Genomic DNA, 230,686 nt, shown 5'->3' on the forward strand with positions numbered 1-230,686 from the left:
AAAGCGACCATTATGTTTGGTACCTCCAGCCTTCTACGCCTGTTCGTACGCAGCCAAAAGGTGCATCCGCTAATGCTGGATAGCCTGAGGGTGATCGTGGCCGGCGCAGAAAAGCTTGATGACAGCGTACGTACAAGCTTTGCACTGAAATTCCACAAACCGATTTATGAAGGCTATGGCGCGACGGAGACGTCACCGGTTGCCTCGGTCAACTTACCGGATGCCCTCGGCATTCATTACCAGCAGGTGCAGCGCGGTAGCAAAATTGGCAGCGTTGGCATGCCGCTGCCTGGCACTGGTTTCAAAGTCGTTTCGCCTGAAAGCTTCGAAGAACTACCCACTGGCGAAGCGGGTATGATTTTGATCAGTGGCCCACAGGTCATGCAGGGCTATCTTAACGATGCTGAACGCACGACCAAGGCGCTACGCGACATTGATGGCCAGCGCTGGTACGTCACTGGGGACAAAGGATTTCTCGACGAAGACGGCTTTTTAACGCTGATCGACCGCTACGCACGCTTTGCCAAAATTGGCGGCGAGATGGTCGCGCTAGGCGCCGTAGAACAGGCCGTTAAAGCCGCACTTGAGGAGCCTGACACCGCGCTAATGGCGGTCAACATCCCCGATAGTCGTAAAGGCGAACGCATTGTAATGCTATCGGAAACACCTTTAGATGCCAGCACCGTAAAAGCCGCTATGCTCGCTAACGGCACGAAATCAATGATGGTGCCCAGTGACTGGCTTACCGTGGATGCCCTTCCTCGCTTGGGGTCAGGCAAGCAGGATATTGCGGGCGCCAAGCGTCTGGCACAGAAAAGATTGGCCGAAAGCGCGAAATAGAGTGCTCTACTCGGCCACCGATACCTGCGGGCATCATTAGAGAGATGAATAAAAGGATTTTTTTCACTGAAACCGCTGACTTTTCTCCATGGTTTCTAATCCGGATGTGTATTAAATTCATTTCCAATGTTTTGAGGTTATCTTCCCCCTCAAAAATTCGGATAAACAAAGAAGGAGCGTTAAATGTCTAATCCAGCTATTGAAATCTTCAAGAAGCGTCGTAGCCAGTATGTCATTGGCAAAGACATTGCCATCAGCCAAGACGATACAGCGGCATTGATCAAAGAAGCCGTTAAGCAGGCACCCACGTCGTTCAACTCACAAAGCTCGCGTGCGGTTATTCTGTTCAACGAACAGCACGACAAGTTCTGGCAGATAGTCATGGAAACGCTGCGTAAAATCGTACCTGCGGACTCTTTTGAGCCTACTGAGCAGAAGATCAGCAGCTTTGCTGCTGGTGCTGGCACCGTGCTGTTTTTTGAAGACCAAGAGGTCATCAAAGGGCTGCAAGAGAAATTTCCGCTCTACGCCGACAACTTCCCTGTTTGGTCAGAGCATGCTACCGGCATTGCCCAGTTTGCCGTATGGACGGCCCTTTCACAGGCCGACATTGGCGCCAGCCTGCAGCACTACAACCCCATTATCGACGATGCCGTATTTGATGCCTGGGATCTACCGGCTTCCTGGACACTACGCGCGCAAATGCCCTTCGGTTCTAATGAAGCACCGTTTGGCGAAAAAACGTTCATGGACGATGAGCAACGCTTCCGCGTATTTTCTTAAGCCACAGCTTAGGACATGTCCTAAGTAAGCGCCCATCACGAACTTGTTTTCGCCCGCTGCCACTGATTATTCAGCGACAGCGGGCGATGCCTTTTAGAGGCCGACCTTCATCAAGAGCGCTTGTGGTGCCTATTCAGAAGGCTTTACGTCAGCGCTATCCAATGGCGTAGAGCGCTTGCCCGGCTCACCCCGCGCAATATCGTTATGGCTAATGACCATCACATCGCGTGGCCACCAATCCGGATGGTTATCGCGAATAAAGGCCAGCAGTTTCTCACGCACGTTCATTTCTGCCACCCAGCCTGCTAGCGGGTCGGACGTCATCAGGTAAAAAGTAATGATCTGCGCCGTTGCGGTTTGCCCTGTCACATAGCACAGCAGCTTATGGTGCTCGATAACATTCTCTTCATCCTTAGCAACGTCTAAAAACGTTTGCCTTAAGAGCTCAACGTCAGCGCTTAAGTGCAGCGTCAATTTCAAAAACCGATACATCTTGGTACTTTTGACCGAAAGATTCTCAAACGGTTTAGACACAAAATAGGTGACGGGTACGATCAACCGCCGCTCGTCCCATGAGCGCAATCGAATAAACGTATAAAAAATCCCCTCCACATAGCACCACTGCCCTTCAAACATAACCAAGTCACCGATTCGGATCGGCTTGGCCAGCGACAGCTGAAAAGAAGACAAAATGTTCCCCAGCATGGCCTGGCCAGCAATACCGACCAGTACCGCAAGAACGCTTGCGGAGGCGAGAATAGACAAGCCTAGTGTTTCGAAGATCTGAACCTGGCTGAGTACGTAAACCGATACTGCAATGACCGTGATCAGAATGATGACGCGGCGTAACGCGTAGAGCGATGTCAACAGCCGGCGCTCATCACGCGATTTTGTATCATCAATCTCGCCCACTAAACGCCGCGTCATACGCAGCATAATGGTATCGACCAAGCGCAGTGCAATGGTTGCCGCGCCCCACGCCAGAATGGCGGTTAACACAACGCGGAAGGTACCCATAGCGATAGCAGAGAAAGAGACCACATAGTCCAGCACCACCTGCGTCACCAGAGACATCATGATGAGTGCCATGGGGCCTTTTATTCTGCCCACAAAGATGCTTTTTGCGCCGGAAGGAATTAGCTTCGCCAGCAACCCAACAAAGCGATAAACCCCCCACCCCATGAGCGCAACCAATATCAGGAAAATGGGAATGGCGATCCACTCCCAAATCATCAGCACGCCGAGCGATTCCTTAAAGCGTTCCGGAATATGCTCCTCCAGCATGGAAGGGCCATATTCTTTATAAAGTAGCGGAATCGACGACACGCTGTCTGACATAATCAGCCAAACGGGATCCTGATCACCGGCTCGGTAACGGCCCAGCCGTATATCGTAAGTATCACTGCCCACTTTCAGTGACGTTATTTCCAAGTCTCGACGCGGCTGGCCTGCTTGAGGATTAGGCTCCTGCCCAGCCGTATTCTCAATGAGCGCGTCTCGGCGGCCAGGAAGATTGGCAACGTTCAGCAACTCACCACGCTTGAATACTTCAGCCAACTGTTTGGCTAGCTCCGGGCCTTGTTCGCGCTGCTCGGCAGGCGATAAATCGGACAAATTGAGAACATGCGCCGCCGCCGCAAACTCTTCGTTGTCCGCCAGCGTTTGAAAACTTCGAATAGCCTCGCGTGGGGTAATTAAGTTGACGTCCTCCGGCGCTTCTTCAAGTCCCGTATTTACTTCATCAACAGCAAACCACCGATTATCTTCGCTCTCTTCTCCCTGAGTTTGCGCCACACACACGCTGGAAAATAGCAGTGCTGCGATCAGCACCATCCATGCGGGCCATAAGCCATTTGCTTTCATACATGCCTTTATTAAGTGAGATGAACCAGCTTACCGACCATCGACAGACCAATTACGTAGCCAGCCTTGTGATCATCACAGGGCCATCCATGTCAGTGGGGTAAAAGGAGTAAGCGTAAAGTACAGCCTATCTTATTTGATGACGCAAGGAGCAGCACCGTTCTCATCAATCATGCACTCCTTTTCTCTATTCGGTTTAGCAAACATAGGCATGCGCAATGCGAATATGTGTTTCACAGCACGCTATCTAACCAGGCTGCCTAGCGACTTCAACTCGCTATCGTATAAAGCAACCAGCAGCGGCGCGCCCTGGTCGTTAATGCGAAACTGCCCGTAGCGGGCGGATTGATAGCGTTCGGCATGACCTTCCTGGAAAAAGAAAGCATTGGTAGCAAAACGCACATAGCCATTGCGCAGTCGATACTGTAGACGCCGCTCCTGATCACCGATCGGGCTGCCATCATCTAATCGCTGAAAGTGGGCGATATACTGATCATCTAAGCGCACAACGACGTTGCCATTGCAGGCATTCGGGGAGTTACTCTCTTGGTCCAACGTCGTTTGAATGCGGCTGGTGATAGCAAAGTTCAAAGACATGTAGTCGCCCTGCATCAATGAGCGCGGGTCGACCGGCGCGAGCTCAAGGTAGACAATCTCACCCAGCGCCAAATGACGCTCTTTCTGCCAAATTGCCCCATTAATCACGGCCAACACCAGCAACATGCCCACGAGAATCACCAGCCTGCTTGCTTTCGCGTTAGGCATCATTGTCTACGCTCCCATCGCTCGAGTGAGCAATCCTAGCTTCCCACCTCCGGTGTAGCCCAAAACGCAGCCCTAGCAGCAGGGTTCCCATCACCAAAAGCGCTATCGACTTCGTCAGAAGCGTTGCGTCCAGCCAGTAGTAATAGCTGCCGATCGCCAGCATCAGCGAAAGCATCCCCAACCCCGTCAGCACGCGATTGCCAATAGCAAAGCCTAACAGCATGACCACCACGCCCTGGCCTACGCTAGGGACATAAAACGTCACCCCCAACAGCACCACACCGGCAGCGTAGGTCATCCAGCGCACGCTAGCTAAAGGCTGTTTGTTAAACAGCGCCTGGAAAAGAATCAGCTGTGCCAGCGCAACGAGCCCAACGCTCATCCAAACCCCTAGCCGCACTAAATTGCTATCCAGCGCTTCATAAAGAAACGGCAGCGGATGACCCGCATGCGCTAGCCCCTGAGTGACCAGCAGGCCCAACGCTAGTCCATAGCCCCACGCCTGCATCTCTTTAATGCGACGTGGCCAGCGAAATTCGTTTAACCAAAGTGCGGTTAGTGCACACAGCACAATGCCACTGGCGGCCATCCCCGTTGCCGCTGTTACCCACGCCAGATACAGCGCTACGCTGGCAGCAAAGGCAGAAAAGCCACGATGCGTTACGCTTGGCATCACCAGCGCCAGTGCGCTCTGCAAACCCAGCATCGACCACCATACATAGGCAGCGTTATTCCAATGCTCGATGGCGGCCCAGCCCACTAGTAGCTGCCCGGCTAAGCTAATGGCGAGCGCCAGATGTTCGAGCACATCACTGTGAACTGCCCGCAGTAGCGCAAAAGCAGCGCCGATCAAAACGAGCCCCAGACCCAACGATGCAGCGGCGCTCTCGACAACAAACACTCCGCCAATGGCGATAAAGCCCAGTAAAAAAAACGCCGCCAGCCAACCGGAAAAAGCCTGCAACACGCGCACAAACCACGGCGTTTCTAGCGTCGCCGGCAGCGTAGAAGCGTTTAACACAATGCCTGACTGGGTCAGCTTGGCTTTTAAACTATTTGTTTGAGCATCGTCGGCTCTGCGCATCATTGCCATGTCTCCCGGTGTAGCCGTTTCAGCCATATGACAGCCCAGGCGCCCATCGCTAGCACCGCGATGGCCATAAACAACAAACTTCCTGCCTGCCACTCACCTTCCCATAGCCAGTATCGAGCAAGCAGCCACGTGGCCACGGCAATCACTGAGACGCAGCCACCTGCGATCATGAACAGATCCGGCTGCCAGTGGCGATAACCGGTATACAGCGCCACAAGCCAGAGAGGATAAATCACCAGCACTGACGACCACATCGGCTGCATCTCGGCAATCAGGGACATCAATAGCAGCGTGACCGGTACCCCGCTGCCCACCGCGAGCAAGCGAGCGGCCCAACGACCTTCACCCCAACGCCCGGAATAAGCGCCCCACTCCCAGAAGATCAATGCAAGGGTATTGATCCCCAACAACCCCCACAGCGCAGCGTCACTGTTTGCCAGGGCGCCAAACGGTCCACCCCAAGTACGAAAATAAAGCCCGATGGCAAGATTGAGCAGCCCTAACCACAGTACCCAAAGTAGCTCAAAACGTGCCACCCAGACCCAGGGCAGCGTTAGTAACGCCCAGGTAAAGAACAGCTGCCAGGGGTCGGCACCGGTTTGGTACACCTGACCAAACAGCGCTAGCAGTACACCCACTAACAAAGTGGCCGACGTTAGCGCCACACGCTGTAAGGTCAGGCGAGTCTTGGCCCACACGGCGATACCTACCGCCAGCAACACCGCGGCTTGCACCACGCCAAAGCGCAGCCAACGCTCCATCTCGAGCCAGTTATAAGCAATAAAAAACAACACCGCAAAGGCTAGCGCCAGCCCGCCTAGCCACAGCAGTAATCGATCAACAAAGATCGCCCAGTCACGGGGCGATGGCCTCAACCCAGCAGCCTCAATAGCGTGTGTCACCTGCTCTGGCGGTATGACGCTTTGCTCAATTAACGACACCAGTTCACGGCGTGAAGAAGCCATGGCATTCCTTGGGAAGGTAGAGAAGTTAGCACTCAACAATGCCGATCGGTCAGCATAGCCTGACCATAGACGCTAACGCGCGCGAGCGAAAGAGGCCGTCAGTGCCATTGATGCGTACTTAGGATTAACAATGAAAGAAGGAAGCACTATAAGGTTTTACTTCTTCCAGGCCCACGCCTTATAAGAAATGCAGTAGGATCAATGTTCGACTTATTTTTCAGGAGCCCGCTATGTCCCTCGCACAGCTAATTAGCCCACTTGCTCTAGGCCAAAAGCAACAGCAGCCCGGCCTGGTGATTCTGGATTGCCGCTTTGCTTTGGAAAACCCGGGCTATGGGCAGCAAAGTTATGCCGCGGGGCATATCGCCGGGGCGCATTTCGCTGACCTGAACCGCGACCTGAGCTCGCCGGTTATCCCGGGAGTGACCGGCCGTCATCCCTTACCGGACCCCGCACAGCTGGTTGATCGCCTGCGAGACTGGGGCATTGATAACGACGCTACCATCGTGCTTTATGACGATGGCACCGGTGCCTATGCCGCCCGGGCGTGGTGGCTGCTGGCGTGGCTGGGTAAGCGAGATGGCGTGTTCATTCTTGATGGCGGCTTGAACGCCTGGCTCGCCGTCGGCCTGCCCTTGAGCCAGGATTCACCGCAGAGTGTTCCCGGGCATTTCAGCGGTCAGCCAGATAACCGCCTGCTGCTGGAGGCCAAGCAACTACAGCAGCGCCTTGGCCAGCCGAACCTCACCTTACTGGATGCCCGAGGCTTGCCACGCTTTCGAGGTGATGTAGAGCCTATCGACCCGGTAGCCGGGCATATCCCCGGCGCGCAATGCGCGGCGTTTACCGACAACCTTGGCAGCGACGGACGTTTTTTGCCCGTGCCGCAGCTCAAGCAGCGTTTTGCCGAGAAGCTTGGCGGGCGCTCACCGGAAGCGTTGGTGGCCTATTGCGGCTCTGGCGTAACCGCCTGCCATAACCTGTTTGCCCTTTGCCTGGCAGGTTACCCTCTGGCCAGCCTGTACGCAGGTTCCTGGAGCGAATGGATCACCGACCCTCAACGGGCTATCGCTACCGGCGACTAAATCCTCACTCCCAACGCTAAACGCAGGTGAGCACTCGGAAACCCAGTAGCCATAGCTGTCACTCCAACTTAGTAAAGCGCAGCCGCTCTATCGCCGGGGGCGGCAAGAAAGAGTCCGCTCGGGCATCTTCCCAATAGTGCTTAAACACGGTGTGCTCACATTTAGAATGCAGTAGCTCATTGGGTTTCAAGAACGTAAAGACCTGATCGTAGGACTGAATCTCATTTTCCGATACGCGGCGGATGATATGTTCTGGCCCCAGCTCACTCGGGTGGGTGAGCCCTGCCGCCCCTAGCATTTCCGCCAGCGCTTTTAGCGTATTGCGGTGGAAGTGATATACCCGCTCCGTTTTGTCAGCAATATCCAAATGACGGCTGCGCTTAGGATCCTGGGTTGCCACGCCGCTTGGGCACTTATCGGAGTGACAGTTGAGCGCCTGAATACAGCCCAGTGAAAACATAAAGCCCCTGGCGGCATTGCACCAGTCGGCCCCCAGCGCCAACGTGCGGGCAATATTAAAACCCGATGTGATTTTGCCAGCAGCACCGATGCGAATTTCCTCGCGCAGCCCAGCCCCAACAAGCGTGTTGTGCACTAGCGTCACGGCTTCGGTGAGCGGCACGCCCATACGGTTAATAAATTCTAACGGCGCGGCACCGGTTCCCCCTTCGCCGCCATCCACCACAATAAAATCAGGCCGCTCACCGGTCTCCAGCATGGCCTTTACAATCGCAAACCACTCCCAGGGGTGGCCAATTGCCAGCTTAAACCCAACCGGCTTGCCGCCGGAAAGCGCACGTAGGCGGGCAATAAATTCCATCAGCTCTAGCGGTGAAGAGAAGGCGGTGTGAGCGGCGGGAGAAATCACATCCTGGCCCATGGGCACTTCCCTGGCCTCGGCAATTTCTGCGGTCACTTTAGCCGCCGGCAGTATGCCACCATGGCCGGGCTTGGCTCCCTGCGACAGCTTTATTTCGATCATTTTGACCTGATCATCGCTGGCGTTGGCGGCAAACCGTTCCTCGTTAAACGAGCCATCGTCGTGGCGGCAGCCGAAATAGCCGGAGCCGATTTCCCAGACTAAATCGCCACCGTGAATGCGATGATAGCGGGAGATCGACCCTTCACCGGTGTCGTGATAGAAGCCCCCTTTGCAGGCGCCCGCATTCAGCGCTTCGATGGCATTGCCTGAAAGCGAGCCAAAGCTCATCGCCGAAATATTAAGCACGCTAGCAAAATAAGGCTGACTACAGCGGCTACCGCCTACTCGAACCCGAAAGTCAGCGTCTTCAATTGCATAGGGCAGCAGCGAATGATTGATCCACTCATGGCCCGGTTTATACATATCCAACAGTGAGCCGAAAGGCTTCTTATCGCTCTCATTTTTAGAGCGCTGATACACCACGGCACGCTGCTCGCGGGAGAACGGGCGCTCGTCCAAATCCGACTGAATAAAGTACTGGCGTATTTCAGGGCCAATGGATTCCAAGGTATATCGAATGTGGGCCAAGATTGGGTAATTACGGCTGACCGTTCGCCGCGTTTGGCGCATGTCGTGCAAGCCTAGCCAAGCAAGAAGGCCAAAAAGTGCCACGCCCACTAGCCATACAAGCGAAAACACTAAGCCAATAAGCGAGATGACCAGTAGGATCACGCAGGCAACAAAGGCGGCATTGCGCAAAGGAATGCGGGTTAATCCCCGAGCTTCTATCATGAGAACACAAACTCCTTATCAACCGTCTGCAAAAGGGTATGACGGCCTAGGTAGCATATCGGAGCAAGGTAGCGGCTCACCAGCCCAATTCGCTCTATTTAATGGAGAGGATTAGTATAAGTTTTGGTGAACTTACCACTCTAAGTAATATCCAATGCAGCATTCACTACCCACGCTGTGCGCAAGCTTTTCCTAGCGGAGGCATCATATGCTTATAAAAATTGCCAAACCCAGTGATTTACACGAATCCGATGTAACGCCGGAGTCTATTTACCTTTCACGTCGTCGCTTTATGGGTGGCATGGCGGGCCTAGGCGCGGGGATTGCTCTGGCGGGACAAAAAGCTTACGCCAATGCCGCTGACTATTCTGATGTGCCCGACGGCAGTGCACCGCCCTGGTTAAGCGAAAAGATTAGCCAAACTGAGTGGCGCGCAGTCACCCCAAGCGATCCTGAAAAAGACATTATCGCCCCCTTTGAGGATGTCAGCAGCTATAACAATTTTTTCGAATTCGGTTCGGGAAAAAGTGACCCAGCCCGTCATGCAGGCAGCTTAGAAACTCAGCCCTGGAGCGTGGTGGTCGACGGTGAAGTTAACAACGGCGGGCGCTTTACGCTTGAAGACTTCGCCAAGCCGTCGCAGTTTGAAGAGCGTATTTACCGCCTGCGCTGCGTCGAGGCGTGGTCGATGGTCATTCCCTGGTTAGGCATTCCCCTAGCCGAGATAATCAAGCGCGCCGATCCTACCAGCAAAGCAAAATACGTGCGTTTTGAAACGCTGGTAGACCCGGATCAGATGCCAGGGCAGCGCTCGTCGTTCTCGCTGATTGACTGGCCCTACGTGGAAGGTCTGCGTTTAGACGAGGCCATGAACCCGCTCACGTTACTGGCGATGGGCATGTATGGCCGCGAACTGCCTAATCAAAACGGCGCCCCCTTACGATTAGTGGTGCCATGGAAATATGGCTTTAAGAGCATCAAATCGATTGTGCGCATTTCGTTAGTTGAAGAGCAGCCGGTCAACTCCTGGCAGGAGATTGCCGCCAACGAATACGGCTTCTACGCTAACGTGAACCCACAGGTTGACCACCCACGCTGGAGCCAAGCCTCCGAACGGCGGCTGCCCAACAGCCTGTTCAGCCCGAACCATATTGATACGCTTATGTTTAACGGCTACGCGGACGAAGTTGCCGAGATGTATGCGGGATTGGATTTAAGGGCTAATTACTGATGGCAGCACCGCGCATATGGCTTGTTTGGCGCATTGGCGTTTTCTTGGCGGCATTAACACCGCTACTGTTTTGGGGCTGGCAAGTCGCCAATAACGCTGCTGGCCCTGAGCCCGGGCGTTACCTGCTACTCAACATCGGCATTGGCGCACTGTGGATGCTGCTGCTCACGCTAAGCCTCACGCCTCTCACCAAGCTGACCCGTTGGAAAGGCTTTGCACTCATTCGGCGCCAGCTAGGTTTATGGACACTGGCCTACGCCACGCTGCATTTGCTCAGCTATGCGCTATTTATTCTGGGGCTTAACTGGGCGCTGCTAGGCAGCGAAATTGTCAAACGGCCCTACATTATTGTGGGCATGATCGCGCTAACCGGCCTTGCCGTGCTGGGTGCGACTTCCAACCGCTGGGCGATGAAACGCCTAGGCAAGCGCTGGAAACCATTGCACAAATTCTCTTACGCTATTTTAGCATTGGCACTGCTGCACTTCTTTTGGATAGTGCGCGCCGATCTGCGCGAATGGGCCATCTATGCCGCCGTTGCTGCATTGATAATGGCCACCCGCCTACCGCCTGTTGCTCGCACCCTGCCTAAGTTTCGTCAGCGGTTTAGCCGTTAAATACCCTTGACAAGGTAAGCTCTTGCAGGCCGGGTTCATGTTCAGTTCACCTAATGCCGTTATGCTATGGGCAGACAGTCTAATACCGTATTGGAGTAGTAATAATGGCCGTAAAATATTTAGGCGCTACCCGTCGGGTAATAGCGTTAGGATCGCTATTGCTCGCAGCTGGCGCAAGCGCGGAGCAGTCTATAGGTGATGAACAACCTTTGCGCGTTGAACAACTGCAGCGCTGTGGCGATCTTTTACAGCAAGATATTCAAGAGTTCTGCCTGAACGCCAGCGGGCTTGATAACAGCGATTTTCAGGTAAAGCTGAACGGAATACCGCTTCAGGCCGAAAACCTTGATCACACGGATGAAAATATACGTGTCCGCATCACCAGCGCCGACACACAAAGCGGCCCGCTGTGGTTTGAGCAACACGACCAAGCGAGCAACCCGGTATGGATAAGCCTCAAAGGCAGTCACGTGGTAGCGGCCACGGACCAAGAGCTGGCGGAGAACATGGATGGCCTGACCACCTACGTGGATCTGGTCAGCGTGATTATTGAAGAAAGCTACGAAGGTGCCGAAGAAGCCCAGCGATTAGCAGAAAAGTACGGTGCAGAGGTGGTCGGTATAATCCCGCCGCTTAACACCTACCAGCTGCGCCTTCCGGTCAGCAACTTAGATGCACGCGATGCGCTAGTACTCAGGCTAGGCAGTGAAGTCAGCGTCGATGCGGTGGTGGTCGAAGAATCAGGCGCAGAAGAAAGCGTTGAGAGCGAGACCGATGAGCTGCCCGCAGCCGACGACCAGGACTGGGCGTCAAATCGCTTTTTAGACGCGGTAAATTATTATAAGCGGCGCCTGCCACGTCAGGGCGGCGATATCGAGACTCAGCCCATTCGCATTGGCGTCATCGAACGGGAAGTAGACTTCGACGCACCGGATTTTGCCGACTACCTGGGCGACTGTCGCACGGACTCTCTTAGAACCTGTGTCTATGCACGCGATGCCGTCGCGCCCGACGGGCATGGCACAACGGTTGCCGGCGTATTTGCCGCCGCCTGGAATGAAGGCGGCAATAGCGGCTTTCTACGCGGGCTAGACTCGGTAGGCCCAGGCTTCGATGTGATTGTTGACCGCAATTCGGATGCGGGCATTACCGCCAATATCGCCGCGTCGGTCAATCTGGTGGAAGACGGTGTACGCGTACTCAACTGGAGCTGGGGCATTCATCGAGTGGGGGCCATCGATATTGACGGAAAAGAAGTCGACTCGCTGGTGCGTTCCGGTATCGCCATGAGCGGCTATGAGGAGCTACTCGAAGAATTCTTCTTATGGCTACGCCGCGAACATCCCGACGTGGTAGTCGTCAACTCAGCGGGTAACGCCTCGTCGTTTTCTGGAAGTGATGATTATCGTCTACCGTCCTCTTTCGTGACCGACCAGCTGTTTGTGGTGGGTGGTCATCAGCAAGGCGATCAAGAACTGCAGGTTGACGACCCTGGTTACGTGGTCAAACGCGACGCGTCGAATATTGATATGCGCGTCGACATAACGGCAGCCGCCTGCGTTAGAGGCTCTTCTCTGATAGAGGGAGAGCAAGGCCCTGCCCATTGCGGCACCTCTTACGCAACGCCCCTGGTGGCCGGTTTATTGGCAGCCATGATGTCGATAGACCCCGCTCTTACACCGGCGCAATTGCGCATGCTATTGCGTCGTAGCGCGATGACCATCGGTGAAGAGTACGATTTCGAACCGACCGATGCCGATGACCTCACCGCGCCGATACTGCCATCGGAACGTGCTAATGAGCTCGATCACCCGGATATCGGCCTGTCAGCCAGGTTAGACATGTACAAAGCGCTAGACCTCACCGTTCAGAGCTTGGACCGAGAGCGCTGAGCTGAGCTAGTCAAGAGGAGGCAAGACAAGCCACACGATCCAGACAAGCCCACCTTACGAGGTGGGCTTTAACTTATGTTTAGCCAAAAACTGTGCGCAGATGGCGGCGATAAGCATCGGTATCACGCTCAACGTTAGGCACTTTCATCACATCGTTGGCAATAAACGTCGGCAGCGCCGCTAAGCCGATAAACTCCTGCGATTTATGAAACGGAAAGTACACCCCATCCACTCCTCGCCCTTCAAAGAAGTTACCCGGCGCTTCGAATGCTTCCAAAGGCGCGTTCCAGGTCAACGACAGCATATAGCGGCGCCCCTGCAGTAAGCCTCCGCTGCCGTACTGCTTGCTAGGATCTTGGCGCGAACGGCCATCGCTGGCGTAGAGTGAACCGTGCCCCGCAGTAAACACTTCATCAATATAGCGCTTGACGATCCAGGGGGCGCCCATCCACCAGCCAGGCATTTGATACACAATCGCATCGGCCCACAAATAGCTCTGCACCTCGGCATCTGCATTATAACCTTGGTCAATCACTGTCTCGCGCACCTCATGCCCCAACGCCTGCAATGTACTCACTGCCACGCTTTGCAGCGTATTATTGAGTTCACCGCCAGAGTGAGCGAACGCTTTTCCGCCATTAATCAGTAAAATCTTCATTGCTTGAATTCCTAAATAATTACCTAGCAACTTGGCTATATAATATAGCTAAGCAGCATAGCTAGAGCTGCATATGGCGCGTATTGTGAGATCAAAAGAGATGGAAAAGAAGCCGTGCTGGGTCAAAATACTTTTGATTTAAAATCAACAATACTGATAACGTTATCGACTCATCTCAAAACAACAGATAAAGATCGAGATGCCTGATTAATGAGCCTCCCATATGAAAAGCACCCTTGAAGAACAGCAGGCATTTGTCACAGTGGTCGAAAGCGGCTCAATCACTAACGCCGCGGAACGGCTCGGCATTACGGTCTCTGGCGTTAGCCGTGCGCTTAATCGCCTAGAGCGAAAGCTCGGCACTACCTTGCTGCGCCGAACCACGCGTCGTTTGGAGCTCACAGAGGAAGGCGAGACGTTCCTGGGTCACTGCCGCCACATTCTGGCGGCAGTGGACGAGGCTGAAGAAGCAATGCTGGATCGCCATAGCCAGCCCAAGGGCAGGCTGAGGATCAACGCAGCCCCTAGCTTTATGCAGTTCGTGATTGTGCCGGTGATTGGCAAGTTTCGTGCTCGCTATCCTGGTATTACACTAGCGCTCGACACTCATGACCGGTTTGTCGACCTGCTAGAACAACGGGTTGATCTGGCCATCCGTATCGGCGAGTTGGAAGATTCCTCGCTTCATGCACGCTTACTCGGCTACAGCCCACTGCGCATTCTGGCAAGCCCCGCCTACCTTGAATACCATGGCGCACCGCAAAGCATTGATGATCTCAAACAGCACAGCCTGCTGGGCTTTAATCAGCTCGATCATCTCAATCGCTGGCCGCTGCGTCACGCCGATGGGGCACTCTTGGCTATTACCCCAACGCTTGCGGCCTCTAGCGGCAGCACGTTAGTGGAGCTGGCCGTAGCGGGCGAAGGCATCGTGTGTTTAGCCGACTTTATGACCATTACGCCGCGCCAGAAAGGCACCCTCGTTGAAGTGCTTCCCAACCACATTGAGCTACAGACCCAAACCGTCAATGCCGTTTACTACCGCCAAGCCACGCTTTCACAGCGTACGCGGCTGTTTATGGACTTCTTGGCAGAGCAATTGCCGGGGACGTATTTACAGCGCTGAACGCAACGACTGCGATGCCATTTAACGTTAAGCTTTTCTGGCGACCATCAGCTTACTGGCCATACGCACCGTCATAACAATGGCGCTCAAGGCAACGACGATCAAAAAAACACCTAGCGCCAACATCGCGTGGAAGCCGAATAAATCAAACAACACTAATCCGGCCAGACACCCGCTAAGGAATGAAAAAATCGTCGTTAAATGCGTGTGCAGCTGCTTTTGAAAAAAACGCCGGTCGAGCCCCTTATCGCGTGAAACAAATGACGACAAGAACGAGCCTAGTGCAATGCCAACATCCGTCAACGTGCCGGTCACGTGAGTGGATCTCACTCGCCCATTCGACAGCTGAGTTGAGGTGGAGTTGTGTACTCCCATCAGAAAGCCCAGGGTTATCAGTATTTCCGCATTGAAGCGTACCGAGTAAAACAAAATTTCAAACACCGACACTGCGGTTAATGCCACACCTTCCGCCAAGAGAATCAAGCAAAAGATTGTTCTGAATTTTTGCCCAGCAATCACGGCAACCCGCGCAAGGCCACCGCCTATCACAAATGCCAGAAGCAGAGCGGCTAGAAACAAAAAGCCATACGTATCTGAGCTAGCCACCTCACTCGATATTTGCGAGGCATTGCCACTCATATGCGAAGGGAGAAAACCAAAGGCGCCCAAGGCCATGGCGTTGAGAATACCGGCGGCCGTCGCTAACACCAGTGCCAGATAACGATCTTCGGTATGGGATCGAGCTTTCTTCTTTTTAATCAGCACAAATCTTTTCCACCATTTTGAAGTAGACAAAATAAGACGTTAAGACTAAAGCATAACTCTTAAAACGTTAATGAAACGTGAACGATTCTCTAACGCCCTACGCTGATGGTTATTGTGCTTCCCAAGCGTGCAGTGGAAAACTCAGCTTATGCTCTATCACGCTAAGGGAAAAATTGGTGTAATCTTTCTATACTGGCAGGTGGAAAAAACGCCCAACGTGCGTGATTCACCTCGCTACACTCATCGCTATTTATGTTGCTTCCAGGCCATTTAAGGATGTTATGGGTCTTCAAGAAATCGCTTTTGGTGGCATTTACCTCAGCCCACTGCTGATTTACGCATTGATTGGGTTTGTCGCAACGCTAGTGACACGCTCCCTGCTCCACTGGGCAGTCGGGCAGTATGCGCTGTGGTACGAGGCTTGGTTCGATATCTCGCTTTTTGTCATCTTTACGGCAGCCACCACCTTCATTTTTACCATTTTGCTTGAGAGCCCTTAATGCGCCCTTCGCTTCGTATTCTGCTGACCCTTATTATTGTCGCGATTGCCATTGCCGCCGGTGCCTGGCTATGGCGCTACTATCTGTACACTCCCTGGACCCGCGACGCCCGCGTACACGCTGAAGTGATCACCATTGCCCCCGATGTTTCCGGCTGGGTGCGTACCCTTGACGTTGCGGACACCGATTACGTAGCGCAAGGCGATGCGCTGTTTGATATCGATGAAACGCGCTATCAGTCTGCCGTCGACAGCGCCCAAGCCACGGTGGACCATCGCCAGGCAACGCTTGAGTTAAACCGCGCGGAAGAGGGCCGACGCAACCAATTAAGCAATAGCCGGGCGATTAGTGCCGAAAATCAGCAGATTGCACAAATTAATTCACGCATTGCCGCCGCTGACTTGGAACAAGCCCAGGCGCAATTAGCCAGCGCCCAGCTTGATTTAGCACGCACAAAGCTTACAGCCCCCGTCAGCGGGCACGTACTTAACGTACATCTCACCACAGGCAACTACGTGAATCGCGGCACACCGGTGATGGCACTGATAGCCGACAACTCTTACTACGTCGTCGGTTACTTCGAAGAAACCAAAATGACATCGATCAACGTTGGCGATCCGGTCAATGTCATCCTGATGAACGGTGATACTCATTTAGACGGTCGGGTTGCGGGCATTGGCCGCGGCATTGCCGATAGCAACACCAGCCTTAACCCGCAGTTGCTACCCCAGGTAGCGCCGACGTTTAACTGGGTGCGCCTGGCGCAGCGTATCCCCGTTCGCATTACGTTAAACGAAGTGCCTGATGAGATGCTGCTGAGCGTGGGTATGACGGCAACCGTGCGCGTTCGCCCTGCCGCGCAGCCTGAGTAAGTCATGTCGCCGTTTCTGCAAACCTACCTGACGCCCAACGCCACGGCGGTGAAGTTCGCCATCAAGACCACGCTTGCAATGATGCTTGCGCTCTACATTGCGCTATTGTTCGATTTAGAACGCCCCTACTGGGCGCTAATTTCCGCGGCCTTTCTGCAAATTCGTCCGATGAGCGGCATGGTGGTCGAAAAAGGCATCTGCCAGCTTGTCGGCACTTTTATTGGTGCTGTAGCGGGCATTGTAATCATGGCATTCTTCGCTCAAGCCCGCATACCCGCACTTATCACGTTGACTAGCTGGATTATGCTATGCACCTATGTTGGCTCGCTATGGCGTAATAACTATACCTATGGCTGCCTGATGGCGGCCGTCACCGCGATGCTGATCGTGGTTATTTCCAGCGGTAGCACGCCCGCGGGAATTTTCGATATCGCGGTGGCGCGCCTTTCCGAGCTGGGGCTGGGGGCGGTCTGCGCCATGTTAGTTAGCTCGCTGCTATGGCCATCCCATGTGGGAACGCATCTTGCCACCCAGGCCGACAGCGTGATCAACGAAGCCTTTGAGCATGCCGCCCTGCGCCTGGAAGCTAGCGACGATATTTCCGCCATGCAGAAGGCTCTTCGAGGTAGCTTAGGCCCGTTAACCTTACTAGAAACCGATAGCCAAGCTGCGCGTTTTGAAGGCCCTATTGGCCCGGGGCGGGTACGCGCGACCCATGTGCTAACGCGCCGCACCCTGCGCTTTTTCGCCAATTTACAGGCACTCCATCAACTTATGCACGACCACGCCGACCGGCTTGACCCACAAAGCCTTCAGTTGGCATGTCGCGTTGCGCAGGGTTTTCGTGATGCAGAACACGTCAAAGGCGTCATTGAGGCCAGAAAAGCGCTTCAAGCGCTGCGTCATGAGGTCCATGAAAGCGATGATGAAAGCAGCTTAGCACCGCTAGACCGCCGCCTTCGATTAGGGCTACGTGAATCAATTGGCCACGCTATGGTCATGCTCGATGCCCGTGAAGCCATAGCCTCGCCAGGACGCTATAAATTACGTTCATCGCAGCTAGCCTGGCACCGCGATCACCTTGCCGCTAGCATTAATGCCATACGCTCAGGGCTGGTGTTTTCGCTGCTGGCGACCTTTTGGATTGTCACTGCTTGGCAGAGCGCGATGATTGCGATGATGCTAGGCACTCTGTTTTCGGCTTTCTTCGCCAGTCGTGACAACCCGATAGCGATTACCATGATGTTTTATAAGGGCATGCTGGCCGCCATTCCCAGCGCTTTTCTATTTGGCCATGTGCTGCTTTCTCAGGCCAATAGCTTTCCGTTACTCGCACTCATTTTCGGAACACCGCTATTTTTAGGCCTGTTAGGGGCCACGAGTATGGCGACCATGGGGTACTGCCTCGCCTTTACTATTTTCAACATCCTATTGACGATGCCCGGCAATGGTATGGACTTCTCGTTTGATAGTTTTGCCAACCGAGCCATCTCGGTGATTATCGGCCTTAGCTGCGTCGTCATGGCCTTTCGTCTGCTCCCAGGCCTGGGCACTCAGCTGAGACGACGACGCCTGATAAAAGCGATCTCCAAAGATATCCATGCGCTGAGACGAAACTCCATTCGCGACGCCGAAACCCGCTTCAGCGGCCACATGGCGGACCGTCTACTGCATCTAGCACAGCACGATGACATGCTGCCCGAAGAGCAGCGCCACCTGTTCATTCTTGGCCTTACCGGGCTCGATCTCGGCACCGCCACGCTAAGGCTGCGCGACCGGCTAGACGATGCCCCGCATCCGCAGATCCGCCAAGCGCATCAAAACCTTCTGCGCACACTCGCTACCGGTTTTGAGCACAGCGCTACCGGCCACCAGCCACAAGGCATTCGCGAGGCAGGAAAAGAGCTGGATGCAGCGATTACAACCTACGGCAATGTCCCCGCCGACCGCCGCATCCTGCTGGAAGGCCTGATTGAACGGTTGGAGCTCTCGCTTGAGCGTCTGGCGCGCATCATGGCAGAGCGGCCGCATCTTAAGCGTGATAACAGCTTACAAACGAAGACGACACAGGCGGCTCAAAAGTAGCTGTGTGTAGCTATTTTTTGGCATCTGATGATTTTTTCTGCAATGCATCGCTAAACGCGGCGGCTAGAATACCGGTGGGCATGGCGATGATACCGATGCCTGCCACGGCGGTTAGGCCCGCAAAGAACTTCCCAAGCGCCGTGATAGGCGTTACGTCGCCATAGCCAACGGTGGTTAGCGTGGCGATGCTCCACCACAATGCGCGCGGCACGCTGCCAAACGCCTCGGGCTGCGCGGCGGCTTCCACCACGTAAAGACAGCAGGATGAAAATAGTAGCAGCAACCCCGCCACGCCCGCGCTTAGCAAAAGCTCATGAGAACGGGACTTTAACGCGTCAGCCAATGACACCCAAGCCTGGCTAAACCGCCCCAGCCGGGCGAGACGCAGCATGCGCGCTAAGCGTAAGAGCCGCAGCAGGAAGGCGTTGTTGTGGGTCATAAAACCCAAGAAGTAAGGCAAGATGGCGATTAGGTCCACCAGCGCCCAGAACGTAAACATATAGCGAAGCCGACCACCGAATCCGCGATAGCGCGGGTCTTCACCCATGGCATAAAGCCGTAACAGATACTCAACCGTAAAGATCACAACAAACGCGGTCTCAAGTACAGAGAATAGCCCCGGTGCTCGTTGGCGAAGTGTGGGTTCGGTCTCTAAAATGGCCGCGAAAGAGGCAGCCAAAATCAGCGCGCAAATCACCTTATTGAGCAGCGACAGCCCAAGCTGCTGACGGGCTTCCGCCGCCAACTGACGGTATAAAATAGCTCTATTCATACCTTCGCTCCAACAGTCGTCGGTTGACGTAAATCAATCGAGAGATGACCACCTTAGCATGCATGTTCGGACGCTTATTCCTTGGATACAAGGCGTAGATCACCAATGGAGGCCAGCGCAGTTTGAATGGTTCTTATGCTGTTCTCGCTACGTGATATGTGAATTATGCTATCGGCGCCTCCAGCCGGACTCTTTATAGATCATTATTAATACAATATTGAATACCTTTTTCGCAAAAGCCCCCAGCCTGGGCCGGGGGCTTGTAAAACACTTGAGCCTAACGCGTTAAGCTTAGGAGTCTACGTGAAACGCCATGGTGGCGTTTACCGCCTTCTTCCAACCTGCATAGAGCTCATCGCGCTTTTCGTCTTTCATCTGCGGCGTAAAGCGCCGCTCTAGCGCCCACTGCTTGACGATCTCATCGCGTGATTTCCAAAATCCTACGGCGAGTCCGGCGAGATAAGCCGCCCCAAGCGCAGTGGTCTCGTTTACCTCGCAACGCAGTACGTCGACCCCCAGGATATCGGCCTGGAACTGGGCAAGAAAATCATTGGAGATCGCCCCGCCATCGGTGCGAAGCTCAGTCAGCGCAATGTCAGCATCAGCCTGCATGGCTTTGAGGACATCGGCACTTTGATACGCAAGCGACTCCACCGCCGCACGCACAAAGTGCTCTTTCTGGGTTCCCCGAGAGAGCCCAAACATGGCACCGCGCACGTTGGAGTTCCAGTAAGGTGCCCCTAAACCGGTAAAGGCAGGCACCATATAAACGCCGTCATTATCTTTAGCGCGTGTGGCATACGCTTCTGAATCCGAAGCTTTTCCCAGCATTCTCAGGCCATCACGCAGCCACTGAATCACTGAGCCCGCCACAAACACGCTGCCTTCCAAGGCGTACTCCAGCGTGCCATCCACTTCCCACGCCACGGTGGTAAGCAGGCCGTTTTTAGAGGGCGTGGCGTGGGTGCCGGTATTCATTAGCGTAAAGCAGCCGGTGCCATACGTATTTTTTGCCATACCTGGCTCAAAACAGGCCTGACCAAACAGAGCCGCATTCTGGTCGCCGGCGATACCCGCAATCGGCACCTCTTGGCCCATCAGGAACTTAGGCAGTATGTTGCCGTAGATCTCACTGCTGGACTTAACCTCGGGAAGCATCGACTCCGGGACACCGAACAGTTCAAGAAGCTCCGGGTCCCACTGCCGATCACGAATATTAAACAGCATCGTACGCGAAGCGTTACTGACATCGGTGACGTGCACGGCACCGCCCGTCAGGTTCCACACCAACCATGAATCTATGGTGCCGAAAAGCAGATCGCCCTTCTCCGCTTTCTCCTTAACACCCGCCACGTTCTCAAATAACCACTTCAACTTAGTGGCAGAGAAATAAGCGTCAATGACCAGCCCGGTTTTATCGCGAATCATATCGGCGTGGCCTGCTTCACGCAGCTCATCGCAGATCTCGGCAGAGTGGCGCGACTGCCAAACAATGGCGTTATGGACGGCCTGCCCGGTGTTTTTGTCCCACACCACGGTGGTTTCACGCTGATTGGTAATACCGATGGAGGCGATCTCGGCAACATCAATACCACTGTTGTTAATCACCTCCGTTAAGGTGGTCAGCACGCTGGTCATGATCTCGCGAGGACAGTGTTCAACCCAGCCGGGACGCGTAAAAATCTGCTCAAACTCGTGCTGCGCCACGCTGACTATCCGGCCGTCATGGTCAAATAGCATCGCCCGCGAGCTAGTGGTGCCTTGATCAATAGCGAGAACGTAGTTTTTCTGGCTCATGAAATGCCTCTCAATCGTTAACGTTAAGTGATTGTTTTAAAAAATCAGCAGGCTGACCTAATAAATGCTGACTTAATAAACTCTGACTTAATAAACATAGGCGGCAAGCCCAGCAAGGACACTGCCGATAGCGGGCCCTAGGATTGGCACCCATGCGTAGGACCAGTTGCTTGTCCCTTTATGTTTAATGGGAAGCAGCGCGTGAGCAATACGCGGCCCCAAATCTCGGGCGGGGTTGATTGCATAGCCTGTTGGCCCGCCTAGCGAAGCGCCAATCGACACTACCAGCAGTGCTACGGCCAGCGGGCCAAGCCCTGACGGCGTATGGCCAAACATGATAATGACAAATATAAGCACAAAGGTACCAATGATCTCGGTCACCAGATTCCACCCGTAGGAGGGAATTGCCGGGCCTGTAGAGAACGTTGCTAATATGCTTGAAGCATCCTCAGTGTCATCGTAATGCTTTTTATAGGCTAGGTAACAAACGACTGCGCCCAGCCAGGCACCGATGATTTCAGCCGTAAAATAGGCGGCGGTGGTAGCAACGTTGATAGGAATGCCGGGCGCGTATTCAGTTGCCGGGCCTACAAGCAGTCCAAGGGTAACGGCAGGGTTAATATGGGCACCGGTGTCAAAGGCGACGTAAACCGCGCAAAAAACCGCCAACCCCCAACCAAAGAAGATAACGATACCATCGCTGCCATTACCGTTGGTTTTGTTCAACAGCACGTTAGCCACCACCCCACACCCCAAGAGCGTTAATACCGCTGTACCGGCTATTTCATGTAGAAAAATTGTTCCAAGCATTGTCACCCCGCTACCCCGTTTGCCCCGGCTCGCCTTTATTCAAAACAGCTTATGTTCTATTTCGAAAATATGTTTTCTTTTTGGCATCCTATAGCGAGTATTAAAAAAAACAATATAAAAAACAAACCTCATCTTTAAAACACCTTTATATAATTGATTTTAAATGATAATAAAGCGAGATAGACATTAGTTTAATATGCAACCACGTGCTATTAAATGTCACTAGTCAGTCCACGCACGCAGGGATAACTGTCAAATAACGAACATTTCATTATACGACAGCTACCGATAGCCCGGATAAGTGATAAGTGCCATTGACGGCCAATATCCTGCAGGAATGGCTAATAGCCTACCGCCAACATCAAATACTAAGAATTCTCATACACATTTACATTTACGAATCATTTTTATATGATTACCCCGTTATTGAACGATATAAAACTAATGAGCGAGCGCCGCCAAGGCGTGACTCAAGGGATCATATGAAAACGTCGTCACTTCATGTTTTAGATTGCATGCAACATTCTGTGCCTAGCCATTTAACGGCCTCTTTCTCCTTGCGAAGCGCTACCTTCACCGCACTTATCGCGGGCTCTCTATTTGCTTCGAGCAGCGCATTGGCTCAGTCGGGTTCCGCCAACGATGCCGAATCGCTAGGCACCGTGACAGTGACCGGCACCAATTTATATGAGAACGTTGGCTATACGCGGCGCACCACTAGCGCAGGCACAGGCTTAACGCTGAGTCAGAAAGAGCTGCCACAAGCCATCAGCATCGTCACCGAGCAGCGTATTCAGGATCAAAATCTGGCCACCATCGAAGACGTATTGAGAAACACCACAGGCATTTCAGTGCGCAATGTTGATAGTGACCGCGTCAGCTTTGCAGCGCGCGGCTTTCGCATCAATAGCTTTCAGTACGACGGCATTCCGACGCTCAATACCGATAACCGCTGGTACTTCGGCGAAGGCCGGCTGAATACGGCGATCTACGACCGCGTTGAGGTGATTCGCGGCGCTAACGGGCTCGTTAGCGGTTCGGGAAACCCGGGGGCATCGGTTAACTTTGTGCGTAAGCACGCCGACAGCCGCGAGTTTACTGGTTCGGTTTCCGGCACGCTGGGCAGTTGGGATCAGCAAGGTACCACCGTTGATCTCACCACACCGCTAACGGCTTCAGGCAATGTGCGTGCGCGGTTTATCGGCGGTTACGAGGAGGGCGGCGCCCACCTTGATCGCCAGGACAAGCGCCGCACGTTCGGTTACGGGATTATCGACGCCGATGTGACCGATGCCACCACGCTTTCGATAGGCTTTGATTACCAGGATAGCCATACCTCCTCGCCCACCTGGGGCGGTTTACCGCTATGGTTCAGCAACGGTACGCCCACCAACTACTCACGTTCATTTAGCGTCGCACCAGACTGGTCCTACTACGATTTCGAGTCTGAGAAAGTCTTCGCTGAAATCAGCCACCGTTTCGACAACGACTGGCAAGTGCGCGTCGTGGGCACGCATGAAAAAACCGATATGGATGGCAAGCTGGCTTACCCTTACGTAGAGGCAACGCTGCCAGATCAAATGGATGGTAGCGGAGTGGACTTCTTTACCGGATGGAACCGTGGACACCGTGAAGTCGACTCTGTAGACGTCCAGGCCAGCGGCCCGTTTGCACTATTAGGCCGTGAGCATGAACTCGTCATCGGCGGCAGCTACAGCGACCAAACCAACGACTACGAAAACACCTTCATCTCTGGCTTTGACGTTGATGATTTAAACCATTGGGATGGCTCGGCCCCGAACGAAGGTTGGCCTGAATTCACTCCTTCTGAAGCTTCCAGCACCCGTCAGAAAGCCGTTTATACTGCCTCGCGCTTTTCGCTAGCTGATCCGCTAACGCTGATTGTGGGCGCACGCTATACCGAGTGGGATGGGATGACGCTATTCCGCAGCCTGGATAGCCAGAGCAAGTACGAAGTAACACCCTACGGCGGCTTGGTGTTTGATTTTAATGATACTTACTCGGCCTTTGCCAGCTACACCGAAATTTTTGAGCCCCAGAACTATCGCGATGCTGACGGTACCTACCTAGATCCGGTCGTGGGCAAAAACTACGAAACCGGCCTCAAGGCTGCGTGGTTCAATGGTCTGCTCAACGGTTCTTTCTCCGTGTTTCGTATCGAGCAGGACAACGTTGCTGCGGCTCTGCCAATGGTGGGCCCTGGCCAAACCGAGACGTTTTATTCGGCCGCTGACGGCGTAGTGAGTGAAGGGTTTGAAATGGAGCTGAGCGGCGCGGTGACCGAGGATCTTAATATGACCGTCGGCTACTCCCACTTCACTGCAACGTCCGACGATGACTCGTTCAACATTAATCAGCCGCGTTCGCTGTTCAACCTCTTCGCCAGCTATAACGTGCCGCAACTACGCGAGCTGACCCTCGGCGGTGGCGTTAACTGGCAGAGCAGCCTCTTCGCCGGAGACCTTACTACCCCGCCCGGAATACCCAACGAGTTCGAGCAGAGTAGCTATACGCTGGCCAACCTGTTTGGCCGCTACCAGTTCACGCCAGACCTGTCGCTTCAGGTTAACGTCAAGAATCTGTTCGATGAGAAGTACTACAGCAATGTGGGTGGCTACGGCGTTTACGGCGAACCCGCAAGCATCTCCTCAACACTGCGCTACGCGTTCTAATTGACGCACGCGCTGTCAGCCACTGATGGCTACATGGCCGCCTTGAACACCGTTTGAGGCGGCCATCTTATTCATTTGGAGCGTCATGATGACCTGGTTACTGAGTAGTAAAACGCTCGGCCTTGCGATGATTGCAACACTCGCTTTGAACTCAACACTGGCTACCGCCCAAGAATATCCGCTTGAAATTGAGCACGCCCTGGGCACAACCGTGCTGACCCAAAAGCCTGAGCGGATCGCGACGGTGGCCTGGGCAAACCATGAGATACCGCTTTCTCTTGGCGTTGTGCCGGTTGGCTTTGCTGCCGCAGGCTTTGGTGACGATGACAACTCTGGCCTGCTTCCTTGGGTAGAAGCATATTTTGCAGAGATTGATGCTCCGCTTCCGGCGCTGTTCGACGAAGGTGACGGAATTGATTTCGAAGCCGTTGCCGCCAGCCAGCCCGATGTCATTCTTGCCGCGTACTCAGGGCTCAGCCAATCCGACTATGACACCTTGAGTCAGATAGCGCCGGTCGTCGCCTACACCGAAGGCCCCTGGGCCACCGGTTGGCGCGATATGATTCTGCTCAATAGCGCGGGCATGGGCATGGCTGAAGAAGGTGAGGCGCTGGTCGAACGTCTTGAGACAACCATTGCCGATACCGCCGCCGCCCATACCGAGCTTGAAGGTAAAACGGCGATGTTCGTGACCCACCTGGATCCCACTAACCTTGGGCGTATCTCTTTTTACAACGACAACGATGCGCGCGTGCAGTTTTTTCATGATTTAGGGATGGTCTCGCCAGCGATCGTCAAACAGAACTCACCGCCCGGCAAATACTCAGGCGAAATCAGTTCTGAGCTGATTGATGAGCTCAACGATGTGGATATTCTCGTCACCTACGGTGGCCAAGCGCTGGTTGATCAGCTCGAAGCCCACCCGCTAACGTCCCGACTCCCGGCCGTTGAAAACGGCGCCATTGTGCTGCTGGGCAATACACCGCTGGGCGCTGCGGCCAACCCTACCCCGATGTCGATTCCTTGGTTATTAGACGATTATGCTGACCTACTCTCAGAAGCCGCACGTCAGTCAGACTAATGGTGTCACGGCGCCTGGCGATAGGATGGCGACGGATGACAGTACGCTTCTTAGGCAGCGCCAGCTGAGTAAGCGGTTAGCGGCGGGTATAGCGTTGCTAGCGTTACTGGCCCTGGCGGTGATGCTTTCTGTAGTCTTTGGCACCCGTGATGTTGGCTGGCCAGAAATAGCGGCGGCGTTGAGTGGGCAAATCGAAAGCATCGGAGATGCCGCCGTGGCCAATCGCATTCCGCGCACGCTGCTGGCAATGCTTGCCGGGGCCGCGCTGGGCGTTTCGGGCGGCGTTATGCAGGGCCTGACGCGCAACCCGCTTGCCGACCCCGGCCTGTTAGGCGTGAACGCCGGAGCGGCGCTGGCCATTGTGATTGGCATCGCCTGGTTTGGGATTGATGAAACGACTGCCTATATCTGGACCGCGATTGCGGGCGCCGGGCTAACGGCCGTTGCAGTTTACGCCATTGCGAGCCTCTCCCGCGGTGGCGCCACGCCGCTGCGGCTAGCGCTTGCTGGCGCTGCCACCACGGCAGCGCTGAGCTCGCTGGCCACGGCGGTCATCTTGCCGCGTAACGATATTGCCGGGCTGGTGCAGTCTTGGCTGGTGGGGGGAGTAGGCGGCGCCACTCATGATCAAATAGTGCCGGTGCTGCCCTTTTTGCTCGTAGGGTTTGTGATCACCCTGCTGGCGGCGCGCAAGCTCAACCTACTAGCGCTTGGGGATGATACGGCCGCGGGTCTGGGTGAAAAGGTCGCCGTCGCTCGGGCTATGTCCGCGATCGGTGCGGTACTGCTCTGCGGCGCTATTACGGCGGTCTGCGGCCCGATTGGCTTCGTCGGCCTAGTCGTGCCGCACGCCTGCCGACTGCTGGTCGGTGGTGATTATCGCTGGCTGCTGCCCTTCTCTGCTCTGGCCGGTGCCGTACTCCTCACGCTGTCTGATGTCGTTGGGCGCTTAATAGTGCAACCATCGGAGCTAGATGTAGGTATTGTGACGGCGTTTATTGGCGCCCCCGTGTTTATCTGGATTGTACGTAACCGAAAAGTAGGGTCGCTATGACCGGCCAGACGCTTCCCGTAACGGCTGAGTTCGGTCGAATGCGCCAAGCACAGGCCAAACACCGCCGGCGCATGATGGCGGTTCTGGTCGTTTTGTTACTGGCAGGCGTGGCGTTGACGCTAACGCTGGGGCAGTCCTTTACCCCGCTGATTACCGTACTGCGTGTTCTTGGCGGTGCGGAAATCCCTGGAGCAGGCTTTACCGTGCGTGAATTACGCCTGCCGCGGGCGGTCATTTCGGTACTGACCGGGGCTTGCTTTGGCCTCGGCGGCGTCGCCTTTCAAACGATGTTACGCAACCCGCTCGCCAGTCCCGACATTATTGGCATCAGCACGGGGGCCAGTACCGGCGCAGTTTTCGCTATCGTGGTGCTATCAATGAGCGGCCCGGCCGTTTCCATGGTGGCGATTGGCGCAGGGCTGGGCGTTGCACTGTTGATCTATGCGCTCTCTTGGCAACAGGGCGTCACCGGCGGACGCTTGATCCTGATCGGTATTGGCCTTGCCGCCATGCTGCAAAGCGTCACTGCCTACCTGCTAATGCGCGCACCCAGCTGGACGCTGCAAGAAGCACTGCGCTGGATGACCGGCAGTGTCAACGGCGCGCAGCTTGACCAGGCGCTACCGCTATTCATCGCGCTTGTTCTCTTCGGCGGGCTGCTGCTAAGCCGTAGCCGCGACCTTGAAACCATGCGCATGGGGGATGATATAGCGGCAGGTTTAGGGGTTCGTTTAGCCGTTACGCGTATCACTATCGTCGTTTGTGCCGTGGCCCTGGTGGCTTTCGCGACGTCAGTTTCCGGCCCCATCGCGTTCGTCGCCTTTCTTTCCGGCCCCATTGCCGCGCGCCTGATTGGTCGAAACGGTTCACTGCTGATTCCCTCTGCGCTGGTGGGTGCCCTACTGGTATTACTAGGCGATTACGCAGGTCAGTTTCTGCTGCCCGCACGCTACCCGGTCGGTATTGTCACCGGCGTGCTGGGCGCCCCTTACCTTATTTATTTAATTATTCGCGACAATAAAAGCAGAGGCTCTTTATGAACGCTTCATCGTTACTCGCCCAGGGTTTGGTGGCCGGCTACGGGGAGCGCCCCGTGCTCAATGATGTCAGCCTCACCGTTTGTGCCGGCCATACCACGGCCATTGTTGGTGCCAACGCCTGCGGGAAATCGACCCTGTTACGCGTGCTCTCGCGGCTGCTCGCCCCTACCCAGGGTGACGTATTACTCGATGGCAACGCTATTCATAAGCTACCCACGCGACGCCTGGCGCAACAGCTGGGCTTTTTGCCGCAATCCCCTATCGCACCAGAAGGCATTACCGTGCTGGATCTGGTCAGCCGCGGCCGTCACCCCCATCAAGGGCTCTTTAAACGCTGGACTGCAAACGATGATGCCGCCGTGGCGGAGGCCTTGAGGGCCACCCACATGACCGTGCTTGCCGATGCCGCAGTAGAAGAGCTTTCGGGCGGGCAGCGCCAGCGGGCCTGGATCGCCATGGCGCTTGCGCAGCAAACGAATGTACTGCTACTCGATGAGCCGACCACCTTTCTCGACATCAACCATCAAATTGAAGTGCTCGATCTGTTGACTGATCTCAACCAGGCGCGAGGTACCACCGTGGTGATGGTGCTGCATGAACTCAACCTAGCTGCCCGCTACGCCGACAGGCTTGTAGCAATGGCCAAGGGGAAGGTTTACGCGGTGGGGCCGCCGGAGCAGATACTCACCGAGCAGATGGTGCGGGAGGTGTTTGGCCTAGAGAGCCGGGTCATTGAAGACCCGGTCAGCGGCAAGCCCATGATGATTCCACTAGGGCGTCACGGTAAGGTGCGCGACGCCAGATGATCTCGCTTTGAATATTTAAAAGGGTCCGTAATTAATCAACACCGCGATGATCACAAAGGCGATACCGACTAACGTCCAGAGGCACACTAGAGGGAACGCAAAACGTACCCAGTTACTCCACGGAACACCGCCGACGGCAAGTACGGACATCAAAACACCCGACGTAGGCGTAATGATATTGGTAATGCCATCGCCAAGTTTGAACGCGATAACAGCCGTTTGGCGTGTAATGTCGAGCATGTCTGCCAACGGAGTAAGAATAGGCATTACCACCGCTGCCTGCCCACTTCCTGACGGGACTAAAAAGTTAAAGAACAGATTGAACACGAATATCGCCAACGCCCCTAACATGGATGGCAAAGTACTGAGCGGTACAAAGATGGAATTGACCACCGTGTCCAGAATCATCCCCTCCTCCATCAGTACCGTGATACCTTTAGCGATGCCAATAATAAAGGCGCCATACAGCATTCCCTGGGCACCTTTCATGAACATACGCACAAACTGATTGGGCGAAAACCGAGCAAGTACCGCGCTACCGATACCGTTAATCATGAAAATAGCGGAAAGCTCATTAACGCCCCAGCCCAGCCGCAAAGAGCCGTAAATAAATACGCCCAAACAGGCGACAAAGAAGCTTAAAATTACGATATGAAGTCGTGTGAAAGTTAGATTTTCATCATCAGCACCTACCGCCTCAGTGCTAAACGGCTGGCTACCCATCAAGCTTCGGCTTGGGTCGTCGCTAATTCGTTTGATATAGCGGCAAACATAGGTAATGGTGACTGTGAGCAGGACAAAGAAAAGGGCAACCCTCAATGGCGCACCCGAAAAGAGCGGGAGCCCTGCAATAGACTGAGCAATGCCCAACGTGATGGGGTCGAAAACAGCGGCAGCGGAACCTGAGAAATAGCCAAGATAGACAATCGCGATGCCCGCAATAGCATCTAACTTAAGCGCTCGCGCTAAGACGATACCAAGAGGTATGAAAGCGATAACCGCATTCGATCCAACGCCAATCGCTGATACCACGCCGAATACAAACGACACGACGATAGCCAGCAGATACTTGCGACCTCTAGTTTTATCAACCAGTCTTTTGATACCCGCATTGATAGCCCCGGTAGACTCGACAACCGCAATGGCACCCCCCATCACCAATACGAGCGCAATTAAGTTCGCCGAGCTGACAAAACCGTTCTGAATCGAAAGGAAGATATCAAAAAAACTCAGGCCGCTGGATTCGACCATATGAAAGCTGCCGGGGATAACGGTTGGACGCCCTTCCGTCGTGCGTTCGAATGCCCCGGCAGGAATGAAAAAACTTAACAACCAAGCGATTAGTAACAGCCCAAAAAGAATGACAAAGGCATCGGGCATAGTGAACTTTTGTAATGATTTAGTCTTCACGTATTCGTTTCCTGACTATTTTTCTAGATATGTTCAGTACGTTATAAGCGAACGCCGAGAGTTCTCTCGTCGTTAAACTTGACGTATCAGCTCGGCTAGCATGCAGGTACGCGGCACCACCGTCTCGATTTCGATATGCTCATATTCAGCATGCGGAGCGGCTCCTGTAGCCCCCAAACCATCCAGGGTAGGAATACCTTTAGCGGCCGCAAAATTGCCATCGCTACCGCCGCCTACCGAGGCTTCTTTTAGCTCAAAGCCAAGCTCACCCGCTGCCTTTTGGGCTATCAAAAATAGCTTTTCCGTTGCTTGCGTACGTTCCATCGGTGGGCGCGTCATGTCACCTGTCACCTTTAACGTTGCTTCAGAGTGGTGAGGCTGGCAGTTATAAATCGCATTCTGTAGTCGTTCTCCTTCATCTAGAGCGGACACTCTTACGTCAATACCTATTTCTGCCGTCTCCGGCACGACGTTAAGTGGCCCGCCGCCCTGAACCATGCCGACATTAACCGTCGTCCCGCGGGAAGTATCGGCTAAGCTATGCAGGTACTGAACTTGATGAGCAAGCTCTTCAATCGCGTTCACACCGTCTTCTGGGTTATTACCCGCATGGGCCGCTCTACCCGTAATATGCATGTAAAAGCGTCCCGAGCCTTTACGAGCAGTCTTCAACGCACTGCCTGTAGCGGTGGCCGGCTCAACGACAAGCACGACATCACTAGCGACAGATTCCTGTTCGATACGCTCACGGGACGTGGGGCTTCCCAACTCTTCATCGCTGGTGCAGAGAAAGCGAATGCGTGCACTGGGTAACTGGTTTAGCTCGTTTAATGCTTTAACAGCCCAAACCGCCTGCACAAGGCCAGCCTTCATATCGAGAATTCCCGGGCCGTAAAACTTGTCTTCTTCACGTCGAATAGAAAGCCGCCCGATATCCCAGACCGTGTCAAAATGCCCAAGAATGAGTATCTGGCGCTTGCCCTCACCTATGGTAAAGCCGAGGTGATCGCCTTTCTCGGCCTGTGGATAAACATCCGGTTGGCAGTTGAGCCTATCCAGAAATAACTGGCTCAACGTTTGTCCGCACGCATCGACAGCCGCTTTATCATTCGAGGGCGACTCAGCTCTTACCAGTTTTTCAATATCGTCCAAAATGAATCGTTGATTTGCATGCAAATAATCGTGGATAGTTTTCATACAACCTCATCGCTGTTGATAACAAGCCGACGCGTCGTTAAAAGCCTTAAGTACGGTGCGCTGCTCTATTGGTAATCATCAGTATGTGGTCGCCCCACAGTAGAAAGAATAAGAAGCAAGCAACATAATCGTTGCCTTGAAAGCAACTGTTATACATTAGCGCCAACAAGGGCAACGCCAATGAGAGAGCAACTAATAGGCCAGGAAATCACCGAAAACAGGCTGGCCTATCTTTATGAGGTCGCCATGCAGGGTGGCATTAGAGCTGCCGCTGAAGCGATAGGCGTCAATCCATCCGCGGTTAGTCGTCAGGTGTCGATACTTGAGCGCTACTTACAAATTCCATTACTTGAAAAACAGGGCAGAAACGTAGTGGTTACCCAAGCGGGTAAGCTTTTGATAGAGCATCATAGAGAGATGCTCTACCGTCGGCGCCAGCTAGCCGAGACGTTACAAGATATGCGCCACTTGCGCCGTGGCAGCGTCAGCCTTCGCGTTGGACAAGGCATGATCAGTGAGTTCGTGAAAGGGCCACTAGCGCAATTTAGTGCGGATTACCCTGATGTGTTTGTCGATATTCACTCGGGCAACATGAGTGAAACCATCAACATGATATTGCGCGGAAAAGTTGACATGGCGATTAGCTTTGGGCCGCTAGGCGACCCGCCGGTCATGGTTCGCAGCTTTAACCGTGGGCCTATTTGCGCGATCCTCCCGCCGGATCATGCGCTTGCAACGCTGGAATCCATCACACTTGAAACGTTGGCAGCCCAACGGTTAGTTTTTATGGCAGAGCAGTTCGGCATTCAGCTTTACATCAATGAGATGTTTCGTGAACAGCAGCTGGCGCCACTGCCTGCCTATCAATGTAATCATTTTTCGACGGCAGCGGCTTTAGTGATGTCAGGGTTAGGCATTGCTTTTATGACGCGGCCGTTAGCTCGGCATTTAGTTGAGCGCGGTGACATTGTGGCAATTCCAATTGACCACCCGCTCTCCTATACCGCGACCTGTCACCTTGTCCGTAGCCAAGGGCGCAGATTCACACCTGCGGCGGAGCATCTTTGGAAAGTCCTGGTTAACTCGATGCAGTCTCAGTCAATTTGGCGCGAATAACGGCTGGCAGCTTACGTAGCCGACCGACCCACGATAGGCGCATGCTGATCCATCAACTCCACCACCCAGTCGATGAATACGCGCAGCTTAGCGCTGACGTGACGATTCGGTGGAAATGCGACGTACATCGGCATCGGTGCCAGGTGCCACTCGTCAAACAAGCGAACCAGCTCCCCGCGGGACACGTGCTCCTTGGCCATGTAATCCGGGAGCCAAAGCACGCCGAGCCCCGCCAGCCCTGCGGCAAGTCCAGCATTCCCGTCGTCGACCGAAATCACATAACGCCCTTTCACTGAGAGATGCTCACCGTTGCGGTGCATGGCATAAGGAAAGTCCAACCCCGCGCGCGACCACCTGAAACCGACGATGTAGTGAGGCGGGAGCGATAGTTCTTGTGGGTGTGCAGGTATCCCAGCCCGCTCCAGATAGCTCGGCGCAGCGTAAACACCAAGACTCAGGTCGCCCACGCGACGTGCCATTAACGATAAATCGGTAAGCTCCCCGCCACGCACCACGCAGTCCACGCTTTCACCAATTAAATCCACCATGCGATCACTCACCCCCATATCGAGCTGAATATCGGGATATTTAGCATGGAACTCTGGCAAAGCCGGAATGAGGATCATGCGGGCCAGAGGAGCGGGAACATCGACTCTGAGGCGACCACGAGGCAACACCGAGGCGTTGGAAAGGCTGGTTTCGGCATCATCCATATCGCCCAGCAGCTTGATAACGCGCTCGTAGTAGGCCGCGCCGTCCGCAGTAACGTTTACCTTGCGTGTGGTCCGGTTAAGCAGCGTTACTCGCAGCCGTGCCTCCAAGGCCTGCACGAGTTGCGTCACGCTGGTCTTACTCATGTGAAGTGTTTCAGCGGCCTTAGTAAAGCTGCCTGTCTCCACGACCCGAGCAAATGCCTGCATTGCGTTGAAACGATCCATGGCTGTGCCAACCACCTCGTGATTGTTTGAAATATACAAACAATGTTGAACAGAATTCGCCGTTTATCCAGCACGAAAGCAGGTTTAAAGTGATTTCACCGTAAACAAAAGGTCGGTGTCGACCTATTGATGGAGATACACATGGCTAAACGTGACGCTGTTTTCCCCCTTGGCCGCCAGGCGCTTTATGAGCACAATGCCTATTCCGCCGCCGTCCGCTCTGGTGATCTTCTATTCGTATCCGGCCAGGTCGGCAGCCGTGAAGACGGCTCGCCCGAGCCGGACTTTGCCACTCAGGTACAGCTCGCTTTTGATAACCTCCAGAGTATTCTAGAAGCCGCCGGTGCAAGCTTCGAGGATATCGTCGATGTGACGAGCTTCCATACCGACCCCGAAGCTCAGTTCGCCACCTGGTTGGAAGTCAAAGCGCGTGCATTTCCAGACAAACCCTACCCAAACTGGACGGCCGTTGGCGTGACCTGGCTGGCAGGGTTCGACTTTGAAATCAAAGTCATTGCACGGCTACCCAGCTAATCACGCCGCGCCGATAGTGGCCATGCATCCAGACTTATTAGCCAGTTTAAGCAACGCTATCATCGCTTAGCACGTCACGTAGCCAGCCTAATAATGCTTCGCCAGCCGCGTGACGAGGCGCTCCCTGGCGCGTATATAAGGCGATAGCATCATGCTGAGGCAAACTCTCAACGACAGGTCGTATCAGTTCGCCATTATCAATCAGCCGCTGCGTCGTGCGCCGCCAGCCTAAGGCGATACCGTGCCCGGCGACCGCGGCTTGTAGCAATAACGGGTAGCTATCAAAGGCAGCACTGTGATCTAGCGAGCTATTGGCGATACCCACAGCGCTAAACCAACCTTCCCACTCAAGCCAATCTGCCGGTTCAGCACGATGGTGCAGCAGCCGATGCGTAGGCAACGATGCCAAGTTCAACGGCGTCATGACATCGCCCACATAAGCCGGGCTGCAGACCGGAAATATCTCATCGTAAGCGGTAAACATTAGGCGATGACCGCCACTCGGCCTGCCGTTGGTTTGCAGCGCAACATCAAAGCGACCGGTAAATTCAGTTACTGGGCGTGTCGAGGTGGCCAGCTGAATCTCAATCTCAGGATGGCGGCGATTAAAGTCAGCCAGCTGAGGCATTAGCCAATAAAAGGCTTCGCATAGCTGGCAGAACAGTATTACGCGCTGATCGTCAGGGTCGCCGCGCAGTGTTTGAGCGCTGCTAGCAATGCTTTCCAGTGCCTGGGACACCGTGCGACCCAATTCACGTCCCTCTCGGGTAACAAACACACCGCGATTACGGCGCTCAAAAAGCATGACGCCAAGGTCGTCTTCAAGCGCACGAATCTGTCGGCTGATAGCCGCTTGGGTTAGATGAAGTTCATCGGCGGCTCGCGAAAAGCTTTCAAGCCGCGCGGCGGCCTCAAAGGGTCGAAGGGTCGCAAGCGGCGGAAGAGACTTGATATATTTATCCATAACCTGAGCTTATGTATTGTAATTCAAAAGTCGTTTGAAGCACTGATAGCGGCAGGCGCATTCTAGTATAGAACTCATACTCGGAACGCTGCAATGAAGCCTGCTACAACCAAAGAAGATAATATTTCACAAGGAATCATGCTGATTGTGGGGGCGGTTTTTCTGCTCGCGTTAACCGACGCGCTGGTTAAGTATCTCAGTGACAGTATGTCGTTATGGCAGCTTTATGTCATCGCATCGTTGCTCTCGCTACCGGTATTAGGAGGGTTGTTGATTGGCACTTCTGGGCCGAGACCCCGCGTTAAATCACTGCGATGGGTCGCGATCAGAAGCCTGCTTTTGCTGTTTATGTGGATTGCGTATTACGCCGCGCTACCGCTTATTCCACTGTCGGTAGCGGCTGTCGCTATTTATACCACGCCCTTATTTATTGCCCTGCTGGCTGCCTTTAGTGCAGGCGAGCGCCTGTCATGGCGGGCTTGGGTGGGAATTATCTGCGGGTTTCTAGGCGTGCTAGTCGTCTTACGGCCTGGTGAGGACACCTTTACACCCGCCACCCTTTTGCCCGTACTTGCGGCTATCTTCTATGCCCTGGCGATGATGATCACTCGTCGTAACTGCCAAAGAGAACACCCTCTTATCCTCACCCTCGGGCTAAACCTAGCCTTCCTAACGGCAGGCATTGTCTTCAGTGCCTTAGTGGCTACCGGCGCAACTGCCCAGCTCGAAGAACGCACTCCTTTTCTCTTTGCTCACTGGCAACCACTCGATATCTCAGACTTTTTACTGATAGCGGCCTATACGCTCCTGCTCATCATCGTTAATAGCGGTGTAGCCAGGGCCTATCAAATCGCACCGCTGGCGTTAATAGGAACCTTCGATTACGCCTACCTCATCTTCGCCAGTGCGTGGGGGTATCTGCTGTTTAACGAAATACCTGACGCCATGACCTGGCTGGGAATGGGCATGATATTAACGGCAGGCGTGGTAGTGCTGCTTGACGATGTACAGTGACCGATTTAAACCACAAACATAGATACTACGATTAATCTAATTTCTACAGCAGAACACCTATTTGATTGGCACGGATTCACTGCCACCGGCATGAACCGGTTAACACACTCAGCTGGCATATCGAGCCGTACACTCTATAAACATGCGGGCAGCAAGACGTCGCTAGTGTCACTGCGCTACCCGACCGATGAAGGTATTATAATCAGCAACCAGGCTAGCGTTGAACGACAACCGAGAGAACATCATGGAACTGAGACACTTACGATACTTTATCGTGGTAGCGGAGCAGCTGCATTTCAGGCGCGCCGCTAAGTTACTCAATATTTCTCAGCCGCCGTTAAGTAATCAAATAAAATATCTTGAAGAAGAGATTGGCGTTCAGTTGCTCATTAGGAATAATAAAGAAGTTAAGATTACACCGGCAGGTCAACATTTTTTAGAAGCTGCTAGAGCATGCATTGCCAATTTAGATAAAGAAATCGAGTTCACTCAAAGAATCGCTCAAGGAAAAGAAGGTGCCATTTCAATCGGATTTAGTGGCACCATGTCGTTTCACCTTATCCCCATCATTGTTAAAGATTTCAAGCGACACCACCCTGGGGTCGATATACGCTTGCAGCAATTAACCACCTATGACCAGATCGTAGGGCTTATCCATGGCACAATCGATATCGGCTTCCTGGTTTCCCCTGTGGCCGATAAAAGAATCGAGAGTCTCGTCATATTGGAGGAGCGCTTCATTGCCTGCCTGCCCAAAAGCCACCACTTGGCGGATGCCGATCACGTTATCGACGTGAGCGTGCTTTGCGATGAAAACTGGGTGATGACACCTCGAAGCGCGGGGCATGGTTACTACGATGCCATCATGTCACTCTGCAAAGACCATGGCTTTATGCCCAACGTCATTCAAACCGCCCAAGAGCAGCAAACACTGGTCGCCTTGGTCGCCGCTGAAATGGGCATTACGCTACTCCCCCATTCCGCCAAATACATTAAAAACGAACACGTGGTGTATAAGGACATCAGCTCAGATGTCAAAAAAATCAGTTCGATGGCCTGGAATCCCAACCTATTAACCGATACAGCAGGCTTTTTTATTCAGTATATAAAGCAGGGACTCAAAGCAGGCACGATCGAATAACCGAGCGTGCCTACCGACGTTAAAATGGACCGAGATTGATCGCGACTGCGATGCCAAGCGCTATAGCACCAATGGCCATCCAAATTAACAGCAAGGGAAAGACGAACTTGAGCCACTTGACCCAAGGCACTCCGCCAATCGCTATACTGGCCATCAAAATACCCGAAGTAGGCGTAATGATATTGGTAAACCCATCACCAAAATTATAGGCCAACACAGCCACTTGCCGAGTCAAGCCAATCGTATCTGCCAACGGTGCCATAACAGGCATCACAATAGCTGCCTGGCCACTTGCAGAGCTAATAATCAGATTGAAAGCCAAGTTAAAGGCATACATCCCCCACGCCGCAAATATGCTGGATAATGGCTGCAGTAAAATAGCCATTGAGTTGACGATAGTATCCAACACATTGGCGTCACTAAGCACGACGACAATGGCTCGGGCCAGACCCACAATCAAGGCCGCATACAGCATGCCCTGCGCTCCTTTTACAAAAAGCGTCACATACTGATTAGCCGATATCTTTTCGATGACAGCGGTCCCCAGGCTTATTACCAGGAACAGCGCCGCCATTTCATTAAGGCCCCAACCTAGATTAAACACACCCACAATGTAACCGACCATACAGGTCGTGAAATAACCCAGTACCACCTTATGTTTACTGTTGAATTCATCTGGAATTGTATTGGTATTTTCAACTTCCGCAGGAAACGGGATAGCTCCAAGCACAGACCGGCTGGGATCTTTTGAAATTTTCGAAATGTAATGGCATAAGTACAGGACAGTAGACGCTAAAATACAAAGATAAACGAGAAAACGGAACCAAAGGCCGCTAAAAACCGGGAGTCCTGCTATCTCTTGCCCAAACCCGGTCGTGATAGGGTCCAGCCCCCCAATCGTATAGCCTGCATAAGCCCCTAGGTAGATAATAGCGACGCCCGCTATCGCGTCGAGTTTGAATGCTTTCGCAATAATGATGCCAATAGGAATAAAGGCGATAACTGCGGTTTGTAACGCCCCAATAAAGCCCGCAGCTGAAAAGGCGATCGATACAACAACGATCAACGCATACTTCCTATCACGTGTTTTTTTGATCAGTTGCATTATTCCCGCTTGAATGGCGCCAGTATAATCCAAGATGGCAAAAGCGCCGCCTATCGTCAGCACAAGAAATATGATGCCCGCCGAGTCGGTTAGGCCTGACTGTATCGAAAGAAAAAAATCGTAAAGCGTGGTCGGGGTAGATGGAAGCGATACATAGCTGTCTGGCACCACCATCGCAACGCTGCCTTCGGTGGTACGTTCAAAGCTTCCTGCAGGAATAAACCACGTCGAGATAGACGCTACCACCAACATCGCAAAAAGAATGACATAAGAATCAGGTAAGCTTTTCTTCTTTTTAAGTGCCTGCGTATCAGGTTCTATTTTTTTCATTTTTATCTCCCTAAAAATTATAAGGGCAAGGTAAATAGCCTTGCCCTATTTGTTAACCGATAATTAACGACTCAAAATCTCTGGGGAAATAAGTAATCATATCCATGCCATCTTCCGTTACCACGATAGTATCGGAGTGTCTAAAAGCACCCAGGCCTTCAACATACAGCCCAGGCTCAACCGAAAAGACCATGCCAGCTTGCAGAAGAGTGTGATCGCCTAGATCAAAAAACGGCGCTTCATGGTTTAAAAGCCCCATATTGTGACCGGTATGATGTTTAACGTATTGCGTTAGTCCATTATCTTTAAAGTACCGTTGCACTTCTTGCTCCACGGTTGAAGCAGGAATGCCCGGCTTGATGTTTTTGAAAGCCACTTCCTGCGCCTCATACATGTGCTGGAAGAACTCCTCCTGCACCTTAGATGCCTCTTCAATGAACATGGTGCGTTCCAGTTCACTCTTGTAGCCCCACACATCACAGGCTGCCTGAGAAACGACGTTATAGCCTTTCTTGAACAGGGCGTTCTGGTTTTGCGAATGAGGAAAAGCGGAGTGCGGGCCAATCTGTCCACGGTAGAACGCATGCGCAGGCGAACCGTAGGGCCGGTACCCAGCGCCCAAGGTTTCAAACATCGCCTTGGTTGCCTCCTGCGTGGCGCGGCTTTCCGCTTCCATTTCCCGCCCGCCCGCCAGGGTATATTTAGCAAGCAAGCTATGAGCGAGATTCCCCCAGCGCGCCGACTCTTTAATTAACTCGATTTCAGTCGTCGACTTGATATAACGCTGTTCTTCGACGACGCCCTTGATAGATACCTTCTTAGCAAACGACACTAACGCCGTAATGGCGGGGCCAGCGTATCCCTTGGCAGAACCATAACCTTCAGCATCAACGCCAACGCTTAAAGCGCTGAAATTTTTATCTTGCAGCACCTGCTTGAGATACTCCATCGGATGCGTAATACCCGGGTACTCAGGATAATCGAACGTATCGGTAATAACGGCGTATTCTCGCGCATGCTCAACTTCCATTTTAGGAACAAACAGACTAAACGCGCCCTTCCCATCCACAATAAGAGCCATGGGCCTTTCTGAAGGACGAAAGTTAAACCCAGTGAGATAGAAAATATCGGTAACGCTAAAGAGCAAGGCAGCATCACAGCCCTTATTCTTTAAATTAGTTAAAAAAGTTTCTTGTCTACCTTTAATTTCTGAAACGGAAATTTCCAAAATCATGCTCAAGCTCCTGAGAAAGTCACTTCAAGAAGCTATCAGCGCCTTCCAGTAGGGGTAAAATACTAAGTTAATGTCGCTCGATATCTTTTAGATATCAAAGATAGTTGCGTTTGGTTCCCTGTTAGACTACCTCCGTGATTTATCGACGATGAATGGAGGTAGGCCGCCGCTCCCCCAGCTTCACTTTGGTCAGAATGCCATGCGTCAACTATACTGCGCACTAACGAATATGACGTCGTTCCCTGACGTGTTTTGGCACGAGCAGCTAACATTTCAGGTACATCCATTAGCTTGATCAGCATAAGGAGATTGCCGTGATAGCCACCGCCGACCGCACTTATCGACGCGGGTTACATCCGCTTCATGCCGTACTGCTTGCCGGAATGATTCCCCTTTTCCTGGGCGCCGCGCTGAGCGATTACGCCTACTCATCGAACTTCCATATACAGTGGAGCACCTTTTCTTCCTGGCTTATTGCAGGAGGGCTCGTTTTCAACGGTTTGGCGTTGCTCGCCGCCCTTATTGGCCTGTTCAGCGCTGACGGCCGTCGTGGCCTTTCGCTGATTTACGTTGCCCTGCTGCTGGTCACGTGGTTCGTTGGTTTTATTAACGCGCTGGTTCATGCACGAGATGCCTGGGCCATGATGCCGACCGGCTTAATTCTTTCGATCGTTGTTACCGTGCTGGCTTGCGCGGCGACTTGGGTCGGTTTCTCACGTCTCAGCGCCGAGGGTAAGCCATGAAAGTGTCTAATCTCGTTTATGTCAGCACGCTTTCGGTGTTACTGGGAGCCAGTGGCAGCAGCGTCGCTCAATCGGAACAGCCGTATGGCGCTAACCCGACGCTGCCCGAGCCGCAGCGCGGGCTGTTGCCTAACATGACCGTGCCTGAACAAGCAGAATGGGGCGATCAACAGCCCATCGTACCCGAAGGCTATTCGATCACGGCGATCGCCACCGATCTGAAAGTACCGCGCCAGACTATCGTGCTCCCTAATGGCGACATTCTGGTGGCAGAAGGCAAAGGCGGCGGTGAAGCGCCAAAATCAAGACCGAAGGATTTTATCGCCGGATTAATTCAGGCACGCGGCACCACCTCGGTTGAGAGTGGTAATCGGCTAACGCTGCTGCGTGACGCTGACGGTGACGGCACCTATGAAGAGCAAACGGTGTTTGCCGAGAATCTCAACGCGCCTTACGGGCTAGCATTGGTGGATGACAACATTTACGTCGCCAACCAAGATACGCTTGTCCGTTTCGACTATGAGGAAGGCCAGACCGAAGCCAGCGGCCCACCAGAAGTCGTGACACTGCTTCCGTCGGCGATTAATCACCACTGGACCAAATCACTGACCGCCAGCGCTAACGGGCGCTTTCTTTATGTTGGTATTGGCTCCAATAGCAATATCACCGAGCGTGGCATGGAAGCCGAGGTCGACCGCGCTGAAATCTGGGAAATTAACGCGAGGACCGGCGCTCATCGCGCATACGCCACCGGCGTGCGCAACCCCACGGCGCTGACCATTCAGCCAGAAACCAATCAGCTTTGGGCAGTGGCGAACGAGCGCGATGAACTCGGCCCAGACTTAGTACCTGACTATCTCACCTCCATTCAGGAAGGCGGCTTCTATGGCTGGCCTTACAGCTATTGGGGGCAGAACGTCGATACGCGCGTTCAACCGCAAGACCCTGACAAAGTCGCATCCGCGATTGCGCCGGACTACAGCCTTGGCTCGCACAGAGCGCCTCTTGGCGTTACTTTCTCAACGCCTGAAATGGGTGATGAGTTCGCTGAGGGCGCGTTTGTCGGCGAACACGGTAGTTGGAACAGCTCAGACCCGGTTGGCTACAAGGTGGTCTTTGTGCCCTTCAGTGACGGCAGCCCTTCCGGCGACCCGATTGATTTCGTTTCCGGTTTTCTCACCGAAGATGGCCAAACCCGCGGTAGGCCAGTGGGTGTCACCATTGACCCTGCGGGCGCCCTTATTATCGCTGATGACCTAACGAATGCCATTTGGCGCGTAACGTACGACGGTAATGAGTAACGCTATTCTCTAGTGGGATGAATAAGGCGGCAGCCGATATGGCTGCTGCTTTTCCCGATGGAAAAAAATCGCAGTAGCGATTGATCATCAACGCTGTTTCTTTACAGAGGGCCTTATATGATCGAATCATTAGAAGAGCTCGAAAAAGTTAAAAAGTCCTGTTACTCAATGGTAACAAAGAGCTCAACGCTTTCAGCGGGCGCTGCCGTTATCCCCATCCCAGGCCTGGATTTGGGGTCGGACGTGACCCTTCTGCTAAGGCTCATTCCGAAGATCAATGATAAATTTGGTTTAAAGCCTGAGCAGATTGAAAACTTGGATACAGAATCCAAGATAATGGTAATGACGGCGATCTCCAATGTAGGCAGCAAGATGGCCGGGAAGTACATCACGAAAAAACTGGTTCTATCGCTGCTTCAAAAGATGGGCGTCAAGATGGTCGCAAAAGGGACGACCAAGTTCGTACCCTTCATCGGCAGCGCTGTGGCTGGCGGTATTAGCTTCACGTCCATGAAGTACATAGGCAACCGCCATATCGAAGATTGCTACCAAATTGCTCTAGCAACGTTGGAAGAAAAGCGGCTAGAGCAAGAAATCGTGATCGAGCCTGAAACCGAGCAGCACTAACCGCTACGTAAGGATAATGTAATGCCCGCTTATGTCGTACTCACCCGAGAACACACTCACGACGCCCAGGAAATGGAGCAATACGCCACAAAGGCCAAAGCGGCCCGCGAAGGCCACGACCCACAGCCGCTCGCCTTCTACGGTGACGTTGAAGTAATGGAAGGCAGCTCAATGGAAGGCGCTGTGATTCTGCGCTTTCCCGATATGGCCGCCGCCCGCGCCTGGTACCAAAGCCCCGCCTACCAGGAAGCCCGCAAGCACCGCTTCCTAGGGGCTGATTACCGCGTGTTTATTGTTGATGGGGTTGAAGAGGCCTAAAGCCTTTTTGCAGCAACGCTTAGAAACAGAAAGGGCCATTCGTGGTTTAACGAACGGCCCTTTCTGTTACCTGCGTTACTATTTTCTTTACTTTCCACCCAAAAAATTTCGCTTCAAACGATAGCCTGAATATCTTTTTGTCTATCACAGCAAGCAGCCAAAGAGCAGGCCCCTTCACTATCTAAGGCATGGTCTCACGCAAGGCGTCACAGCTCGCTTGGAGTAGTGCGACTGTTGATTCGACCTTTTCATCGGTTAGCCGGGTAATTAACGCAGAAACGGATATTGAGCCTCGCATTACTCCATGCCGATCAAGTACAGGTAGTGCTATGGCAGCAACATCCGGGTCCCGCTCGCCCTTTGAGAAGGCATAGCCTTTAGCACGGATATCGTCATAAAACGCGCCTTCTTCCCCATTAAACGCCAAAAGAACGCGGCCTGTCGCACCCCGGTCGATAGGTAGTAGCGCGCCTTCATCCAGATGATGCCGAGCAGGCTTTGGCGAGTTAAGCCGATAAAGGCACATGCGCTGGCTACCCAAGCGGATAAAGAACGATGCCGTTTCCTGAGTTTGCTCTACCAGGTGAGCCAGCTGTGGGCGAATCAGCTCACCCATATCGCCGGTATGGCGGAATAGATTCCCTAGCCGCCACAGGCTGGGGCCTAAAGCATAGGTGCCATCGCCTTCACGCACGATATAGCCAAAGCGCTCCAAAGATCCTATCAGCCGAAGGATAGTGCTTTTATACAGCCCGGTACGCTCCGCTAACGTAACGAGCGATAGCGATCTCTCCTGATCCGTAAACGCTTCCAGGATCGTTAAAGCACGCTCAACAGCTTCTACTCGATTTTGCTTTTGGACCAAGCTACACCTCCATTTGCACTTAGTTCTACCTGACAGAACGAATAAATTTTAAAATAGAACAGATTTGACATGCCAAAAACGTTCTGCCATAAAGAACACCATTATGCCTGACAGAACAAAAAGGAACCATTATGGTGCTCATCAAAATTACAGCATTCGGCAAGCCCCCATGTCTGATTTGTTAGAAGGGATTCGGGTACTGGATCTAACCAATGTACTTGCTGGTCCTTATTGCTGCTATCAGTTAGCTCAGCAAGGTGCCGATGTCATCAAAGTTGAGCAGCCCGGCAGTGGAGATTTGGCCCGCCAGCTAGGAGCCGACCCCGAACTAAATGCCCAGCTGATGGGGGTTTCATTTCTCGCCCAAAACGCCGGCAAGCGCTCGATCGAACTCAACTTAAAATCCGACCAAGGTAAGCAGGCTTTTCGCAAACTGGTACAGACCGCCGATGTACTGGTCGAAAACTTTCGCCCTGGCGTAATGGACCGGCTTGGCCTTGGCCATGAGAGCCTGCAAGCGCTTAATCCACGCCTGATCTACTGTGCTATTTCAGGTTTTGGACAAACCGGCCCACTGGCGAAAAACCCTGCTTACGATCAGATCATCCAGGGTCTTTCCGGAGTAATGAGTGTGACAGGCGATGAAACGTCTGCACCACTGCGCGTTGGCTACCCCGTTTGCGACACCATCGGTGGTATGACCGCAGCTTTCGCCATTTCAAGCGCTTTGGTCGGACGGCATAAAACCGGGCACGGTGAGGTCATTGATGTATCCATGCTGGAATCGATGATGGGCACTATGGGCTGGGTGGTGTCCAACTGGCTGACGTGTGGCATTGAGCCACTTCCTATGGGAAACCAAAATACAACGGCGGCACCATCCGGCACCTTCCGCACTGGTGATGGTTTGTTGAACATCGCAGCGAATAAGCAAGAACAGTTCGAGATTCTGTGTCAGTTGATTGAGCGCGTGGACTTGATCTCCGACCCACGTTTTCAACTGCGCGAAGAACGCAAGCGTCATCGTAACGCTCTAACCGCCGAGCTGGAAACCGCCTTACAAACCGCCTCTGCGGAGCAGTGGGCAACACGCATGAATGCCCATGGCATACCCGCAGGAGAAGTGCTCACCGTTCCCCAGGCGCTTCGCCACCCCCAAGTAAAAGAGCGCGAATTAACACGCACTTTCCCAAATGTTATCGGCCAGACAAACCTTTCAGTCGTGCGCTCAGGTTTTCGCCTGGGCAGCGGCGACCCTGAACCCAAAACTCCGCCTCCCACATTGGGTCAGGACACCGATGCGATTCTTGCAGAGCTCGGCTATGACGCTGCCGCACGCGCCGCCTTCACTCATCCAGACATAACAACCAAAGAGACGGAAAAATGAATGAAGAGAACCGCCGTACCGCCGGTGAAGACTGGTGGTCTACCGATATCATAGAAATGCACCCCGGCATAATCCGCTACCACGGCTACGCTATTGAGGATCTGATTGGCAAGGTCGGCTTCCCGGAAATGATCTGGTTGATGCTACGTGGCGATCTACCCAGTGCAGCCCAAGCCTCTCTGTTAAGCACGGTACTGATGAGCGCCATTGACCACGGACCACAAGCGCCATCTATCGCCATTGCGCGCATAGCCTCCACCTGTGGTGTAGGCATCAACAACGCCATGGCTTCTGCAGCCAACGTACTAGGCGATGTACATGGCGGGGCGGGCGAGCAGTGCGTGGCGCTATATAACGCTATCCAGGCACGCTGTGAAGCTGGTGAGGATATTACCTCCGCCACTCATACCGAGCTTGCCAAGCTTAAAGAACGTGGCGTGCGCTATATCCCAGGATTCGGGCATCGCTTCCATCCCAAAGACCCGCGTGCTCCAAAATTGATGGAGGTTCTACGCGCCACTGCCGACAATAGCATCAATACGCATTTTGCCGATATTGCAGAAGAAGTTGAGCGCCAGATATCCCAAGGCCGCAGTCGCGTAATTCCAATGAATGTGGATGGTGCAACCGGCGCTATTTATGCAGCACTAGGATTTCCACCAGCGCTATGTCGTGGTCTGTTCGTGCTATCTCGTTCGGTAGGCATCATGAGCCATGCCTGGGAACAGATGCAGCGACCTGAGCGCAATAAAGGCCCACTCCCCCGCACCGAAACCTGGACCTATACCGGCCATGCTCCCCGTAGTGTTGAGCAGGAAGGCGACCAGCCATGAGTTATACGATTCTGGTGACAGCCCCACGCCTGGCTGATGAAGGCAGGGATGTGCTGGAGCAAGCAGGCTGCCGCCTGCTATTCATCCCCAAAGGGGAGGAAGATAGCCTGGGTGAGATAATGGCCAGCCAGCCCATTGACGCCGTCATCGCACGCACGCTCACGCTGAACAAAGCAACCATTGCATCCTGCCAAGGGCTGCGCACGATATCCCGCCATGGCGTAGGCCATGACGCGGTAGATATTCAAGCAGCGGCTGAGCTGGGCATTCCTGTAACAGTCGTCGGTGATACCAACGCGCAATCAGTCGCTGAGCTAGCCATAGGCCTGATGATCACCGTGGCGCGTAATGTCTCGGATCTGGGCCAACGTATCAGTGCCGGAGAATGGCCGCGACAAACTCCTGGCTTACAGCTTTCAGGCCGCGTGCTGGGACTGGTGGGGTGCGGCACCATCGCACGCCATGTCGCCCGAATGGCCAATGCCATTGGTATGCGCGTCATCGCCTATGACCCCGCTCTTGAAGCCATGCCAGAAGGTATTTTTAAGGCGGCTAGCCTAGACGACTTGCTAACCAGTAGCGATGTGCTCTCTCTGCACTGCCCGCTGCTGCCCTCTACCCAAAACCTAATTGATGCCGCAGCACTCGCGAAGCTCCACTCGGGTGCCATTGTGATCAATACCGCACGCGGTGGGCTCATTGATGAGAATGCCCTGGCCGACGCCATCATGGCTGGCCGTCTAAAGGGCGCGGGACTGGACACCTTGAACATTGAGCCTCCTCCCGAAAATCATCCTCTTCTGCGCTTACCCCAAGTGGTACTCACTCCGCATGTAGGCGGCAATAGCGATGCAGCGCTAGCACTGACTGCCCGTGCCGCTGCCGAAAATGCCTTGGCACTGCTGGCAGGGCATCCCCCTGCGCATGGACGCATCGTCAACGAACACTTACTGGAGATAACTCAATGAGCACGACTCTTGATGGCGAAAACTGGCCTGCTGGCTTTGCTGTTCAACCACGTCAAACCACGCTAACGCAAAAGCTGCTGACCGCCTTTAAGCAAGTGCCAGTCGCTCATGCAGGCGATGTGATGGGGCGCCATACGGGCGCAGTAGGACTTAGCGCTTATCACAACGACCTTGGGCTCACCATGTGTGGTACGGCTATTACGGTACGTACCCGCCCAGGTGACAACCTCATGGTGCACGTCGCAATACAACGCGCCCAACCAGGCGACATTATCGTTATCGACGGGGGCGGCGACCTTTCCACCGCGGTGATCGGTGGCCTGATGCGCACAACAGCGATTGCCCGCCAACTGGGTGGCTTCGTAATTGATGGCGCGCTGCGCGACGTCGCTGAATGGGCCGAAGGCATTTTACCCGTTTACGCCCGCGGCCATGTTCACCGTGGCCCCAGCAAGGACGGCCCTGGCCAGATAAATACGCCCATTTCATGTGCAGGCATGACAGTGATGCCTGGCGACTTAATTCTGGGTGACGCTGACGGCGTTATCGCTATCCCCGCTAGTGAAGCCGAGGCGCTTTTAAGCCTGTGTCAGTCCCAGGCAGAGCAAGAAGCGCGCATACGTGCGCAGAATGAAACCGGCAAGATCGACCGCGAGCGCTTCGATTCCATCCTGCGTAAGAAAGGCTGTCCGCTTTAGCTACTACGTCAGCATACAACGTTACTTCAGCACACAACAATAAGCCGTACGACAACATAAACAAGGAACACGCTATGAAAAACAACGCCTTAAAATCTATCGCCTGCGCTGCATTGCTTATACTTCCGGCTGTAGGAATGGCCCAATCCTATCCCAAAGGATCCATCGACTTTATTGTGCCCTTCTCCGCCGGTGGAGGTACCGATTTTGCCTCACGCGTACTAACGGAGAAGCTCTCCGAGCAGCAAGGATGGAACTTCGTTATTGAGAACCGAGGCGGAGCGGGCGGCAACATCGGCCTTTCACAACTCGCTCGTGCTAAAAATGACGGACAGGTGATGGGCATGGGGCAAACGTCTAACATGGCGATTAACCCGACACTTTACGCCAGCATTCCCTATGACTCATTGAATGATTTTACGCCTATTGCGCTAATTAGTTCTCAACCCATGGTTCTAGCCGTTAACCAGAACTCGGCCTACGAAGATTTTGAATCTTTAGTCGCCGCCGCCAGAGAAAACCCCGGCAAAGTGTCCATGAGTACGCCCGGCTCTGGCACGGTAAGTCACCTGTCAATGGAAGTATTTAGCGACCAAGCAGACGTAGAGTTCATGCATGTACCCTACCCCGGTGCGGCCCAAGCAGTAACGGACGCCATTGGCGGGCATGTGGACTTTGTTACTGCCAGCCTTCCCAGCTTATTGTCGCATATCCGATCAGGCTCATTAAAAGCGTTAGCGGTTACCTCGGCTGAGCGTAACGCGGCGCTACCCGATGTTCCCTCGATAGCCGAATTAGGCTATGAAGGTTTTGAAGCCTCCGATTGGAAAGCGGTGGTCGGTCCTGCCGGTCTTCCTGACGATGTAGTCGCAACGTTTAACGCCGCTATCAATCAGGCCCTTCAGGATGAGCGCCTGATCGAAACGATAGAGAGCGAAGGCAGTACGGTAGAGGGCGGCTCTGCTGATGAACTTGAGGCTTATCTGCAGGCCCAGTATGAGCGTTGGGCTGAAGCCGTCAGCACCTCGGGCGCGACAGTGGAGTGATCATTTAAGGCCGGGCATTTACTTATTTGCTCGGCCTTATGGGAGACATCATTATGCTAAATCGCGATATTGTTGACATTATTACGGGAATGGCACTGGCAGCCCTTGGCCTTATCATTGCCGCCTATGCTTCTACGCATTATAACCTGGGGACACTTCAGCGCATGGGGCCTGGCATGGTTCCTATGGGCATAGGATTGATTATTGCCCTACTGGGAATAATGCTTTCCATTGGAGGCGCATCGCGCCCGCGTTTTCCGATGCCTAGCATTGAATGGCGTCCACTGACTGCAATCCTCGGCGGAATCTTGCTCTTCTCTCTCGCCGTACCACGTGTTGGCTTAGTGCCTGCAATTTTCCTGTTAACACTGATCACTTCGCTTGCCGATAAGCAGCTGCGAATTAAGACGGTTTTGGCACTCATCGCCTTTCTCATCCTGGCAGCCATTTTGATCTTCCGCTTGGCACTTGGCATGAACATACCGATCTTCAGGTGGGCATTCTAATGGACTTTTTTGGCAATCTTTCGCTTGGCCTGCATACGGCGCTTTCACTTAGCAATCTGTTTTACTGCTTTGTTGGCGTGTTTCTAGGAACATTACTTGGCGTTATACCTGGTGTTGGCGTTTTAGCAGCCATTTCCATGTTGTTTCCCATAACGTTTCATATGGAAGTGACATCAGCACTCATAATGCTGGCGGGAATATGGTACGGCACGAGTTACGGTGGCAGCACGGCGTCTATCCTGCTTAACGTGCCAGGCACGCCTGCCAATGCGGTGGTCTGTTTGGATGGCTACCCTATGGCGCAAAAAGGTCGTGGTGCCGTAGCCCTCTTTATGACTACAGTGGCCTCTTTCGTTGGCGGCTCCATCGGCATCGTCATCCTGACGCTATTCGCACCGGTGATAGCACAATATGCACTGAGTATGGGCCCCGCTGAGTACTTCTCATTAATGCTGCTTGGGCTGATTGCGGCGACCGGTATTGCTGATGGCTCGGCAGTCAAAGGGTTCGTCATGGTCATGCTAGGTATTTTCCTGGGCAGTATCGGTACCGACGTTTACACAGGCACACAACGTTTTGCTTTTGGTATCCCGGAACTCGGTGATGGCATTAGCCTTGTAGCGCTTGCCATGGGGGTGTTTGGGGTTGCGGAACTCATTATTAGCGTTGGCAGTGTTAAGGCAAACCGCTTTAAATCGTCTGACCTGACGCTACGCGCCATGAAACCTACACGGGATGACATGCGACGTTCGTGGCTCCCGATGCTGCGTGGCTCAAGCATCGGCTCATTCTTTGGCGCCCTACCGGGAACAGGCCCCTCACTCGCTGCCTTCATCGCTTATGCGGTGGAAAAGCGCTCATCCAAAGATCCAAGCCGATTTGGTAAAGGGGCAATTGAAGGCATCATGGCTCCAGAATCCGCCAATAACGCAGCTGACCAAACGTCTTTCATCCCAACTCTGGCCTTGGGTATACCCGGCAGCCCGACAATGGCATTAATGTTAGGTGCGCTCATCATCCATGGCGTTACGCCAGGGCCCGCCTTGATGACAGAGGAGCCCAGCCTTTTTTGGGGGTTGGTCATGAGCTTCTGGATCGGCAATATTATGCTGGTCATTCTTAACGTCCCCCTTATTGGAATATGGGTGCGCCTGCTTGCCGTTCCTTATCATCTTCTTTTTCCAGTCGTATTGATGTTCATTTGTCTGGGCACCTACAGCGTCAATAACAGTGCCTTTGATGTGCTACTGGTGATGATCTTCGGTGCCCTGGGCGTTTTAATGCGCAAACTGGCTTTCCCTGCAGCGCCCCTCATTTTGGGTTTTGTACTAGGGCCGATGATGGAGGACAACTTCCGCCGCGCCATGCTGCTCTCATCGGGTGATTTTGCGACCTTCATTAATAGGCCTATTAGCGCAACCATCCTCTCCATTGCTGCCTTTATCATGCTATGGAGCTTTTTTTCCACGCTTAAAGCACGCCGCGCGCTTACTCAAGGCTAAAGATTACCGCGTGTTTATTGTTGATGGTATTGAAGAAGCGTAAAGAGCAAACACCCCGCCTTTAAAAGCGGGGTGTTTGCATTTGCAGCCTTAATGGCCAAACACGTAAGGGTTTGCCGCCTGCTCTAGGGCGCCTCGACGGCGGCACGCCCTTTGATGATAGAGCGGCCAAGCATCAGATACGCCACCAAACCACAGGCGGCCATGGCCAGAATGACCGCTTCAAGCGAATGCGGCAACATGGCGGACAATGCGCTCAGCAGCCCGGCAACACCGAACTGGGCGGCCCCCAGAAGCGCGGCGGCCGTTCCACCACTGGTGGGAAAGTACTCCAAAAAGCAGGCCTGGATATTCGGTGAGATCGCCCCCACCGTGCCGATGGTCAGCATCATGGCGGCCAGGAAAGCGTACATTGACCAGTCCATGAAGGCAGCCATCAGCAGCAAGAGTATGCCGACCGCCTGACAGCCCGTCGCCAACTGAAGAATGCGCAGCGACGGCAGCCTGGAAAGCAGAACACGATTGAGAATATTGAAGATAAGCATCGCGACGATGTTCGCCGCAAACAGCACCGAAAAGCTTGAGGGCGACTGTTCGAAATGCCCCTGATAGATAAATGACGCATAGGTGATGAACATCATTAGGGTAGAAAAAGATGCGGCCTGCCAAACGATGAACGGTAGCGCCTGCTTTGTCGACAGTACCAGCTTGTAACGCGCCAGCAGGCTCATCTTAGGGCTTTTCACTCGAGACACCTTGCCCGTGCCGGTAAACAGCACCCGCACCAGCAACGGCACCAGCAGCACCGCGTATACCGCCAAGGCGAAAAAAATAGTGTGCCAGGAGCCTATTGATAGAATCGCGCTGCCCACGCTTGGGGCAATGCCCGGTGCCAACACCATGATAAAGCCCATCATCGAGAACAGTTTCGCGGCGTCGCGGCCCGCCACCCGGTCGCGCACCAGTGCCGGCACAGATACCAAAGTAAAACCGGCGCCAAGAGCCTGAACGGCCCGCCCGACGAGCAGCATGTTCAAGGAATCCGACATGCCGATGACGATGCTTGAAAGCGCAAAAATCGCCAGCCCGCTCATCAGCACCCGCTGTCGCCCGAAACGGTCTGAAAGCGCACCGCCGATCAACTGCCCCACCGCCATCGCGAATACATACACGGAAACGCTTAGCGATACCGCCTGCTGAGAAATACCCAGCGATTCGCCGATGACCGGAAAGGCCGGCAGATACGTATCCATGGAAAACGGGCCCAGCATCATGGTCATTGCCAGGCTCAGCACCACAATGAAGGGCGTTTTAGATTGGGTCATAGAAGCTCGCGGTCAAAGGGCGTAATGATAGACAACCTTAGGTATATGATACCGAGTGTCGCTATCAAGGCAATCATGAGGTATACGCTACTGGACGGTAATCGACAAAACACGCCGGCAGTCTCAATCACCGGTAGGCGGCTCACTAGCAGGGCTGCGAAGGTAAGGCGACTGTTGATCAACTGTTCGATGGGCGGGACACATAGATGGGGCCACCATGGCAGCCCGCAACATTTACTTTAGCAGCTAATGCCGTGGCTAGTAACGCATGGATATGCCGGAATCCGACCACCATCACTCGTGCGCTCCTGGCTTGTCTTGGTAGCCACCCAGCATTAGAAACACCACCACCGACAGCAAAGCGATGAGAATTGCAGCAGTGGTTAGCAAGATAGAGTGCGTGGTAGAGAATGCCGCCTTCGCGGCATTGATGAGTGCCTCCGCCTGATCTGCGGCCAGCCCTTGTGCCACAACGATGCTGTCGCTGATTGAGCGTGCGGCCTGTGCACCGAGGGCTGGATCTAAGGGTGACGGCAGCGCGATGGTGTTGGTGTACACGCTGGCCATGAAAACCCCGAACAGGGTAATGCCGAGCCCGCTGCCCAATTCATAGCCAGTGGCTTCCAAAGAGCCTGCAGCCCCTCCTTTACTGGCGTCCACTGCCCCCATAATAGCAATCGAAGAAGCGGTCAGACCGATGCTAAGAGTTAACCCCAGCACGGCCAATGCTGTTGGTACGGTCCAGTCAGGTGCGTGGAAGTCAGCATGTGCCATATAGGCCAAAGCAGCTGCCGCGAACGCCATCGACATACTAGCAACCAGCCGCAAGCCAAACCGGTTGGACAAGTAACCTGCAACGGGCCCACCGACTGCTGCGGCCGCCATGATAGGCACCATGAAAAGGCCAGCCTGCAGCGGCGTCTTGCCCAGCACATATTGGAGCTCTTGCGCCAGCGTCAGCTCGATGCCTGCCAGTGCGCCAGAAGCCACTAACGCCATCACCATGCCAGCGACGATGGCCGGATGGCGAAATAGCGATAAGTCCAGCATCGGCACCGGCGAGCGCAACTGGATACGTGTAAACCAAGCCAGCATCACTAATCCCAGGGAGAGCACTAATCCAGCCCGCCACAGCGGCTGTCCCGCTCCCATCCCAGACTTGGTGCCATAGACCACCGCGATGATGCCAACAAGCAGGATCAGGGCCTGACCGAACGCCCATTTGCCGGGTGTCGTAGCCTCGCGGCGCGGCAGCAGTGCATAGGCGACCGGCGCAACCACTAACATGATGGGCACATTGATGAGGAATACCGAACCCCACCAGTAATGTTCCAGCAAGGCGCCACCAATCAATGGGCCCACTGCTGCGCCTGCGGCCCCCACCGTTCCCCATAAGCCAAGCGCCATCGCACGCTCGCGCTCGTCTTCGAAGGTTTTGCGTATGACGCCCAGAACACAGGGCATGATCATCGATCCGCCAATGGCGAGCAGCACTCGGGCACCAATCAACTGGGCGGGTGTCGTTGAGAAAGCCGCCAGTAGTGACGCCACCCCGAACACGAAAAGCCCGGTCAGCAACACACGGCGTGTACCGACGCGGTCAGCCAGGGTGCCCATCGGCACCAGCATGCCCGCCATCAACAACGGATAAATATCGATGATCCACAGCACCTCAGTACCAGTGGCACCCAGTGCTGGCGTCAGCACAGGTACCGCGACGTGCAGAATCGTCATGTCGATGACAACAGGCAGGAACGCCAGCATGACGGCAAACAGCACTAGCCAACGTTGTGGGATAGCAGAAAGCATTAGACACTTAACTCCTAAATAATGGATGTAACTTCCAACGCTGCCACTGGCAGGACGGCTGGCACAGAGAGCGCCGACAGCGTTAGCACGACAGGCAAAAGCCTGTCACCGCATGGCATTAAGGTGCCTTGCCGTTATGAGCTCTCCAGCCACTAACTCGCTCCTGAAGGCCCATTACGAAAACGAAGAACACCGGGACGAAGAGGATGACCAGCAGCGTCCCACTGACCATACCGCCGAACACCCCAGTACCTATCGCATGCTGAGTTTTGGCGCTGGCGCCAAACGCGACCATCAACGGCACTACCCCCAAACCGAAAGCGAGTGAGGTCATAAGAATCGGACGCAGGCGCAGGCTGGCGGCTTCCACCGCGGCCTCCATCAGCCCCTTACCTTGCCCACGCAACTGTTTTGCGAACTCAACGATCAGAATCGCATTTTTCGCAGACAACCCGATCACGGTGACCATACCGACTTTGAAGAAAACATCGTTAGGCAGGTCACGCAGCAACATGGCGGCCACCGCCCCCAGCAACCCCAGCGGGACAACCAGTATGACCGATAGCGGAATGGTCCAGCTTTCGTAGAGAGCGGCTAACACCAGAAACACCGCCAGGATTGACAGCGCAACAAGCATGGGCGCCTGGGCAGCGGACTGGCGCTCCTGAAGGGACTGCCCCGTCCAGGCCACGGCGAAGCCGGGCGTAAGTTGCTGCGCCAGACGCTCCATTTCAGCCATCGCGTCACCGGTGGAGGCGCCCGCAGCCGCACTCCCGGAAATGCTGGTGGCGGGATAGCCCAGATAGCGCACCATTTGTAGCGGTGTTTCGTCCCACACTGGGGTAACTACCTCTGACATGGACACCATGCCTCCCCTGCTATTACGCACGTGAAGCTTGAGCACGTCGCCGACCTGCATGCGTGCCGACGCATCCGCTTGCATAATCACCTGCTGCATCCGCCCCTCATTCGGAAAATCGTTAATGTATGACGACCCCATCGCAGTCGACAGAATTTCGCTAATGTTGGCGAACGATACCCCGAGCGCTTCGGCTTTTTGACGATCAATATCAAGACGAATGCTCGCACCTTCCGGAAGGCCGTCGGAATAGACGTCGCTGACCACCTTGCTCTGCGCCGCCAGTTCCAGCAGCGTCGTCTCGGCAGCCTTAAGGGCGGCCGCCCCCTGGTTGCGTCGATCCTGCAAGAACATCGTAAAGCCGGACTTGGTACCCAATTCATCAATGGCCGGCGGCAACATGCTCATCACCGTCCCTTCGTTTAGTTGACTCATTGCCTGCTGAACCCCTTCCGCTTCACTCGCCGCCGTGGCGCCGTCGCGTTGCCCCCACTCCTTTAGCGTGGTGAACGTCAGCGCCGTATTCGCGCCGGATCCCGAGAATCCAAACCCCAAAATAGACATATTGCCATCCACTGCAGGGCGCGCCATGACGTAAGACTCATACGCCTTGACGATATCCAAGGTACGCTCAGTGGTCGCATTGGCGGGCAACTGGATACTGGTCATGAAATAGCCTTGATCCTCTTCCGGCAAAAAAGCCGAAGGCAACTGGCGCAAAGCGATCACCAGCACGCCTACGATGACCACAAACACCAGCATGAATCGACCGCTGCGAGCGACGAGTCGCCCCACACGCGATTCGTAACGGGCGGTCATGCGCTTAAGCGCCCGGTTGAACCAGCCGAAAAAGCCGCTTTTGTCGTGGTGACCCGGCTTAATGGGCTTGAGAAGGGTTGCACATAGCGCCGGTGTCAACGTCAACGCCAGAAACGCTGAGAACAAAATCGAGACCACCATCGTCAGCGCGAATTGCTTATAGATCACACCGACCGAACCACTTGAGAAAGCCATCGGGATAAACACCACCGTTAATACCAGAGTGATACCCACCACCGCGCCAGTGATTTCCTTCATTGCCTTGATAGTGGCGTCCTTTGGCGACAGTCCCTCTTTGGCCATGATGCGCTCAACGTTTTCGACCACCACGATCGCGTCATCGACGATGATGCCAATCGCTAACACCATACCGAACATCGTCAAAACATTGATTGAGAAACCTGCCAGCAGCATCACCGTGAAGGTTCCCAACAACGCAATCGGCGCGACCAGTGCGGGAATCAGCGTGTAACGGATGTTCTGTAGAAACAGCAACATCACCAGGAAAACCAGTACCATCGCCTCGATGAGGGTATGGATGACCTTCTCGATAGAAATTTTAACGAACGGGGCCGTATTAAAGGGGATCGATGAACTCATGCCCGCGGGTAGAGCCTCATTTAACTCAGCCAAACGCGCCTGCACACTTTCCGCCGTGCGGACAGCGTTGGCACCGGGAGCCAGCTGTATAGCCGCCGCGGTCGCTGGCTGGCCATTCTCACGATTGGAGAAGCCGTAGGATTGGGCACCCAACTCGATTCGCGCCACATCGCCCAGCACCACGTTGGAGCCGTCGACATTAGTGCGAAGTACGATAGCGGCGAACGCTTCCGGCGTATTCAATTGCCCCTGTGCGGTCAACAACGAGGACACCTTTTGGCCAGGTAACGCCGGAGACGCACCGATGCTACCCGGCACAATCTGTGCGTTCTGCTCCATAATCGCGGTCGAGAGATCATTCACCGACAAGCCGAAAGCCATCAGCATCTCCGGCTCTATCCAGATTCGCATCGCCTGCTCAGCACCGAACAACTGAACACGACCGACACCGTCAATACGGCGCAGCTCTTCGACGATATTGCGCGCCATATAATCGTTCAGGGCAAGCTCATCAAAGCGCCCATCCTCAGAATTCAGCCCCACGATCATCAGAAAACTGGATGACGCTGACTCTACGCTCAGCCCATCCTGACGCACCACCTGTGGTAACCGAGGTTCGACTGCCTTGAGTCTATTCTGCACATCCACTTGGGCCAGCTCTGGATTCGTCCCGGGCTTGAATGTGGCGATGACAGAAGCCGATCCAGAAGCGTCGGCCGACGACTCGAAGTACAGCAGGTTCTTGACGCTGGATAGTTCGCGTTCGATGAGACTGAGCACCGCATCGTTCATGGTCTGCGGTGTGGCGCCGGGATACGTTGCGGTGATGGTCACCGAAGGGGGTGCTACCGAGGGGTAGTGAGCAACCGGCAACTGCGGAATGGCGAGCACGCCCAACAGGATGATAAACAGCGCGACCACCCATGCGAAGACTGGGCGCTGGATGAAGAACTGGGGCATTGCGGATACTCCTAGAACTTAGTGAGAGGATGCCGCTGAGGCGTTGAGAGGCATAGGCATGTTCCAATCAGTCGCGCTGACCTCGCCCCCATCCGCCAGTCGCTCTATACCCTCGACGACGACCTTCTGCCCTTCTGTCACTCCCGTTTTCACCCGATAACGACCGTTCGCCAATTCACCAAGCTCAACTGAGACCATCACCGCCTTGTCGCCGGCACCAATCAACCACACGTAAGGCTTACCGCCAATGCGCACCACGGACTGTTGCGGCACCGTCAACGCAGCGCCATAGCTTGCATACGGCACGCGGGCACGTACAAACATACCGGGCAACAGGCGCCGTTCAGGGTTGTCTACGAGGACTCGCAGTAAAATGTCACCTGTACTGGTGTCCACATTGATTCCCGAAAAAAGAAGGTGTCCAGTCACATCGTAGGGTGTGCCGTTGCTGCCGAGGATAGTGACCGGTAAGCCACTGTCGAGGGAGGGTTGCGCCGCCATCGCGTCTTGAAGCGAGTCGAGCGAGGAAGCCGAGCGCTGAACATCGACATAGACTTTATCGATCTGCTGAACACGGGCCATGGGCGTACTATCGCTGCTGGCCACCAGCGCTCCCTCCGTTACCAACGCCTGATCAATTCGGCCTGCAATGGGGGACGCCACCGTGGAGAATTCCAAGTCAAGGCGGCGGCGCGACAGCGTGGCACGCGCTTGGGCCACCTCAGCGGCGGCTTGCTGACTGTTGGAGACGGCATCGTCATACGCCTGGCGACTCACCGACTGCCCCCTGACCAGCGACTCCAACCGGGCTGACTGCGAATGGGCATGCGCAAGCTCGGCTTCAGCCTTCTGCAAAGCGGCTTCTGCCGTTTCCACCTCCGCGCGAAACGGCGCTGGGTTGATTTCGAATAGTGGCTGCCCCGCACTCACGTCGGTTCCTTGTTCGAAAAGGCGGCGTTGGACAATCCCGCTGATCTGCGGACGAATTTCCGCCACTTGAAAAGGCACGACCCGAGCCGGCAAGTCTTCGGTCAGCTCCAATCTAACAGGCTCCAAAGTCACAACAGAGACTCGGGCAGGAGGCGGCGCGACTGCTTGCTCAACTGGACCGCAGGCGGTTAGCACGGTTAGCAGCAAGGCACAGAAGCCACCGTTACGGTAAAAAGGGCCGATCGTCATGGATAGTTCCTTCAGGCATAGTCCTTCATGCATAGCTCTTCATGAATAGCTCTTCATGCACAGCTCTTGCAGAAATAGACAAATATTTGCCTACTAATAGAATTGAAGGGGACTATATCGCTGTAGCGTGGTATTCACGTCGACGGTATGTGTAGATATGATGGAGAATACAATGAATGTTTCATTAGGCACTTACATGTCCAAGACTCATCAGTCGCCCAGCTCTTCTCCTGCCCTACAAGCACTGGTTCTCATAGTCGAAGACGAGCCTGAGATCGCTGATATTCTTCAGGCTTATCTGAAACGAGCGGGCCTCCGAACCATCTACGCAGAAGATGGACGCAAAGCATTGGAAATGCACTTGTCGATGAAACCCGATCTCGTCTTACTTGATGTAATGATGCCTAAAATGGATGGTTGGCAGGTGCTGTCAGAGGTTCGCCATCGTGGTGAGACGCCCGTCATCATGTTGACCGCCATGGATCAGGATATCGATAAACTGATGGGTTTGCGTTTTGGTGCCGATGACTACGTCGTCAAGCCGTTTAACCCTGCCGAGGTCGTCGCACGCACTCAGGCAGTGTTAAGGCGCACCATGGCTGATGCCAGCCACCAATCCCATGTACTTAGGGTTTTCCCCTTTGAGATCGACCTGGAACAACACGAAGCCTTCGTCCAAGTGGGTGGAGACTCGCACAGCCTTGCGTTGACGCTCACAGAATTCAGATTGCTGGCGCACCTTGCGCGCGCGCCCAAAAAAGTGTGCACCCGCGCTGAGCTGTTAGCCACCTGCCTACCCGAGGGCGAGGCGCTTGAGCGCACTGTCGACAGCCATATAAGTAAGCTGCGTAAAAAACTGGAAGACGTCGATGTGAGAGGCATACCCGTTGGTATACGTGGCGTTGGGTATCGGCTGTGGGGAACAGAATGAAACTCATCGGATTGAGCCGCACAATCGCGTTAACCATGGCAGCGATGGCTTTTGGGATAACGCTGCTAGTCGTGGTGACCTCTTATGTGTTCTATTTCATTGCCTTCCATTTTTGGCAGGGGTCGATTAACGATCCAAGCATGTTTCCGGCTGGGCCAGAGTGGGCTTGGCTCATTATCACAACGTTGATTGGTTTGACGTTCGCCGTGATAGTAGGTATTCACTTGGCGCGTCGCATTCTGGTACCCCTAAACTCCGTAACAGCAAGCATCCGTCGCGTCGCGCAAGGCGACCTGGACGCACGCGCCACTACGGGTGATCGCTCGTTAGGTGAGGCCGCTGTGTTAGCCAACGACTTCAATGCCTTGGCAGATCAATTACAGCGTATGTCCAAGGAAATGACTTTCTGGAACGCAGCTATTGCTCATGAGCTGCGTACACCGGTTACTATTTTACGCGGACGCCTGCAAGGCTTGGCAGAAGGCGTATTTCCCCCCGAAAAATCCCAGTTTCTGAGTCTCCTTACCCAAATCGATGGCATGGCACAATTGATTGAAGACCTTCGCGCCGTAAGCTTAGCCGAAAGCGGTCATCTGAACCTTGAGATCAAGCAATGTGACCTTTCTGCTGAAATTGAATCAGTCGTTGAGTTTTGTAGGCATGCTCTGAATGCATCAAAACATTATCCAATCTTTGATCTGCAATCGGGCACCGTGTACTGCGACCCAGTTCGTATCCGTCAGGCGTTGCTTGCGTTGCTGGAAAACGTTCGCCAGCATGCATCACCAGGGTCGCTTATCATCGAAACGCGCCAGGATGATGGGTGGTGTGTTTTACGTGTTATAGATACCGGCCCAGGCATACCGCAGGAATATGCTTCTCAGATTTTCAAGGCATTTCGGCATGCGCGAGACGTTGACAGTGGTATGCCAAGAGACAAGCAAGGAAGTGGACTCGGATTGGCGGTAGTCGCGGCGATTGCAAGAGCCCACCATGGCGAGGCCAGATGCTACCCCTCTGATGAAGGTGGATCTTGTTTCGAATTGCGCTGGCCCACCCCATCACATAGTGCGTGATTTTTGAATGAACCAGCTTCTCATCTTTTAAGCCCTGCGCCCTATAAAGACCCGACCCACAAAACAGGCATCTCCCAAGTAAGCACCGCTCAACGCACGCAAACCATCACTACAAGCACCATGGTCAGCAGTAGCAGATACACCCTGGAATGAATACGATCAGGAATGCGCCCGATCCAGGTCGATGCTAAGCGGATACCGAGCCACGAGCCCACCGCCAGTACCAACAAGGCGCCCAGATCCACATAACCGGCATACCAGCCCCCCCACGCGGGGTGATTTGCCGACAGCAACACATACGTCGCGCTGCCACTTACCGCCATGGGCAACGACAACGGATTGGCCATGGCAGTGGCCGCCGTCATACTCGCGCCTCTACGACGCATGAGCGGTACGGTCATTACACTACCGCCCACGCCTAGCAAGGCAGCCACTGCACCAATCAATGTCCCCGTCATCGCCGTTACCCCACGCCCCATAGGACGCACATCACTCTCCGACTGATGCAGAAAACCAGGCCGCAGAACGGCATCCGCAATCGTGATGCTCAGATAGCCGATGAATGCCCAGCGCACCCACTCGCCACTTAACGACACGGCAGCCGCCGCGCCAAGCACAGCGCCCACGGCGATATAGCCGACCAGCGGTCGCACCAGGTGCCATCGCACGGTCTTCCGTTGATGGTGGCGCCATGTGGACAGGGAAGCAGCAAACACCATCAACGCCGTCGAGGTAGCCACTGCAATATGCATGGCCGCCTGACCGATACCACTATCCGGCCCATGGACGGTAATCAGCTGGATATACAGCAAAGGAACCACCACGAACCCACCACCAAAACCGAACAACACGGTGGTCACTCCCGCCAACCCGCCACAAACTAGCAATACGCTATACACCGGCACTCTCCTGATGAAACGAAACAGCAGGCACTATATGCTGGCGAGGTTTGGCCGACATTCGTCATTCGGACAACCATCAACGCGTTTCAGCCAGGTTCACGCTTATGCTCAATACGCCGCTGTCAGAGGTGGATCATGTAGCAAGACCCGTGGTGGCCATCGGTACTGACTACTGTTCCGGCACCCTCCTCGACTTTCATACCCACCGCCGCGCCCAGTTTCTCTATGGCATGACCGGCGTGATGGAAGTCAATACGGATGACGGCACCTGGATGGTGCCGCCTTACAGCGGCATCTGGCTACCGGCGGGCAAGCGCCATCAAGTGCGCATGAACGAGGTGAGCACCCGAAGTCTGTATATCGAGCCCCACGTCGCACCACGCGCTTCGCCCAGCTGCGAGGTGCTGGTCGTGACACCCCTCCTACATCACTTGCTGCTGGCTTCCGCCCACATCCCCGCACTCTATGAGGAAAACGGCCGCGACGGCGCCCTGGCGCAACTACTTCTCTACGAACTGGAACAGGCTCAGGCCCTGCCACTGTTTGCGCCCCTGCCTCATGACCTTCCGCTCGCCAGCCTGTGCAGAGCATTCCTCGGCCAGCCGAACATTCACTCCCTTCCCGAAAAGTGGGCTCAGCAGTTGCATTGCAGTCAACGCACTTTCAATCGCCTGTTCCGCCAGCAAACCGGACTCTCCTTTGGCGTATGGCGCCAGCAGGCCTGCCTGATGGCGGCTATTCCCAGGCTGCTATCCGGCAGCTCCGTTACCCGAACCGCACTGGAACTTGGCTACGACAGCCCAGCCGCTTTCTCCAGCATGTTTCGCAAGGTGCTTGGCCAATCCCCTACCGCTTTCGTCCAAGCGACTAGCCGCCAACGGGAGGAGTAGCAAGCATAGTTTGTTCAGAGGTTAGCGAGATGTGCTGGTGCTTCCAGCAGGAATTGTGCATTCCAGCGTAGCGTCGGACGACGACTCCTACATGGTCGGCGCTTAGCCACCGGATCCACCGGAACAATATCCAGAAATAAAGCGCGGCGACCCCGCGCGGCTTGCGACAGCACAGGCGCGGGTGGCTTGCGTAGCCTTACCAAAAGAATCCCCGGTAGGCGGGCCACTGGCATCACTTTGGGGAAAGGGCTCTTAGAGAGCCAAGCTCTGCCCACGGCCCATTCGGATCACATATTGAGCCGATTAGGCTTTGTATTCGGCTCAAGATCATTTTCTAGAGTGATATGAGTGAACCGATACGCGAGTGAGTACAATATGGCGGGCATTCAGATGCCTGATACACACGTCACGGCCCGCACCTATTCGGAATGCGCCTTCTTGGAAGGAATGAAGTGCAGAATACCCACAACAACCGAGCCCACCAAAAAGCCAATCACCGCAGAGCACAGCGTATTGAAGCTCCAGCCCAGTATGCCGCCCAACGCACCGGTTGCCTCGCTAATGCTATGCTCAATATGGTGTACCCAATCATAGGGTGCGTTAAACCAACCCGTTCCATCGGCGCCCAGGTTGGCCATCAGGATATGCCCGCCCACCCATAGCATGGCGACGGTGCCCACCACTGCGATAGTCGCCAGCACCTTGGGCATAGCAGTCACCAGACCACGGCCCAGCTTCTGCACGCCCGAGCTATCCCGCTTAGCGAGTTTCAGGCCGAAATCATCCATTCTGACCAACAGCGCCACCACGCCATACACCAGAATAGTGATAACAAACGCAACCACGATCAGGCTCACCATCTGTGACCAGAACCCTTGATGCGCAACAGAAGAAAGCGCGATCACCATAATTTCGGCGGATAGAATCAGGTCAGTCCGCACGGCACCACTCACGATCTTCTTCTCGGCTTCCGGCCCCTTTTCCACCGAAGGTTTTTCTTCATCATGGCCCCCGGAGAGCTTATGCCAGACCTTCTCCGCGCCTTCAAAGGCCAGGTAGGTGCCCCCCACCATCAGAATGATCGGCAATAGCACGGGCAAAAAGTGGTTCAGCAGTAGCGCCACTGGCAGGATGAAAACCAGCTTATTGCGGATCGACCCCAGCGCGATCTGCTTCACAATCGCCAGTTCACGCTCCGCTGCCACCCCCTGCAAATATTGCGGCGTCACGGCCGTATCATCGACCACCACCCCGGCCGCCTTCGCCGTCGCACGCCCAGCAGCGGCACTCACATCATCCAGTGATGCTGCGGACAACTTCGCCAATGCGGCAATGTCGTCCAGTAATCCTATCAAGCCGCCTATGGCCATGGACGCTTCCTCCGTGAATAACAGTTAAAGATAGTAAAGCACATAGCGGGTGGGGCAAGTTGCCTCGTTTGCTTCAAGATTCCGATCTGTTCACCTTACCCTAGCAGCCCTTCCAGCTCATGACGTTGCTGAGCATGCTTGTCGGCATTTTCGTTTTTCAGCTTTTCCAGGTTGATAAGTTTCCAGCGTACGGCAGGCAGATCCGCCGCTCGAGGGCGATCAATAGCATCAAAATCGGGCGTACCGTCATGCAGGCTCATTAGGAATCGCTTGGTGTTCTCATCGAAGCGGGATTGAATATCTGCAATCAATCGGTTACGGGTGTCCAAGAGCTCTTGGAGACTGACAGAAGCTCTGGTCATTCCCTCAAATTCTTGAGTATAAGGCTGATCAAGTTTGATGAGATTCGGATTCAGCAACTCATGCGCGGGGCGCGGCGAGCTCGCAATATAGATCAGAAAAGTGCGAAATAGATCATCCGTTAGGCCTTCGTTATCGTAAAGCAGCTTCACATCATAAAGGTCGCGCGGATGCTGACGGTCAACGGCTGCGTTCAACTTACCGCCGAACAAATCTTCGAAGGAGACAATCTGCATCTCTGCATAGCCGAACTCATCCTCAACAGCTTCAGAGACGGAAAGCGTTTCAGGATCATGAACGACGCCGCGTGTAACTGGAGAGGTTTCGATCTTGATCTCTACGCCACCCATGCGGGCAAGAAGACGAGTGGCGCCACCGCCGCCGCCCTTGATACGTTGTGTTTTGGCACCAACGATACCGCCTTCAATGGCACACGCAATGCGATCCATAGCGTCGTTGATTTCGGAAAGGCTGTCATTCCTATCTTTAACCGGAAGGTAGGTCAGGTCGATATCGACCGACAAACGCGGAAGATCACGATAGAACAGGTTGATCGCTGTGCCTCCCTTCAGCGCGAATACATCTTCCTTCGCCACATGCGGAAGAATGCGCACAAGGAGTGCGACCTGCGCTTCATAGGTTTCACGCGCCATCTTCTGCCTCCGCCTTTACAAACGCTTCAGGCACCATAATCCGATAAAGTGGATGTATCTTGCCCCCTTTTACCAGTGCACGGTCGCCACTCCCAAGATTGAATGCTGCTGGATCAAGGCGCTTGCGCCAGGGATGGTCGTGGCGATCGGCAAAGACAAAGAACAGCCGCTTTACCTTGATCTTCTTGCAACTGTGCAGCAACGCCGACAGTAGTTTCGGCCGCAGTGTCGTCAAGCTCTCGAACACCATATCAAGGTTATGAAAACTCTCTTGGTCGGGCAACTCGTCCATGGCTTCCATAATCGCCCGTTCAGGTGCCGACATATTAAGCGTCCAGTCCCATGGCAGCGTGTCTTCGTCGTTGATATTGTTTCTGGCAAGCCCAAGTGACGGATCGGCGAACAGTAAGGTGCTGCGGGTGACGATGGGTGCGTTTAGTGGCAGTTTGCTGAGCCAGTTGGGTGTGACGTTGCCATATACCCAGATAGGCGCACTGCTACCCAGCCGCAGATAGTGATCGAAGCCCTGTTGGGTAAGTGCCGTTGTGCCACCGACATAGATGTCATAGCGCATCATATGCTGCATGGAGAGCAGGCAGGTTTTCCAATCGATTGTGGCCGACGTTGTTGCATTCGGCGCGGGGCGTCGGAAGACGCCGCGGTTAACGCGCTCCAGCCAGCCGTTATCGACGTATTTACGAGCAAGGAAACGGCTTACACCGTGGCGTTCAAGCCATGCGGTGTCGACCATGAATCCTGAAGGTATGGCTTCAAGCATTTTCTTTAGCTTTTCTTCTTTAAGTGTACTCATGGTTCACAAATTAGCACTTAACTAAATAATCTGTCATTAGTATCTTTAATAAAATCAAATTTTGTGTACTTTTAGCTCACCAATTATCTATCTTTTAAAGAACCACAGGAAGGCGATTTACCAGCTTAAGGCCCGCGCCTGCTTGTAGTCGCGATACGACTGGATTCCAGGAGCGCAGAGAAAACCCGACTCATCCAACAGTTCAATTTACGTCAGTTTGCCGGCATCAAATACATACGATACGGCAGCAAGACAAAACCAAAAGTGCCACCTACTTTAAATGTATGAATCTTCTGGAGATTAACAATGGTTCAACTAACGGGTGGCTGTCTCTGCGGTAAGATCCGAATCGTGGCCAATGGCGAGCCGCTCCGGGTAGGTATTTGCCACTGTATGGATTGCCGCAAGCATCACGGGGCGCTTTTGTATGCGGCCACCGCTTGCAGTAGGTCACTCTCGCAACAGATCAATAAAGGCCCGCAAGCTGGGCGGTACATGGCGGTTATTGGGGTAGTAAAGATACAGGCCTGCTATGTAAGGGCACCAATTCTCAAGCACCGTTACTAACGTCTCATCGCGAAGCGCTACGTGTGCATAAGGTTCAGGCACATAAGCGATGCCCAACCCCGCCACGGCCGCCTCTACCATCAGTTGGCTGCTATCCAGCGTCATGGCTCCCGGCACATCAACCACCACCTCTTGGCCGTGCTGCTGGAATTCCCAGCGGTAACGTTTGCCACTGGGCAGCCTCTGCCTGATGCACTGGTGCAGGGCGAGCTGATCGGGCGTTTCAGGCATCGGTTTGCCCTGTAAATAACCAGGCGAGGCAACGGCAAGAAACCGCAGCTCTCCGCCGACAGGAACGGCGATCATATCCTTGGGAACAGCTTCCCTTAGCCTTATCCCAGCATCGAATCCCTCCTCGACAATATCGACCAGCCGCCCCTCTGCCACCAGGTCAAGCTCGACATCCTCGTACAGCGTTAGGAAGCGGGGTACGACACGCTCAAGCAACAGGCGAATCGCCGCTTCGCTTGCGTTAATGCGTAATCTACCCGTGATCTTACCTTCAAGGCTTGAGGCTTCTTCCAGCAGGGTGTCCAGCTCGCCCAAGAGCGGGCCCAAACGCAAGAGTAAACGCTCACCACTCTCGGTCAACGAGACACTCCGCGTAGTTCGATGTAGTAGCCGCGTACCCAATCTGCGCTCAAGGGTTCGCAGGGTATGGCTTAGCGACGACCGACTAACGCCCATTAGATCAGCCGCACGGCGAAAGCTCTGGTGTTCAGCCACCGCTTTAAACGCCTTAAGGTCAGCTAACGTCGGCTTGCTCATTGGTGAATATTCCTCACTAACTTGTCTCAATTGTTGAGTATTCTATTAACAGTATTACTGACCTATCTTATCTCTCGCAATGCTCAATCACTTCACGGGAGATAATAAATGGCTAAAACCTGGCTGATTACAGGCACCTCGACCGGCCTTGGCCGCCTGCTTACCGAACGCCTGCTCGAACGCGGCGACCGCGTGGTGGCCACGCTACGCCGACACGGTGCGCTGGACGACCTACTGGCCAAGCATGGGGAGCGCCTTTACGTGGTGAACTTCGACGTGACCGATACGCAGGCAATGAGAAAGGGCGTAGCGCAAGCCTTTGCTGCCTTCGGTCGAATCGATGTGGTGGTCAGCAACGCGGGCTATGGCGTGTTTGGCGCCGCCGAAGAAGCCACGGACGAGCAGATTGAGCGGCAGATAGCGACCAACCTTACCGGCTCAATTCAATTGATTCGGGCGGTGCTACCCCACCTGCGCGAGCAAGGAGGTGGGCGTATTGTGCAGGTATCGTCGGAAGGCGGCCAAATCGCCTACCCGTGTTTCAGCCTTTACCACGCCAGCAAATGGGGCATCGAAGGGTTTGTCGAGTCAGTCGCGCAAGAAGTCGCACCTTTTGGGATCGACTTCATCCTTGCCGAACCCGGCCCCACCGCCACCCAATTCGGCGAGGCGCTGGACCGCACGCACCCCATGCCCGTATATGAAGAAACACCCGCGGGCGAAACGCGCCGTGCGTTGGCGTCGGGGGCTTTCGCCATTAAAGGCGATGCGATTAAAACCGTGAACCGCCTCATCGATACCGCCGACCTACCCTCTGCCCCGTTTAGGCTGGCATTGGGCAGCACGGCCTATCACTCCATTAGCCAAGCGCTGGCGCAAAGGATGAATGAACTGGAGGCAAACAAACCGCTAACGCTGGCGGTCGATAAAGATGCGTTCATCGAATAGAGCGTGCCCTACACAGAGGAGGAAATGAGCCGATTAAGGTTGATAGTCAGCTCATGGACGATGGTATGGGCAAAAAGTTATTATCCAGCTAAATACTTTTCTTGCCGACTTCATGCACTTTCATCTTCTCTGACTGGACACGCTATGCATAATCTATGGATTCCCGTCGTTGCCATTTTAGCCGTTGCGGGCCTGATATTCGGCAGCCAGGCCTACTCCGAGGCCCAGCGTGATGCCCACATCGCCGCGATCATATCGGAACGCCTCGACAGCCAGGCACCGACCGAGATTTCCCACTTGGCGCGAGTCAACAAGGGCTATGGGGTATGCGGTGACTACGAGCTCTCAGGCGCCGAGTCCGGCCACTTCTACTACAACAGCGCCACCAAGCGCCTGGCATTAGGCACCGATGCCCCGCTGTATCAAGACAACTGCGGGGGGCGTCTCTGAGGGTCTCTTAGAACCTTTTCACGATCTTTTGAGCGGTAAACGTCGCGCCATAATGGCCGCGCTTAGGGAATAGAACCGCACTGATTGCCGCTCTGACTGAGCCAGCGCGAATCAGCCCATCCAGTCTCTGTGGTGGTTGGTTAAACCACGCAGTTCAGCTTCCAACTGTTCACGGGGCGGCGCTTCAAAATGAACAGTAGGCCGACCAAGCCGCCCCGACACCACTTGCAGCGAGTGAACGCCTCGCAGCTCACCTGCCTATCTCGTGCTGAGGCGCAAACGATAGAGTAATGTCGCGCTCTTGTGGATGCAGCGAGCTCAATCGCGCGTCGTCAAGCGTTGAGCTCGTCTCCGCCGGAAAGCCACCACGGCCACTAACGCGACGCAAAGGATGGCGGCAACACCCGCCAGCACAAAATGGGAAAGGCCGCTCAGACGCTCAAAAAGTGGCGCGACTGCCTGACCACACACATAACCGAGCGTGACCCAGGCCGTTGACCAGATCAATGCCGAAATAGCATTGAGCAGGATAAATCGTGGCCAAGGAAAGTTGGTCGTGCCGATGGTCACCGCACCGGCCATGCGTAGTCCGTAAAGGAATCGCAAGGAGAACGCGAAAACGTTCGGGTGGGCGTTGAACGTCGTCAGTACACGCCCACCTGCTGCGCTACCCTGAACCGAACGAACGATAGCGCTATTGCGCCACCCATGTCCCAGCAGGAAGAATAGTTGATCCGCAAGGAAAGAGCCCAACGCAAGGGAGATGATAGCGGGCCAAAATCCGATCAGGTGCTGATGAGACATGATACCGCCAAGCATCGCGACGCCTTCGCCCTCCAAGCTCGCCCCCACGAACAGGCCGAAGCTGCCATAATCGGCCACAAAATGGTCAAGCGTCATTTGCATTCATCCATAAAGTTACCCCGGAACCGTGGGCGCCATATAAACGCCATCTCTAGCGCGATTCGGGATGATGCGGAGGTTAAATAAGGCTTTTGGGCGGTAGGCAGCTTATTTAATCTGCGAGTCGCGTTCACCAGCAACTCAGCCCACAACAACCAGTAAAGCTGAACCAGCAACCCGTGATTATCCTGCTAAATACTTTTCCTATCGGCATCATACACAACCACACCGACTCACTGGACACGCCATGCATAACCCATGGATACCCGTCGTCGCCATTTTCATCGTTGCGGGCCTGATATTCGGTGGCCCAGCGTGATGCCCATATCGCCGCGACTATATCGGAACGCCTCGACAGCCAGACACCCGCTGAGATTTCCAACTTGAAGCGAGTCAACAAGGGCTATGGAGTATGCGGCGACTATGCGCTTTCACAAGCCGAGTCCGGTCACTTCTACTACAACAGCGCCACCAAGCACCTTGCGCTTGGCAACGATGCCCCGCTGTATCACGACAACTGCGAGGGCGTCGCTGAGTGATCTCTTAGAACCTGTTCACTATCATTTAAGCAGTAAAGTGGCTGCGACCATACCCCATGGCCCTCCATTAGGCTCTGTCTGAAAAGTCATAAATGTTACGCCATCACTGTTCATTCGACGCGCCCTCTAATTGAGTAGCTCTACACTTTAGGGTCTGATCCGATGACCATGGGCGCTTCCGCCGTGAATAACAATTAAAGATAGTTAAGCATATAGCGGCCTGATCGAGTCCCCTCTTTTACCTCAAGGGCAACTCTAACAATGCCTCGCCAGTGTTTTGTATCGCCAAAGCATGGGAGTCATTGCACTAGCCAGTATCAGCAGAAGGTTTAATTTACTCTCATATTGCTCACTCGTAGTGACTAAAATATATTTTTTATAAACCTCCGCCGCCCATAAAATGCGCCCGAATGGCCTTATGCTCCTTCTGTCTGATACGCTACTAGAGCCAAAGGCACATTTCTGAAGAGCAAACGTATGGGTTCAAAAAAGTCAGACCACTAAGCCGCAGCAACTTAGCTTTCTCGTTGTTGCGGCCGCCTGCTTAAAAAACTTTCTTACATGTAGGCCGCCGCCAAATAATCTTATTTGTGCGGAGATTCTATCGTGCCTATTAAAAATCCTCGGCTGTGGACTTACAGCCTGCCGATAGCGCTGATGCTACTGGCTCCCTTCAATATTCTAGCGTCGCTCGGCATGGATATTTACTTGCCGATTGTGCCCACGATGCCGGTAATTCTCGCAACAACGCCCGAGATAGTGCAGCTCACGCTTACCCTCTACATGATTATGCTTGGCGTAGGTCAGATTATTTTCGGGCCGCTTTCAGACCGTTTTGGCCGGCGCCCGATACTGCTTGTCGGGGCACTAGTATTCGCTGCAACGTCATTGGTACTCGCGATGACCACTTCAGCTGGGCTTTTCGTTTTACTACGACTAGTGCAAGCTGCCGGGGCAGCTGCGATGCTGGTGGCCGTTTTCGCGACGGTACGCGACGTTTATGCGGATACTCCCGAAAGCGCGCTAATCTACAGCCTAATGAACGCGATGTTGGCTTTTGTTCCAGCCGTGGGGCCTATAGTCGGAGCCTTAATTGCGCGTTATTTCGGTTGGGGGGCCATATTTCTTGCCCTATGTATCTCAGCACTCATAGCACTACCCTTCGTATTACCGAAATGGCATGAGACACGACAAGTTAGAAAACACTCAGCTAGCGCCGACTTTAGTTTAGTGCTTAAGAGCCCTTACTTCTGGACCTACACACAGGCTTTTGGCACCGCAATGGGCTCGTTCTTTGTGTTCTTTTCTACCGCCCCGCGTGTACTCATCGAAGGAGCTGGCTTTTCTGAACTGGGTTTTAGCGTTGCCTTTGCGACTGTAGCACTCGCAATGATCGGCACCACACGCTTCGCCAAGCGCTTCGTGGATCGCTGGGGAACCACCGGCTGCGTGGCTCGTGGCATGCTACTACTACTTTTAAGTGCGGGCTTACTTGGGTTAGGTGAAATATTCCTGACTCCCAGCTTCTTGTCTTTCATCCTACCGATGTGGCTAGTTGCGGTCAGTATCGTGTTCACGACCTCGGTTACAGCCAATGGTGCGCTTCATGAATTCAGCGAGATGGCAGGCACTGCCGTTGCCCTACACTTCTGCGTTCAGAGTCTTATTGTCGGTATAATAGGCACAAGTGTCATTATAGGATTCGATGGCGGCACTGCTTGGCCCCTCATCGCTTATACAGGCGGCATGGCGGCGATTACGCTGGCTGCGCTTATAGGCTTAAGGCGGTATAAACAGCGTAGGTAGGTAGTCGCTTTTATTCAGTGGCGATCAAGCCTTAAATGACAAAGATCGCCACTACAAGGTGTCATCCACTGTGCGCCCAAGTAACATCATATAGCGCGTGCTGCGCCCACCGCTGGGTAGCTTAGAAAGGCAGCCTTTTTCCAGCAGCTCGGCTAAATCTCGCGTGGCGGTGGCTTTACTCACTTTGGCCAACGATTGGTACTTACGAGCGTTGATGCCCTGCTCAAACTCCTCCCCTGCCGTATCCAACAAACGATTCAGCACCTTGATTTGCCGTTCATTCATCACGGTGGTGGCATGTCGCTGCCAAAAGGTGGTTTTCACCAGTACACGGTCGATTCTTAACAGCGCTTGCTCAAGCGCCTTTTTCAGTGTGTCCAGAAACCACAACAGCCACGGCGTAATATCGAGGCTGCCTTTCTGAGCGCTTTCAAGGTGATCGTAGTATGCGTGGCGGCGCGCCATAATGGCCGCGCTCAAGGAATAGAACCGCACGGATTGCTGCTCTGCTTGTGCAAGCGCGCGATCTGTCACCGCGCGAGTAACGCGCCCATTACCATCATCAAAGGGGTGCAAGGTAATCAACCATAGATGGGTAATGCCAGCACGAACCAGCCCATCAAGCCCCTGAGGCGGCTGGTTGAACCAAGTAATAAAGGCATCCAGCTCAGCCTCCAACTGCCCACGGGGCGGCGCTTCAAAATGCACATTGGGCTGGTCAAGCCGCCCCGACACCACTTGCATGGGGTGATCGCCACGCAGCTCGCCTACACGTACATTGCCAAGCACGCCGGGGCCTTGCACAAATAGCATGGATTGCCAGAGGCACAACTGTTCGCGGGAAAGCGGCTCATCCAATTGATGCGTGGATTGCAGCAATAGCTCGACCAGCGCCTCGGATTCGGGTGTTGTCCTGGCGGATACACCGGCCTGTTCCAATCCCAACTGGCGAGCAACGGAAGACCTCACAGAGCCAACGTCCAGGCGTTCACCTTCGATTTCACTGGTACGAATAGCATTCTGGATTAGCGCATCCATCTCCACGTCCAGATCGGCCTGACCATGGGCAGCCTCAGTTTTCCCCAACACCCTGCCCTGTAATAGCCGCACGGCATCCAGCGTAGGCCGAAGAGCGGATTCGTCCCAATCAAAACGCGGCCAATTGCGCTGTTCCCAGATATACATGAGCCGATTAACCATCCTATTCAGATCATATTATGAGCCGATTATGGTTTATATTCGGCTCATAGGCTAGTCAGGGAAGGAACTAGCGCCTTATATGGCATTGCCGTGCGCTGGCTGGCTAGGACCACCCTCTTGCTACCATTTCTACCAGTGCTATTGCTCAGCGGGTATGAGATATCTACACTTCGCCACCGCAGCGGGCGGCATTAGCGTACTTAGACTCGCGCTGTATGCGCTATCGAGAGAAGGGCAATTGGCCATTATTAGTATCGTGCTGGTGTCGCAGTACCCTCTCATTCCCGTGGTATTGGGTTCGACGGCGCAAGGAGCCTATCAGTGGCTACGCCTTGCTGGGTATAGCGCTAACCATCTAGGCAATGGGGCTGATTACGGTGAGCACTTAATAAACTTTCGCCAAGCGCCCAGCTTGCAAGGCTTTCATAACCGCTCCATCGTGAAGTGTTCTTCTGCTTGCGCAGTTCTGCAAGAGTTCAATTCAGGAGGCAGTGCTGTCCGGCGCGGCACGATCATGACCACGCCAAACATGCGGTGGCACAGGCATACGATAATGGCGGCAGGCCGTGAGAAGGATAGGGGTCAGACCTATTCTCACAGCACTTACTAGTTCATGCAGCGGATGCTCCTTCATTACGCGATTAATGAGATCCAGGATTGCTTCGAGCGACTCGTTGAGCGGAAGGCCTGGTACCGACAGACCATGTTCTCGGTCACCATCCCAGAAGACCTCATCCGTTTGACCGTCAGGAATCCAGATTTGGTGTGTCATGTGCGGAGCGTGCTCAAGCAAGGTGCTACGCAAGCGCTCTGCGCGCTCATGATCTCCAATCATCGCAAGCCAAGCGAGTACGAAGGTGTAAAGAATCCCCGCGCGCGTATGCTCTTCGAAGTATGCATCGCTGCGTTCTCTGGGATGGGCGAGGACGTATCGATAATCTGTCATCGCCGTAGGATAGTGCTGCCGAGCTCTCAGACCGTTGCACAAGTGATCGGACATATCACGGATGTACTCGGCGACATTAGAAAGACGGCCGCGAACGTCTGCAAGACGCATGAAAATAGCCAGTTCAATCGTGAAATCGTCGCGAACGGGGGCGGCAAGCGCCGGATTCGCATTCAGCATCCCGATCGCTATATTAAGCACCTTATCCGCCCCTTCACTCATTGCCTGTGCAAACGCCTCGTCCTGCGATGTGCTAATGGCATCCAACCATAGTCCGTGGAGAGACAGCCTCCCCAGCATCTCGAACAGCGAGATGTTGATATCAACCGCGTTGCGCGAGTTTACGGCCATTGAAAGCGCGTAGCGCTTTTCAGCGAACGGCCCAATCTTCTCGACGAGAAGAAGGTTGGCGATGATGATATGAAGTTTCAAGACCTGATCGAAATGGGCCAGCCGATCCTGTTGCGTAGGCCCTTTACGTAGACGGGTAATATCGCAATGTGGCCAACTACGTAATAGTACTAGCTCAGATACTCGGTACGCCACGTCAAGGTTGCCCGCATCACGAGCCCATACAAAAAGAATCCAGAGGCAAAGATAGGCCTTACGTAGCTGACGTGTACGCTCTGCCTGGTTCTTAGGCTTGGAGAAGATGACATTCAGCAAGCTGCTGAAATGCCGATATGCGACGTCTGGATGGTCGATCATCGCTAGCGCCTTCTGGAACATCCCCCGGCCCTCACCCTCAATTAACTCTGCACGCAGAACGCCGCTAAGGATAAAATCCGCGAGACGATCTCCATTCCACTCGGCGAAGTGCACCGTAGCCTTCTCATTCATACGGCAGAAGCCACTCCACTGGGCTCGAACATTCTCACGCATCTCGCCACCCATGCAGACACAAACGACGATGGGCAGATCCGATAGGTGGGGCGGGATGCGGTTCGGGATATAGTCATCCAGAACCTCGTTAAGTGACGGCCGCACGGCCTGCTGACCGGTATCCCAATGCTCTCGCGTCAAATCACCGGACTTGATTGTAAATAGGAACAAACTTCGAACGTTATCGCGATCAGGATTGGGTCCGACTGCAGCGACGTCGACACCGGCTTGCCCCGTGCCACGGCGTGGACGTGTTAGAACTTCGAACCCACTCTCAGCCAAAAGATCGGGCAAAATAGCGTCGAGTTCGTCGCGTTCGCGCAACGAGCGCAGATAGTGCGTCAAGACAAGTTTCATCGCTGTTCTCGCGGCTCAAGCTTGAGGTGAACAAGTAAGTGGTCGAGACCGATCGGGTCAACAATATTGAGGAAAGGTAACTCGGACGATATAGAGAACGATTTCATCTCGTTCTGGGTGAGATGCGTGGCGCCCTCACCGGTATGAATCGGTGTCAGCGATGAGCGACCATACAGGATGTATTGTTTGGTGAAGAGATTCCCAAATATAGATTCCCGCTCCCCCTGTTCCATGCCCCTCTCCATCTGCTCGTTCCACTGAACACGCTCTGTCTCGCGCTGCATTTCACTAGGGTGCAGTTCGACCAAATATTCAATGCCTTCCATTGCGTCATTTAATGCAGACTTTCGTGCAAGCAGTTCCGTAATACCAGAGCCGTTCGCTTCGCCGTCTTCAACGTAGCGTTCAAGGTAATCCTTCAACTTGCCACCATAGCTCAGGAGCAGGGGCTCGTAGATCAGATTGAGGACGTCATTGACGATATCCGGGCATCCATCGCGAAGTACCGATAATGGTATGGCAACCGCTGCCAGCGGATCGATAAAGAACCATCCGACAGCCTTTCGGCAAAGGAACAGCTGGTCTGATGAGTCCGTTGGAAGAGAGGACTTGGAGATTGAGAAAGGTGGGCCATCGTTCCCAACGCTGCACACTTCATTCGCCACGCATTTACGAGTGTATACCCCCCCATTGAGCAGCCAGTACACAACTGCTCTACCAAGCACGTCAGAGCCTGCATGGGTCAACGCATGGTACGTACTTTGGAACTCGTCCAGCGTAATGCGCCCCTTTGAACGATCAATCAACTCACCAAGTAGGCGGATCACTTGATCAACACGCCCATCCTTCACAAGTTGGTATGAGGCATGATCGATGTGCGAGATGGTTCCAGTATTGTCTGGATCAACATCTGCAACGGTATAGAGACACAGATCTATAGCGTTCTCTGTGAGGCCTTCTCGATAACGCCACAGGAGATCTGCCGCCAAATGAATCGCGTCTGGGCTGAGCGTCCGAAGGACGCGTTCGAGGTGTTCGTCGAAACTGCCTGGTGCATAGACTTTTCGCTTTGCAGCAGCTCGGTAGGCCGCTTCAAGGGATCTAAGAGCAATGCCATCATCGTCGCTAGACGCTCCTTGGAGAAGTGTGTCGAGTACCTCACGGTAGCGTTCACCCACCTCCATGGCACCCAGAGCCGAGATAGCTGCAAGCTTCGCCTCCTGATGATGTGCTTCCGCGAAAATGAGGCCTTCATCAACATCACCGCTCATTTGGAGCACCGTGAATAGTTGACGCAGAGCGAGATGATCGCCGGTTCGCGCTGCTTCGTAGACTTTGGAAGATCTGGCTGCGTCCTTCTTCGCCCATTCCCCGAAAGCGATACTCGGTGACAGATCGTTGCCACCAGCATCGAGCAGGCGAGTGATGAAGGCAAGAAGGACATCATGATCTACGTTAAGAAGAGGTATCAGATCGCATAGAAAATGCTGGACGGAAAAGAAGCGCAGCCCCTCCAGCTCTGCCAGCGATTCTTCGATATGGAGGTCAATCGATGGCGCATCGGTAGCATTCAATATGGTTGCGAGAGTCTCGAGCAACATAGAACGGTTATCGTCTAGATGCCGCCTCACCCGATCCGCAATAGTACGGATCAAACCGCGTGTACGAAGCTGAGTAGCCAATTCCCTCTCGTCTACCAGTGTTCCCTCAATTGTCATTGGTCTACCTATTTGATCCTTCGTTCTCAAAAGAGCTTACAAGGTTCTCAGAGTCGATGAAATTTCCCAGCCTATTTCGCGCTTATGGTGCTAAATATGTTTCTCTCACTAATTATAAAAATATTATAATTATCTTTACTTCTTGAAAACTAAAAAAATTAAACACATGGTAAAAAATATAACTAAAAACAACAATCTATTAACAGGCACTTTACTCAGAGCAAGATTATTTTTAGGACTTAGTTTGGGACTCAATAGGCAATCTAGGACGTAAATCAAGAAGATGTACACATATATAAGTACCTCCTCCCAAGGCATTCTGGACTCTATCGGCTTCTGCAACCAGCAACGACAACAACTCCTCCGCTTTAATCATGCGTTTCTCAACTGGATGTTGCCATTGCCGGTCTTTCGTAAGAGTAACCAGCAAAGCTCCAGCCTTACTGTGTTCCGCCGCCATATATTTTCTGAGCAATTGCCCTTCAATTGTATTTAGCAGCTCTTTCGCCGAGCGCTGTGCGTTACCCAGTTTGAGTTCAATCACAGCTTCATGCTTTGAAAGAACAGAGCGCAGACGTATATCAGTTTCCTTTTCGTCCGCTGTTACCGCCTCTTGATCAACGGTGTACAGTGAATTGGCAGCACGCCTAAGTTCTCGCGCAATTACTCGACGCATTATCTTCTCATCTGATATCAGCGCCCAGGCTTCTCTTGGTGAATCGTCGTGCAGTAAAAGGTCATCAAGATCAGATAACCGATCCTGCAATAAAGCAAACATGGCTTCATTCGTTGAGGCAGGCGCTTCCCCGCTACGATCAAGCGCTACCATTTGAACCTCATCAAATGCGTCAGCATCAATCTCTTGCGCCCAATTCTCTTCTGCCACAGCCAAAATGCGATCCTTGAAATGAGCGCACAAAGGATCTGCAGCCATCTCGAGTTTAGCAGCCAAGCCCTCCTCGCCTTTCGCGGTGAACAATGCTGTTACAATGTTATTGCGTGCCCGTTCCGCGTCGTCTCGAGTGTCCGGTGAATAGGTTTCCTCGTGGTACGCATCATCTTGTATCCGAACGTGGCGATAGGCAAGACGAAGCAGCCGCAGCAGCAACTGCGGCGTGAAACGTTCGTCACGCAAACCAGTTGCGTCTTGTCGATCTCCAAAGAGATTGGCCAGCCATGTCACAGCCTCTGATCGCTCAGATGGCTCAACTATTTCGATCTGATCTGCCAACTTTTCGACACCCACCTGCGGATCAATCCGCATTAAGGTCGACAGCCAAACAAGACGCAGCGCAAATGGCAATTGTTGCTCCAGTCTCTGGAGCGCCCGTTCTCGAAGTCTGCCAAATTCCGCGACGTCGCCGTGCTTCAAGATAACCCGCGTGACTCGCCGAACCCTTTGGGTCATTCCGGTCGTATTGTCGGCGCCATTAACCCAGTCCCCAGCGGCATCCAGCCAGGATTCTAGTCGTGGTAAAAATAGCCTCGCAACTCCCTCAGACGCATAATCAATTCCTTGAAGTAGGCTCGAATGTTCATGCTCACCTGGCGGCCGGTTCAGCTCCCACAACAATTCATTTCCAAGCGTCCGGTCCACAGCGTTTGAATGCATGCCTCCGAGCCCCTCAACCCATTGAGGTAGGCCGTTCAGTTCAATCGGAGCGTACCGCGCGGCTAATTGAGCTTCAGCATCGCTAAGTTTAGTTGCCCAGCAGGGGGCCTCTGCTTCAGCGTAGATGGCGGCCAGACCAAGTTGCCAACGTACAAGAAATGTATTGCGCTCACCTTCGGACCTTTCGCTGGGAAAGGTTGGGTGATCAGCGCGCCAGATATTCATCAGCACACGGCGAAGCCTGTCGGCTGTTTCTTGATTGAACTGCTCTTCAATGAAGCGCCGGTTCCAACCTGATGATCGACTGTCATCACCATCGTGATTCATAGCGCGCCACAGGTTCCACGCCGTGCTCCAGCTTTGCTCCGTCGAAAATGCGTTTTCAGGCTGGTTGGCAACTTCTCGCCAGAACTGAATCCAGCTAGCGCGGTTCTTGGCTTTTCGCCGCTCTTTTTGCTTCTTTCGTTCAGCCTGCTCCTTTTCCCAACGACGATGTTCTTTCTCGTGCTTCGATAGCTTCAGCCAATCGTCAAGTCTTTGCACTAATGAAGGTTCATCCACTATGAGAGGCCTTAGTCCTCTAACGTGCTCTTTCCATGTATCACGATCCGGCGACAGACGGATGGCTGCTTCTAAGAGCATTGCGCGCTCACCCGCATCCCGGATCGTGTCACCAAGCGCGTCGCTCACCCAAGGCAGATCCCGGTCCGGTCTTAGCTGGACGGGACCATCGTGAATTGTGATCTTTGCAAGCCGTCTCCAAGGGTCTTTAATTTCATAGAGTGACTGAATCAAAGCGTCCTCAACCCAGAAGAGACGCGCATTATCCTCTGCATTCAGATTGCTCAACCGTTCACGAAGGGACTTGATCGGCTCATCGTCGCCATAATCCCGATGGTGTAATCGCAATGCGATTACACCATCATGCAGCCAATGATCGTCTTGGCTTATATCTAAGCCGAGTTCACATGTTGCTGCGAGTGCTCCGCTAAGATATGGCCGATCGCTCGTAATGTGTGGCCACTCTTTTCGCCATTTAATCCCCTCTGATACTAACGAGAGGAGGCCGTCACGAAGCTCCTTAAGGGTAGGAAGATCAAGGGCCGATGCTTCTATCAGGTTTGGAAGTTGCCAGCTAAGATCGCCTGTACTTCGCTTCTGTCGCTTTATCCATCGAAGGGTTCGACAAAGCTGATCAATCGACATGTACTTTGGGAAAAGGCGTAGTACGGCACCGCGCGAAACTCTGTCAGACCAGAGGTCATCAGCATCAGCTATGCTGGCAGCAATTCTCTTCAACCTCTCATCAGCAAGGGCTACTAACGCGTCAATGGATGTTATGCGCTCGACTGCGGGTGCTGCAATGTCCTGAGCGATACCGAATACGATGTCGGAACAAGCTTCTATCCGTCCCGCCTCGATAAGACTGATGAGGACGTCTCGAACATCCGGACTCTCTACGCCGCCACGCCAAATCCTGTCAATTTCATCTGCCAACTCTTTCGATGCAAAACGATGAACCTGAATGTGCGGCACTTGAAGGCCTCTCCAGCCACCTTGGCCATAACGGTTAGCGTAGGCGCGAAGAGCTTGATTTCTCTGTGTTTGCATTAGCGATTCTGGGTCGCCTTCGTCCAGAAGCACTGCAGGCTCATTGTCCCGCAAGAGTTCAAATATCCCGTCTTCTTGCAAGGCTAGCCAACCCACCACTGGCCGCTTGGACGGGCGCACTATTGTCTTACCTTGGGTCTCCGCGAAGAGAAGGCGTGTAAGGGCTCGAAACGGCATGCCTTTTCTTCGAAAAGCTATCAGCCGCTCCGCAGCAAGATACTCGGCAACAGAGCGGTGATGGAAGCGCACCCGGCCATAAGAAGCGAAGCCAAATAGCGGACGCTCCAGCAGTGCTTTTCGTTCGTTCGGTTGCCAATCGGATAAGATGATCGCGGGATCTAGAGCGGCCTCCTCATCAAGAGCGTCAGACGCTGCACTATGACGAATTGTTAGACGACGTGTCATCTGAACGGCAAGCGCGAGTCGGCTAGCTCCCTCAATTGCCTTGTCGACAGACAGTTCCGCCGGTTCAGGTCTGTCGTCGCGAGGAAGCAACTTCACGCGAACATTCGTGGCAACCTGGTCGCGATGTGTTCGAATGCGCTTGTGCTCACGCCAGTCTGCGCACAGCTCAATGAGGTCCTGAGGCCTGCGTGCAAACTCTAGAGCATTGCGACGTTGTAAATCTTCAAAAAGAAGATCGGGATCGCTCACTCCCTGGTGTCGACAAAAATCGACGATCTGTTCGTCCGACAGCGGCATTAAGGCTACAGACCGCCAATCGGGCGATTGATTCTTGCTTCTGTTGTCGTGTTGCTCCTGATGCTCACGCATTGCAATCTTCGCAAATGCCTCTTCATCTGAGTTTGAAGACGGCGCCAGAGGAACAGGTAATACATTTCGGACCAGCTGTTCGTCGAAGGGTATTGGCCGTGTAGTGATGACGACCCGCGCCCGGTGAAGCTGATTTCCGATGCATTTCTTCAGTCGTTTGAGCGCACGTTCAAACGAACCCAACGTCAATTTTAGCTCGTCAATCGAGTCCAGAAAAAATGTCGCCATCTCGGACTGTGAGGCAAGCCAAGCGTCCAGCCGGGCTTCTTCATCCGCATCTACCAGGCTGCGAAATTCTTCAGTCGCTAACGCGGCCAATTCAACGAAGAATGCAGTCTCTCCCGCAGCCCAAAGACGCTCCGACTGTTTACGGCATTCGTAAGTTTTTCCTGCACCCGCCTCGGAAATTATCAGTACACGTTTTGAATGCAGCAAATCATCCCATGTAACGCCTCGGGCCCAGCCCAAGCCAACCAAGAATGACTGCTGGTCAGCCTCAGTAATTTTCCCATCAGGAATGTCTTTAAAGGTTCTTTTTATCATTATTGCTAATGCCACCTCTGAACTGTGAACTGATCACTCTCGTATCTAATGTCCTCTGTTACAGCCTCGGCCTCTTTAAAACCCAACTCATTGAAACGCATTAGCTATATAGAAAGCCACTCAATGACGCGGCATAACAACTCCTACAAGCTTATAAATTGTTGTACAGGATCATTGAGCCACTACAGACACAAACACACTATGCTTGGCTATGCAGAGCACTCTGAATTTACCAACGCCAAAACACAAAAAGCCCGCATATACACGGGCTTCCGGAGTGTTTATTGCCAATCGCTACTGGTCTATGCCGAAAGTGTGGTCACTCCCACTCAATCGTAGCAGGCGGCTTGCTGCTCACATCATAAGTTACCCGCGAAACCCCGCCCAACTCATTGATAATCCGGTTGGAAACCTTCTCCAGCAGCTCATAGGGCAGGTGCGCCCAGCGGGCGGTCATGAAGTCGATGGTTTCTACTGCGCGGAGCGCGATGACCCATTCGTAGCGGCGGCCGTCGCCGACTACGCCTACGGATTTCACCGGTAGGAACACCGCAAACGCTTGGCTGGTTTTTTCGTACCAGCCGGAGGCGCGTAGTTCTTCGATAAAGATGGCGTCGGCATCGCGGAGGATGTCGGCGTACTCTTTTTTGACTTCACCCAGAATGCGCACGCCCAGGCCGGGGCCAGGGAACGGGTGGCGGTAGACCATATCGTAGGGCAGGCCGAGCTCCAGGCCGAGTTTGCGCACTTCATCTTTAAACAGTTCGCGCAGCGGCTCGACCAGCTTGAGCTTCATGGTCTCTGGCAGGCCACCCACGTTGTGGTGGGATTTAATTACATGCGATTTGCCGGTTTTAGAGGCGGCGGATTCGATCACGTCCGGGTAGATGGTGCCTTGGGCCAGAAACTCGACGCCGTCGATTTTATTGGCTTCTTCATCAAACACGTCGATAAAGGTGTTGCCGATGATTTTGCGCTTGGCTTCCGGGTCGCTTTCGCCTTTCAGCTTGCCGAGGAACAGGTCTTCGGCGTCTACGCGGATCACCTTCACGCCCATGTGCTTGGCGAAGGTTTCCATGACCTGGTCGCCCTCCTGCTTACGCAGTAGGCCGTTGTCGACGAATACGCAGGTCAGCTGGGTGCCAATCGCTTTGTGCAGCAACGCGGCCACTACAGAAGAATCGACACCGCCGGAAAGGCCGAGCAGTACGTGGCGGTCGCCCACTTGGTCACGTACGCGCTGTACCTGGTCTTCGATGATTTGCGCAGGCGTCCACAGCTTCTCGGCTTTACAGATATTCAGCACGAAGTGCTCAAGAATCCGCTGGCCTTGCAGCGTGTGGGTCACTTCCGGGTGGAACTGTACGCCATAGAACTGCTTCTCTTCCCACGCCATGGCGGCAATCGGGCAGCTGGGGGTGGAAGCCGTTACGGTGAAGGTGTCCGGCGCCTTGGCTACCTTGTCACCGTGGCTCATCCACACGTCTAACAGAGTCTTGCCGGAAGCGGTGTCTACGTGGTCTTTAATGCCGTTGAACAGCGCATTGTCGACGTCGATCTGGATCTGCGCGTAACCGAACTCGCTTTGGTTGGAGCCTTCCACTTTACCGCCTAGCTGCTCGGCCATGGTCTGCATGCCGTAGCAGATACCAAACACCGGCAGGCCCATTTCGAACACGCACTGCGGCGCTCGCGGGGAGTCCAATTCGGTCACGGATTCCGGCCCACCGGCGAGGATGATGCCGTTAGGGTTGTACTCGCGGATCTCTTCTTCGGTGATGTCGAAGGCGCGAACTTCAGAGAACACCCCGATCTCGCGTACACGGCGAGCGATCAGCTGGGTGTACTGTGAGCCGAAGTCGAGAATCAGAATCTTGTGGGCGTGAATGTCACTCATGGCGGGGTCTCGGTTAAGCGGTGTGGGTGCCGCTGGTAAGGCCAAAAAGCAAGCGGCGGGGCAAAGCCCGCCGCGCCATCTATCTAAACGTGCTGGTTAGCTCACCCGGTAATTGGGAGCTTCTTTGGTGATCTGCACGTCGTGAACGTGAGATTCGGCCATACCAGCGCCGGTAATTTTGACGAACTCGGGCTTGGTGCGCATTTCTTCGATGTCGTGACAGCCGGTGTAGCCCATGGAGGCACGCAGGCCGCCCAGCATTTGGTGCACGATGGCGGTCATCTGGCCCTTGTAAGGTACGCGACCTTCAATACCTTCCGGCACCAGCTTCTCAACACCTTCATCTTTGCTCTGGAAGTAGCGGTCCGAGGAGCCTTGCGTTTGAGACATCGCGCCCATGGAACCCATGCCACGGTAGGCTTTATACGTACGCCCTTGGAACAGCTCAACTTCACCGGGCGCCTCTTCCGTACCCGCAAACATGCTGCCCAGCATCACCGTGCTGGCGCCAGCGACGATCGCCTTGGCGATATCGCCAGAATAACGTACGCCGCCATCGGCAATCAGCGGGATATTAAACGGCTTAAGCGCTTCCGCAACGTTGGCAACCGCGGTGATTTGCAGCACGCCAACGCCGGTCACGACGCGCGTGGTGCAGATAGAACCTGGGCCGATACCGACCTTAACGGCGTCTGCACCGGCTTCAGCCAGCGCAACAGCGGCTGCGGCGGTGGCGATGTTGCCGCCAATCACCTGCAGGTCAGGATAATGTTCTTTGACCCAGCGTACACGGTCGATAACGCCTTTAGAGTGGCCGTGGGCCGTATCGACAACCAGCACGTCAACGCCTGCTTCAACCAATGCAGCGATGCGGTCCGGCGTTTCAGGGCCGGTGCCCACCGCGGCACCTACCAACAAACGGCCATCGCTATCTTTAGCGGCCATCGGGTAGGTGCGGGCTTTTTCGATATCTTGGAAGGTCACCAAACCGCGCAGGTGAAACTCATCGTCAACGATCAGCATTTTTTCGATGCGGTGTTCGCGCATTTTGGCTTTGCTGACTTCAAGCTCGGTGCCTTCGGCCACGGTAATCAGACGCTCACGCGGGGTCATGATATCGGCCACGCTGTCGCCTACGTTGGGCTGAAAGCGCATATCGCGCTCGGTCACAATACCGACCAGCGTTTCGCCCTCAACCACCGGGAAGCCCGAAAAGCCGTACTCTTTCGCCATGCTGAGCAGGTCTTCCAGCTTCGCTTTGGGGCTAACGGTGACCGGGTCTTTAACAATGACGCTTTCGTGCTTTTTGACCTTACGCACTTCGGCTGCTTGCTGAGCGACTGCCATGCTCTTATGAATAATGCCGATACCGCCTTCCTGAGCCATGGCAATCGCCAAACGGGCTTCGGTAACGGTGTCCATCGCGGCAGAAACAAGGGGAATATTGAGCGAGAGATTGCGGGTCAGGCGAGTTTTGAGGCTGACATCCTTGGGTAGAACGTCGGAGAAGCCAGGAATGAGGAGTACGTCATCGAACGTAAGCGCTTCTTGGGCCATACGTAGCATAGCGGCAACACCCTGATGGAAGAGGAGAAGTGGGGCGTGAAAGGTTAATCGCCTATTATAGCGTTTTGAAGGCCGCCCCAGCAATGCGGAGACGCTAGCAAACTGCGACCAATGGCTAATCCGTTTTTTTATGACGGCTTAATGATAGGCTTAACCCGCTGTTATTTATTTACGATTCGGCTTTTTGAGATTAAATCATGCCAGAGCTTCCCCAGGCGCTTTCCGTTAGCCAACTCAACCAGCGTGCCAAGCAAACCCTTGAGCGCGATGTGGGCGAAGTGTGGGTGGAAGGCGAGCTGTCTAACGTCTCTCGCCCGGCATCGGGCCATGTCTATTTCACGTTGAAAGATGACCGGGCGCAGATTCGCTGCGCGCTGTTTCGTCAGCGGGCGCGGTTTGTGTCGGCACCCATGCGCGATGGTGATCAGGTGAAGCTGCGTGGGCGGGTGTCGCTGTTCGAACCGCGCGGCGATTATCAGCTGATTGCCGACGCGGTGCAGGCGGCGGGGTTGGGTGAGCTGCTGGCGGCATTTGAGCGCTTAAAAACGCAGCTGGAAGGCGAAGGCGTGTTTGCCAATGCCCGGCCGCTGCCCTTCCCACCGCGTAAAATTTTAATCTTAAGCTCTGCCACCGGAGCGGCCATTCGTGATGTGCTGGCAGTGCTGGAGGCCCGCTGGCCATTGGCAGATGTCACGCTGATTCCCGTGCCAGTGCAGGGAGCAGAGGCTGCACCGGCGATGATATCGGCGCTGGCCCTGCTCAATCGCCAGGCGCGACTAGATCCTGAACGCGATGTGATTCTCATGACCCGCGGTGGTGGGAGCCTTGAAGACCTGTGGGCATTTAATAACGAGCATTTGGCGCGGGCGATTTTCCATTCCCGGCTGCCGGTCATGTCGGCGGTGGGCCATGAGGTCGATGTCACCCTGGCGGATTTTGCCGCAGACATGCGCGCCCCCACCCCTTCTGCCGCTGCCGAGCGCTTGGTGCCCGATCAAAACACCTTTAAGCGCCAGCTTGAATATCAGCACAGCCGCCTGCTTCGAGCCATGCAGGCACGCCTGGAACGCGATAGCCAACGCCTGGATACCCTGCGCGCCAAGCTGCGCCACCCCGGCGAGCAGCTTAACCGCCAGCGCCAGCATTTAACTGGCCTTAATCAGCGTTTGAATCGCGCCATGCAGCAAACGCTCGACCAGCAAAAAGCGCAAGTAACACAGCTGAGCAGACGGTTAACCAGCCAGGATATGACGCGCCTGCACCGTGCAGAAAAGGAACGCGTCAGCCAGCTGCAGCGCCGCCTGGGTACGGCGATGCAGCGCCAGCTTGAGAGTCGGCAGGCGAGATTAACCAGCGCTGCGCGGGAGCTCAATGCAGTCAGCCCACTGGCCGTATTGGGGCGAGGCTATGCGATTGCCCAAGATGAACAGGGTCAGGTGGTTCGACGCGCCGCGGATACTCAGCCAGGTCAAAAGCTCACCGTGAAGCTCGGGGAAGGCAGATTAAATGTCGAAGTTAAGCGGCGCTTAAAATCCTAATACTCTTGGCTAATAGTGAATATTAGCGTAGGGGAAATTGCCATCGTCCAGCAAGAACACTTTGAATGCCTGCCATAGCGGGCTTCGATATCGCTCCGGATGCCAGACCAAAGAAAAAGATCTGGAGAGTGTCAGTTTACTCTCAAGTGCCACTAACTCGCCGCGCTGAAGCTCGCCCACCACGCTAAGATATGACAAACAACCCAGCCCAAAGCCTGCCTTTACCGATTGCTTGATAGCTTCGCTCTGACTGAGTTCCATACGCACCTGCAGCCGCTCAACGTGATGCAATACTGCGGATTCAAACACATCTCGAGTCCCGGAGCCGGGCTCACGGAGAATCCATGCAGCCTGGTCCAAGTCGGCGTCATCCAACTGTTTTTTCTGCGCCAAAGCGTGCCCAGGAGAGCAGATGATCACCATCTTATCTTTATGCCACGCCTGGCTGACTAAACGTGATTCGTGGCACACCCCTTCTATCAAACCGATATCTGCATCAAAATGCAGCAAATCTGTAATGACATCACTCGTATTACGAAGTCTTAAGCGCAGGTCCACTTCCGAGTGCTCATTACAAAAATTACCTGCCAGAGGAGGCAGTAGGTAAGTACCGATAGTCGTGCTTGCCGACACCATAAGTGTTCCTCGCAACCCACCTTCAGGCTCCTCAGCAGCGGCGATGAATTCAGCCATACCATCAAGCAGACGCTCGGCTCTAGGCAAAAGGGATCGTCCTAAATCGTTGAGCCGTAACCGGCGACCCAGCCGCTCAAAGAGATCAACCCCTAATTGCCGCTCGAAATCAGCCAGTGATTGGCTGGTGGCTGATTGAGACAAGCTTAAGCGCCGAGCCGCGGCAATCACAGTGCCATCCTGAGCGACACAAACAAAAACCTGGAGCTGGCGAAACGTTACATGCGGTGTCATACATCGGCTCTACCGAATAGCTATATTATTATTAAATGTTAATGCATAAACTTATTTCTTAATAGACTAACTATAAATCCATATTAAAGGCATTAACTCATGTGGCAAGGCCTACTTCTCTGTAGCGCATTAACGTTTGCAGGCTTTGTACTGACCTACCTGCCCTGGCTAGCATCCAGCGGCATCAGCCCATTAGTGACCGCATTGCTCCTGGGGCTGATAGCAGGCAACCTGCCGCTGGCACATCATTTTACGCGTACTCAGCCAGGGCTGGACTTTGCCACCCGCTGGTTGCTTCGAGGCGGGGTCGTACTTTTCGGTTTTTCATTGACGGTACAACAAGTCTTTGCACTCGGGCCGTGGGCGTTGCTGCTGGATATAGTCGTGGTCTGCACTGTCTTAGTCGCCGGCTATCAAATCGGCACTCGGCTGCTGGGGATGGACCGCGAAACGACGCTACTGACCTGTGCCGGCAGTGCTATCTGTGGTGCCGCCGCAGTCCTGGCCACTGAAACTACCATTCGTTCTAAGCCCGCTGCCGCGTCTATCGCAGTAGCAACGGTAGTGCTGTTTGGTACGCTAGCAATGTTTATCTACCCCTTGCTGTATCCACTGACGGGGATGAGTGAAGGGCTCTATGGCGTTTATATTGGGGCAACCGTTCATGAAGTGGCTCAAGTCGTCGCCGCAGCCGATGCAGTGGGCCAAGAAGCGCTCACTAATGCCGTTATCGTCAAACTCGTCAGAGTGATGTTGCTCATTCCCTTTCTGCTGATTATCGGGCAATGGTGGAGTCAACAGCATGCCTCTGGAACGGGCATTAAAACCGGGACACTGGTTGTACCCTGGTTTGCCTTCGGCTTTATGGCGGCAGTTGGCGTTAATAGTCTCATAACGCTACCCAGCGCCTTGAGTCAGACGCTGGCGTTCGCTGGGCAGATGGCATTAGCGATGGCCATGGCCGCCTTAGGCTTCGGTACACGAATAGCAACGCTCGTCGAATTAGGTATTCGTCCCTTTATTCTAGGACTCATACTATTTGTGCTGTTATTGGTCGGCGGCGGCTTCCTCAGCCGGCTACTCATGGGCTAAGCCAGTGCTTTCACCAACACTTTCGATTTGCGCGCGTGGTTGTAGGCCTCACGTTTAAGCGGTGGCAAATCATCTAGGCTGGCAGCGTGAAATCCGCGTTCAACAAACCAGTGCGCGGTATGCGTAGTGAGCACGAATATCTCGCTAAGCCCCCTCTGGCGGGCGCGACGCTCTAAGGCTTCCACCAAGCTTTCGCCGCGCTCACCGCCGCGGTAGCTGTCGTGTACCGCCACACAGGCCAGCTCGGCAATGCGCGTCTCGGAGAACACATGTAGCGCCGCGCAGCCAATCACCATGCCGTCGCGCTCAATGACCATGTAGTCATCGATGTCGTGCTCTAAACGTTCTCTTGAGCGCGCAACCAGCATGCCGCGGCGCTCTAATGGCTCTAGCAGCTCCAGTAAGCCCGTCACATCGTTGAGCGTGGCCGGGCGCAGCTGTTCGTAGCGATGCTGAGTAATCATGGTGCCCACGCCGTCGCGAGTGAAAAGCTCGCCCAGCAAAGCGTCATGGTTGCGCCAGGAAAGGAGATGCGTGCGCGCTACACCCTGCCGTGCCGCCGTGCAGGCGGCCTGTAAATGGCGGGCTAATTCACTGCCTGGCAATGCGGCGTTTAAACGCGGTTCCGCTTCTGCCGGAGAAAGCTGGCGCAGCAGTGCCCCACACTCATCATCTAAGCCTTCGGATTCACCGAGCAGAATCAGCTTATCGGCCTTTAGCGCCACGGCGGCGTGCTGAGCGACTTCGGCGGCATCCAGATCAAACACCTCGCCCGTACTTGAAAAGCCCAGCGGTGGCAGCAGCACTAACGAGCCCTTCTCCAGCAGGCCTTCAATGGCGCTGGCCCGCACGCGACGCACTTCCCCGCCATGGTCAAAGTCTACACCTTCTCTTACGCCGAGCGGCTTGGCGGTCACGAGATTGCCAGAGATCACGCTAAGCTCAACGCCGTGCAGCGGCGTGCTGGGCAGCCCAAGGGAAAGCCGCGCTTCTAACCACAGCCGTTGGTGCGCGGCGACTTGCTCCACGTGCATCATCACGGCGCGGTCGGCGACCCAGCGGCCATCAATACGCGTGGGCTCAACGCCCGCCGTCGTTAAGGCTTCCTGTACCTGAGGGCGAGTGCCAAACACCACGACCAAGCGCACGCCCAGCGTATGCAGTAGCGCTAAATCTTGAATCAGCTGCTCCCCGCGGCCAGAGGCCATCGCTTCGCCTTCAATTAAGATGACAAAGGTTCGCCCCCGGTGCGCATTAATGTAGGGGGAAGCGTTACGAAACCAATCAACAAAGGGGAAGCGCGTATCCAAGGGCCGCTCTCCGGCAGCAGGTGAAAGAAACAGGCTGTTATCACGTTCAACTGGGCTACTTTAACAGAGCATAAAAAACAGCGGCACCTTCAATTGCATATCTGCTAATTCTCATGCAGATCGCGATGAAGAGTGCCGCCGTTATTTTCATGCCTGCTTGGCTGATTTAGCCGAGCCGATTTACCAGAACCAAGTTAATAAGACCAAGCTAGTAGAGCCGGCCTAGCCAAACATGCCTTTAAACATAAAGAAGAACAAAATAGCTAGGCCTGCGCCCGCGGGCAGCGTAATCAGCCACGAAATAGCAATGGTGCCAATCACGCGCAGGTTAAGGGCGGCCATGCCGCGCGCTAAACCAACCCCCAGCACAGCGCCAACCAGGGTATGCGTCGTTGAGATAGGCAAGCCGGTACCCGAGGCCAATACGACGGTACTTGCGGCAGCCAGGGTGGCGGCAAAACCTCGGCTTGGGGTGAGTTCGGTAATGCCGGTACCCACTGTCGCAATCACTCTGTGACCGTAGGTTACAAGGCCGACCACGATCCCCGCACCGCCCAGCATAAGCACCCACCAGGGCACTAGCGCAGCGCTGTCGATCACGCCGTCGCTACGTACAACGCTAATGACCGCGGCGAGAGGGCCCACTGCGTTCGCTACGTCATTCGAGCCGTGCGCAAACGCCATTGCACAAGCGGTAAAGATCATCAGCACGCCAAACACGCGTTCAACGTTAGCGTAGCCAAAGTGGTCGTTCGCATTTTGCTCGAACTTAATGCGTCGCTGCATAACGATACCCAGACCCATAATGGCGATGCCGAGCACAATCGAAAGCAACAGGCTTTGCCCAAAGCTGAGGTTTAAACCTACGTGCGACAAGCCTTTGGTCAGCGTGACCATCGAGACAATAAAGCCCACCAGGAAAACGTAACCGGGTACGTAGCGCTTAGCCGCTGCAAGCGGGTCGCTGCTTTCAAAAATCAGATGCTGAACAGACTTAAAGAGGACATAGGCGATGGTACCCGCGAGCAGCGGCGAAATGAGCCAGCTAGAGGCAATTTGACCTACCTTGCCCCACGCCACCGCATCAACCCCCAGGCCCACCGCGCCAAAACCGACGATAGCACCCACGATAGAATGCGTGGTAGACACCGGCCAGCCGCGTGCTGAAGCAATCAACAACCAAATGGCGGCAGCTAACAGTGCCGACAACATGCCGTAAACTAATAGCTGAGGATTGGCTTCTAATAATTCGGGGTCGAGTATCCCACCGCGAATGGTGGCGGTGACTTCACCACCGGCGAGCCATGCGCCTAGAAACTCAAAGATAACGGCAATAAGGATGGCTTGCTTGATGGTGATCGCTTTCGACCCCACCGAGGTTCCCATGGCATTGGCTACATCGTTTGCACCAACGCCCCAAGCCATAAAGAAGCCGAACAAACAGGCCAGGATAATGAAGATTTCACCGTGCTGGGCAATAATCAGCATACAAGTCCCCTTAGCGGGCTGTCAGAATCTGTAAGCGGCTACCCACGCGCTCGGCGCGGTCAGATAATTCACCCACCCATTCAATGATTTTATAAAGAAAAATCACATCGACGGGTGGCAGCTGACTTTCAAGCGCGAACAGTTGGCGACGAATAGTCACCTGCTGGTCATCGGCCTGGTGTTCGAGAATATGCAGTTCACGGATCATTCGATGCATGACGTCAGCGACGTTACGTCCAAAGCCTGACTCAAGCAGATCTTTGAGCTCTTCCAATGCCTGACGGGCTTGCGCAACACAAGCAACGCTTGTGCGGATATAATCGCGCATCGGTTCAGCCAGCTCATCCGGCACACGCATTTTACGGCCCATCATGATGCCGGTAATGTCGCGCACCTTATTGGCGATTTTGTCCTGTACGCTAATGAGATCAAGCAGATCAGACCGCGACACCGGTAAAAACATGGTGTTGGGCAGGTTCAATCGCAACTCAGTTTTCAGCGTATCAGCGTCATGCTCTAAGCGGGTGACGTTTTCGCGCAGCTCAGCCGCTTTGATCCAGTCGTCTGCCAGGGTTGCTTCGAAAAACGGCAACAGCTGGTCGGCACATTCGTTTGCCTTGACGATATGGGCCAATAACGGCTGGAATGGCGAGCGGCCAAACATCGAAGAAAAAGGATTGGAGGTAACCATAATGCCTTTTAGCCTGTTTTCGGAAAGCCTGGAAATGGCGGCGCCAGTATAAAGAGTGCGCTCGCCGCCGTCATGAAAAGTTCATAAATGTAATCAAATATTCATCTATATGTCACGATAACGAGGTGGCGATTGCCATGAAAACCCCCATTCCTCTAGAAGTAGAGATTAAGCTGGCGCTTCCCCCCACGGGGCTGGCTGCGCTAAGCCAACACCCTCTTCTCGCTTCAGTTCCCGTATCTCAACACGCATTGGCCAACATCTATTTCGATACCCCGACAAACGATTTAGCCAAAGCGCGTATTGCCGTTCGCCTGCGCGAAATCGATGGTAACGTGCTGCACACTGTCAAAACAGTAGGTCAAGGTAGCGGCGGGCTTTCTCAACGCCAAGAGTGGGAGTGGCAAGCTCCCGGTCCGCAGCTAGACCTCACGGCGCTTGCCAAGCTGCCCCCTTTTCAAGGCGAGCTTGCGCAGGCGCTGCCCTCACTCGTTCCGACGTTACGCACTGACTTCACGCGGCGCTGCTGGCAGTTAACCAGCGGCCTTTCAAGCATCGCTGCAACCGAGACTGACAACCATATTGAGCTGGTATTGGATCAAGGCGAGATTATTAGCGGTAGCTACCGCACGCCTATCTGTGAAATAGAGCTTGAGTTAAAAAGGGGGGAGCCAGAGGCGCTTTGGACATTAGCACTGGCGCTTGCTGAGCAGGTTCCTCTGCGCCCATCAGACAGCAGCAAAGCAGCGCGCGGTAATATGCTAAGTGCCCAGCACTGGCCGTTACCCGACGCGCAAACCCCGGCGCAATGGCTGCACCGCGCCACGCTGGCGCTAGATGCCTACCATGACAGCCAGCAAGCAAGCTTTCTAGCAAAAGCCCATCAGGCTATCAACACGCTGGCGGAACATCCTGAGTTAGATGCCCTTGCACGCACTTATGCCCTGGCACTGCCGAGCGCCCTGGACGCCCAAGGCCAGCCACAGGCCGCTTACGGCAGCGCGGCGTTAGCACTCGCCTATCGCTTGGCGTACTAAACCGCGCTACGCTAGCGCTGAATGAGTGCCCACTTCAGGATGACGCAATGAATTTTCACCTAACGCCAGCCACGGAAGGCCTGCGTAGCCGCCTGTTTCATATCATATTCGAGTCCGACACACCGGGGGCGAAAGCATTTGATATCGCCTTGATTGTGGCCATTTTGGTGAGCGTCGCGGTGATTCTGCTGGGCAGCATTGAAATTTATGCTGAGCGCTACGGGGACATATTTTTCTACACGGAATGGGTACTGACGCTGCTGTTCAGCATTGAGCTGCTCGTTCGCATCTATTGCCTGGAACGTCCTCTTCTCTACCTCAAAAGCTTTTATGGAATCGTCGATTTAATTGCGATTTTACCTACTTGGCTCGTTCTTTTAGTACCCGGCGCCCATGCACTGGTGATTGTGCGGCTACTACGAGTACTGCGTATTTTCCGTATTTTTCGCTTGATGGCGTTTGTCGGTGAAGCCAACCTACTAATCGATGCCCTGAAGCGCAGCTTGCACCAGATTCTGCTGTTCTTCTTCTCTATTTTGATGGTGGTGACGCTATTTGCGGCCTTGATGTACACCATCGAATCGCCGGAGGCAGGCTTCACTAGCATTCCCATGTCGATGTACTGGGCTATCGTTAGCATGACGACGGTGGGTTATGGCGACATCGTGCCTGCGACACCGTTAGGCAAGGCGATCACCATGGTGCTGATGTTACTCGGCTACTCGATTATCGCCGTGCCCACCGGTATTTTCTCGGCACAGGTGATTCGCTCGATACGTGAAGATCGCCACTCGGAAGAAACCTGCCCCGGATGCGGGCATGAGCAGCATGACAAACGCGCCCGCTACTGCATGCGCTGTGGTACCTGGTTAGACGAGGACAGCGAAGACCCGCGCAAGAAAGATGAAGAAAAACAAGATGAAGAAAAACAAGACGAAGACTAAAACGCGCCCCAGGATAACGAAACCTGGGACGCGCAGTTCTCTTTTACTGAGGTAACAAGAGATCAAGGGGCTGGAGTATTAAGGATCACTCCGCTTCGAGCGGCGCGTCCCAGGCATCTAACTCGGCCTCACTCCAAGCACCGTAGGTCGCATTGGGGAATACAATCCAATCCTTGCCAAAGCGCTCTGCATTATCGTTTACAAGCTCGTGCTGCTGGGCAAGGTCGGCACCTGCAAAATCATCCGCAAAATCGTGCAACGAATCGCCTAACTGCATGACCAGCGTGTGACTCTCAACCACCTCCGCGCGCCGTTCTTCTTTAGCAGGCCCCAGCAGCATCACGCTCTGCTCAGATACTTGGGGCAGCGCTAACGCGTCTAGCGTGGCGATTGTGTCGGCCTCATTCTCCTGGTAGCGATCAGAAACGTAAAAAATAGCCACGCCCTGCTCATCCGCGTAATCCAGGAACGCTTTGGCGCCCGGCATTAAACGCGGCTCACCTTCACGCTCCCAGTGCTTCCAAGTATCCCAAGCGGTGTAGTCGTGGCACGCCTGCATGTCGCGAACCAGCAGCGCGCTATTGTCCAGCACCGTTTCATCCAGGTCGGTCATGATGGCTAAGCCGTCGCTGCCACCATGAGCTTCAATTTGATCTTTGAGTCGGTAGGTGGCGAGAGCAAAACCCTGACGCTGAAGGGCTGCGGCTTCAGCAGACTGCTGTTGATAGCGTAGGCCCATCGCATAAGCTTCCTGGGCACACATTTCTGCGTCATCGCTGTCCGCGTGGCTGGTCAGCGGTAGAGCGGTAAGGCTGGCTAAGGCAGCAAAGGTGCAGAGGCGAGAAGTGAAAAGCATCTTCATTGAATGATCTCCTGGGCTAGGTGATCTCAAAAAGACGAGGCGACTCCGCGCCTTAAAGGATCACGATTTATTATCGAAAAGAATCATTAGGATCATATTTTATTTTCATTGAACAATCAAATAACTAAAAAAAGACAAACCGCCACCTCGATCATGCTACGAGCCGGGGATTTGCCTTGAAGAGAGCTTTTAGCCTACGAAAGGAGCAATATCGCCCCGCCCTTCACGAATGATTTTGGGCGGCAGCTCGCGCAGATCAATAACGCTTGTTGGGTCTAAGTGGCAGGCGCCGCCGTCAATAATGGCGTCCAAATGGGCGCCAAAACGCTCGCGAATCTCTTCCGGGTCGTTCATGGGCAATGTCTCTCCCACCGGAATTAGCGTCACGCTCATCAACGGCTCACCCAGCGCGGCTAATAGCGCATGAGTTATGCGGTGATCCGGCACGCGCACGCCAATAGAACGCCGCTTAGGGTGCAGCAATAGACGAGGCACTTCAGAGGTGGCATCCAAAATATACGTGTAAGGCCCTGGCGTGTGGGCTTTCAGCAGCCGAAAAACGTCGTTGTCGACTTTGGCGTAAGTGCCGATCTCTGACAAATCAGAGCACACCAGCGTAAAGTTGTGCTTGTCGTCCAGCGAACGCAGCCATTTGATTTTCTCAACCGCTTTTTTCTCGCCCAAATGACAGCCCAGGGCATAGCCTGAGTCGGTGGGATACGCCACAACGCCGCCCTTACGAATGATCGCAATAGCCTGGTCGATTAGACGTTTCTGGGGATTTTCTGGGTGAATCTGAAAATACTGGCTCATGAAACTGCTCCTATCCTTAAATCCTATCTATATAGCATAGCTGACCTGGCGTTGACGTGGCCCAGTCTTTACCAGTGTCTTTATAAGTACGTCTTTACAAGTACGTCATTAAAAGCACGCCGTTACCGCCCGACAAACACCGGCCTAGGCGCTTGCCAGCAGGCCGGGCTGCGCGTCACGTAAATGCTGTAACCGCGGGTGCTGCCATATGGGAGGGGCAGCCGTGCGTGGCACTAGGCTCATACTGCCTGGCGCCGCATGGCTGCCGGGGAAGTGAAAGTCGCTGCCGAGAGAGGCATAAAGCTCACGCTCAGCAAGCTGGCGGGCTAAATCGCGGGTGCTGTCCGAGTTCTGCTGGCCGCTGATCAGTTCAACCGCTTGCCCGCCTGCTGCCTGAAACGTGTCCATCAACAAGCCACGCTTGCGCCGCGTTAAGCCATAGCGCAGTGGATGCGCAATCACAGCGACGCCGCCAGATGCCACCACCCATGCCACCACCTGGCTAATTTCCGGCCAGTGAGCTTTGACATCGCCCTTCTTGCCGCTGCCCAGGTAGCGCTTAAAGGCGCTTGACCAATCGGGCACTAAGCCTTCAGCGACCAGCGCACGGGCAAAGTCTGGGCGTCCCAAGGGGCGGTCGCTACCAGCCTGCACACGCGCTTTTTCCAGCGCGTTGCTTAAACCCACTTTTTCCAGCCGTTCGGCAATCACTTCTGCACGCTGAATACGCGCATCACGTTGCTGAATCAAGCCTTCGACCATCGCCCCCTGCAGGCCGCCGGGCATTAGTGCCACGACATGAATATTAATGCCCTGCCAGCGTGTGGATAACTCACACCCAGCGACAAGGCACAGCCCCGCTTGCTCAGCCGCGCGAGCCGCTTCGTCGATGCCGTCCATGGTATCGTGGTCAGTCAGCGACATATGCGTTAACCCACGCTCTGCACACAGCGTTACAAGCTCAGTGGGCGTTAGCGCACCATCAGAAGCGGTGGAGTGCATGTGCAAATCAACCGGGTAGCGCTGATCGGCATCAAAGGTATACGGAAGTTGAGGCATAAGATGACGCCGTGTGGCCAGTTTGTCAGAATGAGCATTGGGAAAACTGAAATGCTGTTCAGTCGTTACTTAACCGCTCCCTGTCTGTCAGAAACGGTATTTCAAAGTAGCATGTGAGAACGGTGCGTCAGATATGGTGCGCGCTTATAATCACATGGTCAATTAGCGCTACCGTCGCAACCTCGTCTAATCAAGGAGTTATACTCAATGCTGTATGCCATTCTTAGTGAAGATGTCGCCAATAGCCTAGAGCGTCGACTGACGGCTCGCCCTGATCATTTAGCCCGCCTAGAAGCACTACGCGATGAAGGCCGCTTGGTGCTGGCGGGCCCTCACCCTGCCATTGATGCTGAAAACCCGGGTGACGCAGGGTTTTCAGGCAGCTTGGTCGTGGCAGAATTTGACGGCCTGGAAGCGGCTAAAGCCTGGGCCGATGCCGACCCTTTCATGATTACCGGGGTCTATGCCAAAGTCGTTGTGAAGCCATTCAAAAAAGTGCTGCCTTGATTTTAATAGACCCCTATGGGTGTTCGTCAGGCTGGCACAAAGTTCTTCACAGTGCCTGTGGAAAACTCTGTGCAAACCCGGCGGACGCTTTTCGCTAAGCCAGAGATAGCGCTGCTATCAACACTTTGATCATTTTTTAACCATCGGTTGATCACTACGTCATCATCGATGACATCACCACTGATATCACTACTATCACTACTATCACTACTATCACTACGAAGGATGCCTGCGTGGCCCAACGTCCAACCGCTTTGCCCCTCCTCGCGGCGCTAACCACGCCCACACTTACCTGGAATGAAGACGGTGCGCCCCGCTCAGCAGCATTTGATGATATCTATTTTACCCGTGGCGATGGCCGCGCTGAGACGGAACACGTGTTTCTCGGAGCCAATCATCTTCCTGAACGTTTTGCCAGCTGGACGTTGGCGCGCCCTTTTGTCATTGGCGAAACGGGCTTTGGCACAGGGTTAAATATGCTCTGCGCCTGGGCGTGCTTTGAACAACACGCGCCTCCTAATGCTCGGCTGCATTTGTTATCCACCGAAAAATATCCTTTTGATCGCCTGGCGCTTGAGCGTGCCCTAGCCGTTTGGCCCTCACTGGCTGCTTATACACAGGTGCTGTGTGCCCAGTGGCCGGCCGCCGTCAGCGGCATTCATCGCCTGCACTTAACCGAGCGAGTTACCCTCGACCTGCATTTTGGCGATACCACCGAGCGCTTAGAACAGCTGGATGGCCAGGTAGATGCCTGGTTTTTGGACGGCTTTGCGCCGTCCAAAAACCCTGACATGTGGCACCCGGCACTGTTTAATGCCATAGCAGCACGTTCGCGCCCCGGCGCTACCTTTGCGACATTTACCTGCGCGGGCATTGTGAAGCGTGGCTTAAAAGCGGCAGGCTTTCACTGGCAAAAAGTACCGGGCTATGGCCGTAAACGAGAAATGCTGGCGGGCAGTATTGAGTCGCCGCCCAGCGATCAGCGGCGTGAGAAAACTCCCTGGTTTACGCCGCCCTCTATTGAAGTGGCTAAGCACGTAGCAATAATCGGCGCGGGGCTTGCGGGCAGTAGCGTGGCGGCGGCGCTAGCGCGGCGCGGCGTTCAGGTGACGGTCATTGAGCGTGAGGCCCCTGGTGCGGGCGGCTCCGGCAACCGTCAGGGCGCGCTGTATGTGAAGCTTGCCGCAGAGACCAACCATCAAAGCCGCGTTTATCTCGCCGGGCTGCTCTATAGCCAGCGCTGGCTGGCCCAGCAGCGTTGCACACAGCCGCTGTCTGCATCTCCTTTATGGCAACCTTGTGGCGTCATTCAACTCGCTAGTGGCGATAAAGAGGCGCTTCGCCAGCAGCGCTTTATTGAGCAACACCCGCTGCCTAGCGAGGTCGTCTCTGCGATGCAAAATCCTGCGCTAACCGATGCGGCGTCGCTGACTATTAACGCGTCTCACGGACTATTTTATTCGCAGGCGGGCTGGGTGCGGCCTAAGGCGCTATGTGAGCACTTGCTAAGCCATTCGAACATCACACTGCTGCAGGGCGACGCCGCATCGTTTGATCGCAAAGACGCTGATTGTGCTTCTGGCCAGGGCTGGCAGATTCATTTAGCCGATGGCCGCATCGTGGAGGCGGATCAGGTCGTGGTTGCCAGCGCCCATTTAGCCAACCGCTTTGCGCAAACCTTGGCGCTACCGCTGCAATCTGTGCGTGGTCAGGTCAGTGAAATCAATCTACCCGAACAGGTGGCAGGCCCTAGTCGCGTGGTATGTGCCGGTGGCTATGTCGCGCCGGCATTGGATGGCGTATTAACCTTTGGCGCAAGCTTTGTGCCCAACAACGCCACCAACGATGTGTCAGCGGCCGACCATCAGCGCAACATTGACGAGCTGCGTCAAACGCTGCCCGCCCTGGCTGAAGAGCTAGAACAGGCGGGCATTAATCTTAGCCCTGAAAACCTGCAGGGCCGGGCAGCGGTGCGTGCCGCGAGCCCAGATAAAAGCCCCTACGCAGGGCCGGTGCCGGTAGCGGATACGTGGCGGGCCGACTATTGCGTGCTCAGCAAAGATGCCACTCGCGTGCCGGACAAGCGTGGCGAGCATCATAGGGGGCTGTGGATAACCACCGCGCACGGCTCGCGGGGCTTGGCCAGCGCGCCGCTATGTGCCGAGCTGATTGCTTCGCGGCTGTGCGATGAGCCAATACCTTTAGAAGTACCGCTGGTTGATCACCTGCATCCAGGACGACGCATTATTAGCGCGACTATCCGCGCTCAGTAGTCGCCTTCCTCTTCATCGTCGGCCACGTCACGGCCAAAGGAGCGCCACTGAGCTAGGGTCATGACTTCGGTCATCTCTAGCTCCAGGTCATGCGCAATGATGAGTTCATTGCGCGACAGCTGTTTTTTCAGTTCGGCGACCCAGCCGTGCATGCCCTCGCCAGTCGTGTCGGTCGTATCGTAACCCTGGCGGGTAACGAAGGCCTCCAACAGCGCATTCAACGTTTCTTCTGGCAGCATTCGTGCGGGTACTTCAATAAATCGGCCCATTAGCGCTGTTCCCACTCTGCCAAGCGTTCAATAAAAGTAGCCTCGTCGATGACGTCAACGCCCATCTGCTCGGCTTTCGTCAGTTTGCTGCCAGCTGCTTCGCCAGCGACCAGGCACGTGGTTTTTTTCGAAACACTGCCTGCCACTTTGGCCCCCAAAGCCTGCAAGCGTGCCTTACCTTCGTCGCGGGTCATGCTTTCCAGCGAGCCGGTCAGTACCCAGGTTTGCCCTTCCAGCGGTGTAGGGCCTTGTGTGACGACCGCTTCTTGCCAAGTAATACCGGCGTCGCGCAGTGCCGCAATGGTTTCCTGGTTATGGGGCTGACGAAAAAAAGTATGCACATGAGCAGCGACAATGGGGCCAACATCGCCCACGGCTTCCAGCGCCGCCAGCTCTGCCGCCTGAATAGTTTCAAGCGTACCAAAATGATTGGCTAGGTTAGCCGCCGTTGCTTCGCCCACTTCGCGAATACCCAGCGAGTAAATAAACCGCGCAAGCGTGGTCGCCTTAGCATTTTCAAGCGCGCCGACCAGGTTGGTAGCGGATTTTTCACCCATGCGCGGCAGACTTTGCAGCTTTTCAACCGTTAAGTGAAACAGATCCGCCGGCGTTTTGACCCAGTCAAGATCCACTAGCTGCACAATCAGCTTTTCACCTAAGCCATCAATATCCAGCGCTTTGCGGCTGGAAAAGTGTTTCAGCGCCTCTTTACGCTGGGCAGCGCAGTATAGGCCGCCCGAGCAGCGCGCCACCGCCTCACCTTCAAGTCGCTCAATTTGTGAATCGCACACCGGACAGTGCTCAGGAAAGATAATGGCTCTAGCGTCCGCCGGCCGCAGCTCCGTATGCACCCGAACCACCTGTGGGATCACATCGCCTGCGCGGCGAATCGACACCGTATCCCCGACCATCACGTCTAAGCGGCTGATTTCATCAGCGTTATGCAATGTTGCATTCGATACCGTCACGCCCGCCACGCTAACAGGCTCCAGCCGCGCGACGGGCGTAATTGCCCCGGTGCGCCCCACCTGAAACTCCACATCGTTAAGCGTGGTGACTTCTTCCTGGGCTGGAAACTTAAATGCCACCGCCCAGCGCGGTGCCCGGGCGACAAAGCCCAGCTCACGCTGATGGCGCAGGTCATCAACCTTAATCACTACACCGTCGATATCAAAGCCGAGGCTATCGCGCTGCTCGCCTAGCTTCTCACAGTAGTCGGCAACCGCTTGCGGGCCTTTGACCACGTCTAACGCGGCGCTTGCGCGAAATCCTAGCGTAGATAGGCGTGTCATCAGCTCACTATGGGTAGTATCACCCAGCTCGGGCTCTAAACGCGCAGCTTGATAAGCGTGAAACTCTAGCGGACGTTTTGCGGTAATCCGCGGATCTAGCTGGCGTAAGCTGCCGGCAGCGGCATTGCGCGGGTTAGCAAATACCTTGCTGCCTTCTTCTCGCGCGCGCTCGTTAAGCGCTTCAAAACCCGTATGGCGCATAATCACCTCGCCACGTACTTCCAGCAGCGCAGGCACGTTGTTGCCCAGCAGCTTCAGCGGCACCGAGCGCAGCGTGCGCAGGTTAGAGGTAATGCCTTCACCGCTACGGCCATCGCCTCGCGTCGCACCGCTCACTAACCTGCCTTGTTCGTAAACGAGCGACACGGCGGCGCCGTCAAGCTTAGGCTCGCAGCTAAAGGTAATTTCATCGGCAGCACATTCCAGGCGATCAGCCACACGCTCGGCAAAAGTGAGGATATCTTCGCGGCTAAAGGCGTTATCCAGCGACAGCATGGGAATGGCATGCGCCACAGACAAAAAACCGTCCGCCGGGGCGGCACCCACCCGCTGGGTCGGCGAATCGCTGGTAATTAGATTGGGATAACTGGCTTCCAACTGCTGTAAACGCTGTAGCTTGCGGTCGTAGTCGGCATCCGTCAGTGTCGGTTCATCCAGGATGTAGTAGCGGTGATTGGCCTCATCCAAGGCGACGCGCAGTTGGTTTATCTCTTCTCGTGGCTGAGAATCAGACTGACTCATTAGAATGGGTTCCAGTACTAGCTAAAAGCGGCAGCGAAAATGCAAAATAGATATTTAAAACAGATATTGAAAACAGCACCCATTATAAAAGCAGGCGCATAAACAAAAACACCCGCCCTCTGAAAGAAGGCGGGTGTTAGACAGCTAGCGCGAATTAACGTGCTTGCATATGGCGATGCAGTCGGTGTCGGCGTTCAAATTCACGCACACGCTGGCGGGCGAATTCAATCGTTTGTGCGGTCATAACGCTGCGATTTTCATCTTTCAGCTCACCGCCCATATGACGAACCAGCACCATGGCCGTCTCGACCATCGCCTCAAACGCAGCGGAGCTGTCGACAGCGCCGGGCAGCGGCATCAGCAGCGTTACGCCGGGGGTCATGAACTCACCCATTTCTTGAATGGGGAAAGTGCCCGGCTTAACAACGTTAACCATCGAGAACTGTAGCTCGCTGTCTTCGCTTTCAGTCTCAAAGCGGTGGAAAATACCCATACCACTGCTGTAGCGCAAACCACACACCATCATGAGTTCAAGCAATTTACTGCCATCAAAGCCGTCGGGATCACGCGACAGTACGCTGATAACCACTACTTCTTCAGCGCTGGAAAGCGTTTCTTTCGCGTGCTCGCCATTGACGTCATGACGTAAGGCTTTTTCTAACGTGGGATGAACGCGCACTCTCTGATTGGACTCTCGCTCACTAGCGGCCCGTTCATCAAAAGACTCGTCGCTGGCGTACTCGTCGCGCTCATCTGCGTGGTCATAACTTTCTTCATAAGCGAAGGAGCTTTCCGATTCGTGACGCGCCTCTTCTTCAGCGATACGCTGCTGTGCTGCCAGTCGATCAGCTGCCGCGGCGTTGGCAGCGACTTCGCGTGCCTGCGCCTGTTCTTGAGCTAGTCGAGCACGCTCAGCATCAGCGGCCTCTTTAGCCTCACGACGCTGTTCAGCTTCTAACACCTTGCGCTCGGCCTTCTGTTTTGCCAACGCTTTATCGCGAATGGCTTTCTCAGCTTTTTTACGCTGGCGGTCTAAACGACGCTCAATGAGACGACGTTTAAACGATCGGCCCATACCTTCAAAATCAACAAGACGATATTCGTCTACCTGATCATCGTCTAACTCTTCCTGCTCGCCCACGGTATCAGAGCGCAGCTTACGACGCTTTGGTGCAGCGTCGCTAAAAGCGTGTTTTGCAAACGCGGCATCTTCCGGCTCGGCACGTAGCACGTTCTCGCGCTCGGACTGCACCGGAGCTTCGACTGGTTCACTCGCGCTTATACCCGCACTTGTAGTAGGAGTCTCAGCAGTCATAGGCTCAGCAGGCGTCGTCACTACTTCTGGCGCGATGGGTTCTGAAACAACCGATTCTGTTGCCGGTACCTGAGCAGTAGATGATGTTTCAGTAACCGATGGCGTTTCGGCAATAGAAGCCGTCGCTGGTTGTGCAGTCTGCGGCGCTGTAAAAGAAACACTGGGCTCGCGGCGCTCATGTTCAGGCGCTGTATCAGCAATGTTGACTCGATGACTAGCCGTCGGCGTATTGACCTGAGGTGCTGCGGGCGATGCTTTAGCAACCGCTAGCGCTTCTGCTTTCTCGGCTTTCTCGGCTTTACGCTTAGCGACCTTAGCCGTGGCTGAGCGCCTAAACTCAGCAAGTACTCGTGAGGCACCAGGATGCTCTTGACGTTCTAACTTTGGCTTACTTCCTAATCCGCTATAATCTGCAGGCTTAACAACTCGGGCGCCACCGTTAGGAAGCTCCCAATTGATCTCGGCTGCTTTAGCAGCATCATCAGGGTCTTCTAGCTGACTAGCTGAAAGATCCTTCTCTGCCTGATCAAGGCGAGGTACACGACGCTGTCGTTGAAGTCTTCGCACACCATCTATAACGATGAGCGATACCAACGCCAGCCCTAAAATAATTAGCCACTCTCTTAGTTCCATGTCGAACGTTCCATGGTCATCTTGCCGGTTGCTAAGGCACTGTGTCTAAAAATTCATGCCTAAATAAAGGTAACGGCGATTAAATAAATACTTGCCATTAATACCACCAAGCATAGCGCGAATACTATGAAAAGGGCCACTTTTTACTCTATTTCGCACAATTTTTGCACATTAGCAAAGCATTGGCACGGTTAAAAGCAAAAAAATAGACCTTAACTTCAAACAAAAGTGCAACGAGCATTTGATCAAGGCTTTTTAAGCCGCTTTATATAGAACCCGTAGAAGCAAGAAAGGATGAATTAATCTTAGGAAATCGCACTACCACTTCCTCATTAAACATGCTTATCACTTCAAGCTTCAGCCTCTATCTTTAAGCTCCTTAAGGGCCCCAAGATCAACTTTAATAGAGGTAATATAGTTAAGTTGAACACTTTAGGACATTTTTTTACACATCTAAGTTAATGTTTATGAGCCTATGATTAACAAACCGCTGTTTAAAATTACAGCTTATTCCAAAATACTTCAGCCGCCGCACTTAAGGGGCCAACGGGGCGGGTAAGATGTATTTGTAAAGTAATATCCCATCTTTCGTCCAGCGCACGGACTAAGCGACCATCGCTAATCTCTTGCTCTGCAAGGCTTTTTGGCAACCACGCCACCCCCTTTCCCTCCAGCGCCATGGACATTAACACCGCGGCTAAGTGGCTACTAAACTGTGGTTTAACGGCCAAAACCGCGGCTTTGCCATATAAACGATGGGCCACAATACGGCCTAGGCCCGATGCTTCGGTGTAAGCCAAATAAGGCAGCTGATGAGAGGGAATTTCTTGACTTACGTGTCGACTCATCAACGCAATCAGGGTGTCTTCCCCCACCTGCTTGCTAATAAACAGCCCCGGGGCCAAGGGTGAAGGCACGGCAGGATGTCGGTGGCAGAGCAAAAAAGGCACCTCCCCATGCACCAGTAACTTTTCACACCCTGCCATGCTATCGGAATGAAGACGAATGGCCTCAATCGGAGCGCCGTTATCCACCTGGCGAATCCAGCGCGGGAAAAACGTAAACGAAAGCGAGTGCGTCGCGGCAAAAGGAAGCGTTTTGGCCATATGCCCAGCCACTTCCTGCGCCTCGGTGCGCAGCCGATAAAGGCGGCTCGTGGCTTCAGACGCGTCGGTTAAAATATGCCGCCCGGCTTCTGTCAGCGTGGTGCCTTGCGGCGTTCGCACGAACAGGCTCACCCCCATCCACTGCTCAAGTGAACGTATCCTGCGGCTAAACGCTGGCTGGGTAATATGACGAGCGTCTGCAGCACGCACGAAACTACCGTGCTCCGCTAGGGCGATAAAATCTTCAAGCCAAACAAGCTCCATAGGCAATGCCATTTCAGCATGGGGTTGCCCAGTAATAGCATTGGTTGGCTTGAATTACCACGGTTATTGTTAAGCACTAAATCGATAGAGGAATGCCTTATGCGCATCGTTGAAATCCGCGAAAAAACTGTTTCCATTGCGTCACCCATCGCCAACGCTTATATCGACTTTTCTAAAATGACGTGCTCCGTGGTCGCCGTAGTGACCGACGTAGTACGTGACGGTAAGCCGGTGATTGGCTACGGGTTTAACTCGAATGGACGCTATGGACAGGGAGCGCTGATGCGCGACCGTTTTTTGGATCGCATTAGCGAAGCGGACCCAGAAAGCCTTATCGATCAAGAGAATAACAACCTTGATCCGTTTGCTATCTGGAAAGCCTTAATGACCAACGAAAAGCCCGGCGGCCACGGCGAGCGTTCCGTTGCGGTAGGCACAATCGACATGGCCGTTTGGGACGCCGTGGCTAAAATCGAAGGCAAACCACTCTATAAGCTGTTGGCCGAACGTTACCGTAACGGCGTTGCCGACGATAAAGTGTGGGTGTATGCAGCGGGCGGTTATTACTATCCCGGTAAAGACCACAGCAAACTACAAGATGAAATGCGCAGCTATTTAGACCGCGGTTATAACGTAGTCAAAATGAAGATTGGCGCAGCACCGCTTGAAGAAGATTTACGCCGCGTTGAGGCCGTAATTAAGGTTGTGGGTGATGGCAGCCGCGTCGCCGTTGACGCTAACGGCCGCTTTGACCAAGCCACCGCTATCGCCTATGCCGAAGCGCTAAAGCCTTATAATCTATTTTGGTATGAAGAAGCTGGCGATCCGCTTGATTACGCTCTTCAGGCAGAGCTTGCTAATCATTACGACCTGCCTATGGCGACCGGCGAAAACCTGTTCTCGCATCAAGATGCACGCAACTTGTTACGCCATGGCGGCATGCGCCCTGACCGCGACTTTGTTCAGTTTGACTGCGCACTCTCTTACGGCTTAGTTGAATACATGCGTACGCTGAAGGTAATGGAAGACCTGGGCTGGTCATCGCGCCGCGTCGTTCCCCATGGCGGCCACCAGATGTCATTGAACATTGCGGCCGGCCTGCATTTAGGTGGCAACGAGTCGTATCCGGATGTTTTCCAACCTTTTGGTGGTTTCGCTGACGGCATTCAAGTTGAGAATGGCTATGTCGGCCTGCCGGATATCCCAGGTGTAGGCTTTGAAGCGAAGTCCAAACTCTACGCGGTCATGCGCGAACTAGGTGAGGGCTAAGGGTGAGGGCTAAGCGCGAAGGCGCTTAATCAACCAGTGCGGCCGCCTCTTCAATACCTACCGAGACTAGTCTCGATACGCCGGGCTCTTGCATGGTCACCCCCATCAAGCGCTCGGCGGCTTCCATGGCAATTTTGTTGTGGGTGATGTAAATAAACTGAACGTTCTCAGACATTTCTTTCACCAGCTTGGCGTAACGCCCAACGTTAGCGTCATCCAGCGGAGCATCCACTTCATCTAGCATACAAAAAGGCGCGGGATTAAGCTGGAAGATCGCAAACACCAGCGACAATGCCGTCAGCGCTTTTTCTCCGCCTGATAGCAGATGAATAGTGCTGTTCTTCTTGCCCGGAGGGCGGGCCATAATCGCCACCCCCGTTTCCAACAAATCATCGCCCGTCAGCGTTAACCATGCCGCACCGCCGCCAAACACACGCGGAAACAAAACTTGCAGCCCGGCATTAACCTGATCAAAGGTTTCCCGAAAGCGTATGCGCGTTTCTTGATCAATGCGCTTAATCGCTCTCTCTAACGTTTCCAGCGCCTCGGTAAGTTCAGCGTGCTGCGCCTCTAAATAATTACGTCGTTCAGCCTGCTGATCATACTCTTCAATCGCGGCAAGGTTGATTGCCCCTAAGCGGCGTATCTTATCGGTGGTACTTTCCAGACGCTCTTGCCAACTCGTTTCAGTGGCCTCCTGAGGCAGCTGTTCGGCAAGCGTTTCAGCGTTATGGCCTAATTCTGCCAACTGCTCATCTTGAGTGGCGGCTTTCAATGCCAGCGCCTGCACGTCCATGCGCCGCTGCTGTAGCTGCTCGCGGCTCTGTTCTAGATTGCGCTCATGCTGCTGGCGGGCAAGCTCATCATTTCGCAGCTGTTCTGCCAGCGCTTGAGCCTGCTGGCGAGTCGCGTTTAAGCGCCCTTCCTGCTGCTCACGCTGCTGTAGCAGCTCTTCAAGCTCTTCGCCTGCCAACTCATCGGGCTCAATCAGCATTTCCCGAGACTCTTCCAACTCGGCAATGCGCAGCGATAGCCGTTCTTCAGAGTCGCTTGAGCGGGACTGCTGCGAGCGCAGGCTAGCGCGCTCGGCATTTAAGCGTTCGCGCTCAAGCGCCAGCGCCTGCTGCTGTGCTTTAAGCGGCGAATGCTGCTGGGTCAGCTGGTCACGCTGTTCACGCAAAAAGCGGCGCTGTTCCGAGGCCTGCTCGCGCCCTTCTGCGGTGCTTTCCAGCTGCGCCATCGCCTCGTTCCAGCGTGCGCGCTGCTCATCTAAGGTAAGTACTAACTCCGCCTCATCCTCTTGCAACTGGGTAAGCTCTGCATCTAGCTCCGTCGCGCGGCCAGCTAAATGCTCAAGGCGCTGAGCGAGGCTACGCTCTTTTACCGCTAGCTGCTGCAAGCTAGCGGCGTGATTGCGCTCCTGCTCAGCCTGCTGATCACGGGCCTGATCTAGCGACTCAATGGTCTCACTGGCGGCTTCACACTGCTCTTCGGCCAGCGCTAGCGCTTCTTCTTCGCTCTCACGACGCTCATTGAGCTCGGCGTAGCGTCGACGGATAAGCAGCAACCCATCAATACCCTCGCCGTTGGCCTGTTGATGCAGCCAGCCACGGCCCAGCCAAACGCCGTCGCGGCTCACCACGCTTTCGCCAGGGGCTAGGTGCGCTACCTGCTGCTGCGCCTCGGCAGCCGTTTCCGTGTAGTGAACACTTGCTAACCATTCGCTCAGTGCTCCCGCGCCTTTTACCAGGCTATCCAGCCGTTGGCCCGCGGTTGATGGTGCTGGCGACGCTTGATCAATCAAACACCAGTCGGTGGCCAGCGCATCAGGCAAGGCGGCGAGCTGATGGCTAGTGACCAGGCGAGCATTAAGCCACGGCGCTAGAAGCCAAGAAGTAAGCGCTTCCCAACCGGGTGTCACTTGAAGCACCTCGCCCAGTTGAGGCGCCTGTTCGAGACCCAGCGCTTCCAGACGAGCCCCAATATCAGGGTCATGATCCGCCAGGGCCGCATCCATCAGCGCTTGAAGGGATGCAAGTTCCCCCTGTCGCTGGCTTAGTGCAGCACGCTGTTGATCCCGTGACTGGGAGGCCTGTTGATACGCTGCTTTAGCATCGCTGTAGCGCTGCTGCCACTGGTCGCGCCCGGCGTGAAAGTCGTCGGCCTGCTGCTGAGCATCCGCTAGCTGCGCGTGGCACAAAGCGTGCTCATCGCGCAGCTCGGTGAGATCAGCCACCTCGCTGCGCTGCTGACGGCGGCGCTGGTTTTCAGCCTGCAAGCGCTGGATCCGTTGCTCAAGATCCCGCAGTTGATCCTGGCTTCGCTCAGCATCGCGGCTGGCATCGCGCCAGCGCGTTTCAGCGTCGGCCCACTGCTGCTCGACCGCTTCCAGCGCTGGAGAGGCATCGGCCAGCGATTGCTCCAGGCGCTCAAGCTGCTCTTCCAATGCGTCGTGTTCAGGCTGCAAATCGTCAAAGCGTTCATCAATCGCGGCTAAGCGAATCTGATCACCTTCGCTAACGCGCCGCTGCTCGTCTAACTCACCGCGGGCGGTGGCGATATCGCTGGCCAGCTGCGCTTCACGGCTGCGGCGGTGGGCCTGGTCTTGCTCCAGCCGAGCAATGCGCGTGGTAGTTTCAAAGAACTGCTGCTGATGACGATCGAGTACCTCAGATAGCTCGTCATGTTGCTCGCGGGCTTGTTCCAGCCGTGTTTCGCATTGGCGAACGCCAAAGACATCTTTTTCAACGGCGATTTCCAGCTCGCGAACGCGATTTTCTTGATGTGACTGTTCGACGCGCAGAGTTCGGCCGCGTAATAGCGCAAGCTCACCTTTGAGACGATACTCCAGCTGTTTCAACTCTTGATAACGCTTGGCGGCTTCAGCCTGGCGCTTAAGCCGATCTAACTGTTTATCCAGCTCTTCGCGAATATCGTTAAGACGTTCCAAATTCTCCTGGGTTCGCCGCATGCGGTTTTCGGTTTCCCGGCGGCGCTCTTTGTACTTGGAGATGCCCGCGGCTTCTTCTAGCGTCGAACGTAGATCATCGGGGCGAGCTTCAATCAGGCGCGAAATCATGCCCTGGCCGATAATCGCATAGGATCGCGGCCCCAGGCCGGTGCCCATAAACAGATCGGCGATATCCCGACGCCGGCACTTTTGGCCGTTGAAGAAATAGTTGGACTGACCATCGCGGGTTACGAGTCGTCTAACGACAATTTCAGCATACTGGGCATAGATACCGCCCATGCCGCCGTCGCGATTATCAAATTTGAGCTCGATGGATGCTTGGCTGATAGGTTTACGGCCGGTCGAGCCGTTAAAAATAACGTCGGCCATGGATTCGCCGCGCAGCGTTTTCGCCGAAGACTCGCCCATCACCCAGCGCACGGCGTCAATAATATTGGATTTTCCACAGCCGTTGGGCCCTACGATGGCGGTCATATTGCCATCAAAAGGCACCGTCACAGGGTCGACAAAGGACTTAAAGCCGACTAAGCGTATGGAGGTTAAGCGCATAGCGAGGCCACGCCTTGGTTATTCAAAACAGGGCTGCTCAACAAACGGCTATTTAAGTGCATGGCTGTTCACTACTTCGTCGACGTTTTCTTCAGGCCCTTCGAAAGCCGCACTCATGCGCTCTTGGGCGATGCGAATAGCCTCTCGCAGCGAGGCGGCGGTATCCGTATCGGCACTATTAGCGACCGCGCGGCGCCAGCGGTCAATCGCTTGTTCGTAATCGCCATTATCAAAGGCGTGCAGACCCAACACCCCTAGCACGGTGGGCTCATTCGGGTCTTTGGCCAGCGTTTCATCGACCAGCGCCTGTACCTCATCGGTAAGCTCTCGCCCGGCCATAAAAAAACGAATCTGTGCGAGCTGAGCCAGCAGCGGTGGAAGACGCCCTTCAATCTCAATCAGGCGCTCCAAGGCACCAACGGCCTGAGGCATCTGCCCCGTTTCGCGATAAAGCGGAAACAGCGTGCCCCACACATTGGGGTTGTTCGGCTGGCGTTCCGCCTGCAATTGCATACGCTCAATATACATATCAAGCGACCCTTCCGGGTCTTGCTGCACGGCTTGCCGCACCGCCAGAAGTATTAGATCGCCTTCAGCGCCCTTTTGCTGATACCACACCACGCTAACCGCCACCACCGCTACCATTATCAGCGGCACCGCTAAACGCCCGGCGTGGGCAGGTTTAAGCGGGCGCTGCTCGCGCACGGCAGTGTCTTCCAGCAGGCTACGCTCTAGCTCCAAACGGTCTTCTTCAAAGCGTTCGACATCAATGTCGCCACGCTCATGTGCAGCTTCTAGCGAGGCAAGACGACGCTTGAAAATAGCGACATTCTGTTCGTCGGAGACGTCGTTGGCTTCAAACTGGCGCTGCTGCTCATGCAGTGCACGCGCATTCCTGAGCGGCGATACTAACAGCCATAGCGCAGGTAGCAATAAAACGGCAATCGCAATCCAAAGCAGCGTCATGAAGGCCTCTTACGGTTAATCAGCGCTTCAACACGCTGGCGCTCTTCCGCACTTAGCGCTTTGGAAGAGGCATTACGGCGGGCGCGGATCATCAGTAAAACCACCAGCGCTCCCAGCATTACCAGCGCAATGGGCAACCCCCAAAGCAGATACGTGCGGTTCTCTAAGCGCGGATTGTACAGAATATACTCACCAAACCGCTGCACCATATAATCAACAATTTCGATATCCGACCGGCCTTCTTGCAGCAGCTGGTAAACGCGATCGCGCATGTCTGCGGCAATCGGCGCGTTAGAGTCACCGATGGCCTGGTTTTCACACAGCGGGCAGCGCATGGCGGCGGTTAAATCGTGATAACGCGCCTGCATCACCGGGTCATCAAATTGACGCAGCTCAATTCCACCCGCCGCCGCACTAGAGGCGACGATCATTATCAGCATTGCTGCAACGGCACGCATTAACGCCATTTTTCCACCTCCGGAAGAATCCGCTCGCGCACGTCATCCGGTGATATATAGCCTTTGTGGTGATAGCGAATCACACCGTTGGCATCGACAATAAACGTTTCCGGCGCACCGTAAACGCCAAGATCAAAGCCTAGCTCGCCCTGGGGATCAAAAATATTGGCCTCAAACGGGTCGCCAAATTCGTTGAGAAACGCTAAGCCCTTCTCGCGGATATCACGATAGTTGACGCCCATCATACGAACATCGTGATCCGCCAACTCTAAAAGCTGCGGCATCTCTTGCTTGCACGCGGGGCACCACTCGCCCCAGACGTTCACCAACGTCACCTCGCCTTCCAGCAGCGTTTGGTCAACGCGCTGATGTTCATCGCGCAGCGTGACTGCCTCAAAGCTTGGGAACGGCCGCTCCATGAGCGCTGAATCGCGCTGCGAAGGGTCCAGCGACAGACCTTTGTAAAAGAACAGGGCTAAGCCTAAAAAACACAGCGGCAGCAGTAATAGCAGTAACCGTCGCTTCATAGTGTGACCTTCTGCGCAGCATAGCGCTGGGCGGTCGAAGCGGGTATATCACGCGCTATGGCGACACGGCGATAGCGCTTATCGAGCACTGCAAGCACTCCGCCAAAGGCCATCAATAAGGCGCCCAGCCAGAGCCAGCGCACAAACGGCTTGTACTGAACACGCATTGCCCAGCTACCGTCGCCCAGGTCTTCGCCCATTGCCACGTATAGGTCGCGAAATAGCCCCGGCCGCAGGGCGACCTGGGTCATCGGCATACCCGTCGCTAGATAAAGACGCTTTTCAGGGCGCATAGTGAAGCGGCGCCCTGACTCGCCGCGCTGCACCTGAATTATCGCAGTATCGGCCAAAAAGTTAGCACCGCGACGCTCGGTCAGTTCGCTCATGGTGAACTGATAGCCCGCTACTTCTACCGTGGTGCCTGGCGACATGCGCACGTTGCGTTCAATGTTGTAGTTAGAAACAACGGTCACACCAACAATGGTGACAGCTACGCCCACGTGGCCCAGCACCATGCCCCAGTAGGACAGTGAAAGCTTGCGTAACCCCGCAGAAAACGAGCGGGCATGACGGGTTTTATCAACAATATCGCGCAGTATCGGCAGCACAACCCACAGCGCAGAGACAATGCCTAGAGAGACCAAAAGATTCCACTCGCCGCGATATAGCAGCGGCATTACTGCCCCAATGATCAGCGCCGCAGCGCCCGCCCACCAAAGCTTACGGATAAGGTCTTTAGCCGCCATACCTTTCCAACGGGCGGCCGAGCCAAGGCCCATAAACACACACATCATCACGGTTAATGGCACAAACAGCGCGTTAAAGTAAGGCGGCCCCACGCTGATTTTTCCAAGGTTGAGAGAATCTAGAATCAACGGGTAAACGGTGCCGAGTAAAACAGTCACGGTCATAATGACGAGAAACACGTTATTGATCAGCAGCAGCGCATCTCGGGAGAGCCAGTTGAAGCCGATGCTATGGCTCACACGCGGTGCGCGCAGAGCGAACAGCAGCAGTGACAGCGTTACCGTAATGGCTAACAGAATCAAAATAAAGAGCCCACGGTCGGGGTCGTTGGCGAAAGCGTGCACGGAGGTTAATACGCCGGAGCGCACTAGAAAAGTCCCCATCAGCGACAGCGAAAAGGTCGCAATCGCCAGCAGCACAGTCCAGCTTTTAAAGGAGCCGCGTTTCTCGGTCACCGCCAGCGAATGGACCAGCGCGGTACCGGTTAGCCAAGGCAGCAGTGAGGCATTTTCAACGGGGTCCCAAAACCACCAGCCACCCCAACCAAGCTCGTAATAAGCCCACCAGCTGCCCAGCGCGATTCCTACGGTCAAAAATGCCCACGCTACATTGGTCCAAGGCCGCGCCCAGCGAGCCCAGGCCGCATCTAGTCGACCGCCCAGCAGCGCCGCGATGGCAAAGGCGAACACCACAGAAAAGCCCACATAGCCCATATAAAGCATTGGCGGATGAACGATAAGCCCAATGTCCTGCAGCAGCGGATTCAGATCAGCGCCATCGGGCGGCATATTGGGCAGCAATCGTTCGAAGGGATTAGAGGTGATCAGAATAAACAATAAAAACCCACCGCAAACCATGCCCATTACGCCCATCACTCGGGCGACCATATCCCGCGGCAGGCTACCGGTGAACCTACTCGCGGCAAACCCCCAGCCTGCCAGCATCAAGCTCCACATCAGCACCGAGCCTTCATGATTGCCCCATACCGCACTGAATTTGTAATACCAGGGCAGCAGCGAGTTGGCGTTATTGGCCACGTTCGCCACGCTAAAATCGTCGAGCATATAGCTTGCGGTTAAACAGCCGTAGGCAATGGCGACAAACAAAAACTGCCCCGCCGCCATCGATTGGCCGTAGGCCATCCATAGAGGCCGCCGCGTCGCCGCGCCGGCAAGCGGCATCACTGCCTGCACCACCGCCATGAGCAGCGCAATAATCAGCGCAAAGTGGCCAATTTCAGGAATCATTGTGATGAACATGTGCACTCCGAATTGGCACTGGCTGGTTGGCAAGCAGGCGCAATCGCACCATTACTTGTCGGCGGCACTGGTCTGATAGTCGGCAGGCGAATAACCCGCCTCTTTCAACGCCTGGGCCACTTCCGGCGGCATGTAATTTTCATCATGGCGAGCGAGGACTTTATCGGCGTACAAATGGCCGTCGGCCTGAAGCTCACCCACCACTACCACGCCTTGGCCTTCACGAAAAAGGTCGGGCAAAATTCCGCTGTAAACGACCTGAAGATCATCGACATAGTCCGTAACGGTAAATTCGACGTCCAGGCTGTCAGGATCGCGGGCCACCGAACCTTCTTTGACCATCCCACCGGCACGAATTTGTCGCGCCATGGGGGCATCACCTTGGGCGATCTGTACCGGACTAAAAAACAGATTAATATTAGCGCGCAGCGCGTACAGCGTTAGCCCCACGGCGATCGCCGCCAGCGACACCAAGCCTAGGATAACCCACAGCTTCTGTTTTCGTTTAGGCGTCATGACGTACTCCTTTCGAGCGCCTGGCGCGCCGTCTCAAGACCCTAAGCAATTGACGCTGTTCAAGGCGCGCATGCCAAGCACTGGCGAGCAGCAGCAGCGCCGTGACACCCCAAGCAGACCAAACGTAAGGTGCATGGCCACCCATGGCGAGAAAGTCAGAAAAGGAAGTAAATGCCATTAGCGCGCCTTCTTCGTTGCAGTGCTCAACATCGGGTCTGTCAGCAACTCTTGCACCCAGCGTTTACTGGCTTCTCGCCGTAGAATCTCGCTACGCGTGCGCATTAGCGTTATCGCAATAAAGAAGCAGTAAAAACCCAACAGCATAATGACCAACGGCAGCCACATTTGTGTAGGCATGGTCGGGCGCGAGGTTAACGTAAATGAAGCCGTCTGGTGCAGGGTATACCACCAATCAACCGAATACTTAATGATGGGAATATTGATGACACCCACCATCGTCAGCACCGAGGCTGCACGGGACCCGCTATCGCGCCGGGTAAACGCGCTGCGTAAGGCGATGACCCCGATATACAGAAACAGCAAAATCAGCATAGAGGTGAGCCGCGCATCCCACATCCACCAGGTACCCCAGGTAGGCACGCCCCACACAGCACCGGAAAACAGCGCCACAAAGGTCATCACCGCCCCGAACGGCGCCATCACTGTCGCCGCCATGTCGGCCACTTTAATTTTCCAAACCATAAACACCAGGCCCGACACGGCCATAGCGATAAAAATAGATTGGGCTAAAAAAGCAGCCGGCACGTGTACATAAATAATCCGAAAGCTGTTGCCCTGCTGATAATCCGCAGGCGCAAATGCCAGCCCCCATAGTGAACCAACGACCAACAGCAGCACCGCTGCAGCCCAAAACCACGGCTGCATCTTGGCACTCATGCCATAGAACCACCGAGGCGATCCCAGCTTATGTATAAAGGCCCACATAGCGTGTTCTATCCTCAACCGTTAATACTAATGCGCAGCGATGCGGCAATCGCCCACGGCGCCAGCATAAGCGAGGCGGCAAGCAGCGCGCCCAAAATAGCTAAATGTGCGGCAACACCGCTACCGACAATAGACGCCTGCACCGCGCCCACCCCAAAAATCAATACCGGGATCGTCAGCGGCAGCACCAGCAGCGAGAGCAGCACGCCGCCGCGCGCCAGGCCGACGGTTAACGCGGCGCCAATCGCGCCAATCAAACTCAGGCTGGCCGACCCCAGCGCAAGCGACAGCGCTAGCACGGCGTAGCTGCCGGTGGGCAACGACAGCATAACGCCTAATAGCGGCGCTATCAGCGCTAAGGGCAAGCCAGTTAGCAGCCAGTGAACGGCCACTTTTGCTAGGCTTAGCGCGGCCAACGAGTGCGGGGCCAGCAACAGCTGCTCAAGACTACCGTCGTCATAGTCGCTGCGAAACAGGCTATCGAGTGACAGCAGCGCGGCTAATAGCGCCGCCACCCAGAGCAAGCCCGGTGCAATAATTGCCAACAGCGCAGGGTCGGGCGAAATAGCCATTGGAAACAAGGTAATCACGAGCGCAAAGAACACTAAAGGATTAAGAATGTCACCGCGACGGCGAAGCAATAGCGTTAAATCACGCAGCAGCGTGGCTTTTACCGCAATCATTAGCCCGCCCTTATGGTCGAGCAATGGCGCTACTGGGCCGATCGCCGAACTATCCAAACAGCTAGGCGCTGAAGGCTGTGAAGCGCTGCTGGAAGCGTAGCTCAGCGGGCGGCTTGAAGGACTTTCTGAAGAGCCATTGGACGTGCTATGCAACGCGGTCTCCTTCTACCCCAGCGCTACCTGCCTCAGCAGCGGCGAGGCGGGCAGATCGTGGTGTGTGGTGACGAGTACGCAGCCACCTGCCTTTGCATGCGCAACAAGCTGTCTTTCAAGATCAGCAATGCCGTTACGATCAATCGCGGTAAAGGGCTCATCCAATACCCACAGGGCTCGCGGCGTCAGCGTTAACCGCGCCAATGCCACTCGCCGCTGCTGACCCGCCGACAGCTGCCCGGTAGGCACTTCTTCAAAACCTGCCAGCCCGGTGCTTTCAAGCGCATTCAAGCGCTGTTCCTCGTCGTCTTTTTCACCGCTCAGCGCCTGATACCACGCTAAATTTTCTAGCGGCGAAAGCCCCAACTTTATGCCGGGGGCATGCCCCAAATAAAGCAGGTTAGCAAGAAAGTGGTCACGAGCCTTGCTCATTACCGTGCCATTCCAGAAAAGCGCGCCCTGATAGTCGCTGAGCTGCCCAGAGAGGATCTTGAGCAGCGTTGTCTTGCCGCAGCCATTAGGCCCTTCAATACGCACGACTTCACCGCTATGAATATCCAGATCCAGCCCTTTAAATAGCCAGCGGTCATCACGTTCACAGCCAAGTCCTCGGGCTTGTAGATGCAGGCTCAAGCGTCACTCCAGGCACATTGATTTCGCATCGAACTCTACACGGAAAGCTCCTTTCTCGCCACTTGCACAACCGGCCATCAACCAGTGGACAACGGACTCCAATGATCAATAAGACGAATTACCACTAGCACTGTATGCAAAAACAGGCCTATACTAAAACCACTGTATGGAAAGACATGTTTTGTGCGATTCAGCGTCGCCTGCACCGCTAAAGCGATTGCCTGCAGTCAATGTTTAAGGTCGCTATTTTCAAGTTCACTACGCATGAACGAAGCCTAACCAGCCGGCGTAGCAATGGAGATCCCCAAATGACGATATCAATGGCAGCATCTACCGCTACGCTCACTCATAGGCAACCACTACCGCGCCCTTATGCATTGACGTCTAACGTTACGCGGCACAATACCTATGCACTTAAAGTACGCGGCAATGCGATGCGCGATTGCAACTTATTCGATGGCGATGTCATTATTATTCGGCGCTACCAGCACGATACCCAAACAGAAACCGCCGTTGCCGAAATCAATCAGCAGAAAATAGCGCTGAAGCAGCTCTCCATAAGCCGTTCTGGCGTACAGCTATGGCCAGAAGATGCGCTTCAGCCAGCGCTTTTTTTGCATAATCGGGATATTCAGGTGCTTGGTATGGTGATGGGTGTTGAACCTCATGTGAGCAAGTCTGCTATTACGGAGCATTAATGCGTTACCGGGTTCCCAAACTGCCTGCATCAATATGGCATACGGCTGACATTGACGTAGAAAAGAGCCAATTTATAACCTGGATATGTTGCGCCCCTGACATTGGTGCGTTCAGCACTCTATTCAATGCCGCTAAAACGGCACACCCCAATGCGAGCCATCACTGCACCGCCTACATTGCAGGACCACCGGGCGAGCAGAACTTCATTGGCTTTTCTGACGATGGTGAGCCTGGCGGCACCGCCGGCAGGCCGATGTATCAGGTGCTGCAAGGCAGCCAACTTGGCCACATTGGCTGTGTCGTCATTCGTTATTTTGGTGGTACAAAGCTAGGTACCGGTGGATTAGCTCGCGCCTACGCCCAGGCAGTCAGCCATGCGCTTGAGACACTGCCCACCTGCGAGGTCATTGAACGCGATATTTACACTCTACGGCTGAGCTTTGCCCATGAAGCGATTGCTCGCGCCTGGTGCGAAGAACGTGATGTTCCTATTGAGCAAGCCGATTACGATGGAAACGGCGTCCGCTTAGCCGTTGGCTGGCCACGCGACTGCCCGCTCGACTTTTCCCCGCTGGAAAATCGCTTAAAGAGCACGATTGAGTTTCATACCGCCCCTCCATAAAAAACGCGACAGCTGAAATTTTCAGCATGCCGCGCTCTAATCGCTAGCGCTTCAACTCTGCGCTAAAAACGGTCTGATGACGCACCTTGATACGCGTGGGTTGATTAGCCCAGGTATTTAATCATTATCCCGGCAGCTACCGCTGATCCAATCACCCCGGCCACGTTGGGCCCCATGGCGTGCATCAATAAAAAATTATGCGGATTGGCTTCAAGCCCTACTTTATTAGCCACCCGGGCCGCCATAGGCACAGCGGAAACGCCGGCGGCGCCAATGAGCGGGTTGATGGGCATTTTACTCACCAGGTTCATGAGCTTGGCCATTAATACCCCGGCAGCCGTACCAATACCAAAGGCGACAATACCCAGCCCGAGTATCCCCAGCGTCTTAAATGCCAGAAAGCTCTCGGCCATGAGCTTAGAGCCCACGGACAAACCTAGAATAATCGTTACGATATTGATCAGCGCATTTTGCGCGGTATCCGACAAGCGTTCGACCACCCCACATTCACGCATCAGATTACCAAAGCAAAACATTCCCAGAAGCGGTGCGGCATCGGGTAAAAACAGCGCAACCAAGATCAACAGCATCAGCGGGAAGATGACTTTTTCCAGCCTAGACACCGCCCGTAGCTGCGTCATTTTGATTTGACGCTCTTTTTGAGTGGTTAAAAGACGCATGATCGGCGGCTGAATCAAGGGCACCAATGCCATATATGCATAGGCTGCCACGGCGATCGCACCCAGCAGCTCCGGCGCTAGCACGCTTGATACGTAGATAGACGTCGGGCCATCCGCGCCACCGATAATACCAATAGCGGCCGCCTGATTAAGCGAGAAATCCATCACCCCCATGGAGGTGAGCACCACGGCGCCAAACAGCGTGGCAAAAATACCAAACTGAGCGGCCGCACCTAAAAAAAGCGTGCGCGGATTGGCCAGCAAGGGGCCAAAATCGGTCATGGCACCCACGCCCATAAAGATAATCAGCGGCGCAATACCCGAGCCAATCGCCACTTTATAGAAGTTATACAGCATACCGTCGCTGTAGCCGACGCTCGTGGCAATGTCTCGCGCGGCACGTAGCTGGTCTGGCGCAACGCCATCGTGGGCGATCACTTTCAGCGATTCTCGCCATGTTTCAAGACCGCTAACAGGATCCAGCGTTGCGCCTAGCGCTGCTGCTATCTGCTGCAGCACCACAGGTTTAGCAACGTCAATGGCCTGATCTAACGCTGAAAGCGCCAGCCCTGCTTCGGGTATGTTGGCAAGAATGCCACCAAAGCCAATCGGCACTAACAGCAGCGGCTCAAACTTCTTATAAATGGCCAGATAGAGCAGCAATAGTCCCACTAAGATCATTGCCGCCTGGCCAAGCTCAAGGTTATACAGCCCCGAGCCTTCCCATAAGGTTACTAATTTATCCATTACCGAGCGCCCTTAGAGTTCGATCAGCGTATCGCCTACGGCGACGCTATCGCCTTCGCTGACGTTAACCTTAGACACAGTGCCTGCGCTGCTAGCACGCACTTCGGTTTCCATTTTCATCGCTTCCAGGATAATGACGACATCACCATCAGCGACCTGATCGCCAGGACGCACATTCACTTTGAAAATATTGCCTGCCAGCGGCGCATCGATGCTTTCCCCGCTAGGCGCAGGTGAAACCTGAGCAGCGGCGGTCGTTGCGCTTACCGCTTGCTCCTGCACCTCGCCTAGCTCGCCCCCTTCAGAGACTTCCACCACGTAGGCTTTGCCATTGAGCTTAACGGTATAGGTTTCTGAGCCACTGTTCGCGGCTGAGGGCTTACTTTCCACCGGGGCAGACTCTTTATTGGCGCTCGCTTGGGCCGCTTGAGGCACGGGTTCAAAAGCATTCGGATTGTCGCGATTCTTCAAAAACTTCAAACCAATCTGCGGAAATAGCGCATAGGTCAGCACATCGTCGGTGGCCTGCTTACCCTCTGCAAGCCGGATACCGTCCGCACTGGCCTTCTCTTTGAGCTCCGTAGCCAGCCTGTCCATTTCAGGCGCAAGATTATCTGCCGGGCGGCAGGTAATCGGCTCACCGCCCTCTAACACGCGCTTTTGCAGCTCAGCGTTAAAGGGCGCAGGTGCCGCGCCGTACTCACCTTTAAGCAGTGCCTGCACTTCTTTGGAAATAGACTTGTAGCGCTCACCCATCATCACGTTCATGACGGCCTGCGTACCGACAATTTGTGAGGTTGGCGTAACCAAGGGAATAAACCCCAGGTCTTCACGCACACGTGGAATCTCGCTCAGTACGTCGTCGAGCTTGTCTCCAGCGCCCTGTTCTTTAAGCTGGGCTTCCATGTTGGTCAGCATGCCACCCGGCACCTGGGCAATCAGAATGCGCGAATCGATCCCCCGTAGAGAGCCCTCAAAGGCGGCATATTTTTTACGTACTTCGCGGAAATAACCGGCAATGTCTTCCAGCAGTTCAAGATCTAAACCGGTATCGCGATCGGTGTCTTTTAGCATCGCGACCACCGACTCGGTAGGGCTATGGCCGTAAGTCATCGACATCGAAGAGATAGACGTATCAACGTTATCAATGCCCGCCTCGACTGCTTTTAGAATGGTCGAGGTTGAGAGGCCGGTCGTGGCATGGCAATGCAGGTGTATCGGGATCGACAGCTCTTTCTTCAGCCGAGTGACAAGATCAAACGCCGTGTAGGGCGTAAGCAGCCCCGCCATATCCTTGATAGCCAATGAATCTGCACCCAAACCGGCAATGGTTTTAGCGAGATCGACCCAGCTATCCAGGGTATGTACCGGGCTCACGGTATAAGAAATGGTGCCCTGAGCATGGCCTTCGACATTACGCACCGCCTGAATGGCACGCTCAAGGTTGCGCGGATCATTCATCGCATCGAAGACACGAAAAACATCCACACCGTTGGTTCTCGCCCGCTCGACAAACTTATCGACGACATCATCCGCATAGTGACGGTAGCCCAGCAAGTTCTGCCCACGCAATAACATGGCCTGGGGAGTATTCGGCATCGCCTCTTTTAACGCACGGATACGCTCCCACGGGTCTTCGCCCAGGTAACGAATGCAGGCGTCATAGGTGGCACCGCCCCATGTTTCCAACGACCAGTAGCCAACCTGATCAAGCTTTTCAGCGATCGGCAGCATATCGTCCAAACGCATGCGCGTTGCAAACAGCGATTGATGGGCATCGCGCAGCACGACATCGGTAATGCCTAGAGGGCGTTTTGTTTCGTTCATGGTCTTGGCTCACAGTTGAGAATTGTAAGTTTGTAGTAAAAATAACAAAAAAATAGCCAAAAAGTAGCTTTAATGAAAAAAACTAGAAAGTTAACTACGTCGTGTGGAGCGATAACGGTGCACTGCAGCACTGATGACGGCCATGACCTCGTCATCCGGCGAGGAAGATGCAGAAGAACTTAGTGACTTTCTACCCATATCCGCAGCGGCAGGCACCGGTTGAAAGCGGTCAATCAGCTTTGACATCAACGTGACGCTGACCACTAAAATAGCAAGAAAAACAAACACTACCCCCATTCCGAGCGCCATCAACGCTAGCCCGTCCTGCAATAGCTCTTGATCCTGCATAAGACGCTCTCCTTCGTTTATAAATGCTGCTCACAGACATATGATTACGCCACTGCAATGAAAGGCGCTTGGCGCAGTAAGGGGAATACACTAACCTGCCACACCCAGAATAGAATGCAATGGCGCGATAGTGGAAGTCATGGTTGTTAATTTACTACATAACGGAAGAATTGGCCTAGCCCCCATGGAGGGGGTAATCGATGCGCTCACCCGCGATCTCTTAACCCGTCAAGCAGGATTTGATTGGACCGTGACGGAGTTCGTGCGCGTGGTTGATGCATGCTTGCCGCCGCGGGTGTTTTATAAGCACTGCCCGGAGCTTGCTCAACCGCCAGTGGCAACCCCAAGCGGTATTCCGGTACATCTACAGCTGCTCGGCTCTGACCCTCGCGCTCTGGCAGCCAACGCGCGCCAAGCGCTCCATTTAGGCGCAGTGAGCGTTGATCTTAATTTCGGCTGCCCCGCCAAGCTGGTCAATCGACACGACGGTGGCGCTGCACTGTTACGCCAACCGGAACGTGTCTACCAAGCGGTTAAAGCCGTTGCTGACGCGCTGGACGGCGAGATCCCGGTGACTGCCAAAATTCGCCTAGGCTTCTCTAATCGGCGCTTAGCGGTGGCCTGCGCGCAAGCGACTGAAGCAGGCGGTGCGGCGCATTTGGTGGTGCATGCACGCACCCGTGACGAAGGCTACCGCCCACCGGCGCACTGGGAATGGATAGGCAAGATTCGTCGACATGTCAGCATCCCGGTGGTCGCCAACGGCGATATATGGACGCTTGAAGATTACTGGAAAGCGCGCACGCTCTCGGGATGTGATGACGTCATGCTTGGACGCAGCGCGCTGGCAGACCCCTGGCTTGCACCGCGCATTCGCCATTGGCAGACAACCGGTGAGCGGCTGCCTGAAAGCAGCTGGGCGATGCGCGCAAGCGTACTTCAAGAGTATGCCGCCCTACAGCGCCAGCACCTGCCGGACCGCGTCGTCGTCTCTTTAGTGAAGCAGTGGCTTGCCCAAATGCGTCAAGGCAGCAACGAAGCTAACCAGAACTTTCAACGCGTTAAACGTCTCACCGACTTAGACCATTTGCTCGACAGCCTTGTGATCGATGCTTAAACAAAACGAATGGCCAAAAAAAGCGCCCAGCCGCAAAAGCGGTGGGCGCTACACACGATCGCAAGACCGGGGCGCGAGCCATTTCCGGCCAGGCTACAAACAGGCTTGAAACAGAAAACCCGCCCTCAAGAGAGAGCGGGTTTAGAATCTGGTGCGCCCGGGAGGATTCGAACCTCCGACCCCCTGATTCGTAGTCAGGTACTCTATCCAGCTGAGCTACGGGCGCGTAATAACTGCACTTATCTTTACTGCATGTTGCTAACTAAAAAGTGGTGCGCCCGGGAGGATTCGAACCTCCGACCCCCTGATTCGTAGTCAGGTACTCTATCCAGCTGAGCTACGGGCGCATACTTAGTGTGCATTGGCGGAGAAGGAGGGATTCGAACCCTCGATAGGGCTATAAACCCTATACTCCCTTAGCAGGGGAGCGCCTTCAGCCACTCGGCCACCTCTCCTTAACGGCACGGCGCGAATATTACCGATTTAGGTTACTTCTGTCCAGCCCTTGGCCGATTTTTTTTCGCGCTGGCCTTACCTTACGCTCAAAACATCACATAATGATGTGCGGGCGTAAGCGTCACTCCACTTCGTTTTCGCTATTCTTTTCACGCTGAATGCGCTGATAAATCTCTTCACGGTGAACCGATACATCTTTCGGCGCATTAACGCCGATACGCACTTGATTACCTTTCACACCTAGCACCGTGACGGTCATTTCATCACCGATCATCAGGGTTTCGCCAACACGGCGAGTTAGGATGAGCATGGCTGATCTCCTTTTCAGACGTTTTACTGCGGGGCATATCAGCCGAAGGCAATACCACGATAGCTACACGGTATTGCCTACCACAAAAAGCATCGGCTCCTTGATACCTTAAATCTCCCGCTGAAAGAAAGCTCACCACCACACGGCAGTAAGTACTTCTTTAGCGTAGAAGAGTTAAGAGATTAGTGTTACTCAGACTCGACATCTGCTTTATCTAAGCCAAACGCTTTGTGTAGCGCATTGACGGCAAGTTCCATATGTTTCTCATCAATCACTACCGAAATTTTAATCTCGGAGGTTGAGACCATGCGAATATTGACGTTTTCATCGGCCAGAACGCGGAACATTTTCGATGCCACGCCCGCATGGGAGCGCATACCGACACCGACGAGCGATACTTTAGCGATATTATCATCGCCGCGCAGCTCACCGCCTCCCAAATCAGGAATCACCGTCTCTTCGAGCAGCTTTTTGGTAGCCTTGTAGTCACCTTTCGCGACCGTAAAGGTGAAATCGGTATAGTCACCGGCGGGGGCCACGTTCTGCACGATCATATCGACTTCGATATTGGCATCGGCAATAGGACCAAGAATACGCGATGCTACGCCGGGCACATCAGGCGTGTTCAGCAGGGTCAGTTTGGCTTCATTTTTGGTGAAGGCGATACCGGAGATTAGGGGTTCTTCCATTGCGTCCTCGTCTTTGTCTGCTTCTGCAACAATTAGGGTACCGGGGCCGTCTTCAAAGCTCGACAGCACCCGCAGGGGTACGTTGTACTTACCGGCAAACTCTACTGCGCGAATCTGCAGTATTTTTGAGCCCAGGCTGGCTAGCTCAAGCATTTCTTCAACGGTAATACGTTCTAAGCGCTGAGCCTTTGAGCATACGCGTGGGTCGGTGGTGTATACCCCATCGACATCGGTGTAAATTTGACACTCATCGGCACCTAGCGCTGCGGCTAATGCAACCCCAGTGGTATCGGAGCCACCACGCCCTAGAGTGGTAATATTGCCGTTTTCATCAACACCTTGAAAACCAGCAACCACAACGACCTGGCCGGCATCTAAGTCCGCTTTTAGGTCGTCGGTCTCAATGCGCTGAATACGGGCCTTGGTATAGGCGCTATCCGTATAAATACCCACTTGCGCGCCGGTATGCGACGTTGCTGGCACGCCAATCTGCTGAAGCGCCATCGCGAGTAGTGAAATCGTCACCTGCTCGCCGGTAGACAGCAGCATGTCCATCTCGCGCGGGGCGGGCTCTTCATTCAGTGCCTGGGCCATGTCCGTTAGTCGATTCGTTTCGCCACTCATGGCAGAAACCACGACCACCACCTGGTGGCCTTGATCACGGAAACCTTTGACCTTTTCAGCCACGGCCTTGATGCGCTCGACAGAGCCCACCGAGGTGCCGCCGAACTTCTGTACGTATAGTGCCATATGCCGTTTTTCCTATGCGTTCGGAAATGGAGGATGAAATTTGTCGTACATATCTAACGACAAGGCCGGTAGCAATTCATGCTACCGGCCCTGGTGTTTAGTTAAGCGTGTTTTCTAGCCATAGAGGTACGCTCTTCAGCGCATCCGGCAGCGCGTCGGGCTGGCTACCTCCAGCCTGAGCCATATCGGGGCGACCACCGCCCTTTCCACCCACAAGCGAGGCAACATGATTGACCAGCTCACCGGCTTTCACGCGACCAGTCAGGTCTTGGGTCACGCCGGCAATGAGACTTACTTTGCCGGCTGCCTGATCGGCAACGCCAAGAATAACCACGCCGGAACCTAGCTTGTTCTTAATCTGATCAAGCATGCCACGCAGATCTTTTCCGGACACACCGTCTAGCTGGGTCGCCAACAGCTTAACCCCTTTGATCTCTTGGACCTGGCTAAGCATATCGCTGCCCGCGGCGCTGGCAAGCTTAGCTTTGAGCTGCTCAAGCTCTTTCTCAAGGCTGCGGTTACGCTCAACCAGCGACTCTACCCGCGCTTCGACCTGCTCTGGCTTGGTTTTTAAGCGATCACCCAAGCGCCCCAGGCAGGCTTCCTGCTCACGGAAGTAGGCCAGCGCGTTTTCGCCGGTAATCGCTTCAATACGGCGTACGCCCGAAGCAATGCCCACTTCGCTCATCACGTGACAGCAGCCTATATCGCCACTGCGCGCCACGTGGGTACCGCCACAAAGCTCAATAGAAAAGTCGTCAGAACCGATAGTCAGTACGCGCACGTTCTCTGCATACTTGGCTTCAAACAGTGCCGCTGCGCCTTTGGCTTTGGCCTGATCCAAGCTCATCTGCTCGGTTTTGGTCGCAGCGTTAGCCAGAATCTGCTCGTTGACCAGCCGCTCTACTTCCGCCAACTGTTCAGCCGTCATCGGTTCAAAGTGGCTAAAGTCAAAGCGCAGGCGTTCAGCGTTAACCAGTGACCCTTTCTGCTGCACGTGATCACCAAGCACCATGCGCAGCGCTTTATGCAGCAGGTGAGTGGCCGAATGGTTGCGAATAGTTGCAACGCGTAGGCTGGCGTCTACTTCGCCACGCACGCTGGCACCGACGCTCAACGCGCCTTCCACCATCACACCTTGATGCAGATGATGGCCGCTCTGCTTTTGGGTATCCATTACCTGGAAGCGCCCGCCGTCTACGTACAGATAGCCAGTGTCGCCTACCTGGCCGCCCGACTCGCCGTAAAATGGCGTACGATCCAACACTATCGTGCCTTTCTGACCGGCCTCAAGTACAGACAGTGCATTGCCTTCACTGTCGACCAGCGCCGTCACTTTGGCCTGATCTTCTAAGCGGTCGTACCCGGTAAAGGCTGTCTCGCCATCCAATTCAATGGATGCACTGTAGTCGGCACCAAACTGACTGGCCGCTCGGGCGCGTTCGCGCTGCGCTTCCAGCTCACGCTGAAAACCGTCTTCATCGAGGGTGACACCACGCTCCCGGCAAACATCCGCCGTCAGGTCAAAGGGGAAACCATAAGTGTCATAAAGCTTAAACACAGTTTCACCCGACAGCACGTTACCATTCAGCTCAGCCAGCGCTGCATTCAATAGCCCCATACCGTGATCCAGCGTACGGGCAAACTGCTCTTCTTCTTTCAGTAGCACGCGCTCGATTTGACCACAGGCTTCGCGCAACTCTGGATAGGCATCGCCCATTTCAGCGTCAAGCGCACCGACCAGCTTGTGGAAGAACGGGTCGACCGCACCTAGCTTATGGCCGTGGCGAATCGCGCGGCGAATAATACGCCGCAGCACGTAGCCGCGCCCTTCGTTGGAAGGCAGCACCCCATCGGCAATTAAAAAGGCGCAGGAGCGAATGTGATCGGCAATCACGCGCAATGAAGGCGTCGCCGTGTCCACATGGCCGGTTGCCTGTGAAGCTGCTTGCAGCAGGCGCTGAAACAGGTCGATCTCATAGTTGGAGTGAACGCCCTGCATGACAGCAGCCACTCGCTCCAGGCCCATGCCGGTATCAATAGAAGGTTTAGGCAGCGGATTGAGCGTTCCCTGAGCATCGCGATCAAACTGCATGAACACTAAATTCCAGATTTCAATATAGCGGTCACCATCTTCTTCCGGACTACCGGGAGGGCCGCCCCAGACCTCTGGGCCGTGATCATAGAAGATTTCTGAGCTGGGCCCGCAGGGGCCGGTATCACCCATCTGCCAGAAATTGTCCTCATCCAGCTTGGAAAAGCGTTCAGGGTCAATGCCCACTTCATCCTTCCAGATGCGCTCAGCTTCGTCGTCACTGATGTGCACCGTTACCCACAGTTTTTCTTTAGGCAGCCCCAGCGTTTCGGTTAGAAACACCCAGGCAAAGCGAATAGCATCACGCTTGAAGTAGTCACCGAAACTGAAGTTACCCATCATTTCAAAGAAAGTATGATGACGGGCGGTATAACCGACGTTATCTAAATCATTATGCTTGCCGCCCGCGCGCACGCAGCGTTGCGCAGAAGTGGCGCGTACATACGGGCGCGGGTCGCGACCCAGAAGCACATCTTTAAACGGCACCATACCGGCATTGGTAAACAGCAGCGTAGGGTCATTACCCGGCACTAGCGAGCTGGTTGGCACAATGGTGTGCCCCTGCTCTGCAAAGAAGGAAAGAAAGGCCTGTCTTATCTCTGCGCTTTTCATAGGGTATCCGTAACAAGAAAGCGTGGTGTCCCAGGGCGCTGTCACCGCTACCCTCAGGGGTCGCAAAGCAGCCATTATAGCGCAGTTGTCAAACGACTAAAGCCGCACTTAGTGGCAGAAATGCAATCAAAAAGATGCACAAGCCTATTAGAGCGCCATTAGAAATGTAAGAGACGATGTGGTTATACGCAGAAACGAAGATATTTCAGGCGCCTAAGAAGGCGTTAAAGGCAGGAAAGTGCGTAACGTATTTGTTCAAAATCGAAGCCACGGCTGGCTAAAAAGCGCTCTCGCCTGGCGCGCTCTTTGGGTGTTTCGCCAGCAGACGTAAAGCGCCGAGCCAAGGTTTCGCGCGCCAACTCAAACCAGTCAACCTGCTCGTTCGCCACCACCGACTCAAACGCAGCGCTAAGCGTTTCTTGGTCGACACCGCGCTGGCGTAGCTCACCCTTAATACGGATAACGCCCTGACCACGCAAAATACGTGAGCGCACAAAGCTTGCAGCAAAGCGTTCGTCCGACTGAAACCCTTGCTCGATCAGCGTATCCAGACACTCATCAATGGCAGCGGGCTCAAAGGATTTTTTCGCCAATCGCTGTGCCAGCTCAGCGCGCGAATATTCGCGCCGAGCCAGCAAGCCGATGGCGATCACTCGTGGCGTAGCATCACGCTGCGAGGCAAACGCCATTAGGGTGCCTTATAGCAGATCGTCATCACCCGCATCTGCGTCAACCGCTGCCTCTACAGACGCCTCTTCCTTTTCCTTCTTGGGGTCCGGCTTGGCCAGTAACTGCTCGCGGATTTGCGTTTCGATTTCAATCATAATCTCAGGATGCTCTTCCAGATACAGCGCTGAATTAGCTTTACCCTGGCCTATTTTCTTACCCTTGTAGCTGTACCAAGCACCGGCTTTATCGACGAGGTTACACTGCACGCCCAGATCAATAACTTCGCCCGCGTGATAGATACCCTTGCCGTAAAGAATCTGGAATTCAGCCTGGCGGAACGGCGGCGCCACTTTGTTCTTGACCACTTTGACGCGGGTTTCGTTACCGGTGACTTCATCACCGACCTTAACCGAGCCCGTACGGCGAATGTCGAGGCGCACACTAGCGTAAAACTTGAGCGCATTACCGCCGGTCGTCGTTTCAGGGCTACCAAACATAACGCCGATCTTCATACGAATCTGGTTAATGAAGATAACTAAGCAGTTGGCATTTTTGATATTACCGGTGATTTTACGCAGCGCCTGTGACATCAACCGCGCCTGTAGGCCAACGTGCGTATCGCCCATCTCGCCTTCGATTTCCGCACGCGGCGTCAGCGCTGCGACCGAGTCGATAACAATCACGTCAACACCGCCAGAACGCACCAGCATGTCGGTAATTTCTAGCGCTTGCTCGCCGGTGTCCGGCTGGGAAACCAGCAGGTCATCCAGATTAACGCCCAGTTTTTCAGCGTAGCTTGGATCAAGCGCGTGCTCGGCATCTACAAAGGCACACACTTTGCCCTGCTTTTGCGCCTGAGCAATCACTGAAAGGGTCAGCGTGGTTTTACCCGACGATTCTGGACCAAAGATTTCGCATACTCGTCCGTACGGCAGACCACCGATGCCGAGCGCGATATCCAGCCCCAATGAACCGGTGGAAACCGACGGCATGACTACACGCGGAGCGTCGCCTAGACGCATGACGGTGCCTTTGCCGAACTGACGGTCGATTTGGCTGAGTGCAGCGTTTAGCGCTTTAGTGCGGTTGTCATCCTGAGCCATTCAGTGATTCCTCATAACAAGCTGTATAATTAGCCAGTAGTATGCCAAAGATTCCGTCGTAAACAAATCCTCGACGACACTTTCTCACAATTATTTCGTATCGCCCGCATTTACCTGAGCATCCAAGCGCGCCACTAGCCCGGCTAGCGCCTGACGCACGGCCTGTTCACGCACTGCTGAGCGGTCGCCTGGAAAATGAAAACATTCCGCCTGCTGGGCATTGGCATCGCCCCACGCCAGCCATACTGTACCTACTGGCTTGTCCTCACTGCCACCGTCTGGCCCGGCGATACCGCTGACCGCAACGCCCAAGCCTGCACCACTTTCCCGGCAGGCACCAAGCACCATGGCGTTCACCACTTCTTCACTCACCGCACCATGCGCTGCCAGCATAGCGTCGGGCACGCCCAATAATCGGCTCTTCACCGGATTCGCATACGCTACATAGCCGGTCGTAAAATAGGCCGAGCTACCCGCAACCGCGGTAATCGCGCTGGCAACGCCGCCGCCCGTGCACGACTCAGCGGCGGTGACTTCTACCTTTAACTGCTGGCAAAGCCGCCCCAGCCGCTGAGCAAGCAGTGTTAAATCAAGATTTTTTAGGCTAGATACGCTGGTCACTATCGTCGCTCCTTCAAGTGAGTCGTCAGTTCAGCGTAGAATACTGCGTTTAGCTTTCTTAAAGAACTGACGCAAAGAAACCGCTCAAAGAACATGCCGTCGGTCGAGACGGCTTACGCTACGCTTAACCAGGACGCCCATGTCACAGGCCATCCCCGCTAATACGCCAATGATCACGCAATACTTAAAGATCAAACGTGAACATCCCGAGGTACTGCTGTTCTACCGAATGGGGGATTTTTACGAGCTATTTTTCGACGATGCTAAACGCGCCTCCGCGTTACTGGATATCACGCTTACCCAGCGCGGGCAGTCAGGCGGCAAACCTATTCCGATGGCTGGCGTACCCTACCACAGCGCTGAAGGCTACCTGGCACGCTTAGTTGCTGGCGGCGAGTCGGTGGCTATCTGCGAGCAAATTGGCGACCCAGCGACCAGCAAAGGCCCCGTTGATCGCCAGGTGGTTCGCATCGTCACCCCCGGCACGCTCCACGACGAAGCGCTGCTCGATGCGCGCCGCGACAACGTACTGGTATCCGTCTCCCCCGGCAAAGATAGCTGGGGCCTGGCATGGCTTGAGCTTTCCAGCGGCCGCTTCAACGTACTGGAAGTAGAGAGCGAAGCCGAAATGCTCGCCGAGCTTACGCGCCTATCGCCCGCTGAGCTGCTCGTACCGGAAAGCTTAACGCTGCCGGCTGCCTGGTCACAAAAACGCAGCCTGCGTCGTCAGGGTGAATGGCTATTTGATATAGACAGCGCTACCCGCAGCCTGTGTGATCAGTTTGAAGTCCAGGATTTGCGCGGCTTTGGCTGCGCGCATTTGACTACCGCACTGATTGCCGCAGGCGTATTGATCGATTACGCCCGCGACACCCAGCGCTCGCGACTGCCTCATGTCACTGCGATCAGCGTCGAAAATCGTGATGATGCGGTGGTCATTGACGCGGCCAGCCGGCGCAATTTAGAAATTGACATCAACCTCGGCGGCAATAGCGACAACACCCTGGCCAGCGTGCTGGATACCTGCACCACTGCCATGGGCTCGCGACTGCTCAAGCGCTGGCTCAACCGTCCCCTGCGCCAGCGCGAGATTGTCCAGGCTCGTCATGCAGGCGTGGCACTGCTCAGCTTAGATGCCGCCTACATGCCGCTTCGCGATACCTTGAGCGCCGTCGGCGACGTCGAGCGTATTCTGGCTCGCGTGGCACTGTATAGCGCCCGCCCACGAGATTTAGCACGCCTTAGAGACGCACTAGTAACGCTGCCCACGCTTGAACAGCAATTGAGTGAGGTAGAGAGCGGCAGTGCGTTGGACACCCTGCGCCCGCATATTCGCCCCTACCCAGAAATGGCCGATATGCTGAGCCGTGCGCTGGTCGAGAACCCGCCCGTGGTCATCCGCGATGGCGGCGTGATTGCTGACGGCTTTGACGCTGAGCTCGACGAGCATCGCGGTATGGCCGAAAACGCTGGCGACTATCTGGTCCAGCTCGAACTTCGCGAGCGCGAACGCACTGGCTTGGCGCACCTGAAAGTCGGTTATAACCGAGTGCATGGCTACTTTATTGAGTTACCTCGCTCCCAGGCACAGCAGGCGCCAGCCGACTATATCCGTCGCCAAACGCTGAAAAATGCCGAGCGGTTTATCATTCCTGAACTCAAAGAGTTTGAAGATAAAGCGCTGTCAGCCAAATCGCGCGCGCTGACGCGTGAAAAATGGCTTTATGATCGCCTGCTGGGTGATCTCAATGCCAGCCTGCATGCGCTGCAAAGCACCTCTCAAGCCGTCGCTGAGCTGGATGTACTGTGCGCCTTTGCTGAGCGCGCAGAAGCACTTGGCTGGGTTCGCCCAATGCTCAGCGAGGCCACCGGCATACGAATTGAAGCCGGGCGCCACCCTGTCGTTGAGCACGTCAGTGAAACGCCTTTTGTACCTAACGACGTTACGCTCACGCCTGATCAGCACATGCTGATCATTACCGGCCCCAACATGGGCGGTAAATCGACCTATATGCGCCAGACCGCGCTAATTGCGCTGCTGGCTCACTGCGGCAGCTTCGTGCCCGCCGATGCCGCTGAAATAGGCCCACTGGACCGCATTTTCACCCGCATTGGCTCGTCGGATGATCTTGCGGGCGGGCGCTCTACCTTTATGGTCGAAATGACCGAAACTGCCAATATTCTGCATAATGCTACCAAGCAAAGCCTGATTTTGATGGATGAAATTGGCCGTGGCACCAGCACTTTTGATGGCCTATCACTTGCCTGGGCCAGCGCCGAACATTTGGCTAAAGGGCGTGCGCTAACGCTCTTTGCCACCCATTACTTTGAGATGACCGCCCTTCCGGAGCACATGGACGGCGTGGCCAACATCCATTTAACGGCCACCGAGCATGGCGACAGCATTGTGTTTATGCATCGCATAGAGGCAGGCCCTGCAAGCCAGAGCTATGGTTTGCAGGTGGCTCAGTTAGCCGGCGTTCCTAATCATGTGATTAAACGCGCCCGTGAAAAGCTGGTCAGCTTAGAGCATCGTGATGTGGGCAACAGTACACAGGCGCCGAGCACTGCGCCGCAGCAAAACGACTTATTTGCCGCAACACCTCACCCGGTGATCGAGGCACTTGAAAAGACGGATATGGATGATTTATCGCCGCGAGAAGCCCTCGCGCTGCTTTATCAATGGCGGGACTTGCTCTAATAGCTGCAATAGAAGACCATGCGGCGCTTGCCGCATGGTATGCGCACCTCTAGAATGTCATCAAACTTTTAGCTTATAAAAAACGGCTGATTTATAACCATTCACGATTAATCATGACCGGGACATATCCGGTCCCGCGAGAGGGATAGCAAGATGACGTTTGTCGTTACCGAGAACTGCATCCAGTGCAAATACACCGACTGTGTGGAAGTCTGCCCGGTCGACTGCTTCTATGAAGGCCCGAACTTTCTGGTTATTCATCCGGATGAGTGTATTGATTGCGCACTGTGTGAGCCCGAGTGCCCCGCCGAAGCGATATTCTCAGAAGATGAGTTGCCTGAAGGGCAAGAGGCCTTTATTGAGATTAACGCTGAGCTAGCAGATGTATGGCCGAACATAGCCGAAAGAAAAGATGCGCTACCCGATGCTGAAGAATGGGACGGCAAGCCAGGCAAGATGGAAAAACTAGAGCGCTGAGCGCAGCATTTTTCTTAACCTAGCATTTGTTAAACCAGCGGCTACGCTGGTTTTTTTATTCTGAGCTGGGGCCCATATAGGCAGTGCAATATAGGCAGGGTCAGGCATAAAAAAAGGCGACCCTTAGGCCGCCCACTCCAAGCACTTCCTCTGACCACTCCCTAGGTCACACCCCTCTCGGAAAACGTCCTTGCCAGTAATCACTCCACTAATTACCAGGCGCCTCCGATCTTTCATCCTATTGCATCCTGCCTAAAGCATCCCTGCCTCCCCTTGTCCTGATCGCATTGTGGCAGATCTCGGCGGCTTCTCAACATGACCATAACGCAAAAAGGCGAGTCATATCGACTCGCCTTTCAACGATTATAATTTAAAAAACAATAGCTTAAGTTTTAGCTAGCGGCAAATGTAGTATTTTCTTACCCTAACCAGAGCGATTTTCGTCGGAATTTGTACGACATCTCTTACAAAATTTTGAGACATCTCTTACAAACACCCTAATATTTCGCTCAATTTCAGCGATTTATTGGCCTTTAATCGCTTTTAGGCCAGGGTAGCTAACCTCGCCAAGCTCAGCCTCGATGACCAGCAAGCGATTATATTTAGCCACCCGGTCAGAACGGCATAGCGAACCCGTTTTAATCTGGCCTGCGCAGGTTCCCACCGCCAAATCAGCAATAGTGGTATCTTCCGTTTCACCTGAACGGTGAGAAATGACCGCAGTGAAACCCGCATCCTGCGCCATTTTAATGGCATCCAATGTCTCGGAAAGCGAGCCAATCTGATTAAACTTGATCAGAATCGAGTTGCCAATCTTTTCATCAATACCGCGTTTGAGAATTTTGGTATTGGTCACAAACAGATCATCGCCCACCAGCTGCACTTTATCGCCCAGCTTATCGGTCAGCGCTTTCCAACCAGCCCAGTCTGATTCATCCATACCGTCTTCAATAGAAACGATCGGATAATCGGCGCACAGGCCGGCCAAATAGTTAGTAAAACCTTCGGCGTCGTAGCTCTTACCTTCACCAGAAAGGTTGTACTGGCCGTCTTTATAGAACTCAGACGACGCACAGTCCAGCGCCAGCGTAACGTCAGTACCCAAAGAGTAGCCAGCATCCGCCACTGCCTGCTTAATGATAGCCAGCGCATCGGCGTTAGACGCAAGATTAGGCGCAAAGCCACCCTCATCGCCAACGGCTGTGGAAAGCCCTTTCGCCGAGAGCACTTTTTTCAGCGCGTGGAAAATTTCCGCGCCCATGCGCAGCCCTTCACGAAAGTTAGGCGCGCCTACGGGCTGCACCATAAACTCTTGAATATCGACATTATTATCGGCGTGCTCGCCGCCGTTGATAATATTCATCATCGGCACCGGCATGCTGTACTGGCCCGGCTGACCGTAAAGCTCGGCAATGTGGGCATACAGCGGTACGCCCTTGGCGTTAGCTGCCGCTTTAGCGGCTGCCAGCGACACAGCAAGAATCGCGTTAGCACCAAGGTTGGCCTTATTTTCAGTGCCGTCTAAGGCCAGCATGGCGTCATCTAGACCGCGCTGATCGCGTGCGTCCATACCCAGCAACGCATCACCAATTTTGCTATTGACCGCGTCAACTGCTTTCAGCACGCCTTTTCCCAAATAGCGGGATTTATCGCCGTCGCGAAGCTCTAGCGCTTCACGTGATCCGGTGGAGGCACCGCTAGGAGCACAGGCTTCACCGACCGCGCCGCTGGCAAGGCGCACCTGCGCCTGTACGGTCGGATTACCACGCGAATCAAGCACTTCCAACGCACTGATAGCAACAATCTTGGTCATAGCAGTGTCCTTTACTGTAAGTCAGATAAAATGATTAAAACGACGTTCTACCTAGCATAGCGATTGCTAGCGAATCGTTAGCGGCTCAAACCCCTTGACTAGCGCATCTAACTGCGCAAGCTGAGTTAAAAACGGCTCTAGCTGATCCAACGGTAGCGCACAGGGGCCATCGCATTTAGCGTTATCAGGATCAGGGTGTGCTTCCAAAAACAGCCCAGCAAGGCCGACAGCCACGCCTGCCCGAGCTAATTCGGCTACCTGAGCGCGACGACCATCCGCGCTATCGGCACGGCCACCGGGGCGCTGCAACGCGTGAGTCACATCAAAAAACACCGGGTACCCGGTTTGCTTCATATCGCCAAAGCCCAGCATATCAACAACCAGGTTGTTGTAACCAAAGCTTGAGCCACGCTCGCAGAGCATCAGTTGGTCGTTGCCTGCTTCCTGAAATTTACTCAGGATATGGCGCATTTCATGGGGCGCCAGAAACTGCGGCTTTTTAATATTAATCACCGCGCCGGTTTTGGCCATGGCAACCACCAAATCGGTTTGGCGCGCCAAAAATGCGGGAAGCTGGATAATATCGGCCACTTCCGCCGCCGCCTCGGCCTGCCAGGCTTCGTGCACATCGGTGATAATGGGCACGTTATAACGTGCTTTGATATCGGCCAGAATCTGCAGCCCTTTCTCAAGCCCCGGGCCGCGATAAGAGTGAATCGAGCTGCGGTTGGCTTTATCAAAGCTGGCCTTAAAAACGTAGGGCATGCCCAGTTTCCGGGTGACCGTTATGTAGGCTTGGGCCACCTCGTCGGCAAGCTCAGCGGACTCCAGCACGTTCATGCCGCCCAGCAGCATCAGCGGCAATGAATTGCCGGCGGTTAGGCCGGCAACGTTAATATGGCGCTCTTGCAACCCATCGCTAGACAGATTCTGAGAAGACATGCTGCTCTCCCTTATTCCTGAGAATGGGCATGGGCGCGGCTACGCGCTGTTTTATGCTCTAACGCCGCGTTCACAAAACCCGAGAATAACGGGTGGCCATCGCGCGGGGTAGATGTGAACTCCGGATGGAACTGACAGGCAACGTACCAAGGATGATCCGCCAGCTCAATCACTTCAACCAGCGACTGATCCACGCTTCTACCTGAGATCACTAAGCCTATTTTTTCAAGCTCATCAATAAACTGATTATTCACTTCGAAACGATGGCGGTGGCGTTCAACAATTTCGTCTGAACCGTAGGCTTCGCGTGCTTTCGTGCCAGAAGCCAAGTGGCATATCTGGCCACCCAAACGCATGGTGCCGCCTAAATCAGACGCCGCATCACGCAGCTCGATTTTTCCTTCCGGGGTTAGCCACTCCGTAATCAGCCCCACCACAGGGTGCTGAGTGTCGTGGGTAAACTCGGTGGAGTTAGCGTCTTTCCAGCCGGCCACATTACGCGCGAATTCAATCACGGCCACCTGCATACCCAAACAGATACCCAGGTAAGGAACGTTATTTTCACGCGCAAACTGGGCGGCCAGTATTTTGCCTTCAACGCCGCGCTCGCCAAAGCCACCCGGCACGAGAATGGCATCTTTGCCCGCTAACCGCTCAGTGCCGTGACGCTCGATATCTTCAGAATCTATATAATCGACGTTGACCTTAATGCGCCCCTGGATACCGGCGTGAATCAGCGCTTCGTTGAGCGACTTGTAGGCATCCAGCAACTCCATGTACTTACCTACCATGGCGATGCTGACCGACTTGAGCGGGTTGAGCTTAGCGTCCAGCACCTTCACCCATTCAGACAAATCGGCTTCGGGCGCTTCCAGGCGTAGCTTGTCGCAGACAATCTCATCCAAACCGTGCTCGTGGAGCATCAGCGGAATGCGATAGATCGTATCGGCATCCTGCAGCGGCACTACCGCACGCTCTTCGACGTTGGTGAACAGCGCAATCTTGCGGCGCTCGGTTTCTTCCAACTCGACTTCACTGCGGCAAATCAGGATATCCGGCTGGATACCGATAGAACGCAGCTCTTTAACGCTGTGCTGGGTCGGCTTGGTTTTAGTCTCGCCCGCCGTTTTGATGTAGGGCACCAGCGTTAGGTGCATAAACAGCGCGCGGTTGGCGCCCTGTTCACTACGAATTTGGCGAATCGATTCAAGGAAAGGCAGCGATTCGATATCGCCTACCGTGCCACCGATTTCTACCAGCGCCACATCAAAGCCTTCACCGCCGGCATAAACGCGCGCTTTAATCTCATCGGTAATATGCGGAATCACCTGAACGGTGCCGCCTAAATAATCGCCACGGCGCTCTTTACGCAGCACGTGCTCGTAAACACGCCCCGTGGTGAAGTTGTTGCGCTGGGTCATCTTGGTGCGAATAAAACGCTCATAATGGCCAAGATCAAGGTCGGTTTCGGCGCCATCTTCTGTGACGAACACCTCACCGTGCTGGAACGGGCTCATCGTGCCCGGGTCCACGTTGATGTACGGGTCGAGCTTGAGCATGGTGACCTTAAGGCCGCGGGCCTCTAAAATCGCCGCTAGCGAGGCGGAGGCGATGCCCTTGCCAAGAGAGGACACAACGCCGCCGGTCACGAAGATATATCGTGTCATGGATAACCTGTCGAAACGTGATCAGAAGGCACGGCAGAAAGCCACGCCAGGATGGGTCGACAGACTAGCAGATTACGCCTCCAGGCTCAATTTGAACTGCTGATGAAGATAGCAGTTGATTAATGGCACATAGCGACGCCGGGGTAGTCGCGAGGCCAATATGGCCCCGCTCAGCCTGGATAAAGACGAATTACACGCCCAGGTAATCCAAAATGCCTTCTGCAGCCTGACGACCTTCATAAATCGCAGTGACCACCAAATCAGAGCCGCGCACCATGTCGCCACCGGCAAAGATTTTCTCATTGCTGGTTTGGAACGCGTACTGGCCGTGTTCAGGCGCCGTCACTCGATCGCGCTCGTCGACGTTAATATTGGCACTACCGAACCACGGCGCAGGGCTTGCCTGGAAACCAAAAGCAATGACGACGGCGTCGGCGGCAATGATTTCCTCAGAGCCCGGCACCACTTCAGGGCGCTGACGGCCGTTTTCATCCGGCTCGCCCAGTCGCGTGCGCACAACCTTTACGCCCTCGACCTTCTCCTCGCCCACCACAGCCACCGGCTGGCGGTTGAACAAAAATTCCACGCCCTCTTCTCGGGCATTCGCCACTTCACGGCGCGAACCCGGCATGTTGCCTTCGTCACGGCGATAGGCACAGATAACGCTATCAGCGCGCTGGCGAATCGAGGTGCGGTTACAGTCCATCGCCGTATCGCCGCCGCCCAGCACGACCACTCGCTTGCCTTCCATCGAGATATAGTCGCTCGGATCTTTTTCGAACCCTAAGCAGCGGTTAGCGTTAGCAATCAAGAAATCGAGCGCTTTATACACGCCCGGCAGATCTTCACCTGGGAAGCCGCCTTGCATGTACTTATAGGTGCCCATGCCAAGGAAAACCGCATCGTAATCCTGCAGCAGCGTTTCAAACTCGATATCGGTGCCGATTTCGGTATTCAGACGAAACTCAACGCCCATCTCTTCAAATACCGAGCGACGGCGCTCCATGACGCTTTTTTCCAGCTTGAACTCAGGGATACCAAAGGTCAGCAGGCCACCAATTTCGGGATACTTATCAAACACCACCGGCTTAACGCCGTTACGCGCTAAAATATCGGCACAGCCCAAACCGGCAGGGCCAGCACCCACAATAGCGACTTTTTTGTCGGTCCAGGTGACGCTAGACATATCTGGGCGCCAGCCCATGGCGAACGCGGTATCGGTGATGTACTTCTCCACCGAACCAATCGTCACCGCACCGAAACCATCATTCAGCGTGCAGTCGCCTTCACACAGGCGGTCCTGCGGACATACGCGCCCACACACTTCAGGCAGCGAGTTAGTCTTATGCGACAACTCCGCAGCCTCAATAATGTTGCCTTCTACCACCAGCTGTAGCCAGTTGGGAATGTAGTTGTGCACCGGGCACTTCCACTCGCAGTAAGGGTTGCCGCAATGTAGGCAACGGTGCGCCTGGCTGGCCGCATCGGAAGGCTTGAACGGCTCGTAAATCTCCGCGAACTCTTTGGCACGGACGCGCGCGTCTTTCTTCTGCGGGTCTTTACGACCTACATCGATAAACTGAAAATCATTATTTAAACGGTTAGCCATGATCTCTCTCCTGTCAGCATGAGCGGCATAATCGGGTTATTGCGGCTGACGCCGAGACTGATCCAATAAACTGCCCAAACTGGCCGCTTTCGGTTTCACTAACCAGAAGTGGCGCGCGTAGTCACTGAAGTCTTCCAAGATGGCTTCGCCACGTGCGGAACCGGTCGCGGCCACATAGGCTTCAATCGTTTCACGCAGATGGCGGCGATACGCCTCCATGGCCTCTGTGGTGACGCGATGAATTTCGACCAGCTCGTGGTTGTACTTATCGACGAAGGAGCGATCCTCATCGAGCACATAGGCAAACCCACCGGTCATACCGGCACCGAAGTTCACCCCGGTCTCGCCCAGCACACAGACCAAGCCGCCGGTCATGTATTCGCAGCAGTGGTCGCCAGCCCCTTCAATGACCGCTGACGCGCCGGAGTTACGCACCGCAAAGCGCTCGCCTGCCGTGCCGGCTGCAAACAGCGTGCCGCCGGTTGCGCCGTACAAGCAGGTATTGCCGATAATGGCCGTCTTATGGCTCTCAAACTGGCTCACTTTCGGCGGGATAATCACGATACTGCCGCCGTTCATGCCTTTACCGACATAATCATTGGCATCGCCTTCGAGGTAGAGATTCAAACCCCGTGCGTTCCACACCCCAAAGCTCTGCCCCGCTACACCGACGAAATTCGCGGTCACCGGCGCGGACTCCAACCCTTCATCGCCGTAGCGCTTGGCAATCGCACCCGATGACAGCGCGCCTACGCTGCGATCACAGTTGGTAATGGTGAAGTTAAAATCACCACCCGAACGGTTCTCAATGGCGTCTTTCAGCGCGGCCAGCACCTCTTGGTTCTTGGCGCCGGGATCATGTGGCACGTTACGGCTTACCCTGCAGAACTGCGGCGCATCTTTAGGCACAAAGTCATTCGCCAGCAGCGGGGTAAGATCGAGCTTGCGCTGAGAAGCCGTATTGCCTTCCAGCACTTCGAGCAGGTCAGTGCGCCCAATCAAATCGGTAAGCTGGCGCACGCCTAGCTCGGCCATCAGCTCACGCGCTTCTTCTGCGATAAAGCGGAAATAGTTTTTCACCATATCCACGGTGCCACGGAAGTGCTCGCCACGTAGGAAGTCATCCTGCGTGGCCACACCGGTCGCACAGTTATTTAGGTGACAAATACGCAGGTACTTACAGCCCAGCGCCACCATCGGCGCGGTGCCAAACCCAAAGCTCTCTGCCCCCAGAATGGCCGCTTTAACGACATCCAGCCCCGTTTTTAGGCCGCCATCGGTTTGCAGGCGAATCTTATCCCGCAAGCCGTTGATACGCAGCGCCTGATGCACTTCCGGCAGGCCAAGCTCCCAAGGAGAACCGGCATGCTTGATCGACGTTAAGGGACTCGCGGCAGTGCCACCGTCATAGCCCGATACGGTAATCAGGTCGGCGTAGGCCTTGGCAACGCCGGTGGCGATAGTCCCGATACCCGGCTCGGATACCAGCTTCACCGATACCTGAGCTTCTGGGTTGACCTGCTTAAGATCGAAAATCAGCTGAGCCAAATCTTCAATCGAGTAAATATCGTGGTGCGGCGGCGGTGAAATGAGCGTAACGCCAGGCACCGCGTGGCGCAGGCGAGCGATCAACGCATTGACCTTACCACCGGGCAACTGGCCGCCTTCACCGGGTTTCGCGCCCTGGGCAACTTTGATCTGCAGTACTTCCGCATTCACAAGATACGCCGGGGTAACGCCAAAACGACCGGAGGCGATCTGCTTGATTTTGGAGCTGCGGATAGTGCCATAGCGCTCAGGGTCTTCACCGCCTTCGCCCGAGTTAGAGCGGCCGCCGGCTTCGTTCATGGCCTGAGCCAGCGCTTCGTGCGCCTCTGGCGAGAGCGCACCCAGCGACATGCCCGCGCTGTCAAAGCGTGGCAGCAAGTCTTCAACGGGTTCTACTTCATCAAGCGCAATCGGCGTTTCTGATGGCTTAAGCTTGAGCAAGTCACGAATAGTCGCTACCGGACGCTCGTTCACCAGCTGGGCAAATTTCTTCCACTTGGCGTAGCTGCCCTCTTGAACCGCCTGCTGCAGCGACATCACGACATCAGGGTTGTAGGCGTGATATTCGTGACCATGGACATACTTGAACATGCCGCCTTGAGAAATGCCCTTCCGGGGAATCCAAGCGTCTTTCGCCAACAGCGCCTGCTGCAGCTGAAGCTCAGCAAAACCAGCGCCCTGAATGCGCGATGCCATGCCCACAAAGCACAGGTCCATCACTTCGTCAGATAACCCCACTGCTTCAAACAGCATCGAGCCACGGTAGGAAGCCAGCGTCGAGATGCCCATCTTGGAAAGAATTTTAAACAGGCCTTTCTGCAATCCCTTACGATAGTTTTCGCGGCCATCTGCCGGGTTGCCAGTCAGCTCGCCGGTGCGATGCATATCCGCCATCACCTGATACGCCAGCCACGGATACACCGCTGTGGCGCCCACACCAAACAGCACCGCCATCTGGTGAGCATCGCGGGCGTAGCCGGTTTCCACCACAATGTTGGCATTGGGGCGTAGCGCCAAATGACCTAAATGAGAATGCACGGCACCGACCGCCAAAGCGGCCTGGATAGGAATCAGCCCTTGCGCCAGCTCCGCATCGGTAAGCACTAAAATCACTTTGCCAGCGCGTACCTGCGCTTCTGCTTCTGCACACAGCGCTTTAACCGCCTGATGAAGGCTCTGCTGCTCGGGGTCATAACCCAGCGAAAGCGTGTGGCTGGCGAAAGCGGGGTCTTCCTGGGTGACCAGCGCGGTAAATTTACGTGGCGACAGCACCGGCGTGGTCAAAATCAAACGATGCGCGTGCTCGGGCGTCGCTTTAAAGACGTTAAGCTCAGCGCCACAGCAGGTTTCCAGCGACATTACGATCGCTTCGCGCAGCGGGTCGATTGGCGGATTGGTGACCTGGGCAAATTTCTGACGGAAAAAGTCTGTCAGCAGGCGAGGACGGCTCGACAATACCGCCATGGGGGTATCGTCGCCCATTGAACCCACCGCTTCCTGGCCAGTTTCTGCCAGCGGGCGCAGTATCTGATCGCGCTCCTCGAAACTGATCTGGAACAGCTTCTGCTGAACGTTAAGCGCGGCGGTATCCATGGTCTGGAAGCGCGCAAGTTCGGTCAGCGCCGACTCTAGATAGTTAGCTTCTTGTTTAAGCCAACGCTTGTACGGATAGGCCGACTTCAGCCGGTCGTCAATATCCTGCGTATGCAGCACTTCGCCGGTTTGCGTATCCACCGCCAGCATTTGCCCAGGGCCAACGCGGCCCTTGGCGACCACGTCTTCCGGCTTATAGCCGTAGGTGCCAATTTCCGATGCCAGCGTGATATAGCCATTCTTGGTAATCACCCAGCGCGCTGGGCGCAGGCCGTTACGGTCAAGCATGCAGACGGCCTGGCGGCCGTCGGTCATGACCACGCCAGCAGGGCCGTCCCACGGCTCCATGTGCATCGAGTTATATTCGTAGAAGGCGCGCAGCTCGGCGTCCATCGTCTCTACGTTTTGCCAAGCGGGTGGCACCATCATCCGCACCGCGCGGTGCAGCTCCATGCCGCCGGTCAGCAGCACTTCCAACATGTTGTCCATACTGGAGGAGTCAGAGCCGACGGTGTTAACGATTTCATCCAGCTCAGCGATATCAGGAAGGCGCTCGTTAGCGAAATTCGCTTTACGCGAGTTTGCCCAGCCACGGTTGGCTTCAATGGTGTTGATTTCGCCGTTGTGCGCCAACAGGCGAAACGGCTGCGCCAGCGGCCAGCGTGGCGCGGTGTTGGTCGAAAAGCGCTGGTGAAACACGCAAATAGCCGTTTCTAAACGCGGATCATTTAAATCCTGATAAAACGCCGGCAGGTCTTCCGGCATCACCAAGCCCTTATAAGAGACAACTTCCGACGAGAGCGAAGCAACATAGAAATCTTCTTCGTCGCGCAGTGCCTGCTCGGCACGGCGGCGAGCCATGAACAGATCAACGTCGAAGTGCTCGCCCTGGCCTGGCTGCACAAATAGCTGACGAATACGTGGCAGGCAGTCGAGCGCCATCGGCCCACAAACGCTGGCGTCCGTAGGCACATCGCGCCAACCCAGTACATTAAGCCCACGCGCTTCAAACTCGCGAGTTAGCGTGTCACGGGCATGCGCTTCACGGGCGTCATCGTTAGGTAGAAAGATCACCCCAACGGCAAATTTCTCGCCCAGCTCAGCATCAAATGCCTCTTTAGCAAGCGCCTGCATAAATGGCGTAGGCATTTTAATGAGCAGACCACAGCCGTCGCCGGTTTTTCCATCGGCCGCGATACCGCCGCGATGGGTCATGCAGGTCAGTGATTCAATGGCCGTTTTCAACAAGTCGTGGCTAGCCTGCCCTTCCATATGGGCAATCAGGCCAAAACCACAGTTATCGCGAAATTCGCCAGGCTGGTGAAGACCTTTATTCATGGGCGCGCCTCTAGTCAGGGTCTTTTTTTAGCAGCTTGCATGTGGTAAAAAGGCAGGTTTTGCTTTTTTTATAATGTTTATTACCCGCCCAAAAAGAGATGCTTCCCACCTTCGCTGCTGAAACAAAATGGTCGGCCAGCATAGCGATTCGCACCCTATTTGCGCAATCGCCACTTGCAGTCGATGTTAGAAAAACTCTTTTCAAATCCTGAGCTTGCATCACCACTTTAGGAAAAAATACATAGACTTCAAATACTTGCAAGTACGCACAACGGTATTTAAACGATAAAAAACCACCATTAGACTTTAGTCTCAAAATGCTTACTCATCCCATGCCGATAGCGCATAAGGCATGCCGATTATCTTAAAAACCGTTAATTGATTGGGAAGCGAACACCAAAAAGCCCGCCTTTCATCGCCGCTTAGCTTAGGGAGCGACAATGGAAGGCGGGCTTTGCTAGCTTACGTTCTTACTTGTTTACTTACTGATGCACTTACTTTCGCCACCTAGCGGCGCGGATAGTCATCCAGCAGTGCTTGTAATACCGACATCGGCGTGGCGTCACTGACGCAGGCATCGCCCAAGCTATTGAGCAGCACCAGGCGCAGCTTGGCATCGATATTTTTCTTATCTAGCCGCATGCGCGTTAAAAAGTCTTCGCTGGACATGTTCGCCGGTGCCGTTAACGGCAGCCCCGCGCGTTCAATGACCGCCAGGCTGCGGACAAGCATCGCCTCATCAATCCAACCTAGCTGCTTGGAAAGCGTCGCGGCCATGGCCATACCCGTACCCACTGCCTCACCGTGAAGCCAGTTGCCGTAACCTTGATGCGCCTCAATAGCATGGCCAAAGGTGTGGCCTAGATTCAGTAGTGCACGCACACCCTGCTCGGTTTCGTCTTCGGCAACGATATCCGCTTTGATTTGGCAGCTGCGTGCGATGGCTTCGGCGATGACATCGGGCGTGACATCCAGCAGCGCCGACATATTGGTTTCCAGCCAGCTTAAAAAGGCTTCGTCACGGATAAACCCATATTTAACGACCTCGGCAAGCCCTGCCGACAGCTCACGACGCGGCAAACTCTTCAGCGACTCGATATCTACCAGCACCGCTTTAGGCTGCCAGAAAGCGCCAATCATGTTTTTGCCCAGCGGATGGTTAACGCCCGTTTTGCCTCCCACCGACGAATCCACTTGAGAAAGTAGCGTGGTCGGCACTTGAATAAACGCGACGCCACGCTGATAGGAAGCGGCAGCATAGCCCACCATATCGCCAATCACTCCGCCGCCTAGCGCGACCAGAGTGCAGCGGCGATTAAAGCCTGCCTCCAATAGCGCATCCCAAATCCGGCTGACGTATTCAATGGTTTTGTACTGTTCGCCATCCGGCAGCACCAGCGTGCGCACCTCGACATCATCAGGCAGGCTAGCGCAGAGCTTGTCTAGATACAGCGGTGCGATCGTCTCATTGGTGATAACCATCACCTGCTGACCGGCCAAATAGGGCGTCAAAGCATCGGCGCGCCCAATGAGCCCCGTATCGATATGAATGGGATAGCTGCGTTCACCTAAGTCAACGTGAAGCGTACGCCGTGCATCGACAGTAGCGGTCATGGAAATACCTTATGGTTAAGCGTTTCCGCAGTGTGCTTGACGGGTGATGGCTCCAAGGGATCAACCAACCGGTATACCCGTCGCAATATTTCATTCACCACCGCCCGGGGGCTGCGCCGGTCTGTGCGCACGGCAATATCCGAGGTCGCTCGGTAAAGCGGATCACGCTGGGCAAACATATCGATGAGCACCTGCTCACGATTAGCGCACTGCAACAACGGCCGATTGCGATCTTTCGCCGTGCGTTTGAGCTGCTGATCAACGGTCGTGAGTAGATAAACGACCGTACCTCGATCACGCAGTGTCCGGCGGTTCTCTTCGCGCAGCACCGCGCCACCGCCAGTGGCGACAACCACGGAAGAAAGCTGGGTCAGCTCATCAATCATATGGATTTCTCGCAGGCGAAAGCCCTGTTCGCCCTCGACATCAAAAATCCACGGGATATCCGCCCCGCACCGATCCTGTATAGCGTGGTCACTGTCATAAAATTGGCGCGACAATTCGGCCGCCAGCAGGCGACCAATAGTGCTTTTGCCAGCCCCCATGGGGCCAATAAGAAATAGATTAGGTAAATCCTGCATCAGCGAACCGTCAAGCCATCGTCAAGGAGTCGTGGAGTAATAAAGACTAACAACTCTACCTTTTCATTGCTCTCTTCGGTATAGCGAAACAGCCTACCCAGCAAAGGAATGTCGCCCAAGAGCGGAGTCTTGGCAATTTGGCGAAGCTCTTCTGTCGTTAAAATACCGCCTAACACCACCGTTTGGCCGTTATCTACCAATACTTGGGTTTCAATTTGATTGGTATCAATCGGCGGCTCACCGCCAAATTCTGATTCACGAAAGCTATCATTTTTGATCACCAGATCCATAATAATGCGATTATCCGGCGTGATTTGCGGGGTGACTTCCAGTGAAAGCTCGGCTTCTTTGAACTCGGTGTCCAGATTGTCATTGCCATCTACGCGCTGGAAAGCGCGTTCCTCACCCTGGCTGATCCTGGCCGTACGCTGATTGGCGGTAATAATTCTAGGCTGCGAAATAGTCTGGCTTTTACCTTCACTTTCCAGGGCGCGTAGCTCCAGATCCAACAAAATATCGCCCGACAAATAGCCAAAGCTAAAGCCGGTGCCACGCCCTGATGCCGTCCCTAAGTCAACGGCCAGGCCGCCCTGCGCCCGGTTAATGTTATTGGGATTAATATTTCGCCGCCGAAATGCGCCATCATCGCCTTGTTGAAAGCCTCGCGTACTCGACATACCCCAGTTAATACCCAGTTCACGCGACGCGGTGTCCCGCGCGATAACAATGCGCGCTTCTATTTGCACCTGACGAACGGCGACGTCCAAGCGATCAATCGTGCGGGCAATATCGCGCACCTGCGCTGCGGTATCCTGCACTAACAGCGTATTGGTTCGATGATCAACGCTCACCCGACCACGCTCAGTCAGCAGCCCGAAGCCGTCGCTTCCGCCCCCGCTTAACAGCTGAGCCAAATCGTCGGCCCGCGCATATTTAATTTCGATAAACTCGGTCACCAGTGGCAACAGCGTTTCACGCTGATGGCGAGCTTCCAGCGCCTGGCGCTCTAAGTCAGCCAGCTCATGAGCGGGCGCTACCAATATCACATTGCCCTGCTCACGGCTCGACAACCCTTGGGTTTGTAAAATCAGCGCCAGCGCCTGATCCCAAGGCACATCATTTAAATTAAGCGTCACGCGGCCGTCCACGCTATCACTGGTGACCAGATTAAGGCCGGTAAACTGGGCCAGCGTCGCTAACACTGAGCGAACCTCAACATCTTGAAAATTAAGACTCAGCAGTTCGCCGTCAAAGCTCTTCTCTTGCGTTTGAGCAGAAGGCGGCGCTTGGCTGACCGGCTGTACATCAACCGTCAACGTGCGCCCCTTTTGCGAGGAGATCATCGCAAAAGCCCCCTCCGTTGCGATCACTAGCTGGGTACTGCGCGGCTCTGATCGAGGCGTAATGCGCGTGACTGGAGTGGTAAAATCAGTGACATCGTAGATATGATTCAGTGCGTCAGGGAGGGAGACACCGGGCAGCTCAACGAGCACGGCCTGTGCGCTATTTTCAACCACGCTGGCGTCAACATCTTCACGATCAAAGGTAACAATGAGCCGACCGGCACCGTCCTGGCCGCGTCGAAAATCAATGTTTTCTATATGCGGCCCCTCGTCGGTTTCAAGCGCCGCGGCAGCTTCGCTATTAGCGCCATGAGGGTCAGCCTCAAAGCGAATACGTAGACGATCTTCCAGCACGCTCGAAGTGAAACTCTGCGCCTCGCGCAGATTAACGACCAGACGCGTTCGCCCATTGCCTTCCAGGGCGACGATCCGCTCAATGCCAGCGCGATTCACGTCAACACGCCGATGGGCGAGTCCATTTTGCGTAGCAGCCAAATCAAGCGTGACCCGAGGTGGCGCCGTTAAACGATAGCTGCGCAGCTCGGGCACGCCGCCGGAGAAATAAAGATCAACGTTAATCCCTCCGCTTTGCGCAGGCAGCACGTCGATATCGGTCAACACCGACCCAGCGGCCCATGAAGGCAACGCCATCGATACGGATGCGCCTATTGCTATACATAATGAAGCCAATAGCGGAGGCAAGCGTGCGGCTATCTTCGCAAAGAATCTTCGTCGCCAAGCGGTCACTGTCATAAGCTATTATCCAGTTACAAGTCGTCTTCGATAATGACGAGCGATACCTGTCGCTCCTGCCAACCTTCCTGCTGAGTAAGCACCTGTTCGGTGAGATACAGTGCTTGCGCGTCTATTTGTGCAATTCGCCCATCGTTAGTGCCCATGTAGTCGCCTTCTTTAACACTGGTCACGGCGCCATCGGGCGATGCAATTAACGCTACTCGGCGCCCCGCCATTGCCATCGTGCCCACCAGATGAAGCTCTTGCAGAGGAAATTGCTCTAATGGCTGCGAGGCACGCTGTGGGTTCGGCGCTTGCACACGGCCGCTGCGCTGATTGCCATCCTCAGCTGTCGCCTGTGGCACCAAAAAGGGGCTGCGCTGATTGCTATATAAGTAGTCTAACGAAGCGCTTTCAGGCTCTAGCACGCTTATTGATGGCGGCTCGCCTACCGGCGACTGTCGGATATCAGACAGCGTCTGGACCAATGGGTCTAAATCAGGCTCCACACACCCCATCAGCAAGGCCGCTGAACTCAACAACATCACCATCGGCGCGGCATGCTTCACAAGTCGCTGCTGTTGCCTTGGCGTCATAGCACTTCGGCCCCCTCATCCAGTGGCTGAACACTGTTTTCGGGATAGCGATAGGTGCGGGCAAGGAGCGACAGCTGCAGCATATCGCCGTGCCCCTCAACGGGCGCCAAGGTGAAGTCATGCTGGGTTACCATGCGTGGCAGCAACGCGATATCGGCGATAAAACGCGCCAGCTGGTGATAGCCGCCGCGTACCTGAATATCCAGCGGCTGCTCTATATAGTGCGGCTGCTCCAACGCAGGGCGCAGCCAGATAGTGTCAATTATCAGGCGGCTATCCGCCGCGGCATCACTGATACTATCGAGCAGTGAGGGGATTTCCGCATCGCGGGGAAGCATCGTGTGAAAGTGCGCCACCTGCGCTTCTAAGACGGCCAACTGGTCACGCCGTTCCGGCAAGAAGGCGGCTTCAGACACTCGGCTGCGGTATTCACTTAACAGCCGGACTTCCTGGCGCTGCGCGGCCATGAAGGCATCGCGCTGTTCACTCACCGTTAGCCATAGCATCACGCCCAACGTCACTAGCAGCGTTACACCGCAGCTCAAAACCTTTAATAGCCACGGCCAGTTACCGGCCTCTTTGACGTCTAACCCTCGCCAGTCAATCTCGCGCAAGCGTTGCCATTCAATGGCCCAGTGGTCGCGCTGAAAACTCATAGCGCCGCCTGTTCAACGTCGAAATGAAACACGCGGCCCGCGCCGTCCTGCTCACTCTCCAGCGCCGAAAGCACTGGCACGCCCAAGCCCGATAGTGCGGCAATACGACGAAGCTGCTCGGACACCTGCCGGGCGCTGCCCGCAACCGCCGTTGCGCTGATGCTATTATCGCTTCTCGAGAGCCGCTGATAGACCACGCCGCTCACAACGCTATTCGCCACGTTATTAAACAGGTGCACGGTATCGGTGCGCGTAGACTGCAGCGCTTGAAAAACGGCTATTTGCTCGTTTAGCCGCGCAGCATCGCGCTCCACGCGCGATACGCTGTCAATATCCGCATGCAGACGCTCAATGTGGCTGCTAATAAGCGCGTTGCGCTGCTGCTGAGCGGCCAGCTTAAGCTGATAAAATTGAGAAATGAGCAGCCCAATCACCACGCCTACTAGCAGCATGACCGCCACAGCGACATAGTATTGTCGCGTTCGCCGCTCACGCTGTGCCTGCCGCCAAGGCAGCAGATTAATAGCCATCTTCACAGGCAGACTCTCATTGATTCACCCTCATCGCTAAGCCACCGGCGGTTAGCATCGTCGGCGCATCATTCATCAGGGCTTGAAGATTTAAACGTTTATTGACCTGCATGTGCTGAAAGGGATTAGCGATGGTGACCGGCGTACCACTATGGTTAGCAATACGTTCAGCCAGGCCAGGCATGACGCTTGATACACCGGCCAAAACGATATGTTGTATTGGCTGCTGATGCGCCTTTATGTGGTAGCGCTGTAAGGCTCGCATAACCTGCTGAGCAATGGCTTCGAGTAAAGGGCTAGTTAGCGGCCTATCGTCAAACGCCGTACTGCGGCTATAGACAACATGCTGGCCATGCAAGACGTGAAAAACATGCGTTGCAGCGTCAATATCGACGACGCCAATACAGGCCACACCAACATCGCCAGCTGAATCACCTGCGTGCGTTTGGCCACGCAATTCACCCAGCGAGCGCGCCAAAGCAAAGGTGTCAACGTCCACAACCGCAGGCTCAAGACCTGCGCGCTCTAACGTCTCAGCAAGCTGGATAACGTCGCGCTGGCGACAGGCCACCAGGCCCACCTGCTGCTGCCCTTCATCAAGCGGCGCAGGGCCCTGGCATTTAAAATCAAAAGCAACGTCATTGAACGGAAAAGGAACATGGCGGTCGTATTCGGCCATAATGCGTTCTTCTATCTCGTCTTCACGCAGCTCGATAGGAAAACTCAGCGTTTTAGTGATGGCCGCACTCGCAGGAATGGCGACGGCGGCTTGACGCGTATGGGGTTGCGCATGGTCTAAAGCGCGTTTCAGCGTACTGGTAACGTCATTAATGTCACGAATACGACGTTCAATTATCGTACTTTCGCGCAGCGGTTTAACGGCATAACTGACTACTTGGTAACTACCACGGCACTGCGCTAGCTCCAGCAGTTTTACACTCGCCGACGTAATGTCTATACCGATCAACCCTTTATCGGATTTCATAAAGCGCATAGTAGGTCAAGCTCCACCTGCTGATCACGTGAATCGAGGTTACCTTATTTTTAATTAAGACTCACGCGAACGAACTTACAACATATCAACACTGGTGGCCGCCGCCTCAGCTTCCTATAATGGCAGCCAATTACATGATGCGGCCGTTCAAACGCCGATCTTTTTATTCTCTCCAGGGTGCTCTTTGTTCATGACGTTTCTTCGAACCCTTATTGTGTCGCTATTTTTTCTCATCGTGTCATTGGTCGGCGCCACCGTGCTGGCCGTGGTGGCTGCGGCTATTTATTTTGCGCCGGGCTTACCCGACGTTCGTCAACTGCAGGACTTTGAGCTGCACACTCCGCTGAGAATCTTTACGCAAGACGGTAAGCTGATTGGCGAATTTGGTGAGGAGCGGCGCGTGGCGGTCGACTTCGATGAAATTCCGCAGGATATGGTCAATGCCTTGGTCGCTGCCGAAGACACCAACTATTTTGATCATGCCGGCGTCGACCCTCGTGGCTTAGCCCGGGCCGCAGTGGAGCTGGTTAGCAGTGGTGGGTCTATCCAGTCAGGCGGCTCGACCATCACCATGCAGGTCGCCCGTAACTACATGCTGACACTGGATCAAACCTTTACACGTAAGATTCGTGAAATTCTGCTGGCGCTGCAAATGGAGCAAGTGCTCAGCAAAGAAGAAATTTTCGAGCTTTACGTTAACAAGATTTTCTTGGGCAACCGTGCCTATGGCATCGCAGCGGCCTCTGAAACCTACTACGACAAGCCACTGGCTGAATTGACTCTCGCGCAAACGGCGATGATTGCGGGGTTACCCAAAGCGCCCTCCGCGTTCAACCCTCTGGCGAATTCAGAACGCTCGCTTATTCGACGCAACTGGATTCTCTTTCGCATGCGCGAGTTAGGCTATATCGACGAGAGCACCTATCAATCGTCGGTTCAGGATCCGGTGACTGCCCGCCGTCACTACACGCAAACCGAAGTTGATGCTGACTACGTTTCAGAAATGGCGCGTCAGTACGCGGTTGAGCGCTTTGGCGATGACGCCTATACCGGCGGCTACCGCATCTACACCACTATTAATAGCGAGCTACAGCCCTTTGCTCAAAAAGCACTCGCCGATGGTCTGACCGCCTATGACCTGCGCCATGGCTGGCGCGGGCCAGAGCAGCGTGAAATTGCTGCCAGCTTAGTCGAAGCGCAAGAGCAAACCGCAACTCAAGGCCTTGAAGAGGAGCTTTCTGAGTCACCCGAAATTCGTCAAACCGCCCGTCAGGCCGCCCAGCGTAGCCAAACGGAAGTCGAAGGGATTGATGGCGACGTCAGTAACTGGGTTCAAGTACTTGAACGCACGCCCAACTACGGCCTGCTGAAACCCGCCATCGTAGTAGAAAGCAGCGGCCGGGAAATGAAAGTACTTACCCGCAACGACGGGCTACAAACGATCCCATGGGCGGGTTTAAGCTGGGCACAAAAGTACCTTAGCCCACGCGGCCGTGGGGCAGAACCCAGCTCGGCGGATCAAATTGCCGTCCGTGGCGACATGATTCGCGTGATTAAGAATGAAGATGGCTCACTGCGTCTTTCTCAACGCCCGGATGCCGAAGGCTCGCTGGTCGCCCAAGACCCGCGCACCGGCGCGATTCTCGCGCTTCAAGGTGGCTTTGACTTTAACGCCAGCAAGTTCAATCGCGCGGTACAGGCTCAGCGCCAGTCAGGCTCTATCTTCAAGCCATTCATTTATTTGGCGGCCCTTGAAGATGGCGAGATGAATGCCGCAAGCGTGGTCAATGACGCGCCGGTAGTACTCGACGACGGCAGCAACTCTTTATGGCGCCCGGTGAACTCTAGCCGAGACTTCCAAGGGCCGATGCGATTACGCCCTGCGCTGGCTCGTTCACGCAACCTAGTGACTATCCGCGTCCTGCAGACGATGGGCTTAGATCACACGATTAACTACTTGGAAGGCTTCGGTTTTGCGCCAGGCCGGTTGCCACACGGATTGGCTTTAGCGCTAGGCAGCGCGAGCTTAACGCCCATGGAGATGACCAACGCCTACGCCGTTCTTGCCAATGGCGGCTTCCAAGTGGCGCCCTGGTTTATTGAACGCGTTACCCGCAACGATGATCGCGAATTGATTGATGAAGCGACGCCTCAAGTGGCTTGCCCAAGCTGTGCAGAAGATCAGGAAACGGTAGAAATTGATGGCCGCGAATACCCCATCGCCAAACGGGTAGCCGACCCGGCCGCCGTTTATATTCTGCGCGACATGCTGCGTGACGTTATCACCTCGGGCACTGGCCGCGGTGCACTAAGCCTGAACCGTGAAGACATCGTGGGCAAAACGGGCAGCACGAACAGCCTGCGCGACGCATGGTTCGCGGGCTTTAACAGCGATCTCGTCACCACGGTGTGGGTCGGTAAAGACAGCAACGAAACCCTCGCTGAGTATGGTGCCGGTGCCGCCTTACCGATTTGGGTAGAGTTCATGGGTGATGCGCTGGAAGGCACGCCGCTTGCCGTGCCAGAACGCCCTGATACGATTGTGACTGCGCGCGTTGATCCGGATACTGGCCGTCGCTTAACTGACGACCAGCCAGGCGGCCTCACCGAGCTGTTCCATCGTGATCACTTGCCGGACTACCAGCAGCGCCGCATCAGTCGCGAGCTGGAAGAAGCCAGTGGCTCGCAAGGCTCAGGCACAGCAGAGTCAATCTTCTAACGCTAGCGGATAATCCCTACGCCACGGCGCAATAGCGAAAAGGCCCGGAGAGAATATCTCCGGGCCTTTTTTTATTACTTACTCAGCGTCTTTGCGGCTATCGCCATTAGTTATTAGCCATTAACGACAGGCGCTTGCGGCTGGCGCTTACTGGCCAGCCAGTTAGCGCCAATTACCACAATCATCACCACAACACCGGCAATCTCGGTCATGAGGTTAGGATAGAAAACGCCAATAATCGCCGCCGTAATCGCCAGGCGAGGTAGCCACGACATACGCGTAAACAGATACCCTTCCAAGGCCGCTGCAAAAGCACCTAATGCCAGGATGGCGATGATGCCGTTCCAGATGACAACGGGCACAGGCCCACCCATGATGATTTCCGGGTTGAACACCATAAACAGCGGAATCAGGTACAGCCCTTTGGCAAACTTCCACGCCTGGAAGCTCGTTTCCATCGGTTTACTGCCGGCTATCGCCGCCCCGGCAAAACCTGCCAAGGCGATGGGCGGCGTCACGTTAGAGTCCTGGGAGTACCAGAACACCACCAGGTGAGCGACCAGCAGCGGGATCCCAAACTCCTGGGTAAGCGCCGGGCCAACTAACACAATCAGCACGATATAGCTCGCCGTTACCGGCAGGCCCATGCCTAGTACTAAGCTTGCCAAGAGCACCATCAGCAGCGCGAGCAGGATATTGCCGCCAGAGAAGGCCAGCATCATCGACGAGAATTTCAGGCCTAAACCGGTTAAACCCACAACGCCAACGATAATACCGGCAACCGCGCAGGCCATTGAGACGGACACCGCGTTGCGCGCACCGAGTTCTAAACCTTCAATAAGCTTGGCAAATCCCGCGCGGATAACGTTTTTAATCGACGTCGACGTTACCGGCTGACCCTGGCTCGGCGCCACAAAGAAAAACCACAGCGCATAGCGCAGTACCGCCACGGCTACCATGGTGACCACCGCATAGTAGCCCACGCGCATAGGCGACATACTCAGCGCCAGCAGCCAGACCAGCACGGCTAGCGGCAGCAAGAAGTGCCAGCCATCTTTCAGAACTTGGCGCATCTGCGGCAGCTCTTCTTTCGGCAGCCCCTGCATGCCTTGCTTAAGAGCAATGATGTGGACAAACAGATAGACCGTCGAGAAATACATAATCGCCGGCAAAATACTGACTTTCACAATGTCCAAGTACGGCGTATTGGTGTACTCGGCAATCAAGAAAGCACCCGCCCCCATCAACGGCGGCATAATCTGCCCACCGGTTGAGGCCGCGGCTTCAATCCCCCCCGCCTGTTTGGCTTTGTAGCCCAGTTTTTTCATTAGCGGAATAGTAAACGCGCCGGTGGTAACAACGTTGGCAATCGCGCTGCCGGAAATAGATCCCATGCCCGCGGAGGCTAGCACCGCAGCCTTGGCCGGCCCGCCGCGCTGGCGACCGGTGGCGGCATACGCCATGTCTATAAAGAACTTACCCGCACCAGTACATTCCAAAAAAGCGCCAAACAGTACAAAGATAAAGATATAGGTGGCCGCCACGCCGAGCGGCAGGCCGAAGATACCCTCTTGGCCCAAGTAAAGCTGGCCAGCCACGCGGTCAATGCTATAGCCGCGATGTTCCAGGATGCCCGGCATCCACTCGCCCAACCACGGCAGCTCGCCCCGCGGCCCGGCAAAGGCATACACAATGGCAATCAAGCCGATCACGGTCATGCCGAAACCCACCGCGCGGCGGCTCGCTTCTAGCACCGTCACGGTCGCAATACAGGCGACCAGAATATCGGTACTGCTCCAAAAACCTGCTCGGCTGAAAATCTCATCCAGGTTGAACACTAAATAGCCGCCGGTGACGATCGCCCCGGCTAGAAATACGAGATCAACTCCCCACCCAACGACGCCACGTTTACCGGTGGGGCCAAAGGCTGGAAACATTAAAAATGCCAGCATCATGATCAATGCCAGGTGAATACTGCGCTGATAAAACAACCCTAACGGCTGGATACCTGCGGAATACAGCTGAAAAAGGGAAAGTCCCACCGCCACAATGGTGATCAACCACAGCACCATGCGGGGTTGAATCACATTACCGCCTGGTATTACGGTCGGCGGTTGATTGGATTCGTTCATGAAGTCCTCGGAAGCGTTAACTAATGTCGTTTTTATTCACGCGGGGAGGCGTGAGGAGCGGCTAGCTGAATGGTCACGCGCTGCCCAGCGGCGAGGGCGCTCAAGCTTACCTGAGGATGCTCGCCGTCTGGCCACACCACTCGATGATTGACGGCAGGCGAGCCGACTCTTAGTAGATAGCGATTATTGGCGACAGGCTCGTCAATCGCATTAATCCAGTAGCCGCCTTCACCGTCTGAGACCTGCTCTCCACGGCCAAAGATATGCCCAAGCCCTGCAGCGAAGTCAGGTTGATGGCTACGTTCTAACTGCATCACGCCTGCCGCATTTCGATAGCAGTCAAGTACGGTGAAGTGCTCCACAGAGTGCTGCCACTTAATACACCAGCGGCCGCCAAGAGGGACCGTTTCATCCACCAAGACGTCGCCTTGCTCGGTTGTCACTGCTAATCGCATAAACGGCGTCGCCGAAGCGGGGGAAGCCCCCGCTTCGGCGAATGGTAAACATGCAATCAGTAGCGCCACCAGTCGATGTTGCCACTGCATGGTGGTGTCCTTTAGCCGTTACGGACGCAAGCGATCCGGGATGTCAGCGCCAACTTCTTCGAAATAACGCAGCGCACCTGGGTGTAACGGCACCGGCGTAGAGTCCATAGTGAACTGAACGGTGGTGTCATTAGCCGCAGGGTGAACAGCAATTAGCTCGTCGGTGTTTTCAAACAGCAGCTGGGTAAGCTGATACGCCAACTCTTCGTCCATATCGGCGTTAACCACCAATACGTTAGGAATACCGATCGTCTGAACCGCTTCATCCATGCCGTCATACATACCGGCGGCTAGCTCATACGGTGCAAACACCTCTTCTTCTGCCTGCGCGTTAGCGATCTCTTCGTCAGAGAAGCCAATAAGACGAATATCACGCGTGGCGGCTAGGTTAAGAATTGAACTGGTGGGCGGCCCTACGCTCCAGAAACCAGCGTCGATATCGCCATCGCGAATCGCATCGGCGGTTTCATTGAAGTTAAGGCGCTGAGGCGTAAAGTCTTCGTAGTCAACGCCATTGGATTCAAGCAACGCACGCACATTAAGCTCAGTGCCGCTGCCCGGTGCACCCACAGAAACGCGCTTACCGGCCAAATCTGCAATCGATTTAATATCCGACTCTGCTAGCGTAACCAGCTGCACGGCATTGGGATACACAGAGGCCAGCGCACGGGTATTTTCGACCTGACGCCCGTCAAAGTCACCGGTACCGGTGTACGCCTGATAGACCGTATCAGCCAGCGCCAGCGCTAAATCCGCGTCGCCGCGCATGATCAGCCCCATATTCTCAACCGACGCACCAGTAACTTCCGCCGTCGCCTGAGCCCCTTCGATATGGTTATTGATCATTTCAGCGAAACCACCGCCGATAGGGTAATACACGCCGCCGGTGCCACCGGTCGCAATTGAAAGTTGTTGGGCGCTAGCGGGTAGCGCGACCGCGAGCAACGATGCGGCAGCTGCTGTGGTGTATAGAGAGCGTAGAGTTCGCATGAGCATTTCCTCCGTCCTGCTTGGACTTATAGGTATGGTTGACGATAAAGGAGGTTTTGGAGCCCCAGCGCCTGCCGGGCAATCAAACGGCTAAGCAAACGCGGTGGAGGAGAAGTTAGCACGGCTTAAGCGTTAGATGCTAATTGGCCATTATTAACGTTTAACGACATCACAACGCCCACAACCGCGAGCAATGTCAGCATGGTCATCAGAAATAATCCGCCGACAACAATACTGAAATACGTTAGTAATCTCTTAACCTCTGCCAAATAGTTAATATTTATTGATAATAGCTGACAATCTTTCACAATGTACCGCTACTCGCTCAGGAGCCATACTGAAATGGAATCCGATAGTCAAACGCCAACCTTTAAGGAAAAAAACATTAGCGCGCCAAGCGGTCCCCGTCAAAATTTAGCCATCAGCGCTTATCGTCAGCTTAAGCATGACATTATTCGCGGCTGCTATGCGCCGGGACAAAAGCTGCTAATGACGCACCTTAAAGAACATTACGGCGCGAGCACCGGGCCGCTGCGCGAAGCGCTTTCCCAACTGGTGGCAGACCGCTTAGTGGTGGCGATCAGCCAACGCGGCTATCGCGTGGCCCCGATGTCGCTGGCCGAGCTCAACGATATTTACGATGCCCGTGCCCAGCTTGAAGGGCTGATTCTGCGCCTAGCCATAGAGCGCGGCAACGACGACTGGGAAGCCACGGTGCTGGCTACCGCTCACCTATTAGCGAAAGTCACCGACATCAACACGCCCGATGACCTTCTCGAAATCTGGGACCAGCGCCATAAAGCCTTTCACACCGCGATTGCCAGCGGCTGCAACTCCCCTCACCTGCTGCAGATGCGCAACACGCTGTTTGATCAGGTAGAGCGCTACCGCCACCTGTGGCTGCAAGAAACCGTGATGTCGCCCCAGGCGCTAGAACTTAAGCGCCAAGAGCACTCAGCGCTGGTGGATGTCATCTTAGCCCGCGACACCGCTCAGGCCGGCACCCTGATGCGCGACCACCTGATGACACCGGTTCCGATTATTACCCGCGTTCTCAAAGCGCGCGGCATCGAATAAGCATGTCGGTTTAAGCGTGTCACTTCCAAAATAAATTCTGCGTTTTAAAAAAATGTAGATATTTTAAATTAACGGCGATACATTGGCCTTATGCTACTTTGCAGCCAATCCATTGCTGTGGGCGATTTATAGCGCCTGCATAACGAATCGAGGAATTTACGCCATGACGCATTTTAACTGGGACGACCCGCTGCTACTGGAACAACAGCTGACGGACGAAGAGCGCCAGATTCGTGATGCAGCCTATGATTACTGCCAAGAAAATCTTCAGCCCCGCGTGCTAACTGCCTTCCGCGAAGAGCGCTTTGATCGTGAAATCATGAGCGAGATGGGCGGACTTGGCCTGCTTGGCGCCACCGTTTCCCCAGAGTACGGCGGCGCGGGCGTTAACCACGTCGCGTATGGTTTGATTGCTCGTGAAGTTGAGCGCGTTGACTCTGGCTACCGCTCAGCCATGAGCGTGCAGTCTTCGCTGGTGATGTACCCCATCGAAACCTACGGCTCTGAAGAACAGAAGCAAAAATTCCTGCCCAAGCTTGCCAGCGGCGAGATGATTGGCTGCTTTGGCCTGACCGAACCCGACCACGGCTCAGACCCGGGCGGCATGATTACGCGCGCAGAGAAAGTCGACGGCGGCTATCGCCTAACCGGCGCCAAAATGTGGATCACCAACAGCCCTATTGCCGATATCGCGGTGGTATGGGCCAAGTCAGCGGCTCACGACAACCAGATTAAAGGCTTTATCGTTGAGCGCGGCACTGAAGGCTTCAGTACGCCCAAAATTGAAGGCAAAGTATCGCTGCGCGCCTCGATTACCGGTGAGATCGTACTAGACAACGCCTTCGTTCCTGAAGAGAACCTGCTGCCTAACGTCAGCGGTCTGAAAGGCCCGTTTGGCTGTTTGAACAAAGCCCGCTACGGCATCGCTTGGGGCGTCATGGGCACCGCTGAGTTCTGCTGGCACGCCGCGCGTCAATACACGCTGGACCGCAAGCAGTTTGGCCGCCCGCTAGCTGCTAATCAGCTCATCCAGAAAAAACTGGCCGATATGCAGACCGAAATTACCCTGGGCCTGCAGGCAGCGCTGCAGGTTGGCCGCCTGATGGACAGCGGCAACTGGGCGCCGGAAATGGTCTCGCTGATCAAGCGTAACAACTGCGGCAAAGCGCTGGATATCGCTCGCCAGTCCCGTGACATGCACGGCGGCAACGGTGTTTCCGACGAGTACGGCGTCATTCGGCATATGGTCAACTTAGAGTCGGTGAATACGTACGAAGGTACTCACGACGTGCATGCCTTGATTCTAGGCCGTGCGCAGACGGGCATTCAGTCGTTCTTTTAATAGACTTAGGCTTAATAGAACTCTGAACAATAGCCTTTAATCGTCATTAGCCAAGGAAGCAGCTGTTATGAGCAAGCCTCTATTAAGCGAGCCAACCAAGCCTCTGGCCGGGATTAAAGTACTCGATATCTCTCGGGTGCTGGCCGGGCCATGGTGCGGACAAATGCTCGCGGACATGGGGGCGGATGTGATTAAGATTGAGCGCCCGGGCAGTGGTGATGATACCCGCCATTGGGGCCCTCCTTGGCTGGCTGGCACAGAAGAGTCGGCGTATTACCTGTGCGCTAACCGTGGCAAGCGCTCAGTAACCGTCGATATGGCCAAGCCCGAAGGCCAAGCGGTGATTAAGCAACTTGTCGCTCAATCGGATGTGCTGATAGAAAACTTTAAAGTGGGCGGTTTAAAGCGTTACGGCCTGGATTACGCGAGCCTGCAGGCATTAAACCCTAAACTGATTTACTGCTCAATTACCGGTTTTGGTCAGGAAAGCCCCTACGCCCACCGCGCGGGCTACGACTTTATGATCCAAGCGATGGGCGGCATAATGAGCCTGACGGGTAAGCCAGACGATGAACCCGGCGGCGGCCCGGTCAAAAGCGGCGTAGCATTTACCGACATTTTTACCGGGCTTTATGCCGCCAACGCGGTGCTTGCGGCGCTTTATCAACGCCGTGATAGCGGCGTTGGCTGCCACATTGATATGGCGCTCATGGATGTGCAGGTCGGCGTGCTCGCCAATCAGGCGCTTAACTATCTAACCTCGGGCAATGTGCCTCAGCGATTAGGTAACGCTCATCCTAATATCGTGCCCTATCAAGCCTTTGCTACCCAGGACGGCCATATTATTGTCGCTGTGGGCAATGACGAACAGTTCAAGCGCTTTTGTACCGTGCTTTCACTGCCAAGCTTGGCTGAAGACCCGCGCTTCGCGACTAACGGCGCACGGGTTAACCAGCGCGCATTGCTGGTTCCACAGCTGGAAGCGGCACTGGCTCAACGCGGCACCGATGAATGGCTCGCTGCCTTTGAAGCGGTAGGCGTACCCTGCGGCCCGATTAATACGCTAGACCGAGTATTTGACGACCCCCACGTCAAAGCTCGCGGGCTTAAGCAAACCCTGCCCCACGCCCAGGCAGGCCACGTAGATTTGGTAGCCAACCCCATTCGCTTCAACGGTAAGCAAATGAGTGCCTCAACGGCGCCACCGCACCTGGGTGAACATACCGAAAACGTATTGGATGAGCTCGGCATTACACCAGAGCAGCGTACCGCTCTTCGTGAGGCGGGCATTATTTAGCCCGCACTGATGAAATATCTTCCCCTTTGTGGCGCCTCACCAGGCGCCTTTTTTGTGTCTATTTGGGCACGCAACCATTATCGGTAAAAAATTAATTATACTTTAATAAAAAATATATACATAGCGCATGAGTGGTGTGATTTATTGTCATGAAGTGGCTGCGTAAGATAGATTTACCGTCAATTTGCGCTACCCTATTAGTGTTGTAATGTGCTTATCAATCTATCCGTGACGAACCTATTTTTGGGCGGCGGAAAACAAGTAATATCATGCAAGGGAGAAAACATTGGCTCATTCCAATCCCTCTCGCGGTTCTGGCGGATTTTTCGCCAAATTCGTGGGGGTTATAGTTGCACTTGTCGGTCTCGCTCTTGGCGGCGGCGGGCTCTATCTGGCAATACTCGGCGGCTCCTGGTATTACCTAATCGCCGGTGCGGCAACGCTCGTAGCTGGGACTCAGCTGATCCGAGGGCACGTGTCCGGCGCTTACATTTTCGCGCTTGTCTTTATTGGCACTTTCCTTTGGGCCGCGTGGGAATCGGGACTTAACTACTGGCGCTGGATTCCCCGCCTGGATGTTGTATTGATCCTGGCCATTCTAGTTGCCTTAGTGGCCCCTTGCCTAAGAGGTGGTCCCGGGCGCAAATCCAGCTTCTCCGTTGCGGGCGTGATGGTATTGGGACTGATCATAGCCGGCGCGTTGGCATTCCTACCCGGCCGTGGTTATCAGCACTTTGCCGATGTACCCGCAATGGCAGAAGGCTCGCTGGCGACTGACATGGGCGATGCCCAACCTGCAGATGCCCCCGCTGACGAGGACTGGGTTGCCTACGGCCGTGATTCCGCTGCGACGCGCTACTCTCCGCTCGAGCAGATCAACCCTGATAACGTAGGCGATCTCGAAGTGGCCTGGGAATATCGCACTGGCGACTTACTCGACCACCGGTGGGGTGCTGAGACAACACCACTAAAAATCGGTGATAACGTCTTTCTGTGTACTTCGCGCAACATTTTGATTTCTCTTGATGCAGCCACTGGTGAAGAGAACTGGCGCTACGATCCGGTGGTTTCTGAAGACTCCATCCCCTACACCGCCGCTTGCCGGGGTGTGACCTACTACGAAGTGCCCGAAAACTACGCTGCTCCGGAGAGCGATGATAACGCTGCCAGTCAGGGTGAGCAGATCGCGGCCAGTGGCGAACAGGAAGATGGCGAAGACAACGCGCCACAGAACGAAACGCCGACTCCCGTCGTCGCCAATGACGATCAGGCCTGCCGCACGCGCATTATCTCCGGCACCCTAGACGGTCGCCTGATTCAGGTCGATGCCGCTAACGGCGAGCCCTGTACAGATTTCGGTGACAACGGCCAGGTCGATATAAAGCGCAATATGGGCGAGACGCCACCAGGCTACGTTGCCATAAACTCGCCGCCTGTCGTCGTCAACGATGTCCTTGTGACAGGACACCAGGTGCTCGATGGCCAGCGTCGCTACCCACCCTCCGGCGTGATTCAGGGCTATGACGTGGTGACCGGCGAGCAGCGCTGGGCCTGGGATGCAGGTCGCCCCGACCAGAGCGAACCGCTGACCGGTGATGAAATCTATACGCGCGGTTCGCCCAACATGTGGACGATCGCCGCCGGTGATAGCAGCCTAGGGTTGGTCTATCTGCCGATGGCCAATGCTGCCGGCGACTACTGGAGCAGCTCGCGCACCGAAGAAGAAAACGAGTGGGCAGCGTCCATGGTCGCTCTTGACGTGGAAACAGGCCTGCCTGCATGGCATTTCCAAACGTCTCACGTTGATGTCTGGGATTATGACCCAGGCTCCCAGCCTACAATGATCGACTTCCCCACCGACGATGGCAATGTGCCGGCGCTGGTGATGCCGACCAAGCAAGGTGAGATCTACGTCTTCAACCGCGAGACTGGTGAGCTGCTGGGCGGCGGTGCGGAAGAGCGCCCGGTACCGCAAGGTGGTGCCGAGCCCGAGATGCGCAGCGAAACGCAGCCCTTCTCGCTCTACGCTACGTTGCGTCAGCCGGATATCACCGAGAAGGACATGTGGGGCATGTCGCCCTTTGATCAGCTTTTCTGCCGCATTCAGTATCGCCAGGCAAGCTGGGAAGGTATGTACACCCCGCCGACTGCTGACCAGCCTTGGGTTCAGTACACCGGCTATAACGGTGGCTCCGACTGGGGTAGCGTTGCGATCGACCCGCGCCGGGGCGTGATCATTGCTAACTACAACGACATGCCCAACTATAACGAGCTGGTGCCGCGTGACGTTGCCAATGAGCGTGGCTGGGTTCCGCGTGAAGAGCTGGATGAAGATACCGGCGGCGCCGAAGGTGCGGGTGATCCGCAGGCCAACACGCCCTATGCGATCAACGTGAACGCTGGCTGGCGCGTGCCCTTTACGGGGATGTTGTGTAAGCAACCTCCTTATGGTCATATCCGCGCTATAGAACTTGCGACCGGTGACACGCTGTGGGATCGACCGTTCGGTACCGCGCGTGCCAATGGCCCTTGGGGCATCCGTTCCGGCCTACCGATCGACATCGGCACGCCCAATAACGGTGGCTCCGTGGTCACGGCCGGCGGTTTGATCTTCATCGCTGCGGCAACTGATGATCTTATCCGGGCAATCGATATCGAAACGGGTGAAACCGTGTGGCAAGCTGCGCTACCTGCGGGCGGCCAGGCCAACCCGATGGTTTATGAAGCCAACGGACGACAGTATCTGGTGATCGTGGCGACGGGCCACCACTTCATGGAAACCCCCACCGGCGACTACGTGATCGCCTACGCTCTGCCGGAGCAAAGCGATTCCTGATCGCTCACTTCGCTAGCGGTAACACGAGATCGCCCCGACCAAATGGCTGGGGCGATCTCTTTCATGGCAAACCTTTTTCGCCGAAAAGCGTGAACAACTACTCAACCGTGCTCAACGGCGAACAAAGAGCAAGCCTGTCGCTTTTGCATACTATATACGTGCTCTATTACCTACTATGCTGAAAGAACAACCCTCATCAACAGGAAATGAGCTATGAGCAGTAATGCCGAACTCAACGAGCTAAAACATAAATACGTTGCCGCGGGCGCCGCGAGCCCGGCGACGGCCTTTGCCGATCGTGCTGAAAATGCTGAAATCTGGGACGCTGACGGCAACCGTTTTATCGACTTTGCAGGCGGCATTGGCGTGCTCAACGTAGGCCACCGCCACCCTAAAGTGGTCGCCGCGGTTAAAGCCCAGCTTGATAAGCTAATGCACACCTGCCAGACGGTTATGCCTTATGAAGGCTACGTCAAAGTCGCCGAAAAGCTCAGCCACCTCGTTCCGGTACGTGGCCATGCCAAAGTAATGCTGGCTAACTCCGGCGCCGAAGCGCTGGAAAACGCCGTTAAAATCGCGCGCGCCGCTACCGGTCGCTCCAACGTGATTTGTTTTGACGGCGGCTACCATGGTCGCACCTTCTTCACGATGGCGATGAACGGCAAGGTGGCGCCGTATCAGAGCGACTTCGGCCCAATGCCGGGCACCGTTTTCCGCGCACCCTACCCAGTGCCTTACCACGGCGTTAGCGAAGACGAAGCCATTCGCGGCTTAAAGATGACGCTAAAAACGGACGCCAACCCCAAAGACACTGCGGCGATTGTGCTTGAACCGGTACTCGGTGAAGGCGGCTTTTATCCGGCATCCACCAGCTTTTTGACCAAGATCCGTGAAATCTGCGATGAGCACGGCATTTTAATGATCATCGATGAAGTGCAGTCGGGCTTTGGCCGCACCGGTAAGATGTTTGCTATCGAACACAGCGGCGTTGAGCCAGACATCATGACCATGGCCAAGAGTATGGCCGACGGCATGCCGATCTCTGCCATCGTGGGTACCGATAAAGTGATGGATGCTTCTGGCCCTAACTCCCTAGGCGGCACTTACACCGGCAGCCCCACTGCCTGCGCAGCCGCGCTGGCGGTGATGGAAGTGTTTGAAGAAGAGAACATTCTTGAGAAGAGCCAAGCCTTGGGCGAGAAGCTTTCAAAGCGCTTCACCGAGTGGGCAGGCAAGTTTGAATGCATCGACCACGTGCGCAACATGGGCTCAATGGCGGCGTTCGAACTGGTATCGAATAAAACAGACCACACGCCGAATGCCGAGCTGGCCGCAGCGCTGTGTAAGAAAGCCCGCGAAGAAGGCTTGATTCTGCTTTCCTGCGGCATGTACGGCAACACTATCCGCTTTTTGATGCCGGTCACTATTGAAGACGACGTACTCAACGAAGGGCTGGATATTATTGAGTCCTGCTTGGAGTCGCTGACCTAAGCGCTATTAGCGTACAAGCAAATGCCGCCCAAATCTGGCGGCATTTATTTTTTAACGCGGCCGGCGATCGCCTTCAATAAAATTCGCCGTAAATACCGCTTTACCGTGGGTCTCAAACGACCACTTCATCACCTCACCCAACGCCGTCATCACAGCATCGAACTCCCCAAATACCTGAGTGCTCATACGGTTCAGGTGTACTTCTAATCCAGTCGCTTCCAAGCATTTGACGACTTCTTTTACTACCGGCTTAAAATCATCGGCCAGTGGGTAATAGCTAAGCTGTACGGAAAGATACATAACGCCTCCTTACGTGGCTCTTTACATAGTATGTGACGTTTTCCCGACGCTGGATAAACGCTGCCAGGCCGCCAAAATGGCGGCACGGGTTTCATCCGGATGCTCCATCGGGAACATGTGCGTACCCGAAACCTCGCTGACCGTTAGGCCCTTGCGCTTTAAACGCTTGATGCGCGACGCCGTTAACAAGTGCGACTCTGTGCCCGCCACTAATTCTATCGGCACGCCCAGCCGCTTGGGCAGCCGCGAAAGGTGGTCAGGCAGGTGGCGAAAAATTTCCACCTCAATCTCCGGATTAAACGTCAGCTCCGCGCTGCCGTCATCTAACAACCGCGTCCCTGCTTCAATGTAGTCGTTGAGCGCTTCCGGGGTAAAGCGGCGAAACAAGCCTCGGCGACCGAGTGAGCTGGCCATTATCTCGCGGCTGGGCCACGCGGTGCGCCGCCCCAGGGTTTTACCGGCAGGCGTGACTCGATCAATAAATCCAAACCGCTTGGCGGCTTTCATGGCCCAAGCATCCGTTCCGAGCATCAACGGCGGGTCGAGCATGATCACACCGCAAAAGCGCTCAGGCTGCTTATCCGCAGCCATGGCCATCAAGGTACCGCCCAGCGAATGGCCCACGCCTAGCAGCGGCGTATCGCCTTCCGGCAGGTAGCTAAGCAGCTCATCCACCAAATTACCCCAGTTATGATTAACGGGGTAATCCGGATGGTGGCCCAGGCGGTCTACGGGATGAAGATCAAACGTTTCTGCCAGCGGGTCTAGCAGGCTGCGATAACTTAGCCCTGGAAAACCATTGGCGTGGGCAAACACTAAACGTGGGCGTGAAGTCGTCTCAGCAGGCATGGCATGGCTCGTCGATAAGAGTAAATCAGCAATGGCTTGGCCATCTATCATATGTCTGTTTTATCCTGCCCCTCACAGAGCGTCAATCCACATAAGTGTTAACGTGCTAATTAAAATAGCGGCAGCTGATGCTCTTGACTGCTTTCCGCCAGCCGATACCCCACGCCCAGCAGGCGTACCGGGCGTTCACCGCGGGCCCAGCCAATCTTCAGTAAGGTTTCAAACTGGTCAAGATTAGGCGCTGGGTCGGCATGTTCGACGGTGGTTTGAGTGAAATCGCTAAATTTTACTTTAACGATCAGTCCTCGCACCGCCAACGGCGGGTCAAGACGTGCATAGCGCCGCTCTAAATCCTCGATCAGCGCGGGCAGCTCACGACGGCAGGCGTCGAGATTAGGCAAGTCTTGTGCGTAGGTTTGCTCGGTACTGACCGATTTACGCTCACGGTGCGTTTTCACCGGCCGCTCATCTCGCCCCCAGCTTAGCTCATGCAGGCGCCGGCCAAAGCGGCCAAAGTGTTCGACAAGTTCGGTCAGTGAGCGCGTGCGTAAATCGGTACAGGTTTGAATACCAAGCCCGGATAGCTTTTCTGCCGTGCGAGGGCCAACGCCGTGAATTTTCTTGACCGGCAGCTGCTGCACAAAGCTATCAACTTCATCCGGCGTGATCACACATAGCCCGTTGGGCTTGTTCCAATCGCTGGCGATTTTAGCCAGAAACTTATTGGGCGCTACCCCTGCCGAGACCGTAATGCCTACTTCGCGGCTAACCCGCTCGCGGATCGCTTCTGCCATGAGCGTTGCGCTACCGTGATGCAAGGTGATGTCTGAAACATCCAAAAATGCCTCATCCAAAGACAGCGGCTCAATCAGCTCAGTGACGTCGCGATAAATCGCGAAAACTTGGCGGGCAACCTCTTTATATTTGGCCATATCGCCGCGAATTACGGTCAGATGCGGGCAGCGCTTGAGCGCCTGCCCCATCGGCATGGCCGAATGGATACCAAACACGCGAGCGGGATAGTTACAGGTAGCGACCACGCCGCGCTGCTCAACGCTGCCGCCAATGGCAATCGGAATGTCTCGCAGCGCGGGGTTATCGCGCATTTCCACCGCTGCATAAAAGCAGTCACAGTCGCAGTGAATAATTTTGCGCACCGGCTACCCTTCCAACTGTAAAAAAACACAGTTTACCACAAGAAACGCCAGCTCAGGTGCCGCAAAATGTCCTGAGAACCTGCTCGTTTTCTGTGGCAGGCGCCGCTAAACGGCGGGCTTCAACCGACCCATCAAACGGCTTCGTTACCACCGCCAACAGAGTGTGGAACGGTGCAAAGTCACCGTCGTAAGCAGCATTGATCACTTCCTGAACTCGGTGGTTACGAGGAATAATGACAGGATTGGCACGCCGCATCGCGGTAAGGCGCTGGCTATCTTGGCTGGCGCTCTGCTCGGCCTGCCATGTCTCTAGCCAAGCGGTTAACTCGTTAGGCTGAGTCGTTAGCGCCAGCAGCGCCTCACGGTTCTCATTACTCAAAGAGCAAGCGTAGCGAGTAAGCGCATCAAAAGTCGCGGTCATATCCATGCGCCCCTGATGCATATGGCTTTCGAGGCCTTTCATCAGCGGCACTGCCTGCTCGCTTTCTGGTGAGAGGCCCAGTTTGTCAGCATCCAAGCGGCGCTGCTCTTGTTGAAATAGCGTATCGAAATGGCGAAGTGCGGCAGTGGCCTGCTCTACCAGCGCATCGCCCTGCTCATTCATGAGCGGCAGCAGCGTTTCAGCAAAGCGAGCCAAGTTCCACTGCGCAATCGCGGGCTGATTGGCAAACGCATAGCGCCGCCCTTGGTCGATAGAGCTATACACTTTTTGCGGATCAAACTGCTCCATAAACGCACAGGGGCCGTAGTCGATGGTTTCACCGGCAATGCTGCAGTTATCGGTATTCATCACGCCGTGGATAAAGCCGACGCTCATCCAGCGCGCAATCAGCAGCGCTTGGCGGGCGACCACCGCCTCTAATAGCGCTAGATACGGATCTTCCGCACTGGCGGCATCCGGGTAGTGGCGGGCAATGACATGATCCGCCAGCGCTTTTATTACGGCACCGTCTCGACGAGAGGCGGCAAACTGAAACGTGCCCACGCGAATATGGCTGCTCGCCACGCGAGTAAATACCGCCCCAGGTTCAGACATCTGCCGCGCCACTCGCTCGCCGCTGGCTACCGCTGCCAGTGCACGTGTGGTTGGTACGCCCACCGCAGCCATAAACTCGCTGACCAGGTATTCACGCAGCACGGGGCCTAGCGGCGAACGGCCGTCGCCACCGCGGGAAAACGGCGTACGGCCGCTGCCTTTTAGCTGCACATCACGGCGGGTGCCGTTCTGATCAACCACTTCCCCCAACAACAGCGCACGGCCATCGCCCAGCTGCGGCACAAAGTTGCCGAACTGATGGCCCGCATAGCCCAACGCACCCGGCTTAGCACCGGGCATGGGCTGATTGCCGCTGAACCATTGGGCTAACGTGGCAGGGTCAGGCACTTCTTTAGCGCCCAGCATCTGGGCAAGTGGGGCGTTAAAAGCAATCAGTTCAGGGCGAGCCACGGGCGTTGCCTGGCTTTCAATCCACAAGGGTTCAGGTAACGTGGAATAGAAATGTTCGAATGACAGCACGATAGGCTCCGCTTTTAGTGGCTGTGGTTAGCTAATACCCTAGCACTATCGTCAAGTAAACGCCGAGGATGGATCCGTCCGCCTATCAGGCATCTTTTTTTGATGCATTGCCAAGCCATGACCGAAGTTCCTTTTCCGCTGCTTCTAAGCCTTCGCGATTGATTATTTTTTGGTTAATCGCGTTGGCAACCGCACGCGCGCGTTTGTTAAATAGGATGCCAAGATCATTCTGGTCGAGGGCCACGACATCGAGCTTGTCATAAACGTCTAACAATCGGTTCTGCACGGTACGCAGCGAAAGATTGCGCCGTGTTGCAATGGCCTTGTCTGGTAGACCCAGGGCTACATCCAGCAGAATGAGGTATTCAAATTCGGTCAGGGCACTGCGTGAACGGATCTGCTGGTTTTGTAACTGGTGAACTTCAAGGTCAACCACGATCTGCGCTTCAATCAAGACAGCACGAAGTGCCACACGCATTCTCTCTGGTGAGGCTGTTTTGAGTACATAGCCATAAGCTGCCTGATCGGGGACGATATGGGCAATGCCGCGTAAATAGGCTTCATCGGAGTAATTCGACCAGAATAGAATGCGGGCGTCAGGCCGCCTGGCCCAAATCGCTCTCGCAGCTTCGATACCGTTATGCTCCCTCATGCGCAAGTCCATAACGATGGCTGAAATATTGTGGCGCTGAGTTAAGGCTTCCGCTTCTTTACCATCCTGCGCCATCAGAATTTGCTCAAATTCTGGGAGGGCGCCCTCAACGATTTCATGCAAGAAGTCAGCGTGCATTTTATCGTCTTCAACCAGCAGTATTTTCATGGTCCGCTCTTTGGGTAGTAACAAAGACTTCTGGCAATCTGATCGTTATTTGCGTGCCATTCTGAGTGGCGATGTCGTATTTTGCTCCGATAAGGCGGGCACGGGTTTTCATATGCGCTAGACCGCTGCAAGGCCCGGAATCGCGCAGCTTAAACCGGCCATTATCGACAATTCGGATAGTCAGATAGCTATCAGCATCATCGCACACAGTGACGAAAATATGCGCGGCACCCGAATGCTGGACGGCATTATTAATAGCCTCCTGACAGATCCTGAAAACGGCGATACGGGTGACTTCAGGTAGCCCATCAACAGCGCTTTCGGTCAAGTCTTCGACAGTGAAACAAACAGAACTCTCGCGGCTAACGGCGCGCTCTAAATGCGTAATAACCGCGTGACGAAAACCAAACAGCTCGAGAATTGAAGGAATAGAGATATCAATGATATCGCGTAAATCCTGTATCGTATTTTGTATTTGTTGATGTAAGCGATAATGTTGGCCCTCTGTCATACCAGGGCGAATATCGCGAGCAATTCGGGTCAGGTCCGCCAGAGTCTGATCGTGCAAATCCATGCCGATCCGTTGCCGCTCAGCTTCCAGCGCATCGGTTAGATTCAATGCGCCAAGACGAAGCCCTTCTTCTCTTGCCAAAAGTTCAGCACGAAAAACGGCTTCCCTATTCGCTTTCTCATTGGCGCGCAATGCATAGAAATACGGGGCCAGTATATCGGCCAGACTTCGCACCTGTTCAACATGCTGTTGGGTGTATAGATTCTGCTGCTTGGAAGAACAGTTCAATGATCCGACGACGTTGCCCAATACTTTCATCGCAACATTGACGCGACTGCGGAATTCATTATCAAGGATCGGCGCGCTGACGGCACCGGGAAACATATAACGTGGATCTTTTTGGGCATTCCCGGTAAGAAGGTAGTCGGCTTTGCCCAAAAGAATGTCACGAACGGGAGACTGCGCCACAAGTGACCGAGAGGTGCCCCAAGTGGTCTGTAGACCAACCTCGTAGGCCGTATTCCATCGGCTGTCTGTATCCGTTAGGCACACATCAAGATGATCAAATTCGATGATGTTGGCGATTTCCGCTTTAACGGAACGCAATGCTGAATCAATATCGAGGTTGCCTGCCAGCAGATTGGCAATGCGCAGGTAATGGGCGAGATCCGACATGAAGACTCCCTCCTAGGGGCACCCTTTTACGAGGCTACAACGACTTTGCGGAAACCCGCAACAAAACTGCGCGAACCCGCAACATTAGTACGGTAAATACTCTTTACGCTTTTAGCACGGTTGTCGAAACTAAAATCTATAACAAATAAAACAAATTAAGACGTGGACTACGGACTACCTAGCCGCGTCAAGGAGAATAAGATGAACGTCAACGCCAATCTTTACAACGCGATTGTCCGCAAAAAAAACCTGAGCCCTAACCTTCCCTTCAGACCTCTACTTTTCAGCGTTGTCGCTGGCATAGTGATGGGAATGTCCGGGAATGCCTTAGCCGACACTGCAGACAAACGCATCGCCCTTTCAAACAACTATGCAGGCAACTCCTGGCGTCAGGCTATGCTGGAAAGCTGGGAGAAAGTCGCTGAGGAGGAAGTCGAGCAGGGGACTATCGCCGCCGCTGACGCCTTTACCACATCAGAAAATCAGGCAACGGAACAAGCCGCCCAGATTCAAAACATGATTCTGCAGGGCTATGACGCCATTGTGGTAAATGCAGCATCACCGACGGCTGTTAACGGCGCGATTAAGACGGCCTGCGATGCCGGTATTATTGTGGTGTCTTTCGATGGCATCGTCACCGAACCCTGCGCATGGCGCATTGCCGTTGATTTCCAGCAAATGGGGCGTGACCAGGTCACATACCTGGAAGGTCGCTACCCTGACGGCGGCAACCTGCTTGAAATCCGTGGCCTGGCCGGCGTTTTTGTCGACGACGAAATCAGTGCCGGGATTCACGAAGAAGTTGCTAACACCGAGTTTGAGATCGTCGGTTCCGTGCATGGTGACTGGGCCCAGGATGTAGCGCAGAAAGCCGTTGCGGGGATTCTACCCAGCTTGCCCGACATTACCGCGGTCGTTACCCAAGGGGGAGACGGCTATGGGGCTGCGCAAGCCTTTCAAGCCTCAGATCGCCCTATCCCGACCATTATTATGGGCAATCGCCAAGACGAACTGCAGTGGTGGGCGGAACAAAAGGCCGACAGCGGTTATGAAACCATCTCTTTGTCGATTGCACCGGGGGTTAGTTCGCTGGCCTTCTGGGTGGCTCAACAGATACTTGATGGCCAGGACGTTGCTAAGGACCTGACCGTCCCCTTCTTACGCGTTAATGAGGACAACCTCGAAGAAGTACTCAACGAAACGCCCGAAGGCTCGGTCGCTAATCAAGAATACACCCTGGACGATGCAAAAAATCTAATCTCATCGGCAAACTAGGGCGACTCAACCATGAATGCGAACCACACATTGCTCGGCACCGAGGAGGTGCCGATCATTTCGCTTGCCGATGTCGGCGTTTCTTTCGGGGTGGTGAAGGCCATTAGCGATGTCAAATTGGTCATCATGCCCGGCGAATGTCTCGGTGTGGTTGGCCATAATGGGGCGGGTAAGTCCACTCTGGTCAATGTGATTAATGGCCGTTTGTCTCCGACTCAGGGGGATGTCCGCTATAACGATCAAGCGGCCACGACACATTTGCGCAATGCCCAGCGGGCGAGAAATACCGGCATACGCAGTGTATTTCAGGAACTGTCGCTTTGCCCCAACCTGACGGTGCTGGAAAATATGCGTATTCCGTACCGGAACATGCCTCTGCAAAGCTGGCGCGGCAAAGCTGCTTTGGCGATACGCAAGGCACTGGATACAATTTTTCCCGGCAATGGCATAGACCCGTACCGTCTGGTTGGCGACTTGCCCATTGCCGAACGCCAGATGGTAGAAATTGCCATCGCATTTTCCCGGCGCGATATTGATGCGCGCTTAGTCATTCTTGATGAACCCACCTCCTCCCTTGATGGCGCAATTGCTGACCAGTTACTTAACTATATCAAGCAGTTTTGTGCCGACGGTGGGTCAATCATCTTTATCTCCCATATGCTGGGTGAAATTTTCAACGTCGCCACCCGTATTGTGGTGATGAAAGACGGCTGTGTTCTAGCTAATGACGATGCCAGCCACTTTAACCGTGACAGCCTTGTCGATGCGATGGGCCACGTAGTTGCCGATGCGGTAGATGCGGAAGAGACCCAACAGCACACAGCGTTTGGGGAGGAAGTGCTGAGAATGAAAAACGGCCTGCATGCACGTCAGGGTGAGGTGGTCGGATTGGCCGGATTGGCCGGGCATGGCCAGGCAGAGGCATTAGCGCGTTGTTTTCTTGAACGGTCTTCGGATTGGCGGACAACACGCAACCCCCAAGTCGTATTTGTCGCCGGTGACCGTAGCCGGGATGGCGTGATGCCTCTCTGGTCGATCATGCGAAATCTGAGTTTACAAACATTGATCGAATGCAGCCGCAGCTTTCTGGTAGACCTTAAGGCGGAGGCCAAGCTGACCCAGGAATGGCACCGCAAAATCGCCATAAAAACAAACAATCTGCACGACTCCATCTTGTCGCTTTCCGGGGGAAATCAGCAAAAAGTGCTGTTTTCACGAGCTTTGGCATCATCGGCCCCCATTGTAGTGATGGACGATCCCATGCGGGGAGTGGATGTGGGTACCAAAAAAGAAGTCTACCGGATGATCCGCGAGGAAGTCGTAAAAGGCCGTACCTTCCTATGGTATTCGACCGAGACGGAAGAGATTCTGCAATGTGACCGCGTGTTTGTTTTTCGCGACGGAGAGGTCGCCGCCGAACTAAGCGGCGATGAGATCAACGAAGAGAACATGCTGCGCGCCTCTTTTGATATGCAGGAGGCGGTTCAATGAATCGTGATTATCTGCGAATTTTATTGCCGGTCATGTCGCTGGCAGTTCTGTTAGGCGCTGTCTTTTATATGCAACCGCGCACCATGAGCTATTTCGGGCTAAATCTGCTGTTTAATCTGGCGGTGCCTGTCGCCTTGGCAACCATCGCCCAGATGATGATTCTGATGGTCAACGATATTGATTTATCGATCGGCACCTTTGTCAGTTTCTGCGCCTGCGTGACGGCTACCTTCGTGCAAAGCGACCCACTGATTGGCTATGCCATCCTCTCGGCCGCCATCCTAGTTTATGCCGGGATGGGTGCGATCATACATGCCCGCGGCTTGCCTGCGATTGTCGTAACGCTGGGCATGTCCTTTTTCTGGGCCGGCATGGCGGTGCTGGTATTGCCCTCCCCGGGTGGATCGTCGCCGGACTGGCTTCGCGCGATGATGACCGCCAAAACGCCGTTTGTGCCGGTAGCGATTATTGCCCCTGTAGTGATAGGGCTAGGCATGCATTATGTGGTTAAACGCTCTTCTTTGGGCGTGTTACTGCGTGGGGTGGGCGGCAATGAACAGGCCATCGAACGTTCAGGCTGGTCTGTACTGGGGCTTAAAGCCGCTGCCTATGGGATTGCCGGGCTGTTCGGTGTGCTGGCAGGGATGGCGCTGGTCGGCTTAGCGACCTCCGCCGATGCCAATATTGCCTTGCGCTATACCCTGCTATCGATTGCCGGGGTGATCTTGGGCGGCGGTGAGTTTACCGGCGGGCGGGTATCACCTATCGGCGCGGTGATTGGCGCGCTGACGCTGACATTGGCGGCCAGTTTTCTGTCCTTCCTGCACCTTTCATCCGACTGGCAGATCGGCGCGCAAGGGGCCATCCTGATCGCCGTTCTTGCCTTGCGTCTTGTATTTACCCGGCGGGAGGCACTGGCATGAAAATATTAGCCAAAAACATCCCCCAGTCACACTCAAAAAAGTGGCTATCAGGTGTGTTTAGCACGCTATCACGCAAGCCATGGATATGGGCCTGGCTGGCCGCCGGGGGGACGTATCTTGCCACCTTGCTAGTGGTTTCAAGTGGCGGGGCCGGGGCATTGCTTTATGCGGCCTTTACCTTCGCCTCCTTTGCGGTGATCGTCGGGGTCGGCCAGATGTTTGTGGTTACCCTGGGGCCGGGTAATGTGGATCTTTCCATTCCTGCCTCCATGACACTTGCCGGCACCCTGGCATTGAAATTCATGGCAACGGATGGCGCTCTTATTCTGCCAGGGCTGTTAATTGCGCTGGGGGTCGGGCTGGCCTGCGGCTTGTTTAACTTTTTGTTAATCCTGCTGCTGCGTATTCCGCCCATTATTGCCACCTTATCTTCATCATTCCTGTTTCAGTCGCTAGCGATCTGGTCAAACCGGGGTTTGCGCATCAAACCGCCCCCGCTTCTAGCCGATTTCTCAACAGGAGGAACCTTCGGTATTCCCAATATTGCCCTGGTCGCACTTTTGGTTTCCATCCTGGCCTGGATCGTTCTGGAAAAAGCGATTGCAGGGCGCTGGATATCGGCCACTGGCCAAAACAGCCGGGCCGCACGACTGAGTGGTGTGCCGGTCAATGCCGTACGTTTTAGCGTGTATGTCGGCTGTGCTGGTCTGGCAGGCCTTACGGGCTTCATGCTGGCGAGTTTCTCAGGCGGCGCCAACCTGAATATGGGGACGGAATACTTACTGATGTCGATTGCGGTGGTGGTGATAGGCGGCTCCTCCATTGCAGGAGGTAATTCCAATGTTCCCGGCGTCTGGGCGGCTGCCCTGTTTATGTTCCTGATGGTGTCGATGCTTAATTCTTATGGTCTGGGCGCCGGAGCAAGATTGATCCTAACGGGAATCATTATTGTATCCGTGGTGGTACTGGCTAACAAAAAAGGCTATCGGATATGAACGGACCCTATGACATTATCAATGAGCGTTTTCGTGATCTTATTTTAGCGAATGTCCAGTTGCGGCGGCTTTCTACTGGCCATCTATGGACCGAGGGACCGGTGTGGTTTGCGGCCCATCAGTGCCTGCTATTTTCCGACATCCCTAAACAAAAAATCTATCGCTGGATGTGCGATGGAACAGTCAATGTGTTTCGGGATAGTTCCAACTTTTGCAATGGCAATAGTCAAGATCGTGAAGGCCGCTTAATCAGTTGCCAGCACGGCACACGATCGGTTACCCGAACCGAACATGACGGCCTGATTACGACATTGGTAGATCGATTCGACGGCCAACGTCTCAACTCGCCCAATGACGTTGTGGTCAAGTCTGATGGCAGCATCTGGTTTACCGATCCCACATACGGCATTTTGTCCAATTACGAGGGCTACAAGGCAACACCGCAACAATGCCACCGCCATGTTTTTCGCCTTGAGCCTGAGACAGGGCAGCTGTCATCGGTTAGCGATGATTTTACCCAGCCAAATGGCCTGGCTTTTTCCTGCGACGAGAAACGCCTGTATATTGCCGAGTCGGGCAGTAGCCATGACGAAACGGTGCCCGCTGTCATTCGCGTTTACGATGTTTGTGCTGACAATAGCCTGGAAAACGGATGCGACTTTGCCACGCTTGATCAAGGCCTACCGGATGGCTTCCGGGTCGATTGCCACGACAATGTGTGGACTTCGGCGGCCGACGGCGTGCATTGCTTTGATCCCAATGGCGTATTGCTGGGCAAGATACTGGTGCCTGAAACCGTCTCAAACCTGACCTTTGGTGGGCAACGCGGCAACGAACTGCTGATCACCGCGACCACCAGTGTCTATGCCATTCACGTCAACAGTGCTGCTGCTAACGGTGCGCCTGTCACCAGCTAAAACGCCCTTTAAACAACGCACGGCCTGCTCAAGTACGTGTCTGCCTGGCGTTTAATCCAGAAGAGTTCTGGCACAGTGGCATCGCGATGTTCAAATGAAAGCACGGCTCACTCCGCTTCTATTGGCTGTGGTTAGCGAATACCCTAACACTCGTCAAATAAACGCCGAGATGACGATGTTAAAACGATGGCCCAGCATGCCAAATGTTGAAGACAGCACGCTAACGCCGCTCACACGGGATTTTTATAACCGCGACACGCTAGAGGTCGCAAGAGACCTGCTCGGCTGCTGGCTGGTGCGTGAGATTAACGGCGAGCAGATGGCCGCGAGGATTGTTGAAACCGAGGCCTATTGTGGGGCTGAAGACTCAGCCTGCCATGCCCACCGCCGCCGCTCACCGCGCACGGAAGCGATGTTCGGGCCACCCGGCCACGCCTATGTGTATCTTGTTTATGGCATGCACTGGCTGCTGAACGTAGTGACGGAGCCGGAAGATTCGCCCTGCGCGGTATTGATTCGCGCAGTGGAACCCACCGCTAACGAGAACGCCATGCGCGCTATCCGCCAGGCAACCGGTAAACAGCTGAGCAATGGCCCTGGCAAGCTCACTCGCGCGCTCAGCATTAATAAAGCGCTGTATGGCCATGATATGACCCAGCGCGACCAGCTCTGGATTAGCGCCGCGTCGCATCACGAGCCCGTTGCTACCGGCCCACGGGTGGGTATTGATTACGCCAAGCCAGAGCACCGCGATGCCCCCTGGCGCCTCTGGCTGGCAGATAATCCGTGGGTATCGAAAGCGCGCTAGTGCTCTCCAACTGACAAAGCGGGCTGCAAACAACGCACCGCCTGTTCAAGTACCGGCGTTAATGGCGCACGCCACTGATGCGTTAATAGCGCATCTGCACGAGTGACCCCCAGTGACAGCGACGCCAGCGGGATGCCCTGCTCATAGGCAGCGCGGCAGAAACGATAGCCGGAAAACACCATCAACGAGGTGCCCACCGCCAGCACGGCATCGGCCTTCGCCATAGCCGCCTGTGCCGCTAACCGCCGCGGCGCGGGTACCACATCGCCATAAAACACCACGTCAGGCTTTAAGATGCCACGACAGCGCGGGCAGTCGAAAACACGAAAGGCGCTGAAGTCCGTTTCTAGATCGGCGTCGCCATCCGGCGCGTGACCGGCCTGTAAATCGGCAAACGTTGGATTCATGCGCGCCATTTCAGCATGCATCGCATGACGCATCATTTGATAATCACACGCCATGCACTTCACCATATCCGCGCGGCCATGCAGGTCGATGACGCGGCGCGAGCCTGCACGCTGATGCAAGCGGTCAACGTTTTGCGTCACCAGCTGCTGGATGTACCCTTGCGCTTCCAGCGCGGCTAGCGCCCGGTGTGCACCGCTGGTTTGCGCTTCACGCAGCGCCCTGAACCCGATCAGCGCGCGCGCCCAATAGCGCTGACGCACGCCGTGAAACGTCATAAAGTCGCCGTGCTGTACCGGCGGCGGTCGCTTCCATTGCCCCAGCGCATCGCGATAGTCCGGAATGCCGCTGTCGGTACTCACGCCGGCACCGGTAATCACCCACAGCTTGGGGTGCTGCTGTATAAAGTCAGCTAGCTCTTTGCCCGACTGGGCAACGTTTTCTGCAATGTCCACGGCCTGCGTCAATCGTTCACCTCTAGGCAATGTTGCTCAAATTCAACGATACTGTATAGCAACAGCGGGCCACGCAACTCGCCCTTGAACAGTTATTGTGCACCCAGGAGAGACTCTTATGCAGCACGATCATGACATTATTATTGTCGGTGGCGGCATGGTGGGCGCGGCACTGGCAGCACGCTTAGGCCATACGGGGCTAAGCGTTGGGCTTGTGGAGCAAGGCGATGCGCCCACCGCGCCCAGCGGCGACTATGACCTGCGCATCTCATCACTCAATGCGCGCTCGCTGGCCTTTATCAAGGCAAGCGGTACCGCTCTGCCGCAAGAGCGCAGCTGCCCTTTTCGCCATATTGATGTCGCCAATCAGGACGGCACCGGCCATTCGCTGTTTTCCGCTGAAGAGAGCGGCATGGAAGACTTCGGCATCTTTATCGAAAACCAAACGCTGCAGTACGCGCTATGGCAGCGGCTGGAACAGCTGCCTAGCGTTAGCTGCTACACCCACTGCGCGCCGATTAGCACAGGAACGGCCAGCAATGCCCGCACGCTGGAGCTAGATAACGGCACAACCCTTAGCGCGCGCTTAATTGTCGGTGCTGACGGTGCGAATTCTACGCTGCGTGCGCTGGCAGGCATTAGCGTGACAAGCTACGACTATCATCAGCGCGCGATGATCATTAACGTAGAAACCGAGCTGCCCCAGCAAGACGTTAGCTGGCAGGTTTTCACCCCCACCGGCCCGCTCGCGATGCTGCCCTTACCCGGCCAGCGCGCCTCGTTGGTGTGGTACGACAGAGACGAAACCACCAAAGCCCGCGAACAGTTAGACGATGACGCGCTAAAAACGGCAATTGAAACGGCCTTTCCCAAACGGCTAGGCGGAATTACTCGCATCGTGGCACGGGCAAGCTTCCCAATTAAACGCCAACACGCGCAGCGCTATATTGGCACACGCTTAGCGCTGATTGGCGATGCGGCGCACGTGGTGCATCCACTGGCGGGGCAAGGTTTAAACATCGGCCTGCACGACGCCGACACGCTGGCCGAGATCATCATCAAAGGCCGCGACGCTGGCGACTCGATCAACCTGCTCCGCTTTGAGTGCCAGCGCCGCGTGGCCAATCAAGCCATGATTGCTGCCACCGACAGCTTTCATCATCTGTTTACCGGCGCCAAGCCCCTGCGCCAACTAGGTGATTTAAGCCTGCAGATTGCCGAACGTTTCCCGCTGGCCAAGCGCATGATGATGCAGCAAGCCAACGGGCTGAATCCGTTTAAAATGCGCTAAATAGCATGGTGGAAGATTAAGAGTGCAGCCATCAATGCCTGCCTATTTCACATCGTAGGAAAAAGTCTCTATGCCACTCGAATAGCCGTCGAAGTTGGAGTGGCATGCCGCAAAGTAAAGCTCAGCGGCGCTTTCCATGGCACCGGGCACGGCGGTCTCGGAATTTAAGGTTAATGCTTCACTTGAGACTGACGGTGCCGTGTATGAGCACGTCACATTGATAACCTCGGGTTCTACGTTCCAATTGATCGCGACGCCATCGGGTGACGTGGGGGAATCCTCTCCGTCCTTAAGCCTTGAGTCACCGTTAAGCAGCGTTACTTCCAGTGTTTGCTCTGTCTCTGAAGTGCTAATGGACTTAACGGAAAGCCATTTATTCCAAGCGCAGCCGCCCATTCGACAACTACTCAGCGTGACCTTTCCCTTGGGTTTAAGAAGTGGGGAATAGAGTTCGTTGACGTTGGCTGGCGAAGAGGATTCAGCCCCAGCTTGAGCACCTTCAGCCGGTGCGGAGACTTGCTGGTTGGGAGTCGATTGATTACAGCCAGCAAGTAAAACGATCAAAGCGAATGCAGCAGTTCGGATAGGGAACATATTTTTCTCTATATATAAAAGACGCTAACAATGATTATACGCAAGGCAACATAATCTCAATCAGCGTATCAGCATGCGCATTAATTGAGCTGCTGATAGGACTCTATCTCATTGTTTTAGTTCTAGGAAAATAACGTTCCGGCGGCTTCGTGCGGGCGCCGCCTTGGCCATTGCCGCCCAGTGGGGAACAGTGATTACTTGTCATCTGATGCTATTTGCAGATGATCATCTAAAAACGCACAAATCACCGGGATAATGACATTGCCATGGGTTTCCAAGGCAAAATGCCCCGTGTCGTAAAAGCGAATGTCCGCCTGAGGAATATCTCGCTTCCAGGCTTGTGCCCCCGGCGGTAGAAAGAAGGGATCATGCTTTCCCCATACCGCGAGCAAGGGCGGCTGATACTCGCGGAAGTAGGCCTGAAATTCAGGATACTTGGCAACATTGGTGGCGTAGTCCAACAATAAGTCGAGCTGAATATCCGCCATCCCCGGCTGGGATATCTGAGCCCCTTCCAGCGTATAGGCATCCGGTGCTACAGCACTTGTATCGCTAACGCCCTCCACGTACTGCCATTTGATTGACGCCGGCGTCGGAAAGTCGCTAAGGGCATCACGATTCGCCTTGGAAGGATCGTTCCAATACGTCCGGATAGGCTCCCACCCTTCTGAAAGTCCCTCCTCATAAGCATTGCCGTTTTGCGAAATGATGGCAGTGATTTTTGACGGATGAGCCACCGCCAGACGCCAGCCCACAGGTGCACCATAATCGTGAACGGCAATAGCGTAGCGATCGATCTTCAACTGCTCGGTAAATTGATCAATCGTCTTGGTTAGGTTGGCAAAGGTGTACTCGTACTGTCCCCTTGGTGGTGATTGAGTGAAGCCAAAGGCGGGTAAATCCGGTGCCACTACGTGATATCGATGGGCAAGCGCCTCAATCACATCGCGCCACATATACGAGGACGCAGCGAATCCGTGCAGCAACAACACTGTCGGTGCAGCCCGATCACCCGCTTCACGATAGAAGATGTCGACATCACCCACTTTCTCGAAACGATAGTGAACCTGCCCAGCCTTGGCTGTGAGTGCTTCCTGCGTATTAGTCATATTTTCAGATGTCATGGACAACCCCCTAGATAACCATTAATAACTATTTTTGCAGGTTATCCAAAATAATAGTAACCTGTCAACATAGAAATTAAAGGTTACTAGACATGCCGTCAGAAATTGCGCCACCGTTTATCGCAAGCAATCTCGCCCTCGACTTTATGAACACGCAATTTGGCGTAGCAGACGAGCGCCAAGAATGCCTGGACGATGACAGCAGTGTCGTTGCGTGGCTTCAACAGGCGGGCGTGTTGGCCGAATACCGTGAAAGCCCACCATCGGGGATAGCGCAACTCGCTAGAGAATTACGCAACAACATGCAGGACCTTCTTACCTCTGCCCAGCAGGGCCGAGCCGCGGACCCCGCCGTGGTAAATCATGTACTGGAGCGGGGCTACCCCGTTGAGAAGATCGAATGGCAGTCAACAGCATCGGTATTTCAAAAAAAAACCTATCAGCGCAACATGGAAAGCGAGAGCCTGTTGCAGCCTGTCGCACGGGCGTTGGTTCAGCTGCTTACCGAGGCTGACTTGCAGCTCGTTAAACAGTGCGAAGCCTCGGACTGCGTTCTTCTGTTCCACGATCAAACAAAATCTCACCGGCGCCGCTGGTGCAGCATGGCGTCTTGCGGAAACAGAATGAAAGCGGCCGTGCATCGCGCTAGAAAGAGAGAGAAAGCCGACAAGAAGTAACAGATGGCACTTTGTTTAAGAAGGGAAAACCACCACGTCATCCTCCTCTTGCCATGGCTGAAACTTGGTCATGGCCTGCAGAAAGAATGCGTGCTCCAACCAGTTTTCTAACCACCGCTGTAGGTGCGGGTAAGGTAGGCTGTAAAAAACATCGCGATCCACATGGGCGAATTGGCGGACAAAAGGCATGATGCCAATATCGGCAATGGTCGCGTTATCCCCCAGAAGATAAGGCTTTTGAGTCAGCAACGTCTCTAGCACCTGTAAAAAAGCCTCACCCCGTTGCCGGTACTCCGTCTGGATCATTTCGAGATGACGGTCGGCGTATTTATAACGATCCAGCCAATGTTTAAATTCATTATCGTTTTGCTCGATCAAAGCGTTGGCCTGAGTCAAAACCTCTGCGTCTAACAGCCCTTGCGGATCTTGTTGCTCAAGCGCCCACACCATTATTTCTCGGCTTTCCTCGATTACAGCACCATCAAAAAGCTGTAAAACAGGCACAGTGCCTTTCGGACTAATCGCTAGCATCTGGGCCGGTTTGTTTTTCAATATTATTTCCCGCAGCTCCACCTGCAACTCAGCAAACAATAAGCCGAGACGGGCACGCATGGCATAGGGGCAGCGACGAAAAGAGTACAGGCGATGAAGTGAGGGCGTCATGGGTATTTTTCGCAATTGAATCGGGATCAGTAGACTCAGCATCTCTGCTCATTCTAAACATGATGATCAGCTTTGGATAACACTCAAGGCAAGCGCTAAGCTTTGCGGTAACGTAGGAGTCACGAAGCAGTGAAGAGACGGTCCGACAGCGGCGACTAGTTAAATTGCGATCGTTCATATTCCAGACCATGTCATATCCGGAGAATGATTATGTTAACCAATAACCTTGGTGAGTTTATTCGTGTACCAGGGCTTAGAGTAGAAAATTGAATTTAAGACGGCCATTCAACCACAGCAGGTACCACTACCCATGATCAAAACAGCGTTAGCCCTAAGCACAATCATACTCATCAGCGGGTGCAGCAGTGAGAGCGAACCCCCTGCATCAAGTGCCTCTACTTCAGATACTGCAACCGAGCAAAGCCAGCCCGATTATGAGACTACCGATCAATGGGTCGGCCGTTGGACTGGGGTCGAAGGGCTATTTCTGGAAATCAGCAAGGACGAGCCTGCAGGCCCCGGCCATTATCTACTTGAGATGCAGTACGGCCTGGATGCCGAGCAAAGCGGAACGTTTGAAGGCCAAGCTACAGACGAAGGCATTAGCTTTAGCCGCGATGACGGTCAACAGCTGCTCCGCGCGGGGGATGGCGAAGCCACCGGCATGAAGTGGCTAGCGGAAAAAGAAGACTGCCTGGTAGTAGCAACAGGTGAAGGCTATTGCCGCGACTGATCTGTCGGCGATTCTTCAAGGGGCGGTGCGATGAAATCGATTATTCGCCCGCCACTTCAGAAAAGTGACCCGATTTATCGAGCGTGTACTCGCCAAAATCCTGCGCTAGATAAAGCGAGCCCGAATAGACGCTCTGAGCCTCCGCTCTGATGTCCTCAATGGAAGGCGACGCATGGGGGCTGGGCTGATAACGGGGGCTGAAGTGCGTCAGCACTAGGTTGGGAAGCTGTACCGTTTCAGCAAACGCGGCGACAAGCTTGGCGTAGCTATGCCCGACATCACCGGCCTTCTGGGCCATCTCTTCGGTGTAGGTGGCTTCGTGTACCAGCACCCGGGCATCTTCGCAGGCATCTACAAGCAGTTCAGGTCGGTCGTTGTCCCCAGCGATCACCACCTTCCTTGGCTTGTTCTTGAAGATTAAGTAGTCATGGCTTTTAAGCCGTTCACCCGCGAACTCAACATCAAACCCTTGCTTCAACTGCCCCCACAACGGCCCTCTCGGAATCCCCTTTTGCGCTAATTTCTCAATATCCAAGGCAGCGTCGATCTTTCGCTCCGTAAACCCATAGGCATAGGATGACACCCGGTGTGAAAGCCTGAAGGTGGCCACCGCCATGTTCTCAAACTCAACGCTGGGCAGCTCATCCGAGGCGATAAAGTCCACGGCGAAGGGCAAGCAAAGCTGCGTGACCTCACAGGTAGCCTCCAACCAGGCTTTGATGCCTGCGGGCGCCACAATGGTAAGCGGCTCTTCCCGGCCACCCATGGCCGCACTCGCCAGTATGCCCGGCAGCCCATAGCAGTGGTCGCCGTGCACATGAGTAATCAAGATGGCTTTCAGTGAATGGAACGATAGTTTCGTGTGCAACACTTGATGCTGGGTGCCTTCGCCACAATCAATTAAGTACCAGCCCTTCCCTTTACTCTCTCGCAAAGCGACGCCGGAGACGTTTCGGGCTTTAGTAGGGACACCGGCAGAGGTTCCCAGAAACAGTATGTTCATATCTTGTTTATACTCTGTTATTCGTAATCGCTTGTGCACACGCGTGGGGCCAAGGCGCTGGGCCAGTTAGCTAAGTTAACATGCACAGGCGTCAAATCATCGCAGTCGCGTCAGTGGCATAAGTGACTACACTGATCATGCAACTCATTCTATGTATAGGAAATATCTGCCATGGAAGCCACGAACGAGAAAGTCTTTATCAGCCCTGCCCGCTATGTTCAGGGTGAAGGTGTAACCGCACGCGCCGGTCACTATATCTCGGCACTCGGGAAAACGGCGCTGCTTATTGCCGACGACGTTGTCTGGAAAATTGCGGGCAAGGAGCTCAGCGCTAGCCTGGAAGGCGAAGGCGTGAGTTTCGAGCGCGCGGTGTTCGAAGGTGAGGCTTCTAACCGCGAAATCGACCGTCTCGTTGAGCTTGGCCGCAAGCAGCAGGCGAAAGTCATCATTGGCTTTGGTGGCGGTAAAACAATCGACACCGCTAAAGGCGTGGCCGAAAAGCTAGGCGCGGCCTGTGCCATACTGCCCACGACCGCCTCCACCGATGCGCCCACCAGCGCCCTATCGGTCATCTACAGCGACGATGGCGAGTTCGAATCCTATCGCTTCTACAGCAAGAACCCCGACCTGGTGCTGGTAGATACCGGCATCATCTGTAAGGCGCCGCCGCGCTTTTTGGCCTCTGGCATTGCCGATGCGATGGCCACCTGGGTCGAGGCGCGCGCCGCCATTCGCGCCAACGCCAACAACATGGCGGGCGGCAAAGCCACCCTGCTGGGCGCGACCATTGGCCAGAAGTGCGAAGAGATTCTATTCGAGCACGCCATGCTGGCCTATCAGGCCAACCAAGCACAAATCGTCACGCCCTCGTTCGAGGCGGTGGTGGAAGCCAATACCCTGCTCAGCGGTTTAGGCTTTGAAAGCGGCGGCTTGGCCGCAGCACACGCTATCCATAACGGCTTTACCGCCCTGCACGGCGAGATTCACAACCTAACCCACGGCGAAAAAGTGGCGTACGGCACGCTCGCGCAGCTGATTCTCGACCAAACGCCACAGGCGGAACTTGAAGAGTATCTGGATCTCTACCTCGCGCTGGGCCTGCCGGTGACCTTGAAAGCACTCAAACTTGACCAGGCAAGCGAAGAAGATCTTTATCGTGTAGCCGAGGCGGCACTGAAGGAAGGCGAATCAAGCCATAATCTGGCGTATGAGCTGACGCCGCGGCAGATCGTCCACGCTATTAAAGCGGTGGATGTGCATGCGCGAGCGTTTATGGAAAAAGTTGGCCTGAGCGAGTAAGGCCTGAAAGGCGGAGTGCTTCGGCGCTCCGCCCTGGTTGTACTTTCCCAGCCGCTACAAGCCACCTCAAACACATAAACCAGCGCATAGTAAAAATGCCATGCGCTTTGAATCCCTCTTAAAAGATTGTTATGTCCATGATCAAAGCTTTACTCAATATCTGGTTCCGGTAAAACAGGGGGCGTACTGTCCATATACGTTAGGAAGTCTTCCCAGATGTCATGCGTTCGCTGTTTCGTTAACCGGGTACGGCACGTAATTCCCATGACGCCTCGAATGGTTCCATCGCGCCATTGCGTATAGACAGAGCCGCAATGGGCAGCGGCATACGCCTGCCACTGCTTTTGAGCCACTTTGATAGCATCGACTAACACAGGGTCAACCGCGTTATGTTCAACGCTCGTTTCCAGATAGTGGGTGAGGTCATCCTCGGCGACCTCTAACTCGATAGCCGCGCACCGATTGGTCTCAAGCGTATTCATTATATTATTGCAATCAAGCTCCTCGTCGTCAGCAACGGCTGATAACGACATGGCAGCAAGAACTAATAGTAAACACTTTTTCATTTTTTCCCCGAAAGCACATAACGTACTGGCTAAGCTGCCGCAGCATAGCGCTACGAGAAGAACTTGTTGGGCTAATTTTTCACGTTTCCGTAGCAGTGGTTACTGTGCACATGGGTAATCAAGATGAATTTCGCCGCATTTTCGACTGGTTTGGAGCCCAGCTAAAAACCAGTCCGGCAACATGTGCTTTCCACAGCCAAAGGCTAATTATAATTTAATTATTCTGGACATGGCGTGCTTTCCCCTGGATTAAGAATGACTTCGTATTGAGTCTGGAAGTCATTGCCGCTATTCCACATTGTAGTGTGTGTTTCAAAACCTACTTTTACGACGCACCAATTCCAAAAAAACACCTGCGAACCGTGAATCATTAGAGATTCAGCGCGCCACTCCTTAATTTTTGGAAAGCTTGCCTCACCTCTATAACTGGTTTTATCCATCATCCTGCTTTGTTCAAAACCATAAGGATAAGAGCTCGATATTAAATATACCCAAGCATTCTGAATGGGCTTTCCTTCACCATCAGTTACGAGAACTTCAGCCTCCGGCTGAAGAGTTTTGTTTATTGGATAAACAACACAGCCTGATAGCAATAGAGTAATCGCTAGTATTATTAATTTCATGTGTGATTAGCTATAACGTTTTACGTAAGGGGCGACCGGAGCCGCAGGCGGAGGGAACCACAAGCGCAGCTTGTGGCCATACCTCTCAACGAAATTGTTAGGCGAGTAGGTTACCACTTATTGAACTCAGCGTTAGGTATTTGCAATGCGGACAAGGATGGCACTGACGACTGAACCAACGCAATACACTCCCTAAGCGACAAGATTGCTTGAAGTGAGCCGCTCTTGTCTTTGACAATAAAGTCGATGAGAACAGAGCCATCCCCATTGACGTAGAACTGCAAGGTTTCATCAAACTGATCAATTAGCCCGAGATGGTTTCCGGGGTGGTTCAACACTCCATTCATTAACGCCTTTATCTCAGGAAAGTCGTGATATGACTGATCTTCCGGCATTCCGAGACCGAAACCTTCGGGGCGCGTATCTTCAAAAAACAACACAAACCCGGGGCTATTTTTTTCAGGCCATTCCGCCATTGCTGATGTTCCTTTCTGTCACCTAACGCCCGCATTTTAGGCTGATTTGGAGCGCAGCGGAAAAGCAGTCCGACAACATGCGCTTGTCAGGTGATTTACCACGCTCGTAGCTACAGATATTTCCCAAAATATTCACCTACAGCCTTATGACAATATTTGTCTTCACCTCGCCAATATTCAACAAAAACCCAGTCATTCCTACCTTTAACGGGTCGATCGTAGCTGCCAGGCTTTAACACACCAATACTGGCTAAAATTTCAATTAATACCTGTCTTTCCGCTTTACTAGACTTTATGACACCAGCCAACCTTTTTTCCAGGGCACTAGGATAATCTGATGGCTCCGAGAACTCGATGATTTTCAATATTTCCTTGAAACAATAAATATCTTCATCATCAGGTTCAGGGATATCTGTATTTGCAAATTGGTTTAAGTCAAAGTACGTGTACAAGATATCACCATGGCGGACACCACCCCATTTAATACGCTCAAAATTCAATACGTTTATATCAGTGTTATCATAGTTCTGACGGCCCACTACCCCGTATTGGCAATCCCTGCACACCCCGCAGGTATAAGAGTGTGAAGTGAGCTTCCCATCAGTATATGAAGTGCCGGAGATAACTGGTGTATATTTATGCACTGGTATTTTTTTGGCAATTGAATACGAAGATAAAGAAGACCTCCAGTCCAAACGGCGAGATGTCAGGCTACTTAAAAAACCTTTAGCAATTTTCTCTCGTGATATTTCACTAACCAAATTTTCAATAGCTTCTATGCACGCATCATGAGAAATTGAAATTGGATCAAACATTAAACCTTGTGACTTAGCGTACTCAAAGTTGTCACCAGATAGGACTCTATCTTTGGAGTCAATCCACCCATTCTTCCAGTAGGTGGAGAATAATATTTTCTTCGCTTTCTTATCCATACTCGATTCTGTGTTCACCTGATGCCAAGCTAAGCGGCGCCGCTTTTGGCGTCCTTGCTTGAGCTTTTTGTTAAGGTTTTGTACGGCCAATATCGCTTAGATGATAGAAAACTAAGTACGGTCGACCAGAAAATTATTGCAAGCAACAAAATGCTACCAAAAACGCCTGAAGCACCACCGCTAGGGAAAATAAGAAGCATTGGCAAATAGTCGATTAGCCCCACCCCAAGAAGCCCCGGAGCGATAATTATGTACCCCGGTATTGCTAATACCATACCTATAGCATTTGCTTCATACGCTGATGAAACAAATGAACCAGCTAGAACAAACAGGCAGCCAATCATTACCAACACTATGCCGGAAGCAATTCCGATTAGAATTCGCATTTCTTCCTCGATAAACCTTAACGCCCGCATTTGCGGCTGGTTTGGAGCGCAGCGGAAAGCCAGTCCTCCAACATGCGCTTGTTAGTTTTTCACTTGCTCGGTGTGAATTGTTCAATGCTTCCACAGCCTTTGCAGCTTACTTCTAAAACATCATTAACCATTTGAACTGCTAAATTTACAGATTTACAGTAAGAGCAGCATAATTCACTGCTTCTGCCAGCCTCACTTTCACAGAAGTATCTTGGGTGAAGCTCTTGCTCCCAATGTTTTCCTGGCGATTTGTGAAAACCTGAATCTTCATCTTGCAGAAAGAAATCGTAAAAAACCTGACTTATATATGATCGTGGAGCCCTACTATCTCGGGTATATTTATAGGTATTCCATCCTTCATCCATTGCCCTCTCACCTAAAGACAATATTTTATTAGGAATGGTATTGGCAGCGTGTTTTTTATTGTTAGCGTATCCCTTTGAATAGTATATGTGTGCATTTTCGACAGATTTTTTTACAAAATAATAAATTTCACTGACCGAAAAACTCTGCAGCAGTTGATTAACAACTTCCCTTGTTTTATTTTCAGCAGAGAAATTTACACTGAGTTCATCGGCCCTTACATGTACATATTGTAGAACTTCTTCTCTTGCAATTCTGAATAGTGTTTTAAGTATTTCCTTTTCCCATTGAGGCTGAATTCCATTTTTTAGTTCTTTATATATTTCATTGTAGACTTCATTTAGCCCAGCTCTCTCAACGCCATCAAATGTGACATTTGGAATCCATCTAATTCTATTGATATAGAATGATTTAAACTCTTCATCCTCAACAAATGCCTCGACCCTTGACTCTGGATCAATAATTAAAGCACTACAACTAAAAAGCTCCTTTAAACAATCAATATTCATCTGTTCTGTAGGAGATAAGGATTCAGTCCTAAATGGGTCATCAAGGGATAATATATACGCAAATTCTTCATCTGTTTGCATTCTGAAAAGAGTTAATAAAATCAACTTATGAAAAAAACTCAGCTCAGAGTAATCTATTGGCTCTCTACCATCAAGATCATATAGCTCTCTAATCGTCTCTTTTTTTTCCTTTTCCGCATCAAGCTTCTGCTGCTTTCTGATGATTACGCAGTTTTCGCATTCACATTGCTGCTGGCGATATCCAAATTTCTCAGAAAATACTTTGTGATCGCAATTAAAGCATTCAATAGGAGGAATATCCCAGCTACTAGCGTTTTTGCTCCTACGTTTAGTAAACATGGGCATATCACAATATGGGCATAACGTATCATCAAGCTTTTTTGGAGGGATTACCTTTATCAGTTTGTTAGGATTAATATCGATCTTATAGTCCTCGATCAACACTGAGTTTTTTTCGCCTTCCAAATACTTTTGATAAAGTTCCTCTATTTCATTTGAGGAAAGGTGTTTAATCTCGTCTGCAACCTCAATTTCGAGTGTTTGTTCACTCATGATTAAACTCCATATTGATTGAAAACTAACGCCCGCATTTGCGGCTGGTTTGGAGCGCAGCGGAAAAGCAGTCCGACAACATGCGCTTGTTAAATGTTGGTCACTGAACGTATTGACCCAGAGACATCTTTTGAGACCTCGCCATCGATCTCAAATGGCTTGGTATAATTTTCGGTCATAGCTAAATTATATATTGCTTCTTTTGCGCCTGGATTGAGTGATCCCCACCAATCGAGATCAAAATATACGTTTTCTGCGTAAGCAAATATAGATTTAAAAAGCCAGTCTTTTATAAATTTTTTATCGTGTGAAAACACATCCAACAAGTACCCACCGATAACTTTGTGCTCCTTCAAGTGAGATAAAATATATGCAGCGTTTCCGTTAATCGTTACCGTCGACAATGAAAAATGCTGAAACTTATATGAAGGATCGCCCAAATTTTGAAACTTTGTGCCATCGACTTTGTAATAAGGAGAAATTGATGCGCATACAGCCACAGAAATAGGAGCATCCAACTCAACAATATAGGAAGTTAAAAAGCCGAAAGTGCTATTGCTATATAGATTCTCGTACCTTCCTTTTATTGAGTCTATATCGCCAAACCCTTTATATATGTCTCTTTTTAAAAACCACAACTCTTCTTGTAGAATTATCTGGTCGCTTAACCTATAACCCATATCAATGTTACTGATCTTCCATTCTACTGCTTCCTTTGCGGCATTCTTTTGGTAAAACTCATGGCAAACGGCTCGATATGAACTTGCCCAACACTTTTCACAAGATATAGAAAACTCTACATTTTCAATATTCTTAAACAGATCGGTGTCATGATAGCTGCAAAAACCATAAAATATCGATGCCTGTTTTTTTACTCCCGACTTTATATCTCCTACATTTTCAAAACCGTTAGTGTTTCTATAGAACGTTCCCACATGACCATCTTTACAAAAGCTAGATAATACTCTCCCCCTCTGAACTGTATGAGCTCCCTTGATGGGAAGGTCACAATTCTTGCTATCGAAAGACGCGCAGCAGTATTTTTTTGAATCAAATATGCTAGACAATTTTTTCCTTAGCTCACCCTCGCTAATCTTTCTCTTGCCTTCTCTATCAAGATGGCAATCTTTAAAAGACTTTCCGCTTTTGCACCAACATGGCTCTTCGGATTTAGTTTGTGCGGCAGTCAGAATTGCGTGAGCAAATCTCATCTTCGACTCATCATTGAATCCTTTAATCATTTCTCCTATTTGTTTAGAAATGTCATCCATGCGCTCAATATCTCCGAACATTTAACGTTTGGTTAAGGTGCGGGCTTTAGCCCGTCCCAGAGAGCGAAGCGAACGGTTTGAACCATTTGTTATGTGCTTCGAATAACCTTCATGTCAGTATATTTTTTCACCATTAATGCCACCCACTGATCTGAAAAATACTGACAAAGAATTTAGGGCTTTTTCCCAAGCCTCATATGCATTGATAGGGGATGGAAAATAAGAAGTATTTATAAATACACTGCAAGTGAAGCCGCCTACATTAGCCTCTAGGAAATGCGCTTGCATCAATTCCCAGTCGAATTTTATTTGAATGTCGAATTTTGAATGATTAAGAAGACTATCAAAGTGAAAGAAGATGGGGAAGTAAACTGAAGCATCTTGCACTGCTTCTTTAGAGTTTACTGCGAACTCAACGTAGCCAGTGTAACGATGGCCGTTTTCGTCTGAAACGGGTGCGCTAGTGCAGCCAACACTAAAAAGAGAGGTTTCCGGTGCGTTAATAGATACGACTAACTCTTTTAGTGCCTTGTCTTTCGCCAACTCAGGTATTTGTTCTATTACCTCAGGCGCGTTCTTTGCCATTTTAAAGCCGTAGTTCGCATCGCCATCTTCTCGAAGCTCGCCGCGTCCGCCATACGGAATATCCTTTACATCATGGTTGATTGACATCAGATTTAAGTATTTCCGCATGATTTTTCCTTGGCACATAACAGTGATTATACGGAAGGCTACATAACCTCAATAAACGCGACGGCACATTGCTTGAGGTTATACTGCCCCAAGAATCGACTCTAACCCATTGCTTCTACTGTGAGCAAAGCAAAATTTGGCAGTATATTCAAAAGTCGCGTGCCTGCGCGTTTTACCGGTTTCAATCATCCTGACGCATGCGCATCACTCGGCAATGCGCATGCGGTCGAAGGGCACAATAGCGCGGGTCTCGCGACAAAGTGATATGCAATTACATCAGCCCCACACACACCATCTCCCCACCCAACCACTGCTGCTTAAGCCCCCGCTGCTTTTTCAGCATCAGCGTCAGGTAGTCGCGCAATAGATGAGCGGATGGCAGCGCGGCAAGGTGCTTGCGAAGCCTGCGCTCGCAAGGAAACTGTTCAGCAGGCACATGCAGCGACGTGGTGTGTTGGATAAGCCATTCGATGGTGGGCAGAGTGGGTAGCACTGCTGCTCAGCGCTAGCGTAACGCCTTTGACAACAAAGTCACCAACGTAGATATGTGGCCGATGGGTTTTGCGCCAGGCCTCAGCGAGTACGGAAAAACCGCCGCCGTAATAGCTATCGCCAAGGTAGACGACCAGCGGGTTTGAGTAGCCGCTTAGCGTAGAAATACCCGGCGAAAACACATCGCTGACGAGGCTAAAGTCACTGTTGAGGCGCTGCCACGGCTATCAATGGCGTCGGCGAAGCGGCCGTTAAGGTCACCGATCACCTACCGGCTGGCTTTGCGGCGGTCCATCGCCGCGGCAATGTCCTCTTCGTGCTCTTCACCCCAGCCGCACAGCGGCTCCATGGCCTGCACCAGACTGACCCCGAAGAGCGTCAGCGAGTAGTCGACGCGCAGCGGGATCTCTCCGTAGTCGGTTCGCTTGACGATGCCGTCGGACTCAAGCTCTTTCAACTGTTGGATCAACATTTTGTCGCTTACACCGCGGACGCTTCGCTTGAGTTCGCCGTAACGCGTCGGCCCTCTGTGTAAAAAGAATAGAATCAACGGCTTCCACTTTCCGGAGATCACGTGCAGCGTCGCATGCAGGCCACAAATGAAGCGTGGGTATTCTGAGTTTTCTTTCGCCATAACGATACTTACCAAAAGGTGCATACTTGAACATTAGTAAGTGGTTTATATATCGTTAAAGCGAATCGAGTCAACACACATTGAGACCCAAACATGAATCGGCTAAACGGTAAAATCGTACTTATCACCGGCGGAGCCAGCGGCATCGGCCTGGCCTCTGCCCAACGCCTCATCGACGAAGGCGCCTTCGTCTTCATTGTCGGCCGGCGCCAGGACGTCCTCGATAGCGCGGCGGTGGCACTGGGATCCAACGCCCGGGGTCTCCAGGCGGATGTAACGAAGCCGGAGGATCTCGACCGTGTATTCGAGACAGTCCAGAAAGAGAAAGGGCACCTGGACGTACTGGTGGCCAACGCGGGCGTCGGCGATTTCGCAAGCCTGGGACAGATTACCCCCGAGCACTACGACTACATCTTCGACATCAACGTCAAAGGCACCCTCTTCACCGTCCAGAAGGCTCTGCCCCTGATAAAGAACGGCGGCTCCATCATCCTCACCGGATCCACGGTGGGCAGCATGGGCACCCCGGCCATGAGCATCTACAGCGCCTCCAAGGCGGCCGTGCGCAATTTGGCGCGCAGCTGGGCTCATGACCTCAGGGGAACGGGCATTCGCGTGAACGTCATGTCGCCTGGCCCGACCAAAACAGACAAGGTGATGGAACTGCTCCCGTCCGAAGCCCTGAGCGAGATGAAGCGGGCCGTACCGCTTGAGCGTATGGGCGACCCCAAAGAAACCGCAGCCGTGGTGGCGTTCCTGGCGTCCGACGATAGCAGCTTTGCGAGGTGTTCGTTGACGGGGGCTACGCGCAGGTTTAGGGGCCAGGTGGGAAACGGGAGGCAATCAACTAAAAGGGGTCCGTTTGGTTAAGAACCAATCGATCGGACCCTTTTTATTTCTGAGATGAGCCAGCCATAGGCACAATGTCAAATTCGATGAGGTCATTGCCGTGGTGATCCCAGACACTCAACAATTGAGAGCCATCGGTATTCATAAGCTAATAACATTAACGGTTGGCGTTTTCCTCGACGATCTTACGAAGCGCATCGACAAGCACGTCAGTTGGCTGGGCACCGGAGATCAGGTAGCGACCATCGAGGATAAATGCCGGCACGGCGCTTACCCCTGCCTCCATGAATTTCTGCTCTGCCGCGCGCACTTCGTCCGCGTATTGATCGGAGCGGGCGATGGCCTCGGCAGTGTCACCGTCAAGCCCAACCTCAATGGCTTTCTCCCGCAGAACCGCTGGGTCGGCAGGATTTTTCGCCTCACCGAAATAGGCCTCAAACAGAGCCAACTGCAGCGCCGTCTCTTGATGCTGCGTTCCAGCCCACGCCAACACGCGGTGGGCCGCGAACGTATTGTTCGCCCGGCGCTCTAGGGCACCACGGAAATTCAGCCCAAGCTCATCGGCCACCGCCATAATCTCGCGCTGGGACTGCTCCATGGTGGCCGCATCCTTGCCGTACTTGCGGCACAAGTGCTCCAAAATCGGCTCGCCTTCGGGCGGCATATCCCGGTTCAACTCAAAAGGCTGCCAGACCAGCTCAACGTCGATCTCTCCATCGAGTGTCTCTAATGCTTGCTCTAAGCGCCGATAGCCAATCGCGCACCACGGGCATGCCACATCGGACACCAGGTCGATTCTTACCTTTTGCATTTTGTTAATCCCTTCGACATATTCCAAAATTCAATCACACTAAAGAAAGCATGTTACGTGTATGTAGTGAGTAACGGCAGTACTGATTAAGGAGGCCACCATGGAAAAAGCAGCTGTGTTTAAAAGCAACCGAAGTGAAGCGTGGGATAGCTGGTTTGATGGCCAAGGTGTCACCGCAGACTTTATGAGTGAACGCGAGCAGCCAACCGAACAGGAGCGCGAGGGGTTTTGATGCTTAAGTACCTGCTTGACACCAATATCTGCATGTTCACCATCAAACATAAACCTCCCCATGTTCGTGAGACCTTTAACCAGCATAGCGACCAGCTCTGCATCAGCAGCGCGACTGGACGTTCTCGACTACGACCCCAGCGCCGCCTACCACAGTGGCCAGCTACGTAGCGAGCTGGCCAAAGCGGGCACACCTATCGGCCTCTATGATCAGATGATTGCCGGGCATGCTCGTTCAAGAGGGCTGATTCTGGTGACCAATAATCTAGGTGAGTTTAGTCGCGTATCTGGACTTAGGGTCGAGGATTGGATTTAAGCCCACTCCACGTACACCACTTCCTCACTAAATCGTCATTGCTTTAAATGGTCAGCGGTGCTTTCCGTCCGCCCATTCCCGCACTCGCCAGTATGCCCGGCAGCCCATAGCAGTGGTCGCCGTGCACGTGGGTAATCAAAATGGCTTTCAATGAATGAAACGACAGCTTCGTGTGCAACACCTGATGCTGGGTGCCCTCACCACAATCAATCAGGTACCAGCCCTTTCCCTTGCTCTCTCGCAAGGCGACCCCGGAGACGTTTCTCTGCTTGGTGGGCACACCGGCTGAGGTGCCTAGGAAGAGTAGATTCATATTTTGTTTTTGATCTCTTCTGCACTTGCTCTATGAATAAGGCGGTGGAGTGACCGCTAGCTAATTAAACAGTAGCGCTCCTAGCTCATAACGTCACATTATATTTCTCTGCAACTTGATTCAATTCAAAACTGGACGCAGCATATATTTGCTCATATGATAAATCGATAATGGCATCATTAAAGCATACCACTTCTTCCTCACTTAAATCCTTGCTTGGCACGCTTAGGTATTCACTTCTTTTTGTCAATAGCAACGCTTTATTCGGTGACAATGGATAATAAAACTCCAAATGATCGTGTTCTGTCACCTCTTTACCAAAAGCTGCGTATGTATTAATTATTGGTTGGTCGCCGGTTATAAACAGAGTATTTGTTCGATTTTGCAAAATGACAGCGCTCCACAATGCACGTTCGACATAAATGCTACAGCCAAGGGTAGTTGCAAAGATATGGCTTAAAATATTCCACGCTTTATCTATATCTAGAACACGTAACTCTGATACCGCATTTCCAATATTTTCTTTAGTATTCTTCGTTCTGAAATACTGAACACAGAGGTAGTGTATGAATTCAATGGCGCTATCTTCGTCGCTTAAAAAATCAGTATTATTAGTTAGCATGCCCTCTAAAAACTTAATGGCACCGGATTCAATATTAGAGTGAAAATTCTCACTTAAATTAACAATTTTCTTTTCGATTTCTTGCTCAAAATCAGAATCGCTGATACCTAAATCATTTACTTTTTCACGAATCTTAAAGACAGCAGTAAATAGCTCAATCCACCCGTGGTTTAGTTTTTTTATCATCTCTGAATGACTTTTATTGACAATCAGCCCTATAACCTCAATGTCTTGATCTGTCAGATCTTTTAATCGGTAAAAATCGCGCTCTTGTCCGATATTCATTAAGTTGGTGAGAAAAATTTTGTCATCGCGATAGCACCATACCTGCTCATTGTCAGACCATGCTCGCAAATAATTTCTCCAGACATAATGATGTTTTCTCTTTTTCATGCTTTCTTACTCAAGAAAAAATAACGCAAGCGTGATAGGCGCGATCTTGCGAACGTCTTTATTGACGCATTTATTGTAAATTTAGAATTCTTGCGCATAGACAATCACCCTGTGACTTGAAGCCTCACCTATAAATTCACTATATAACTCTTCTAGTTCTGCGTAGCTTAAATCTTTTGAACCGATCTTCCCTTTATTGAAAAGAAATTCGAACATTTCGCTAGAAAGGGAAATATCTTTTATGTTTTTGTATTCAAGAATGTCAGCACCTCTAGCGCCCTTGCTAGTACATTGTTCTATCTTGCATATTGGCAAATGCTCACCTGTTGAGATGAATTTTTGATCTGGCTTTTGTAATTTGTCTGTAGGTCGTAGGAATGCGGAGCAGCATGGAAACCTATAGTCATTTTCTTCTGCATTTGAGCTACAGACTCCTTTTTCACACAAAAATCCATTCATTTTGGATATTTGTTCTAGCATTCTTTCATCTGACAGGTAAAGCTTTCGCTTTTCCCATATCTTATATTGTACTGCAACTATCGCTACAGCCTCTTCATCTGGGGAGTGCCTTTCATAAATTAGATCAGCCCCTGTGATATGCTCGATTTTATCAGGATGGAGCACTCTTAGCCTTAAGACCTTTTCATTTGGAAGCTTAAAATCTCGATACCCTTGTCCCGTTACCAAAGAAGGTACAGCTCGTTCTACATTATATGCATCTCTAAAAATAAGTTGATTTTCGCTGTGCTCTTGAGAATCTAACTCTTCTCGTGCTTTGTAAAGCTGGCCGAGTTTCCTTTTTAACTGATCTACTCTATTCTTATTCCCTTTCTCTTTTTCAGCAATTTTCAGAAGACTTTCATCTTCTGAAATAGCTGATTTCACAAGGTCAATGGCTTCGATAGTCAAGTCATCCCGTATAGACATGTATTCAGCTCTTTGACGATATTCTTTCGTCGTATCACTCACCCGTTCCCTTTTCAATTCGCTGACGTCGTCACCTAACAGTTCAGGATAAACTGCACCACCTAACTCAAGTGCATTATCATATGTGGATTTATCCATATCTCCATTTGATGCAATCTTTGATAAACCACGGAAAGCGTTTAAAGAAATCCACTCTGCATTTAATCGATCGATATCTTCCATTTTATTCTCGAATTAAGGACTTACATAACGCCTTGCTCACCGGTAAATTGCGAGCGAAGCGAGCAATTTATCCGTGTGCAGCAATTTGTTATGAGATTATCTAAATACATCAAGTATCTTTTGTAATAAGGTACGATTATTGAATTCTTTAAGTGTTTTTGAGCACTCTTTCAGTTTGGCCTCCTGAGCAACTAGTCTATCTTTATGTCGCTTCAGATCATTATTACTATTGGCTAATTCTTGATTTAACAAGCTGGATTTTCTAGCTTCAACTTCGATCAATTCTTTTAGTTTAGAGCTTATCTGCTTCTCAGAATAAATTAGCCTTTTGTTGTATGCTTCTGATGACGGATCAACTACAATTTTACCGTATACTTTATTGCTAAATATACTTTTCAAAAAATTATAGTAACGCTCCAAATCATTTTCATCAAAAGGCTGCTTGTTCAGCTCTTCCTTAAATCTCAGCTTCTCAGTTATGTTTATTTCGATAATTGGTATGTTGTGCTCTAAAAAGTCTTGTACTTTTTCTGGCTCGCAACCATGACTAACTTTTACTTCAAGAGCTACCTTTCCGCCCCACCTTTCATAATAAGGATTATCATTGGCAAAAAACCCTATTAGATCAGGAAAGTAGGATCGGCCACTTGCAAGCCTAATCTTTAGGTCTTCAGTATTTATTTCTGAAAAATTAAATGTGTACTCATTTTTTCCGAAAACAAAGTTAATCGAGGACAACTCAGATAACACCAATATTGCAATGGAGTGGGATAGCGACTCGCCATCTCCAGAGACGGTATTCCCTCCTGAGTTCTCAATGTATCGAAAAAATCCTTTTACTACAGGCGTCATTCGAGACCGCTTGCTTTCATTAGTTTGAGTACTAAAAAAAATCAGTTTATTAAATTCGAAAATATCGTGTTTCTTTAGCTTTAGAACTTGCCAAATAAAGAAGAGCTTTAGTCGTCCACGTTCATCTTTGATGAAGTTTCCTGAGTCTCCTTTGGCATACGCCCAGATTTTTTTATTTGCCATAGCAATTATGCACGTTTCTCATAACAGTGATTATACAGAAGGCTGCATAACCTCAATAAACATGCCCGCTCATTCATTGAGGTTATGTAGCCACCTCATTTGACCCTACCCCACTGACTCTCCTGAAGGCAAAGAAAAAATAGGCGGCATATACAAAATTCGCGTGCCTGCGCGTTTTGCCGGTTTCAATCATACTTATGCATACGCATCATCCGGCAATGCGCATGCGGTCGAAGGGCAAAATAGCGTGGGCCTCGCGACAAAGTGAGTTGCCATTACACCAGCCCCACACAAACCATCTCCCCACCAAACCACTGCTGCTTAAGCCCCCGCTGTTTTTCCAGCAGCAGCGTTAAGTACTCACGCAATGGATGAGCGGCTGGCAGCGCAGCAAGGTGCTTACGAAGCCTACGCTGATAAGGAAACTGCTCAGCAGGCACATGCAGCGGCGTTGCGTTTTGGGTGAGCCATTCGAGGTTGGGCAGAAGTAAGTGAGTGGCGCCACTATCCAGCGCCAGCGTAACGCCTTTTACATCGAAGTCACCGGCGTAGATATGTGTTCGACGGGTTTTGCGCCAGGCCTCGGCGAGCAAGGCGAAGCCGCCGCCATAGTGGCTGTCGCCGCGGTAAACTATTAGCGGATTAACGTATTCGCTTAGCGCTGGGCTATCGGCTGAAAACTCATAGAAGCTGTCGAGGTTTTCGACCTGAACTAACGCGCTGAACGCGCTTAGCTTTAGCGTCTGAATATCTACATCGCGAATGGTGCGCGGCGGTTGTGCAAGCCCGTGTACGAACAACGGCGAGGCTTCCGGCGGTAGGCTGATTAATACCCGCCGTGCGCGGGGGCTTTCGCGGTTGGTTTTGTCTTCTTCTACGCCTTCTTTTGCCTGGGCGCCGCTGGTCAGGCCGCTGAGCGAGCGGCCTAGAGGCGCTATTTTGGCGCTTTCGAGTACGTCATTAATCTGTGCCAACAGCGCGGCATCAAAGCGCAGCGTTTTACCGCTTAGCCTCGCGGCTAGGTCAATATCATGCTGATGACACCAGGCCACCATGTCGTCTACCCACTGACGGCGCGGCCGCACTACCGTGGGCTGCTGGCAGAGTAAACGGGCGACTTCATTAAGCCCGGTGCGCGCGCGGCTGGGTAGGTTCATACCGGCACAGCCAGCTGCAGTTCAACGTCGTGAATCAGGCGCAGGTGATTGAAGGTACTCGCCTGGCTTTCCTGCTGCTTGAGTCGAAACGCGCGCTGATCGTTGCGCGGCAGGCCTTGGTACTCGGCAATTACCTGGAACAGCCAGATCTCATCCGGCCACTCCAGCGGGCTTTCGTGCAGGTACTCAAGGGCGCTGACCGGTTCCGCCTCGGGCTGATCGATCACGCTTAAATAGAAGTGCTCGACATCCTGTTTGAGCGCCTGCTGCCGGGCGGCGGCCATGCTAGTTTTCTGGGCTTGAGCCGGGGCCGCGGCTTCTACTGACTGGGTGGTATGGCGCGGCTGGGGTAGCTGGTGCAGCAGCTCAGCCAGGGCTTGGCTGTCGAGGTTGCGGTCCAGCGCCGGGGCGGCGGCGGCGCTTAGCGGTGCGGCTTGATTCACCAGCGTGGGCACCTCGCTGCGGCGGGCATAGTTGCCCGGTACAAAGCCGGGATGCTCGCGCATAAACGCCGCCATGCCGCTAATCAGGCGGCTGCGCGCCTGCTGCTTGCGAAAGCGCGCCATGAGTTCGATCAAGCGCCGCTGTACTTCGCGCAGGCCGGTGTAGTGGTTACTTAACTGCTGCTGAAGCTGGCTGATCAATAGCTTGCGCAGGCTGCCGTCGCTACCCACCAGCTCAATCAGCTCGTCGAAGTCGATTAGCGCTAGGCCGTCCAGCAGCCTCGCAATCTGCTTTTGGGCGCGGTCGTTTTCACGGATTTTGTCGTTGAGCTGGCTAACAAAGCCAAAGTCGCTATTGAGCCGCTGCCACAGGCTATCAATGGCATCGGCAAAGCGGCCGTTAAGGTCATCGACTTCCTGGCGCAGGCGCATCAATTGCTGCTCCAACCGCCAGTGCTCGCCACGGCTGCGCGCCTCGCGATAGCTGTGTACCAATGAGCGAATCAGCTCCAGGGTTTCCGCTACGTCTGCGTTGACGTGGCGGCGGGTCTCGTCGGCTAGCATTTCAGCGATCAGTTCGCGCACCTTGGGCGCTAGCTTCACGCCGCTCTGCTCATCCGGCCGCCATAGAATGCGCGCCGCCAGCAGCTTACGCAGCGCGCTGTCGCTGAGCGATTCCAGCGGCACTTCATCGCGGGTGTAGGCCTGCATCAGCGCTTCAGAATGCTTGCCCAGCAGCGCCAGCCGTTCACTGCCGGTTTTTAGCAGGCGGCTCTCTAGCTCACTCAAAGCAGCGCCTCCTGCTTGCCCTCTTCACCTTCGGCATCAATCGGCAGGTTCTCTTCATCGCGGATAAAGCGCACCAAGTCCACCAGGTAGTCGATCTTGCCGGTGACCACAAACACCTGCCGCTCTGAGTGCGGCTGGAGCAGGTAGCCGTGCTCTTTCAAGCGCTTGAAGACCTGCTTTACCTGGGCATCTAACTGGTCACTTTGGGAACCAAAAAAGCTGTCGGTGGCCAGGCGCTCCAGGCGCTCGCGCAGGCTTTGGTTATCTTCGCACTTGGCGCTGAATTCGGCGGGTTTAAGCACATCGCCGGGGGCGGCCAGCGTGTCACGGCCTAGCGCTTCTTGAACCAACTGCAGCCATTCCAACAGCGGCAGCAGGCTATTAAGCGTATCGCCCAGCTGGCGCGAAAGCTGGTCACGGGCGCTGTCGTTCAACTGTCGCCAGGCCAGAAAATAGACGCTGCCGTCTTCATTACTGGCCAAGCGGCGGTTGAGGGGCCGCAGGTAGGTATCGATCTCCTCACGGGTCTCTTCATTGGTGAGATGCCGATAACCGCTCTCATCGCTGATCGGGCAGATAAACTCACCGGCCAGCAGGCGCTCAAGCAGTGGGCCATGTTCGATCATGCTGTCACCTCCTGCTGACGTTCCTGGAGCCGCTCGGCCAAGCGGCTTAGCCGCGGCTCAATACGTTTTAGCACCCGCTTGTTGGGCTGAGTGTCATCGCGATCAATCAAGTAACGGTTGGCGAACAGCAGCAGCACGTCCGATTCAGGGTTGGGGAACGCACCTACAATGTGAATACGATTGCTGTCGCAGGCATCAAACAGCTTTTCGACGTTGTGGTACGCCAGCGTGCCAATCTCATCAATCGGCCAGTGGATGGCGATTTCCGCATCGCCGCGCAGCAAGCGGGTAAAGGCGAGCAGAAATTTACACAGAATCAGATACGCCATGCCGTGGCTAGAGGATTCCAATAGCTGGCGGTCGTTTTTGATCACCAGATCCGTGCCGCCTTCATTTAAGTGCAGCTCCAGGCGCAGCAGGCTTTCAAAGCTGTACTGCTGGTCGCTACGCAGCAAATCAACCACGTCCGCCAGGGTGTTTAAGTAGTCTTCGCTGGGCAGCGTTTGGCCGGATTCGCGCCATTCTTTATAGCGCTGGGCGAACAGTTTCAGCGGCTCCCAGAAGCCCAGCTCATCGATGGTGGACTGGATACGCACTTCGGCCTTGCTGATGCCCTCCAGGCGCAGGTCATCGGCGACTTCTTCAGACAGCCGACGGCTTTGGGCGCTGATGCGGCGGTTCAAATCGCGGAACACGGTAAAGAACTTATCCAGGTCGTCGCTGAGGTTACGGCCTTCCTGAATCAGCTGCTGTTGTTGATCTTCGAGCAGTTTGAGCATGTCGCGCAGTAGCGGTAGCTGTAGGCGCGGGTTGTCGCTTTGCAGCTTGCTGCGTTCGCTCTCCAGCGCTTCGGCAAAGCCGCTGCTGGCGTCCTTGATCAGTTGGCTCTCCACCTCCAGGCAGCCCCGGCGCAATTGCTCGATCTGCTGGTGGCGATTACCCAGCGCCTGACGGGCGCGCTCAATGCGCTCATCCACATCACCCAGCGCTGAGCTTGGCACTTGGCCGTCAGGTTCAATAGCCAGGCTTTCTAGCTGCGAGAGCAGTGGCTTCAACGCTTCCAGGCAGCCATGTTCACTTTCACGCTGGCTTTTAAGCCCGCTTACAGCACTCTGGTGAGTTTTACGCGCGGCCTGAAAGTCGTTTTTGAGATGCTCTTTATCGCGTGCCAATTGTTGGTCGGCCTGCGCAAGTTCGGCTTCTTGGGCGACAAGTTGCGGCTTGTGCTGGCCCCACTCGATGCGCATAAAGCGCGTGTAGTCGGTGAGCTCATCCTGGCGGGCAGCGGTCGTGCGGATGCGCTCGTCCTGGCTCGCCAGGCGCTCTTTAGTGGCTTTTAGCTGGGCCGGGTCGACGCCCTGCTCGGCAAGTTCTTGGCTAAAGGCGTCTTCAAGCTCAGCGCGCTGGCGCTGATGTTCGGCATTGGCATCGCTAAGCTGCTGTTTATACTGGCGCAGCTGGGCATCCAGGCTGTCTACCTGGCTTTGGCCGTCGACTTTTAGCTCCAGCAGCTGGCCTTGCTGCGTTTCGCCAAGCGCCGCGAGCGCCTGCTGTTTTTCTTCACGCAGTGCGGCTTGCGCCTGCTCTTGGTTGGCTAACGCGGCCCGATGGGCGGCGCGGCGCTCCTGCTGGTGCTTGGTTTGACGCTCCTGCTGCTGGCGGCGCGCCTCTAGCGCGAACTCGACTTCCTGCTCGGCGCGCCGATGCGCCATGCGGGCCTGATCCTGGGCTTCATCGGCCTGCTGTACGCGCTCGTTGTGCTGTTTAAGCGCTTTTTCGGTTGCTTGACACTCTGCCTGCACGCGCCGCTTGGCGGTATCCGCCTCTTCAATCGCGGCCAGCAGGCTGGCTTCATCCTGGGCGTAGCTCGGCAGGGCAATGGCAGAAAGATCTAACGCCAATCCAAACAGGTCGTCGCTAGCGCCTTCGGCAAGCCGTGGGGCTAAATCGCGCCGCTCTAATAGCTCTGGGGCAACAACCTTGCCTAGCTGCTGCTCCCAGCCGGGGCGATGGTAGCGCAGAAAGTGGCGCAGGCTGCCCTGCTCGGGGTCACGCTGCTGATACAGCGCAAAGCTGCGCTGCTCGGCGCGTTCAAGCTGTTGGCGAAGCTGCACCAGTTGCTGCTCAGCGGCGTCTCGTTCGCGCTTGCGGGTTTCAAACTCACGGCGCAGCCCGTCTAGGGTTGCGGCCGCCCCGCTGCGCTCCTGCTGAGCTTGGTCCAAGCGCGCCTGGGCAAGCTCCGCGTCGTTGGCCTCTTGCGTGGTTTGGCTGGTCAGTGAAAGCTGTGCTTTAAGCTCAGCTAGCTGCTCAACGCCTAGCTCTAGCTGGGCCTGATACTCGCCCTCAAGGCGCTGGCGCTCCTGCTGATAGCGTTCATTGAGCTTTTGCTCCGCCTCCCACTGCTGTTCGCGGCGCTGGGCTTTCTCTTCCACCAAGGCGTCGATCAGCTCCTGGGCTTCACGCGTTTGGCGGGCCAGCGCTTCAGACAATTCGCGCAGGCGACCGTCGAGGCGCGCTTGGCTTTCCTTGAACTTATCCTGAAGAAGCTGCAAATGTTTCTTTAGCTCTTCGTACTGCTCCCGCCACTGGGGCAGCGCGTTGATGTCGCGCTCCAGGGCGGGCATGTCCGCGTCAGAGTAGCGCTCAAACTGGGTTTGCAGATCATTGAGACGGCGCTGGGTGTGCTGTAAATCGCTGACCACTTCGCTATGGCGATCATTAAGCTCATCGCGCGCCTGGGCATAGCCGCTTTCACGCTGCTGAAATTCGCGCTGATGGCGAGTAAGTTCAGCGTCCACGTCGGCCATACGCCGCTCTGCGCGCTGGCGGTCATCTTCAAGCTGAGGCTTTAGCTGCCATAGCGTGGCGTCTAAATGGGCTAGCTCGCGGTCGATACCGGCCAACCGAGCCAGCGATGCCTGCAGCGGCTCTAGCCGCATGGATTGGCGCATCTGGGCAATCCACTCCCGCGCTTTGGTATTGCGAATGCGCGTGACCGGCAGCTCAACCCCGTCTTCTTCAAAAATCGCCGCCAGCATGGTTTTGAGGGTGTCCATCTTGCCCTCTTTGGCATGCACCGCGGAAACCAGCTTTTCGATATGGCGAATGCGGCGCTCGGGTTTGACCAGGCTGAACTGGGCGGCGATCTGGCGCAGTTTGAGGCCATCGCGGCTGTTGCCATGCAGCTGGGTAAAGTCGTTTTGAATCACCGAACGAAATTCAGAAGTCGCGCCCAGCTTGGACGACACCGGCGTGCCGCTGCGACGCAGACCGCTGGCCCACTGGCTGTAATCCAACGCGGCCACGCCCGCCTCGCTTTCAACCAAGTAATCTTCCGGCTGATAGGGCCCGCCCACGAAGCGATACTCGACCCCGCCTTCGGCTTTACGGGTGAGCACCGCCTGGCAAACATTGCCCGCTTCGCGACGATATTCATACACTAGGTAGCTATTGCGATGAGGCAAATAAAACGCATCGAACTTCATGCGGGTTTTCGGCACGACCTTATTAGGCAGCTCGCCGTAAAACACCGGCACCAGCCGCTGCAGCGTGGTTTTGCCTGAGGCGTTGGTGCCACAAATATTGGTGTGGCCGTCCACACTCAGTTCCACCACCCCTTCCAGGTGGCCGTGAATCATCACGATGCGTAGCAGGTGGGCCATGCCGTGTCCTTTCGTTTGCTGATCGAATCGTTTTGCTGATCAAAGAAAGCGCCTATCTTGCCAGACACATTGATAGCTTGTCTTACTCTTATCGAGCGTTTGGATTCGGCATTGCCACCAGTATCAAGCGGTGCCCAGCAACCCTGCAAAGAAACTCACCGCGTTGGCTTCTAATCCTTCAAGGTAATATCCGCCTTCCTGCACCACCAGCGTGGGTACGTTCAAGCCGGCTACTTTACGGCCTAGCTCACAAAACCCTGGGGTTGAAACAGTCACCTTGGCTTGGGGGTCAAGCGCGTAAATGTCGAATCCCAGCGCCAGCACTATCGCATCGGGTTCAAATAGCCGAATGGCTTGGCAGGCTTGCTCCAGGCGATCAAAAAACACCGATTCTGGTGAACCGTGGGGCATCGGTAGGTTGAGGTTGTAGCCCAGCCCGGCACCCTGCCCACGCTCGTCTTCAAAGCCGGTTACTGCGGGGTAAAAGTTAGTGGTATCGCCGTGGATCGAGATATACAGCACATCGTCGCGCTGGTAGAAAATTTCCTGAACACCCTGCCCATGATGCATATCGGGGTCTAACACCACGATGCGCGGGTAGCGCGTTTTAAGATGCTGCGCGGCAATGGCGGCATTATTGAGAAAGCAAAAGCCACCGGCGGAGTCGATGCCGGCGTGATGACCCGGCGGGCGCGATAGCGCATAGGCAAACCGATCACCCGCCAGCAGGGCCTCGGCACCGGCCACCGCGCTTTGCGCTGACCAGTAGGCCGACGGCCAGGTGTGCTGGCCCACCGGTGCGCTGCCGTCTGCCAGGTAGCGAGCGGCTTCTGCCAATATGCCGCGCAGGGCGTTGGGCGAGCGCACGAAGATGTTGGAGATGACCTCTTCCCCCCAGTCTTCGTCAAGCTCATGCCAGCGCCGATAGGCACTTTCAAGAAAACGCAGATAGGCAAACGAATGGACCGCCCTTAGCGGCGCCACGCCGTAGTCCGAAGGGTCTTGAACATCAAAACCAAGACGTTTAGCGGCTGCCAGTAACTGCGTGGCGCGCTCGGGCATTTCCTGGGGCGTGCGCATTTTTCCGCGGGAGAAGTAGGTTTGCGGCTGATGGAGCAGTTGCTCAGCGTGGAAGAATGTTTTCATCGGGATGCTCCCCTATTTCGCCCACGCCCTTTACCACGGAATCGCGGGCCACGCCGATATGGTAGTCAATTGCCTCGCGGCAAGCCTCAGGGCTACCGCTATCCAGCGCATCGAGCAGTTTGAAGTGGCTGGTCGCAATGGTGTCGGGGGCTTCGTGCGTTTTGGTAATTAAGGTAATGCATAAGCGCAGCTCATGGCTCAAGTCGTCAAAGGCGCGCAGCAGCCGCTCATTACCGGCGTAGTGCAGCATTAAGCGATGAAACTGCAGATCTTCTTCAATACGGCGCGTGCCGTCGTTACCGGCGGCGGCCTCACAGAGCACCTCTACCTGTTGCTTTAACGCGCGCTGGGCATCGGGCGTATAGCGGCCAACTAGGCGATGAATCGCATGGCGCTCCAGGCACAGCCGAAAATCAAAGGCATCTTCGAGTTCAACGGCATTCAACGCCCTTACAAAGAAGCCGCGCCGGGGTTTTGAGATCAGCAGCCCGCGGCTTTCCAGCAGGCGCGCCGCCTCACGCACCGGTGCACGGCTAACGCCCAAGTCGCGGGAAAGCTGCACTTCTGAAAGCCGCTCACCGGGCAAAAAATGCTGCTTAACAATCGCTTGGGTCAAGTAGTCGGCAACTTGCTCGGCTAAGTTTTGCTGTTGAATAAAGGCCTTGGGAGGCACCGTTGATGAGACCATAAACGTTACTCATGGGGTATGACGCGTTTTCTTCAGTATGACGAAAAAAACCTTCTTGTCGACGAACGATTGCCGACTGTCGACAGTTTTACCACATGCTGCTATTTTCAAAGAAGGCTTACAACAAACATCACAACTGGGCCTAACACGCCACGCCTCGCTCGCCTAACGACTACGTAAACTCATTACGTGCTAATAACTGAGGAGCAGGAAACATGAAAAAAACTTTAGCGTTGGCTATTTCCGCTGCAGCACTCGCTTTTACCTCTGCCGCCCTGGCTGATGAGCCGAAGCTGGGGGGAACTGTTAACACGATTATTCAGCCAGAGCCGCCAGGCTTGGTGCTAGGCATGGTTCAAAATGCTCCCACGCGCACTGTGTCAGGCAATATTTACGAAGGGCTCATACGCTACTCCACTGATCTTGAGCCGATGCCGCAGTTGGCAGAGTCATGGGACGTCAGTGAAGATGGCCGCACCTATACCTTTCACCTCCGCGAAGGCGTTACCTGGCACGATGGCGAAGCCTTCACCGCGGATGACGTTGTCTTCTCTGCCGATGTATTCCACCGCGAGTTAAACCCCAGCGCACGGGCGGTGTTACAGCACGTTGAAAGCATTGAGGCCACCGACGACCACACCGTGGTCTTTACCCTGATTCAACCCTTTGGCCCGTTCCTGCTCTCTTTTGAAGCGGGCACCTTCACCATGGTGCCCGAGCACCTTTACGCCGGCACTGATTTCCGTAATAACGAGCACAACGACCACCCGATTGGCACTGGCCCGTTTAAATTCGCTAACTGGGAGCGCGGCACGGTTATCGAGCTGGTCAAAAACGAAGACTATTACGAAGACGGCCTGCCCTACCTGGACGGCATTAACTGGCACATCATTCCTGACGGGGCATCCCGCGCAGTCTCATTTGAAAATGAGAGTATCGATGTGCTGCCTAGCGGCACCGTCGAAAACTTCGATATTCCTCGCTTAGCGCAAATGGATAACGTTTGCATGACCGAAGAGGGCCACGAGTATTTTAGCCCCTACTCGATGCTATGGATGAATAACCGCGAAGGCCCCACTGCGGATAAACGCTTCCGCCAAGCGGTGATGTACGCCATGGATCGGGAGTTCGCCCGCGATGTGCTGTGGAACGGCCTGGGTAAAGTACCGCTTTCTGCCTTTGGCTCTAACGCGCGCTTCCAGAATGAAGATTTAGAACCCTACGACTACGATCCAGATCGTGCCCGTGAGCTGCTAGAAGAAATGGGCTACGACGGCGAAGAGATCACCATTCTGCCACTGCCTTACGGTGAAACCTGGACCCGTTGGGCCGAAGCCGTGCAGCAAAACCTGCGCGAAGTGGGCATTAACGTCAGCACTCAAGCTACCGACGTGGGCGGCTGGAACCAGCGCTTGGGCGACTGGGATTATGACTTGGCCTTCACCTACCTGTACCAATACGGTGACCCGGCGCTGGGCATTTCACGTACCTATCTTTCAGACAATATTGCCAAAGGGTCGCCCTGGAATAACGTTGAAGGCTACGAAAATGCACGCGTTGACGAGCTGTTTAACGAAGCAGCCACGGCCTTTCCTGACGCAGAACGCGAGGCGCTTTACCGCGAAGTCCAAGAAATCCTCCATGAAGATGTACCCGTTGGCTGGCTGATGGAGCTAGGGTTTCCGACGCTATACCGCTGTGATGTGAAGAACCTGGTGACGTCTAGCGTAGGCGTTAACGACGGCTTTAAGGATGCCTGGCTAGACCGCTAGTTTTTAGCAAATGCCTAGCCCCACCCAGGCATTACGCGCTGGGTGGGCGTTTCAGCTACGTCAGGAATGTGCCCATGGTTTACGCTCGCTTAATACTCATGCGGCTTTTTAAAGCTGTTATTGTGCTGTTTTTAATCGTTATTTTTAACTTTTTACTGATTCAGTTGGCCCCTGGTGACCCAGCATCCATTCTGGCTGGCCAAGCGGGCGCTGCAGACCAAGAGTTCCTCAATCAGCTGCGCGAGCGCTTCGGCCTCGACCAGCCGATGTATGTTCAACTCTGGCGCTACGTGTCGGGCATCGCCATGCTCGATTTCGGCTACTCCTACCGCCTTGGCGTTCCGGTGTTTGACCTGATTATGGCGCGCCTGCCCGCTACGCTACTGCTCACCGGCACGGCCTTTGTGCTTTCGTTAGTACTCGGCATCGTCGCGGGTTCGATGGCGGCAGCGCGGGTTAAAAAGCCCTCTGGCTCGATCATTATGGCGCTGGCGCTGGTGTTTTATGCCACGCCGCTGTTCTGGGTCGCGCTGATGTCAGTGGTGGTGTTTTCGGTTTACTTGGGCTGGCTGCCGGCCTACGGCCTTTACACCGTTGGCGCAGGCCATACCGGCTTTGCGCTGGCGCTTGATGTCGCCAAACACCTGGTGCTTCCTGCGACAACCTTAGCGCTGTTCTTTATGGCGATTTATACCCGAATGACGCGCACATCAATGCTCGATGCCGCTCAGCAGGATTACGTTAAAACCGCCCGGGCCAAGGGCTTAAAACCGAGCATTATTCAGCGCCGCCATGTGCTGCGTAATGCGCTGCTGCCGATTATCACGCTAGCAGGCCTTCAAGCGGGGCAAATGGTGGGCGGGGCGATTCTAACCGAAACCGTGTTTGCCTGGCCCGGCATTGGGCGCCTCATGTTCGAAGCGCTAGAGCAGCGCGACTACAACCTGCTGCTGGGCATTTTCTTCTTCTCGGCGGCCTTGGTCATCGTCTTCAATATAATCACTGATGTGGTGTACAGCTTGGCTGATCCACGCATCAAGAAGGGGGCCGCATGAGCTTTTTCGCACGCTTCGCGCAAAACCGTGGCGCCCTGGTAGGGCTGATTATTTTGCTGGCGATTATCGCGATGGCCATACTCGCCCCGCTGCTGTTTCCTGAGTCGCCCTGGCGTATGGTGCAGCGGCCCTTTCTGCCACCGCTCTCGCAAGATGGGTTTCCGCTAGGCACCGACACCATGGGTCGCAACGTGGCTTCCGGCTTAATGCACGGCGCCTGGGTATCGCTTTTGATTGGGCTAGTTTCGACCAGTGTGGCGCTGCTTATTGGCGTTCCGCTGGGTGCGATTGCCGGTTACTACGGCGGGTTAGTTGACGACATACTGATGCGCTTTACCGAGTTTTTTCAGACAATTCCCAACTTCGCCCTGGCGATCGTGCTGGTGGCGATTATGCAGCCCAGCATCACCTCAATAGTGCTGGCGATTGCGATTGTCAGCTGGCCACCGGTGGCCCGCCTGGTGCGCGCTGAGTTTATGTCGCTGCGCAACCGTGAATATGTCGAGGCCGCGCGCTTAGTTGGCCAATCCAATAGCACTATTATCCTGCGCCAGATTCTGCCCAATACGCTGTCGCCCATTATCGTGCTGGCGTCATTAATGGTGGCCACCGCTATTTTGCTGGAATCGGCGCTGTCGTTTCTGGGCTTGGGTGATCCTAACGTGATGTCCTGGGGCTATATGATTGGAGCGGCGCGTACGGTGATTCGCCAGGCATGGTGGCTAAGCTTCTTTCCGGGGGTAGCCATTTTACTGACGGTACTCGCGTTAAATCTCGTGGGTGAAGGGCTAGACGATGCTTTGAATCCTAAACTTTCCCGCGAGCGCTAGGCGCTTGTTATGGCTGGAGTGCTTGTTATGAATGAAGCATCAACAGAAAGCGTACTTAGCATTCGCGATGTCAGTATTGCGCTACCTAAAGGCGCCGATCGCACCCTAGCGGTAGAGAATGTTAGCTACGACGTAAAGCGCGGCGAAATTATGTGTGTGGTCGGTGAATCAGGCTCCGGCAAGTCAATGGCCGCCAATGCGGTGATGGGCCTGCTGCCGAAAGGCGTGCGCCCCACCCAAGGCGAGATAATGTTTGAAGGGCAAAATCTACTCGCCCTGACGGAAAAGCAGCACCGCGCCCTGCGGGGCCTGAAAATTGGCATGATTTTCCAGGAACCCATGACCGCTCTTAACCCGCTGATGCGGGTAGGCGCACAAATTGCCGAAGTGTTTGAAGCCCACGGCCAGCTGACGCCCAAAGAGCGCCAGGCGCGTGCGCTGGAGCTGTTAATTGAAGTCGGTATTCCGCAGCCCGAAAAAGCCATTCGCGCTTATCCATTCGAGCTTTCCGGCGGACAGCGCCAGCGGGTGATTATCGCCATGGCGTTGGCGCTGGAGCCTAGCCTACTGATTGCCGATGAGCCCACCACGGCGCTGGATGTCACGACCCAGGCGCAGATTCTGGAGCTGATTCGCGATTTGCAAAGCCGCCGCGGCATGTCAGTCATGTTTATTACTCACGACTTTGGCGTCGTCGCTGAAGTCGCCAACCGTGTTTGCGTGATGCGCCACGGAAAAATAGTAGAGCTAGGTGATGCGAAAGCGGTGCTGGAGACGCCTCAGAATGCCTACACTCAGGCGCTGATCGCAGCGATTCCCAGCAACGCGGTACCACCGCACCGCGAGACCAGCCAGGTAGCGCCTCTGCTGGAGATCAAGCAGCTCAACAAAGTGTTTCGTTCCCGAGGCGGCTGGCTCAAACCTTCCCGCGAAGTGCGTGCTTTAGAGGATGTTTCACTCACCTTAGCTAGGGGTGAAACCGTGGGCATTGTGGGCGAATCCGGCTCGGGCAAATCTACCTTGGGCCGCTGCGTGGTGAGGCTTGAGCATCCTGATAGCGGCGAACTGCTGCTGGATGGCATCAACCTTTCGCAGCTTAAAGGCGATGCGCTGCGCCGCGAGCGCCACCGAGTGCAGATGATTTTTCAAGACCCTTACGCCTCGCTCAACCCGCGTACCAAAGTGGGCATGGCGATTGCACAAGGGCCGATTGCTAACGGCACGCCCAAAGCGGCGGCGCTTAAGCAGGCAGGTGAACTGCTGGACATGGTCGGCTTGGGCGCCGGGGCGATAGAGCGTTACCCGCATGAATTTTCCGGTGGCCAGCGCCAGCGGATTGGCATTGCCAGAGCGCTGGCATTGAATCCAGAGCTGATCGTCGCGGATGAAGCCGTCTCAGCGCTGGACGTGTCCATTCAGGCTCAGGTGCTGGAGCTGCTGGAAGAACTGAAGCAGCGCCTCTCTTTATCGCTGCTCTTTATCACTCACGACCTGCGCGTGGCGGCGCATATTTGCGATCGTATTGTCGTCATGCAGCATGGCCGCATTGTTGAGCAAGGCAGCGCTGAGCAAATATTTCTCGCTCCGCGCGAAGCGTATACTCAAGCGCTTCTTAAGGCGATTCCAGGCCGTGAAGCGCCTGTAGCAGCGACGGCTTAACCATTCATAGCCGCGCCTATTTAATCATCAGTAAGGATAACCAATGCAGATATCCCTGGAGGCACTGCGTGCCATTGTTGGCCCTGCCCATGTATTGACCGGCAACGATGTGCACAGCCGCAGCGTCGACTGGATGACCGGCGCGCCCTGCCAGGCAGGGGCGCTCGTTCGCCCTGCAAACACCGAGCAGGTGGCTGCGGTCATGCGCGCCTGTTATGAGGTGCAGCAGCCGGTAGTCACTCACGGCGGATTAACCGGATTAGTACACGGTGCTGAAGCAAGCCCTGACGAGCTGGTGATCTCACTCGAACGCCTGACGGCCATTGAAGAGATTGATCAAGTGGGCGGCACGCTCACCGTGCAAGCCGGGGCACCGCTGCAACGGGTGCAAGAAGCAGCGCGAGAAGTCGGCCTACAGTTTCCGCTGGATTTAGGCGCCCGCGGCAGCTGTACGATCGGCGGCAATATCGCCACCAATGCAGGCGGCGTACGGGTGATTCGCTACGGCATGATGCGCCAGCAGGTGCTCGGCCTGGAGGCGGTGATGGCCGATGGCCGTGTGGTTAGCTCGATGAATCGCATGCTTAAGAACAACGCAGGATTCGATTTAAAACAGCTGTTTATTGGCAGCGAAGGCACCCTGGGCATTGTGACCCGCGCCGTGCTGCGCCTGCAGCCTCCGACACCTAGCGAGCAGACGGCGATGGTGGCCTGCCCTTCGTTTGAAGCGCTAACCGGCCTGCTCAGCCATATGGGCAAAGCGCTAGGCGGAAGCCTCGGCGCCTTTGAGGTCATGTGGCAAAACCACTACCGCCTGCTGACAGACACGCTAGGGCGCCATACCCCACCGATTCCAACGCATCACCCCTTCTATGTCATCATTGAATCGTTGGGCAGCGACGCTGAGCGCAATGCCAACCAGTTCAGCGAAGCATTGGAAAGCGCGCTCGAAAGCGAGCTGATCGTCGATGCGGTGATCGCCCAGTCTCACGCCCAGCGTGATGGGCTGTGGGCCGTTCGTGAAGACATTGAAGGGCTCGTTAAAGGCCTAGCGCCGGTATTTACGTTCGATGTTAGCCTGCCGATTGCCGATATGCAGCGCTACACCCTCGCGCTGGAAACGCAGCTAACGCAGCGCTGGCCAGAGGCGCGGCTAGTGGTGTTTGGACACTTAGGCGATGGCAATCTGCATATTTCCGTGAGTACGGGCAACGATGCCATCGAGATTCGCCGTGAAGTCGAAGCCATGGTTTATGAGCCGCTGACTGCACTTAGCGGGTCTGTGTCCGCGGAGCACGGCATTGGCCTAGAAAAGCGCCCGTGGCTAAGCACCTGCCGCGCCAGCGCCGAGATCGAGTTGATGCAGACCCTCAAGCAAGCGCTAGACCCGCTCAATCTATTGAATCGCGGTAAAGTGCTTTAACGAAACGCCCAACGCTGATCATTACGACTGTTTTTGAGCCCGCTTTTAGGAACCGCTATGCCCCGCTATCCCGAGCACTTAACCAGTGAAGGCCCTGTTAACCCGTTTCCTGGCATCAAGGTGTTAGAGCGCCGCATCGGAAAGGAGATCCCTCATCGACTGGGCTCTAACGAAGGCCTGGACATGCCCCACCGTGCGCTACGCGAGTACTTTGGCGATGCCCTAGCCGAACACGTTTACTGCTACGGCGACGCCGAGGCGCTCGGCGTGCGCCAGCGCCTGAGCGCCCAGCATGGTATGGCACTTGAAACGCTGCTGGTCGATGCTGGCGCCGACAGCCTTATTGCCCTGGCCCTGCGCACGACCTGTGAACCCGGCGCGACCGTCATCTGCACCGCCGGCACCTACCCCACCTTTGGCTATTTTGCGCTTGGCCAGGGATGCCGCTTGGTTGAGCCCAGCTACGCTGAGGCACCTGGCTTGCTGGCGCCCGACCTCGAAGCGATAGTCGCTGCGGCGCATAAAGAAGATGCACGACTGGTGTACTTAGCCAATCCCGACAACCCCAGCGGCCACTTACACAGCGACAGCGCGATTGTGCAGCTGCGTGAAGCGCTGCCCGATACCTGCTGGCTGTTGCTAGATGAAGCCTATGGAGATTTTCGCGACGATGCTAACAGCGAGTTTACTGCCCAAGCACTGCCCGGCGTGATACGACTGCGTACGCTCTCCAAGGCCCATGGCCTGGCTGGCCTGCGCATTGGCTACGCCATCGCTGACCCTGACGTGCTGGCGATGATGATGAAAGTGCGCATTCACTATGCGGTGTCGTCGTTAACGCTAGTGGCCGCGGAAGTGGTGCTCGACCATCCTGACGAGGTCGACCAGCACGTGGCCGATGTGAAAGCGCGCCGCGAGCAGTTGGCAGCGCACTTTCGCGCGCTGGGTGCCGACGTACTGCCTAGCGCCACGAACTTTGTTGGCATTCGCCTACCCAGCGCCGAACTCGCCGCCGAGGTGCATCAGCAGCTGCTCGCCGAAGGCGTGTTAGTGGCTCGATTGGCACACCCGGCGCTTGCCAACATCATTCGTATTACCGCCGTGCAAGCAGCGCTGGAACCAGGAAGACTAGCGGCATTAGAAGCTGCGATTAACGCTTAAGCCTGCGTTAGCCAATGTCTAAAATCATCCAGCTCGCCACGCACCGCCTGACGGTATAAGCCTTGCAGCTGAGCCGTCACGCTGTCTGGATGGATGGGTTCATTGGCCGGTGGCGCGCCAGCACGGGCGCCTATACGCCGCCCATCCAACTCGCGCAGCGGCAGTATCTCAGCGGCGGTGCCGGTTAAGAACGCTTCATCAGCGGTATATAGCTCATCGCGAGTAATCCGCCGCTCACGCACTTCAATGCCCAGCACTTTTTGCGCTAACTGAATCACGCTATCCCGGGTAATGCCCTGCAGGCACGACGTCACTTCCGGCGTGTGCAGTACGCCATCGCGCAGCAAAAAGACGTTAGCCGCCGAGGCCTCGGCCACATAGCCTTCGGGGTCAAGCATAATGGTTTCATCAAACCCGGCTTTCACGGCGGTATTGAGCGCGAGCATCGAGTTAACGTAGTGCCCGCTCGTCTTGGCCCGGCATAAGCTGATATTGACATGGTGACGCGCCCAGGAAGAGGTCAGGGCCCGCAGCCCGCGGGTGGCCGCCTGCGGTGAAATGTATGGGCCTAAATCCCACGCTGCCACCATCAGGTGAGTGCTGAGCCCCTGAGCGCGCAGCCCCAAGCCTTCTGAACCTAAAAACACGGTGGGCTTTAGGTAGGCATTGGTTAGGCTATTTTTACTCAGGCACTCGCGCTGAGCAGTGATGATGTCTGCCTCACTAAACGGCAGTGGAATGTCCAGCGCATGCGCGCTTTCTGCCAAGCGGCGCGTGTGTTCAGCGACGCGGAACAGATGCGTGCCCGTAGCGCCGGCATAAGCACGCACACCTTCAAAACAGCCCATGCCGTAGTGCAGGGTGTGGGTAAACAGGTGAACCTTAGCGTCGCGCCACTCACGCCATTCGCCGTCTAGCCAAATCCAGCCATCGCGATCATCAAGCGGTGTCATCGTTTTGCTTGCTCCCACTGTTGGCACCAGCTTTCAATTAAGGCCTGCTGGTGCGGTTGCAGGGCCTGATAGCCCCACGCGGCAATTTCATCGTTTTGCGGGTCGGGTACGGTCGTCGTACTGCCCGCCAGGGTTTGGATAACCGCGTGACCGCATAGCGGCACGTAGCCCTCCGAGTAGCCGCCTTCGTGTATCACTACCAGCTTGCCTTCGCAGCAGCGCTCGGCCAGTGCTTTCAGCTGGGCAGTCATGCGGGCGAACGCTTCGCTATTGAGCAGCATTTTGCCTAACGGGTCTTTGGCGCAGGCGTCATAGCCGCAGGCCACCAAGATCAATTCAGGCGCAAAGGCTTCCAGCGCAGGCAGTACCAGCGTTTCCATGGCGTGCGCATAGGCGCCCAAGCCACAGCCTGGCGGCAGCGGTAAGTTAAGATTGGCGCCGAGGCCGGGGCCTTCGCCCTGCTCGTCAAAGCTACCGGTTTCCAGCGGGTAGTTAGCCGCTTGATGGAGCGACACCGTGAATACGTCAGGCTCGCTGTAAAAGGCAGCCTGCTGGCCGTTGCCGTGGTGAACATCCCAATCGAGTATCGCCACGCGTTTCACCTGCCCCAAGGCACGAGCGCGCATCACCGCCACGGGAATATTGCCCAGTAGGCAAAAACCGCGGCCTTGATCGGCTTCTGCGTGGTGGCCAGGCGGGCGGCATAGTGCGTAAGCGTTGCTTACGTCGCCCCGCGCTACCGCCTCAACAGCCGCCACCGCCAAACCCGCCGACTGAGTAGCCGCCGCCCAGCTGCCGGGCATAAAGGGCGCACAGTCGCCACCGTTACCGCCTTGGCTTTTGTCGCCCGCCTGAAGCAGATTTAAATAGCGCGGGGTGTGAAAACGCAGCAGATCATCAACCATCGCTGCTGGTGGCTTCACGACGTGAAGCTCATCAATCAACCCACTGGCTTCGAGAATATTTTTTAACCGACGCTTGCTCTCCGGGCTTTCAGACGCCGCCTGGGGCTGTAAAAACTCACCGGGTGCGGAAAATACGCCTATCGCCCCTGGGTCATGCCAAAAGCAGCGCTCATGCCAGTAAAAGCCGGTTGCCTTCATGGCGCAAAGCCCTGCATAAAGGCGGCTAAGTTGACGCTTAAATGCTCAGTAGGATAGCCACCTTCCTGAATAATCACCGTGGGCAGCGACAGCGCGGCTAAGCGCTTGCCCACATCGACAAAGGCGTCGGTTTCCACGTTCAAGCCGGCTAACGGGTCGTCTTTATGGGCATCCAGTCCCAGCGCCACTACCACTGCATCGGGTGCATAGCTCTGAAGGTGATCAATTAACACCGCCAACGCATCTAGAAAGACCTCGCCATCGCTTCCGACTGATAAAGGCAAATTCACGTTAGCGTCTAAGCCCTCGCCACAGCCCTCTTCATCGGCACCGCCCCAAAAGAACGGGTAGAAGTCGCTGGGGTCGGCGTGCAGCGAACCGGTCCACACGTCACTGCGGGCATAAAAAATATCCTGGGTGCCGTTGCCGTGATGAAGATCCACATCAATGATCGCCACCTTGGCAAAGCGCTCACGCAGCACCGTGGCTGCCAGCGCGGCGTTATTGAGTAGGCAAAAGCCACCCGCGCGCTCAGGCCCAGCGTGATGGCCCGGCGGGCGACATAGGGCGTAGGCATTTGGCGCACCGTTAAGCACTTCTTCTGCAGCGGCTTCAGCCGTCGCAGCGGAGGCCAGCGCGCCCCGAAAGCTTGTAGCTCCTAGCGGGCAGGCCATATCGTGCAGATGCCAGCCCGCTTGGCCAATAGGATGGCGCGGGTAATGGTGGCCGCCCCCGCAAGGATGAATATTCGGCGCGACAAACGCGGCTGCGTTAGGCAGCGCCTGCCAGCGCGCGTAAATAGTCTCCAAAAACTGCAGGTAGCGCGGCGTATGAATCTGCTCTAAGCGCTTACGCAGCCGAGGAGAATCCGCTTCGCTAGGCGTTGTAAGTGTAAGCCCTACGCTAGCCAAACCTTGCGAGAGCAGCTCCGCGCGCACCGGACCTTCCGGTGACGGCGCAGGCTGCCCGCGCAGTAAAAACGTTGGCGGTGCATGAGAGGCTTGGTCGGGATGGTAGAAGCATTTCATGATTAAGTTCGCAATCCTTAGGTTCTTGACGAGAACGGCCTGCGTCCGATGACGTTTCGTACAACCCCTGGTAGCCCATTAGAGTAAAGAAGGAATCCAGGTGGAAAGCGCTGGAAATGCGGCTAGCAGCACAATCACCACCAGAAACGAGACGTAGAACGGTAGCGAGGCAATAATTGCTCGCTCGTAAGGCACTTCGGCTATTCGCGCGGCGGTCATTAGCGTCATCCCTACCGGCGGCGTCACATTGGAGATATTCAGCACCACAATCATCAAAATAGCGAAGTGCAAAGGGTCAAAGCCAAGCTGAATCATCGCGGGGACTAACACCGGGGCAATCACGACTAACGCGGGCAATACATCCATCACCGTGCCTATGATTAACAGTAGCAGGCATACCAGCATTAGTTGCACAAAGGCCATATCGCTAAAGGTGGTAATCAAGCTGGCGGCGTCTCGGGCAATACCCGAGCGTGTGACAAACCAGCCCAGCACCGCAGACGTTGCCAATAGAAAGAACACCACGCCTGAAAAGCGCACGGTGGTCACCAGCGAGTCCCATATTTTTCGCCAGGTAAGATTGCGATAGAACACGGTGCCAATGATAATCGCATAAACGGCCGCAAAGCCGGAGGCTTCCGTAATCGTTGTAAGCCCGGAGAGAATACCGCCCATGATAATCAGCGGCACTACCATCGCAGGAAGCGCGACCAGTAGAGCGATCATTGCGGCCTTAAACGGCGTCGGGGCCTGCTTAGGATAGTTACGTTTCCAGGCTAGAAAAAAGCTCATTCCCAGCAGAGCTAATGCCATTAACAGCCCGGGAATAATCCCCCCCGCAAACAGATCGATCACCGAAATATCCCGCAGCAGCGTGGCGTACACCACCATAACCACGCTGGGGGGAATGATCGGCCCAATGATCGATGAACAGGCGGTGACGGCGGCGGCATATTCGGCGTCGTAACCCTGTTTCTTCATCTCGGGGATCATGATTTTACCAATCGCCACGGTATCCGTGACGGCGGCGCCGGTTAGACCAGCAAAAAACACCGATACTGAAATATTGACATGGGAAAGCGACCCGCGCACACGGCCGAATAAGGCATTGTTAAACGCGATCAGCTTATGGGTTAGCCCACCCTGGTTCATCAGTTCAGCGGTAAAGATAAAATAGGGAATGGCAATCAATAGAAAGCCGGATACGCCCGAGAACATGCGGTCGGCAATAATACCCAGCATGCGCTCACCGCCCAGTGCGAAACCACCCGCTAGCCCCGACATCGCCATCACCACCGCAACGGGCGCACCAATAAATAATAGCAATACGAATACTAGAATCGCGGGCGTCATGAGCGGTTCTCCCCGTCATTGATTTCAATGAGCTCGTCAATCATCTCGCTCTCATCTAAAAAGTGCTCTAGCAAGGAGAAGCCATGCACCAAGTGGAGCAGCATAATGACGCCGCTAATCGGCACCACGATGGCGGTAACCTTACTGGGGATACGAATTTGGTCGGAGACCATGTAAACCTGAGTGGCATTAGTGAAGTAGCCCCAGCCATACCAAATCAGCATGAGTGCAAACAAGCCGATCACCGCCAGGCAGAGCCCTGCTCCGATTTGCACTAGGAGTTTTGGCAGGCTGCGTATCAGCAGCGTCATGGCCACATGTTCGCCGTAGCGCAGCGAAATGGTCATGGAAAGAAAACCGATCCACGGTAGAAAGAGGCGTGCCAGCGAGTAGGTCCAGCTCAGCGTGCTGCCCGTCGCTAGCTTATAAAGAAAGGCGGTAAACGAGATCCCCAACATTGCCAGGATACAGCCCACACAGACCACAATGGCCACCTGATTGATGCTATCGCTTAGCCGGCGCAAAGGTTTTAATACACCCATCACCATCCCTCACGCTGGAGCGCATAACAGCCGCTCCAGCGTTGGTTAAGAATTAGCCGTTAATGATCCAGCAGTTATTGGCCCTGGTTTTATTGACCCAGCTCTTACTGACCCTGCTGTTATTGACCATAAATGCGGTAGTCATCGTCTGCCACTTGCTGGCCGACGCGCGCGACTTCATCAAGCAGGCCCTGCACGCGGGTCTCGTCCATACCAAAGTCATCGACGATCCACGTTTGCCATGCCGGGCGGGCAATATCGGCCATGCGTTCGCGCTCTGAGTCAGGCATTAAGTAGCATTCGACGAAGCGTTCACAGGATTCCACCCAGCTCGTCGTTGCCAGCGCTCCTGACATGCCGTGACTCAGCTGAATGGCTTCGCGCGCAGAGCTAATAAGCACCTGCTGGTAGTCTTCAGGCAAAGACTGATACCAGGACTCGCTGATGACCCACGGGGCGCTGTTATACACATGCCCGGTAAGCGTGGTGTAGTCGGTGACGGCATCAAAGTTAAACGTGGTGTTGAGCACCGGCGCATTGAACTGGCCATCGGCAAGCCCGGTTTCCAGCGCAGTGATCAGCTCGCCCCAAGGCAGTGGCGTTGCAGAGGCGCCTAGCGAGCGCATAATCGCGACGTGAGCTGGGTTTTCTTCGGTGCGAATATTAAGCCCTTCTAAATCTTCGACGGTCTTAATCAAGTGCACGTTATTGGTAAAGGCGACGAAACCACCACCGTCATCAAAGGTGCCCAGGTAACGCATATTGGCCGCTTCAATCGTGCCGGACATAAAGTCAGCGAACCACTCGCTGTCAAAAAAGGTCCATGCTTGGCGCCAGTTAGTGAACAGGAACGGCGCCGTGACCATTTGATAGTCTTCGTAAAACGATGACATCGCGCCTGCGGTAATAATCGTCGACTGCAGCGTGCGCCCGCCCTGCACTTCCGAACCGTTCTCAACTTCTGAACCTAGCTGACCGCCGCCGAAGATATTGACCTCAAGGTCGCCGTCGGTACGCGCTTCCACCAGGTTTTTAAAATGCATCAGTGCCGGATAGATTTCGTTGTTACTCATATCTTCCGGAATCTGAGTGGCAATCACCATTTCATAGGACTGCGCTTGGGCATTGGCGCTTGCAATGGCCAAGGGCAGTGCTGCCAGGGCGGCAATTAGCAAGGATTGATTCGTTTTCATAACACACCTCGTTTTGATTATTAGTTGGTCTTCGTTATGACTGGCGTTGTGACGTAACAGGTTGTTATGTCTAGCGTCTTATTATCAGTATCAACCTGTTACGTTATTTATGCAGCGTTAATCGGGCAGTGATTCCCATACTTCAATAGCCGCGGCTAAATCTTCAAGTGAGGCACCCACCGATTTGAATAACGTGATGGCGGCTTGATCAGAACGCCCCGGCTTTGTGCCGGACAGCACTTCGGCAAGCTCAGCCTTAATATCGTTAAAGCGAAAAGCACCTTCTTCTATAGCTTGAAGGATATCGCCCGCCTCGCCTTTAGCGCCGGCATAGGTATCCACAAATACCTGTGCACGGCGCAAACACTCAGCATCGGTTTCACGCATCTGCGGTCGAAAAGCGCCGATCAAATCAAGATGCGTCCCCGGCGTAAGCCACTCGCCTTTGATAATCGGCTGAGTCGAAAGCGTGACGCAGCTCACAATGTCAGCTTGCGCGACGGCTGCAGCCAAATCTTCAACTACCTGTGTTTCAAAGCGCCCAGCGTATTCGTCGGCAATCGCCGCTGCCTTGCTACTATTGCGCCCCCAAATCATCACGCGCTTGATCGGTCGCACGCTGGCATGAGCCTCAATCACCATGGGTGCCAGCTTGCCGGTGCCCACGACCAGCAGCGTTTCTGCCGCCTCATTCGCCAACGCTTTAACCGCCAGCGCAGACGCTGCCGCGGTACGGCGACGCGTTAGTTCGCTACCATCAATACAGGCCAACGGCTGGCCGTGTTTACCTTCGCTGAGCAGGTAAAGACCCGAAATAGCGGGAATACCGTGATCGGCGTTTTGTGGAAAGACGTTGACCATTTTGACGCCGATATAGCCCGCTGTTTCCCAAGCGGGCATGAGTAGCATCGTGGCTTCGCCGTCAGACCGGTGCATCGCATGATGATGGCGGGGAGGCGACTCAATGCCCTCTACAAACGTCGTTTGCAGCCGCTTTATCAAGCCATTCCAGGTCAGGTGGCGAGCGACCTCCTCAGCAGAGATGACCCGCATATTAGGCCTCCGGCAGTGCGGCAACGACCATAATCTCAACTTTCCACTCAGGCTTGGCGAGCTGGGCTTCAAGCGCGGCGCGCACGGGCGGACGACCGGGAGCGACCCACGCATCCCAAGCGGCATTCATTTGGTCGAATTCTGCCATGCTCGTCACCCAGATCTGTGCTGAGATCAGGTGTTCTTTAGAGGTGCCGGCTTGAGCGAGCAGTTGGTCGATGCGCGACAGCACTTGTTCAGTTTGGCCTCGCATATCTGCAGTAGCATCGGGGGGAACCTGGCCTGCGAGATAAACGGTGCCGTTGTGAATAGCCACTTGGCTCATGCGCGCATTGCTGTCTTGGTAAGTAACGCTCATCGGGTCTCTCCGGTAAAATTAAGATCTTAAGAGACTAAAGCGCTACTGGGCAAATTACTTGCCCGACACTGCGATAGATTTGCCCGTAAGTCATGTAAACAAGATAAAGCGCGGTAGGCGATGGGGATTAACGATCAGATGAAGGGGCGATCTCAAAGTAGCGGCGATAGGCGCGGGAGAAACTGCCTTGATCACGAAAGCCTACCAGCATAGCGATATGCCCAAGACTCAGCGTGCTATGCCGTACTGAGTTTCGGGCATGCTCTAAACGCCTGCGCTGAACGTATGCCAGCGGCGTGACGCCGGTAAGCTCACGAAAACAGCTGTGAAAATGTCCCGGGCTCAAGGCGCACAAAGAGGCCAATTGATCCACACGAACGTCATCGGCCAAGTGCTGGTCCAGCCACGCGTCTAAGCGAGCGAGATCCAAGCGTTCACTAATACAGTGCTGCCCCAACTGCGCGACGGCCGTCGGCGTGGCATCCTGCAAATACATGTAAAGCGCGCGCAGCAACAAGATCGCGATTTCATTTTGTAGTGCAGGGCACTGCTCCAACTGATGCGCCAAAGCGTGAGTCAGCTGATTTAAAGCTGGGGGAACGCTGAAAAAACGCGGCTTATCGAAAAGGCGCTCAATTTCGCCGCCTTGTTCGAGTAGCGCCAAGTGCGCAACGGGAATATCCAACACAAGCGTACGATTGCTTCCATCGCCTTGAAACTCATGATGGCGCGAAGAGGGAATCAGGCAGCCTCGGCGGGCGGTTACCCGCTCCCCCAGCCCTTCCATCGAAAGCTCAGTCACGCCGCAGGTCGCCAGGATAAGCTGATGAAAATCGTGAGTATGCGCCACCTGCTCATGGGCAAGGTTGCGGCTATACAGCTCAAAAAGGGCCATGGCGAGAGTCCGTCTTTCATCGAATACTGAATAAGCACTATAAAACGGCTAGCGAAGAAAAAGCGAATAAATGCAGGCTCTCAGAGGAGAAAACACACATTGCAGGCACTAAAAAGGGCCTAGCGATGAACGCTAAGCCCTTAGTATTTGGTGCCGGTAGCCAGACTCGAACTGGCACACCCGTAAAGGCGGCGGATTTTGAATCCGCTGCGTCTACCAATTCCGCCATACCGGCAATGGATGCGCATTATACGTAAAAATTGAGGTAGGTCAATCGCATCGACTGACTTTATCCAGCCAAAGCGCTATCCTATGTCGCCTGTTTGATCAACGTTAAGAGTCATACACCATGCAGCGCGCGGATTTTCATTACGAGCTACCCGACGAGTTAATTGCTCGCTACCCTTCTGAGCAGCGTAGCGACTGCCGTCTGCTGTGCGTGGATGGGCAAAGCAGCGCGCTGGAGCATCGTCGTTTTCCTGATTTGCTGGCGCTTTTGGAACCTGGCGACCTGCTGGTGTTCAACGATACTCGCGTCATTCCCGCGCGCCTGCACGGCCACAAGGCAAGCGGCGGAAAAATAGAAATGCTGCTTGAACGCCCGCTGGATGCTCACCGCGGCCTGGCGCATATTCGCTCTAGTAAATCACCTAAGCCCGGCACGGAATTGATTTTTGAAGGTGATGTTCACGCTATTGTAGAAGGCCGCCGCGACGCGCTGTTCGAACTGCGCTTTTTAGGCGACACGCCAATGATTGCGCTGCTTGAAAAACACGGCCATATGCCGCTGCCACCGTATATTACCCGTGAAGATGAGCTCAGCGACCGTGAGCGCTACCAGACCGTGTATGCGCGGCGTGACGGTGCAGTAGCGGCACCCACTGCAGGGCTGCATTTTGACCAGCCGCTGCTGGACGCCCTCGCTGACAAAGGGGTTAATCGTGCCTTTGTGACGCTGCATGTGGGCGCCGGTACGTTTCAGCCGGTGCGCGTGGATAATATCCTTGAGCATCACATGCACAGCGAGTGGATTGAAGTCTCTGAGGCTACCTGCCAACAGGTGCGTGACACCCTGGCGGCTGGCAAGCGGGTTGTGGCCGTGGGGACGACGAGCGTGCGTTGCCTGGAAAGCGCCTGCCAAAAAAGCAGCGATGGGCAGATCGCGCCGTACAGCGGCGATACCGACATTTTTATCTATCCCGGTTATCAATGGCGCTGTGTGGATGCTTTAATTACCAACTTCCATTTGCCTGAATCCACCCTGCTGATGCTGGTCTCTTCCTTTGTAGGCTACGACACCATCATGCACGCTTATCAGCAGGCGGTGGCCGAACGCTATGCATTTTTTAGCTACGGCGACGCCATGCTATTGACCCGCTAGTGATTGCTTTATCAACCCAGCACAAGCCGCGCCAAACGAGCGAGATTAACGAGTTATTTTTATGCGAAACGAATGTTTTATGCGCTTTGAACGCCTGGCTGAGGATGGCCGCGCACGCCGCGGTCGCCTGCACTTTCCCCGCGGCACGGTTGAAACACCTGCGTTTATGCCGGTCGGCACTTACGGCACGGTAAAAGGCATGACGCCCGACTCGATTAAAGAGATCGGCGCTGAAATCATCCTGGGCAATACCTTTCACCTGTGGCTACGCCCCGGCACCGAGGTAATTGAAGCCCACGGTGACCTGCACGATTTCGCCCAGTGGGACAAGCCGATTCTCACCGACTCCGGCGGCTTCCAAGTCTTTTCGCTGGGCAAAACGCGTAAAATCACCGAGCAGGGCGTGCACTTCCGCTCGCCGGTCGATGGCAGCAAAGTCTTTATGGGGCCGGAAGAGTCCATGGCGGTTCAGCGCTCACTGGGTTCCGACGTGGTCATGATTTTCGACGAATGCACGCCCTATCCGGCAACCTTTGAGGAAGCCGAAAAGTCCATGGAGCTATCGCTGCGCTGGGCCAAGCGTTCACGTGATGCCCACGGCGAGTCATCTTCTGCCCTGTTTGGCATTATTCAAGGCGGCATGCATCCCGAGCTTCGCGAACGTTCGCTGAAAGGGTTGCTGGAAATCGGCTTTGATGGCCTAGCGATTGGCGGGCTTTCCGTCGGCGAACCTAAAGAAGAGATGATCAAGGTTCTCGACTACCTGCCCACCTGGATGCCCGATGACAAGCCCCGCTACTTAATGGGCGTCGGCAAGCCTGAAGATCTCGTGGAAGGCGTGCGCCGCGGCGTGGATATGTTCGATTGCGTCATGCCTACCCGCAATGCGCGTAACGGCCACCTGTTCACGTCTGATGGCACGGTCAAAATTCGTAACGCCAAGCACCGCTTTGACACGCGTCCGCTTGATGAAGAGTGCGATTGCCATACCTGCCAGCATTTCTCACGGGGCTATTTGCACCACTTAGACCGCTGCAATGAAATGCTCGGCGCAATGCTTAACACCATTCACAACTTACGTTACTACCAGCGTGTAATGGCTGATTTGCGCGCGGCAATTGAAGCGGGTACATTGACGGCCTTTGTGGAAGGTTTCTATGCTCGGCGCGGCCTGCCAGTGCCTCCCCTAGCACAAATCTAACGAATTAATCGCCACGTGCCTTGGCGCGTGGTTTAAACTGTTTGGCTATATTTTTCTAAACCATGTTTTTTAGACCCATGTTTTCTAAACCTAAGCTTTTCTAAACCTAAGCTTTTAAACCACGCTTTTCTAACTCAGGAGTTCTCTGCAATGCTGGATTTCTTCATCTCACCAGCCCATGCCCAAGAAGCCGCCGGTGGCGGTGGTATTGCGCAAATCGTCATGCTGGTCGGCTTCGTACTGATTTTCTACTTCCTGCTGTGGCGCCCGCAAGCCAAACGTGCCAAGCAGCACAAGCAGCTGGTCACTAATTTAGACAAAGGTGATGAAATTGTCATCGGCGGCGGCTTGGTAGGTCGTATCTCTAAAGTGAGCGACGAATTCCTGACCATCGAGATCTCTGAAGGCACCGAAGTTAACGTGCAGAAAAATGCCGTTGCTGCCGTACTGCCTAAAGGCACTATTAAGTCCATCTAATGCTTTCAACACCCCTGCCGACACAGTGCCAGCCACCCCGGCAGGGGTGACATGGTATGAATGATGGTGAACTTTGCTGTGCACGGCGTGTCTGTGCACAGCATTCCGTTTGTAATTGAAGGCAGGGCTTGCATGCTCAACCGTTACCCCCTGTGGAAGTATCTGCTGATACTCGTCGTCCTGGCGGTCGGCCTTATCTACTCGCTTCCCAATCTATTCCCCGAAGATCCCGCCGTCCAAATCAGCAGCGCCCAAGGCGATTCGCTGGACGAACGTCAGATTAACCTTGTTGAAGCCGCGCTAACTGAAAGCGACATTGACATCAAGGCGATAGAAGAAGAAAACGGGCAATGGCTCATTCGTCTGCGCCATGACGATGACCAGCTCAACGCTCGCGACATTGCCACTGACGTACTCGGCAGCGATGCCACGGTGGCGTTAAATCTCGCTGAAGCCACACCTGGTTGGCTGCAGTCATTTTCTGCTTCGCCTATGACGTTAGGCCTGGATCTACGTGGCGGCGTGCACTTCTTGCTTGAAGTGGACATGGACGCCGCACTGACCCAGCGCCTTGAAGTTAACGCCAGCGCCATGCGCGAGCTGCTGCGCAGCGAGCGTATCCGCTACCGCAATACCGACGTAGAAGATCGCTCACTCTCGATCGACTTTGCCAGCGCTGAAGATCGTGATACGGCACGCCGACTGATCACTCGCGATTTTCCTGACTTTGAGTATTCCAATGCAGGCGATGGCCGCGCATCTAGCTTAGTCATGACATTAAGCGATCAATCTGTCAGCAGCATCCAGGACTACGCGATTAACCAGAACTTGACCACCTTGCGCAATCGGGTCAACGAACTGGGCGTTGCGGAGCCCATGGTACAGCGCCAAGGCCCCAATCAAATTGTAGTTGAACTACCTGGTGTTCAGGATACCGTTGCCGCGAAACGTATTGTCGGTGCAACCGCCAACCTAGAGTTTCGCTTAGAGGCGCGTAACGACACGCCGGCTAACGAAACAGAAACGCTGACGTTTCGGAATGATTCAGCACGCAGCGCTGAGCTAATGCGTGATGTCATCATTACTGGTGACAGTGTTTCCAGTGCCAGCAATAGCTTTGATGAAAATGGCCGCCCCCAGGTTAATATCAACCTAGATGGCACCGGTGGCACGCTGATGAACCGCGCCACGCGCACCAACATTGGCCGCAATATGGCGGTGCTGTTCATTGAGCATAAAAGCGAAGACACCGTGGTGGTTGACCCGGAAACGGGCGAAGAAACGCTTGAGCGCGAGCCTTACGTTGAGCGCGGCCTGATTAGCTTAGCCACGATTCAAAGCGCGTTAGGCAACAGCTTTCGTATCACCGGCTTAGACTCGCCAACAGAAGCTTCCGAGCTTGCGCTGCTTTTGCGCTCTGGCTCGCTTGCAGCGCCTATCTACTTTGTGCAAGAGCGCACGATTGGACCAAGCCTGGGCGCTGAAAACATTGAGCGAGGCCTGCTGTCGGTTCAGATCGGTCTACTGCTGATCGTGATCTTTATGCTGGTGCGCTACAAAGTCTTTGGCGTGTTCGCCAACATTGCCCTGGCGCTGAACTTAACGCTGCTGGTTGCGGTAATGTCGATGCTGGGCGCGACGCTGACACTGCCAGGCATTGCAGGCATAGTGCTGACGCTAGGCATGGCGGTGGATGCCAACGTGCTAATTTTTGAGCGAATACGTGAAGAGCTGCGTAACGGTTTATCGGTTCAGCAGGCGATCCAAGCAGGCTATGAACGCGCGTTTACCTCGATTGTTGACGCCAACATCACCACGCTGCTTGTGGCTATTATCCTATTTTCGATTGGCTCCGGCCCGGTTAAAGGATTTGCGGTCACGCTTTCTATCGGTATTTTGACATCGCTGTTCACCGCGCTAATGGTGACTCGCGCCATGGTCAACTTGGCTTATGGCAGCAAACCCGTCAAAAAGCTGTGGATTTGAAAAGCATGGATTTAATTCGTGTGCTTAGCCCAGAACTTAAGAGGTGGTAATGAAACCCCTATCACACCTGCGAATCGACTTTATGGGACGGCGCAACATCGCGTTTGCCGTTTCCGCCCTGCTATTAATTGTGTCGATTGGCGCCATCCTATTCCAGCAGCTCAACCTGGGGTTGGACTTTACCGGCGGCACGCTGATTGAGGTGCGCTACGGCGCAGCGCCCTCACTCGATGCAATTCGCGTGCTGCTCGAACAGAGCGGCTTTCAAGATGTTTCCGTGCAGACGTTTGGCGGATCGACAGAAATTTTGATTCGCCTACAGCAAGCGTTTGACGCTGACGTAGGTGCCGAAGTCGTCAACCTACTGCGAGCGAGTGGCGATAGCGTGAACCTTGTTCGCGCTGAGTTCGTTGGCTCACAGGTAGGCGACCAGTTGCGTGACCAAAGCGGGCTAGGCCTGCTGGTAGCGCTAGGCGTCGTCATGCTTTACGTCGCTCTGCGCTTTCAGTACAAGTTTGCGATTGGCGCCTTGGCTGCGTTGCTGCACGATGTCGTGATCGTAGTGGGCGTTTTTGCCCTCTTCCAGCTCGAGTTTGACCTTACCGTACTGGCGGCCATTTTGGCGGTGATCGGTTACTCACTGAACGATACGATCGTGGTTTATGACCGCATTCGCGAGATGATCCGAACCTCTCGAATCGATGATATGCCGCAGATCTTTAACGAAGCGATTAACGCCACGCTTTCCCGCACATTGGCAACATCGGGCACCACTATGCTGGTGCTGCTCGCTCTGCTGCTGCTGGGCGGAGATATGATCGAAAACTTTGCCATTGCGCTGCTGGTTGGCATCGGTGTTGGCACGTTCTCTTCTATCTACATTGCCGCAGCGCTACTGCTGCCGTTGAAGCTGTCGCGAGAAGACCTGATACCGACCAAAAAAGAAACCGACGAAGAAGAGGAAGAGCTGCCTTAACGGCATCCTTTCTTAACTGAGTGTCTCGAGCCTACAAAAAGGCCCCTGCTGGTTTCCCAGCAGGGGCCTTTTTTATTCGCAGCGCCTAACTTATTCGAAGTGACTAACTTATTCGAAGTGCATAACTGAGCAGCGCGCCTTAAAAGTGCGGCGTCAACTGTTTAACCAGCGCCTTGTAAAGGCGTGGACCAGCGGCCATCAGCAGCCCTTCTACTTTTACCGTCGGCTGGCCGTCAGGTGTACCCATTAGGGCGCCGGCTTCTTTCAAGAACAGCGTACCCACCTGCATATCCTGCTCTTCCAGACCCAGCACGAAGGCGCTGTCAACGCGGCCACAGGCGAGTTCACACAAATCCAAGAGACCGCTTCCCGTCGCCAGCAATGTTTCTACCTGCGGGGCGAGCTGTTGGCTAACGGTTAAGTAGGCAGGTAAATGACGAGTGCGCAGCCAGGCTTCCGGTAGGCTCATCGCCATGCGCGTACCCGTAATAGCAGTGGGCTTGCTAACGCGCATGCGTTTGTCATTGTGCTGAGCGCCGCGACCGCGGCTGGCGATATATTCATCGTCGCCGAACGGGGAAATAATCACCGCGTGCTCGGGACGACCTTTGATAAGACACACCACTGACAGTGCAAAGCCCGTACCGGCAACGGCTAAATTGGAATAGCCGTGCATTGGTTCAATTTTCCAGACGACATCCGCCCCTTCGCCTTCACCCGCTCTATGCGGTGTAAAGCGGCCGGTAACACCGTGCTGGGGATAACCGCGTTCCAACTGCTGAACAATCGTTGCTTCGGCCTTGCGCGCCGTCTCATCGAGCAGGCGGTCAAGGTTAAATTCTTCGTGAGCGTTTTCAATACGCTCGCGTACACGCATAAAATGTTCAACAGCGCCGCGTGCAGCACGCAGCGTAAATTGGACCATAGGATTCATGATCGGGCCTTGTGACAGTGATGTTAAAGAACGGGGTGTAAAGCAAACAACAGAGCGCTAAGCGCAGGCGCGTTTAGTCGCCTTTGGGGCGCAATTCTAGCAGACCGCTCTCGGGCATGCCATCGACTCATGCTAGACTGCGCGTTTTACGCCTTATTGATCACCCAGCACTATTCACCGGGCCCTATCATGCTTGAGCGCATTCGCATTGTTCTAATTGGCACTAGCCATCCTGGCAACATCGGCGGCGTGGCACGCGCCATGCACAATATGGGTTTAGCAGATTTAGCCCTCGTCGCCCCACGTTGTGAGGTACTGACTCAGGACAGTATTTCCCGCGCCTCGGGGGCTGATCACCTGCTTCATCAAGCGCGCGTACATGCAACGCTAGAAGAAGCGGTGGCTGACTGCACCTTAGCCGTTGGCGCCAG

General features: G+C 54.3%; 199 protein-coding genes, 4 tRNA genes and 3 pseudogenes (2 of these 206 running past the window's edge). 82 read left to right on the top strand and 124 right to left on the bottom strand.

Annotated elements, in window-relative coordinates; genetic code table 11:
- On the top strand, positions 1–840 hold the end of the coding sequence (locus tag ACT3RP_RS02585; protein WP_483393170.1) for an acyl-[ACP]--phospholipid O-acyltransferase. The gene continues 2,631 nt to the left of window position 1, outside the view; only the last 840 of its 3,471 coding nucleotides appear in the window; the start codon falls outside the window, past its left edge; the stop codon is at positions 838–840.
- Positions 841–1,023: 183 nt separating this feature from the next.
- Positions 1,024–1,623 carry a nitroreductase family protein gene (locus ACT3RP_RS02590; protein ID WP_483393171.1) on the top strand — a complete coding sequence of 200 codons (600 nt, stop codon included), beginning with the start codon at positions 1,024–1,026 and terminating at the stop codon, positions 1,621–1,623.
- Positions 1,624–1,752: 129 nt separating this feature from the next.
- Here ACT3RP_RS02590 and ACT3RP_RS02595 read toward each other — a convergent pair whose 3' ends face one another.
- The 4 genes from ACT3RP_RS02595 to ACT3RP_RS02610 form a co-directional block, all read right to left on the bottom strand.
- On the bottom strand, positions 1,753–3,486 hold the full coding sequence (locus tag ACT3RP_RS02595; protein WP_441685771.1) for a mechanosensitive ion channel family protein: 1,734 nt from the start codon (positions 3,484–3,486) through the stop codon (positions 1,753–1,755).
- A 243-nt stretch (positions 3,487–3,729) separates the two neighbouring features.
- Entirely contained in the window at positions 3,730–4,254 is a 525-nt protein-coding gene (locus ACT3RP_RS02600) for a GDYXXLXY domain-containing protein (protein WP_483393172.1), read from the bottom strand.
- A complete protein-coding gene (locus tag ACT3RP_RS02605; protein WP_483393173.1) occupies positions 4,244–5,371 on the bottom strand; it encodes a DUF4401 domain-containing protein in 1,128 nt (375 codons plus the stop codon). Before ACT3RP_RS02605 ends, ACT3RP_RS02600 begins: the two co-directional genes overlap by 11 nt.
- Positions 5,335–6,309 (bottom strand): DUF2157 domain-containing protein, encoded by a 975-nt coding sequence (locus tag ACT3RP_RS02610; RefSeq protein ID WP_483393174.1) that lies wholly within the window; start codon positions 6,307–6,309, stop codon positions 5,335–5,337. Before ACT3RP_RS02610 ends, ACT3RP_RS02605 begins: the two co-directional genes overlap by 37 nt.
- 230 nt (positions 6,310–6,539) lie before the next feature.
- Here ACT3RP_RS02610 and ACT3RP_RS02615 point away from each other — a divergent pair, with 230 nt between their 5' ends.
- Positions 6,540–7,394 (top strand): sulfurtransferase, encoded by an 855-nt coding sequence (locus ACT3RP_RS02615; RefSeq protein WP_096281881.1) that lies wholly within the window; start codon positions 6,540–6,542, stop codon positions 7,392–7,394.
- Between the two features lie 58 nt (positions 7,395–7,452).
- On the opposite strand, the gene ACT3RP_RS02620 is transcribed toward ACT3RP_RS02615, so the two are convergent.
- Entirely contained in the window at positions 7,453–9,108 is a 1,656-nt protein-coding gene (locus ACT3RP_RS02620; protein ID WP_096281882.1) for an FMN-binding glutamate synthase family protein, read from the bottom strand.
- Between the two features lie 208 nt (positions 9,109–9,316).
- On the opposite strand from ACT3RP_RS02620, the gene msrP reads away from it, so the two are divergent.
- The 3 genes from msrP (at position 9,317) to ACT3RP_RS02635 (ending at position 12,848) form a co-directional block, all read left to right on the top strand.
- Positions 9,317–10,339: a protein-methionine-sulfoxide reductase catalytic subunit MsrP gene (gene msrP, locus ACT3RP_RS02625; RefSeq protein WP_096281883.1), complete on the top strand. Its 1,023-nt coding sequence runs from the start codon at positions 9,317–9,319 to the stop codon at positions 10,337–10,339.
- The gene (gene msrQ / locus ACT3RP_RS02630; protein ID WP_096281884.1) at positions 10,339–10,956 is read left to right on the top strand and encodes a protein-methionine-sulfoxide reductase heme-binding subunit MsrQ; all 618 of its coding nucleotides are present in this window, start codon (positions 10,339–10,341) and stop codon (positions 10,954–10,956) included. The genes msrP and msrQ overlap by 1 nt, the downstream gene beginning before the upstream one ends.
- 104 nt (positions 10,957–11,060) lie before the next feature.
- On the top strand, positions 11,061–12,848 hold the full coding sequence (locus tag ACT3RP_RS02635) for a S8/S53 family peptidase (RefSeq protein ID WP_483393175.1): 1,788 nt from the start codon (positions 11,061–11,063) through the stop codon (positions 12,846–12,848).
- A gap of 79 nt (positions 12,849–12,927) precedes the next feature.
- Here ACT3RP_RS02635 and ACT3RP_RS02640 read toward each other — a convergent pair whose 3' ends face one another.
- Positions 12,928–13,506 (bottom strand): NAD(P)H-dependent oxidoreductase, encoded by a 579-nt coding sequence (locus tag ACT3RP_RS02640; protein WP_483393176.1) that lies wholly within the window; start codon positions 13,504–13,506, stop codon positions 12,928–12,930.
- A gap of 223 nt (positions 13,507–13,729) precedes the next feature.
- Here ACT3RP_RS02640 and ACT3RP_RS02645 point away from each other — a divergent pair, with 223 nt between their 5' ends.
- Complete coding sequence (locus ACT3RP_RS02645; protein ID WP_096281887.1) at positions 13,730–14,632, top strand: LysR substrate-binding domain-containing protein; 903 nt, start codon at positions 13,730–13,732, stop codon at positions 14,630–14,632.
- A gap of 27 nt (positions 14,633–14,659) precedes the next feature.
- On the opposite strand, the gene ACT3RP_RS02650 is transcribed toward ACT3RP_RS02645, so the two are convergent.
- Complete coding sequence (locus ACT3RP_RS02650) at positions 14,660–15,397, bottom strand: YoaK family protein (protein WP_441685759.1); 738 nt, start codon at positions 15,395–15,397, stop codon at positions 14,660–14,662.
- Positions 15,398–15,678: 281 nt separating this feature from the next.
- On the opposite strand from ACT3RP_RS02650, the gene ACT3RP_RS02655 reads away from it, so the two are divergent.
- From ACT3RP_RS02655 to ACT3RP_RS02665, 3 genes are read left to right on the top strand one after another with little or no spacing between them, the layout of a single operon-like run.
- The gene (locus ACT3RP_RS02655; RefSeq protein ID WP_096281889.1) at positions 15,679–15,897 is read left to right on the top strand and encodes a DUF1656 domain-containing protein; all 219 of its coding nucleotides are present in this window, start codon (positions 15,679–15,681) and stop codon (positions 15,895–15,897) included.
- A complete protein-coding gene (locus tag ACT3RP_RS02660) occupies positions 15,897–16,769 on the top strand; it encodes an efflux RND transporter periplasmic adaptor subunit (RefSeq protein ID WP_096281890.1) in 873 nt (290 codons plus the stop codon). The genes ACT3RP_RS02655 and ACT3RP_RS02660 overlap by 1 nt, the downstream gene beginning before the upstream one ends.
- Positions 16,770–16,772: 3 nt before the next feature.
- The gene (locus ACT3RP_RS02665; RefSeq protein ID WP_483393177.1) at positions 16,773–18,854 is read left to right on the top strand and encodes an FUSC family protein; all 2,082 of its coding nucleotides are present in this window, start codon (positions 16,773–16,775) and stop codon (positions 18,852–18,854) included.
- A 10-nt stretch (positions 18,855–18,864) separates the two neighbouring features.
- Here ACT3RP_RS02665 and ACT3RP_RS02670 read toward each other — a convergent pair whose 3' ends face one another.
- From ACT3RP_RS02670 to ACT3RP_RS02680, 3 genes are all read right to left on the bottom strand, one after another.
- Entirely contained in the window at positions 18,865–19,626 is a 762-nt protein-coding gene (locus tag ACT3RP_RS02670) for an ion transporter (protein ID WP_444672044.1), read from the bottom strand.
- Positions 19,627–19,917: 291 nt separating this feature from the next.
- Positions 19,918–21,423 carry a glycerol kinase GlpK gene (gene glpK, locus ACT3RP_RS02675; RefSeq protein WP_096281893.1) on the bottom strand — a complete coding sequence of 502 codons (1,506 nt, stop codon included), beginning with the start codon at positions 21,421–21,423 and terminating at the stop codon, positions 19,918–19,920.
- 87 nt (positions 21,424–21,510) lie between these two features.
- Positions 21,511–22,233 (bottom strand): MIP/aquaporin family protein, encoded by a 723-nt coding sequence (locus tag ACT3RP_RS02680; protein WP_096281894.1) that lies wholly within the window; start codon positions 22,231–22,233, stop codon positions 21,511–21,513.
- A 515-nt stretch (positions 22,234–22,748) separates the two neighbouring features.
- Here ACT3RP_RS02680 and fhuE point away from each other — a divergent pair.
- The 5 genes from fhuE (at position 22,749) to ACT3RP_RS02705 (ending at position 28,907) form a co-directional block, all read left to right on the top strand.
- Complete coding sequence (fhuE, locus tag ACT3RP_RS02685) at positions 22,749–24,926, top strand: ferric-rhodotorulic acid/ferric-coprogen receptor FhuE (protein WP_441686599.1); 2,178 nt, start codon at positions 22,749–22,751, stop codon at positions 24,924–24,926.
- A gap of 85 nt (positions 24,927–25,011) precedes the next feature.
- The gene (locus tag ACT3RP_RS02690) at positions 25,012–26,007 is read left to right on the top strand and encodes an iron-siderophore ABC transporter substrate-binding protein (RefSeq protein ID WP_441686600.1); all 996 of its coding nucleotides are present in this window, start codon (positions 25,012–25,014) and stop codon (positions 26,005–26,007) included.
- Between the two features lie 25 nt (positions 26,008–26,032).
- Entirely contained in the window at positions 26,033–27,061 is a 1,029-nt protein-coding gene (locus tag ACT3RP_RS02695) for a FecCD family ABC transporter permease (RefSeq protein ID WP_225734315.1), read from the top strand.
- Positions 27,058–28,101 (top strand): FecCD family ABC transporter permease, encoded by a 1,044-nt coding sequence (locus tag ACT3RP_RS02700; protein ID WP_441686601.1) that lies wholly within the window; start codon positions 27,058–27,060, stop codon positions 28,099–28,101. The genes ACT3RP_RS02695 and ACT3RP_RS02700 overlap by 4 nt, the downstream gene beginning before the upstream one ends.
- The gene (locus tag ACT3RP_RS02705; RefSeq protein ID WP_483393178.1) at positions 28,098–28,907 is read left to right on the top strand and encodes an ABC transporter ATP-binding protein; all 810 of its coding nucleotides are present in this window, start codon (positions 28,098–28,100) and stop codon (positions 28,905–28,907) included. The genes ACT3RP_RS02700 and ACT3RP_RS02705 overlap by 4 nt, the downstream gene beginning before the upstream one ends.
- 15 nt (positions 28,908–28,922) lie before the next feature.
- Here the strand turns inward: ACT3RP_RS02705 and ACT3RP_RS02710 are convergent, their stop codons facing one another.
- On the bottom strand, positions 28,923–30,317 hold the full coding sequence (locus ACT3RP_RS02710; RefSeq protein WP_483393179.1) for a YfcC family protein: 1,395 nt from the start codon (positions 30,315–30,317) through the stop codon (positions 28,923–28,925).
- A gap of 72 nt (positions 30,318–30,389) precedes the next feature.
- Complete coding sequence (locus tag ACT3RP_RS02715) at positions 30,390–31,514, bottom strand: M20 family metallopeptidase (RefSeq protein ID WP_193063447.1); 1,125 nt, start codon at positions 31,512–31,514, stop codon at positions 30,390–30,392.
- A gap of 180 nt (positions 31,515–31,694) precedes the next feature.
- Between ACT3RP_RS02715 and ACT3RP_RS02720 the strand changes: the two genes are divergently transcribed.
- On the top strand, positions 31,695–32,630 hold the full coding sequence (locus tag ACT3RP_RS02720) for a LysR family transcriptional regulator (protein WP_444624513.1): 936 nt from the start codon (positions 31,695–31,697) through the stop codon (positions 32,628–32,630).
- Positions 32,631–32,641: 11 nt separating this feature from the next.
- Here the strand turns inward: ACT3RP_RS02720 and ACT3RP_RS02725 are convergent, their stop codons facing one another.
- On the bottom strand, positions 32,642–33,568 hold the full coding sequence (locus ACT3RP_RS02725; RefSeq protein ID WP_483393180.1) for a LysR family transcriptional regulator: 927 nt from the start codon (positions 33,566–33,568) through the stop codon (positions 32,642–32,644).
- 141 nt (positions 33,569–33,709) lie between these two features.
- Between ACT3RP_RS02725 and ACT3RP_RS02730 the strand changes: the two genes are divergently transcribed.
- Positions 33,710–34,102 carry a RidA family protein gene (locus ACT3RP_RS02730; protein WP_483393181.1) on the top strand — a complete coding sequence of 131 codons (393 nt, stop codon included), beginning with the start codon at positions 33,710–33,712 and terminating at the stop codon, positions 34,100–34,102.
- Positions 34,103–34,148: 46 nt separating this feature from the next.
- Here ACT3RP_RS02730 and ACT3RP_RS02735 read toward each other — a convergent pair whose 3' ends face one another.
- Positions 34,149–35,066, bottom strand: coding sequence for a LysR substrate-binding domain-containing protein (locus ACT3RP_RS02735; RefSeq protein ID WP_483393182.1), 918 nt, complete (start codon positions 35,064–35,066; stop codon positions 34,149–34,151).
- A 93-nt stretch (positions 35,067–35,159) separates the two neighbouring features.
- Here ACT3RP_RS02735 and ACT3RP_RS02740 point away from each other — a divergent pair, with 93 nt between their 5' ends.
- Genes ACT3RP_RS02740 through ACT3RP_RS02750 form a run of 3 tightly spaced genes read left to right on the top strand, consistent with a single transcriptional unit; the run spans position 35,160 to position 37,221 of the window.
- Complete coding sequence (locus tag ACT3RP_RS02740; protein WP_483393183.1) at positions 35,160–36,080, top strand: DMT family transporter; 921 nt, start codon at positions 35,160–35,162, stop codon at positions 36,078–36,080.
- 39 nt (positions 36,081–36,119) lie between these two features.
- Positions 36,120–36,392 carry a helix-turn-helix domain-containing protein gene (locus tag ACT3RP_RS02745; RefSeq protein WP_255249128.1) on the top strand — a complete coding sequence of 91 codons (273 nt, stop codon included), beginning with the start codon at positions 36,120–36,122 and terminating at the stop codon, positions 36,390–36,392.
- On the top strand, positions 36,325–37,221 hold the full coding sequence (locus tag ACT3RP_RS02750; RefSeq protein WP_096281907.1) for a LysR family transcriptional regulator: 897 nt from the start codon (positions 36,325–36,327) through the stop codon (positions 37,219–37,221). The genes ACT3RP_RS02745 and ACT3RP_RS02750 overlap by 68 nt, the downstream gene beginning before the upstream one ends.
- Before the next feature lie 19 nt (positions 37,222–37,240).
- Here ACT3RP_RS02750 and ACT3RP_RS02755 read toward each other — a convergent pair whose 3' ends face one another.
- Positions 37,241–38,656: a YfcC family protein gene (locus ACT3RP_RS02755; protein WP_444624511.1), complete on the bottom strand. Its 1,416-nt coding sequence runs from the start codon at positions 38,654–38,656 to the stop codon at positions 37,241–37,243.
- A 52-nt stretch (positions 38,657–38,708) separates the two neighbouring features.
- Positions 38,709–39,890, bottom strand: coding sequence for a M24 family metallopeptidase (locus ACT3RP_RS02760; RefSeq protein ID WP_096281909.1), 1,182 nt, complete (start codon positions 39,888–39,890; stop codon positions 38,709–38,711).
- 314 nt (positions 39,891–40,204) lie between these two features.
- Between ACT3RP_RS02760 and ACT3RP_RS02765 the strand changes: the two genes are divergently transcribed.
- From ACT3RP_RS02765 to ACT3RP_RS02780, 4 genes are all read left to right on the top strand, one after another.
- Positions 40,205–40,633: a DUF2231 domain-containing protein gene (locus ACT3RP_RS02765; RefSeq protein ID WP_441686787.1), complete on the top strand. Its 429-nt coding sequence runs from the start codon at positions 40,205–40,207 to the stop codon at positions 40,631–40,633.
- Positions 40,630–41,934, top strand: a complete 1,305-nt coding sequence (locus ACT3RP_RS02770; RefSeq protein ID WP_483393184.1) for a PQQ-dependent sugar dehydrogenase — start codon at positions 40,630–40,632, stop codon at positions 41,932–41,934. Before ACT3RP_RS02765 ends, ACT3RP_RS02770 begins: the two co-directional genes overlap by 4 nt.
- A gap of 117 nt (positions 41,935–42,051) precedes the next feature.
- Positions 42,052–42,561, top strand: coding sequence for a hypothetical protein (locus tag ACT3RP_RS02775; RefSeq protein ID WP_193063439.1), 510 nt, complete (start codon positions 42,052–42,054; stop codon positions 42,559–42,561).
- A gap of 21 nt (positions 42,562–42,582) precedes the next feature.
- On the top strand, positions 42,583–42,879 hold the full coding sequence (locus ACT3RP_RS02780; protein ID WP_441686789.1) for a DUF1330 domain-containing protein: 297 nt from the start codon (positions 42,583–42,585) through the stop codon (positions 42,877–42,879).
- A gap of 181 nt (positions 42,880–43,060) precedes the next feature.
- Here ACT3RP_RS02780 and ACT3RP_RS02785 read toward each other — a convergent pair whose 3' ends face one another.
- Positions 43,061–43,744 (bottom strand): IclR family transcriptional regulator, encoded by a 684-nt coding sequence (locus tag ACT3RP_RS02785; RefSeq protein ID WP_096281914.1) that lies wholly within the window; start codon positions 43,742–43,744, stop codon positions 43,061–43,063.
- A 169-nt stretch (positions 43,745–43,913) separates the two neighbouring features.
- Between ACT3RP_RS02785 and ACT3RP_RS02790 the strand changes: the two genes are divergently transcribed.
- The 7 genes from ACT3RP_RS02790 to ACT3RP_RS02820 all read left to right on the top strand — a co-directional run bounded on the left by ACT3RP_RS02790 (position 43,914) and on the right by ACT3RP_RS02820 (position 50,684).
- Positions 43,914–45,131 (top strand): CaiB/BaiF CoA transferase family protein, encoded by a 1,218-nt coding sequence (locus ACT3RP_RS02790; protein ID WP_483393185.1) that lies wholly within the window; start codon positions 43,914–43,916, stop codon positions 45,129–45,131.
- Positions 45,128–45,964, top strand: a complete 837-nt coding sequence (locus ACT3RP_RS02795; protein ID WP_096281916.1) for a citryl-CoA lyase — start codon at positions 45,128–45,130, stop codon at positions 45,962–45,964. The genes ACT3RP_RS02790 and ACT3RP_RS02795 overlap by 4 nt, the downstream gene beginning before the upstream one ends.
- Positions 45,961–46,932 (top strand): hydroxyacid dehydrogenase, encoded by a 972-nt coding sequence (locus ACT3RP_RS02800; protein ID WP_096281917.1) that lies wholly within the window; start codon positions 45,961–45,963, stop codon positions 46,930–46,932. The genes ACT3RP_RS02795 and ACT3RP_RS02800 overlap by 4 nt, the downstream gene beginning before the upstream one ends.
- Complete coding sequence (locus ACT3RP_RS02805) at positions 46,929–47,630, top strand: RraA family protein (RefSeq protein WP_444672048.1); 702 nt, start codon at positions 46,929–46,931, stop codon at positions 47,628–47,630. The genes ACT3RP_RS02800 and ACT3RP_RS02805 overlap by 4 nt, the downstream gene beginning before the upstream one ends.
- 74 nt (positions 47,631–47,704) lie before the next feature.
- Positions 47,705–48,676, top strand: coding sequence for a Bug family tripartite tricarboxylate transporter substrate binding protein (locus tag ACT3RP_RS02810; RefSeq protein ID WP_483393186.1), 972 nt, complete (start codon positions 47,705–47,707; stop codon positions 48,674–48,676).
- A 53-nt stretch (positions 48,677–48,729) separates the two neighbouring features.
- Positions 48,730–49,182 (top strand): tripartite tricarboxylate transporter TctB family protein, encoded by a 453-nt coding sequence (locus ACT3RP_RS02815; protein WP_176483417.1) that lies wholly within the window; start codon positions 48,730–48,732, stop codon positions 49,180–49,182.
- A complete protein-coding gene (locus tag ACT3RP_RS02820) occupies positions 49,182–50,684 on the top strand; it encodes a tripartite tricarboxylate transporter permease (RefSeq protein WP_441686497.1) in 1,503 nt (500 codons plus the stop codon). Before ACT3RP_RS02815 ends, ACT3RP_RS02820 begins: the two co-directional genes overlap by 1 nt.
- Before the next feature lie 125 nt (positions 50,685–50,809).
- Here ACT3RP_RS02820 and ACT3RP_RS02825 read toward each other — a convergent pair whose 3' ends face one another.
- The 4 genes from ACT3RP_RS02825 to ACT3RP_RS02840 all read right to left on the bottom strand — a co-directional run bounded on the left by ACT3RP_RS02825 (position 50,810) and on the right by ACT3RP_RS02840 (position 58,235).
- Positions 50,810–52,009: a Bcr/CflA family efflux MFS transporter gene (locus tag ACT3RP_RS02825; protein WP_096281922.1), complete on the bottom strand. Its 1,200-nt coding sequence runs from the start codon at positions 52,007–52,009 to the stop codon at positions 50,810–50,812.
- A 294-nt stretch (positions 52,010–52,303) separates the two neighbouring features.
- Positions 52,304–53,818 carry an MFS transporter gene (locus ACT3RP_RS02830; protein WP_483393187.1) on the bottom strand — a complete coding sequence of 505 codons (1,515 nt, stop codon included), beginning with the start codon at positions 53,816–53,818 and terminating at the stop codon, positions 52,304–52,306.
- A gap of 118 nt (positions 53,819–53,936) precedes the next feature.
- Complete coding sequence (locus tag ACT3RP_RS02835) at positions 53,937–57,056, bottom strand: multidrug efflux RND transporter permease subunit (protein WP_483393188.1); 3,120 nt, start codon at positions 57,054–57,056, stop codon at positions 53,937–53,939.
- A gap of 18 nt (positions 57,057–57,074) precedes the next feature.
- Positions 57,075–58,235, bottom strand: a complete 1,161-nt coding sequence (locus ACT3RP_RS02840; RefSeq protein ID WP_483393189.1) for an efflux RND transporter periplasmic adaptor subunit — start codon at positions 58,233–58,235, stop codon at positions 57,075–57,077.
- A 172-nt stretch (positions 58,236–58,407) separates the two neighbouring features.
- On the opposite strand from ACT3RP_RS02840, the gene ACT3RP_RS02845 reads away from it, so the two are divergent.
- Both ACT3RP_RS02845 and ACT3RP_RS02850 read left to right on the top strand, forming a co-directional pair.
- Positions 58,408–59,166, top strand: a complete 759-nt coding sequence (locus ACT3RP_RS02845) for a response regulator (protein ID WP_444672052.1) — start codon at positions 58,408–58,410, stop codon at positions 59,164–59,166.
- A complete protein-coding gene (locus ACT3RP_RS02850; protein ID WP_096281926.1) occupies positions 59,163–60,242 on the top strand; it encodes an ATP-binding protein in 1,080 nt (359 codons plus the stop codon). Before ACT3RP_RS02845 ends, ACT3RP_RS02850 begins: the two co-directional genes overlap by 4 nt.
- Positions 60,243–60,331: 89 nt before the next feature.
- On the opposite strand, the gene ACT3RP_RS02855 is transcribed toward ACT3RP_RS02850, so the two are convergent.
- Complete coding sequence (locus tag ACT3RP_RS02855) at positions 60,332–61,141, bottom strand: sulfite exporter TauE/SafE family protein (RefSeq protein WP_096281927.1); 810 nt, start codon at positions 61,139–61,141, stop codon at positions 60,332–60,334.
- Positions 61,142–61,191: 50 nt separating this feature from the next.
- Between ACT3RP_RS02855 and ACT3RP_RS02860 the strand changes: the two genes are divergently transcribed.
- On the top strand, positions 61,192–62,034 hold the full coding sequence (locus tag ACT3RP_RS02860; RefSeq protein ID WP_483393190.1) for an AraC family transcriptional regulator: 843 nt from the start codon (positions 61,192–61,194) through the stop codon (positions 62,032–62,034).
- A gap of 419 nt (positions 62,035–62,453) precedes the next feature.
- Here ACT3RP_RS02860 and ACT3RP_RS02865 read toward each other — a convergent pair whose 3' ends face one another.
- The 3 genes from ACT3RP_RS02865 to ACT3RP_RS02875 all read right to left on the bottom strand — a co-directional run bounded on the left by ACT3RP_RS02865 (position 62,454) and on the right by ACT3RP_RS02875 (position 65,228).
- On the bottom strand, positions 62,454–63,404 hold the full coding sequence (locus tag ACT3RP_RS02865; protein WP_193063435.1) for a DUF808 domain-containing protein: 951 nt from the start codon (positions 63,402–63,404) through the stop codon (positions 62,454–62,456).
- Positions 63,405–63,499: 95 nt separating this feature from the next.
- The gene (locus ACT3RP_RS02870) at positions 63,500–64,417 is read right to left on the bottom strand and encodes a nucleotidyl transferase AbiEii/AbiGii toxin family protein (protein ID WP_096281930.1); all 918 of its coding nucleotides are present in this window, start codon (positions 64,415–64,417) and stop codon (positions 63,500–63,502) included.
- Positions 64,407–65,228, bottom strand: a complete 822-nt coding sequence (locus tag ACT3RP_RS02875) for a type IV toxin-antitoxin system AbiEi family antitoxin domain-containing protein (protein ID WP_483393191.1) — start codon at positions 65,226–65,228, stop codon at positions 64,407–64,409. Before ACT3RP_RS02875 ends, ACT3RP_RS02870 begins: the two co-directional genes overlap by 11 nt.
- 306 nt (positions 65,229–65,534) lie before the next feature.
- On the opposite strand from ACT3RP_RS02875, the gene ACT3RP_RS02880 reads away from it, so the two are divergent.
- Positions 65,535–65,795 carry a GFA family protein gene (locus tag ACT3RP_RS02880; protein ID WP_483393192.1) on the top strand — a complete coding sequence of 87 codons (261 nt, stop codon included), beginning with the start codon at positions 65,535–65,537 and terminating at the stop codon, positions 65,793–65,795.
- Here the strand turns inward: ACT3RP_RS02880 and ACT3RP_RS02885 are convergent.
- Positions 65,679–66,563, bottom strand: a complete 885-nt coding sequence (locus ACT3RP_RS02885; protein WP_483393193.1) for a LysR family transcriptional regulator — start codon at positions 66,561–66,563, stop codon at positions 65,679–65,681. The two genes, ACT3RP_RS02880 and ACT3RP_RS02885, sit on opposite strands and share 117 nt — an antisense overlap.
- A 108-nt stretch (positions 66,564–66,671) precedes the next feature.
- Between ACT3RP_RS02885 and ACT3RP_RS02890 the strand changes: the two genes are divergently transcribed.
- On the top strand, positions 66,672–67,511 hold the full coding sequence (locus ACT3RP_RS02890) for an SDR family oxidoreductase (protein ID WP_483393194.1): 840 nt from the start codon (positions 66,672–66,674) through the stop codon (positions 67,509–67,511).
- A gap of 144 nt (positions 67,512–67,655) precedes the next feature.
- Positions 67,656–67,961: a hypothetical protein gene (locus tag ACT3RP_RS02895; RefSeq protein ID WP_096281934.1), complete on the top strand. Its 306-nt coding sequence runs from the start codon at positions 67,656–67,658 to the stop codon at positions 67,959–67,961.
- A 318-nt stretch (positions 67,962–68,279) separates the two neighbouring features.
- Here the strand turns inward: ACT3RP_RS02895 and ACT3RP_RS02900 are convergent, their stop codons facing one another.
- Positions 68,280–68,861 carry a DedA family protein gene (locus ACT3RP_RS02900; RefSeq protein ID WP_483393195.1) on the bottom strand — a complete coding sequence of 194 codons (582 nt, stop codon included), beginning with the start codon at positions 68,859–68,861 and terminating at the stop codon, positions 68,280–68,282.
- Between the two features lie 308 nt (positions 68,862–69,169).
- Here ACT3RP_RS02900 and ACT3RP_RS02905 point away from each other — a divergent pair, with 308 nt between their 5' ends.
- The gene (locus ACT3RP_RS02905; RefSeq protein ID WP_483393196.1) at positions 69,170–69,403 is read left to right on the top strand and encodes a hypothetical protein; all 234 of its coding nucleotides are present in this window, start codon (positions 69,170–69,172) and stop codon (positions 69,401–69,403) included.
- Positions 69,404–70,015: 612 nt separating this feature from the next.
- A complete protein-coding gene (cml, locus tag ACT3RP_RS02910) occupies positions 70,016–71,209 on the top strand; it encodes a CmlA/FloR family chloramphenicol efflux MFS transporter (protein WP_483393356.1) in 1,194 nt (397 codons plus the stop codon).
- 51 nt (positions 71,210–71,260) lie between these two features.
- On the opposite strand, the gene ACT3RP_RS02915 is transcribed toward cml, so the two are convergent.
- From ACT3RP_RS02915 to guaB, 6 genes are all read right to left on the bottom strand, one after another.
- Positions 71,261–72,394, bottom strand: coding sequence for a Fic family protein (locus ACT3RP_RS02915; RefSeq protein WP_483393197.1), 1,134 nt, complete (start codon positions 72,392–72,394; stop codon positions 71,261–71,263).
- A 496-nt stretch (positions 72,395–72,890) separates the two neighbouring features.
- Positions 72,891–74,594: a hypothetical protein gene (locus tag ACT3RP_RS02920; RefSeq protein ID WP_483393198.1), complete on the bottom strand. Its 1,704-nt coding sequence runs from the start codon at positions 74,592–74,594 to the stop codon at positions 72,891–72,893.
- Complete coding sequence (locus tag ACT3RP_RS02925) at positions 74,591–76,312, bottom strand: hypothetical protein (RefSeq protein ID WP_483393199.1); 1,722 nt, start codon at positions 76,310–76,312, stop codon at positions 74,591–74,593. Before ACT3RP_RS02925 ends, ACT3RP_RS02920 begins: the two co-directional genes overlap by 4 nt.
- 232 nt (positions 76,313–76,544) lie before the next feature.
- Complete coding sequence (locus ACT3RP_RS02930; protein ID WP_483393200.1) at positions 76,545–80,852, bottom strand: NACHT domain-containing antiphage protein HyoA; 4,308 nt, start codon at positions 80,850–80,852, stop codon at positions 76,545–76,547.
- 319 nt (positions 80,853–81,171) lie between these two features.
- Positions 81,172–82,749 carry a glutamine-hydrolyzing GMP synthase gene (guaA, locus tag ACT3RP_RS02935; protein WP_444624493.1) on the bottom strand — a complete coding sequence of 526 codons (1,578 nt, stop codon included), beginning with the start codon at positions 82,747–82,749 and terminating at the stop codon, positions 81,172–81,174.
- Between the two features lie 96 nt (positions 82,750–82,845).
- A complete protein-coding gene (guaB, locus tag ACT3RP_RS02940; protein WP_096281950.1) occupies positions 82,846–84,315 on the bottom strand; it encodes an IMP dehydrogenase in 1,470 nt (489 codons plus the stop codon).
- 197 nt (positions 84,316–84,512) lie between these two features.
- Between guaB and xseA the strand changes: the two genes are divergently transcribed.
- Positions 84,513–85,853: an exodeoxyribonuclease VII large subunit gene (gene xseA, locus ACT3RP_RS02945; protein WP_483393201.1), complete on the top strand. Its 1,341-nt coding sequence runs from the start codon at positions 84,513–84,515 to the stop codon at positions 85,851–85,853.
- Positions 85,854–85,862: 9 nt separating this feature from the next.
- On the opposite strand, the gene ACT3RP_RS02950 is transcribed toward xseA, so the two are convergent.
- Positions 85,863–86,780: a LysR substrate-binding domain-containing protein gene (locus ACT3RP_RS02950; protein ID WP_096281952.1), complete on the bottom strand. Its 918-nt coding sequence runs from the start codon at positions 86,778–86,780 to the stop codon at positions 85,863–85,865.
- Between the two features lie 99 nt (positions 86,781–86,879).
- Between ACT3RP_RS02950 and ACT3RP_RS02955 the strand changes: the two genes are divergently transcribed.
- A complete protein-coding gene (locus ACT3RP_RS02955) occupies positions 86,880–87,872 on the top strand; it encodes a YeiH family protein (RefSeq protein WP_483393202.1) in 993 nt (330 codons plus the stop codon).
- Here ACT3RP_RS02955 and argA read toward each other — a convergent pair.
- The 3 genes from argA to ACT3RP_RS02970 form a co-directional block, all read right to left on the bottom strand.
- Positions 87,869–89,182: an amino-acid N-acetyltransferase gene (argA, locus tag ACT3RP_RS02960; protein WP_483393203.1), complete on the bottom strand. Its 1,314-nt coding sequence runs from the start codon at positions 89,180–89,182 to the stop codon at positions 87,869–87,871. The two genes, ACT3RP_RS02955 and argA, sit on opposite strands and share 4 nt — an antisense overlap.
- Before the next feature lie 222 nt (positions 89,183–89,404).
- Positions 89,405–90,670: an inorganic phosphate transporter gene (locus tag ACT3RP_RS02965; RefSeq protein ID WP_096281955.1), complete on the bottom strand. Its 1,266-nt coding sequence runs from the start codon at positions 90,668–90,670 to the stop codon at positions 89,405–89,407.
- A 10-nt stretch (positions 90,671–90,680) separates the two neighbouring features.
- A complete protein-coding gene (locus ACT3RP_RS02970) occupies positions 90,681–91,361 on the bottom strand; it encodes a TIGR00153 family protein (protein ID WP_096281956.1) in 681 nt (226 codons plus the stop codon).
- 137 nt (positions 91,362–91,498) lie between these two features.
- Here ACT3RP_RS02970 and ACT3RP_RS02975 point away from each other — a divergent pair, with 137 nt between their 5' ends.
- Entirely contained in the window at positions 91,499–92,398 is a 900-nt protein-coding gene (locus tag ACT3RP_RS02975) for a CYTH domain-containing protein (RefSeq protein WP_483393204.1), read from the top strand.
- A 47-nt stretch (positions 92,399–92,445) separates the two neighbouring features.
- Positions 92,446–93,342 (top strand): ion transporter, encoded by an 897-nt coding sequence (locus tag ACT3RP_RS02980; RefSeq protein ID WP_483393205.1) that lies wholly within the window; start codon positions 92,446–92,448, stop codon positions 93,340–93,342.
- Between the two features lie 85 nt (positions 93,343–93,427).
- On the opposite strand, the gene ACT3RP_RS02985 is transcribed toward ACT3RP_RS02980, so the two are convergent.
- The 3 genes from ACT3RP_RS02985 to ACT3RP_RS02995 form a co-directional block, all read right to left on the bottom strand.
- On the bottom strand, positions 93,428–94,204 hold the full coding sequence (locus ACT3RP_RS02985; RefSeq protein WP_096281959.1) for a 5'-nucleotidase, lipoprotein e(P4) family: 777 nt from the start codon (positions 94,202–94,204) through the stop codon (positions 93,428–93,430).
- Positions 94,205–94,393: 189 nt separating this feature from the next.
- Positions 94,394–95,017, bottom strand: coding sequence for an L-threonylcarbamoyladenylate synthase (locus ACT3RP_RS02990; RefSeq protein ID WP_096281960.1), 624 nt, complete (start codon positions 95,015–95,017; stop codon positions 94,394–94,396).
- 144 nt (positions 95,018–95,161) lie between these two features.
- Positions 95,162–96,076: a PHP domain-containing protein gene (locus ACT3RP_RS02995; protein ID WP_483393206.1), complete on the bottom strand. Its 915-nt coding sequence runs from the start codon at positions 96,074–96,076 to the stop codon at positions 95,162–95,164.
- Between the two features lie 207 nt (positions 96,077–96,283).
- Here ACT3RP_RS02995 and ACT3RP_RS03000 point away from each other — a divergent pair, with 207 nt between their 5' ends.
- Positions 96,284–96,583, top strand: a complete 300-nt coding sequence (locus ACT3RP_RS03000) for a YciI family protein (RefSeq protein ID WP_193062729.1) — start codon at positions 96,284–96,286, stop codon at positions 96,581–96,583.
- 233 nt (positions 96,584–96,816) lie between these two features.
- A complete protein-coding gene (gene mnmC / locus ACT3RP_RS03005) occupies positions 96,817–98,856 on the top strand; it encodes a bifunctional tRNA (5-methylaminomethyl-2-thiouridine)(34)-methyltransferase MnmC2/FAD-dependent 5-carboxymethylaminomethyl-2-thiouridine(34) oxidoreductase MnmC1 (RefSeq protein ID WP_483393207.1) in 2,040 nt (679 codons plus the stop codon).
- Here mnmC and ACT3RP_RS03010 read toward each other — a convergent pair.
- The 4 genes from ACT3RP_RS03010 to ACT3RP_RS03025 all read right to left on the bottom strand — a co-directional run bounded on the left by ACT3RP_RS03010 (position 98,850) and on the right by ACT3RP_RS03025 (position 104,476).
- Positions 98,850–99,125 carry a YheU family protein gene (locus ACT3RP_RS03010; RefSeq protein WP_193062733.1) on the bottom strand — a complete coding sequence of 92 codons (276 nt, stop codon included), beginning with the start codon at positions 99,123–99,125 and terminating at the stop codon, positions 98,850–98,852. The genes mnmC and ACT3RP_RS03010 overlap by 7 nt on opposite strands.
- Positions 99,125–101,158, bottom strand: a complete 2,034-nt coding sequence (ligA, locus tag ACT3RP_RS03015) for an NAD-dependent DNA ligase LigA (RefSeq protein WP_483393208.1) — start codon at positions 101,156–101,158, stop codon at positions 99,125–99,127. The genes ACT3RP_RS03010 and ligA overlap by 1 nt, the downstream gene beginning before the upstream one ends.
- A 154-nt stretch (positions 101,159–101,312) precedes the next feature.
- The gene (locus ACT3RP_RS03020) at positions 101,313–103,106 is read right to left on the bottom strand and encodes a cell division protein ZipA (RefSeq protein WP_444624484.1); all 1,794 of its coding nucleotides are present in this window, start codon (positions 103,104–103,106) and stop codon (positions 101,313–101,315) included.
- A 500-nt stretch (positions 103,107–103,606) separates the two neighbouring features.
- Entirely contained in the window at positions 103,607–104,476 is an 870-nt protein-coding gene (locus ACT3RP_RS03025; protein ID WP_441686623.1) for a LysR family transcriptional regulator, read from the bottom strand.
- A gap of 99 nt (positions 104,477–104,575) precedes the next feature.
- Between ACT3RP_RS03025 and ACT3RP_RS03030 the strand changes: the two genes are divergently transcribed.
- Entirely contained in the window at positions 104,576–105,745 is a 1,170-nt protein-coding gene (locus ACT3RP_RS03030) for a mandelate racemase/muconate lactonizing enzyme family protein (RefSeq protein WP_193062741.1), read from the top strand.
- Between the two features lie 25 nt (positions 105,746–105,770).
- Here the strand turns inward: ACT3RP_RS03030 and smc are convergent, their stop codons facing one another.
- From smc to ccmA, 10 genes and pseudogenes are all read right to left on the bottom strand, one after another.
- Positions 105,771–109,265, bottom strand: a complete 3,495-nt coding sequence (gene smc, locus ACT3RP_RS03035) for a chromosome segregation protein SMC (protein WP_483393209.1) — start codon at positions 109,263–109,265, stop codon at positions 105,771–105,773.
- A 51-nt stretch (positions 109,266–109,316) separates the two neighbouring features.
- Positions 109,317–110,231 (bottom strand): annotated as a pseudogene (ccmI, locus tag ACT3RP_RS03040) (c-type cytochrome biogenesis protein CcmI); the annotation flags it as partial.
- Positions 110,228–110,698, bottom strand: a complete 471-nt coding sequence (locus ACT3RP_RS03045) for a cytochrome c-type biogenesis protein (RefSeq protein WP_096281971.1) — start codon at positions 110,696–110,698, stop codon at positions 110,228–110,230. The gene ACT3RP_RS03045 and the pseudogene ccmI, both read right to left, overlap by 4 nt.
- Entirely contained in the window at positions 110,689–111,216 is a 528-nt protein-coding gene (locus tag ACT3RP_RS03050; RefSeq protein WP_096281972.1) for a DsbE family thiol:disulfide interchange protein, read from the bottom strand. Before ACT3RP_RS03050 ends, ACT3RP_RS03045 begins: the two co-directional genes overlap by 10 nt.
- Positions 111,213–113,222 (bottom strand): heme lyase CcmF/NrfE family subunit, encoded by a 2,010-nt coding sequence (locus ACT3RP_RS03055; protein ID WP_444672073.1) that lies wholly within the window; start codon positions 113,220–113,222, stop codon positions 111,213–111,215. Before ACT3RP_RS03055 ends, ACT3RP_RS03050 begins: the two co-directional genes overlap by 4 nt.
- A gap of 51 nt (positions 113,223–113,273) precedes the next feature.
- Complete coding sequence (gene ccmE / locus ACT3RP_RS03060; protein ID WP_096281974.1) at positions 113,274–113,738, bottom strand: cytochrome c maturation protein CcmE; 465 nt, start codon at positions 113,736–113,738, stop codon at positions 113,274–113,276.
- Positions 113,728–113,916, bottom strand: coding sequence for a heme exporter protein CcmD (gene ccmD, locus ACT3RP_RS03065; RefSeq protein ID WP_096281975.1), 189 nt, complete (start codon positions 113,914–113,916; stop codon positions 113,728–113,730). The genes ccmE and ccmD overlap by 11 nt, the downstream gene beginning before the upstream one ends.
- Positions 113,916–114,683: a heme ABC transporter permease gene (locus ACT3RP_RS03070; RefSeq protein WP_096281976.1), complete on the bottom strand. Its 768-nt coding sequence runs from the start codon at positions 114,681–114,683 to the stop codon at positions 113,916–113,918. The genes ccmD and ACT3RP_RS03070 overlap by 1 nt, the downstream gene beginning before the upstream one ends.
- 14 nt (positions 114,684–114,697) lie before the next feature.
- Complete coding sequence (gene ccmB / locus ACT3RP_RS03075; protein WP_226938559.1) at positions 114,698–115,366, bottom strand: heme exporter protein CcmB; 669 nt, start codon at positions 115,364–115,366, stop codon at positions 114,698–114,700.
- Positions 115,367–115,531: 165 nt separating this feature from the next.
- A complete protein-coding gene (gene ccmA / locus ACT3RP_RS03080; protein WP_441684403.1) occupies positions 115,532–116,152 on the bottom strand; it encodes a cytochrome c biogenesis heme-transporting ATPase CcmA in 621 nt (206 codons plus the stop codon).
- 308 nt (positions 116,153–116,460) lie between these two features.
- Between ccmA and ACT3RP_RS03085 the strand changes: the two genes are divergently transcribed.
- Together ACT3RP_RS03085 and ACT3RP_RS03090 are read left to right on the top strand one after the other, a co-directional pair.
- On the top strand, positions 116,461–116,850 hold the full coding sequence (locus tag ACT3RP_RS03085; RefSeq protein WP_225734309.1) for a LexA family protein: 390 nt from the start codon (positions 116,461–116,463) through the stop codon (positions 116,848–116,850).
- Complete coding sequence (locus ACT3RP_RS03090; protein WP_483393210.1) at positions 116,850–117,473, top strand: IMPACT family protein; 624 nt, start codon at positions 116,850–116,852, stop codon at positions 117,471–117,473. Before ACT3RP_RS03085 ends, ACT3RP_RS03090 begins: the two co-directional genes overlap by 1 nt.
- A gap of 104 nt (positions 117,474–117,577) precedes the next feature.
- Here ACT3RP_RS03090 and ACT3RP_RS03095 read toward each other — a convergent pair whose 3' ends face one another.
- The 3 genes from ACT3RP_RS03095 to ACT3RP_RS03105 form a co-directional block, all read right to left on the bottom strand.
- The gene (locus tag ACT3RP_RS03095; RefSeq protein WP_483393211.1) at positions 117,578–118,900 is read right to left on the bottom strand and encodes a sodium ion-translocating decarboxylase subunit beta; all 1,323 of its coding nucleotides are present in this window, start codon (positions 118,898–118,900) and stop codon (positions 117,578–117,580) included.
- A gap of 12 nt (positions 118,901–118,912) precedes the next feature.
- Positions 118,913–120,727 (bottom strand): sodium-extruding oxaloacetate decarboxylase subunit alpha, encoded by a 1,815-nt coding sequence (oadA, locus tag ACT3RP_RS03100; protein ID WP_483393212.1) that lies wholly within the window; start codon positions 120,725–120,727, stop codon positions 118,913–118,915.
- A gap of 90 nt (positions 120,728–120,817) precedes the next feature.
- Positions 120,818–121,075: an OadG family protein gene (locus tag ACT3RP_RS03105; protein ID WP_096281981.1), complete on the bottom strand. Its 258-nt coding sequence runs from the start codon at positions 121,073–121,075 to the stop codon at positions 120,818–120,820.
- A 139-nt stretch (positions 121,076–121,214) separates the two neighbouring features.
- On the opposite strand from ACT3RP_RS03105, the gene ACT3RP_RS03110 reads away from it, so the two are divergent.
- Positions 121,215–122,192 carry a tRNA dihydrouridine synthase gene (locus ACT3RP_RS03110; RefSeq protein WP_483393357.1) on the top strand — a complete coding sequence of 326 codons (978 nt, stop codon included), beginning with the start codon at positions 121,215–121,217 and terminating at the stop codon, positions 122,190–122,192.
- 149 nt (positions 122,193–122,341) lie between these two features.
- Here ACT3RP_RS03110 and ACT3RP_RS03115 read toward each other — a convergent pair.
- The 9 genes from ACT3RP_RS03115 to ACT3RP_RS03155 all read right to left on the bottom strand — a co-directional run bounded on the left by ACT3RP_RS03115 (position 122,342) and on the right by ACT3RP_RS03155 (position 129,500).
- Positions 122,342–122,418 (bottom strand) — tRNA-Arg (locus tag ACT3RP_RS03115).
- A 44-nt stretch (positions 122,419–122,462) separates the two neighbouring features.
- A tRNA-Arg gene (locus ACT3RP_RS03120) sits at positions 122,463–122,539 on the bottom strand.
- Positions 122,540–122,554: 15 nt separating this feature from the next.
- Positions 122,555–122,647 (bottom strand) — tRNA-Ser (locus tag ACT3RP_RS03125).
- A 122-nt stretch (positions 122,648–122,769) separates the two neighbouring features.
- Positions 122,770–122,958: a carbon storage regulator CsrA gene (csrA, locus tag ACT3RP_RS03130; RefSeq protein WP_096281982.1), complete on the bottom strand. Its 189-nt coding sequence runs from the start codon at positions 122,956–122,958 to the stop codon at positions 122,770–122,772.
- A 188-nt stretch (positions 122,959–123,146) separates the two neighbouring features.
- Positions 123,147–124,397, bottom strand: a complete 1,251-nt coding sequence (locus ACT3RP_RS03135) for an aspartate kinase (RefSeq protein ID WP_096281983.1) — start codon at positions 124,395–124,397, stop codon at positions 123,147–123,149.
- Positions 124,398–124,494: 97 nt separating this feature from the next.
- On the bottom strand, positions 124,495–127,104 hold the full coding sequence (alaS, locus tag ACT3RP_RS03140; protein WP_483393213.1) for an alanine--tRNA ligase: 2,610 nt from the start codon (positions 127,102–127,104) through the stop codon (positions 124,495–124,497).
- A 224-nt stretch (positions 127,105–127,328) separates the two neighbouring features.
- A complete protein-coding gene (locus ACT3RP_RS03145) occupies positions 127,329–127,793 on the bottom strand; it encodes a regulatory protein RecX (RefSeq protein ID WP_193062764.1) in 465 nt (154 codons plus the stop codon).
- Between the two features lie 9 nt (positions 127,794–127,802).
- On the bottom strand, positions 127,803–128,876 hold the full coding sequence (gene recA / locus ACT3RP_RS03150; protein WP_193062766.1) for a recombinase RecA: 1,074 nt from the start codon (positions 128,874–128,876) through the stop codon (positions 127,803–127,805).
- Positions 128,877–128,966: 90 nt separating this feature from the next.
- Positions 128,967–129,500, bottom strand: coding sequence for a CinA family protein (locus tag ACT3RP_RS03155; protein WP_096281987.1), 534 nt, complete (start codon positions 129,498–129,500; stop codon positions 128,967–128,969).
- Between the two features lie 136 nt (positions 129,501–129,636).
- On the opposite strand from ACT3RP_RS03155, the gene mutS reads away from it, so the two are divergent.
- Entirely contained in the window at positions 129,637–132,198 is a 2,562-nt protein-coding gene (gene mutS, locus ACT3RP_RS03160) for a DNA mismatch repair protein MutS (protein WP_483393214.1), read from the top strand.
- Between the two features lie 153 nt (positions 132,199–132,351).
- Positions 132,352–132,675 carry a ferredoxin FdxA gene (gene fdxA / locus ACT3RP_RS03165; protein ID WP_096281989.1) on the top strand — a complete coding sequence of 108 codons (324 nt, stop codon included), beginning with the start codon at positions 132,352–132,354 and terminating at the stop codon, positions 132,673–132,675.
- 523 nt (positions 132,676–133,198) lie between these two features.
- Here the strand turns inward: fdxA and eno are convergent.
- The 12 genes from eno to pilM all read right to left on the bottom strand — a co-directional run bounded on the left by eno (position 133,199) and on the right by pilM (position 150,234).
- Positions 133,199–134,488, bottom strand: coding sequence for a phosphopyruvate hydratase (eno, locus tag ACT3RP_RS03170; RefSeq protein ID WP_096281990.1), 1,290 nt, complete (start codon positions 134,486–134,488; stop codon positions 133,199–133,201).
- Positions 134,489–134,554: 66 nt separating this feature from the next.
- A complete protein-coding gene (gene kdsA / locus ACT3RP_RS03175) occupies positions 134,555–135,430 on the bottom strand; it encodes a 3-deoxy-8-phosphooctulonate synthase (protein ID WP_483393215.1) in 876 nt (291 codons plus the stop codon).
- A gap of 11 nt (positions 135,431–135,441) precedes the next feature.
- Entirely contained in the window at positions 135,442–137,097 is a 1,656-nt protein-coding gene (locus ACT3RP_RS03180; RefSeq protein WP_483393216.1) for a CTP synthase, read from the bottom strand.
- A 190-nt stretch (positions 137,098–137,287) separates the two neighbouring features.
- Positions 137,288–138,706 carry an FAD-dependent oxidoreductase gene (locus tag ACT3RP_RS03185; protein ID WP_483393217.1) on the bottom strand — a complete coding sequence of 473 codons (1,419 nt, stop codon included), beginning with the start codon at positions 138,704–138,706 and terminating at the stop codon, positions 137,288–137,290.
- Positions 138,707–138,742: 36 nt separating this feature from the next.
- A complete protein-coding gene (gene gltB / locus ACT3RP_RS03190; protein WP_441684395.1) occupies positions 138,743–143,185 on the bottom strand; it encodes a glutamate synthase large subunit in 4,443 nt (1,480 codons plus the stop codon).
- Between the two features lie 507 nt (positions 143,186–143,692).
- The gene (gene aroB / locus ACT3RP_RS03195; protein WP_483393218.1) at positions 143,693–144,799 is read right to left on the bottom strand and encodes a 3-dehydroquinate synthase; all 1,107 of its coding nucleotides are present in this window, start codon (positions 144,797–144,799) and stop codon (positions 143,693–143,695) included.
- Entirely contained in the window at positions 144,796–145,380 is a 585-nt protein-coding gene (aroK, locus tag ACT3RP_RS03200; RefSeq protein WP_483393219.1) for a shikimate kinase AroK, read from the bottom strand. Before aroK ends, aroB begins: the two co-directional genes overlap by 4 nt.
- On the bottom strand, positions 145,380–147,374 hold the full coding sequence (pilQ, locus tag ACT3RP_RS03205) for a type IV pilus secretin PilQ (protein ID WP_483393220.1): 1,995 nt from the start codon (positions 147,372–147,374) through the stop codon (positions 145,380–145,382). Before pilQ ends, aroK begins: the two co-directional genes overlap by 1 nt.
- Positions 147,375–147,490: 116 nt before the next feature.
- A complete protein-coding gene (locus ACT3RP_RS03210) occupies positions 147,491–148,054 on the bottom strand; it encodes a pilus assembly protein PilP (protein ID WP_483393221.1) in 564 nt (187 codons plus the stop codon).
- Positions 148,051–148,710, bottom strand: coding sequence for a type IV pilus inner membrane component PilO (locus ACT3RP_RS03215; RefSeq protein WP_193062785.1), 660 nt, complete (start codon positions 148,708–148,710; stop codon positions 148,051–148,053). The genes ACT3RP_RS03210 and ACT3RP_RS03215 overlap by 4 nt, the downstream gene beginning before the upstream one ends.
- Complete coding sequence (locus ACT3RP_RS03220; RefSeq protein WP_225734354.1) at positions 148,707–149,240, bottom strand: PilN domain-containing protein; 534 nt, start codon at positions 149,238–149,240, stop codon at positions 148,707–148,709. The genes ACT3RP_RS03215 and ACT3RP_RS03220 overlap by 4 nt, the downstream gene beginning before the upstream one ends.
- 16 nt (positions 149,241–149,256) lie before the next feature.
- Positions 149,257–150,234, bottom strand: coding sequence for a type IV pilus biogenesis protein PilM (gene pilM / locus ACT3RP_RS03225; RefSeq protein ID WP_441684391.1), 978 nt, complete (start codon positions 150,232–150,234; stop codon positions 149,257–149,259).
- A 190-nt stretch (positions 150,235–150,424) separates the two neighbouring features.
- Here pilM and ACT3RP_RS03230 point away from each other — a divergent pair, with 190 nt between their 5' ends.
- On the top strand, positions 150,425–152,953 hold the full coding sequence (locus ACT3RP_RS03230) for a penicillin-binding protein 1A (RefSeq protein ID WP_193062789.1): 2,529 nt from the start codon (positions 150,425–150,427) through the stop codon (positions 152,951–152,953).
- Positions 152,954–153,066: 113 nt separating this feature from the next.
- On the opposite strand, the gene ACT3RP_RS03235 is transcribed toward ACT3RP_RS03230, so the two are convergent.
- The 3 genes from ACT3RP_RS03235 to ACT3RP_RS03245 are packed head-to-tail and all read right to left on the bottom strand — an operon-like array spanning position 153,067 to position 156,620.
- Entirely contained in the window at positions 153,067–155,085 is a 2,019-nt protein-coding gene (locus tag ACT3RP_RS03235) for a TRAP transporter permease (protein ID WP_483393222.1), read from the bottom strand.
- Positions 155,086–155,117: 32 nt separating this feature from the next.
- A complete protein-coding gene (locus ACT3RP_RS03240; RefSeq protein WP_193062793.1) occupies positions 155,118–155,630 on the bottom strand; it encodes a DUF1850 domain-containing protein in 513 nt (170 codons plus the stop codon).
- An 18-nt stretch (positions 155,631–155,648) separates the two neighbouring features.
- Positions 155,649–156,620, bottom strand: a complete 972-nt coding sequence (locus ACT3RP_RS03245; protein ID WP_096282006.1) for a TAXI family TRAP transporter solute-binding subunit — start codon at positions 156,618–156,620, stop codon at positions 155,649–155,651.
- Between the two features lie 342 nt (positions 156,621–156,962).
- Between ACT3RP_RS03245 and csiR the strand changes: the two genes are divergently transcribed.
- The 5 genes from csiR (at position 156,963) to gabT (ending at position 164,663) form a co-directional block, all read left to right on the top strand.
- Positions 156,963–157,697 carry a DNA-binding transcriptional regulator CsiR gene (gene csiR, locus ACT3RP_RS03250; protein ID WP_441684390.1) on the top strand — a complete coding sequence of 245 codons (735 nt, stop codon included), beginning with the start codon at positions 156,963–156,965 and terminating at the stop codon, positions 157,695–157,697.
- Between the two features lie 163 nt (positions 157,698–157,860).
- A complete protein-coding gene (locus ACT3RP_RS03255; RefSeq protein ID WP_483393223.1) occupies positions 157,861–159,039 on the top strand; it encodes an acyl-CoA dehydrogenase in 1,179 nt (392 codons plus the stop codon).
- A gap of 67 nt (positions 159,040–159,106) precedes the next feature.
- Complete coding sequence (locus tag ACT3RP_RS03260) at positions 159,107–160,336, top strand: CaiB/BaiF CoA transferase family protein (protein ID WP_096282009.1); 1,230 nt, start codon at positions 159,107–159,109, stop codon at positions 160,334–160,336.
- Between the two features lie 286 nt (positions 160,337–160,622).
- Entirely contained in the window at positions 160,623–163,172 is a 2,550-nt protein-coding gene (locus ACT3RP_RS03265; RefSeq protein ID WP_483393224.1) for a membrane-bound PQQ-dependent dehydrogenase, glucose/quinate/shikimate family, read from the top strand.
- A gap of 213 nt (positions 163,173–163,385) precedes the next feature.
- Positions 163,386–164,663 (top strand): 4-aminobutyrate--2-oxoglutarate transaminase, encoded by a 1,278-nt coding sequence (gene gabT, locus ACT3RP_RS03270; RefSeq protein WP_096282011.1) that lies wholly within the window; start codon positions 163,386–163,388, stop codon positions 164,661–164,663.
- Between the two features lie 51 nt (positions 164,664–164,714).
- Here gabT and ACT3RP_RS03275 read toward each other — a convergent pair whose 3' ends face one another.
- The 6 genes from ACT3RP_RS03275 to ACT3RP_RS03300 all read right to left on the bottom strand — a co-directional run bounded on the left by ACT3RP_RS03275 (position 164,715) and on the right by ACT3RP_RS03300 (position 170,491).
- Positions 164,715–164,963: a YkoF family thiamine/hydroxymethylpyrimidine-binding protein gene (locus ACT3RP_RS03275; protein WP_483393225.1), complete on the bottom strand. Its 249-nt coding sequence runs from the start codon at positions 164,961–164,963 to the stop codon at positions 164,715–164,717.
- Positions 164,964–164,984: 21 nt separating this feature from the next.
- Entirely contained in the window at positions 164,985–165,812 is an 828-nt protein-coding gene (locus ACT3RP_RS03280) for an alpha/beta fold hydrolase (protein WP_441684405.1), read from the bottom strand.
- Positions 165,813–165,922: 110 nt separating this feature from the next.
- Positions 165,923–166,969 (bottom strand): DNA polymerase IV, encoded by a 1,047-nt coding sequence (gene dinB / locus ACT3RP_RS03285; protein WP_096282013.1) that lies wholly within the window; start codon positions 166,967–166,969, stop codon positions 165,923–165,925.
- Between the two features lie 52 nt (positions 166,970–167,021).
- Positions 167,022–168,485, bottom strand: a complete 1,464-nt coding sequence (locus tag ACT3RP_RS03290) for a protein adenylyltransferase SelO (RefSeq protein ID WP_483393226.1) — start codon at positions 168,483–168,485, stop codon at positions 167,022–167,024.
- Positions 168,486–168,570: 85 nt separating this feature from the next.
- Positions 168,571–169,305 (bottom strand): response regulator transcription factor, encoded by a 735-nt coding sequence (locus tag ACT3RP_RS03295; protein ID WP_193062807.1) that lies wholly within the window; start codon positions 169,303–169,305, stop codon positions 168,571–168,573.
- Complete coding sequence (locus ACT3RP_RS03300; RefSeq protein ID WP_193062809.1) at positions 169,286–170,491, bottom strand: GAF domain-containing sensor histidine kinase; 1,206 nt, start codon at positions 170,489–170,491, stop codon at positions 169,286–169,288. The genes ACT3RP_RS03295 and ACT3RP_RS03300 overlap by 20 nt, the downstream gene beginning before the upstream one ends.
- A 201-nt stretch (positions 170,492–170,692) precedes the next feature.
- On the opposite strand from ACT3RP_RS03300, the gene ACT3RP_RS03305 reads away from it, so the two are divergent.
- From ACT3RP_RS03305 to ACT3RP_RS03330, 6 genes are all read left to right on the top strand, one after another.
- Positions 170,693–171,766 carry an ABC transporter substrate-binding protein gene (locus ACT3RP_RS03305; RefSeq protein ID WP_193062811.1) on the top strand — a complete coding sequence of 358 codons (1,074 nt, stop codon included), beginning with the start codon at positions 170,693–170,695 and terminating at the stop codon, positions 171,764–171,766.
- A gap of 12 nt (positions 171,767–171,778) precedes the next feature.
- Positions 171,779–173,257: a sugar ABC transporter ATP-binding protein gene (locus ACT3RP_RS03310; protein ID WP_483393227.1), complete on the top strand. Its 1,479-nt coding sequence runs from the start codon at positions 171,779–171,781 to the stop codon at positions 173,255–173,257.
- Positions 173,254–174,180: an ABC transporter permease gene (locus tag ACT3RP_RS03315; protein WP_483393228.1), complete on the top strand. Its 927-nt coding sequence runs from the start codon at positions 173,254–173,256 to the stop codon at positions 174,178–174,180. The genes ACT3RP_RS03310 and ACT3RP_RS03315 overlap by 4 nt, the downstream gene beginning before the upstream one ends.
- Positions 174,177–175,175, top strand: coding sequence for an ABC transporter permease (locus ACT3RP_RS03320; protein WP_483393229.1), 999 nt, complete (start codon positions 174,177–174,179; stop codon positions 175,173–175,175). The genes ACT3RP_RS03315 and ACT3RP_RS03320 overlap by 4 nt, the downstream gene beginning before the upstream one ends.
- Complete coding sequence (locus tag ACT3RP_RS03325) at positions 175,172–176,092, top strand: SMP-30/gluconolactonase/LRE family protein (protein ID WP_483393230.1); 921 nt, start codon at positions 175,172–175,174, stop codon at positions 176,090–176,092. Before ACT3RP_RS03320 ends, ACT3RP_RS03325 begins: the two co-directional genes overlap by 4 nt.
- A 196-nt stretch (positions 176,093–176,288) precedes the next feature.
- Positions 176,289–176,900 carry a DNA-3-methyladenine glycosylase gene (locus ACT3RP_RS03330; RefSeq protein ID WP_483393231.1) on the top strand — a complete coding sequence of 204 codons (612 nt, stop codon included), beginning with the start codon at positions 176,289–176,291 and terminating at the stop codon, positions 176,898–176,900.
- Here the strand turns inward: ACT3RP_RS03330 and ACT3RP_RS03335 are convergent.
- Positions 176,897–177,772 (bottom strand): NAD-dependent protein deacetylase, encoded by an 876-nt coding sequence (locus ACT3RP_RS03335; RefSeq protein WP_483393232.1) that lies wholly within the window; start codon positions 177,770–177,772, stop codon positions 176,897–176,899. The genes ACT3RP_RS03330 and ACT3RP_RS03335 overlap by 4 nt on opposite strands.
- A 106-nt stretch (positions 177,773–177,878) precedes the next feature.
- On the opposite strand from ACT3RP_RS03335, the gene ACT3RP_RS03340 reads away from it, so the two are divergent.
- Positions 177,879–179,051: a UbiH/UbiF/VisC/COQ6 family ubiquinone biosynthesis hydroxylase gene (locus tag ACT3RP_RS03340; RefSeq protein ID WP_096282017.1), complete on the top strand. Its 1,173-nt coding sequence runs from the start codon at positions 177,879–177,881 to the stop codon at positions 179,049–179,051.
- A gap of 42 nt (positions 179,052–179,093) precedes the next feature.
- Here the strand turns inward: ACT3RP_RS03340 and ACT3RP_RS03345 are convergent, their stop codons facing one another.
- Entirely contained in the window at positions 179,094–179,645 is a 552-nt protein-coding gene (locus tag ACT3RP_RS03345) for a hypothetical protein (RefSeq protein WP_441684383.1), read from the bottom strand.
- A gap of 194 nt (positions 179,646–179,839) precedes the next feature.
- The gene (locus ACT3RP_RS03350) at positions 179,840–180,769 is read right to left on the bottom strand and encodes an alpha/beta fold hydrolase (protein WP_483393233.1); all 930 of its coding nucleotides are present in this window, start codon (positions 180,767–180,769) and stop codon (positions 179,840–179,842) included.
- 92 nt (positions 180,770–180,861) lie between these two features.
- Here ACT3RP_RS03350 and ACT3RP_RS03355 point away from each other — a divergent pair, with 92 nt between their 5' ends.
- Entirely contained in the window at positions 180,862–181,446 is a 585-nt protein-coding gene (locus ACT3RP_RS03355) for a CGNR zinc finger domain-containing protein (protein WP_096282020.1), read from the top strand.
- A 15-nt stretch (positions 181,447–181,461) separates the two neighbouring features.
- On the opposite strand, the gene ACT3RP_RS03360 is transcribed toward ACT3RP_RS03355, so the two are convergent.
- Positions 181,462–182,109 carry a glutathione S-transferase gene (locus ACT3RP_RS03360; protein WP_444672195.1) on the bottom strand — a complete coding sequence of 216 codons (648 nt, stop codon included), beginning with the start codon at positions 182,107–182,109 and terminating at the stop codon, positions 181,462–181,464.
- Positions 182,110–182,419: 310 nt separating this feature from the next.
- On the opposite strand from ACT3RP_RS03360, the gene ACT3RP_RS03365 reads away from it, so the two are divergent.
- Positions 182,420–182,842, top strand: coding sequence for a hypothetical protein (locus ACT3RP_RS03365; RefSeq protein ID WP_441684380.1), 423 nt, complete (start codon positions 182,420–182,422; stop codon positions 182,840–182,842).
- 40 nt (positions 182,843–182,882) lie between these two features.
- On the opposite strand, the gene ACT3RP_RS03370 is transcribed toward ACT3RP_RS03365, so the two are convergent.
- Positions 182,883–183,845: a ribonuclease Z gene (locus ACT3RP_RS03370; protein WP_483393234.1), complete on the bottom strand. Its 963-nt coding sequence runs from the start codon at positions 183,843–183,845 to the stop codon at positions 182,883–182,885.
- Positions 183,846–184,016: 171 nt separating this feature from the next.
- Between ACT3RP_RS03370 and ACT3RP_RS03375 the strand changes: the two genes are divergently transcribed.
- Positions 184,017–185,144, top strand: a complete 1,128-nt coding sequence (locus ACT3RP_RS03375) for a glycerol dehydrogenase (protein WP_441684378.1) — start codon at positions 184,017–184,019, stop codon at positions 185,142–185,144.
- 149 nt (positions 185,145–185,293) lie between these two features.
- Here ACT3RP_RS03375 and ACT3RP_RS03380 read toward each other — a convergent pair whose 3' ends face one another.
- The 10 genes from ACT3RP_RS03380 to ACT3RP_RS03425 all read right to left on the bottom strand — a co-directional run bounded on the left by ACT3RP_RS03380 (position 185,294) and on the right by ACT3RP_RS03425 (position 192,707).
- Positions 185,294–185,710 carry a lysozyme inhibitor LprI family protein gene (locus ACT3RP_RS03380; RefSeq protein ID WP_483393235.1) on the bottom strand — a complete coding sequence of 139 codons (417 nt, stop codon included), beginning with the start codon at positions 185,708–185,710 and terminating at the stop codon, positions 185,294–185,296.
- Positions 185,711–185,928: 218 nt separating this feature from the next.
- Positions 185,929–186,333, bottom strand: a complete 405-nt coding sequence (locus ACT3RP_RS03385) for a hypothetical protein (protein WP_483393236.1) — start codon at positions 186,331–186,333, stop codon at positions 185,929–185,931.
- 110 nt (positions 186,334–186,443) lie between these two features.
- Positions 186,444–186,809 (bottom strand): hypothetical protein, encoded by a 366-nt coding sequence (locus tag ACT3RP_RS03390; RefSeq protein WP_483393237.1) that lies wholly within the window; start codon positions 186,807–186,809, stop codon positions 186,444–186,446.
- A 110-nt stretch (positions 186,810–186,919) separates the two neighbouring features.
- Positions 186,920–187,741 (bottom strand): hypothetical protein, encoded by an 822-nt coding sequence (locus ACT3RP_RS03395; protein ID WP_483393238.1) that lies wholly within the window; start codon positions 187,739–187,741, stop codon positions 186,920–186,922.
- 29 nt (positions 187,742–187,770) lie between these two features.
- Positions 187,771–188,127: a hypothetical protein gene (locus tag ACT3RP_RS03400; protein ID WP_483393239.1), complete on the bottom strand. Its 357-nt coding sequence runs from the start codon at positions 188,125–188,127 to the stop codon at positions 187,771–187,773.
- Positions 188,128–188,216: 89 nt separating this feature from the next.
- Complete coding sequence (locus tag ACT3RP_RS03405; protein WP_483393240.1) at positions 188,217–189,602, bottom strand: hypothetical protein; 1,386 nt, start codon at positions 189,600–189,602, stop codon at positions 188,217–188,219.
- 89 nt (positions 189,603–189,691) lie between these two features.
- Complete coding sequence (locus tag ACT3RP_RS03410; RefSeq protein WP_483393241.1) at positions 189,692–190,873, bottom strand: SEC-C metal-binding domain-containing protein; 1,182 nt, start codon at positions 190,871–190,873, stop codon at positions 189,692–189,694.
- A gap of 114 nt (positions 190,874–190,987) precedes the next feature.
- Positions 190,988–191,566, bottom strand: coding sequence for a hypothetical protein (locus ACT3RP_RS03415; protein WP_483393242.1), 579 nt, complete (start codon positions 191,564–191,566; stop codon positions 190,988–190,990).
- Positions 191,567–191,837: 271 nt separating this feature from the next.
- Positions 191,838–192,059, bottom strand: a complete 222-nt coding sequence (locus ACT3RP_RS03420; RefSeq protein WP_483393243.1) for a hypothetical protein — start codon at positions 192,057–192,059, stop codon at positions 191,838–191,840.
- Positions 192,060–192,326: 267 nt separating this feature from the next.
- Positions 192,327–192,707, bottom strand: coding sequence for a winged helix-turn-helix transcriptional regulator (locus tag ACT3RP_RS03425; protein WP_483393244.1), 381 nt, complete (start codon positions 192,705–192,707; stop codon positions 192,327–192,329).
- A 78-nt stretch (positions 192,708–192,785) separates the two neighbouring features.
- Here ACT3RP_RS03425 and ACT3RP_RS03430 point away from each other — a divergent pair, with 78 nt between their 5' ends.
- On the top strand, positions 192,786–193,562 hold the full coding sequence (locus ACT3RP_RS03430) for an SDR family NAD(P)-dependent oxidoreductase (RefSeq protein ID WP_483393245.1): 777 nt from the start codon (positions 192,786–192,788) through the stop codon (positions 193,560–193,562).
- A gap of 136 nt (positions 193,563–193,698) precedes the next feature.
- Here the strand turns inward: ACT3RP_RS03430 and ACT3RP_RS03435 are convergent, their stop codons facing one another.
- Positions 193,699–194,352 carry a DsbA family oxidoreductase gene (locus ACT3RP_RS03435; RefSeq protein ID WP_483393246.1) on the bottom strand — a complete coding sequence of 218 codons (654 nt, stop codon included), beginning with the start codon at positions 194,350–194,352 and terminating at the stop codon, positions 193,699–193,701.
- A 136-nt stretch (positions 194,353–194,488) separates the two neighbouring features.
- Here ACT3RP_RS03435 and ACT3RP_RS03440 point away from each other — a divergent pair.
- Positions 194,489–194,584 (top strand): annotated as a pseudogene (locus ACT3RP_RS03440) (AbrB/MazE/SpoVT family DNA-binding domain-containing protein); the annotation flags it as partial.
- A 60-nt stretch (positions 194,585–194,644) separates the two neighbouring features.
- Positions 194,645–194,899: a PIN domain-containing protein gene (locus ACT3RP_RS03445; protein WP_483393247.1), complete on the top strand. Its 255-nt coding sequence runs from the start codon at positions 194,645–194,647 to the stop codon at positions 194,897–194,899.
- A gap of 46 nt (positions 194,900–194,945) precedes the next feature.
- Here ACT3RP_RS03445 and ACT3RP_RS03450 read toward each other — a convergent pair.
- The 10 genes and pseudogenes from ACT3RP_RS03450 to ACT3RP_RS03495 form a co-directional block, all read right to left on the bottom strand.
- Positions 194,946–195,212 (bottom strand): annotated as a pseudogene (locus ACT3RP_RS03450) (MBL fold metallo-hydrolase); the annotation flags it as partial.
- 85 nt (positions 195,213–195,297) lie between these two features.
- On the bottom strand, positions 195,298–196,227 hold the full coding sequence (locus tag ACT3RP_RS03455; protein WP_483393248.1) for a DUF4238 domain-containing protein: 930 nt from the start codon (positions 196,225–196,227) through the stop codon (positions 195,298–195,300).
- Positions 196,228–196,308: 81 nt separating this feature from the next.
- Positions 196,309–197,376 carry a hypothetical protein gene (locus ACT3RP_RS03460; protein ID WP_483393249.1) on the bottom strand — a complete coding sequence of 356 codons (1,068 nt, stop codon included), beginning with the start codon at positions 197,374–197,376 and terminating at the stop codon, positions 196,309–196,311.
- Positions 197,377–197,472: 96 nt separating this feature from the next.
- A complete protein-coding gene (locus ACT3RP_RS03465) occupies positions 197,473–198,411 on the bottom strand; it encodes a hypothetical protein (RefSeq protein ID WP_483393250.1) in 939 nt (312 codons plus the stop codon).
- A 275-nt stretch (positions 198,412–198,686) separates the two neighbouring features.
- Positions 198,687–199,568: a DUF7281 domain-containing protein gene (locus tag ACT3RP_RS03470; RefSeq protein ID WP_483393251.1), complete on the bottom strand. Its 882-nt coding sequence runs from the start codon at positions 199,566–199,568 to the stop codon at positions 198,687–198,689.
- Entirely contained in the window at positions 199,565–200,800 is a 1,236-nt protein-coding gene (locus ACT3RP_RS03475; protein ID WP_483393252.1) for a hypothetical protein, read from the bottom strand. The genes ACT3RP_RS03470 and ACT3RP_RS03475 overlap by 4 nt, the downstream gene beginning before the upstream one ends.
- On the bottom strand, positions 200,797–201,426 hold the full coding sequence (locus tag ACT3RP_RS03480) for a condensin complex protein MksE (protein WP_193062861.1): 630 nt from the start codon (positions 201,424–201,426) through the stop codon (positions 200,797–200,799). Before ACT3RP_RS03480 ends, ACT3RP_RS03475 begins: the two co-directional genes overlap by 4 nt.
- Positions 201,423–205,088 (bottom strand): ATP-binding protein, encoded by a 3,666-nt coding sequence (locus tag ACT3RP_RS03485; protein ID WP_483393253.1) that lies wholly within the window; start codon positions 205,086–205,088, stop codon positions 201,423–201,425. The genes ACT3RP_RS03480 and ACT3RP_RS03485 overlap by 4 nt, the downstream gene beginning before the upstream one ends.
- A gap of 123 nt (positions 205,089–205,211) precedes the next feature.
- Complete coding sequence (locus ACT3RP_RS03490; RefSeq protein ID WP_483393254.1) at positions 205,212–206,234, bottom strand: histone deacetylase family protein; 1,023 nt, start codon at positions 206,232–206,234, stop codon at positions 205,212–205,214.
- Positions 206,212–206,922 (bottom strand): GntR family transcriptional regulator, encoded by a 711-nt coding sequence (locus ACT3RP_RS03495; protein ID WP_483393255.1) that lies wholly within the window; start codon positions 206,920–206,922, stop codon positions 206,212–206,214. The genes ACT3RP_RS03490 and ACT3RP_RS03495 overlap by 23 nt, the downstream gene beginning before the upstream one ends.
- Positions 206,923–207,137: 215 nt before the next feature.
- On the opposite strand from ACT3RP_RS03495, the gene ACT3RP_RS03500 reads away from it, so the two are divergent.
- The 6 genes from ACT3RP_RS03500 to ACT3RP_RS03525 all read left to right on the top strand — a co-directional run bounded on the left by ACT3RP_RS03500 (position 207,138) and on the right by ACT3RP_RS03525 (position 214,822).
- Positions 207,138–208,694: an ABC transporter substrate-binding protein gene (locus tag ACT3RP_RS03500; protein ID WP_483393256.1), complete on the top strand. Its 1,557-nt coding sequence runs from the start codon at positions 207,138–207,140 to the stop codon at positions 208,692–208,694.
- Positions 208,695–208,768: 74 nt separating this feature from the next.
- On the top strand, positions 208,769–209,749 hold the full coding sequence (locus tag ACT3RP_RS03505) for an ABC transporter permease (RefSeq protein ID WP_301733444.1): 981 nt from the start codon (positions 208,769–208,771) through the stop codon (positions 209,747–209,749).
- Positions 209,746–210,579 (top strand): ABC transporter permease, encoded by an 834-nt coding sequence (locus tag ACT3RP_RS03510; protein ID WP_441686742.1) that lies wholly within the window; start codon positions 209,746–209,748, stop codon positions 210,577–210,579. The genes ACT3RP_RS03505 and ACT3RP_RS03510 overlap by 4 nt, the downstream gene beginning before the upstream one ends.
- A 27-nt stretch (positions 210,580–210,606) precedes the next feature.
- Positions 210,607–212,238, top strand: coding sequence for an ABC transporter ATP-binding protein (locus ACT3RP_RS03515; protein WP_483393257.1), 1,632 nt, complete (start codon positions 210,607–210,609; stop codon positions 212,236–212,238).
- Positions 212,239–212,281: 43 nt separating this feature from the next.
- Entirely contained in the window at positions 212,282–213,661 is a 1,380-nt protein-coding gene (locus tag ACT3RP_RS03520) for an FAD-binding oxidoreductase (protein ID WP_483393258.1), read from the top strand.
- Positions 213,662–213,718: 57 nt separating this feature from the next.
- Positions 213,719–214,822 carry a pyridoxal phosphate-dependent aminotransferase gene (locus ACT3RP_RS03525; protein ID WP_483393259.1) on the top strand — a complete coding sequence of 368 codons (1,104 nt, stop codon included), beginning with the start codon at positions 213,719–213,721 and terminating at the stop codon, positions 214,820–214,822.
- Here ACT3RP_RS03525 and ACT3RP_RS03530 read toward each other — a convergent pair.
- From ACT3RP_RS03530 to ACT3RP_RS03575, 10 genes are all read right to left on the bottom strand, one after another.
- A complete protein-coding gene (locus ACT3RP_RS03530) occupies positions 214,819–215,775 on the bottom strand; it encodes a branched-chain amino acid transaminase (protein ID WP_483393260.1) in 957 nt (318 codons plus the stop codon). The genes ACT3RP_RS03525 and ACT3RP_RS03530 overlap by 4 nt on opposite strands.
- Complete coding sequence (locus tag ACT3RP_RS03535) at positions 215,772–216,878, bottom strand: class II histone deacetylase (RefSeq protein ID WP_483393261.1); 1,107 nt, start codon at positions 216,876–216,878, stop codon at positions 215,772–215,774. The genes ACT3RP_RS03530 and ACT3RP_RS03535 overlap by 4 nt, the downstream gene beginning before the upstream one ends.
- Positions 216,875–217,906 (bottom strand): histone deacetylase family protein, encoded by a 1,032-nt coding sequence (locus ACT3RP_RS03540; RefSeq protein ID WP_483393262.1) that lies wholly within the window; start codon positions 217,904–217,906, stop codon positions 216,875–216,877. Before ACT3RP_RS03540 ends, ACT3RP_RS03535 begins: the two co-directional genes overlap by 4 nt.
- Positions 217,907–217,984: 78 nt before the next feature.
- On the bottom strand, positions 217,985–219,259 hold the full coding sequence (locus ACT3RP_RS03545) for a TRAP transporter large permease (protein ID WP_441686722.1): 1,275 nt from the start codon (positions 219,257–219,259) through the stop codon (positions 217,985–217,987).
- Positions 219,256–219,801, bottom strand: coding sequence for a TRAP transporter small permease (locus ACT3RP_RS03550; protein ID WP_444624437.1), 546 nt, complete (start codon positions 219,799–219,801; stop codon positions 219,256–219,258). The genes ACT3RP_RS03545 and ACT3RP_RS03550 overlap by 4 nt, the downstream gene beginning before the upstream one ends.
- A gap of 119 nt (positions 219,802–219,920) precedes the next feature.
- Complete coding sequence (gene dctP, locus ACT3RP_RS03555) at positions 219,921–220,994, bottom strand: TRAP transporter substrate-binding protein DctP (RefSeq protein WP_441686724.1); 1,074 nt, start codon at positions 220,992–220,994, stop codon at positions 219,921–219,923.
- A 117-nt stretch (positions 220,995–221,111) separates the two neighbouring features.
- A complete protein-coding gene (locus ACT3RP_RS03560; RefSeq protein WP_483393263.1) occupies positions 221,112–222,047 on the bottom strand; it encodes a bifunctional Delta(1)-pyrroline-2-carboxylate/Delta(1)-piperideine-2-carboxylate reductase in 936 nt (311 codons plus the stop codon).
- A 1-nt stretch (position 222,048) separates the two neighbouring features.
- Positions 222,049–222,405 (bottom strand): RidA family protein, encoded by a 357-nt coding sequence (locus ACT3RP_RS03565; protein WP_441686726.1) that lies wholly within the window; start codon positions 222,403–222,405, stop codon positions 222,049–222,051.
- Between the two features lie 127 nt (positions 222,406–222,532).
- Positions 222,533–223,300 (bottom strand): helix-turn-helix transcriptional regulator, encoded by a 768-nt coding sequence (locus ACT3RP_RS03570; RefSeq protein WP_483393264.1) that lies wholly within the window; start codon positions 223,298–223,300, stop codon positions 222,533–222,535.
- A 148-nt stretch (positions 223,301–223,448) separates the two neighbouring features.
- Positions 223,449–223,535: transfer RNA gene (locus ACT3RP_RS03575), tRNA-Leu, on the bottom strand.
- Positions 223,536–223,649: 114 nt separating this feature from the next.
- Here ACT3RP_RS03575 and queA point away from each other — a divergent pair.
- The 5 genes from queA to secF all read left to right on the top strand — a co-directional run bounded on the left by queA (position 223,650) and on the right by secF (position 229,321).
- Complete coding sequence (gene queA / locus ACT3RP_RS03580) at positions 223,650–224,681, top strand: tRNA preQ1(34) S-adenosylmethionine ribosyltransferase-isomerase QueA (protein ID WP_444672111.1); 1,032 nt, start codon at positions 223,650–223,652, stop codon at positions 224,679–224,681.
- A 79-nt stretch (positions 224,682–224,760) separates the two neighbouring features.
- Positions 224,761–225,882, top strand: coding sequence for a tRNA guanosine(34) transglycosylase Tgt (gene tgt, locus ACT3RP_RS03585; RefSeq protein WP_483393358.1), 1,122 nt, complete (start codon positions 224,761–224,763; stop codon positions 225,880–225,882).
- A gap of 150 nt (positions 225,883–226,032) precedes the next feature.
- Positions 226,033–226,359: a preprotein translocase subunit YajC gene (yajC, locus tag ACT3RP_RS03590; protein WP_096282056.1), complete on the top strand. Its 327-nt coding sequence runs from the start codon at positions 226,033–226,035 to the stop codon at positions 226,357–226,359.
- Between the two features lie 132 nt (positions 226,360–226,491).
- Positions 226,492–228,345, top strand: coding sequence for a protein translocase subunit SecD (secD, locus tag ACT3RP_RS03595; protein ID WP_483393265.1), 1,854 nt, complete (start codon positions 226,492–226,494; stop codon positions 228,343–228,345).
- Positions 228,346–228,394: 49 nt separating this feature from the next.
- Positions 228,395–229,321 carry a protein translocase subunit SecF gene (secF, locus tag ACT3RP_RS03600; protein WP_483393266.1) on the top strand — a complete coding sequence of 309 codons (927 nt, stop codon included), beginning with the start codon at positions 228,395–228,397 and terminating at the stop codon, positions 229,319–229,321.
- Between the two features lie 139 nt (positions 229,322–229,460).
- Here secF and ACT3RP_RS03605 read toward each other — a convergent pair whose 3' ends face one another.
- Positions 229,461–230,255, bottom strand: a complete 795-nt coding sequence (locus ACT3RP_RS03605; RefSeq protein WP_096282058.1) for an inositol monophosphatase family protein — start codon at positions 230,253–230,255, stop codon at positions 229,461–229,463.
- A gap of 189 nt (positions 230,256–230,444) precedes the next feature.
- On the opposite strand from ACT3RP_RS03605, the gene ACT3RP_RS03610 reads away from it, so the two are divergent.
- On the top strand, positions 230,445–230,686 hold the 5' portion of the coding sequence (locus tag ACT3RP_RS03610) for an RNA methyltransferase (protein WP_483393267.1). It continues 505 nt past the right edge of the window; only the first 242 of its 747 coding nucleotides appear in the window; it begins with the start codon at positions 230,445–230,447; its stop codon lies beyond the right edge, outside the window.

This window comes from Halomonas sp. AOP5-B2-8, from assembly GCF_052376475.1.
Classification (GTDB): Bacteria; Pseudomonadota; Gammaproteobacteria; order Pseudomonadales; family Halomonadaceae; genus Vreelandella; species Vreelandella casei.

What these genes read in the sequence shown, in the direction of transcription:
- ACT3RP_RS02590 (WP_483393171.1), top strand. Translation starts at nt 1,024, where the DNA reads ATGTCTAATCCAGCTATTGAAATCTTCAAGAAGCGTCGTAGCCAGTAT.
- ACT3RP_RS02595 (WP_441685771.1), bottom strand. Translation starts at nt 3,486, where the DNA reads ATGAAAGCAAATGGCTTATGGCCCGCATGGATGGTGCTGATCGCAGCA.
- ACT3RP_RS02600 (WP_483393172.1), bottom strand. Translation starts at nt 4,254, where the DNA reads ATGATGCCTAACGCGAAAGCAAGCAGGCTGGTGATTCTCGTGGGCATG.
- ACT3RP_RS02605 (WP_483393173.1), bottom strand. Translation starts at nt 5,371, where the DNA reads ATGGCTGAAACGGCTACACCGGGAGACATGGCAATGATGCGCAGAGCC.
- ACT3RP_RS02610 (WP_483393174.1), bottom strand. Translation starts at nt 6,309, where the DNA reads ATGGCTTCTTCACGCCGTGAACTGGTGTCGTTAATTGAGCAAAGCGTC.
- ACT3RP_RS02615 (WP_096281881.1), top strand. Translation starts at nt 6,540, where the DNA reads ATGTCCCTCGCACAGCTAATTAGCCCACTTGCTCTAGGCCAAAAGCAA.
- ACT3RP_RS02620 (WP_096281882.1), bottom strand. Translation starts at nt 9,108, where the DNA reads ATGATAGAAGCTCGGGGATTAACCCGCATTCCTTTGCGCAATGCCGCC.
- msrP (WP_096281883.1), top strand. Translation starts at nt 9,317, where the DNA reads ATGCTTATAAAAATTGCCAAACCCAGTGATTTACACGAATCCGATGTA.
- msrQ (WP_096281884.1), top strand. Translation starts at nt 10,339, where the DNA reads ATGGCAGCACCGCGCATATGGCTTGTTTGGCGCATTGGCGTTTTCTTG.
- ACT3RP_RS02635 (WP_483393175.1), top strand. Translation starts at nt 11,061, where the DNA reads ATGGCCGTAAAATATTTAGGCGCTACCCGTCGGGTAATAGCGTTAGGA.
- ACT3RP_RS02640 (WP_483393176.1), bottom strand. Translation starts at nt 13,506, where the DNA reads ATGAAGATTTTACTGATTAATGGCGGAAAAGCGTTCGCTCACTCTGGC.
- ACT3RP_RS02645 (WP_096281887.1), top strand. Translation starts at nt 13,730, where the DNA reads ATGAAAAGCACCCTTGAAGAACAGCAGGCATTTGTCACAGTGGTCGAA.
- ACT3RP_RS02655 (WP_096281889.1), top strand. Translation starts at nt 15,679, where the DNA reads ATGGGTCTTCAAGAAATCGCTTTTGGTGGCATTTACCTCAGCCCACTG.
- ACT3RP_RS02660 (WP_096281890.1), top strand. Translation starts at nt 15,897, where the DNA reads ATGCGCCCTTCGCTTCGTATTCTGCTGACCCTTATTATTGTCGCGATT.
- ACT3RP_RS02665 (WP_483393177.1), top strand. Translation starts at nt 16,773, where the DNA reads ATGTCGCCGTTTCTGCAAACCTACCTGACGCCCAACGCCACGGCGGTG.
- ACT3RP_RS02670 (WP_444672044.1), bottom strand. Translation starts at nt 19,626, where the DNA reads ATGAATAGAGCTATTTTATACCGTCAGTTGGCGGCGGAAGCCCGTCAG.
- glpK (WP_096281893.1), bottom strand. Translation starts at nt 21,423, where the DNA reads ATGAGCCAGAAAAACTACGTTCTCGCTATTGATCAAGGCACCACTAGC.
- ACT3RP_RS02680 (WP_096281894.1), bottom strand. Translation starts at nt 22,233, where the DNA reads ATGCTTGGAACAATTTTTCTACATGAAATAGCCGGTACAGCGGTATTA.
- fhuE (WP_441686599.1), top strand. Translation starts at nt 22,749, where the DNA reads ATGCAACATTCTGTGCCTAGCCATTTAACGGCCTCTTTCTCCTTGCGA.
- ACT3RP_RS02690 (WP_441686600.1), top strand. Translation starts at nt 25,012, where the DNA reads ATGATGACCTGGTTACTGAGTAGTAAAACGCTCGGCCTTGCGATGATT.
- ACT3RP_RS02695 (WP_225734315.1), top strand. Translation starts at nt 26,033, where the DNA reads ATGGCGACGGATGACAGTACGCTTCTTAGGCAGCGCCAGCTGAGTAAG.
- ACT3RP_RS02700 (WP_441686601.1), top strand. Translation starts at nt 27,058, where the DNA reads ATGACCGGCCAGACGCTTCCCGTAACGGCTGAGTTCGGTCGAATGCGC.
- ACT3RP_RS02705 (WP_483393178.1), top strand. Translation starts at nt 28,098, where the DNA reads ATGAACGCTTCATCGTTACTCGCCCAGGGTTTGGTGGCCGGCTACGGG.
- ACT3RP_RS02715 (WP_193063447.1), bottom strand. Translation starts at nt 31,514, where the DNA reads ATGAAAACTATCCACGATTATTTGCATGCAAATCAACGATTCATTTTG.
- ACT3RP_RS02720 (WP_444624513.1), top strand. Translation starts at nt 31,695, where the DNA reads ATGAGAGAGCAACTAATAGGCCAGGAAATCACCGAAAACAGGCTGGCC.
- ACT3RP_RS02725 (WP_483393180.1), bottom strand. Translation starts at nt 33,568, where the DNA reads ATGGATCGTTTCAACGCAATGCAGGCATTTGCTCGGGTCGTGGAGACA.
- ACT3RP_RS02730 (WP_483393181.1), top strand. Translation starts at nt 33,710, where the DNA reads ATGGCTAAACGTGACGCTGTTTTCCCCCTTGGCCGCCAGGCGCTTTAT.
- ACT3RP_RS02735 (WP_483393182.1), bottom strand. Translation starts at nt 35,066, where the DNA reads ATGGATAAATATATCAAGTCTCTTCCGCCGCTTGCGACCCTTCGACCC.
- ACT3RP_RS02740 (WP_483393183.1), top strand. Translation starts at nt 35,160, where the DNA reads ATGAAGCCTGCTACAACCAAAGAAGATAATATTTCACAAGGAATCATG.
- ACT3RP_RS02750 (WP_096281907.1), top strand. Translation starts at nt 36,325, where the DNA reads ATGGAACTGAGACACTTACGATACTTTATCGTGGTAGCGGAGCAGCTG.
- ACT3RP_RS02755 (WP_444624511.1), bottom strand. Translation starts at nt 38,656, where the DNA reads ATGAAAAAAATAGAACCTGATACGCAGGCACTTAAAAAGAAGAAAAGC.
- ACT3RP_RS02760 (WP_096281909.1), bottom strand. Translation starts at nt 39,890, where the DNA reads ATGATTTTGGAAATTTCCGTTTCAGAAATTAAAGGTAGACAAGAAACT.
- ACT3RP_RS02770 (WP_483393184.1), top strand. Translation starts at nt 40,630, where the DNA reads ATGAAAGTGTCTAATCTCGTTTATGTCAGCACGCTTTCGGTGTTACTG.
- ACT3RP_RS02775 (WP_193063439.1), top strand. Translation starts at nt 42,052, where the DNA reads ATGATCGAATCATTAGAAGAGCTCGAAAAAGTTAAAAAGTCCTGTTAC.
- ACT3RP_RS02780 (WP_441686789.1), top strand. Translation starts at nt 42,583, where the DNA reads ATGCCCGCTTATGTCGTACTCACCCGAGAACACACTCACGACGCCCAG.
- ACT3RP_RS02790 (WP_483393185.1), top strand. Translation starts at nt 43,914, where the DNA reads ATGTCTGATTTGTTAGAAGGGATTCGGGTACTGGATCTAACCAATGTA.
- ACT3RP_RS02795 (WP_096281916.1), top strand. Translation starts at nt 45,128, where the DNA reads ATGAATGAAGAGAACCGCCGTACCGCCGGTGAAGACTGGTGGTCTACC.
- ACT3RP_RS02800 (WP_096281917.1), top strand. Translation starts at nt 45,961, where the DNA reads ATGAGTTATACGATTCTGGTGACAGCCCCACGCCTGGCTGATGAAGGC.
- ACT3RP_RS02805 (WP_444672048.1), top strand. Translation starts at nt 46,929, where the DNA reads ATGAGCACGACTCTTGATGGCGAAAACTGGCCTGCTGGCTTTGCTGTT.
- ACT3RP_RS02810 (WP_483393186.1), top strand. Translation starts at nt 47,705, where the DNA reads ATGAAAAACAACGCCTTAAAATCTATCGCCTGCGCTGCATTGCTTATA.
- ACT3RP_RS02815 (WP_176483417.1), top strand. Translation starts at nt 48,730, where the DNA reads ATGCTAAATCGCGATATTGTTGACATTATTACGGGAATGGCACTGGCA.
- ACT3RP_RS02820 (WP_441686497.1), top strand. Translation starts at nt 49,182, where the DNA reads ATGGACTTTTTTGGCAATCTTTCGCTTGGCCTGCATACGGCGCTTTCA.
- ACT3RP_RS02825 (WP_096281922.1), bottom strand. Translation starts at nt 52,009, where the DNA reads ATGACCCAATCTAAAACGCCCTTCATTGTGGTGCTGAGCCTGGCAATG.
- ACT3RP_RS02830 (WP_483393187.1), bottom strand. Translation starts at nt 53,818, where the DNA reads ATGCTTTCTGCTATCCCACAACGTTGGCTAGTGCTGTTTGCCGTCATG.
- ACT3RP_RS02835 (WP_483393188.1), bottom strand. Translation starts at nt 57,056, where the DNA reads ATGCCCCAGTTCTTCATCCAGCGCCCAGTCTTCGCATGGGTGGTCGCG.
- ACT3RP_RS02840 (WP_483393189.1), bottom strand. Translation starts at nt 58,235, where the DNA reads ATGACGATCGGCCCTTTTTACCGTAACGGTGGCTTCTGTGCCTTGCTG.
- ACT3RP_RS02845 (WP_444672052.1), top strand. Translation starts at nt 58,408, where the DNA reads ATGAATGTTTCATTAGGCACTTACATGTCCAAGACTCATCAGTCGCCC.
- ACT3RP_RS02850 (WP_096281926.1), top strand. Translation starts at nt 59,163, where the DNA reads ATGAAACTCATCGGATTGAGCCGCACAATCGCGTTAACCATGGCAGCG.
- ACT3RP_RS02865 (WP_193063435.1), bottom strand. Translation starts at nt 63,404, where the DNA reads ATGGCCATAGGCGGCTTGATAGGATTACTGGACGACATTGCCGCATTG.
- ACT3RP_RS02870 (WP_096281930.1), bottom strand. Translation starts at nt 64,417, where the DNA reads ATGGCGCGTGAAACCTATGAAGCGCAGGTCGCACTCCTTGTGCGCATT.
- ACT3RP_RS02875 (WP_483393191.1), bottom strand. Translation starts at nt 65,228, where the DNA reads ATGAGTACACTTAAAGAAGAAAAGCTAAAGAAAATGCTTGAAGCCATA.
- ACT3RP_RS02880 (WP_483393192.1), top strand. Translation starts at nt 65,535, where the DNA reads ATGGTTCAACTAACGGGTGGCTGTCTCTGCGGTAAGATCCGAATCGTG.
- ACT3RP_RS02885 (WP_483393193.1), bottom strand. Translation starts at nt 66,563, where the DNA reads ATGAGCAAGCCGACGTTAGCTGACCTTAAGGCGTTTAAAGCGGTGGCT.
- ACT3RP_RS02890 (WP_483393194.1), top strand. Translation starts at nt 66,672, where the DNA reads ATGGCTAAAACCTGGCTGATTACAGGCACCTCGACCGGCCTTGGCCGC.
- ACT3RP_RS02895 (WP_096281934.1), top strand. Translation starts at nt 67,656, where the DNA reads ATGCATAATCTATGGATTCCCGTCGTTGCCATTTTAGCCGTTGCGGGC.
- ACT3RP_RS02900 (WP_483393195.1), bottom strand. Translation starts at nt 68,861, where the DNA reads ATGACGCTTGACCATTTTGTGGCCGATTATGGCAGCTTCGGCCTGTTC.
- ACT3RP_RS02915 (WP_483393197.1), bottom strand. Translation starts at nt 72,394, where the DNA reads ATGTATATCTGGGAACAGCGCAATTGGCCGCGTTTTGATTGGGACGAA.
- ACT3RP_RS02920 (WP_483393198.1), bottom strand. Translation starts at nt 74,594, where the DNA reads ATGAAACTTGTCTTGACGCACTATCTGCGCTCGTTGCGCGAACGCGAC.
- ACT3RP_RS02925 (WP_483393199.1), bottom strand. Translation starts at nt 76,312, where the DNA reads ATGACAATTGAGGGAACACTGGTAGACGAGAGGGAATTGGCTACTCAG.
- ACT3RP_RS02930 (WP_483393200.1), bottom strand. Translation starts at nt 80,852, where the DNA reads ATGATAAAAAGAACCTTTAAAGACATTCCTGATGGGAAAATTACTGAG.
- guaA (WP_444624493.1), bottom strand. Translation starts at nt 82,749, where the DNA reads ATGAGTGACATTCACGCCCACAAGATTCTGATTCTCGACTTCGGCTCA.
- guaB (WP_096281950.1), bottom strand. Translation starts at nt 84,315, where the DNA reads ATGCTACGTATGGCCCAAGAAGCGCTTACGTTCGATGACGTACTCCTC.
- xseA (WP_483393201.1), top strand. Translation starts at nt 84,513, where the DNA reads ATGCCAGAGCTTCCCCAGGCGCTTTCCGTTAGCCAACTCAACCAGCGT.
- ACT3RP_RS02950 (WP_096281952.1), bottom strand. Translation starts at nt 86,780, where the DNA reads ATGACACCGCATGTAACGTTTCGCCAGCTCCAGGTTTTTGTTTGTGTC.
- ACT3RP_RS02955 (WP_483393202.1), top strand. Translation starts at nt 86,880, where the DNA reads ATGTGGCAAGGCCTACTTCTCTGTAGCGCATTAACGTTTGCAGGCTTT.
- ACT3RP_RS02965 (WP_096281955.1), bottom strand. Translation starts at nt 90,670, where the DNA reads ATGCTGATTATTGCCCAGCACGGTGAAATCTTCATTATCCTGGCCTGT.
- ACT3RP_RS02970 (WP_096281956.1), bottom strand. Translation starts at nt 91,361, where the DNA reads ATGGTTACCTCCAATCCTTTTTCTTCGATGTTTGGCCGCTCGCCATTC.
- ACT3RP_RS02975 (WP_483393204.1), top strand. Translation starts at nt 91,499, where the DNA reads ATGAAAACCCCCATTCCTCTAGAAGTAGAGATTAAGCTGGCGCTTCCC.
- ACT3RP_RS02980 (WP_483393205.1), top strand. Translation starts at nt 92,446, where the DNA reads ATGAATTTTCACCTAACGCCAGCCACGGAAGGCCTGCGTAGCCGCCTG.
- ACT3RP_RS02985 (WP_096281959.1), bottom strand. Translation starts at nt 94,204, where the DNA reads ATGAAGATGCTTTTCACTTCTCGCCTCTGCACCTTTGCTGCCTTAGCC.
- ACT3RP_RS02990 (WP_096281960.1), bottom strand. Translation starts at nt 95,017, where the DNA reads ATGAGCCAGTATTTTCAGATTCACCCAGAAAATCCCCAGAAACGTCTA.
- ACT3RP_RS02995 (WP_483393206.1), bottom strand. Translation starts at nt 96,076, where the DNA reads ATGCCTCAACTTCCGTATACCTTTGATGCCGATCAGCGCTACCCGGTT.
- ACT3RP_RS03000 (WP_193062729.1), top strand. Translation starts at nt 96,284, where the DNA reads ATGCTGTATGCCATTCTTAGTGAAGATGTCGCCAATAGCCTAGAGCGT.
- ACT3RP_RS03010 (WP_193062733.1), bottom strand. Translation starts at nt 99,125, where the DNA reads ATGGGCCGATTTATTGAAGTACCCGCACGAATGCTGCCAGAAGAAACG.
- ligA (WP_483393208.1), bottom strand. Translation starts at nt 101,158, where the DNA reads ATGAGTCAGTCTGATTCTCAGCCACGAGAAGAGATAAACCAACTGCGC.
- ACT3RP_RS03020 (WP_444624484.1), bottom strand. Translation starts at nt 103,106, where the DNA reads ATGGAACTAAGAGAGTGGCTAATTATTTTAGGGCTGGCGTTGGTATCG.
- ACT3RP_RS03025 (WP_441686623.1), bottom strand. Translation starts at nt 104,476, where the DNA reads ATGGAGCTTGTTTGGCTTGAAGATTTTATCGCCCTAGCGGAGCACGGT.
- ACT3RP_RS03030 (WP_193062741.1), top strand. Translation starts at nt 104,576, where the DNA reads ATGCGCATCGTTGAAATCCGCGAAAAAACTGTTTCCATTGCGTCACCC.
- smc (WP_483393209.1), bottom strand. Translation starts at nt 109,265, where the DNA reads ATGCGCTTAACCTCCATACGCTTAGTCGGCTTTAAGTCCTTTGTCGAC.
- ACT3RP_RS03045 (WP_096281971.1), bottom strand. Translation starts at nt 110,698, where the DNA reads ATGGCGTTAATGCGTGCCGTTGCAGCAATGCTGATAATGATCGTCGCC.
- ACT3RP_RS03050 (WP_096281972.1), bottom strand. Translation starts at nt 111,216, where the DNA reads ATGAAGCGACGGTTACTGCTATTACTGCTGCCGCTGTGTTTTTTAGGC.
- ACT3RP_RS03055 (WP_444672073.1), bottom strand. Translation starts at nt 113,222, where the DNA reads ATGTTCATCACAATGATTCCTGAAATTGGCCACTTTGCGCTGATTATT.
- ccmE (WP_096281974.1), bottom strand. Translation starts at nt 113,738, where the DNA reads ATGACGCCTAAACGAAAACAGAAGCTGTGGGTTATCCTAGGCTTGGTG.
- ccmD (WP_096281975.1), bottom strand. Translation starts at nt 113,916, where the DNA reads ATGGCATTTACTTCCTTTTCTGACTTTCTCGCCATGGGTGGCCATGCA.
- ACT3RP_RS03070 (WP_096281976.1), bottom strand. Translation starts at nt 114,683, where the DNA reads ATGTGGGCCTTTATACATAAGCTGGGATCGCCTCGGTGGTTCTATGGC.
- ccmB (WP_226938559.1), bottom strand. Translation starts at nt 115,366, where the DNA reads ATGATTGCGGTAAAAGCCACGCTGCTGCGTGATTTAACGCTATTGCTT.
- ACT3RP_RS03085 (WP_225734309.1), top strand. Translation starts at nt 116,461, where the DNA reads ATGACGATATCAATGGCAGCATCTACCGCTACGCTCACTCATAGGCAA.
- ACT3RP_RS03090 (WP_483393210.1), top strand. Translation starts at nt 116,850, where the DNA reads ATGCGTTACCGGGTTCCCAAACTGCCTGCATCAATATGGCATACGGCT.
- ACT3RP_RS03095 (WP_483393211.1), bottom strand. Translation starts at nt 118,900, where the DNA reads ATGGATAAATTAGTAACCTTATGGGAAGGCTCGGGGCTGTATAACCTT.
- oadA (WP_483393212.1), bottom strand. Translation starts at nt 120,727, where the DNA reads ATGAACGAAACAAAACGCCCTCTAGGCATTACCGATGTCGTGCTGCGC.
- ACT3RP_RS03105 (WP_096281981.1), bottom strand. Translation starts at nt 121,075, where the DNA reads ATGCAGGATCAAGAGCTATTGCAGGACGGGCTAGCGTTGATGGCGCTC.
- ACT3RP_RS03110 (WP_483393357.1), top strand. Translation starts at nt 121,215, where the DNA reads ATGGTTGTTAATTTACTACATAACGGAAGAATTGGCCTAGCCCCCATG.
- csrA (WP_096281982.1), bottom strand. Translation starts at nt 122,958, where the DNA reads ATGCTCATCCTAACTCGCCGTGTTGGCGAAACCCTGATGATCGGTGAT.
- ACT3RP_RS03135 (WP_096281983.1), bottom strand. Translation starts at nt 124,397, where the DNA reads ATGGCACTATACGTACAGAAGTTCGGCGGCACCTCGGTGGGCTCTGTC.
- alaS (WP_483393213.1), bottom strand. Translation starts at nt 127,104, where the DNA reads ATGAAAAGCGCAGAGATAAGACAGGCCTTTCTTTCCTTCTTTGCAGAG.
- ACT3RP_RS03145 (WP_193062764.1), bottom strand. Translation starts at nt 127,793, where the DNA reads ATGGCGTTTGCCTCGCAGCGTGATGCTACGCCACGAGTGATCGCCATC.
- recA (WP_193062766.1), bottom strand. Translation starts at nt 128,876, where the DNA reads ATGGCTCAGGATGACAACCGCACTAAAGCGCTAAACGCTGCACTCAGC.
- mutS (WP_483393214.1), top strand. Translation starts at nt 129,637, where the DNA reads ATGTCACAGGCCATCCCCGCTAATACGCCAATGATCACGCAATACTTA.
- fdxA (WP_096281989.1), top strand. Translation starts at nt 132,352, where the DNA reads ATGACGTTTGTCGTTACCGAGAACTGCATCCAGTGCAAATACACCGAC.
- eno (WP_096281990.1), bottom strand. Translation starts at nt 134,488, where the DNA reads ATGACCAAGATTGTTGCTATCAGTGCGTTGGAAGTGCTTGATTCGCGT.
- kdsA (WP_483393215.1), bottom strand. Translation starts at nt 135,430, where the DNA reads ATGTCTTCTCAGAATCTGTCTAGCGATGGGTTGCAAGAGCGCCATATT.
- ACT3RP_RS03180 (WP_483393216.1), bottom strand. Translation starts at nt 137,097, where the DNA reads ATGACACGATATATCTTCGTGACCGGCGGCGTTGTGTCCTCTCTTGGC.
- ACT3RP_RS03185 (WP_483393217.1), bottom strand. Translation starts at nt 138,706, where the DNA reads ATGGCTAACCGTTTAAATAATGATTTTCAGTTTATCGATGTAGGTCGT.
- gltB (WP_441684395.1), bottom strand. Translation starts at nt 143,185, where the DNA reads ATGAATAAAGGTCTTCACCAGCCTGGCGAATTTCGCGATAACTGTGGT.
- aroB (WP_483393218.1), bottom strand. Translation starts at nt 144,799, where the DNA reads ATGACCGCTACTGTCGATGCACGGCGTACGCTTCACGTTGACTTAGGT.
- aroK (WP_483393219.1), bottom strand. Translation starts at nt 145,380, where the DNA reads ATGCAGGATTTACCTAATCTATTTCTTATTGGCCCCATGGGGGCTGGC.
- pilQ (WP_483393220.1), bottom strand. Translation starts at nt 147,374, where the DNA reads ATGGCGTTGCCTTCATGGGCCGCTGGGTCGGTGTTGACCGATATCGAC.
- ACT3RP_RS03210 (WP_483393221.1), bottom strand. Translation starts at nt 148,054, where the DNA reads ATGACGCCAAGGCAACAGCAGCGACTTGTGAAGCATGCCGCGCCGATG.
- ACT3RP_RS03215 (WP_193062785.1), bottom strand. Translation starts at nt 148,710, where the DNA reads ATGAGTTTTCAGCGCGACCACTGGGCCATTGAATGGCAACGCTTGCGC.
- ACT3RP_RS03220 (WP_225734354.1), bottom strand. Translation starts at nt 149,240, where the DNA reads ATGGCTATTAATCTGCTGCCTTGGCGGCAGGCACAGCGTGAGCGGCGA.
- pilM (WP_441684391.1), bottom strand. Translation starts at nt 150,234, where the DNA reads ATGCGCTTTATGAAATCCGATAAAGGGTTGATCGGTATAGACATTACG.
- ACT3RP_RS03230 (WP_193062789.1), top strand. Translation starts at nt 150,425, where the DNA reads ATGACGTTTCTTCGAACCCTTATTGTGTCGCTATTTTTTCTCATCGTG.
- ACT3RP_RS03235 (WP_483393222.1), bottom strand. Translation starts at nt 155,085, where the DNA reads ATGAACGAATCCAATCAACCGCCGACCGTAATACCAGGCGGTAATGTG.
- ACT3RP_RS03240 (WP_193062793.1), bottom strand. Translation starts at nt 155,630, where the DNA reads ATGCAGTGGCAACATCGACTGGTGGCGCTACTGATTGCATGTTTACCA.
- ACT3RP_RS03245 (WP_096282006.1), bottom strand. Translation starts at nt 156,620, where the DNA reads ATGCGAACTCTACGCTCTCTATACACCACAGCAGCTGCCGCATCGTTG.
- csiR (WP_441684390.1), top strand. Translation starts at nt 156,963, where the DNA reads ATGGAATCCGATAGTCAAACGCCAACCTTTAAGGAAAAAAACATTAGC.
- ACT3RP_RS03255 (WP_483393223.1), top strand. Translation starts at nt 157,861, where the DNA reads ATGACGCATTTTAACTGGGACGACCCGCTGCTACTGGAACAACAGCTG.
- ACT3RP_RS03260 (WP_096282009.1), top strand. Translation starts at nt 159,107, where the DNA reads ATGAGCAAGCCTCTATTAAGCGAGCCAACCAAGCCTCTGGCCGGGATT.
- gabT (WP_096282011.1), top strand. Translation starts at nt 163,386, where the DNA reads ATGAGCAGTAATGCCGAACTCAACGAGCTAAAACATAAATACGTTGCC.
- ACT3RP_RS03275 (WP_483393225.1), bottom strand. Translation starts at nt 164,963, where the DNA reads ATGTATCTTTCCGTACAGCTTAGCTATTACCCACTGGCCGATGATTTT.
- ACT3RP_RS03280 (WP_441684405.1), bottom strand. Translation starts at nt 165,812, where the DNA reads ATGCCTGCTGAGACGACTTCACGCCCACGTTTAGTGTTTGCCCACGCC.
- ACT3RP_RS03295 (WP_193062807.1), bottom strand. Translation starts at nt 169,305, where the DNA reads ATGAAAATACTGCTGGTTGAAGACGATAAAATGCACGCTGACTTCTTG.
- ACT3RP_RS03300 (WP_193062809.1), bottom strand. Translation starts at nt 170,491, where the DNA reads ATGTCGGATCTCGCCCATTACCTGCGCATTGCCAATCTGCTGGCAGGC.
- ACT3RP_RS03305 (WP_193062811.1), top strand. Translation starts at nt 170,693, where the DNA reads ATGAACGTCAACGCCAATCTTTACAACGCGATTGTCCGCAAAAAAAAC.
- ACT3RP_RS03310 (WP_483393227.1), top strand. Translation starts at nt 171,779, where the DNA reads ATGAATGCGAACCACACATTGCTCGGCACCGAGGAGGTGCCGATCATT.
- ACT3RP_RS03315 (WP_483393228.1), top strand. Translation starts at nt 173,254, where the DNA reads ATGAATCGTGATTATCTGCGAATTTTATTGCCGGTCATGTCGCTGGCA.
- ACT3RP_RS03320 (WP_483393229.1), top strand. Translation starts at nt 174,177, where the DNA reads ATGAAAATATTAGCCAAAAACATCCCCCAGTCACACTCAAAAAAGTGG.
- ACT3RP_RS03325 (WP_483393230.1), top strand. Translation starts at nt 175,172, where the DNA reads ATGAACGGACCCTATGACATTATCAATGAGCGTTTTCGTGATCTTATT.
- ACT3RP_RS03330 (WP_483393231.1), top strand. Translation starts at nt 176,289, where the DNA reads ATGCCAAATGTTGAAGACAGCACGCTAACGCCGCTCACACGGGATTTT.
- ACT3RP_RS03340 (WP_096282017.1), top strand. Translation starts at nt 177,879, where the DNA reads ATGCAGCACGATCATGACATTATTATTGTCGGTGGCGGCATGGTGGGC.
- ACT3RP_RS03345 (WP_441684383.1), bottom strand. Translation starts at nt 179,645, where the DNA reads ATGTTCCCTATCCGAACTGCTGCATTCGCTTTGATCGTTTTACTTGCT.
- ACT3RP_RS03350 (WP_483393233.1), bottom strand. Translation starts at nt 180,769, where the DNA reads ATGACATCTGAAAATATGACTAATACGCAGGAAGCACTCACAGCCAAG.
- ACT3RP_RS03355 (WP_096282020.1), top strand. Translation starts at nt 180,862, where the DNA reads ATGCCGTCAGAAATTGCGCCACCGTTTATCGCAAGCAATCTCGCCCTC.
- ACT3RP_RS03360 (WP_444672195.1), bottom strand. Translation starts at nt 182,109, where the DNA reads ATGACGCCCTCACTTCATCGCCTGTACTCTTTTCGTCGCTGCCCCTAT.
- ACT3RP_RS03365 (WP_441684380.1), top strand. Translation starts at nt 182,420, where the DNA reads ATGATCAAAACAGCGTTAGCCCTAAGCACAATCATACTCATCAGCGGG.
- ACT3RP_RS03370 (WP_483393234.1), bottom strand. Translation starts at nt 183,845, where the DNA reads ATGAACATACTGTTTCTGGGAACCTCTGCCGGTGTCCCTACTAAAGCC.
- ACT3RP_RS03375 (WP_441684378.1), top strand. Translation starts at nt 184,017, where the DNA reads ATGGAAGCCACGAACGAGAAAGTCTTTATCAGCCCTGCCCGCTATGTT.
- ACT3RP_RS03380 (WP_483393235.1), bottom strand. Translation starts at nt 185,710, where the DNA reads ATGAAAAAGTGTTTACTATTAGTTCTTGCTGCCATGTCGTTATCAGCC.
- ACT3RP_RS03385 (WP_483393236.1), bottom strand. Translation starts at nt 186,333, where the DNA reads ATGAAATTAATAATACTAGCGATTACTCTATTGCTATCAGGCTGTGTT.
- ACT3RP_RS03390 (WP_483393237.1), bottom strand. Translation starts at nt 186,809, where the DNA reads ATGGCGGAATGGCCTGAAAAAAATAGCCCCGGGTTTGTGTTGTTTTTT.
- ACT3RP_RS03395 (WP_483393238.1), bottom strand. Translation starts at nt 187,741, where the DNA reads ATGGATAAGAAAGCGAAGAAAATATTATTCTCCACCTACTGGAAGAAT.
- ACT3RP_RS03400 (WP_483393239.1), bottom strand. Translation starts at nt 188,127, where the DNA reads ATGCGAATTCTAATCGGAATTGCTTCCGGCATAGTGTTGGTAATGATT.
- ACT3RP_RS03405 (WP_483393240.1), bottom strand. Translation starts at nt 189,602, where the DNA reads ATGAGTGAACAAACACTCGAAATTGAGGTTGCAGACGAGATTAAACAC.
- ACT3RP_RS03410 (WP_483393241.1), bottom strand. Translation starts at nt 190,873, where the DNA reads ATGGATGACATTTCTAAACAAATAGGAGAAATGATTAAAGGATTCAAT.
- ACT3RP_RS03415 (WP_483393242.1), bottom strand. Translation starts at nt 191,566, where the DNA reads ATGCGGAAATACTTAAATCTGATGTCAATCAACCATGATGTAAAGGAT.
- ACT3RP_RS03430 (WP_483393245.1), top strand. Translation starts at nt 192,786, where the DNA reads ATGAATCGGCTAAACGGTAAAATCGTACTTATCACCGGCGGAGCCAGC.
- ACT3RP_RS03435 (WP_483393246.1), bottom strand. Translation starts at nt 194,352, where the DNA reads ATGCAAAAGGTAAGAATCGACCTGGTGTCCGATGTGGCATGCCCGTGG.
- ACT3RP_RS03445 (WP_483393247.1), top strand. Translation starts at nt 194,645, where the DNA reads ATGTTCGTGAGACCTTTAACCAGCATAGCGACCAGCTCTGCATCAGCA.
- ACT3RP_RS03455 (WP_483393248.1), bottom strand. Translation starts at nt 196,227, where the DNA reads ATGAAAAAGAGAAAACATCATTATGTCTGGAGAAATTATTTGCGAGCA.
- ACT3RP_RS03460 (WP_483393249.1), bottom strand. Translation starts at nt 197,376, where the DNA reads ATGGAAGATATCGATCGATTAAATGCAGAGTGGATTTCTTTAAACGCT.
- ACT3RP_RS03465 (WP_483393250.1), bottom strand. Translation starts at nt 198,411, where the DNA reads ATGGCAAATAAAAAAATCTGGGCGTATGCCAAAGGAGACTCAGGAAAC.
- ACT3RP_RS03470 (WP_483393251.1), bottom strand. Translation starts at nt 199,568, where the DNA reads ATGAACCTACCCAGCCGCGCGCGCACCGGGCTTAATGAAGTCGCCCGT.
- ACT3RP_RS03480 (WP_193062861.1), bottom strand. Translation starts at nt 201,426, where the DNA reads ATGATCGAACATGGCCCACTGCTTGAGCGCCTGCTGGCCGGTGAGTTT.
- ACT3RP_RS03485 (WP_483393253.1), bottom strand. Translation starts at nt 205,088, where the DNA reads ATGGCCCACCTGCTACGCATCGTGATGATTCACGGCCACCTGGAAGGG.
- ACT3RP_RS03490 (WP_483393254.1), bottom strand. Translation starts at nt 206,234, where the DNA reads ATGAAAACATTCTTCCACGCTGAGCAACTGCTCCATCAGCCGCAAACC.
- ACT3RP_RS03495 (WP_483393255.1), bottom strand. Translation starts at nt 206,922, where the DNA reads ATGGTCTCATCAACGGTGCCTCCCAAGGCCTTTATTCAACAGCAAAAC.
- ACT3RP_RS03500 (WP_483393256.1), top strand. Translation starts at nt 207,138, where the DNA reads ATGAAAAAAACTTTAGCGTTGGCTATTTCCGCTGCAGCACTCGCTTTT.
- ACT3RP_RS03505 (WP_301733444.1), top strand. Translation starts at nt 208,769, where the DNA reads ATGGTTTACGCTCGCTTAATACTCATGCGGCTTTTTAAAGCTGTTATT.
- ACT3RP_RS03510 (WP_441686742.1), top strand. Translation starts at nt 209,746, where the DNA reads ATGAGCTTTTTCGCACGCTTCGCGCAAAACCGTGGCGCCCTGGTAGGG.
- ACT3RP_RS03515 (WP_483393257.1), top strand. Translation starts at nt 210,607, where the DNA reads ATGAATGAAGCATCAACAGAAAGCGTACTTAGCATTCGCGATGTCAGT.
- ACT3RP_RS03520 (WP_483393258.1), top strand. Translation starts at nt 212,282, where the DNA reads ATGCAGATATCCCTGGAGGCACTGCGTGCCATTGTTGGCCCTGCCCAT.
- ACT3RP_RS03525 (WP_483393259.1), top strand. Translation starts at nt 213,719, where the DNA reads ATGCCCCGCTATCCCGAGCACTTAACCAGTGAAGGCCCTGTTAACCCG.
- ACT3RP_RS03530 (WP_483393260.1), bottom strand. Translation starts at nt 215,775, where the DNA reads ATGACACCGCTTGATGATCGCGATGGCTGGATTTGGCTAGACGGCGAA.
- ACT3RP_RS03535 (WP_483393261.1), bottom strand. Translation starts at nt 216,878, where the DNA reads ATGAAGGCAACCGGCTTTTACTGGCATGAGCGCTGCTTTTGGCATGAC.
- ACT3RP_RS03540 (WP_483393262.1), bottom strand. Translation starts at nt 217,906, where the DNA reads ATGAAATGCTTCTACCATCCCGACCAAGCCTCTCATGCACCGCCAACG.
- ACT3RP_RS03545 (WP_441686722.1), bottom strand. Translation starts at nt 219,259, where the DNA reads ATGACGCCCGCGATTCTAGTATTCGTATTGCTATTATTTATTGGTGCG.
- ACT3RP_RS03550 (WP_444624437.1), bottom strand. Translation starts at nt 219,801, where the DNA reads ATGGGTGTATTAAAACCTTTGCGCCGGCTAAGCGATAGCATCAATCAG.
- dctP (WP_441686724.1), bottom strand. Translation starts at nt 220,994, where the DNA reads ATGAAAACGAATCAATCCTTGCTAATTGCCGCCCTGGCAGCACTGCCC.
- ACT3RP_RS03560 (WP_483393263.1), bottom strand. Translation starts at nt 222,047, where the DNA reads ATGCGGGTCATCTCTGCTGAGGAGGTCGCTCGCCACCTGACCTGGAAT.
- ACT3RP_RS03565 (WP_441686726.1), bottom strand. Translation starts at nt 222,405, where the DNA reads ATGAGCGTTACTTACCAAGACAGCAATGCGCGCATGAGCCAAGTGGCT.
- ACT3RP_RS03570 (WP_483393264.1), bottom strand. Translation starts at nt 223,300, where the DNA reads ATGGCCCTTTTTGAGCTGTATAGCCGCAACCTTGCCCATGAGCAGGTG.
- queA (WP_444672111.1), top strand. Translation starts at nt 223,650, where the DNA reads ATGCAGCGCGCGGATTTTCATTACGAGCTACCCGACGAGTTAATTGCT.
- tgt (WP_483393358.1), top strand. Translation starts at nt 224,761, where the DNA reads ATGCGCTTTGAACGCCTGGCTGAGGATGGCCGCGCACGCCGCGGTCGC.
- yajC (WP_096282056.1), top strand. Translation starts at nt 226,033, where the DNA reads ATGCTGGATTTCTTCATCTCACCAGCCCATGCCCAAGAAGCCGCCGGT.
- secD (WP_483393265.1), top strand. Translation starts at nt 226,492, where the DNA reads ATGCTCAACCGTTACCCCCTGTGGAAGTATCTGCTGATACTCGTCGTC.
- secF (WP_483393266.1), top strand. Translation starts at nt 228,395, where the DNA reads ATGAAACCCCTATCACACCTGCGAATCGACTTTATGGGACGGCGCAAC.
- ACT3RP_RS03605 (WP_096282058.1), bottom strand. Translation starts at nt 230,255, where the DNA reads ATGAATCCTATGGTCCAATTTACGCTGCGTGCTGCACGCGGCGCTGTT.